The 230,686-nt window shown below is 36.5% G+C and carries 219 protein-coding genes, 12 pseudogenes and 1 other annotated feature (2 of these 232 cut by a window edge); of the genes and pseudogenes, 54 read left to right on the top strand and 177 right to left on the bottom strand.

Annotated features, from left to right (window positions below; genetic code table 11):
• The 6 genes from GMB29_RS09130 to allC form a co-directional block, all read right to left on the bottom strand.
• A protein-coding gene (locus GMB29_RS09130; RefSeq protein ID WP_136351538.1) for a YfcC family protein crosses the window boundary here: on the bottom strand, positions 1–463 show its beginning. It extends 986 nt beyond the left edge of the window; the window shows 463 of its 1,449 coding nt (coding positions 1–463); its start codon is at positions 461–463; its stop codon lies off the left edge, out of view.
• A 357-nt stretch (positions 464–820) separates the two neighbouring features.
• Complete coding sequence (locus GMB29_RS09125) at positions 821–1,690, bottom strand: fumarylacetoacetate hydrolase family protein (RefSeq protein ID WP_136351539.1); 870 nt, start codon at positions 1,688–1,690, stop codon at positions 821–823.
• 17 nt (positions 1,691–1,707) lie between these two features.
• A complete protein-coding gene (locus GMB29_RS09120; protein ID WP_136351541.1) occupies positions 1,708–2,883 on the bottom strand; it encodes an amidase in 1,176 nt (391 codons plus the stop codon).
• A 57-nt stretch (positions 2,884–2,940) separates the two neighbouring features.
• Positions 2,941–4,290, bottom strand: coding sequence for a uracil/xanthine transporter (locus GMB29_RS09115; RefSeq protein WP_136351543.1), 1,350 nt, complete (start codon positions 4,288–4,290; stop codon positions 2,941–2,943).
• Between the two features lie 138 nt (positions 4,291–4,428).
• The gene (locus GMB29_RS09110) at positions 4,429–5,670 is read right to left on the bottom strand and encodes a pyridoxal-phosphate-dependent aminotransferase family protein (protein ID WP_136351545.1); all 1,242 of its coding nucleotides are present in this window, start codon (positions 5,668–5,670) and stop codon (positions 4,429–4,431) included.
• A gap of 13 nt (positions 5,671–5,683) precedes the next feature.
• Positions 5,684–6,928: an allantoate deiminase gene (gene allC, locus GMB29_RS09105; protein WP_406600340.1), complete on the bottom strand. Its 1,245-nt coding sequence runs from the start codon at positions 6,926–6,928 to the stop codon at positions 5,684–5,686.
• A gap of 220 nt (positions 6,929–7,148) precedes the next feature.
• Between allC and GMB29_RS09100 the strand changes: the two genes are divergently transcribed.
• Together GMB29_RS09100 and GMB29_RS09095 are read left to right on the top strand one after the other, a co-directional pair.
• Positions 7,149–8,774, top strand: a complete 1,626-nt coding sequence (locus GMB29_RS09100; RefSeq protein WP_136351547.1) for a PucR family transcriptional regulator — start codon at positions 7,149–7,151, stop codon at positions 8,772–8,774.
• Between the two features lie 180 nt (positions 8,775–8,954).
• Complete coding sequence (locus tag GMB29_RS09095) at positions 8,955–10,190, top strand: ATP-grasp domain-containing protein (protein ID WP_136351549.1); 1,236 nt, start codon at positions 8,955–8,957, stop codon at positions 10,188–10,190.
• 291 nt (positions 10,191–10,481) lie between these two features.
• Here GMB29_RS09095 and GMB29_RS09090 read toward each other — a convergent pair whose 3' ends face one another.
• Together GMB29_RS09090 and GMB29_RS09085 are read right to left on the bottom strand one after the other, a co-directional pair.
• Positions 10,482–11,144, bottom strand: a complete 663-nt coding sequence (locus GMB29_RS09090; RefSeq protein WP_227551722.1) for an SDR family NAD(P)-dependent oxidoreductase — start codon at positions 11,142–11,144, stop codon at positions 10,482–10,484.
• Positions 11,145–11,853: 709 nt separating this feature from the next.
• Positions 11,854–12,318: a hypothetical protein gene (locus GMB29_RS09085; protein WP_168733770.1), complete on the bottom strand. Its 465-nt coding sequence runs from the start codon at positions 12,316–12,318 to the stop codon at positions 11,854–11,856.
• A 324-nt stretch (positions 12,319–12,642) separates the two neighbouring features.
• Here GMB29_RS09085 and GMB29_RS09080 point away from each other — a divergent pair, with 324 nt between their 5' ends.
• Together GMB29_RS09080 and GMB29_RS09075 are read left to right on the top strand one after the other, a co-directional pair.
• On the top strand, positions 12,643–13,551 hold the full coding sequence (locus GMB29_RS09080) for a 1,4-dihydroxy-2-naphthoate polyprenyltransferase (protein WP_136351551.1): 909 nt from the start codon (positions 12,643–12,645) through the stop codon (positions 13,549–13,551).
• A gap of 238 nt (positions 13,552–13,789) precedes the next feature.
• Positions 13,790–13,993, top strand: a complete 204-nt coding sequence (locus GMB29_RS09075; RefSeq protein WP_136351553.1) for an aspartyl-phosphate phosphatase Spo0E family protein — start codon at positions 13,790–13,792, stop codon at positions 13,991–13,993.
• A gap of 36 nt (positions 13,994–14,029) precedes the next feature.
• Here the strand turns inward: GMB29_RS09075 and GMB29_RS09070 are convergent, their stop codons facing one another.
• The 7 genes from GMB29_RS09070 to GMB29_RS09040 form a co-directional block, all read right to left on the bottom strand.
• Positions 14,030–14,296 (bottom strand): hypothetical protein, encoded by a 267-nt coding sequence (locus GMB29_RS09070; RefSeq protein ID WP_136351554.1) that lies wholly within the window; start codon positions 14,294–14,296, stop codon positions 14,030–14,032.
• Between the two features lie 914 nt (positions 14,297–15,210).
• Entirely contained in the window at positions 15,211–15,366 is a 156-nt protein-coding gene (locus GMB29_RS09065; RefSeq protein WP_155443861.1) for a hypothetical protein, read from the bottom strand.
• Positions 15,367–15,371: 5 nt separating this feature from the next.
• On the bottom strand, positions 15,372–15,551 hold the full coding sequence (locus GMB29_RS09060) for a hypothetical protein (protein ID WP_155443860.1): 180 nt from the start codon (positions 15,549–15,551) through the stop codon (positions 15,372–15,374).
• A gap of 177 nt (positions 15,552–15,728) precedes the next feature.
• Complete coding sequence (locus GMB29_RS09055) at positions 15,729–17,009, bottom strand: cation:dicarboxylate symporter family transporter (protein ID WP_136351555.1); 1,281 nt, start codon at positions 17,007–17,009, stop codon at positions 15,729–15,731.
• Positions 17,010–17,143: 134 nt separating this feature from the next.
• Positions 17,144–18,037 carry a response regulator gene (locus tag GMB29_RS09050; RefSeq protein ID WP_136351557.1) on the bottom strand — a complete coding sequence of 298 codons (894 nt, stop codon included), beginning with the start codon at positions 18,035–18,037 and terminating at the stop codon, positions 17,144–17,146.
• Positions 18,038–18,048: 11 nt separating this feature from the next.
• Positions 18,049–19,320: a sensor histidine kinase gene (locus GMB29_RS09045; protein ID WP_136351559.1), complete on the bottom strand. Its 1,272-nt coding sequence runs from the start codon at positions 19,318–19,320 to the stop codon at positions 18,049–18,051.
• A 220-nt stretch (positions 19,321–19,540) separates the two neighbouring features.
• Entirely contained in the window at positions 19,541–19,993 is a 453-nt protein-coding gene (locus GMB29_RS09040; protein WP_136351561.1) for a MarR family winged helix-turn-helix transcriptional regulator, read from the bottom strand.
• Positions 19,994–20,096: 103 nt separating this feature from the next.
• On the opposite strand from GMB29_RS09040, the gene GMB29_RS09035 reads away from it, so the two are divergent.
• From GMB29_RS09035 to GMB29_RS09025, 3 genes are all read left to right on the top strand, one after another.
• Complete coding sequence (locus GMB29_RS09035; RefSeq protein ID WP_136351563.1) at positions 20,097–20,543, top strand: GNAT family N-acetyltransferase; 447 nt, start codon at positions 20,097–20,099, stop codon at positions 20,541–20,543.
• Complete coding sequence (locus tag GMB29_RS09030) at positions 20,540–21,181, top strand: YczE/YyaS/YitT family protein (RefSeq protein ID WP_136351564.1); 642 nt, start codon at positions 20,540–20,542, stop codon at positions 21,179–21,181. The genes GMB29_RS09035 and GMB29_RS09030 overlap by 4 nt, the downstream gene beginning before the upstream one ends.
• Positions 21,182–21,298: 117 nt before the next feature.
• A complete protein-coding gene (locus GMB29_RS09025) occupies positions 21,299–21,679 on the top strand; it encodes a VOC family protein (protein ID WP_136351566.1) in 381 nt (126 codons plus the stop codon).
• An 83-nt stretch (positions 21,680–21,762) separates the two neighbouring features.
• On the opposite strand, the gene GMB29_RS09020 is transcribed toward GMB29_RS09025, so the two are convergent.
• Positions 21,763–22,032 (bottom strand): hypothetical protein, encoded by a 270-nt coding sequence (locus GMB29_RS09020; protein ID WP_136351568.1) that lies wholly within the window; start codon positions 22,030–22,032, stop codon positions 21,763–21,765.
• A 213-nt stretch (positions 22,033–22,245) separates the two neighbouring features.
• A complete protein-coding gene (locus GMB29_RS09015) occupies positions 22,246–23,031 on the bottom strand; it encodes a glucose 1-dehydrogenase (RefSeq protein WP_136351569.1) in 786 nt (261 codons plus the stop codon).
• A 318-nt stretch (positions 23,032–23,349) separates the two neighbouring features.
• On the opposite strand from GMB29_RS09015, the gene GMB29_RS09010 reads away from it, so the two are divergent.
• The gene (locus GMB29_RS09010; protein WP_136351571.1) at positions 23,350–23,577 is read left to right on the top strand and encodes a DUF2187 family protein; all 228 of its coding nucleotides are present in this window, start codon (positions 23,350–23,352) and stop codon (positions 23,575–23,577) included.
• Between the two features lie 464 nt (positions 23,578–24,041).
• A complete protein-coding gene (locus GMB29_RS09005) occupies positions 24,042–24,413 on the top strand; it encodes a hypothetical protein (protein ID WP_155443859.1) in 372 nt (123 codons plus the stop codon).
• Positions 24,414–24,570: 157 nt separating this feature from the next.
• Here the strand turns inward: GMB29_RS09005 and tyrS are convergent, their stop codons facing one another.
• Both tyrS and GMB29_RS08995 read right to left on the bottom strand, forming a co-directional pair.
• Entirely contained in the window at positions 24,571–25,818 is a 1,248-nt protein-coding gene (gene tyrS, locus GMB29_RS09000; RefSeq protein ID WP_136351575.1) for a tyrosine--tRNA ligase, read from the bottom strand.
• Between the two features lie 46 nt (positions 25,819–25,864).
• Positions 25,865–26,086: a binding site (T-box leader), on the bottom strand.
• Between the two features lie 19 nt (positions 26,087–26,105).
• Positions 26,106–26,633 carry a MarR family transcriptional regulator gene (locus GMB29_RS08995; protein ID WP_136351576.1) on the bottom strand — a complete coding sequence of 176 codons (528 nt, stop codon included), beginning with the start codon at positions 26,631–26,633 and terminating at the stop codon, positions 26,106–26,108.
• Between the two features lie 586 nt (positions 26,634–27,219).
• On the opposite strand from GMB29_RS08995, the gene GMB29_RS08990 reads away from it, so the two are divergent.
• The gene (locus GMB29_RS08990; RefSeq protein ID WP_196305239.1) at positions 27,220–27,477 is read left to right on the top strand and encodes a hypothetical protein; all 258 of its coding nucleotides are present in this window, start codon (positions 27,220–27,222) and stop codon (positions 27,475–27,477) included.
• An 80-nt stretch (positions 27,478–27,557) separates the two neighbouring features.
• Here GMB29_RS08990 and GMB29_RS08985 read toward each other — a convergent pair whose 3' ends face one another.
• Positions 27,558–28,463 (bottom strand): glutamate biosynthesis transcriptional regulator GltC, encoded by a 906-nt coding sequence (locus GMB29_RS08985; RefSeq protein WP_136351580.1) that lies wholly within the window; start codon positions 28,461–28,463, stop codon positions 27,558–27,560.
• 176 nt (positions 28,464–28,639) lie between these two features.
• Between GMB29_RS08985 and gdhA the strand changes: the two genes are divergently transcribed.
• Complete coding sequence (gene gdhA / locus GMB29_RS08980; RefSeq protein ID WP_136351582.1) at positions 28,640–30,022, top strand: NADP-specific glutamate dehydrogenase; 1,383 nt, start codon at positions 28,640–28,642, stop codon at positions 30,020–30,022.
• 272 nt (positions 30,023–30,294) lie between these two features.
• On the opposite strand, the gene rpiB is transcribed toward gdhA, so the two are convergent.
• The 8 genes from rpiB to GMB29_RS08940 all read right to left on the bottom strand — a co-directional run bounded on the left by rpiB (position 30,295) and on the right by GMB29_RS08940 (position 37,261).
• Positions 30,295–30,741 carry a ribose 5-phosphate isomerase B gene (gene rpiB, locus GMB29_RS08975; protein WP_136351584.1) on the bottom strand — a complete coding sequence of 149 codons (447 nt, stop codon included), beginning with the start codon at positions 30,739–30,741 and terminating at the stop codon, positions 30,295–30,297.
• A gap of 165 nt (positions 30,742–30,906) precedes the next feature.
• A complete protein-coding gene (gene tpx, locus GMB29_RS08970) occupies positions 30,907–31,404 on the bottom strand; it encodes a thiol peroxidase (protein WP_136351585.1) in 498 nt (165 codons plus the stop codon).
• 159 nt (positions 31,405–31,563) lie between these two features.
• Positions 31,564–31,716 (bottom strand): GapA-binding peptide SR1P, encoded by a 153-nt coding sequence (locus tag GMB29_RS08965; protein WP_136351587.1) that lies wholly within the window; start codon positions 31,714–31,716, stop codon positions 31,564–31,566.
• Between the two features lie 107 nt (positions 31,717–31,823).
• Positions 31,824–33,155, bottom strand: coding sequence for an MFS transporter (locus GMB29_RS08960; RefSeq protein WP_136351589.1), 1,332 nt, complete (start codon positions 33,153–33,155; stop codon positions 31,824–31,826).
• A gap of 478 nt (positions 33,156–33,633) precedes the next feature.
• Entirely contained in the window at positions 33,634–34,299 is a 666-nt protein-coding gene (locus tag GMB29_RS08955) for a FadR/GntR family transcriptional regulator (RefSeq protein ID WP_136351854.1), read from the bottom strand.
• 260 nt (positions 34,300–34,559) lie between these two features.
• Positions 34,560–35,318, bottom strand: coding sequence for an SDR family NAD(P)-dependent oxidoreductase (locus tag GMB29_RS08950; RefSeq protein ID WP_136351591.1), 759 nt, complete (start codon positions 35,316–35,318; stop codon positions 34,560–34,562).
• A 153-nt stretch (positions 35,319–35,471) separates the two neighbouring features.
• A complete protein-coding gene (locus GMB29_RS08945; RefSeq protein WP_136351593.1) occupies positions 35,472–36,419 on the bottom strand; it encodes a transketolase family protein in 948 nt (315 codons plus the stop codon).
• Positions 36,419–37,261, bottom strand: coding sequence for a transketolase (locus GMB29_RS08940; protein WP_406600321.1), 843 nt, complete (start codon positions 37,259–37,261; stop codon positions 36,419–36,421). Before GMB29_RS08940 ends, GMB29_RS08945 begins: the two co-directional genes overlap by 1 nt.
• A gap of 325 nt (positions 37,262–37,586) precedes the next feature.
• Between GMB29_RS08940 and GMB29_RS27645 the strand changes: the two genes are divergently transcribed.
• The 4 genes from GMB29_RS27645 (at position 37,587) to GMB29_RS08930 (ending at position 39,180) form a co-directional block, all read left to right on the top strand.
• The gene (locus GMB29_RS27645) at positions 37,587–37,709 is read left to right on the top strand and encodes a hypothetical protein (RefSeq protein WP_264766600.1); all 123 of its coding nucleotides are present in this window, start codon (positions 37,587–37,589) and stop codon (positions 37,707–37,709) included.
• Between the two features lie 423 nt (positions 37,710–38,132).
• Positions 38,133–38,258 (top strand): hypothetical protein, encoded by a 126-nt coding sequence (locus tag GMB29_RS27640; protein WP_264766599.1) that lies wholly within the window; start codon positions 38,133–38,135, stop codon positions 38,256–38,258.
• 120 nt (positions 38,259–38,378) lie between these two features.
• The gene (locus GMB29_RS08935) at positions 38,379–38,672 is read left to right on the top strand and encodes a hypothetical protein (protein WP_136351597.1); all 294 of its coding nucleotides are present in this window, start codon (positions 38,379–38,381) and stop codon (positions 38,670–38,672) included.
• A 307-nt stretch (positions 38,673–38,979) separates the two neighbouring features.
• Positions 38,980–39,180, top strand: coding sequence for a cold-shock protein (locus GMB29_RS08930; protein ID WP_026560151.1), 201 nt, complete (start codon positions 38,980–38,982; stop codon positions 39,178–39,180).
• 176 nt (positions 39,181–39,356) lie between these two features.
• Here the strand turns inward: GMB29_RS08930 and GMB29_RS08925 are convergent, their stop codons facing one another.
• From GMB29_RS08925 to GMB29_RS08885, 10 genes and pseudogenes are all read right to left on the bottom strand, one after another.
• On the bottom strand, positions 39,357–40,337 hold the full coding sequence (locus GMB29_RS08925) for an alpha/beta fold hydrolase (RefSeq protein WP_136351599.1): 981 nt from the start codon (positions 40,335–40,337) through the stop codon (positions 39,357–39,359).
• 184 nt (positions 40,338–40,521) lie between these two features.
• Positions 40,522–40,650, bottom strand: a pseudogene (locus GMB29_RS27300) (IS1595 family transposase); the annotation flags it as partial.
• Between the two features lie 362 nt (positions 40,651–41,012).
• Positions 41,013–42,557 carry a response regulator transcription factor gene (locus tag GMB29_RS08920; protein ID WP_136351601.1) on the bottom strand — a complete coding sequence of 515 codons (1,545 nt, stop codon included), beginning with the start codon at positions 42,555–42,557 and terminating at the stop codon, positions 41,013–41,015.
• A gap of 9 nt (positions 42,558–42,566) precedes the next feature.
• Positions 42,567–44,312: a sensor histidine kinase gene (locus tag GMB29_RS08915; RefSeq protein ID WP_136351602.1), complete on the bottom strand. Its 1,746-nt coding sequence runs from the start codon at positions 44,310–44,312 to the stop codon at positions 42,567–42,569.
• A 306-nt stretch (positions 44,313–44,618) separates the two neighbouring features.
• Positions 44,619–45,506: a carbohydrate ABC transporter permease gene (locus GMB29_RS08910; protein ID WP_136351604.1), complete on the bottom strand. Its 888-nt coding sequence runs from the start codon at positions 45,504–45,506 to the stop codon at positions 44,619–44,621.
• Between the two features lie 21 nt (positions 45,507–45,527).
• Positions 45,528–46,418 carry a carbohydrate ABC transporter permease gene (locus tag GMB29_RS08905; RefSeq protein WP_136351606.1) on the bottom strand — a complete coding sequence of 297 codons (891 nt, stop codon included), beginning with the start codon at positions 46,416–46,418 and terminating at the stop codon, positions 45,528–45,530.
• 116 nt (positions 46,419–46,534) lie between these two features.
• A complete protein-coding gene (locus GMB29_RS08900) occupies positions 46,535–47,875 on the bottom strand; it encodes an ABC transporter substrate-binding protein (protein WP_227551622.1) in 1,341 nt (446 codons plus the stop codon).
• 31 nt (positions 47,876–47,906) lie between these two features.
• Positions 47,907–48,851 (bottom strand): annotated as a pseudogene (locus GMB29_RS08895) (glycoside hydrolase family 172 protein).
• A 1,653-nt stretch (positions 48,852–50,504) separates the two neighbouring features.
• Positions 50,505–51,446, bottom strand: coding sequence for an aldo/keto reductase (locus GMB29_RS08890; RefSeq protein ID WP_136351608.1), 942 nt, complete (start codon positions 51,444–51,446; stop codon positions 50,505–50,507).
• Positions 51,447–51,465: 19 nt separating this feature from the next.
• Positions 51,466–52,461 carry a Gfo/Idh/MocA family protein gene (locus GMB29_RS08885; RefSeq protein ID WP_136351610.1) on the bottom strand — a complete coding sequence of 332 codons (996 nt, stop codon included), beginning with the start codon at positions 52,459–52,461 and terminating at the stop codon, positions 51,466–51,468.
• 125 nt (positions 52,462–52,586) lie between these two features.
• Between GMB29_RS08885 and GMB29_RS08880 the strand changes: the two genes are divergently transcribed.
• Positions 52,587–53,435 (top strand): AraC family transcriptional regulator, encoded by an 849-nt coding sequence (locus GMB29_RS08880; RefSeq protein WP_136351612.1) that lies wholly within the window; start codon positions 52,587–52,589, stop codon positions 53,433–53,435.
• 533 nt (positions 53,436–53,968) lie between these two features.
• Here GMB29_RS08880 and GMB29_RS08875 read toward each other — a convergent pair.
• A complete protein-coding gene (locus tag GMB29_RS08875) occupies positions 53,969–55,324 on the bottom strand; it encodes an MFS transporter (protein ID WP_319941493.1) in 1,356 nt (451 codons plus the stop codon).
• A 67-nt stretch (positions 55,325–55,391) separates the two neighbouring features.
• Positions 55,392–55,982, bottom strand: a complete 591-nt coding sequence (locus GMB29_RS08870) for a TetR/AcrR family transcriptional regulator (RefSeq protein ID WP_136351616.1) — start codon at positions 55,980–55,982, stop codon at positions 55,392–55,394.
• A 198-nt stretch (positions 55,983–56,180) separates the two neighbouring features.
• Here GMB29_RS08870 and GMB29_RS08865 point away from each other — a divergent pair, with 198 nt between their 5' ends.
• Complete coding sequence (locus GMB29_RS08865) at positions 56,181–57,095, top strand: LysR family transcriptional regulator (RefSeq protein WP_136351618.1); 915 nt, start codon at positions 56,181–56,183, stop codon at positions 57,093–57,095.
• Positions 57,096–57,304: 209 nt separating this feature from the next.
• On the top strand, positions 57,305–58,672 hold the full coding sequence (locus GMB29_RS08860) for an MFS transporter (protein ID WP_227551619.1): 1,368 nt from the start codon (positions 57,305–57,307) through the stop codon (positions 58,670–58,672).
• Between the two features lie 356 nt (positions 58,673–59,028).
• Here the strand turns inward: GMB29_RS08860 and GMB29_RS08855 are convergent, their stop codons facing one another.
• The 5 genes from GMB29_RS08855 to GMB29_RS08835 all read right to left on the bottom strand — a co-directional run bounded on the left by GMB29_RS08855 (position 59,029) and on the right by GMB29_RS08835 (position 65,059).
• Positions 59,029–59,493: a hypothetical protein gene (locus tag GMB29_RS08855; RefSeq protein ID WP_136351620.1), complete on the bottom strand. Its 465-nt coding sequence runs from the start codon at positions 59,491–59,493 to the stop codon at positions 59,029–59,031.
• 41 nt (positions 59,494–59,534) lie between these two features.
• Positions 59,535–60,584 carry a DUF3231 family protein gene (locus GMB29_RS08850; RefSeq protein WP_136351621.1) on the bottom strand — a complete coding sequence of 350 codons (1,050 nt, stop codon included), beginning with the start codon at positions 60,582–60,584 and terminating at the stop codon, positions 59,535–59,537.
• Positions 60,585–60,727: 143 nt separating this feature from the next.
• Entirely contained in the window at positions 60,728–61,786 is a 1,059-nt protein-coding gene (locus GMB29_RS08845) for an LLM class flavin-dependent oxidoreductase (RefSeq protein ID WP_136351623.1), read from the bottom strand.
• A gap of 293 nt (positions 61,787–62,079) precedes the next feature.
• A complete protein-coding gene (locus tag GMB29_RS08840; protein ID WP_168733754.1) occupies positions 62,080–63,870 on the bottom strand; it encodes a C40 family peptidase in 1,791 nt (596 codons plus the stop codon).
• A 166-nt stretch (positions 63,871–64,036) separates the two neighbouring features.
• Positions 64,037–65,059 (bottom strand): DUF3231 family protein, encoded by a 1,023-nt coding sequence (locus GMB29_RS08835; RefSeq protein ID WP_227551616.1) that lies wholly within the window; start codon positions 65,057–65,059, stop codon positions 64,037–64,039.
• Positions 65,060–65,409: 350 nt separating this feature from the next.
• Between GMB29_RS08835 and GMB29_RS08830 the strand changes: the two genes are divergently transcribed.
• Entirely contained in the window at positions 65,410–65,613 is a 204-nt protein-coding gene (locus GMB29_RS08830) for a hypothetical protein (RefSeq protein ID WP_136351629.1), read from the top strand.
• Positions 65,614–65,947: 334 nt separating this feature from the next.
• Here GMB29_RS08830 and GMB29_RS08825 read toward each other — a convergent pair whose 3' ends face one another.
• The gene (locus GMB29_RS08825; RefSeq protein WP_136351631.1) at positions 65,948–66,385 is read right to left on the bottom strand and encodes an SRPBCC family protein; all 438 of its coding nucleotides are present in this window, start codon (positions 66,383–66,385) and stop codon (positions 65,948–65,950) included.
• Between the two features lie 96 nt (positions 66,386–66,481).
• Between GMB29_RS08825 and GMB29_RS08820 the strand changes: the two genes are divergently transcribed.
• From GMB29_RS08820 to GMB29_RS08810, 3 genes are all read left to right on the top strand, one after another.
• Entirely contained in the window at positions 66,482–66,985 is a 504-nt protein-coding gene (locus tag GMB29_RS08820; protein WP_136351633.1) for a CBO0543 family protein, read from the top strand.
• A 323-nt stretch (positions 66,986–67,308) separates the two neighbouring features.
• The gene (locus GMB29_RS08815; RefSeq protein WP_136351635.1) at positions 67,309–69,033 is read left to right on the top strand and encodes a methyl-accepting chemotaxis protein; all 1,725 of its coding nucleotides are present in this window, start codon (positions 67,309–67,311) and stop codon (positions 69,031–69,033) included.
• Positions 69,034–69,469: 436 nt separating this feature from the next.
• Entirely contained in the window at positions 69,470–71,143 is a 1,674-nt protein-coding gene (locus GMB29_RS08810; protein ID WP_136351637.1) for a ribonuclease J, read from the top strand.
• Between the two features lie 216 nt (positions 71,144–71,359).
• On the opposite strand, the gene GMB29_RS08805 is transcribed toward GMB29_RS08810, so the two are convergent.
• From GMB29_RS08805 to GMB29_RS08770, 9 genes are all read right to left on the bottom strand, one after another.
• Positions 71,360–72,610 carry an MFS transporter gene (locus GMB29_RS08805; RefSeq protein ID WP_136351857.1) on the bottom strand — a complete coding sequence of 417 codons (1,251 nt, stop codon included), beginning with the start codon at positions 72,608–72,610 and terminating at the stop codon, positions 71,360–71,362.
• 256 nt (positions 72,611–72,866) lie between these two features.
• Entirely contained in the window at positions 72,867–74,462 is a 1,596-nt protein-coding gene (locus tag GMB29_RS08800; protein ID WP_136351638.1) for an amidohydrolase, read from the bottom strand.
• A 218-nt stretch (positions 74,463–74,680) separates the two neighbouring features.
• Positions 74,681–76,027 carry an MFS transporter gene (locus tag GMB29_RS08795; protein ID WP_136351640.1) on the bottom strand — a complete coding sequence of 449 codons (1,347 nt, stop codon included), beginning with the start codon at positions 76,025–76,027 and terminating at the stop codon, positions 74,681–74,683.
• Between the two features lie 16 nt (positions 76,028–76,043).
• Entirely contained in the window at positions 76,044–76,241 is a 198-nt protein-coding gene (locus GMB29_RS08790) for a YolD-like family protein (RefSeq protein ID WP_136351642.1), read from the bottom strand.
• A 329-nt stretch (positions 76,242–76,570) separates the two neighbouring features.
• Entirely contained in the window at positions 76,571–77,203 is a 633-nt protein-coding gene (locus GMB29_RS08785; RefSeq protein WP_136351644.1) for a TetR/AcrR family transcriptional regulator, read from the bottom strand.
• A gap of 36 nt (positions 77,204–77,239) precedes the next feature.
• Complete coding sequence (locus tag GMB29_RS08780; protein ID WP_136351646.1) at positions 77,240–77,977, bottom strand: GTP pyrophosphokinase; 738 nt, start codon at positions 77,975–77,977, stop codon at positions 77,240–77,242.
• Between the two features lie 10 nt (positions 77,978–77,987).
• Positions 77,988–78,122, bottom strand: a complete 135-nt coding sequence (locus GMB29_RS27635) for a hypothetical protein (protein ID WP_264766598.1) — start codon at positions 78,120–78,122, stop codon at positions 77,988–77,990.
• A 99-nt stretch (positions 78,123–78,221) separates the two neighbouring features.
• Positions 78,222–79,436 (bottom strand): CynX/NimT family MFS transporter, encoded by a 1,215-nt coding sequence (locus GMB29_RS08775; protein WP_227551613.1) that lies wholly within the window; start codon positions 79,434–79,436, stop codon positions 78,222–78,224.
• 171 nt (positions 79,437–79,607) lie between these two features.
• The gene (locus tag GMB29_RS08770) at positions 79,608–80,483 is read right to left on the bottom strand and encodes a LysR family transcriptional regulator (RefSeq protein WP_136351648.1); all 876 of its coding nucleotides are present in this window, start codon (positions 80,481–80,483) and stop codon (positions 79,608–79,610) included.
• Between the two features lie 126 nt (positions 80,484–80,609).
• Here GMB29_RS08770 and GMB29_RS08765 point away from each other — a divergent pair, with 126 nt between their 5' ends.
• Positions 80,610–81,302 carry a class I SAM-dependent methyltransferase gene (locus GMB29_RS08765; protein ID WP_136351650.1) on the top strand — a complete coding sequence of 231 codons (693 nt, stop codon included), beginning with the start codon at positions 80,610–80,612 and terminating at the stop codon, positions 81,300–81,302.
• 58 nt (positions 81,303–81,360) lie between these two features.
• Here the strand turns inward: GMB29_RS08765 and GMB29_RS08760 are convergent, their stop codons facing one another.
• The 10 genes and pseudogenes from GMB29_RS08760 to GMB29_RS08720 all read right to left on the bottom strand — a co-directional run bounded on the left by GMB29_RS08760 (position 81,361) and on the right by GMB29_RS08720 (position 90,792).
• A complete protein-coding gene (locus tag GMB29_RS08760) occupies positions 81,361–82,275 on the bottom strand; it encodes an AEC family transporter (protein WP_136351652.1) in 915 nt (304 codons plus the stop codon).
• Positions 82,276–82,376: 101 nt separating this feature from the next.
• On the bottom strand, positions 82,377–83,393 hold the full coding sequence (locus GMB29_RS08755; RefSeq protein ID WP_168733755.1) for a LacI family DNA-binding transcriptional regulator: 1,017 nt from the start codon (positions 83,391–83,393) through the stop codon (positions 82,377–82,379).
• Between the two features lie 246 nt (positions 83,394–83,639).
• The gene (locus GMB29_RS08750; RefSeq protein WP_136351655.1) at positions 83,640–84,197 is read right to left on the bottom strand and encodes a CBO0543 family protein; all 558 of its coding nucleotides are present in this window, start codon (positions 84,195–84,197) and stop codon (positions 83,640–83,642) included.
• A gap of 124 nt (positions 84,198–84,321) precedes the next feature.
• Positions 84,322–84,455 (bottom strand): annotated as a pseudogene (locus GMB29_RS27995) (group II intron reverse transcriptase/maturase); the annotation flags it as partial.
• Positions 84,456–84,675: 220 nt separating this feature from the next.
• Positions 84,676–85,440 (bottom strand): ABC transporter ATP-binding protein, encoded by a 765-nt coding sequence (locus tag GMB29_RS08745; RefSeq protein ID WP_136351658.1) that lies wholly within the window; start codon positions 85,438–85,440, stop codon positions 84,676–84,678.
• A gap of 10 nt (positions 85,441–85,450) precedes the next feature.
• Positions 85,451–86,215 (bottom strand): aliphatic sulfonate ABC transporter permease SsuC, encoded by a 765-nt coding sequence (ssuC, locus tag GMB29_RS08740; protein WP_136351660.1) that lies wholly within the window; start codon positions 86,213–86,215, stop codon positions 85,451–85,453.
• 5 nt (positions 86,216–86,220) lie between these two features.
• Complete coding sequence (ssuD, locus tag GMB29_RS08735) at positions 86,221–87,366, bottom strand: FMNH2-dependent alkanesulfonate monooxygenase (RefSeq protein ID WP_136351662.1); 1,146 nt, start codon at positions 87,364–87,366, stop codon at positions 86,221–86,223.
• A 15-nt stretch (positions 87,367–87,381) separates the two neighbouring features.
• Positions 87,382–88,359, bottom strand: a complete 978-nt coding sequence (locus tag GMB29_RS08730) for a sulfonate ABC transporter substrate-binding protein (protein WP_136351664.1) — start codon at positions 88,357–88,359, stop codon at positions 87,382–87,384.
• A gap of 146 nt (positions 88,360–88,505) precedes the next feature.
• Positions 88,506–89,396 carry a sulfite exporter TauE/SafE family protein gene (locus GMB29_RS08725; protein ID WP_136351666.1) on the bottom strand — a complete coding sequence of 297 codons (891 nt, stop codon included), beginning with the start codon at positions 89,394–89,396 and terminating at the stop codon, positions 88,506–88,508.
• 553 nt (positions 89,397–89,949) lie between these two features.
• Complete coding sequence (locus GMB29_RS08720) at positions 89,950–90,792, bottom strand: LysR family transcriptional regulator (protein WP_136351667.1); 843 nt, start codon at positions 90,790–90,792, stop codon at positions 89,950–89,952.
• 124 nt (positions 90,793–90,916) lie between these two features.
• Here GMB29_RS08720 and GMB29_RS08715 point away from each other — a divergent pair, with 124 nt between their 5' ends.
• The 6 genes and pseudogenes from GMB29_RS08715 to GMB29_RS08695 all read left to right on the top strand — a co-directional run.
• Positions 90,917–91,657 (top strand): SDR family NAD(P)-dependent oxidoreductase, encoded by a 741-nt coding sequence (locus GMB29_RS08715; RefSeq protein WP_136351668.1) that lies wholly within the window; start codon positions 90,917–90,919, stop codon positions 91,655–91,657.
• Positions 91,658–92,099: 442 nt separating this feature from the next.
• A complete protein-coding gene (locus tag GMB29_RS08710) occupies positions 92,100–92,366 on the top strand; it encodes a hypothetical protein (protein WP_136351669.1) in 267 nt (88 codons plus the stop codon).
• Between the two features lie 246 nt (positions 92,367–92,612).
• Positions 92,613–92,711, top strand: a pseudogene (locus GMB29_RS27820) (DUF4188 domain-containing protein); the annotation flags it as partial.
• A 237-nt stretch (positions 92,712–92,948) separates the two neighbouring features.
• Positions 92,949–93,122 carry an aspartyl-phosphate phosphatase Spo0E family protein gene (locus GMB29_RS08705; RefSeq protein ID WP_136351670.1) on the top strand — a complete coding sequence of 58 codons (174 nt, stop codon included), beginning with the start codon at positions 92,949–92,951 and terminating at the stop codon, positions 93,120–93,122.
• 264 nt (positions 93,123–93,386) lie between these two features.
• Positions 93,387–93,629, top strand: a pseudogene (locus GMB29_RS08700) (hypothetical protein); the annotation flags it as partial.
• Positions 93,610–94,239: pseudogene (locus GMB29_RS08695) on the top strand (IS110 family transposase); the annotation flags it as partial. The pseudogenes GMB29_RS08700 and GMB29_RS08695, both read left to right, overlap by 20 nt.
• 219 nt (positions 94,240–94,458) lie before the next feature.
• Here the strand turns inward: GMB29_RS08695 and GMB29_RS08690 are convergent.
• Positions 94,459–94,878 carry an Lrp/AsnC family transcriptional regulator gene (locus GMB29_RS08690; RefSeq protein ID WP_136351673.1) on the bottom strand — a complete coding sequence of 140 codons (420 nt, stop codon included), beginning with the start codon at positions 94,876–94,878 and terminating at the stop codon, positions 94,459–94,461.
• Positions 94,879–95,020: 142 nt separating this feature from the next.
• On the opposite strand from GMB29_RS08690, the gene GMB29_RS08685 reads away from it, so the two are divergent.
• The 4 genes and pseudogenes from GMB29_RS08685 to GMB29_RS27990 all read left to right on the top strand — a co-directional run.
• Entirely contained in the window at positions 95,021–95,200 is a 180-nt protein-coding gene (locus tag GMB29_RS08685) for a DUF1272 domain-containing protein (RefSeq protein ID WP_136351674.1), read from the top strand.
• 33 nt (positions 95,201–95,233) lie between these two features.
• Positions 95,234–95,785, top strand: coding sequence for a cysteine hydrolase family protein (locus GMB29_RS08680; RefSeq protein WP_136351675.1), 552 nt, complete (start codon positions 95,234–95,236; stop codon positions 95,783–95,785).
• Positions 95,786–96,132: 347 nt separating this feature from the next.
• On the top strand, positions 96,133–96,558 hold the full coding sequence (locus tag GMB29_RS08675; protein WP_136351676.1) for a cupredoxin domain-containing protein: 426 nt from the start codon (positions 96,133–96,135) through the stop codon (positions 96,556–96,558).
• 396 nt (positions 96,559–96,954) lie between these two features.
• Positions 96,955–97,093 (top strand): annotated as a pseudogene (locus GMB29_RS27990) (IS110 family transposase); the annotation flags it as partial.
• A 148-nt stretch (positions 97,094–97,241) separates the two neighbouring features.
• On the opposite strand, the gene GMB29_RS08670 reads toward GMB29_RS27990, so the two are convergent.
• Together GMB29_RS08670 and GMB29_RS08665 are read right to left on the bottom strand one after the other, a co-directional pair.
• Entirely contained in the window at positions 97,242–98,027 is a 786-nt protein-coding gene (locus GMB29_RS08670) for an SDR family oxidoreductase (protein ID WP_136351677.1), read from the bottom strand.
• 228 nt (positions 98,028–98,255) lie between these two features.
• A complete protein-coding gene (locus GMB29_RS08665) occupies positions 98,256–98,993 on the bottom strand; it encodes an SDR family NAD(P)-dependent oxidoreductase (RefSeq protein ID WP_136351678.1) in 738 nt (245 codons plus the stop codon).
• Between the two features lie 195 nt (positions 98,994–99,188).
• Between GMB29_RS08665 and GMB29_RS08660 the strand changes: the two genes are divergently transcribed.
• Positions 99,189–99,797 carry a TetR/AcrR family transcriptional regulator gene (locus GMB29_RS08660; RefSeq protein WP_136351679.1) on the top strand — a complete coding sequence of 203 codons (609 nt, stop codon included), beginning with the start codon at positions 99,189–99,191 and terminating at the stop codon, positions 99,795–99,797.
• A gap of 185 nt (positions 99,798–99,982) precedes the next feature.
• Here GMB29_RS08660 and pdxR read toward each other — a convergent pair whose 3' ends face one another.
• Complete coding sequence (gene pdxR, locus GMB29_RS08655; protein WP_136351680.1) at positions 99,983–101,431, bottom strand: MocR-like pyridoxine biosynthesis transcription factor PdxR; 1,449 nt, start codon at positions 101,429–101,431, stop codon at positions 99,983–99,985.
• Between the two features lie 63 nt (positions 101,432–101,494).
• Positions 101,495–101,686: a hypothetical protein gene (locus tag GMB29_RS08650; RefSeq protein ID WP_136351681.1), complete on the bottom strand. Its 192-nt coding sequence runs from the start codon at positions 101,684–101,686 to the stop codon at positions 101,495–101,497.
• A gap of 424 nt (positions 101,687–102,110) precedes the next feature.
• Here GMB29_RS08650 and GMB29_RS08645 point away from each other — a divergent pair, with 424 nt between their 5' ends.
• Positions 102,111–102,527, top strand: a complete 417-nt coding sequence (locus GMB29_RS08645) for a YfmQ family protein (RefSeq protein WP_136351682.1) — start codon at positions 102,111–102,113, stop codon at positions 102,525–102,527.
• Positions 102,528–102,685: 158 nt separating this feature from the next.
• Positions 102,686–103,102, top strand: a complete 417-nt coding sequence (locus GMB29_RS08640; protein WP_136351683.1) for a DUF1284 domain-containing protein — start codon at positions 102,686–102,688, stop codon at positions 103,100–103,102.
• Positions 103,103–103,377: 275 nt separating this feature from the next.
• On the opposite strand, the gene GMB29_RS08635 is transcribed toward GMB29_RS08640, so the two are convergent.
• From GMB29_RS08635 to GMB29_RS08625, 3 genes are all read right to left on the bottom strand, one after another.
• Complete coding sequence (locus GMB29_RS08635) at positions 103,378–104,283, bottom strand: NAD(P)/FAD-dependent oxidoreductase (RefSeq protein ID WP_136351684.1); 906 nt, start codon at positions 104,281–104,283, stop codon at positions 103,378–103,380.
• A gap of 89 nt (positions 104,284–104,372) precedes the next feature.
• Positions 104,373–104,774, bottom strand: coding sequence for an Rrf2 family transcriptional regulator (locus GMB29_RS08630; protein WP_136351685.1), 402 nt, complete (start codon positions 104,772–104,774; stop codon positions 104,373–104,375).
• A gap of 298 nt (positions 104,775–105,072) precedes the next feature.
• Positions 105,073–105,483, bottom strand: coding sequence for an Lrp/AsnC family transcriptional regulator (locus tag GMB29_RS08625; RefSeq protein WP_136351686.1), 411 nt, complete (start codon positions 105,481–105,483; stop codon positions 105,073–105,075).
• A 114-nt stretch (positions 105,484–105,597) separates the two neighbouring features.
• On the opposite strand from GMB29_RS08625, the gene GMB29_RS08620 reads away from it, so the two are divergent.
• The gene (locus GMB29_RS08620; protein ID WP_136351687.1) at positions 105,598–106,356 is read left to right on the top strand and encodes an MBL fold metallo-hydrolase; all 759 of its coding nucleotides are present in this window, start codon (positions 105,598–105,600) and stop codon (positions 106,354–106,356) included.
• A 131-nt stretch (positions 106,357–106,487) separates the two neighbouring features.
• Here the strand turns inward: GMB29_RS08620 and GMB29_RS08615 are convergent, their stop codons facing one another.
• Positions 106,488–106,799, bottom strand: coding sequence for a DUF3895 domain-containing protein (locus tag GMB29_RS08615; protein WP_136351688.1), 312 nt, complete (start codon positions 106,797–106,799; stop codon positions 106,488–106,490).
• 303 nt (positions 106,800–107,102) lie between these two features.
• Between GMB29_RS08615 and GMB29_RS08610 the strand changes: the two genes are divergently transcribed.
• Positions 107,103–107,294, top strand: coding sequence for a hypothetical protein (locus tag GMB29_RS08610; RefSeq protein WP_136351689.1), 192 nt, complete (start codon positions 107,103–107,105; stop codon positions 107,292–107,294).
• An 816-nt stretch (positions 107,295–108,110) separates the two neighbouring features.
• On the opposite strand, the gene GMB29_RS08605 is transcribed toward GMB29_RS08610, so the two are convergent.
• From GMB29_RS08605 to GMB29_RS08555, 11 genes are all read right to left on the bottom strand, one after another.
• Entirely contained in the window at positions 108,111–108,902 is a 792-nt protein-coding gene (locus tag GMB29_RS08605; RefSeq protein ID WP_136351690.1) for a DUF817 domain-containing protein, read from the bottom strand.
• Between the two features lie 137 nt (positions 108,903–109,039).
• The gene (locus GMB29_RS08600; RefSeq protein ID WP_136351859.1) at positions 109,040–109,261 is read right to left on the bottom strand and encodes a helix-turn-helix domain-containing protein; all 222 of its coding nucleotides are present in this window, start codon (positions 109,259–109,261) and stop codon (positions 109,040–109,042) included.
• 10 nt (positions 109,262–109,271) lie between these two features.
• A complete protein-coding gene (locus GMB29_RS08595; RefSeq protein WP_136351860.1) occupies positions 109,272–109,763 on the bottom strand; it encodes a DUF2975 domain-containing protein in 492 nt (163 codons plus the stop codon).
• A gap of 419 nt (positions 109,764–110,182) precedes the next feature.
• A complete protein-coding gene (locus tag GMB29_RS08590; protein ID WP_136351691.1) occupies positions 110,183–110,791 on the bottom strand; it encodes a hypothetical protein in 609 nt (202 codons plus the stop codon).
• Between the two features lie 238 nt (positions 110,792–111,029).
• The gene (locus GMB29_RS08585; RefSeq protein ID WP_136351692.1) at positions 111,030–112,019 is read right to left on the bottom strand and encodes an NAD(P)-dependent alcohol dehydrogenase; all 990 of its coding nucleotides are present in this window, start codon (positions 112,017–112,019) and stop codon (positions 111,030–111,032) included.
• A gap of 289 nt (positions 112,020–112,308) precedes the next feature.
• Entirely contained in the window at positions 112,309–112,593 is a 285-nt protein-coding gene (locus GMB29_RS08580; protein ID WP_136351693.1) for a mannosyltransferase YkcB-related protein, read from the bottom strand.
• Positions 112,587–112,859 (bottom strand): hypothetical protein, encoded by a 273-nt coding sequence (locus tag GMB29_RS08575; RefSeq protein WP_136351694.1) that lies wholly within the window; start codon positions 112,857–112,859, stop codon positions 112,587–112,589. The genes GMB29_RS08580 and GMB29_RS08575 overlap by 7 nt, the downstream gene beginning before the upstream one ends.
• Before the next feature lie 162 nt (positions 112,860–113,021).
• Positions 113,022–114,410 carry a SagB family peptide dehydrogenase gene (locus tag GMB29_RS08570; protein ID WP_406600320.1) on the bottom strand — a complete coding sequence of 463 codons (1,389 nt, stop codon included), beginning with the start codon at positions 114,408–114,410 and terminating at the stop codon, positions 113,022–113,024.
• 198 nt (positions 114,411–114,608) lie between these two features.
• The gene (locus tag GMB29_RS08565; protein ID WP_136351696.1) at positions 114,609–116,549 is read right to left on the bottom strand and encodes a TOMM precursor leader peptide-binding protein; all 1,941 of its coding nucleotides are present in this window, start codon (positions 116,547–116,549) and stop codon (positions 114,609–114,611) included.
• Positions 116,546–118,504: a putative thiazole-containing bacteriocin maturation protein gene (locus GMB29_RS08560; protein ID WP_136351697.1), complete on the bottom strand. Its 1,959-nt coding sequence runs from the start codon at positions 118,502–118,504 to the stop codon at positions 116,546–116,548. The genes GMB29_RS08565 and GMB29_RS08560 overlap by 4 nt, the downstream gene beginning before the upstream one ends.
• A gap of 149 nt (positions 118,505–118,653) precedes the next feature.
• Positions 118,654–118,947 carry a heterocycloanthracin/sonorensin family bacteriocin gene (locus tag GMB29_RS08555; protein WP_136351698.1) on the bottom strand — a complete coding sequence of 98 codons (294 nt, stop codon included), beginning with the start codon at positions 118,945–118,947 and terminating at the stop codon, positions 118,654–118,656.
• 332 nt (positions 118,948–119,279) lie between these two features.
• Between GMB29_RS08555 and GMB29_RS08550 the strand changes: the two genes are divergently transcribed.
• Positions 119,280–120,710, top strand: a complete 1,431-nt coding sequence (locus GMB29_RS08550; protein WP_136351699.1) for a Na+/H+ antiporter NhaC family protein — start codon at positions 119,280–119,282, stop codon at positions 120,708–120,710.
• 725 nt (positions 120,711–121,435) lie between these two features.
• Here the strand turns inward: GMB29_RS08550 and GMB29_RS08545 are convergent.
• Positions 121,436–121,876: a hypothetical protein gene (locus GMB29_RS08545; RefSeq protein WP_155443858.1), complete on the bottom strand. Its 441-nt coding sequence runs from the start codon at positions 121,874–121,876 to the stop codon at positions 121,436–121,438.
• Between the two features lie 432 nt (positions 121,877–122,308).
• Here GMB29_RS08545 and GMB29_RS08540 point away from each other — a divergent pair, with 432 nt between their 5' ends.
• The gene (locus GMB29_RS08540; protein ID WP_136351702.1) at positions 122,309–123,574 is read left to right on the top strand and encodes an erythromycin esterase family protein; all 1,266 of its coding nucleotides are present in this window, start codon (positions 122,309–122,311) and stop codon (positions 123,572–123,574) included.
• Between the two features lie 140 nt (positions 123,575–123,714).
• Here GMB29_RS08540 and GMB29_RS08535 read toward each other — a convergent pair whose 3' ends face one another.
• From GMB29_RS08535 to GMB29_RS08520, 4 genes are all read right to left on the bottom strand, one after another.
• Complete coding sequence (locus GMB29_RS08535) at positions 123,715–124,752, bottom strand: NADH:flavin oxidoreductase/NADH oxidase (protein WP_136351703.1); 1,038 nt, start codon at positions 124,750–124,752, stop codon at positions 123,715–123,717.
• A gap of 221 nt (positions 124,753–124,973) precedes the next feature.
• Positions 124,974–125,408, bottom strand: a complete 435-nt coding sequence (locus tag GMB29_RS08530; RefSeq protein WP_196305260.1) for a MarR family winged helix-turn-helix transcriptional regulator — start codon at positions 125,406–125,408, stop codon at positions 124,974–124,976.
• Between the two features lie 289 nt (positions 125,409–125,697).
• On the bottom strand, positions 125,698–127,224 hold the full coding sequence (locus GMB29_RS08525) for a solute symporter family protein (protein ID WP_136351704.1): 1,527 nt from the start codon (positions 127,222–127,224) through the stop codon (positions 125,698–125,700).
• Positions 127,221–127,565 carry a DUF485 domain-containing protein gene (locus tag GMB29_RS08520; protein ID WP_136351705.1) on the bottom strand — a complete coding sequence of 115 codons (345 nt, stop codon included), beginning with the start codon at positions 127,563–127,565 and terminating at the stop codon, positions 127,221–127,223. Before GMB29_RS08520 ends, GMB29_RS08525 begins: the two co-directional genes overlap by 4 nt.
• Before the next feature lie 977 nt (positions 127,566–128,542).
• Here GMB29_RS08520 and GMB29_RS08515 point away from each other — a divergent pair.
• The gene (locus GMB29_RS08515; RefSeq protein ID WP_136351707.1) at positions 128,543–129,481 is read left to right on the top strand and encodes a magnesium transporter CorA family protein; all 939 of its coding nucleotides are present in this window, start codon (positions 128,543–128,545) and stop codon (positions 129,479–129,481) included.
• Between the two features lie 57 nt (positions 129,482–129,538).
• On the opposite strand, the pseudogene GMB29_RS08510 reads toward GMB29_RS08515, so the two are convergent.
• Positions 129,539–130,394 (bottom strand): annotated as a pseudogene (locus GMB29_RS08510) (manganese catalase family protein).
• 207 nt (positions 130,395–130,601) lie between these two features.
• Between GMB29_RS08510 and GMB29_RS08505 the strand changes: the two are divergent.
• Together GMB29_RS08505 and GMB29_RS08500 are read left to right on the top strand one after the other, a co-directional pair.
• Positions 130,602–130,865 (top strand): DUF1292 domain-containing protein, encoded by a 264-nt coding sequence (locus GMB29_RS08505; RefSeq protein ID WP_227551608.1) that lies wholly within the window; start codon positions 130,602–130,604, stop codon positions 130,863–130,865.
• A gap of 23 nt (positions 130,866–130,888) precedes the next feature.
• Positions 130,889–131,266, top strand: coding sequence for a hypothetical protein (locus tag GMB29_RS08500; RefSeq protein ID WP_136351709.1), 378 nt, complete (start codon positions 130,889–130,891; stop codon positions 131,264–131,266).
• Positions 131,267–131,319: 53 nt separating this feature from the next.
• Here GMB29_RS08500 and GMB29_RS08495 read toward each other — a convergent pair whose 3' ends face one another.
• The 3 genes from GMB29_RS08495 to GMB29_RS08485 form a co-directional block, all read right to left on the bottom strand.
• Positions 131,320–132,216 carry a GGDEF domain-containing protein gene (locus tag GMB29_RS08495; RefSeq protein ID WP_196305238.1) on the bottom strand — a complete coding sequence of 299 codons (897 nt, stop codon included), beginning with the start codon at positions 132,214–132,216 and terminating at the stop codon, positions 131,320–131,322.
• A gap of 110 nt (positions 132,217–132,326) precedes the next feature.
• The gene (locus GMB29_RS08490) at positions 132,327–132,503 is read right to left on the bottom strand and encodes a hypothetical protein (RefSeq protein WP_155443857.1); all 177 of its coding nucleotides are present in this window, start codon (positions 132,501–132,503) and stop codon (positions 132,327–132,329) included.
• Between the two features lie 93 nt (positions 132,504–132,596).
• Entirely contained in the window at positions 132,597–132,833 is a 237-nt protein-coding gene (locus tag GMB29_RS08485) for a hypothetical protein (RefSeq protein WP_136351711.1), read from the bottom strand.
• A 186-nt stretch (positions 132,834–133,019) separates the two neighbouring features.
• On the opposite strand from GMB29_RS08485, the gene GMB29_RS08480 reads away from it, so the two are divergent.
• Positions 133,020–133,958, top strand: a complete 939-nt coding sequence (locus tag GMB29_RS08480; protein WP_136351712.1) for an HD-GYP domain-containing protein — start codon at positions 133,020–133,022, stop codon at positions 133,956–133,958.
• 21 nt (positions 133,959–133,979) lie between these two features.
• On the opposite strand, the gene corA is transcribed toward GMB29_RS08480, so the two are convergent.
• The 3 genes from corA to GMB29_RS08465 all read right to left on the bottom strand — a co-directional run bounded on the left by corA (position 133,980) and on the right by GMB29_RS08465 (position 136,243).
• Positions 133,980–134,930 carry a magnesium/cobalt transporter CorA gene (gene corA, locus GMB29_RS08475; RefSeq protein WP_227551606.1) on the bottom strand — a complete coding sequence of 317 codons (951 nt, stop codon included), beginning with the start codon at positions 134,928–134,930 and terminating at the stop codon, positions 133,980–133,982.
• Positions 134,931–135,068: 138 nt separating this feature from the next.
• On the bottom strand, positions 135,069–135,209 hold the full coding sequence (locus tag GMB29_RS08470; RefSeq protein ID WP_155443856.1) for a hypothetical protein: 141 nt from the start codon (positions 135,207–135,209) through the stop codon (positions 135,069–135,071).
• Positions 135,210–135,280: 71 nt separating this feature from the next.
• Entirely contained in the window at positions 135,281–136,243 is a 963-nt protein-coding gene (locus tag GMB29_RS08465) for a LacI family DNA-binding transcriptional regulator (RefSeq protein ID WP_136351714.1), read from the bottom strand.
• 86 nt (positions 136,244–136,329) lie between these two features.
• On the opposite strand from GMB29_RS08465, the gene GMB29_RS08460 reads away from it, so the two are divergent.
• Together GMB29_RS08460 and GMB29_RS08455 are read left to right on the top strand one after the other, a co-directional pair.
• A complete protein-coding gene (locus GMB29_RS08460) occupies positions 136,330–136,485 on the top strand; it encodes a hypothetical protein (RefSeq protein ID WP_155443855.1) in 156 nt (51 codons plus the stop codon).
• A gap of 547 nt (positions 136,486–137,032) precedes the next feature.
• Complete coding sequence (locus tag GMB29_RS08455) at positions 137,033–137,311, top strand: hypothetical protein (protein ID WP_136351715.1); 279 nt, start codon at positions 137,033–137,035, stop codon at positions 137,309–137,311.
• Here the strand turns inward: GMB29_RS08455 and GMB29_RS08450 are convergent.
• The 7 genes from GMB29_RS08450 to GMB29_RS08420 all read right to left on the bottom strand — a co-directional run bounded on the left by GMB29_RS08450 (position 137,305) and on the right by GMB29_RS08420 (position 143,687).
• Positions 137,305–137,973 carry a bifunctional 4-hydroxy-2-oxoglutarate aldolase/2-dehydro-3-deoxy-phosphogluconate aldolase gene (locus GMB29_RS08450; RefSeq protein ID WP_136351716.1) on the bottom strand — a complete coding sequence of 223 codons (669 nt, stop codon included), beginning with the start codon at positions 137,971–137,973 and terminating at the stop codon, positions 137,305–137,307. The genes GMB29_RS08455 and GMB29_RS08450 overlap by 7 nt on opposite strands.
• A 102-nt stretch (positions 137,974–138,075) precedes the next feature.
• A complete protein-coding gene (hxlB, locus tag GMB29_RS08445; protein ID WP_136351717.1) occupies positions 138,076–138,624 on the bottom strand; it encodes a 6-phospho-3-hexuloisomerase in 549 nt (182 codons plus the stop codon).
• Positions 138,608–139,258, bottom strand: a complete 651-nt coding sequence (hxlA, locus tag GMB29_RS08440; RefSeq protein ID WP_136351718.1) for a 3-hexulose-6-phosphate synthase — start codon at positions 139,256–139,258, stop codon at positions 138,608–138,610. The genes hxlB and hxlA overlap by 17 nt, the downstream gene beginning before the upstream one ends.
• Positions 139,259–139,461: 203 nt before the next feature.
• Entirely contained in the window at positions 139,462–140,472 is a 1,011-nt protein-coding gene (locus GMB29_RS08435) for a LacI family DNA-binding transcriptional regulator (protein WP_136351719.1), read from the bottom strand.
• A 203-nt stretch (positions 140,473–140,675) separates the two neighbouring features.
• Positions 140,676–141,956: an MFS transporter gene (locus GMB29_RS08430; RefSeq protein WP_136351720.1), complete on the bottom strand. Its 1,281-nt coding sequence runs from the start codon at positions 141,954–141,956 to the stop codon at positions 140,676–140,678.
• Position 141,957: 1 nt separating this feature from the next.
• Positions 141,958–142,917 (bottom strand): sugar kinase, encoded by a 960-nt coding sequence (locus GMB29_RS08425; protein ID WP_136351721.1) that lies wholly within the window; start codon positions 142,915–142,917, stop codon positions 141,958–141,960.
• On the bottom strand, positions 142,905–143,687 hold the full coding sequence (locus GMB29_RS08420) for a sugar phosphate isomerase/epimerase family protein (protein ID WP_136351722.1): 783 nt from the start codon (positions 143,685–143,687) through the stop codon (positions 142,905–142,907). The genes GMB29_RS08425 and GMB29_RS08420 overlap by 13 nt, the downstream gene beginning before the upstream one ends.
• 301 nt (positions 143,688–143,988) lie before the next feature.
• Here GMB29_RS08420 and GMB29_RS08415 point away from each other — a divergent pair, with 301 nt between their 5' ends.
• Positions 143,989–144,924 carry a 3'-5' exonuclease gene (locus GMB29_RS08415; RefSeq protein WP_136351723.1) on the top strand — a complete coding sequence of 312 codons (936 nt, stop codon included), beginning with the start codon at positions 143,989–143,991 and terminating at the stop codon, positions 144,922–144,924.
• 55 nt (positions 144,925–144,979) lie between these two features.
• Here the strand turns inward: GMB29_RS08415 and GMB29_RS08410 are convergent, their stop codons facing one another.
• From GMB29_RS08410 to GMB29_RS08375, 8 genes and pseudogenes are all read right to left on the bottom strand, one after another.
• Positions 144,980–146,176 (bottom strand): MFS transporter, encoded by a 1,197-nt coding sequence (locus GMB29_RS08410; RefSeq protein WP_136351724.1) that lies wholly within the window; start codon positions 146,174–146,176, stop codon positions 144,980–144,982.
• A gap of 179 nt (positions 146,177–146,355) precedes the next feature.
• A complete protein-coding gene (locus GMB29_RS08405; protein WP_136351725.1) occupies positions 146,356–146,964 on the bottom strand; it encodes an alpha/beta hydrolase in 609 nt (202 codons plus the stop codon).
• 3 nt (positions 146,965–146,967) lie between these two features.
• The gene (locus GMB29_RS08400; protein ID WP_136351726.1) at positions 146,968–147,324 is read right to left on the bottom strand and encodes a VOC family protein; all 357 of its coding nucleotides are present in this window, start codon (positions 147,322–147,324) and stop codon (positions 146,968–146,970) included.
• A gap of 86 nt (positions 147,325–147,410) precedes the next feature.
• Positions 147,411–147,659 (bottom strand): VOC family protein, encoded by a 249-nt coding sequence (locus GMB29_RS08395; RefSeq protein ID WP_155443854.1) that lies wholly within the window; start codon positions 147,657–147,659, stop codon positions 147,411–147,413.
• Positions 147,660–147,730: 71 nt separating this feature from the next.
• A pseudogene (locus GMB29_RS08390) lies at positions 147,731–148,349 on the bottom strand (nitroreductase family protein).
• Between the two features lie 269 nt (positions 148,350–148,618).
• The gene (gene spxA / locus GMB29_RS08385) at positions 148,619–149,014 is read right to left on the bottom strand and encodes a transcriptional regulator SpxA (RefSeq protein WP_136351728.1); all 396 of its coding nucleotides are present in this window, start codon (positions 149,012–149,014) and stop codon (positions 148,619–148,621) included.
• A gap of 121 nt (positions 149,015–149,135) precedes the next feature.
• Positions 149,136–149,735, bottom strand: coding sequence for a nitroreductase family protein (locus GMB29_RS08380; RefSeq protein WP_136351729.1), 600 nt, complete (start codon positions 149,733–149,735; stop codon positions 149,136–149,138).
• Between the two features lie 138 nt (positions 149,736–149,873).
• Complete coding sequence (locus tag GMB29_RS08375) at positions 149,874–150,296, bottom strand: DoxX family protein (RefSeq protein ID WP_136351730.1); 423 nt, start codon at positions 150,294–150,296, stop codon at positions 149,874–149,876.
• A 445-nt stretch (positions 150,297–150,741) separates the two neighbouring features.
• Here GMB29_RS08375 and GMB29_RS08370 point away from each other — a divergent pair, with 445 nt between their 5' ends.
• Positions 150,742–151,062, top strand: coding sequence for a winged helix-turn-helix transcriptional regulator (locus GMB29_RS08370; protein WP_136351731.1), 321 nt, complete (start codon positions 150,742–150,744; stop codon positions 151,060–151,062).
• A 54-nt stretch (positions 151,063–151,116) separates the two neighbouring features.
• Here the strand turns inward: GMB29_RS08370 and GMB29_RS27985 are convergent, their stop codons facing one another.
• The 17 genes from GMB29_RS27985 to GMB29_RS08285 all read right to left on the bottom strand — a co-directional run bounded on the left by GMB29_RS27985 (position 151,117) and on the right by GMB29_RS08285 (position 168,243).
• Positions 151,117–151,317 (bottom strand): hypothetical protein, encoded by a 201-nt coding sequence (locus tag GMB29_RS27985; protein ID WP_196305237.1) that lies wholly within the window; start codon positions 151,315–151,317, stop codon positions 151,117–151,119.
• Positions 151,318–151,647: 330 nt separating this feature from the next.
• The gene (locus GMB29_RS08360) at positions 151,648–151,938 is read right to left on the bottom strand and encodes a HesB/YadR/YfhF family protein (RefSeq protein WP_136351732.1); all 291 of its coding nucleotides are present in this window, start codon (positions 151,936–151,938) and stop codon (positions 151,648–151,650) included.
• Between the two features lie 65 nt (positions 151,939–152,003).
• Positions 152,004–152,570 carry an NADPH-dependent FMN reductase gene (locus GMB29_RS08355; RefSeq protein WP_136351733.1) on the bottom strand — a complete coding sequence of 189 codons (567 nt, stop codon included), beginning with the start codon at positions 152,568–152,570 and terminating at the stop codon, positions 152,004–152,006.
• A 12-nt stretch (positions 152,571–152,582) separates the two neighbouring features.
• Entirely contained in the window at positions 152,583–153,641 is a 1,059-nt protein-coding gene (locus tag GMB29_RS08350) for an LLM class flavin-dependent oxidoreductase (protein ID WP_136351734.1), read from the bottom strand.
• Between the two features lie 16 nt (positions 153,642–153,657).
• Entirely contained in the window at positions 153,658–154,599 is a 942-nt protein-coding gene (locus GMB29_RS08345; protein ID WP_136351735.1) for a ring-cleaving dioxygenase, read from the bottom strand.
• A 52-nt stretch (positions 154,600–154,651) separates the two neighbouring features.
• A complete protein-coding gene (locus GMB29_RS08340; RefSeq protein ID WP_136351736.1) occupies positions 154,652–155,095 on the bottom strand; it encodes a MarR family winged helix-turn-helix transcriptional regulator in 444 nt (147 codons plus the stop codon).
• Between the two features lie 632 nt (positions 155,096–155,727).
• Positions 155,728–156,360, bottom strand: a complete 633-nt coding sequence (locus GMB29_RS08335) for an FMN-dependent NADH-azoreductase (RefSeq protein ID WP_136351737.1) — start codon at positions 156,358–156,360, stop codon at positions 155,728–155,730.
• 378 nt (positions 156,361–156,738) lie between these two features.
• On the bottom strand, positions 156,739–158,076 hold the full coding sequence (locus GMB29_RS08330) for a glucose-6-phosphate isomerase (protein WP_136351738.1): 1,338 nt from the start codon (positions 158,074–158,076) through the stop codon (positions 156,739–156,741).
• Positions 158,077–158,204: 128 nt separating this feature from the next.
• A complete protein-coding gene (gene fsa, locus GMB29_RS08325; RefSeq protein ID WP_136351739.1) occupies positions 158,205–158,873 on the bottom strand; it encodes a fructose-6-phosphate aldolase in 669 nt (222 codons plus the stop codon).
• Positions 158,874–158,917: 44 nt separating this feature from the next.
• Positions 158,918–159,814: a phosphogluconate dehydrogenase (NAD(+)-dependent, decarboxylating) gene (gnd, locus tag GMB29_RS08320; RefSeq protein WP_136351740.1), complete on the bottom strand. Its 897-nt coding sequence runs from the start codon at positions 159,812–159,814 to the stop codon at positions 158,918–158,920.
• 23 nt (positions 159,815–159,837) lie between these two features.
• Complete coding sequence (gene tkt / locus GMB29_RS08315) at positions 159,838–161,832, bottom strand: transketolase (protein ID WP_136351741.1); 1,995 nt, start codon at positions 161,830–161,832, stop codon at positions 159,838–159,840.
• Between the two features lie 26 nt (positions 161,833–161,858).
• Positions 161,859–163,379 carry a glucose-6-phosphate dehydrogenase gene (gene zwf / locus GMB29_RS08310; protein ID WP_136351742.1) on the bottom strand — a complete coding sequence of 507 codons (1,521 nt, stop codon included), beginning with the start codon at positions 163,377–163,379 and terminating at the stop codon, positions 161,859–161,861.
• A gap of 287 nt (positions 163,380–163,666) precedes the next feature.
• Entirely contained in the window at positions 163,667–164,335 is a 669-nt protein-coding gene (gene rpiA / locus GMB29_RS08305) for a ribose-5-phosphate isomerase RpiA (protein ID WP_136351743.1), read from the bottom strand.
• Positions 164,336–164,633: 298 nt separating this feature from the next.
• Positions 164,634–165,581 (bottom strand): class II fructose-bisphosphatase, encoded by a 948-nt coding sequence (gene glpX / locus GMB29_RS08300; RefSeq protein WP_136351744.1) that lies wholly within the window; start codon positions 165,579–165,581, stop codon positions 164,634–164,636.
• Positions 165,582–165,765: 184 nt separating this feature from the next.
• Positions 165,766–165,900, bottom strand: a complete 135-nt coding sequence (locus GMB29_RS08295) for a BA3454 family stress response protein (RefSeq protein ID WP_136351745.1) — start codon at positions 165,898–165,900, stop codon at positions 165,766–165,768.
• A gap of 408 nt (positions 165,901–166,308) precedes the next feature.
• Entirely contained in the window at positions 166,309–167,742 is a 1,434-nt protein-coding gene (locus tag GMB29_RS08290; protein WP_136351746.1) for a 4-hydroxyphenylacetate 3-hydroxylase family protein, read from the bottom strand.
• A 12-nt stretch (positions 167,743–167,754) separates the two neighbouring features.
• A complete protein-coding gene (locus tag GMB29_RS08285; protein WP_136351747.1) occupies positions 167,755–168,243 on the bottom strand; it encodes a cysteine dioxygenase in 489 nt (162 codons plus the stop codon).
• A gap of 204 nt (positions 168,244–168,447) precedes the next feature.
• On the opposite strand from GMB29_RS08285, the gene GMB29_RS08280 reads away from it, so the two are divergent.
• A complete protein-coding gene (locus tag GMB29_RS08280; protein ID WP_136351748.1) occupies positions 168,448–168,885 on the top strand; it encodes an RrF2 family transcriptional regulator in 438 nt (145 codons plus the stop codon).
• Between the two features lie 261 nt (positions 168,886–169,146).
• Here the strand turns inward: GMB29_RS08280 and GMB29_RS08275 are convergent, their stop codons facing one another.
• From GMB29_RS08275 to GMB29_RS08195, 17 genes and pseudogenes are all read right to left on the bottom strand, one after another.
• The gene (locus GMB29_RS08275) at positions 169,147–169,908 is read right to left on the bottom strand and encodes a T7SS effector LXG polymorphic toxin (RefSeq protein ID WP_168733761.1); all 762 of its coding nucleotides are present in this window, start codon (positions 169,906–169,908) and stop codon (positions 169,147–169,149) included.
• Positions 169,909–170,229: 321 nt separating this feature from the next.
• The gene (locus GMB29_RS08270; protein ID WP_136351750.1) at positions 170,230–171,234 is read right to left on the bottom strand and encodes a DUF3231 family protein; all 1,005 of its coding nucleotides are present in this window, start codon (positions 171,232–171,234) and stop codon (positions 170,230–170,232) included.
• Between the two features lie 188 nt (positions 171,235–171,422).
• Positions 171,423–171,584 (bottom strand): GNAT family N-acetyltransferase, encoded by a 162-nt coding sequence (locus GMB29_RS27980; protein ID WP_168733762.1) that lies wholly within the window; start codon positions 171,582–171,584, stop codon positions 171,423–171,425.
• Positions 171,577–171,789 carry a GNAT family N-acetyltransferase gene (locus GMB29_RS27975; RefSeq protein ID WP_155443853.1) on the bottom strand — a complete coding sequence of 71 codons (213 nt, stop codon included), beginning with the start codon at positions 171,787–171,789 and terminating at the stop codon, positions 171,577–171,579. Before GMB29_RS27975 ends, GMB29_RS27980 begins: the two co-directional genes overlap by 8 nt.
• Before the next feature lie 195 nt (positions 171,790–171,984).
• Positions 171,985–173,304 carry an aminotransferase family protein gene (locus tag GMB29_RS08255; RefSeq protein WP_136351752.1) on the bottom strand — a complete coding sequence of 440 codons (1,320 nt, stop codon included), beginning with the start codon at positions 173,302–173,304 and terminating at the stop codon, positions 171,985–171,987.
• 307 nt (positions 173,305–173,611) lie between these two features.
• Positions 173,612–174,877: a peptidase gene (locus GMB29_RS08250; protein ID WP_136351863.1), complete on the bottom strand. Its 1,266-nt coding sequence runs from the start codon at positions 174,875–174,877 to the stop codon at positions 173,612–173,614.
• 45 nt (positions 174,878–174,922) lie between these two features.
• Positions 174,923–175,585, bottom strand: a complete 663-nt coding sequence (locus tag GMB29_RS08245; protein ID WP_136351753.1) for a 3-oxoacid CoA-transferase subunit B — start codon at positions 175,583–175,585, stop codon at positions 174,923–174,925.
• Positions 175,570–176,274 carry a CoA transferase subunit A gene (locus tag GMB29_RS08240; RefSeq protein ID WP_136351754.1) on the bottom strand — a complete coding sequence of 235 codons (705 nt, stop codon included), beginning with the start codon at positions 176,272–176,274 and terminating at the stop codon, positions 175,570–175,572. Before GMB29_RS08240 ends, GMB29_RS08245 begins: the two co-directional genes overlap by 16 nt.
• Before the next feature lie 16 nt (positions 176,275–176,290).
• Positions 176,291–177,628, bottom strand: coding sequence for an aspartate aminotransferase family protein (locus GMB29_RS08235; RefSeq protein WP_136351755.1), 1,338 nt, complete (start codon positions 177,626–177,628; stop codon positions 176,291–176,293).
• 381 nt (positions 177,629–178,009) lie between these two features.
• Complete coding sequence (locus tag GMB29_RS08230; RefSeq protein WP_136351756.1) at positions 178,010–178,279, bottom strand: YokU family protein; 270 nt, start codon at positions 178,277–178,279, stop codon at positions 178,010–178,012.
• Positions 178,280–178,307: 28 nt separating this feature from the next.
• A complete protein-coding gene (gene kamA / locus GMB29_RS08225; protein ID WP_136351757.1) occupies positions 178,308–179,705 on the bottom strand; it encodes a lysine 2,3-aminomutase in 1,398 nt (465 codons plus the stop codon).
• A gap of 417 nt (positions 179,706–180,122) precedes the next feature.
• A pseudogene (locus GMB29_RS08220) lies at positions 180,123–180,559 on the bottom strand (universal stress protein).
• 65 nt (positions 180,560–180,624) lie between these two features.
• Positions 180,625–182,040: a DHA2 family efflux MFS transporter permease subunit gene (locus GMB29_RS08215; RefSeq protein ID WP_168733773.1), complete on the bottom strand. Its 1,416-nt coding sequence runs from the start codon at positions 182,038–182,040 to the stop codon at positions 180,625–180,627.
• 21 nt (positions 182,041–182,061) lie between these two features.
• Positions 182,062–182,625, bottom strand: a complete 564-nt coding sequence (locus GMB29_RS08210; RefSeq protein ID WP_136351758.1) for a TetR/AcrR family transcriptional regulator — start codon at positions 182,623–182,625, stop codon at positions 182,062–182,064.
• Between the two features lie 489 nt (positions 182,626–183,114).
• Positions 183,115–184,002, bottom strand: a complete 888-nt coding sequence (gene ablB, locus GMB29_RS08205; protein ID WP_136351759.1) for a putative beta-lysine N-acetyltransferase — start codon at positions 184,000–184,002, stop codon at positions 183,115–183,117.
• 21 nt (positions 184,003–184,023) lie between these two features.
• Entirely contained in the window at positions 184,024–185,400 is a 1,377-nt protein-coding gene (locus GMB29_RS08200; protein WP_136351865.1) for a sigma-54 interaction domain-containing protein, read from the bottom strand.
• A gap of 303 nt (positions 185,401–185,703) precedes the next feature.
• Positions 185,704–187,902, bottom strand: a complete 2,199-nt coding sequence (locus GMB29_RS08195; protein WP_136351760.1) for a 5'-nucleotidase C-terminal domain-containing protein — start codon at positions 187,900–187,902, stop codon at positions 185,704–185,706.
• 400 nt (positions 187,903–188,302) lie between these two features.
• On the opposite strand from GMB29_RS08195, the pseudogene GMB29_RS27630 reads away from it, so the two are divergent.
• Together GMB29_RS27630 and GMB29_RS27815 are read left to right on the top strand one after the other, a co-directional pair.
• A pseudogene (locus GMB29_RS27630) lies at positions 188,303–188,617 on the top strand (GntT/GntP/DsdX family permease); the annotation flags it as partial.
• A gap of 5 nt (positions 188,618–188,622) precedes the next feature.
• A complete protein-coding gene (locus GMB29_RS27815) occupies positions 188,623–188,772 on the top strand; it encodes a GntT/GntP/DsdX family permease (protein WP_227551720.1) in 150 nt (49 codons plus the stop codon).
• Positions 188,773–188,883: 111 nt separating this feature from the next.
• Here GMB29_RS27815 and GMB29_RS26960 read toward each other — a convergent pair whose 3' ends face one another.
• The 4 genes from GMB29_RS26960 to GMB29_RS08175 all read right to left on the bottom strand — a co-directional run bounded on the left by GMB29_RS26960 (position 188,884) and on the right by GMB29_RS08175 (position 193,716).
• The gene (locus GMB29_RS26960) at positions 188,884–189,030 is read right to left on the bottom strand and encodes a hypothetical protein (RefSeq protein WP_168733764.1); all 147 of its coding nucleotides are present in this window, start codon (positions 189,028–189,030) and stop codon (positions 188,884–188,886) included.
• 861 nt (positions 189,031–189,891) lie between these two features.
• Positions 189,892–191,106 carry a Ger(x)C family spore germination protein gene (locus tag GMB29_RS08185; protein ID WP_136351761.1) on the bottom strand — a complete coding sequence of 405 codons (1,215 nt, stop codon included), beginning with the start codon at positions 191,104–191,106 and terminating at the stop codon, positions 189,892–189,894.
• The gene (locus tag GMB29_RS08180; protein WP_136351762.1) at positions 191,099–192,205 is read right to left on the bottom strand and encodes a GerAB/ArcD/ProY family transporter; all 1,107 of its coding nucleotides are present in this window, start codon (positions 192,203–192,205) and stop codon (positions 191,099–191,101) included. Before GMB29_RS08180 ends, GMB29_RS08185 begins: the two co-directional genes overlap by 8 nt.
• A complete protein-coding gene (locus GMB29_RS08175) occupies positions 192,202–193,716 on the bottom strand; it encodes a spore germination protein (RefSeq protein ID WP_136351866.1) in 1,515 nt (504 codons plus the stop codon). Before GMB29_RS08175 ends, GMB29_RS08180 begins: the two co-directional genes overlap by 4 nt.
• 347 nt (positions 193,717–194,063) lie before the next feature.
• On the opposite strand from GMB29_RS08175, the gene hprK reads away from it, so the two are divergent.
• Both hprK and GMB29_RS08165 read left to right on the top strand, forming a co-directional pair.
• Positions 194,064–194,981, top strand: a complete 918-nt coding sequence (gene hprK, locus GMB29_RS08170) for an HPr(Ser) kinase/phosphatase (RefSeq protein ID WP_136351763.1) — start codon at positions 194,064–194,066, stop codon at positions 194,979–194,981.
• Positions 194,982–195,473: 492 nt separating this feature from the next.
• Positions 195,474–196,664 carry an MFS transporter gene (locus GMB29_RS08165; RefSeq protein WP_136351764.1) on the top strand — a complete coding sequence of 397 codons (1,191 nt, stop codon included), beginning with the start codon at positions 195,474–195,476 and terminating at the stop codon, positions 196,662–196,664.
• A 252-nt stretch (positions 196,665–196,916) separates the two neighbouring features.
• Here GMB29_RS08165 and GMB29_RS08160 read toward each other — a convergent pair whose 3' ends face one another.
• The 23 genes and pseudogenes from GMB29_RS08160 to GMB29_RS08050 all read right to left on the bottom strand — a co-directional run bounded on the left by GMB29_RS08160 (position 196,917) and on the right by GMB29_RS08050 (position 221,898).
• Positions 196,917–197,900, bottom strand: coding sequence for a carbohydrate kinase family protein (locus tag GMB29_RS08160; protein WP_136351765.1), 984 nt, complete (start codon positions 197,898–197,900; stop codon positions 196,917–196,919).
• Positions 197,901–197,957: 57 nt separating this feature from the next.
• The gene (locus tag GMB29_RS08155; RefSeq protein WP_136351766.1) at positions 197,958–199,430 is read right to left on the bottom strand and encodes a glycoside hydrolase family 32 protein; all 1,473 of its coding nucleotides are present in this window, start codon (positions 199,428–199,430) and stop codon (positions 197,958–197,960) included.
• An 11-nt stretch (positions 199,431–199,441) separates the two neighbouring features.
• Positions 199,442–200,684 (bottom strand): annotated as a pseudogene (locus GMB29_RS08150) (oligosaccharide MFS transporter).
• A 139-nt stretch (positions 200,685–200,823) separates the two neighbouring features.
• Positions 200,824–201,807, bottom strand: coding sequence for a LacI family DNA-binding transcriptional regulator (locus GMB29_RS08145; protein WP_136351767.1), 984 nt, complete (start codon positions 201,805–201,807; stop codon positions 200,824–200,826).
• A 167-nt stretch (positions 201,808–201,974) separates the two neighbouring features.
• The gene (locus GMB29_RS08140) at positions 201,975–202,745 is read right to left on the bottom strand and encodes a helix-turn-helix domain-containing protein (RefSeq protein ID WP_136351768.1); all 771 of its coding nucleotides are present in this window, start codon (positions 202,743–202,745) and stop codon (positions 201,975–201,977) included.
• Between the two features lie 362 nt (positions 202,746–203,107).
• Positions 203,108–204,310 carry an MFS transporter gene (locus GMB29_RS08135; protein ID WP_227551603.1) on the bottom strand — a complete coding sequence of 401 codons (1,203 nt, stop codon included), beginning with the start codon at positions 204,308–204,310 and terminating at the stop codon, positions 203,108–203,110.
• Positions 204,311–204,508: 198 nt separating this feature from the next.
• Complete coding sequence (locus tag GMB29_RS08130; RefSeq protein ID WP_136351770.1) at positions 204,509–206,371, bottom strand: ATP-binding protein; 1,863 nt, start codon at positions 206,369–206,371, stop codon at positions 204,509–204,511.
• Positions 206,346–206,771 carry an ATP-binding protein gene (locus tag GMB29_RS08125; protein WP_136351771.1) on the bottom strand — a complete coding sequence of 142 codons (426 nt, stop codon included), beginning with the start codon at positions 206,769–206,771 and terminating at the stop codon, positions 206,346–206,348. Before GMB29_RS08125 ends, GMB29_RS08130 begins: the two co-directional genes overlap by 26 nt.
• 270 nt (positions 206,772–207,041) lie before the next feature.
• The gene (locus GMB29_RS08120) at positions 207,042–207,965 is read right to left on the bottom strand and encodes an FkbM family methyltransferase (RefSeq protein ID WP_136351772.1); all 924 of its coding nucleotides are present in this window, start codon (positions 207,963–207,965) and stop codon (positions 207,042–207,044) included.
• A 276-nt stretch (positions 207,966–208,241) separates the two neighbouring features.
• A complete protein-coding gene (locus tag GMB29_RS08115) occupies positions 208,242–209,234 on the bottom strand; it encodes an NAD(P)/FAD-dependent oxidoreductase (RefSeq protein ID WP_136351773.1) in 993 nt (330 codons plus the stop codon).
• 68 nt (positions 209,235–209,302) lie between these two features.
• Positions 209,303–209,542, bottom strand: a complete 240-nt coding sequence (locus GMB29_RS08110) for a ferredoxin (RefSeq protein ID WP_136351774.1) — start codon at positions 209,540–209,542, stop codon at positions 209,303–209,305.
• Between the two features lie 31 nt (positions 209,543–209,573).
• Positions 209,574–210,380 (bottom strand): alpha/beta fold hydrolase, encoded by an 807-nt coding sequence (locus GMB29_RS08105; RefSeq protein ID WP_136351775.1) that lies wholly within the window; start codon positions 210,378–210,380, stop codon positions 209,574–209,576.
• Between the two features lie 82 nt (positions 210,381–210,462).
• On the bottom strand, positions 210,463–211,389 hold the full coding sequence (locus GMB29_RS08100; RefSeq protein WP_227551601.1) for a VOC family protein: 927 nt from the start codon (positions 211,387–211,389) through the stop codon (positions 210,463–210,465).
• Positions 211,390–211,434: 45 nt separating this feature from the next.
• Positions 211,435–212,217 (bottom strand): SDR family NAD(P)-dependent oxidoreductase, encoded by a 783-nt coding sequence (locus GMB29_RS08095; RefSeq protein WP_136351776.1) that lies wholly within the window; start codon positions 212,215–212,217, stop codon positions 211,435–211,437.
• Between the two features lie 22 nt (positions 212,218–212,239).
• Entirely contained in the window at positions 212,240–212,749 is a 510-nt protein-coding gene (locus GMB29_RS08090) for an aromatic-ring-hydroxylating dioxygenase subunit beta (protein WP_136351777.1), read from the bottom strand.
• Between the two features lie 17 nt (positions 212,750–212,766).
• The gene (locus tag GMB29_RS08085) at positions 212,767–214,068 is read right to left on the bottom strand and encodes an aromatic ring-hydroxylating oxygenase subunit alpha (protein WP_136351778.1); all 1,302 of its coding nucleotides are present in this window, start codon (positions 214,066–214,068) and stop codon (positions 212,767–212,769) included.
• 40 nt (positions 214,069–214,108) lie between these two features.
• Positions 214,109–214,894 carry an aspartate dehydrogenase gene (nadX, locus tag GMB29_RS08080; protein WP_136351779.1) on the bottom strand — a complete coding sequence of 262 codons (786 nt, stop codon included), beginning with the start codon at positions 214,892–214,894 and terminating at the stop codon, positions 214,109–214,111.
• A gap of 15 nt (positions 214,895–214,909) precedes the next feature.
• Positions 214,910–216,355, bottom strand: coding sequence for an aldehyde dehydrogenase family protein (locus tag GMB29_RS08075; RefSeq protein ID WP_136351780.1), 1,446 nt, complete (start codon positions 216,353–216,355; stop codon positions 214,910–214,912).
• A gap of 16 nt (positions 216,356–216,371) precedes the next feature.
• Entirely contained in the window at positions 216,372–218,060 is a 1,689-nt protein-coding gene (locus GMB29_RS08070; RefSeq protein WP_136351781.1) for a thiamine pyrophosphate-binding protein, read from the bottom strand.
• 33 nt (positions 218,061–218,093) lie between these two features.
• Entirely contained in the window at positions 218,094–218,885 is a 792-nt protein-coding gene (locus GMB29_RS08065; protein WP_136351782.1) for an SDR family oxidoreductase, read from the bottom strand.
• Between the two features lie 85 nt (positions 218,886–218,970).
• Positions 218,971–219,903, bottom strand: coding sequence for a VOC family protein (locus GMB29_RS08060; protein WP_136351783.1), 933 nt, complete (start codon positions 219,901–219,903; stop codon positions 218,971–218,973).
• A gap of 334 nt (positions 219,904–220,237) precedes the next feature.
• Positions 220,238–220,771 carry a cupin domain-containing protein gene (locus GMB29_RS08055; RefSeq protein WP_136351784.1) on the bottom strand — a complete coding sequence of 178 codons (534 nt, stop codon included), beginning with the start codon at positions 220,769–220,771 and terminating at the stop codon, positions 220,238–220,240.
• 329 nt (positions 220,772–221,100) lie between these two features.
• The gene (locus GMB29_RS08050) at positions 221,101–221,898 is read right to left on the bottom strand and encodes an IclR family transcriptional regulator (RefSeq protein WP_136351785.1); all 798 of its coding nucleotides are present in this window, start codon (positions 221,896–221,898) and stop codon (positions 221,101–221,103) included.
• Positions 221,899–222,905: 1,007 nt separating this feature from the next.
• On the opposite strand from GMB29_RS08050, the gene GMB29_RS08045 reads away from it, so the two are divergent.
• On the top strand, positions 222,906–224,198 hold the full coding sequence (locus GMB29_RS08045; RefSeq protein WP_136351786.1) for an MFS transporter: 1,293 nt from the start codon (positions 222,906–222,908) through the stop codon (positions 224,196–224,198).
• Between the two features lie 351 nt (positions 224,199–224,549).
• Here GMB29_RS08045 and GMB29_RS08040 read toward each other — a convergent pair whose 3' ends face one another.
• From GMB29_RS08040 to GMB29_RS08025, 4 genes are all read right to left on the bottom strand, one after another.
• Entirely contained in the window at positions 224,550–226,736 is a 2,187-nt protein-coding gene (locus tag GMB29_RS08040; protein WP_136351787.1) for a glycoside hydrolase family 3 protein, read from the bottom strand.
• Positions 226,737–227,080: 344 nt separating this feature from the next.
• The gene (locus GMB29_RS08035) at positions 227,081–227,845 is read right to left on the bottom strand and encodes a response regulator transcription factor (protein WP_136351788.1); all 765 of its coding nucleotides are present in this window, start codon (positions 227,843–227,845) and stop codon (positions 227,081–227,083) included.
• 188 nt (positions 227,846–228,033) lie between these two features.
• Complete coding sequence (locus GMB29_RS08030) at positions 228,034–229,869, bottom strand: sensor histidine kinase (protein ID WP_136351789.1); 1,836 nt, start codon at positions 229,867–229,869, stop codon at positions 228,034–228,036.
• Positions 229,870–230,201: 332 nt separating this feature from the next.
• Positions 230,202–230,686, bottom strand: partial view of a TRAP transporter substrate-binding protein gene (locus GMB29_RS08025; protein ID WP_136351790.1) — the final stretch only. It continues 538 nt past the right edge of the window; only the last 485 of its 1,023 coding nucleotides appear in the window; its start codon lies beyond the right edge, outside the window; it ends in the stop codon at positions 230,202–230,204.

The following is a 230,686-nucleotide window of genomic DNA, read 5'->3' as shown; positions in this document are numbered from 1 at the left end:
AACTTAATTCCTGAGTACCAATTAAGCTGCAAACAGTAGCAAAAACAACCATTAACACTGGAATTAATACAATACTTTTTGTCGAAAATTTCCTCGTTAACCGATCTACACCTAATTCAATAAGACCTGTTTTTCGTATTACTGCAAAAATACCACCAATAATAAATGTAAAAAAAACAACCTCTCCAGCTGCTACCAACCCCCTCGGTATAGCTGTCATAAATTCCGTTAAACCAACAGGTGTCTGAGTAACACTTTGATATGAATTTGGATCAATGGTTGTTCTCCCTTCTGGCCCTGGGATTCTTTCATACACACCAGCTGGAATCAGATAAGTAGCAATTCCTGCAAGTACAATAAACAAAAACAAAATGACGTAAATATGCGGCATGGTTATTCCCTTTTTTAATCGAGATTCTACTTGAACACTATTAGATACCTTATTCACTTTTTCTAATCCCATATTTATTCCTCCTTCTTTTTTTTAACAAAGCATTCTCCCTTTGTTATAATAACTTACACAACCATGTGATTAAACTTAACATTTAAGTATAGTTTATAATACCGCACCTTATAATTCATTATTAAAAATGTGAATTTTTCGTTTATTATTTGTACGTTTTAACTAAATTTGAGGATAACTAGTTACATATACGGCATATTTAGTTACACACAAAAAAGCCAAGCACTATTTAGCAAAGTGCTTGGCTTTTCGCCTTCCCGCTCTCTAATTATGCATTTGAGTAAACAGCTAAGACTGGATTACGAAAGGTATTTAAAACCATCCTTGGCTTTTGGGCTTTCGCCTTACTCATTCAACTTAAGAATTAGCACCTAAGACAGGATTACGCAGAGCTTTAAAACCATTAATCCGACATTCTACTACATCACCATTTCGAATGACGACCGAACCGGGAGTGCCCGTCATTATGACATCACCAGGGTATAATGTCATAATCTGCGAAAAAAATGAGACGATATACCACGGTTGATACATCATATTCGCTACGACATTACGATGAGAAACTTCTCCATTTAGAACGGTTTCGACGTAAATCATTTTTACATCCTCGTATTCATCCGCTGTGATGAGATATGGGCCGAAGCTGAAAAATGTATCAAAACTTTTTGAACGTTGCATAAAACGTGGATTTTTCGCATGAATATCCTTTGCCGTCATGTCTAATGACGTCGTAAAGCCAGCGACAAATGATGGTGCCGCCATTTCCTCGACATTTTTACATGTTTTCCCTATGATAATAGCAAGCTCTGCTTCTGCTGTTACTTCATTTGATTGAGCAGGCAGCTTAATCGCTTCCTCTGGTCCTATTAAACTCGTATCTGGCTTCATAAAAATGACAGGTTCCTCTTCAGGAGGCTGCCCAGACAACTCAATTGCCTTTGCCATATAATTCATGCCAACACCCCAAATTTTACGAGGCTGCCGATAGAGCGGACCAAATTGTCCTTCTTCAGCAAGAAAACTTGGGAAGTGATGCAATTTATTTCGCCCCTCATTTTTATACCAGTTAACCATATCTGACAGTTGGTCATTTTGTAAAAGTCCAAAAAGGTCAGTTGACCAATTTTTATCTTCATATTCGTTTATCTGCTGGACGAGAATGACTCGATCATCCGAAACCACCGCAGCCATTTCTTTTCCTTCTTTTATTACCGTTGCTAACTTCATCTCTACTCTCCTTCCATTTATCGTCTAGTTTTGTTCAAAAAATCGTTCACCCAATGTAATAGCTTCCGATCATTGTTACGATTTGCGATGAATGATAATCCAATAGGTAGTCCATTCACTTCCACAGGTACCGTCACTTGAGGTAAACCAGCTAAACCGGCAATACAAGTCAATTGCATCACCTTTGCCCGATACTGCTCTGCTTTTTCCCCGTGCAGGTTTCGTAAGGGTGCAGGTCCTGGAGCCGTTGGTATGACTAACAGTCCTTCTTCCCCTAAAAGATTTGACATTGATCGAGAGATTTTTTCCCTTAATTGAAAATGAGCTGCACTTTCACTCTTTTTCAATGTACTCGTCCACTGAAATCTTTCTGCAATCCCCGGTCCGAATATCGGGTTTTCGTTTTGTATCCAATCCCCATGTTCATTCCAAATCTCAAGCCCTTGAATGGTACGGAATGTATTGGCCCACTCTGCTAATCCTTCTTCTGCAACTTGAAGCCATTCACATCGATTCGCTTTTCTCTCCAACTTTGGAAGAAAAGCGAATAACTCTTCCTTGTAGTCTTGGTCTACTAACGCCCATGCATCCTCACCTAAGTAAATATGACGAAAGCTGTCATTGGTACTTTGTCCATCAATAAGAAGATCGCCAATTTCCATTAATTGTTTCGGATCTCTTGTCATCCATCCAACTGTATCAAAGCTTTTAGCTAACGGAATCACACCTTCAATTGATACCACACCATGTGTTGGCCGAAATCCGTAAATCCCACAATATGATGAAGGAATACGAACCGAACCACCAGTATCTGTTCCTAAAGCAAAATCGACTAAACCAGCGGAAACCGCTACAGCCGAACCACTTGAAGACCCTCCTGGAATCCGTTCAGGGTCCTTCGGATTTACTGGTGTACCATAATGAAAATTCTCTCCGTTTAGGCTATACATGAGTTCATCTGTATGTACCGTTCCCTGTAGTTTTGCTCCTTGCTCAAGGAGAGCAGTGATGACCGGTGCATGTTGATCTGCCGGTCCATGTGTCCGGTACCAATCAGGGTTCCCTGCCGTATTTGTATAACCTTGAATGGCAAAGACATCTTTTACCGTAAAACTCAATTTGTTTAGTCGACCTGTCTCATTAGGTTCAAGTACTATATTCTTATCTACAAATGCATTCCATTTATCAATCATTGCCATTACCTCCCGTAAAAAGTGAGACTTCTATCAGTGAGATTCTTTATCTCCCCTTCAAGCACTTTCATCTCTTTCTTTCATGTATATATTTTTGTCTTCATTTCTTTGTTTTTTTGATGATAAACGATAAGGAACATTTTCTAAAATTAATGAAAATAAAATCCCCAGTAACAGTCCGTTGCTCAGTAATGGCCTTACGATCGATGGAATGGAATCGAAATAAGACGAGGGAAATGTCATAAAAATGATCCCAACGAATAACGGAACTGATAAGCGATAAATATTAGCTGTCGTTAAATCAACTTTGGCAAAGTATTGCAGTGAGGATTGTAATAGACGTAAATAGGCAACAAGTAAAACAGCACTCCCAACACTTAACGGCAGTTTCGCCATAAAATGACTAATCGCTGGGATGATTCCCATTACCATAAACATTCCACCACCAAGTATAAATGGAAGCCTCTCCAAAATTTTCGTTTGATTAAGAAAACCAATTGACGACACATACGGAGCATAAGGTACCATCCCAAATAATCCAGCGATGATGGTAAATAGCCCGCTTATGGTAAAAGAAAGTCGATATTGTTTTTTTGTCGTCATGCTTTTATAAATTTCCTCAGTCCCTTTAAGTGCACCAAATGTATTGGAGATGTTAATAAGTCCAGCGATGACCACCGTTAGAATAATCCCCAGGTCAAAGCTCGGTGTTCCTAGAGGGAACAGTCCCATGTCCATTTTTCCAGTTACATCGATGCCTTCCGTTTCAAACAACAGCACATACAGGAACCACCCTACGATAATCCCGATTAATAACGAATATTTACTGATTGCAGGTGAAGCTTTCATGCTTACCATTATGACAAAAACAGCAACAAAACTAGATAGAAAAAAAACTGGAATATCGATTTGTGACGTCCCTGTTTGTGCTCCAAACGGAATTCCAAGCATCCCTTGGAGAAAAATCGCATTTAATTTACAGCCTAATAAAAACATAAAGACAGCCATCACACCGTTGTTAAACAGTTTTGAAAGAAATTCTGAAAGCCCGCTTAATCCAATGATGATGGTCATCACACCAGACATGATGATTCCGACAGCAAGATTGCCTCCTAATTCTGTTAAGGTCATCCCTTGGGAAGGTGCTGCATAGCACAAACTTAAAATAACTGCCCACCACAACCCTGATTGCCCTTCCATCACCGAGCGTTTATGTCCTAATAAAGCTTGTAAAATACATGCTAAACCTGTAAATAGAAAGGAAAATTGAAGCAGCGAGATCATTTTTCCTTGAGGAAGGTGGAAGGCAGCCCCTACAGTAATCGGAATGACAACTGTATTTGTGAACAGAAAAAAGAGCCACTGTAACCCAGCAAACCAATGATCTAATTTAAAAAGCCTTGTCATACATTCACCTTCTATATATTTCCCGAATCTTGAGATGGGGTTTTAATGCCCCTAAGATGTGGGAATATTTGAAAAAAAGAGTGAAGATCAAACCCTCACTCTACCAATTCAATATAATCGTGTGTAACATCTTTCCATCTAGTTCATGACTAAATTTGTTGTTTCATATATGTTCAGTGCAGCTTGTAACGCTTGCCCTGTTTTTACTTGTGCTTTGTGACGAATTAATACAGCTTCAAGTGCCGCTAATACAAATAAGATATTTTCTTTGCGGCAGCTGTAGCCCATCGTCCCTATTCTCCAAATTTTCCCATGTAGCGGTCCGAACGAACTTGCAATCTCAATCCCGAACTGTTGAAGTAACATTGTTCTTACTGATTCTCCATCGACACCCTCTGGAATTTTTATACATGTTACCATCGGTAGTTTCCATGAGACATCATTAAATAATTCTAGCCCCATCGCCTTAATTCCTTCTACTAGGGCTTCTTCATGGAAACGATGTCTTTCAAATCTTTCTTTTAGTCCTTCTTGTAACACAATGCGGACTCCTTCTCGTAATGCATAAAGCATGGATGTTGCTTCAGTATGATGATTTAATCTTCTCGGTCCCCAATAATCTTGGAGCTGGCTTAAGTCAAAATAATTGCTGCGGATAGGCTCTCTCACATCTATTCGATCTGATTCGGTGGATATCCCTCTTTCTACTTTTTTCCTAGCATTAACAACTTTTTCGATCCGGTCATTATACGTAATCGGAGCCATACCAGAAGGGACTGATAAACATTTTTGTGTCCCGCCAATGACGGCATCTAATTTCCATTCATCGACCTTCACTTCTGTCCCGCCAATCGTTGCAACGGCATCAACGATACATAATACGTCCCGTTCACGGCATGCAGGTCCAATCCGATCTAATGGCTGCATACAACCTGTTGATGTTTCACCATGTACAATCGCAAGTACTTTCGGCTTAATTCTTTCCATTTCTGCGATGATCACGTCTTGGTCGAATACTTCACCCCACTCACATTCGATGTTATGAATCTCCGCTCCGTTTCGCTCTGCAATTTCTGTTAACAAATGACCGAATCTCCCATAAATCGGAATTAACACTTTATCTCCCGGCTTAATGACACTCGTTAGCACCGCTTCAATTCCTGCTCTAGATGTACCATCAATCGGAAATGCCCACTGATTTTTTGTTTGAAATACTTGACGAAGCATCTCCATCGTTTCATTCATCATATTCGTAAATGCCGGATCAAACTGTCCTAGTATTGGTGTGCTCATCGCACGTAACACTCTTGGATCGACTTCAACAGGACCTGGAGTCATAATTGTTCGTAATGGTGAATTCATTTCTTGAAATGCATTCATGCTGTTTGCCTCCTTAATAAGCTAATGTATATAAAATCTTGATTAATAGTTGAATGCCTTTTTCTAAATCTTCTGTTCTCGTAAACTCATTTGGAGAATGACTAATTCCTTTATGGCTTGGGACAAATAATAACGATGTCGGACAAAATGACCCGAAAATTTGTGAATCATGCCCTGCCCCACTCGTCATTTTCTTAAAAGGAATTTGCTCTTTTGTTAAGATTGATTCTGAAATTTCACTCAAGCTTTCAGACATTTTTACTGGTTTTTCATTCATCCAATTATGAATCGTTACTTGTGTTTGATGTTTGTTTGATATGGATACAAATTGTGCAAAAACGTCATGACAGAATTCATCAAGAACATGTTCTTCACTATGGCGAATATCAATACTAAACGTTGTCTTTCCAGGAATGACATTTGATAGATTTGGCTCCGTGAAGATTTGCCCAACCGTCGCAACTAATTCTGGAGACGTTTCTTTTGCTTTCTGTATAAGATGTTGAATAAGTTCAGCTGCCGTGTACATGGCGTCTTTCCGCCAAGCCATAGGTGTTGTGCCTGCATGATTGCTTTCACCGATCACTGTGACATTGTATCTTCTCTGTCCTACGATATGACTCACAATACCGATTGATTTTTGTTCTCGTTCTAACACTTCGCCTTGTTCGATGTGTAATTCAATAAAACAATCAAGATCATTCCGTTTAGGATCTCGATAGTTTCCTTTCCCGAACCCTGCTTCTTGCATCGCCTCTATAAAGGGTATACCTTGTGCATCAGTCAGTCCTTGAACATCTTCCAACGATTTAACACCTGTCATACTGCCTGAACCCCAGTATGTCATTGGAAAACGACTTCCCTCTTCCTCACATAAAGAGACAACTTCGATATTCTTTTTCGGTAGCCCGTAATGTTCCTTTAAAAATTGTAAAGCAATGATACCAGCTATCACGCCATACGCTCCATCATATTTACCTCCATCTATAACCGTATCAATATGTGAGCCTGTTAATATAGTAGTGGCATTTTCTTCAATAGCTGATAGTCTTCCAAATAAATTTCCAACATCATCATAATAGACTTGAAGACCGCACTCTTCCATCCGTTTTTCAAGAGCAAGTTGTGCCGATTGCCAATTTTTAGTATACAACGTGCGTGTGACTCCGTTTTTTTTGCTTCTACCGTATGAAGCTAACCACTCTACCATTTCTTCGATTTGTGCCAATAAGCCAAGTGATCTCTTTTCACTTAAAATCAACCTAATCCCCCCTCTATTTTTTTCTTATGATTATCCACCCGATCATGGTATATTTTTTTACATGATAAGTAATATAAACAATTGTAAAATAAAAAATAATGAAAATCATTCACATAAATGTAGAACATTTTCCTATTTTTTTGTTTAAACTATCTAAAAATCAGATTATTATAAAAGTAAACCGTTAGTTATCCTAACAAAGGGAGATGGAGAGAAAATGAAATTAAGTGATTTACTAGATCTTCCCGTATTTAAAGGAGCAACCTTAGCCGCAGGAAAACAGGGGATTGAACGTGAAGTCAATACAGTCAATATGATGGATGCACCAGATATTATTCATTTTTTAAAGAAAAATGATTTACTTATTACGACTGCGTTTCATTTTAAAGATGATTTTGATTCCTTATTAACACTAATCAAAGAAATGGAGAAACAAGGTTGTTCAGCCTTAGGAATTAAAACAAAGCGATTTTTAGCGGAAATACCGGAAGCGGCTATTACGCTTGCAAACGAACTACATTTTCCCCTAATTGAACTTCCTGTTCATATTTCGTTAGGGGATATTGTCAGTCAATCCTTGAGTTATATTCTTGATGTCCGTACAAATGAACTGCATCAGGCTATGCAAACACACCAGCATTTTACAAATTATGTGATAGGCGGACAAGGAATTGATAAGATTGTTGAAAGTTTATCCTCTCTTATCGAATTTCCTGTTGTCTTGTTAAATTACCATTTACGTCCCGTTCAAAAACAGATGAAGACCATCTCTCATTTAGAGAACCTAGAAAAAATGCTTATAAATGGGTATTCTTTTCATTTCCCAAAAGCAACAATGTCCAGCTTCTCCATGGTAAATGAGACGCAGGAGACGGTTACACTTTTCCCCGTGTACACACACAATGAACAGTCTAGCTATCTTGCTGTCTTAGGGTTTATTCCTCCATCCGACCGCTCTACCATTTTAACTGTTGAACAAGCGTCAAATGTCCTTGCCTTTGAACTGATGAAAGAAAATGCGTTAAAGCAACATTCAAGACGTATTCAAAATGAGTTTTTCACAAACTTTATTAATGGGAGATTTTCTACAAATGAAGAAGTCATTAGCCGTGGAAGAGAATTTGGCTTAGAAAACGAACAAAGGTATATATGTGCAGTTGGTGATATTATTGATGAAGAGAAAACAATTTCATTTATGCAAAGTCAGTCTGTAAATGAACTTATTTACGAAACGATTGAATCTGAAATCCAGTCCTTTCATCAAACCGTTCATTTATTTACAATTGACCAGTCCTATATTCTTCTAATGGAACTAGAAGGTGCTTGGAAACAGATAGAACATTCTTTTCTTTCGTTGTTAACAAAAATTCAAGCAAAGATTCATACCCACTTTCGTGCGATCCTTTCATTTGGGATTAGCAACTACTCCGAACAGCTTAAGCAAGTTCCTATTTCCTACAAGGAAGCAAAAGACGCCCTTTACTATGGAAATATGTTAGGGAAAAAACAATTTATTGAAATTTATCAACCAAAGGAAGTCCCTGAAATCTTACGTATGGTTCCTTACGACCAATTAAAAAAGTTTTATACAGATACGTTTCAAGCATTTGCTAACGAACCAAAAAAAGACCATCAAGACCTGCTCCATACATTATCAGTCTATCTAGAAACACATTGTCAAATCTCCGAAACAGCAAAACGGTTATATGTACACCGTAATACCGTTATTTATCGTTTAGAAAAGTGTGAAGAAATAATAGGTAGAAGTATTAAAGAACCAGATGAAACTCTTCGGTTACGTATTGCCTTTCGAATAAAAGCCTTACTTCAAGGAAATAACTAAATTTATAGAATAATAGAAAACGATGTGCAAACTCCTTTTCGCTAGTCGCTTGAAGAGTTTTATTATTACTATGAGATTAAGTTATTTTAAAGAATTCATTAAAATTGTTAGGAAAATTTTCTATTTCTAGTAAAATAAGAGATGAGATAATTTTCAAAATGTTTTAATAGGAAGGGGAACATGATGGAGATGAAAGAGAATACTAGGGGAAAAACAGCATTGATAGGTTGGAGCCTAAAGGCTATTGAAGCGATTGACAAGATGGATCGTCCGTATGTGGTTGTTGGTCCGCCTGAATTTCAGGATCATGCTGACGAAAATGGGATTCTGTTTATTCCATGGAAATTTGATCGTTCCATCAAAGAAGTGGATGAACTCTACGAAAAATTGAAGGAACATCATGCTAAAATTACTGTACCTATCTATGAAGAAACCGTTGAATGGGCTGGGGCTTTGAATGCAAAGCTTTTGAATAATCCGCGTCTTTTTAATAAATCAATGTTATTGAGAGACAAAGGCTTGATGAAGCGCAAAGCACAAATGGCCGGCATCAAGGTCGGAGTGTTTGAGGAAGCTCAGAATAAGCAAGATATTTATCGTTTCTTAAGAAGAGTAAATGAGGCTTTATTGAAGATGGATGGAGATATCAATGACCCTATTCATGTAAAACCATTTGATAAAGCAGGTACTGTCGGCCACCGTATGATCAGGAATCCACAGGAAATTGAAGAAATTGATGATTCCGAATTTCCGCTTCTGATGGAAAGCCATTTGGATGGTCAGGAATTCTCATGTGAGGCCTTTATACATAATGGTAAGGTTAAGTTTCTCAATATCACCGAATATGTCAAGCTTGGACACTCTAACTTTGTGCCAGCCTCCCCTTCCCTTGAAGAATGGAGACCGCAAATCAAGGCACTCATTGAAAAGCTTGTGGATGCTTTTGAAATTGAATATGGCATCATTCACCCAGAATTTTTCATTACACCTGATGGAACATTGAACTTCGGAGAGGTTGCTGCCCGGGTTCCAGGCGGTCATATTTTTGAGCATATTGAAAATGTATATGGCTTTAGCCCGTTTCAAGGCCAAATCCTTTGCAGTGATCCTGATACAACCGAAGAAGAGCTTGCCGCCTTTTTCCCTGAAGAAGTGGTGTCTGCAAAAGGGTATTCGGGCAATTTAATGGTCTACCCCAAAGTGAAAATCATTGAAAGCGTGGATATCCCTGAAGGGCTCAAAAATCATCCATATTATGTGCGGGATGATATGTTTATCCCTGCCACTTCAAAAATGAAAGTGGCTGAACGAGTAGGATACGGAAACCATTACGGAACCATTTTCTTCTTTGGTGAAGACAGCACGGTTATGAGGTCTCTTTTGGAAGATTATTTGCATCATGATTTTTATCGGTAAACGATGATTCGTCTTACATAGAAGAAAAGATCAGGTACACATCCATAAATCCTCTGTTTGACTAGACCGTGGTTAGGGAGTGTTACCTCGTCTCGCTATCTGACCGAATGATAAATAAAAGAAGAGGATAATCAATTTCTTAGGAAATAATTGATTATCCTTTTTTCTATGCCATATTACCGTTGTCAAGTTCCCCCTTCTATACAATTACACACGCCCTATGCTCTGTGCCCCATAACTTAATTACAATATAAAAAAACGAAGAAAAACTCTTCGTTTTTATGCTTATTATTAGCGAGAAGTATAACCTGCATCTGCATGAATTGTTGTGCCTGTCACATAAGAGGATGCATCAGAAGCCAACCAAAGACTCGCTTGCGCTATTTCTCGCGGCTGTCCGAAACGGTTTAGTAAACTTAGCTGCGGGGCATATTCTTCTTCTGTGAAGCCGAATTGCTCTAGGGCACCTCGAAGCATCGGTGTATCAATAGCACCTGGGGCAACCGAGTTGACACGAATGTTAAGTGGACCATTTTCCATTGCAGCCACTTTTGTCATACCAACAACACCATGCTTTGCTGCAACGTAAGCAATATTATTTGGCTGTGGACGGAATCCACTAACAGATGAAATGTTAATAATAGACCCACCTTGTCCTTGTTTTTGCAATTGCTGTAATTCATATTTCATACAAAGTGCAGTACCCGTTAAATCAACAGAGATTAGGCGATTCCAGTACGCTTCATCAAATTCAGCTGCTGGTTTATCATCTGGTGTTAAAGCAGCATTGTTTACTGCTACATCTAATTTACCAAATGTATCAACTGTGAATCTAACCATATTTTGAACTTCTTCAGATTTTGAAATATCTACTTTTACAAAAGCAGCTTCTCCACCGTTTTCATTAATAGCATCTGTCACTGCACGTCCTTTTTCTTCATTAAAATCGGCTATGACAACTTATGCTTTTGCTTCTGCGAATAACTTGGCTGTTTCCTCGCCCATACCCATTGCTGCACCAGTAACGATTGCTACTTTTCCTTCTAATACTGGGAAAGTCATCTGAAAACCTCCTGAAAAATTGCGATTTTTTACGATATACATCTTCGATCATCAGTGTTTGTTAAAGTGTTTATTACTATTCAATTTGAATAAAAATGGGTTGAGTTATGACTCCAAGTTATATTTTCAACAAAAATCAACGAAGTTTTTTAACAGTACCAATGATTTTAAGTTTCTACCCTTCTTTAACGATCATCAAACCGTCATCGCGCACAAGCATAATGATCTTTATCTCGATCATGTTTCGACCCCTATGCAGGATGATCGAATGCTCCAATATTAGGCTTTATCTAAAACTCATTTGATGTACTTGGTGGTTTTTTTGCGGGGGTTGCTTGTTCTTGTTTACTTTCATCACTTGCCGATTGCTTTGGGTCAAGATCTCAATTTGTTGTTCCATTTTATCCATATGCCCATAATCCAGCATCTTATCTCTTCCTTTTAAAAAGAGAAAAGTTCAAAAATAATAGTAAATAGAATATCCAAATTGAAATTTAATTTAGACGGGAGATTATCACATGTAAAGCATTTTAGATGTGTTTTACGGGGAAAACCAAGTAGAGAAGGATAAATAAAAGAGAGCTGAATTTCAGCTCAAAAATTAGTAAGCTGGCTCTCCAGTTTCACTTTCAGTTTCTAATCCCATTCCCCTTAGAAGCTGCTGGGTATACGCCAAACTTTGCTCTGTTTGCTGCTGCCATCTGATAACATTATCCATAAATCCTTTAAATTCTCTTGGAGCATTTTCCCTCATAACCCTTAACCATTTAGTTATTTCCTTGTCTTGCTTTAACCCATTATTAACACATGCAACAAGAGCTTTAATAATGGATTCATGAGATTCACCACTCTGCAATCGTTTTGCACAGCCTAATGCTGTAACCCTGTGATAGGAAGCTGGAACAAGATGAATATGCATTTCTGTATTTCCTTTTAGATTTTTAGTGGCAGGAATATGAAATAATTGCGTCGTCATTGAACAAACCATTTGTTCGCCGTTCATACTGTTGTTTAAATACTCCAATACAGAAGACCAGTCTTGCCGATAGTAATAATAACCGTACAATACATTCACCTACTTATAAAAATTCTATACCATTCTATGTATCATTTAGATTTTTGCCCTTAAAAGTTGTCACTTTACATCAGGAAAATATAGTTAAAAACTACGAATAACGATTTTGCAAAATACACCACAATTCAGCTGTTTATAAGCTTCAATCGCTTCTTCAAAGGATAGACTGTATCAATATTTATCTTCGGAGGATTCTATAAATCTAAAAAAATTTCAAAAGATACTTATGATCAAACTTTCATATCCGCATGAATTTGTTATAATGTATGAGGTAAAGATTTTGATACATTAAAAGTAGGGAAGTTGAATAAATTTATGGAAAATAAAGAATTAAGTCCTGTAAAATTAATGTGGAAAATGACGCGTCCACATACGTTAACAGCGACATTTGCTCCAGTCATTTTAGGATCAGTGATCGCTCTATATGAAACAAAGCTCGATTGGCTTTTATTTTTCGCCATGATGCTTGCATGTTTAGCTTTGCAAATCGCGACAAATCTATTTAATGAATACTATGATTGGAAACGCGGATTGGATACTGCTGAATCTGTAGGAATTGGCGGCGGAATTGTACGCCATGGTTTGAAGCCGCAAAATGTGTTAACGGTAGCGATTTTATTGTATGTTTTAGCTGCCATTATCGGTGTGTATATTTGTATGAATAGCAGTTGGTGGTTAATGGTCATTGGTTTATTCGGGATGGCTGTTGGTTATTTATATACGGGTGGACCATTACCAATAGCGTATACGCCCTTTGGAGAGTTATTCTCCGGTTTGTTAATGGGAACAGGCTTTGTATTAATTGCTTTATTTATTCAAACGAATACGTTAACTGTTCAAAGTGTGTTAATTTCTATTCCGCTTGGAATTCTAGTAGGGGCCATTAACATGTCCAATAACATCCGTGATATTGAGGAAGATACTAAAGGCGGACGAAAAACGTTGGCAATTCTTCTTGGCAGAGAAAAGGGAATTATTGCTTTAGCCATTGCATTTGCCGTTTCTTATTTATGGATTGTGGTTCTTGTAGTGATAGGTTATGTCAGTCCTTGGGCATTGGTCGTGTTTTTAACTGTGAAAAAACCAATCTCAGCGATTCAAGGATTCCAAAAAGGAGCTACCGAACCGCAATATATGCGAGTAGCGATGAAATCAACAGCTATGACGAATACGATTTTCGGATTCTTATTATCTGCAGGGTTATTAATTAGTTATTTCTTTTAAAAGAAAAAGCATTCCTTCTGTATCTAAAAAACAGAAGAAATGCTTTTTTATTTTGCTAACTTGAAATACCTCTAAAAAGGCAACAAAGGGGAATATAAAACTCTTTTTGTAAGTTTTTGGGAATCTTTGTCGTATCTATTCCAATTATGTTGAGTTTTTTGCATAATATTACTTGTGTTTGAATAAATTCATTCACTAAACATATAAAGAAAATAGGCAGCTAAAGGAGTTAGGATGAATGTGTACAGAAGTCGATGAATTAGAATGCAGAATTAATCAAATGAGAAAGATTTTGATCTGGGTTGCGGAAGAAACTGGCTTAAATAGTCACAGCACCCTATATTACAGTCAGAAGTTAGACGTGCTCATCACGAGGTATCAAAACGTAAAAATGAAAAATCCAAAAAAGTATATGCAAGATTCCTATATTGACACAAAATGAATGATAAGAATTTTTCCCCTCTTATTTTGGTAGCTGTTAAAATCCACAAGAAGGTGGTAAAACATCTTTTATTTCGTTACATTTATACGCAGATTGAATAAATTCGTCTAAATTTCTTCGATCTACAATCTGTTCAAAGTCGCATGGTGCTCCTAATGTAATCCCTCTTTGACTAGCGACTGAAATAATTAAACCTATTTCATAATACATATTTTTCGTTAAGATTCCTTTTTCAATGTTCCTCATGATTTCACAATAAAATTCAATTAAAAAATCAGTAGGTAACTTTTTATAAAAATTCATTAATTACATCTCTCCTTTTAAACAAGTAATAACCTTTTTTCCAAAATATTTCCATTCATATTCATTATAAATATGTGATGATAAAATATATGTCGAATAAGTAACTTTTATAATAATTTATCAAAAATTAATATTCTATTAATAAAAAGTAACATTTGAAATCCTATCTGTAATCTCATAATAATATTTTTGAAATAAATTTCTAACAGATAGATCTGCCCGGATTGGAGTAGCTTCAAACAGAAAGCAATGCACCTAAAATAATTCTTTTCATTTTCCCCACAAAAAAATAGTATTAGTTTCCACATAATTTAGTAATATAAACATTACTTTCTCTTGAAGGTTTCCTTTAATCCATTCTTTACAGGCACATTCGTTTCTATCAAGCAAAAACCTATGCACTTTGTTCAACTAATATTTTTGCTGTTGCATCCTACCATACCAGATTTAGCACCCGTAACGACAACATAAACTATTCAAACAATAAAGCGATCACTGTGGAAAATTTATTCCAGTCAAACATTTGATGATGCCTATTTCATCAAAAACACTCAATTACGACTATCAAAAAAATGGTATAATTTCCTCTTGTACTTAAGTACATCCATTTATTACAATTCACCTAAACCCTTTAACTTTTGTTCTACAAACAAGTGGTTTTGTTCTACAAAAAAAGCGGGCAGCATTAGCTGCCCGCTTTTTAAAGTTATAACATAGGAATTCGTTATAGTAGAAAGTCTGACAAAATTCAATATATCACTTTAGCTTCTAGACCTCTTTTAAATGCCGATGCTAACACATTTTGAATCTGTTTTTCCTGTTGCACCAATGATCAATCATTTTATCGTTTATCCTAATTCTATTATGACCTACTATTCGTTATGATACCTCAACCAGTAGGGTACATTCACTTGTTATTGGTTTAATATTTGCTTAATGCCTTCTTTAATCGATGTTTGCGGGCGACCTAAAAGCATCTCAAAGGAGCTGTCTTCTACATCTAAATAGCCTTCGCATGCCGCAGCGCGTGTTGAAGCGAGTCCTGCTGCTTTTAAAAATGGAATCCCCATTTTTTCTAATACCCTGTATACGTTGCATCGTCTACATGCTGCACAGTCTCTTCTTTTCCCGTTACAGCTGTTATCGTTTTTGCTAAGCCATCATAAGAAACTGGTTTACCTGATAGCTCATAAATTTTATTCTTACGCTCTTCCAAATTAGGAAAGTAGTATAGTATTGCACCATAAAATCTCAAGTTTTACAATCATCGCTAAAGGATAGGTAGGCTATTCAAAATATTATTCATTCGAAAAAAAATGGTGGTCTCATTGGCCCAGAATAAAGTTCGAGTCTGTACTATTCCTGAGCTTCCCCTCCCTTTAGCCCATAAAAAAACCAGCCTCCGAATGGAAAGCTGGTCTTGCTTATCTATTTACGCTAATTTTTTAACAGTTGTATAGAATTCCTCTTTTTTATTTATGTCGAATCGACCTTCCCATTTAGACATAACAACAGTAGCTAGAGCATTACCGACGACATTCACGACTGTCCGTGCCATATCGAGAAGTCTGTCAATTCCAGCAATAAATGCAAGTCCTTCAAGTGGAATACCTACCGTTCCTAAGGTAGCAAGTAATACAACAAATGAAACACCTGGTACACCAGCGATTCCCTTTGATGTAACCATTAAAACTAGTACTAACGTAATTTGTTGTGAAATGCTTAAATCAATGCCATACATTTGCGCGATAAAGATGGCTGCGATCGCTTGGTACAGTGTAGAGCCATCCAAATTAAAGGAATAACCTGTCGGAAGCACAAACGAAACAATATCCTTTGGACAGCCAAACTTCTCCATTTTCTGCATCACTTTTGGTAGTACGGTTTCTGAACTAGACGTCGAATACGCTAATAACAGTTCATCTTTCAAGATTTTGATAAGATGAAAAATATTGATGCCAACAAGCTTTGCAATACCGCCAAGCACGGCAATAATGAAAAACGCCATCGCTGCATACACGAGGATCATTAATTTTCCAAGCGGCAGTAAGGATTCGAGACCAAATTTTGAAACTGTAACTCCGATCAAAGCGAAGACACCAAATGGAGCGAACTTCATAATCAGGTTTGTCACCCAGAACATTGCATCTGCCACACCTTCAAAAAAGGACAGCACTGGTTTTCCTTTTTTACCAATCGCTGCAATCCCTAATCCAAATAACACGGAAAAGAAGATAATCGCAAGCATATCTCCCTCTACGATTGATTGGAACACATTACTCGGAACAATGTCTACAAGAATATCCAAAACTCCGTGGCTTTGGCTTTGTACCTCTTCTGATGATTGAACATATTGATCGATATCCGTTTTTGAAAGGTTTGACATGTCCACACCTTCACCAGGCTTAAAAACATTTGCTGCCAGTAAGCCGACGATAATCGCAACCGTTGTCACAATTTCAAAATAAAGCAGCGTTTTACCACCAAGCTTACCTAATTGTTTTATATCGCCGCTCCCGGCAACACCTACAATTAACGTAGAAATTATAATCGGTACGACGATCATTTTAATCATATTCATGAAAACGCTACCAATTGGTTGTAAATACGTTTCTACCGCAGGATTCCCGTAGAAAATTGCCCCTATCGCGATCCCAAGGATTAAGCCGACTAGAATTTGGTATGCCAAAGTAAACGTAAACTTTTTCTTCATTAATAAGTCACCCCTTTTTTATGTTCAAAAAGACTCCCATACTAGATAGGTTATTAACATTTTAAAGGTGACCTATTAAATCCTATAAAATCCGACATTTGTTTTTAGATTTTTTTCATAATTTAAAAATAATTCTAATAACTTTGATTGTATTTCTCTAGTGTTTCAAGGTATAGCACTTGAAGGAATTTTTTAACGTTAATTTTTACCTTTGTTGGCTCCGTGTTCCCTTTTTGAATAGTTGTCATATAATTTCGTATTTCTTGAAAATCAAAATAACGGGGTGCATAATATTCAAACTCAGAATTGGTGTAATCTATGATACCAAATGTAGCTAAATTAGTAACGGCTGTCAGAATCGTTCTGCGGATCCGCTGTTCAATTGCTTTACTTTCCTTTTTTATATCAACTGTACTAGAATCCCCCTTACTAGCTACTACCTCATATAAATCTTTTAAAGGCGGCAATTGTGGAGCTCTTTCACCCTGATTCATCAAGTATTCAATGATCCAAATGATATCATCACTTCCCACTTCTCCGATCATCCCCATATCATTAAGGATCGACAGAACAATTTCTTTTACATTTGGCTTTTTTTGCATCGTTTTGGTTAAACCGATATTTGCCAGAGATTCCTGGATGGTTAGTAAAGATTCCTTTAATCTTAATTGCTCTGATACTCTTTTTAAGACACTTTGGATTTCAACACGATTGATCGGCTTATGAATAAAAAATTCTACGCCTATTTTATAGGCTTCACCGACCATTTCCTTGTTTACAATTTGAGAAATCATTATAAATTGACCTTGAAAGCCTTCCACTCTCAATCGTTCAATCGTTTCAATCCCATCTAACTCAGGCATTAATAGGTCGATTAAGACAACGTCAGGCTGTATCGTAAGGATGGGAGAAAGGGCTTTCACCCCGCTTTCTGCCTCACCGACGACCATTCCGAGATGATCTCCCGTGATGATATTTCTCAGCATCGTTCGACTCGCTGTATCATCGTCTACAATAAAAAAACGCAATCACACTCAGCTCACTTTCGGATATTTTTAGTTGGGATGCTAATACGAAATACCGTCCCCTTTTCTCGTGTTTCAATGTGAATTTGTCCTTCAAGTCTATGAATAATTTCTTCTACATGTGATAGTCCAATCCCCGTAGCAGCAACACCTTGTTCATTGAATTTTGTTGTATATCCCGGTTCAAAAATAATTGATACATCCTCTTTTGGAATTCCTTTTCCTGTATCTTTAATAACGAAACAGGTGTGTGCCGATTCCTCGAATAGTTCAAAATGAATCTCACCTTTTTCGTTAATTGCTTCCACCGCATTGGCTGTAAGATTATTATATAAAGCAAGAAGCGGGATTTGTTGATCTGTTTGGAAATCAATGGTTGTATGAGAATGAAACATAATTTTTTTCTTTAACAGTTCACTATATTTTTCATTTGCCATGACAACAAGGTTAAGTACATCTGAAAGAAACAGATGATCATCCCGTTCTCGTAACGTGATTTTCGTAAGTCCTGATAAAATTCGTTGCGAATCTTTTTTAACTTCATGAATTTCTTGGGCGATGGATAATGCTTGAACACTTAATTGATGTAACTCCTTCTTTTTTAACTTTCGATATAAATCATGGCTTGCGGCGGTAATTTGTTCAATATGATTCATTGATTTTTGCAAGTAGAGGGATTCCGCATATAATTCAGAACCGACCTCAAGCATTTCTTGCATCCGTTTCTTATGTTCTGAAACTGTAATGGAACTATATAATCCTACAACAAAGTAGCTTCGGAAGATGGCCACTCCACTTATTAACGCAAATTCTCGAAGGTCTAAATTAGCTTGGTACAACAAACCATGTCGCATAAGCTGTTCGGAACCGTTTCCGATCAAATCGAAAAGGGAAGACCAGGCACCTAAAATAAAGGGATGTGTTTTGTACCTTTCGATTTTAATCAGATGTAAGCCAAGTGCAAAGATAAAATAAAATAAAAAGGCTGGTAAGTGAGTTAATAAGCTTGTTACCGCAACAGCTTCATAAAGAACGATATCCTCAACTAGTCGAAAACAAACGACGATGACGCCCGTAATAATCCCAGTTCGTATTAGAGAAACGGGGGGCCAAATCAAAATAAACAGAAAAAAAGTAATACTCCCTAATCCAAACCGGAACTCCATTCCCTCAAAGGGAACGACTTTAATTTCACTAGCAATCGCCGTCAATAAAGCGGTAACAATTAATGCAACGCCACTCGTTCTGTTAAGATGATGACTGAAAAGTTTGTTTTTAGAAAACATTGCTATCTCCTGTAAACGAAATGATTTTTATTCCAAATATAACAATCTACTAACGAATACATACAAGTAGAATTATAGCATTTCGACCAAACACAATTATGTGGAATAATTCCCCAAATAGTAAGTTGACTAATAGAAATTAAAGTGGCATCAATGGTTGTCGCTTTATTAGGGGATCTTGCTACTTATTGGTTGAGAAAGTATCCATTTGTTCATTTTATTAGTATTCTCTCTTGCCTCCTTTTTTCACGAAATCCCACTCGACCTCTATGTTTTTTCTGACCCTTTGAAGAAGCTGATAGATCTGGTCGATTTCTTCTTCGGAAAATCCACTTAATGCAACCTTATTGGAATAGTCTCCTTCTCTTTTTAAAAAAGGATAAACGTTCACACCCTTCTCTGTTGGAAATAGTTTTTTGATTTTTTTATTTTTATCATCATTTCTTTTTTCAATGAAGCCTTGAATCTCTAGTTTTTTTATGGCACGAGCAGCTGTTGTTCGGTCTACTTTGATCATCTCCGCCAGCTTTTCTTGAATCATTCCTGGATTTTCGCATATGCGCACAAGATATAAATATTGTCCTTTCATAAGGTCATATTCTTTAAATTCGATATTACTGATAGAATCTAACGCCCTGGCGATCATCCCGATTTCACGAAGTATTTCTTTCATCATAAAAAACCCCTTAACTTTTTGTTGCATTTACAACAATATTAATGTTATTAATATTATTATACTTGTTTAAATCAATAAATCCAGAAAGGACTGACGATACATGGAGGTAAAAAGAATAACGGAGGAGCATGACCTGAAAAAGGCATTGCAAATCAGAAACGAAGTATTTGTTGAGGAACAAGGCGTTCCTTTAGAAAATGAATTTGATGAATTTGACACACTTAATGGTACATGTGAGCACATATTAGTTTATTACAATGATCAACCCGTCGGTACGGGAAGAGTAAGAATTGTAGATAGTGTTGGCAAATTGGAAAGAATTTGTATTTTAGAAGCTTACCGTAAATTTGGTCTTGGCAAAACAATAATTAAAAAGTTAGAGGAAATTGCAGCAGAAAAAGGCGTATCTCGGGTCAAATTGCACGGTCAAACACAGGCAGAGGGTTTTTATAATAAGCTTGGTTATTTGACTTCCTCAGATGTATTTATAGAGGAAGACATTCCGCATGTTTTAATGGTTAAGGATTTTTGCGCTAAAAAGCTATGACAAGGAAGAATAAAACGACATTCACTTTTTATGTGCTAGGAAATTTGATTCTAACCTTTGGTATTTCTCTTACGATTGTTTCAAACCTTGGAACATCACCTTATGATGCCCTTTTGGTCGGGCTATCAAAAGTTGTAGGTCTTACTGTCGGAAGCTGGGAAATTATCATCGCTTTCATACTCATATTTTGTAATTCGCTCTTAAAAAGACAAAGACCAGAATTATTAGGACTAATAACCGCATTTATAACAGGGATTGGCATTGATTTGTGGCTATTTTTATTAGATGATTTTATCATACCTGAACTTTGGATCAGTAAGCTCATTTGTTTTGGGGCGGGTTTGATCGTTTTAGGGTTTGGAACGGCCATTTACTTACAAGCAAATTTTGCTCCCATGCCACTAGACCGGTTAATGTTAATCATACATGAATTAACGGGATTGAGTATTTTATTATCCCGAACATTCTTATATCTTCTATTTTTAATAATGGCATTGTTATCCAATGGACCAATCGGCATTGGAACTTTATTAACCGTTTGTTTAGGAGGTCCGATTCTAAATTACTTTATGAGATTTACTGAAAAGATATCAGATCTCATTGATTATAGTAAGCATAATCAAAACCATTCTGTGTAGAATGGTTTTGACAGACTTTTTTTGGATTTGGCTTAGATTTTAATTGAATAGATCGTTTCAATTTGTTTACAATGAAATTAGGCAAATGAATAATGAATAGAAATGGGGCGAAGCAAGTTGATTAATATCTTGGGTCAAGTCATGCTTTATGTAAATAATCAAGACGAGTCATTACAGTTTTGGACAGAAAAAGCTGGGTTTACCCTCCTTTCTAAGGAGGATACTGGCGAAGGAATGAAATGGTTTGTCGTTGCTCCAACGAATGATGCGCAAACAAGCATCGTTCTCCATAACAAGGAATTAGTTGCCAAGATGTCGCCTGGAGTTAATTTGGAAACTCCTTCTTTAATGTTTTTCTCAGAAAACATCGACAAGCTCTATAACGACTTTTTAGAAAAAAATATAACTGTTGGAGAAATTGTCAAAATGCCTGGGGGCAGAGTATTCAACTTTGCCGATAATGAAGAAAATTATTTTGCCGTGATGGAAAAAAAGTAACATAGGTACAATATGGCATGAGCCCGGTACAATACCTGGCTCATGCCTATGCTTATTTAACAATCACTCGACAAGTTCTTCATTCATTTCATTTTCCCCTGAAATTCGTTATGCTTTTTCATCTCATTAATTGTTTCTTCTATTTCACTTATGTAATGATCAAATAGATGATTATTCCCTGATGTGCCGAAATTCTTTTTATCGATCGAATTGAGCAAAGCAATAACCCCTTTAAACTTTAAATCATCCAAAAACGGGATGTCGCTTTCCCCGCTGATTTCACCTTTTACGCTAAGCTGCCCTTTGTCATTCTCCATGTTAAATGAGAATGTTTGTAAATGATCGATATTCAATGATTGTCACTCCTTATTGAAAAGCTCGAAAAGCATAATAAATCGAATATCCAAAATGTGATACTTTCATTAAGGAAGCTCTTTTTGAATTTCTTTCAAACCGACCACTTTATAATACAAACCCGGTCTTTTACGAATGTAAACCGAGTTAGACGAACAATCCCAGTGGTCATACAATTCGAATAAATTTAAGCCATTTTCACAGTCTTTCACTTAATATTTATAAGATTGTCCGCCATCAATTGGAATTACAACTGCGTTAATGAAGTTTGCTTGATCAGAGAGAAGGAATGCTACTAAATAAGCCACTTCTTCTGGTTTACCGAAGCGTTTCATTGGGTTTGGCTCAACAAATTGCTTCCCTACCTCTTGCCAATTGTCTGGATCGATTTGTTTTAATGAACCTTCGACCATTGGTGTCATGATTGCTCCTGGTGCAATGGCTTTGACGCTTATACCGTATTGACCATATTCAATTCCAGAATTTCTTGTTAAGCCGACAACCCCATGCTTACTTGCTGCGTACCCTGACTGATTACCTACACCGCGGATCCCGCCAACCGAAGCTGTATTAACGATCGACCCAGAGCCTTGTTTTTTCATTACTTCTAGCACATATTTCATCCCAAAAAACACACCATTTAGGTTAACACCTATTACTTTACGGAACTCGTCAATTCCATAATCTTCGGTTGGATTCTGCTTCCCTTCTATTCCTGCATTATTAAAGAATGCATCAATTCTACTGAATGTTTCCACTGTTTGATTAACATAATTTTTAACTGCTTCTTCATTTGAAACATCTGCAGTAACTAAAAGCACCTCTGCATTTGGTACAGCCTCTAAAATTAATTTCTTGGTTTCCTCTAAAGAATCACTATTTAGATCTACTAATGAAAGCTTTGCCCCTTCTTTAGCAATTTGTAAAGCAGATGCTTGACCTAGGCCAGAGCCTGCTCCTGTAATTAATACGACTTTACCATCATATCGACTGCTCATTATGTATGTTCCTCCGTTCTGATAATAGCTGCAGCCTTTTCCTGCCTGCCATTCTAAAAAAGCTCTTCTCCTACATCATTAGGTTAACTCGTTTGAAGAATCGATGATATTTTCCCCAAAACGTTTTTTAATATTTATCGCAGCAAATATATTTACTGTTCGCTTTTGATGAAATTATAAGAATAAACCAAATTAGTTATGGAAGCTTATAAAGATAAGCTCTAATTTCCAAGCGGCGCCCCCTTAATAAGGGCCAATTTTTTTCTAAAATAAAAACATTGAAATAATGACAATACTATAGAAAAAGGAGAAATAGACATGGCAGAAGACATTGTAACAAATGAAACAAGCGAAGAAAAAACGAAAGTTGTAAAAGCAGAGGTAGGCAATACGATTTTAATCAAAAGTGGAACAGAGAAAGGAACAAAAGCGAAAGTGGTTGTGGTTCGGGATAACTCTGTTATTGTTGATTACGGGAAAAACCCAAAAACAGGCGAACCTTACAAAACGATCGTTAATCATAAAAATTATAAATTGGTTAAGTAAGAATTTACATCAAAATAATTTAATACACTATATAACCAGGGGAAGAAGCTTATTCTTCCCCTAAATACTTCATGTATAATTTACGAGAAATGTATTTTGATAACGGTACTTGGTTACACTATGATCAACTCGCATTTAAAATGGTGACTCTACTCAAATCCCAATACAAAAAGCCACGCTACATACACGTGGCTAATATACTAACCTTTCGAAAATGTCCTAACAGTAACCGAAATTTATCTTCAAAAAATTGTTTCATAACTATAAGTCTTTATCTATAGTATCCCTATACCTACTCATCCATCTATCAATCTTTTATAAACTATCAAGGGGGACTTTATTTATGAAGGGGTTAACTTAAAAACTCTATTCTAATGTAAATTTAATTAATCTAACAATTCAGTATATTTTTGGTATAATTTTATTGTAAAATCTTGTATTTATCAAATATTGGGAGACGAAAAATGGGATTATTTTTTGAATTATTAGGCTCAATCGGTACTTTTTTACTTCCTTTTCTTAAAGAAGTTTCTGAGGAAGAAATAGAAAAAAACATTACATTATTAAAACGTTATCAATGGTTTATGACACAGTTGGAAAATGAAAAACATAAAAATCTTATCTATAATGATATTGATGTTCGTTATATAATTGGAAAACTCAACCCTAAGAAAATGGAAAAAAAATCTTACAACAACAAATATCAATTTAAAATTAATAAGATTCTTCAAAAAAAAAAACAATCTAGACTACTAATCGTTCTTAACAAAAATACTAGTCAAAAATCTACTAATTTGATCACTACATCTTTTAGAAAACAACCATTTAAAAAATAAGCGAGCTTGTTCACCCTTATCAAAATAACAAGCTCGCTTACACAATTTTTACATAATTAATAAAGATACATTCTTCTATTACTTAATACCTTAATAAAAGAACCCTCTCTTCCCTTCAAATAAGAGATTCATAAAATAGACAACTTTAACACATACCTTATTGTATATTTATTTTAACGAATTTTCGTTTACCAATTTGTACGATTAATCCATCGGTCATCAAAAGTTGTAAGTTCGTATCTTCGACCTTGTTTCCATTTATCCTAACTCCCCTATTCTCAATCATTCTACGGGCTTCACTTTTAGAGTTTAATAGTTTTAAATCAACAAGCAGGTCTATGATGGTTGTTTCCATCTTTCCATTCCAATCAATCACTGGAATCTCATCAGGTAATGACCTATGTTGAAAGACTGAGATAAAATGTTGTTCTGCGCTTTCCGCCGCTTCTAATCCATGGTACATTCTAACAATTGTCTTACCTAATAACATTTTTGCATCTCTTGGGTGCAATACACCTGTTTCGATCTGATCTTTAATGGTTTGAATTTGTTCAGGAGTAAAATCTGTTACTAATTCGAAGTACTTATTCATTAATTCATCTGGAATGGACATCGCTTTTCCGTACATTTCTTGTGGACTTTCATCAATACCAATGTAGTTTTTCTTTGATTTAGACATCTTCTCAACACCATCAAGCCCCTCTAATAATGGCATTAACAAGGCTACTTGCTTTTCCTTCCCAAACTTTTCTTGAAAATGTCTTCCCATCAAAATGTTGAAGTGTTGATCTGTTCCACCTAGTTCTATATCACATTCTAATACGACGGAATCATATCCTTGCATTAGAGGGTAAAAGAATTCATGCAGAGAAATTGGTTTTCCAAAAGCAATTCGTTCTTCAAAGTCATCTCTTTCTAATAGCCTTGCGACGGTGATTTTTCCTGCTAGTTGAATGACATCTTCAAAGTTTAATGTTGATAACCATTTTGAGTTATAATGCAGTTCGACTTTTTCCATATCGATAACCTTTGCAAATTGTTCGAAGTATGTTTTCGCATTATGCTTAACCTCTTCATCTGTTAATTGTTTTCGAGCAACAGATTTTCCTGTTGGATCGCCAATTTTTCCGGTAAAGTCACCTATAATGAGTTGGATGATGTGACCATTTTCTTGAAACTGCCTCATTTTGTTAAGGACCACAGTATGGCCAAGATGCACATCTGGTGCTGAAGGATCTAAGCCTAGTTTAATTTTTAGTGGTTTATTTTCTAAAATGGATTTTGCAATTTTATTTTCTAACTCTTCCGTTGGAATAATCTCTTTTACGCCTTGGCTGTAAATTTGCATTTGCCGCCTTACTTCTGTAAGTTGTTCCTCGTTTAATTGTTCAATGAAATGACTCATCTTTGTTCCTCCTAAAAAATAAAAATAAAAAAACCACATCCCTAATAAAAGGGACGTGGTTTAACTTTTGCACGCGGTACCACCCTTATTGAAGGAAATCATCCTTCCACTCAACGATTAACGGCTCGTCCGTTCTTTGCTGCTTTATGTTTCACAAAGAAAGCTCAAGGAATGTAATTCGTGTTATCTTTGTGCCGATTCTCACCAACCATCGACTCTCTGTTTACAGGGAGATAACGACTACTGGATTTCCCATCATTGCTTTTTCAATATGTAATTGTTGGTAATTAGAAATGATTTTCTCGAATGACTTTTCTTAGTAATTTAGTCATACTCTTTTGTTCATCTATTGACAATCCAGAAACAATCTCGATTTCGCCTACATGGAATCGCGGATATAGCTTCTCCATCACTTGCTTTCCCTTGTCGGTTAACGCAACGAAAGTCATCCTTCTGTCCCTAGTGTCACTTTTTCTATAACATAGCTCTTTTCGTTCAAGTGTTTTCGTTATATTACTTACTGTGGCTTTTGATACACCTGCTGACTCAGCTAATTTTTTCGTCTCGATGGATTCCCAAATCCACAAATCATATAGCATCGAAAATGCCGTCCATGATAACCCATATTCAGATAAGACTTCCCGTTCCATTTTGTTTCTTAACCCTTGTGCGACCCGATAGACATTTGTAACAACTGCAATCGCATCTAGATTTAGCGAGTGAATCGGGATTTTCGTTAACTGATTGATTGTCTCCATTTCTTCGGGAAGCAGTTCCCCATCCTCATTAAATAAATGAATATTAACCCACCTCATTAAGTTTTCATAATCGTTAGCTATGAAACGATATTATCAAAAAATATAAAAGAATGCAACATCGTTAGTAAGACAAATCCATCCAGATTCCTGAAAGACAAAAATAAACCTAGTTGTACTAGCTACACACTAATGTTGACTATCTCTTTTCGTTTCACATCTTAACTCGATGAGGACTGCCCCCTTTTCAGTTTGGGACAGTCTCCACTTCCTTAATTAATAAAAGCCCCAGTATAAAATTCTTTTTCTCTCCCAACTTCCGCTGATGTTCCTTCTGCGAAGATCATCTCGCCTGCAATTCTGCCTTCAGGGCCCAGGTCGATAATCCAATCTGATTCACGAATGAGGTCAGGATTATGCTCAACAACGATGACTGTGTTACCTGCGTCAACTAACCGATTTACTAATAATGGTAATTTTTCGACAACTGTTGGATGAAATCCAGTTGATTGCTCGTCTTATAAGTAAAGGAGATGGTTTCAGATCCAGTAGGTCGGTATTGGGGAAAGATGGACCTTCTAACACCTTCACGTACCCGGAAAATGGGTATCGCAGGTATCACCGCATACATGTCCGTTAAGTGATGATGATTCGCACCTTAAGAACAGCCGTTTATTCATTGGATATCATTAAGGAAATTATCCAAGAATTAGACCAAAATAATCTGGAGCAAGCACGGCAATTTGCTCAAAATTCCATCTCTTATTTGAATAAAATAAATCATGATCAGTTTCGTGGTGCACATTATTTATATCAATTATGCAGGAAGCTGAACTTATTAGAAGATAAATGGCAACATGCCTATCCCCTATTAGAAAACCCTCAGCAGGAAAAGGAATATTAAGATTTCGTGGCATGAGCCAAACGACAGGCTTTTGTTCCTATCGTACAGGCTTGTCCGCTCATTTTCCGTATACATTACAATCAATTTTTAAATTCATCCAATCTCGCGAAAAATTCCTGCAGAAAATTGTAAAATAATTTTTCAGTTGGAAGCAGGACTCGTTCCTTCGGGGTAATCACACCTACTGTTCGGGTTACATTTGGTTCAACCAATGGGATTTTCACGGTTGAGCGCGGCAGGCTATCAACTAATGTGACTTCAGGCATTAAGGTCACACCGAGTCCAGCTGACACAAGCCCTTTCAATGCATCAATATCATCACCCTCAAACGCTACAGTTGGCGAGAAGCCAAGATCCTGACAAGCATTTACAACCATATCGCGAAAGACGAATCCTTCAGGCAATAAACAAAATGGTTCATCAACCAATTCACGAAGTTTTATCGAGGATTTTTTGGCAAGACGATGGTGAATAGGCAAAAGTGCGACAATATTTTCTGTAAACAATACTTTCCGGTTAATTTTTTTCTCTTCAAGTGGCAATGGACCAATTAATGCCAGATTAAAGTCCCCTTTAATCACACCGTCAATTAATTCGCGGTACAATCCTTGTTTGAGATGAAACTTCGCTTCAGGGTAGCGTTCTCTAAACGCATAGATCGCCGTTGGTAATGTATATGCTGCAAGACTAATCGGAAAAGCAATTCGTATCGTACCTTTTTCCGGATCTAAATATTCCTCAACCTCACGTCTTGCATCATCCATCACATTCATTGCGTGTTTCATTCGTTCATAAAATATTTTTCCAATTGGTGTTAAATGAACTCTTCGTCCTTCTCTTATGAACAAGTCTACACCTAATTCGTTTTCTAAATTGACAATTTGTCTGCTGACAGAAGATTGTGCTACATGTAAGGAATCTGCGGCTTCTGTTACATGTTCCCGTTCAGCAACTTCCATAAAATATCGGATTTGTTTAAAGTCCATTTTTACTCCCCCACATTCATTCATGCAAAAAACGCATTAATATTATCGTTTCTTTATATTGATTCGATCGTTTTTTTAATTATAAAATATTTAATAAGAATTGTTGAGGTAAAGCTAATTTTTAATGATACATTTATAAAATTTTATCATAAACCATAAATAGGAGACTGATGCGTATGAAAACATTAGAAAATATTCAACAAACGTATACAGAAAGTGTACAACATTATATTGCACAAGTATTTGAAACGGTTAAAAAACGTAATCCTCATGAAATGGAGTTCCATCAGGCTGTTAAAGAAGTCTTTGATTCTTTGATCCCTGTCCTCGTAAAAAATCCCCATTATGTCAATCAAGCTATCCTCGAGAGAATCGTTGAACCTGAAAGAGTTATCTCTTTCCGTGTCCCATGGGTCGATGACGAAGGCAATGTGAAAGTAAACCGCGGCTATCGTGTGCAATTTAACAGTGCAATTGGACCATATAAAGGTGGCCTTAGATTTCATCCATCTGTTAACGCAAGTATTATTAAATTTTTAGGGTTTGAGCAAATTTTTAAAAACTCTTTAACTGGTCAACCAATCGGCGGCGGCAAGGGTGGTGCTGATTTTGACCCTAAAGGAAAATCAAATGGAGAAATCATGCGTTTTTGTCAAAGCTTCATGTCAGAACTTAGCCGCTATATCGGACCTGACACGGATGTTCCAGCAGGTGATATCGGTGTTGGCGCAAGAGAAATTGGCTTTTTGTTTGGACAGTATAAAAAAATGCGCGGCGGCTTTGAAGCAGGTGTATTAACTGGAAAAGGCATTGGTTACGGCGGCAGCTTAGCACGTAAAGAGGCAACTGGTTATGGTACTGTTTACTTTGTTGAAGAAATGTTAAAAGATAAGAATCTTAGCTTTAAAGGCAGCACAGTTGTTGTGTCAGGTTCAGGAAATGTTTCGATTTATGCGATCGAAAAAGCAATGCAACTAGGTGCAAAAGTAGTGGCATGCAGTGATTCAAATGGATATATTTATGATAAAAACGGTCTTAACCTAGAGACTATAAAACATATTAAAGAAGTAGAGAAGCTACGAATCAGTGAGTATGTAACAGAGCATCCTGACGCGATTTATACTGAAAATTGCAATGGCATTTGGTCAGTACCATGTGATATTGCGCTGCCATGTGCAACACAAAATGAAATTGATCACCATTCAGCACAATTATTAGTTTCAAATGGTGTAAAAGCGGTCGGAGAAGGTGCAAACATGCCATCTACTCTAGAAGCTATTGAAATTTTCTTGGAAAACAATGTGTTATTCGCCCCTGCTAAAGCAGCAAACGCTGGCGGTGTTTCTGTATCAGCATTAGAAATGGCTCAAAATAGCACAAGACTCTCTTGGACGTTTGAAGAAGTTGATAGCAAATTACATCAGATTATGAAAAACATTTATACCAACAGCAAAGAAGCTGCACAACAATACGGCGCTCCTGGTAACCTTGTTGTCGGTGCAAACATTGCTGGATTTGTAAAAGTCGCTGATGCGATGATTGAGCAAGGAATTATTTAATATGTTTCCTGTCCCCTCTGTAATGTGATTATTTACTATTGAGGATGATCGGTACCTGATGAGAAAAATTAGATACTATTAGAAGCTTGTTCATTAAAGCTGTTTGCTACTTACTGATCAATAAACATTCCTTCCCATTTAGAGGATCCCTCTCGGGGAAGGAGTGTATTAATGAGCCAATCAACGTAAATCAACGTTCGAAAATTATCCAAATAAAAAGGCTGCTTTATTCCAAAATCGATTCGGAAATAAAGTAGCCTAAATAATAGTTTTTAAATGTATGCTTCCTCATAATCCGTCACTTTTTTTACACGATTAGCATGTCTCCCTCCTTCAAAAGAGGTTGTTAGCCAAATTTTCGCAATTTCACGAGCTAATCCTGAACCAATCACACGCTCACCCATAGCCAATATATTGGAATCGTTATGCTCTCTTGTAGCCTTAGCGCTAAACGTATCATGTACAAGTGCACAGCGTACTCCCTTTACCTTATTTGCTGCTATGCTCATTCCAATACCTGTACCACAGATTAAAATCCCGCGGTCTACTTCACCTTTTGCTACTTTCTCAGCTACTGTTAGCGCATAATCTGGATAGTCAACAGATGTTTCACATTCACATCCCAAATCTATAAAATCTATCTTCATCTCCTTCATCAAGGAGATCATTTCCTTACGAATGGATATACCGCCATGATCAGAAGCAATTGCTACTTTCACTCAACTTCCTCCTATTCTCTTTTCATGATTTTTTTAAATTCTACATTTTTCACTCTGGATATCAACTAATCAGTTACATGACGAAATAAAAGGCTGCCAAGATTTCCCGGGCAGCATGAATATATCACGGTCATTTTATATCCTATTTTTTATTTAGTATTTATGTTATTTTGCAGCTTTAGCAGCTTCTATTGCTGCATGATAGTCAGGATGATTGGTTACTTCATTTACATACTCTACATATGTCACCCTGTCACTTGAATCAATGACAAATACGGCACGTGCTAATAAGCGTAATTCTTTTATATGAACCCCATAAGCTTCACCAAATGAAAGATCACGGTGGTCGGAAAGTGTTTTTACGTTTTCAAGTCCATTTGACCCGCACCATCTATTTTGGGCAAACGGTAAATCAACGCTAATGGTTAACACTTCTACTTGACTTATATTAGCTGCATCTTCATTAAATCGTCGTGTTTGAGTATCACAAACCTCTGTGTCTAGAGAAGGCACTACCGAAATTAAACGAACCTTTCCTTTTGAATCTGCAAGTGTTATAGAAGATAAATCATTTGCAAGCACTGTAAAATTAGGTGCTATGTCTCCAACTTTCACTTCATTTCCTTGTAATGAAACAGGTTTATTTTTAAATGTAATCGCCATACCATATTCCTCCTATTAAATGAAATACAATGTTAATTAATTCTATAATCTAGCAATCCAACATTTATAGAATGATCATAAAATTTTCACTTGGATTTATTTTGTCTATTTGAATTTGATTCTAGGGACCAGAGTTTTTTGCAGACGTTTATTACAGATTTAGTCAATGACACTTGCTTGCTTTTCTATAGCACAATTCGTACAGATTCCGAACCACGTTTTAACTCCTTCCGAGCTATCAATTGTGTCAATCACTTCTCCGCATTCTTGACATAAAATTGTATTTTGTTTTACATTTAATTCCACAGACATACCTTTTCCCCCATAGTTTTTGTTTTATTAAAACCCTTTCATAAACACACAACGGAATAAGCGCGTCATCCCTCTGATCATTTTACAAACATATATAGATGGACATTTTAACTTGTTTTTTCTAGTTTCTTTTCAACTTCCTTGCTTAAAGCCTTTCCTGACTGTTTTACCAAGAAGACTATAATACAAGAACTTAAGATCATACTGATTCCTAAGAAAATCATACTTATATTAAAGGATCCTGTTGTATCCTTAATATATCCCACAATGTATGGTCCAAAGAATCCTCCTAAATTACCTATACTGTTAATAAGGGCAATCGCACCTCCAGCAGCAGCTCCAGTTAAGAAAGAAGGTGGAATCGCCCAAAATGGAGAATATGCACCAAATGCGCCGCACAGTGCGATGGTTAGAAATACAAATGATAAGATGATACTTGTATCAGCAACATAGCTGCTAATCATCATTGCAATAGCACTTATTGTTAAACAAAAGGCTACATGCCAACGTCTCTCATTCTTTTTATCAGAATGGTTTCCAACTAGAATCATCACCACCATGGCACAAACATACATAAGTCCTAAAATCCATCCCATATTTTGCATACTGAGTGATGTTGTCTCAGACAAGCCTTGTGAAATCGTTGGTAAAAACATATTTATTCCGTAATAGCCAACCATCCAACAAAAATATCCTACAGATAAGATTAATACGTCACGATCCTTCAATGCCTGTGCAAATGTATAATGTTTTACTTGCTGTTTTTCAAGATTTTCTTTTGTCGTAATGTCAATCAGCCATTTTTTCTCATCTTTGTTTAACCATTTTACATCTTCAATTTTGTCATCGAGATAAAAATAACTTATCACACCTAAGATAAAGGCTGGTATCGCTTCCAAAATAAACAGCCATTGCCATCCAGCCATTCCTAACCAGTCAATACCTAATAAAAAAGTTGAAAGTGGCGCACCTAATGCATTTGCTCCCGGGATCGCCAACATAAATCCTGCAATCGCTTTCGCATGATGTTTCGTTTGATAAAAACCACTTAAGTAATAGACCATACATGGATAAAAACTAGCCTCGGCAATCCCCAATACAAATCGTGCCACATAAAACTGCAATGGAGTTTGTACAAAAGCCATTAAAACTGCAACAATAGCCCAAGTAACCATAATTCTGCTAATCCATTTTCTTGCTCCAACTTTTGTCATCATCGCACTTCCTGGTACTTCTAAAAGGAAATAACCAATGAAAAAGATTCCTGCTCCTAATCCAAAGACTGCATTTGAGAAACCTAAATCTTTGTTCATTTGCAAAGCTGCAAATCCAATATTCACCCTATCTAGTATGGCAATAATAAAACATAGAAATAGAAATGGAATTAATCTTAATGTAACTTTTTTAGTCGTTGTACGCTCTAATGTGTGTTGATCCAATACAATTCCTCCTTTAGTTGCCTGTTTATTCATTTCATGATTTCATATCACCTGAGTTTAGAGAGAATAGTAGTATCTTTTTCTCATTGCCAATGAAACTACTAAAATGACAAGTGATGTCTCCCCTCTTCAAACGCTTACATTTTTTTCACAGCAAAATCTAAATGATGTTATGTCAAATAATTCCTCAATAACTTCTCTATATGGAACCGTTTATTGCTATTGTGAACGATTACATTTATCCCTTCCATCCTTTCTATTTTTGTATTCTTGTTCACTTGTCTACTAAGTTACTTATATGTTCATTATACGTTTGCCAGTTTTATTTGTCAATATATTGATGAAATAGTCTAAACATTTTATAAAACTCATCATTCTTATGTAGGACACTTTAAACCTTGAAATACTAAAAACCCCCTTAATATTTAAAAGGGGGTTTTTAGTATTGTATAATTTTCAACTGCAGAAATTTCATTTATTAATCTTTCCAATACCGGTCATATAAGTTTTGCATATGATTCGTCATAATTTCGACTGCTTCTTTTTCGTTATGATCCTCAATCGCTTTAATAATTAATTGATGCTCTTTAAAATTAACATCTCTATAGTCTGGACGTGTGACGGTACGGTCGCGAATAAATTTCCACATTTCTTGTTGTTTCATTGCATTATTAATAGCGGCCATCATGTTGATAAACAAATCATTATGAGAAGCCTTTGCAATGCCATAATGTAATTTTTCATCTGTTTCTGGTACATATACACCAGCTTTAGTTTCTTTCTCCATCTCTTCGATTGTCCTACGAAGTTCCTCTATGTCTTCATTCGTGGCTCTTTGCGCAGCAAATTTTACGATAAGAGGCTCAATATTCATCCTTACCTCAACGATATCCTCAGGGGAAATAGAATTGAAAAATATGGCTGATTGAGACCTATCAGGTGTAACCTGAGTATTTTTCACATAAACACCTTCGCCTTGACGGGAATAGATAATTCCATTTAGTTCCAACGCACTAAGTGCCTGACGAATTGGGGCACGGCTTACACCAAACTGTTCACATAATTCTCTTTCAGCTGGAAGTTTATCACCTATTTTAAAAGAACCCGATTGGATTTCTGAAAGGATTTGGCTATAAATTTGCATATATAATTTCTTGCTGGATACCGGATTAAAACTAATAATAACCACTTCTCTCCATATTGTGTTCAAATTAACATTTTTAATTAAGAATAATTATATAGAAATTTATTTAAAAGGGCAATAAACTTAAATTTCGAATGAATCTAGGGATTTTTAATAAAATCTCTATTTGGATTCTGTTCCTTGATTTGATCTTCTTTTTTTCATCAAACTAATAGACAGGCATTCCTGTTGGAATGCCTGTAAAGTAAGGGACTATATCATTAATCCATATGTGATCCGCCGTTAATATCGATTTCTTCACCAGTAATATAAGATGCTTCTTCAGAAGCTAAGAAAGCAATTGTTGTTGCTATTTCTTCTGTTTCACCTGGTCTGCCCATTGGTATTCCAGCAATCACTTGTTCAGCATCTTCTTTAGGCAATGATTTCCATATTTCAGTATTAACAAGGCCTGGTGCAACACAGTTTACTGTAATTCCGTCTACTGCAACTTCACGTGCCAAATTCTTAGAGAATCCTAGGACAGCAGCTTTGGATGCTGAATAATGTGCTCCCCCGAATACCCCTCCTCCTCTTTTAGCAGATACAGAGGAAAGGCTTATAATTCTACCAAACTTTTGTTTTTTCATTTGTTCTAATACCGCTTGAGAGCATAGGAATAATCCAAACATATTGACATTAAAGACTTTTGTGATATCTTCAATTGTCATATCTTCAACTGTCACTTTTTGTGAAATTCCTGCATTATTGACAAGAATGTCAATCCGTCCATATTCTGCTAGAACTTTTTCAACCATAGCATCAACTGATTCTTTGTTCGTTACATTTAGTTCTACACCTAATGCTTTTCCACCAGCTTCTTGAATCGCTTGAACTGTATCTTGAATCCCATCTGCATTTAAATCAGCGATTACAACGGCTGCTCCTTGCTTTGCAAGTGTTAGGGCAATTGTACGGCCAATCCCTTTTTTTGATCCGCTTCCTGTAACGATAGCAACTCTATTAGTTAATTCAAACATGTTTTTAGTCTCTCCTCAAAATAAGATGATTTTTTAAACTATTTCTTTTTTACTTAGGCTCTGTTAAACATGGTTGTTGATTTTCGCTACAGGTGTTCGCTCCAATCAACAAAGTGATCGAAAATCAACATTAAGCTTTAACATAGCTTTTACTTAAAGTATTTCTTTTGCAGTAGCAATAATATTTTCAACGGTAATACCATTAAGTTCTAACAGTTTTTCATATGGTGCAGATTGTCCGAACTGATCTTGCACACCTATTCTTCTTACGATGCCCTTACCTTCTTCTGCAACAACTTCGCAAACTGCACTCCCTAGACCATTTAAAATCGTATGATCTTCCACTGTAATTATCTTTCCAATATTTATACATTCCACAACTGCATCTCGATCTAGAGGTTTAATTGTGTGCATGTCTAATAGCTTTACAGAAATACCTTCATTTTCTAATTGCTTCGCAGCTTGTAATGCAAGATGAACAGTATCACCATTCGCGATAATTGCTATATCATTACCATCTTTTAATTGTTTTGCTTTACCAATTGTGAATTCTTCATTTTCATCGTAAATGATTGGAATCGTATCTCTAGTAAAACGTAGATAAACAGGTCCATAGGTCTTTGCTGCCTGCTCGACAAGTTTTCTAGTAGAGTAATAGTCAGCTCCCATAATAACCGTCATATTAGGAAAACTTCTTAACACACCCATATCTTCGATCGCTTGGTGACTTCCTCCATCATTTGCAGGAGTTAACCCGCCATGAGAACATGCAATTTTTACATTTAAGTTGGGATAACACACTTCTTGTCTAATTTGCTCAGCCATTCTTAATGAGCCAAACACAGCGTAAGTGCTTACAAAAGGGATCTTACCAGTTGTAGCAAGTCCAGCAGCGAGACCGGCAGCATTTTGCTCAGCAATTCCTACATTAATATGCTGTTCAGGTAATTGCTTGATAAAATTGCTTGTTTTACATGATTTTGCAATATCTACATCAATAACATAAATATCTTTATTTTCTTTTCCTAGTTTTACGATTTCATCACCAAAGGCTTCTCTTGTCGCTTTTTTTGTTGTGAGCGTTTTTTCCATGATACTCATTATTTTAAACCTCCTGCGATTTCTTCCATTGCCTGATTAAATTCTTCGTCATTTGGAGCAATCCCGTGCCATTCGGCGATATCTTCCATGTAAGAAACGCCTTTCCCTTTTACGGTATCAAGTACGATACATTTTGGTTTTCCATTTTTCAATTCTCTAATTTCATCTAATGTTTCAACAATTGCTTCCATCGAATGTCCATCAATTCGTTTTGTTTCAAAGCCAAAAGCTTCAAATTTCTTCTCAAGATCTAAAACTGGCATAATCTCATCACAGAAACCATCTATTTGAAGTCTGTTATTATCTACAAAGACAACTAAATTATCGAGTTGGTACTTCACTGCAGTTTGAGCAGCTTCCCAAATTTGACCTTCCTGACACTCACCATCTCCAACTAAAGAGAACACTCGATAATCTTTTTTATCTCTTTTACCTGCGATTGCCATCCCTACTCCACAAGAAAGTCCTTGACCAAGTGAACCTGTTGAAATATCAATTCCCGGACACTTTTTCATATCTGGATGTCCTTGGAAAGGAGAACCGTACTCTCTTAATGTGTAGATCGTTTCATATGGGACATATCCAAGTAGAGCTAATGCTGAATATTGGATTGGGCAAACATGACCTTTCGATAGAACAAATCGATCACGATCTTCCCAAGTAGGATTGCTTGGATCAATGTTCATTTCCTTAAAATATAAAGCTGTCATGAGATCAGCTGCAGAAAGTGAACCTCCAGGATGACCTGATTGTGCTTTGTGAATCATAGTTATAGCTGTTTTCCTCATTTCAACAGCTCTTTCTTTTAATTCTTCAATACTTATATTTTTCATCTTCGCCACCTCATTAAATTATGACTTATTGTGTATAGACCTTAACTAAAGGGCTTACATTATTCCGAGTTGTTCACTTGTCTACTAAGTTACCTTATGATTTTAGTATACCCTCAATCTACTATTTGTCAACATGGATTTTATTTAAATTAATTACAAGTATTTAAGTTTTTTAGAAATAGAACACTAATTGAAAAACTTTTAAGCAGTTCAACAAATTTGCAGCTGAAAAGGCTGGACCCGCTTCCACTAATAGAAAATCGGATGGAGAAATCATATCGTTTTTGTCAAAGCTTTATAATAGAACTAAGCAAATAGATCGGGTCTGAAACAGATGTTCAAGCTGGCGACGGGTTTAGCAGTAGAGAAATCGGGGTTATTAGGTCAATTAAAAATGCTCGGCGGCATTGAAGTTGTTGTTTTGACTGATAAAGGAATTGGTTACAGTGGAATATGACTAAGAAAAGAAGCGACTGGATACGGTACGGTTTACATGTTGATGCAATGCTGCAAGACAACAATTTAAAATGTCAGATAGTACAGTTGTTGTGCCATTAGGATGCTTTCCTATATTGTGGACAGGTATCTCTTCTTATATGGTCATTACGCAGAACAAACCTCCCTCCTCCTTTATCCTACAATGAACTGCAATGTAAGGTTTTGTAGTTAGCACTTCGATTTCTTTCATATCTTCCTGCGCATAAATATTCCATTTCTTCACATCCTTAATATAATGTCATACCACAACTAGAAAAATGTTTGCTGTTGTTTTTCTTTTCTTCACACATTATAATGGCTTTTTAGAATAGTCATGATAAACATTCATCTATACTAGTTATGTGATCTTCACAATAAACTCTTAGTAAAGGCGGTGAGTTCGTTGAAAAATCGTGACAAAAAGTTAAAACGTAAGCGTGATCTTCTTAAAGACTACTTGAAAAATAAGTTAAAAAATTTATTACCAAAGCCTAATAAAAATCCTGCATCAAACCATAAACAAACTTAAGATCCCTTCGCTTTCTTCATACACATTTATCAAAGCCATAACTATTTCACATTTTCATCGTATTTTCTGTTCCACTTTCCCATTCATTCCATATGCTTTATTAATGAGGAGTGGAATTTTATGAAAAATGAACAATTTGATATTGAAACACTTAAACTTATTAGTAATAAACTTGATTATATATACTCCATTGCAAAGGCAAATTACAATGACAATCCTGAATTAATGGATACAATTGAACATTTAGCTAGAGTAGGAAACATGTTTGCCAATAGTAAAATTCAAGAGCTAAAGGGTCATGTCGAAACAGCCAATCCTCAAGGTTTTATCTTAGCTAAGCTCGCAAATTCATATTCTCGGATGAAAGAATATGAAAAACAAAAGGATAGCGAATTTCCACCTTGGGAGCTCTGATGCTCCTTTTCTATACAAGAATAAATCTCTGAACGAAACACGACAACAACCATATATGATCAATATCTGCCATTTTGTACTCAAAATGGCATTTTTCTATTGACACTAATTCTTCTTTTCGAAGAAATATTTTATTTATTTTTTAATACCATTTGATTTTCCAAATATTTTCTGTTACTATAAAGAAGAATTATTTTTGTTCGGTAAGTAAGGAAAGAATAAGTGGTTTAAACTTTTCGCCTTTGATATCTAATTGAGCAACTATAGTATTAAACTGTGGAATATATCCACTCAGGAGGTAATACACATGCAACAAGGTACAGTAAAATGGTTTAACGCAGAAAAAGGTTTCGGTTTCATCGAAGTTGAAGGTGGAGATGATGTATTCGTACATTTCTCAGCTATCCAAGGCGAAGGATTTAAATCATTAGATGAAGGCCAAAAAGTTACATTTGACACAGAACAAGGTCAACGTGGACTTCAAGCTACTAACGTAAACAAAGCGTAATGATAAAAAGGACTCTCCTAGAGAGTCCTTTTTTTATTTTCTAAAATCTGTTAAATAATATTGTTGATAATCCCCAATAAATAAAAGACCTTGGAGGTCCTTTTCTAGATTACTTCCATAATTACACACTTTTGCTGAAGTATTAATATAAAATAGGTGAAATTCCAATTATTTTATTATTCACCTGCTAATGTTTTTGTGAATTCATTTACGTGTTGGCTCATTTCTTTATAACGAGTCCAATGAAGATAATGATGTCCTTCTAAAGTGATTATTTTACTTGAAGAATTTTTACTTAACTGCGTTTGATAAAAAGTTACATTGGATTTACCATCTTCATTTACTTTATCTTCTTCCGTAGTAAAGAACAAGACAGGCATATCAGGTGGGAATGTCAAATCGACTGTTTTATCAATATTATTTTTTATTTCATTTGCTTCATCAACTACATTCTTGTTATAGCCTTTCCAAGCAGAAATGGCTTTGGTCATTTTTAAATTTACTACGGAATAGGTACCATTCTCAGCTAAAGGAAGGAAATCATCTGGAGTCATATATAATGCCAATCGAGCAATTCCAGTTTGTGCAACATAGCTCATATATGCGGGCATTGTTGGAGCCGATTCACCAAAATACTCTATAGCCTGTGGCAAAGTGAAATCAATCCCTATAACCGCTTTAACTTCATCTGGATATTTATTAGCATAATACATACTATAAACCCCAGAAATTGAGTGTGGCATTAATATGTACGGACCTTCTATGTTTGATTTATTTAGAGCAGTTCTAATTTCTTCCACTATATTTTCAACTGTTCGTTCCTTATTAGTTACATCACTCCAACCATATCCAAAACTCTCTACTACGACCACTTTATTATTCTTTGCCATCTTATTTATTAATGGATCGAAATCTAACACAGGTGCGGCTGTTCCTAAACCACTTAATAAAACAATGGTGTTATCTCCTTCACCTTTTGTATACACGTGCATATTCTTACCATCTACTTCAACTAAGTGCCCTAATGGTGAATATTTTTTTTCCTCATATGTTGCCATAATGTGATGGAAAACGAACCAAATAAGAACGAATGCTACAATAAACAAAAAAACGTTTCTTGTAATGATCCATAATCTAGATTTCTTTTTGATGTTCATTATTTCACTTCTCTCTATAAGAATACGTTTTTCTATTTACTTGTAAATTTTAACATAAAAGGCTATTTCCTCGTAAAAATATTCTTGCTTGTTATGAAAATGGGAAAAATTGTTATATTTGATAAGTTGATAATCTTAGATTATTATAAGTTACGTTTGTTGAGACCAGGCAACTATCAACAATCATTTTGCTCTCCGTCGTAATAAAACGAACAACATTGCTCGCATAACAATGGCTACAAGTATACCCATTTTTATGCTTTTGTTCGGACACCTCTTTAAAAATAGGTTCCCTTGCTGAATAATTTTCTAAAAACCAACATAAAAAACCCCGCTTATAAATAAGCGGGGGGAAAACAACATGCTAAAGGTATTAAATGGTTAATGACAGCATAACACATTCATTCTCGAATACCTAATGAAATAAAAAACATTTTTCCTGAGCACATGTGCTCTCCTTCATACAAATAAGATTAAGGGAACTTTTAAGTCTGGTTCATTTGCTTAAAATTAGTTGTCTCACATTAGATACGATCTATCTTAGATTATCGTCCAGAAAATAACACAGCGATCGCTCTTGCCCTAGCCCAGAAATAGTGGCATCCTCCTATTGTTCGAGAAATTCAAAATCATAAAATACAATACATGAATACAATCTTCTAGTTTCACTCTTCCTTATTTTACAAGATGCTTTGACCGATATTGACTAGGAGTGATTCCGACATTTTTTTTGAACACTTGATAAAAATACTTTTGGTTTTCATAGCCCACTTGTGCAGCAACGTCTGCCACTTTACAAGTAGAGGTCCTTAACAATTTTTTTGCGTTGTTCATTCTTGTTAATGTAATATATTCAAAAATCGTTTTCCCAACTGACTTTGAAAATAAGCTGCAAAGATAGGCTGGATTTTTATAAAAAAACTTGCCTAAATCTTCTAAAACGACTGTTTCTCTATAGTTAGTATTTAGGTAATTTTTCATATCCAGGATTAGTTTTTCATTGTAAGAAACTTTATGATCTTCTATATGATTTTTGATCTTAATAACTAAACTCCTTAACCAATGACTGATCTCATCCAAAGAGTTCTGAGCGTTTAATTGTTCATACACCTCATAGCGATCTCCCATCAAATGATCTAGTTCACATTCATTCTCCACATATTCAAGTAAATTGTTAGCCAACTTAAAGCATAAATAGGTTGATTTTTGGGGTGGAAGTCGATTCTGCTTTGAATAATCGATGATGTAATCAATCAAGTGATCTATTTCGAAAACATCATCTAAATGACTTGAGGTGAAGTATTGGTCGATTTTTGTGATAATAGGAGAACCAATTGTATTGTTCATATTTTCTAATTCACCATAATAAGTGATCCGTTGATCTGAATAAATGCCAATCTTGACAGATTCCTTTGCCTCTTTATATGCTTGATTCACTTTTAATAGATTGGAATATGTAAGACTAATTCCAGCTGATACATTCGATTGCATCTCAATAGGAACAAGATGAAATAGGTCATCAAGAAAGGATGATATGTTGTAAATTTGTGAGAAAGAAACCAATATTGTTAAAGATTGATTCATGTTATAAGGAAAACACTTTATTCCTCTCTCTGTTAATCTTTTTTTAATGTCTAAACTAAGAGTATTCATTTTCTCTTCCATATCATGTTCTGCCAATTTCATATTTCTTACTTCCAGCACAACACAGCTAAACTGTTTTAGATCTTTTATTTTTTCAGGTTGAACGTTTCGATTACCTAACATATATTCAAGGACCTGTTTCTCTTCCATTGCATCTTCATATTGCTTTATCGTCTTATCTATTCGCTTTTCTTCGTTTCGTTTTTTTATTTTACAAATCGCTTTTTCAACCGAAGCAATGATTTCATCCACTTCAATTGGTTTGACTAAATAGTCGAGAGCTTCAAGTTCAATAGCCCTTTTCGCATATTCAAATTCAGAATAACCACTAATCATAATAAAGACTGTTTCGAGCCCAAGGGTTTTCGTTTCTTTGATTAAATCCAAGCCATTTATTTCGGGAATTCTAATATCTTGTAAGACAATATCAGGTTTCGTATCAATCATTTTTTGAAGGGCTTCTTTTCCATTCGAGGCAGTTCCAACGATTTCTATATGATAATCCTTCCAATTAATTGCATATTTTAAGCCCTCAATGACAATCTTTTCATCATCAACGATTAAAAGTTTATACATATGGTACACCTACCCTATGTTTTTTCCTTCATCCTCTAGACCTACCTTAAGAAAGACTGTTGTACCCTTACCAATTTCACTATTAATTTCTAATCCAAAACCATCACCATAATGAAGCTTTAACCTTTCGTTTATATTCTTTAAGGCGTAACCCATCTTGTTTGTATGATAGTTTTGGGAATCAAAGCCCTTACCGTTATCACTGATTTCAAATAGTAAACAATGATCCTGTTTAGAACCTTTTATTATAATCCTGCCTTTGCCTAATTGTTCTAAACCATGGTAGACAGCATTTTCAATAATTGGCTGCAGCAGGAGCTTAATGATTCTTGTTTCAAATATGGCAGGATCAACTTCTAAGCTATAGCTAATTTTGTGATCGAATCGAATGTTTTGAATTTCCAGATAGCTTTCAACTTGATCCAATTCATTTTTAACGGTTGTTATATGGCTGCCTTCATTTAACGTTAATTTAAAAATTTTCGATAAGCTGATCGCAATCTTTGCTATCGGTTTTGCATGTAACTTTAAAGCCATCCAATAAATTGTGTTTAGCGTATTATATAAAAAATGAGGATTAATATGGCTTTGTAATGCCAAAAGTTCTGCTTCTTTTTCCTTTATCTTAGATTCATATAGTTTTAACTGTAAATCAATATTACGATTGTAAATCTCAACAAAACGATTTCCTATTTTTCCTATCTCATCTTCTTTGTTAAATTCAATACCTGAAATGACTTCTCTTTTTTCCATTTTTTCTGTAACCAAACGCAATAAGCCAAGCTGTTTTGTGATTTTTCTGGATAGTGTAAAAGCAAAAATGATGGAGAGAATTAACCCAAAAATCAATAAGGTAATGGTTATGGTGCGTATTTCATTTACTTCTCTTACAGCACTTGCATATGGAATGATACTAACAACTTTCCATCCCGTTTTCTCATTTATATGGTAGTTTACGATATTCTTTGTACCATCTATTTCTTTGATGACTGTCCCTTTATTTTCTGATCCATCTATCATATTCGTCACTTGCAAGGGGGAGACTTGAGTATCAATTCGTGAATATAAGATGTGATTTCCGTCCAGAACGAGGATATTCCCCTTTGTTTTTACGTCGTTAAACATACTTTCAAAGATTTGTGAATCAATGCTAATTAATAAAATGCCAATTGAATTCATTGTGTCGAGATTTCTTATCATTCTTCCAAAAATTAGAGGTTGTTTATCTGCCGTGACAAGTCTCATATTATGGCCATTAAACCATTTTCCCTTCCAAGAGCTATTCATTAACTGATGATAAAAGCTTGAATCTTTTATAAGCTGATATTCGTTACCTTTAGCAAGGCTTTCACCTCTATTAATCTTTAATAGTCCATGATTTTCATTTCCTATATAAATGGAATGAATAAAAGGCCTATTCACAACGTTTATATTATTTAACGTATTCCGAGATGCTGTTTCACTTCTAAAAAGACTTGGTCCAACTTTGTGATTAGACAAAAATCCGCGGATATCATTTGATAAAAAAATGCCATTGGAAATATCCTCAATATCCGTTATTAATGTATCAATATTCCAATCCGCAATCGTTAATAAGTTTGTGATCGTTGCAGATACTTTGTTTTCAACCGCTTTATTAAAAAGGATAAAAGTAAAAGGACCAATAACAAGCAATGGTATTAATGTTGAGAATAAAGCAAGTAGGATAATTTTTTGTTTAATAGGAGAATCTGTTGTGCTGAGTAATTTAAACATAGATCATCTCCATTTCCTAAAAATTTTTGACTATAAAATAAAGCGCTTTCATTATTTTTATTTTCTATTCATGCATAATTAGCAAGATTGGAGTTGTCCATTTTCTGAATCATTAGAAAATATTCGTTAAAATGATTATAACCTGTATCTCTTACTTTTGGTTGTCATTTTACATAAATTTTAATATATTTATATTTTCCTATTGTTCCTCTACAGGAAAAAGTGTTGTAAAGCTGAAGGGAGCAGTCTTCTTCCTCTAAGATTCATATTTGCTTCAAATAAGAAAGCCCCCGCTTCGAACTGTATTTACTCCTTAACTGCACCTAAAGTCATTCCACTCACAATATAACGCTGGACGAATAAGGAAAAAATCATAACCGGGAGACTAAATGAAACAGCCGCTGCTGTCATAGGTCCTAAATCAAGATTATAAGCCGTTAAAAATTCTGATATTCCGACTGTAGCTGTTTTAGCTTGCGTACTCGTCATCAAAAGTGAAAATAAGAAATCATTCCAAGCTAGCATAAATGTGAAAATTGCGGTTGTTGCCAGACCTGGAAGCGAGACAGGAAGAATCACTCTGATAAATGCCCCAAGCCAACTGCATCCATCGATACGGGCTGCTTCATCGAACTCTTTTGGAACAGAATCTAAAAATCCGATCATTAGCCAAATAGCAAATGGGACATTCACACTCGTATAAACCAAGATTAATGCCAATTGAGTATCAAGTAGACCCATATCCTTAATAATCATATACATTGGAATGGCAATGCTGATCATTGGAACCATTCGGATGACCAAAGTAAACAATAAAAAGTAATTTCCTGTAACAGATGTAAATCTAGAAATCCCATAAGCGGCCAATGCTCCTACTAAGACACTAATAATCGTACTTGCACCAGCTGTTACCAAGCTATTTATGAAATATTTTCCGACCGGTAAGTAATCAAACATATTACGGTAATTTTCAAAAGAAAATGTAGACGGCCACAATGTTGGTGGAGTACTAACCGCCTCTGCTGAAGGTTTTAAAGAAGTTAAAAGCAGATAAACATATGGCCCAAGAAACAACAAAGCGAGTAAACAGGTTAATACAATAACAAATATAAGCCATAGCTTTCGTTTTAATTTTGCAGCATTCACAGGTATCCGCTTCGATAATTCCGTTTTACGCAAAGGTAAATCATTCATCACTATTCACCTCACCTTTCATTAGGCATTCTTTTTCCTTGGTGACCATATTTTTGAAATAAAGAACGAGCTTAAAACTAACAAGATGATAATAAAGATGACGGCCATCGCACTTGATTGTCCTACTTGCCCATAACGAGTTAAAGTTTTATACATATATGTGCTTAAAAGCTCTGAGGAAAATCCAGGTCCTCCTTGTGTTAACACCCACACAATATCAAATGTTCTTGCAGCATCTATGATTCTAATTAACAATGCCACCGAAGCTACAGGAATTATAGAAGGAACGGTAATATACCTAAACTTGTGCCATTTATTTGCGCCATCAATATCGGCAGATTCATATAGGCTTTTTGAAATCCCCTGAATTCCAGCTAATAGTACTAACATAATGAAAGGCGTCGTTAGCCATATATCAGCAATGATCGTTGAAATAAGAGCAAACCTGGAATCAGACAACCAAAGGATTTGATGCGGGTCTGAAATAATCCCTATTTTATAAAGAACCCAGTTAATTATTCCAAACTGATCGTTAAGCATAAATTTCCATATTAACCCTGAAACTAATGGAGCTAACATTAAGGGACTAAGCAATACGGTTCTGATGATCTGACTCCCCTTAAATGCATTGCTTAATAGTAAGGCTAAAATGAGACCAATTATAAATTCGGCTCCAACTGCTACAATGATATAAACAACGGTGTTCCCTAAAGCCTTTAAAAATCGGTCTGAAGTAAGAGAGTCGATATAATTAGCTAATCCAACAAATTCCCTTGCAGCGGGATTCATTAAATCGATCTGAAAAAAACTATCCTTTAAGAGGAGAAGTATCGGATAAACCAAAAATACACCCATAAATAATGCAGCTGGCATAAAAAACATGGTAGAAAGTGCACCATTTTTTAATTTCATTTAAATGCCTCTTTTCTAGTAAACTAAGTCTCTCGTTCCTTACTACCTGAGATCTCTCTATTACATGAATCGATCTGTTCGTAGAGAGATCTCTTGTTCATTTTTTATCTTTTTACTTATTTTGGCGGGATAATTCCTTTAATGATTTCTGCTGCCCAGTCGAGTGCTTCTTGAGGTGTTTTTTCCCCTGAAAGAGCATATGCTACTGCTGGAATCAGTGCTTCACTTTCTATTTGCTGCCATTCCTTAATTTCTGGTCTATTTTGGGTTTGTTTCGCGCTTAATGTTGTCATAAGTGGTTCTAAATGCTCGTAACCCTCTTTTTTACTATATTCTTCGAAAACAGACTTTCTTGCGGCTACTCCCAATGCTTCCATAAATAACTCATTCTTTTCATAGATAAACTCTAAATATGTCTGTGCAATTTCCTGTTTCTTCGAAGAGTTCGGGATCACCTGATACCATGGTCCTGGAACAGCACCGATCCCTTCACCGCCGGCAATCATAGGTGCACTTCCAACCTTTCCGGCTACATCTGATTGCTTCGGATCATTTGATGGTACATAAAAGTGGCCCCATGCCGTCATCATGGCTAACTTCCCGCTCCAGAACAACTCAGACGTTTCGGCAGATGCTATTTCCAGTGCACCAGGCGGAACCGATTTATCTTTGCTTACCATATCTGTTAAAAATTGCAATGATTCAACATATGGTTTTGTATTAACAAGAACTTCTCCACTTTCATTGTCAATGACCAATGATTCTGTTCCAGCTTGTGTTGCATGGTCAAGCCAGCTAGCAACTGTATCCCCATTATTCGCCCCAAAAACGGTTGTGCCATACATATCGATTTCACCATCATTATCTGTATCACGTGTAAAGAATTTAGCAATATCTCTATATTGATCCCAAGTTGTAGGAGGACTTAACTCATAGCCATACTGCTTTTTAAAATCGGCCTTATTTTGATTATCTTCAAATAAATCTTTTCGATAAATCAAATTCTTTGCATTTGTCCAAACTGGCATTCCATACACTTTATCTTGATAGCTGCCACCTTCTACTAATCCTGGGAATAAATCATTTTCCACCTCATCTGTGATAAGCTGATCGAGAGGCAGCAATCCTGAGGCTAAAGCCGGAAACCATAATATATCAATTGTAGCTACATCAAATGCCCCCGCCTGTGAAGCGACTTCCGCTTTTAATTTATCGTAAACTCCTGTATAAGGAACTGACTCAATCTTTACTTCGTAGCCAGTTTTTTCTTTGAATTCTTCAGCTGTTTCTTTTGCAACTGTAAATGCAGGGCTTCCTCCCTCTACAAGTACAGTGAGAGATTTTTCATCAACCTTCTCTTTCTCTCCTGCAACCTCACTACCTGAACAACCATATAAAGACATCGATAGAATAAGTAATAATGATATCCCGCTAAGAATTCCTTTTTTCTTCCTCACGATACATGCCCCCTAAAGGTTTCATTTTGGCTTACTTATCCCACAGCCCATGTTCAGGCCATCTTCTTGGAAGTCGATCTTTTACGTTTGGAAGCTTTGGTAATGGCTTATGTGGTTCAAGCTGATACCAATAGGCAACACTCGAATAATCATTTCCTTGATCATTGGCATGACCATGTTCAATTGTTGCACGAATGGATGTTGAAAAACGAATCGGATCCTCTATATGAAATCGATATAAACTCCATAAGCCAAAATGCTCCTGAACATCACTTCCTAAAGAAATACCATGATATGGACCAGCATATTCTCCACTTGGAAAACCCCATGCTGCATTAAAGTAATCTTCTGTGCCTGTTCCATGCAGTGATGGCGGCCATTCTTCTCCATCAATGAAAAACATATCATCACCCTCACCCGGCCAAGTGAATTCCTGATTTGATGCATCAAAATTATCGATATTTAATACACAACCTTAATGACCTTTTCCTTCTGTATCCAATATGACATAATTGTCATCTCCGGTTGTATTTTTACCTGGCAGCTCCCATGGTGCGGGTTTATCCATTTCTTTTGGATGAACGACTTTTTGACAAGGATTTTCCCGATTCCATGTTGCATGGTACCTTCCAACATCATCAGGAATTTGGTCACTACTATCATAACTCTCGTAATCTACGTAATAAAATAAGTTTTCAATTCTGCTTTCACTTTCATTTATTAATTGAATTCTTGCACCATCTCCAAATGGCATCGAGAAATAACTGTTCATCGAAGCTGCAAAAGGTCCCTTTGGTCCTCTTCTTTCCCCCATCACCATGCTCAATGGTAATGATACATAATGCTTGCATGTTGCGTGCCCAATTCCAAAGAAATCACCTAAAGGTACTCTCACACTAGGATTTTCTTCACCGTCCCAATACATTTCTAAAACTAACTTACGTAAGTATTGTTCGGCATAGCATCTTGTCGTCATCCAAATATGTTTAATACAACCAGCACCCTTAATATCAGCCATGACTGCTGTTTCACCTGGTTCTACTTCTTTAAAATCTCTATTACCACCTGTACGGTCATAACTAGATTCTCACTTTGAGCTTGCATTCTTAATAAATGGCAGTCCTCCTAATGGACTATTCGGCTGCCATACATTCATCGTTTACATCCCCCCATCAATAATATAGTTCTCCCTAACTGAACACGCTTACATTTTAAAATAATCTCTACTGCTTCTTTCCTCATCACCTCACTGTTACTTTCTATAGTTTTATTGTAGATGATGATTAATTTTTAGAAAATTCCAATATATTTAGATGAGGTTAGATATATTTAGAACTTAAGTTGATGGTAGATTCCTTCTCCGACTCCTGTATTTTTATAACAACTCCAGCTTCCTCAAAAAGTCCCATTTATAATTTTGACATTCTACATACTCTTGGACAGAACATGGCAGAATGCCTTTTTGGTCCTTCCTTTATCATTCATATTATTTCACAAACGACTTATTTTCCTTTTACATAATAAACACTTATTGTTCAAAGAACTTAAAATCAATTCCTTTTCTCTTCCTTTTATCGGTCCCAGATTTCTAATTCCTGTAATTTAATTTGGTAACCATTGGTATTCTTATTGTAAGATTTAAGAGATTATTATACAGGTAGACCCAAAATATATTGATGTAATTTTGTATCTTGAAAAACTTTTCAATAGAGGATATCTTTCTGAAGTTCAAAGTGATCAAGAATATTGTATATATGTAATAGGAAACCGAGTACCTTTATCATTGTTTGGTTTATATTAAAGATTAAAAAGCCCGAGGTTCTTGAGTAGTAATGAATATTTTGTAATGTAGTAAATTTAATTATAGAGAAGTTGGTTAGCGAATATTTAGTTAAGCTGGGAACTGTATTGTTCCCATTTTTTTGTTTGTGAATTAAGTAAGAGTTTGAAAACTAAACATATATAGTACCATGCATTGGTGGTTGGCGGAAGAGACAGATGAGGGATTTGATTTTAAACATTTCGATTAAAATGAAAGAGTTACTTGGTTTTTTAGGACTTTATTTTTGTCCAAGTAACTATCTTTTATTAAAGCTTCTATTTCAAAAAAACACTTGTGCATTATTTTGTTCATAGTTTTATTCTGACATATGATGATGATTTGATTAATTGTGATCCAAATGATTATAATTATAATCTTTATTCACAGTATTGAAATTTTTTCTTAGTTAGATCCTACTATTACTATCGAGTACAAAGCAATTGTTATAAAGGAGATAAGGATAGATAAGTATTTAATAGCTCCTAAAAAAGCTCCAATTGTTTTAAATATTTGATTCTGCCAGTTGAATATATGTATTGAAATACTTCAATTGATAATGACAGAAAAAGCCCTAGAGAAGTAACTTTAATTAAGGAGTTTTTCTGTAAGAAAAACGAAAAATCAACCAAATGGGATGAAATAAAAAAATATTACCTCCAATGTTAATTAGTTTTACCCAGCTAAATTATAAAGGGAAAGACTTAATGTATACTTTCTTTACCAATGACCAGAACAAATCGCCATCCGTTATATCCTCGGATGGCGCCTCTATTAAAATTGCTTGCTTACATATGATTCCATGAATGTTTATCTCACACTACTTTCAACGTGTTCTAACCAACTTATCTCTTCTCGGGTTAAAACAATGTTGGAGCCTTCATAACAAGAAATCAACTCAACTTCATTTTGAGCACCGATAAGGGCACATGCCGGAAATGGTTGATTGAGCACATAGGCAAGAGCAATTTGAATGGTGCTGACACCCTTTTCTTTTGCCAATTGTTCAGCGCGACGCAGACGTTCCCAGTTGTCATCACTGTAGAAAACGCGTACAAGATCTTCATTGCTATGATCTTCCGGCGTGAAGCGACCTGTAAAGAAACCTCTTGCTTGGGATGACCACGATAAAATTGGGAGCTGATATTTTTCATGCCACTCACAATCAGCGGCATCAGCTGATACACAGCCTGCCCAAAATGGTTCTTTCGCTTTGGCTAAACTTAAATTTGGACTACTAAAAGTAAACCCGACTAACCCATTAGAAGCCGCATATTCATTCGCTTCCTGCAACCGTTGAACCGTCCAATTCGACCCGCCAATCGCCTTAATTCTTCCAGCGGCAATATGTTCATTTAAGGCATCGATAAGGACGCTAACCGGGACATTCGGGTCATCACGATGCAATGCATATAAATCGATATAATCTGTTCCGAGTCTTTCTAAGCTCTCAAAAAGATCCTTTGAAATTTCTTCAGGATTTACCCGAGGGCCATTCTTGTCGTGGTGAGCCCCTTTCGTCAATATGACAATATCTTCACGATTGTTTCGGTCTTTCATCCATTGGCCAATAGCCAGTTCACTCTCCCCGCCACAGTAAACATGGGCTGTGTCAATCGTATTCCCGCCTATTGCAAAATAACGGTCCAGCACATTGCAAACTTTTTCATAAATACTAGGCCTAAAATAATCAGAGCCTTGAATAAGAGTCGTTATTGGTTTTGATAAACCTGGAACTGTAATCGCATTCATTGTATTGACCTCCAATTAGTTAAATTTCAACACGACGGCGTTCTCTTGCTGAAAGTAAACATGCATCCAAAACTTTCATATTCAGGACGGCATCGGTCGCTGGAAAAGGAAGTGGATCTCCGTTCCGAATGCTTCTTCCTAATGCATCTGCTTGCAATGAGTATTGGTTTATGTGAGGGACTTTCACTTCTCTACGCCCATCTTTTGTATATACAAAAAAGTTATCTCGTTCATCCTGATTAACGACAAAAGCACTAGGAACTTCAATTCGTCCTTCTGTTCCCAAAACTTCAAGCGTATTTCTGAAATCTGCCCACATTCCGCAATCAAAGGTTAAAGCTACACCGCGATTAAACTCTAAAATGCCAGAGGCCATCATATCTACATGATCGTGCTCTTCAGAAAATAAAGCATGTACAGTTGCTGCTTGCGGCTCTTCGTTTAACAACATGCGTGCTGCACTAATCGGATAAACACCAACATCATATAACGAGCCACCGCCCCATTCTTGTTTATAACGAACATTGTTCATGTCCATTGAATTGTTAAAGGTAAATGTGCCATGAATTCCGCGAAGCTCTCCAATTTCACCCGATTTAATAATGTCACGAATTGAGTTATACCGTGGATGATATCGGTACATAAATGCTTCAGCAAATACAACGCCAGCTTTTTCGCCAGCCTCTACCATTTCTTGTGCTTCATCTGCATTGATCGCTAATGGCTTTTCGCATAATACATGTTTGCCGGCTTCTGCTGCACGGATAGCCCATTCTTTATGCAGATGGTTAGGCAGAGGAATGTAAACGGCTTCAATAGTAGGATCAGCAAGTAATTCTTCATAACTACCATAAGCTGTCGGTATATTCAATTGTTGAGCTGTTTGCATGGCCTTTTCCAATCCGCGACTAGCGATCGCAGTGACTTCGCCTGTTTCAGATTGCTGGATTCCTGGTATAACCGAGCGCTTCGCAATACCGGCGCACCCAATAATACCCCAACGAATTTTTTTCATTCCGTTCCTCTCCTTTACATAAACATAATAGTATATTGTCATTATATTAAACTCATAATAAAATAAAAATGAAATCTTTTTGCCCTCCATATGAAACAATATTGCTATGAAAAGAGTGATTGCGAATGCAAAGACAATATTTATTACCAACACTCCATGATCATGAATATATGGTTCTTCCCGAATCAATCGGATGGTATTGGGATGAGCCCAAACATCTGGTAGACCGGACAGTGGGAACGCTTAATAACTTTAGTATCCACTTCGTTGTTTCTGGATCTGGTTTTGTAGAAATTGACGGAAAACAATTTTCCTTAAAGCGCGGGGATGCTTTTTTGTATTTTCCTATACAGGAACAACGTTATTACAGCAGCCATGATGATCCGTGGAATATTCGATGGGTTCATTTTTATGGAAGTGTCCTCCATCCATTTTTATCGAAAAAAGGGTTTCATCGCCATTCGCTTTGGAATGTACAACATATCCAACCATTAGAAGAAGCACATGAACAGCTTCTCCTTGAAGCAGAGAAAAATAGTTTTCTGCATTTGTCCCGCTTGTCCACCCTTACCTATACTTTCTTAATGGAGTTTATTACAAATGTGATGCCACGGACTTCTGATCGAAAGCAAGAATTAGATGATCGAATTCAATCTTTGCTGCCCTTGATGCAAAGTAAAGCTTGTGAACCATTCGAATTGGATTTCTGGGCAGAACAAGCAGGTGTGAGCACTTATTATTTTTGCCGCCTTTTTAAACGGGCTACACAAATGACACCAATGGCATTTATTACATTATGCCGTCTTCAAATGAGCAAACAATGGCTACTGGACAATAAGGAAATGACGATTAAAGAAATTGCACTAAAAGCAGGCTATCCGAGTATAAGCTATTTTAATAAACGCTTTTTAGAACATGAAGGAATGACACCTACCGATTACCGGCAGCTGTATCCTTTTAAAACACAAAAGTAGGAAGGTCTTTGTTCCCCCTTTCATTCGAATCAGTTCAGTTAATCGGCATATAGCACTTCTCAGTCTCCAATCACCTTTTGAAACTCTGCCTCATTGCCGCAGAGCTGTACAGTTTCAAGAGGACAGCCTTTTGTGTTCAATAAAAAGATATAGTGAAAAACTTCTAGAAATCCAAAAGCTAAGTATAGGTAATATAACCAACCAATGCTTAAAAAACCCCCTCTTTCCAACGTTGCTCTTTCAGCATGTCAACACCCGTTTGGCCGATTACGCAAAAAGCGCCCTTCTGGAAGAATCATAAACACACGTTTTTTGCGTTAAGAATCGTTCCAAAGGGCGCGTTACGATTATTAAATATCCACCTGTTTCGTTTAATACAAACAATTTAGGCATATAAAAAAATGTTAAGCAAAGTCGCCTTTTTCACTTTTCAATTAATTGATGCTAAATTACCCAATTAGCTAGTGAACGTATTTTTGTGCCTCCAATTCCTTTCTTTTCAACAGGCATTTGCTAGTATCAATTATGAGGAATTAATCCTTAAGGATTTTATTCCTCTTTAACTTGTAAACAATCAAAATAACAACATGTAAGATAGCCAATACAAAGAAAATGTTACTGTATATAGTACCCATTGATGACTGTAGAAATGGATTCCACGAACTACTTGCTTCAATATCAACGGCCCTCCCGTATATCCCGATTGCAATAGAGCCTGAAATGAAATTTTGCATCATTAGCAGACCCATTCCAACACCTGCATTCTCCTTTGGCAATGTTATTGAGATCGATTTAGACATGACAATCATCATAAACGATTGGCCGACATTGCCAAAGATTAGAAATAGCGCGATGAACCAAGCATTCGAATCGATTAAAGTTGAAAGCAGGAAAAAACATACTATTAATAAACTTGATGCAAGAAAGAATAAATAGGATGTTCCCTTCGAATCCGTAAGCTTTCCACCTTGTCTATTCAATATGGCCGATGCAGCAGCAGCGGGTACCATCGCGAATCCAATCAAGCTAGTAGGGAGTTTTTGTACATCTGCTAGAAATAAAGGAGTTAGAAAAAATAGTGAATAACCAATTCCTGTTATTAAAAACGCTAACACTAAATTAGATGAATATTTTTTGTTCTTAAATAACTCGGGGTGAACAAAAGGATGCTTCGCAGAGTGAATTCGAATGATGAATAAAAGCGAAGCAACAATCCCCCCGATAAACCATCCTGCGTTGCTCGTTACACCTAATAAAACTTGGGTAACTGTTAAGGCTAATAATGCTCCGCCTAACCAATCAAGATCCGTGTCGGCTCCTTCCTCATCTCCTAAATATTTCAAATAAAACGGCAATGTCAAAAGAAGGAATAGAGGGATGCAGAAAAGCCAACGCCAATCCACAACACTGACAACTAATGCAGAAATAACAGGGCCAAGTGCACTACCTAAAGCTGTTCCTACAAACACCGTCCCCATCGCTGTACCTCTTCGTTCAATAGGAAAATATCGTATTGGAATAAGAGTCGCAGTTGCAGGAATCGTCGCCGCGCCAGCTGCTTGTAAACACCTCGCAACTAGCAAAAGCCAATAGGATGTAGAAAAGAAACCTAGTAATGACGCGAAACTAAAAAGAATTAAACCAAAGGTTAATAAATTTTTCAGTTTATACCGATCTGCTAATTTTCCATAAATCGCTGTTCCAATCCCATATATAAGGGTATAGGCCGAAGTAACCCAGCTTACTTGAGAATTTGTAAGCTGAAATTCTTCGCTTATGAGAGGAAGAACAAAGTTGAAGAGTAATATACTCATAGACGAAAAAGTGACCGTAAGCATCATAATAATTAATAACTTTTCACTCGCTTGCTTTTTTATCATGTTTTCCATCATTAATTCCTCCTTTGCCAATTAAAAGAAAGTCTGTACTGACTGACATTTGGAAGTAAAAAACATACTAGGGAGTTAATCCCCTAGTAAATAATGCAACACTTTCTTCAATTAATTTCGCGAACCTTTCATCAGTAAATGCAGGGTCTTCGTTCATTCTTCCATGTGCTAATCCAAAATTCATATAAAGATAGGTAATCGCAATTTGCTCTGCATCAAAGGGAACCATTTTTTTTCTATTTTTCATTTCTGCAAAATAGTTAGTTAAAAAATCTTTTAATGCCTGAGGGTGTCTGTGTGAATACTGGTGCAAACCAGGAACATTTTCCCCTACTTTCATAATGATTCGGAGCATTTTTCGGTTCCGATGCATAATTCTATGATAATTCTGGCTAATTAACAGTAAATCTTCCTTGAGGTTCCAGGTGAGTTTACTATCAAAAATGGCACGCATTTCCTCAGCATAATGATATCGGTCAATTGCTTGCTCTAATAAGTTTTGCTTACTTTGAAAATGTCTAAATAGCGTTTTTTCACTAAAGCCAGCTTCCTTTGCAATTTCCTCTGTTGTAACCCCGTTATATCCATTTTTAGAAAAAAGGTCTATCGCGGCAGTAATGATTTTTTCTGTTGTATCCTGTTTTCGATTTGAAACCATGACTACTAGTTCAATCCCTTCTAAGAATGTCAGTACTGACTAACATTAATGTATGCTATTTTCAAAAATATGTCAAACAACAGCTTGTTCTAATTCACAACATGTTACCCCATTAGAGGAAAGTCCCCACTCTCGTTTTCTATTTCTCATTTAATCTACTTCCTATATACTATTAATAAGAAAAAGGGGGATTAAGAAGTGACATTGCAACAACTTAAATATGTAATTGAAATTGTCCTTTGCGGCTCTATCAATGAGGCGGCACGCCGTCTTTATATGACACAGCCAAGCTTATCAAAAGCGGTGAAAGATCTTGAGAAAGAGCTTGGCATTGATATTTTTCTGAGGACATCAAAAGGCATCACTCTATCAAGGGATGGTGCAGAATTTCTTGGCTATGCACGCCAAGTTGTCGAACAAGCTGAGCTGCTTGAGCGGCGCTATTTTGATGCATCGCCTTCCCAGCAATTGTTTTCAGTCTCCACACAGCATTATGCGTTCGCTGTTAATGCATTTGTTGAGATGATTAAAAAACATGGCGCATCCGAGTATCAATTCACGTTACGTGAAACGAGAACCTATGAAATTATTGAAAATGTCAAAAATCTGCGCAGTGAGATCGGTATTTTGTATCTCAGTTCATTTAATGAAAAAGTCATGACTCAAATCATGAAGGAAGAAGGCTTGGACTTCCATCCGCTTTTTGAAGCGAAACCGCATATCTTTATTAGCGCCCAAAACCCGCTTGCCTCTAGATTATCGGTATCGTTAGAAGATTTAGATGCCTATCCCCGACTTTCCTTTGAACAGGGAGAATATAATTCTTTTTATTATGCAGAAGAAATGTTCAGTACGATTCCTCGTAAAAAAAGCATTCAAGTCAGTGACAGGGCCACATTGTTTAATTTATTGATTGGGCTTAATGGCTATACGATTTCAACAGGTGTTTTAAGTACAGATTTGAATGGTTCTAACATTGTTTCTGTGCCGCTTGATGTAGACGAGACCATTACGGTTGGCTGGATTGTTCATAAAAAAACAAGGCTGAGCAGAATGGCCAACATTTATTTGGAGGAATTAAAGCAAATTATCGATTATTATACTGCATCTTGATATAGCTTTTTTCTATAACTGATGATAATTATTAACTGTTACTCTATATCCAATCTCCGTGCTATGATTAATCACATTCAACATAGAGGGAGTGAAGATCATGAGAACAAAAACAATTTCAACATGGTATAGACATGCACAGGGGGGACACAACTTCTATAAAAAGTTGATGATCGCTCTACCCTCTTATCAAAAGGAGGTAGTGAAGAGTGCATAAGATTAATGCATCTGAAGTAATGGCTCGTAGTAAATTTAATCGTTTTCATTTATTTATTTTTCTATGGTGTGTTTATGCTCTTGCATTCGATGGTTTTGATATCGCAATGTATGGGGTAGGTTTGCCGTTAATGATGGAAGACTTCGGCTTAACAGTTGTTGAGGCTGGGGCAGTCGGAAGCTATACCCTTGTAGGCATGATGCTCGGTGCGTTTATCTTTGGTCCGTTAGCAGATGCTGTCGGCCGCAAAAAAGTATTGGCGATTTGCATGTTTTTATTCAGTGTGTTTACACTTTTGGCCGGTCTTGCACCGAGTATTCTGATTTTTACGATCATGCGCTTTATCGCATCTCTTGGTATGGGCGGGCTTATGCCAAACGTCATCGCTTTAATGACTGAATATTCGCCCAAAAAGAGCCGTGCTCTTATTGTCGCAACCATGTATTGCGGCTATTCTATAGGAAGCATACTCGCTTCTCTTATGGGCATGTACATATTGGAGGATTTTGGCTGGAGATTGTTGTATTGGCTCGGTATTATTCCACTTTTCACCTTGCCTATTTTTATGAAAAAATTCCCTGAATCTCTTTCTTATTACATTTTACGCAAACAGGGAGATAAACTGGCAAACATATTAAATCAAGTAGATCCGAATGGAAATTACAAAGAAACAGATGATTATGAATATGCACGTACGAAAGAAAGTGCGAAAGGTTTTCCAGTTAAAAAGTTGTTTGCTAATCAACGCACCATTAGCACGCTCGCTTTTTGGATCATGGTGTTCAGTTGTTTGCTGATGGTTTATGGTTTAAATACGTGGCTACCTAAAATTATGCAGGCTTCTGGCTATGGGCTATCTTCTAGTCTATCATTCAATCTTGTGTTAGGGGTCGGTCAAATTGGAGGATCATTGCTTGGAGGTTATTTCGTTGACCGAATCGGCCATCGAAAAGTCCTGTTATTGATGTATTTGCTTGGTGCGATAACCTTCGTTTCTCTTAGTATGACATCCAACATCGTGATGCTGTATGTATTAATTGCCATTGGCGGCGCATGCACTGTCGGAACGCAAAATCTAGTAAATCCGTATATCTCCGAGTTTTATCCGAAAGAGATTCGTTCGACTGGTGTCGGGGTAACTGTCGGGGTTGGGCGGATTGGTTCCATTCTTGCTCCAATTCTCGTCGGGCTGCTTTTAGTCATAAACTCAGAGCCGCAAAATGCATTTATGGCCTTTGCCATTCCAAGTATTCTTGGCGGTATCGCCCTATTATTTGTTCAAGAAAGATACGGCAGTTATGATAAACTAGTTGTTTCTCAACATGAAGATATCGTATTAAAAAAAGCAGCTGATTATTGAAAATGGTGCCTGTTCCTAGATGAAATCGCGGACAGGCACTAAGTACCCAAAAAAAGTTCAAAAAACCACTATCTTTTCAGCTTAAATGCCCGTCTTTCTGCATACTCCGAACAAGGCAGGCATACCTTGATGATTTTACCTCTATCATTGATATATTTTCGCAACCGACTTATTTTCCTGTTACAGATCTCACATTTATTCTTCCAAAAACCAAATAGCAAGTTCGCCCCCCTCCTTATGCTCCGTTTCAAGGCACCACAATAATAAAAGGCATAAGACAGGCTGTCCAATCGTTTAGGACAGCCCTTAATGTTTAGATTTATTTTCTATGCAAATCCTAATCTACCCCATCAAATTTATTTACCAAACTTTACGATGATTTTTTTTATCATTAGCCCAATCAAGACACCTGGTATGACAAATACCATTGGTAAAAAAATCGGTCCTAACAACACACCGAAGATTTCCAATTTCGTCGAGTACATTACTCCAACAGTTACAAAATAGGCGGAAAAGACAAATGGGAGAAATAAAAGATTCGAATTCTCACTTTCTTTATTAGCATCCTTAACGGCATCCCACATCGAGAAAAAATATAAACAAGGATAAAACATAATCCATTGGAAATTTAGTTGCTCTATTGATTTTTGAATGTCCCCTTGAAAACTCGACATGATTGCACTATTAAAGTTCGCAAAGACATTTACAGTAAATTCGAGAAAAATAAACAATATTCCTTTAACATATTTACGATTTAGAAGTTGTCCAAAACCCGGAAAGGCGATGGACCAGAATAATCTTTCGATCGCATCCTTATTCACATTTTCTAATCCTACTTTCTTTATTAATTAAAGTGATCAGATTAATTTCTATTTGAAGATTTCGCAAGTGCTTCTCGATCAGCTGCTGTAAATGGTTCTTCAAACCATCCGTTCTCAATCATCATGTTTAAGCCGTCATTGTTAAATTTTCCAATTAACGGTATTAATTTCACGAACTCTGCTGCTAAATCATGTCGTAACATTTGTGAAAGGGCAGCACCGAAATTTTGGACTGCTATACTTCCTGCTAATGAATTATGATACATCATGAGTTTATCTGAAAAAGGAGATGTCGTTGAATCTGTAATATGTTCATCCAACACCTTAGGTACAGGGAGGTCTTGATTGATTAAATGTTCAGCAAAGCTTTGGATTTGATTGCTGGATAGTTGAGCACCTTTTTGAAAATAGCTTCGAATTTTATCTGAAGATGCCACCTGACTGAACCCTAGCATAAGAGATTTTCCTAATATGTTTGAATTTATGTTATATTGCAAATGCTTTATTTCATTGGCTGTTAGTGGTCTATCCCTTCCTGTAATCATGGAAATGAAGGATTTTTTCTCGACAAAATCAATTTTTTTCGGATAGGGGATCATTGGAAAACTAATGTCCATACCTTTTGCAAGTAATAAATGAACGCCTTTTTCATAAATTTCGGCTGTATCATTTAAACAGTTTCGAAAATAATTCATACTATCTTGTCGTGTTGAACATGAATAAGCATTTCCATAAGTATACAACCCCGAACTCGACATCTGAACAATATAAAAAACCATGAACATATCACTAAAAAGGCGTGGTGCATCTTTTCGAATATCCTGTTCACCAAACCCAACAGGAACTGGAATATGTTCCTTCTTAAAAAGAGCTTGAATTTCTTGAACATGCCTACTTGAAATTGATAAAGAATAATCAACATACTTTCTAACTTCTTCATCTTCTACAACTTGAAGAAAGTGTTGAAACATACAACTAAACAAAGAGTCACCAAGATAATTGTTAAATAAGTCAGCTAATTCCGAAGAAGATAACTGCTTGTGTAGTTGACACTCAGCGTTTTGTTTTTCGATGAATGAGTTCTTATTCATGTTATCCTCCAAAGCTATTAATAAGACTATTATTTGTATCTTTCGTTAAAATATTAGAGGAATCCTAAAATTTTACAGAATCGAAACGATTGTTAGAACAATAAAAATAGCTTGGAATAAATTCCAAGCTATTTGGATAGTGGTTAATTCCCTTCCCCCTCAGCTTCCCATTTTGCTATTTCACTGCGAACCATCGGTGCCACTTCTTGCCCTAACAATTCGATGGATTTCATGACATCATTATGAGGCATTGTTCCAACCGGTACGTGAAGCATAAAGCGTGTGATACCGACGTTTTTTCGAAGGTGAATGATTTTTTCGGCAACTGTTTTTGAATCACCAACATACAATGCTCCTTCAAAGCTCCGGGCTGCATCAAAGCTTGCCCGAGTGTATGAACCCCAACCGCGCTCACGTCCTAAAACATTCATGGCCTGTTGGGTCGGCGGGAAAAACTTATCTGCTGCTACTTCGGTCTCTTCGGCCACAAAACCATGTGAATGTGATGCAACAGGCAATTTGGAGATGTCATGACCTGCATGTGCAGCGACCTTTTTGTATAACTGTACGAGCGGCTCAAATTGGAGCGGACTTCCGCCGATAATGGCTAGAACGAGAGGCAGTCCAAGAAGTCCTGCCCTGATAACAGAATCAGAATTACCACCGCTGCCAATCCATACCGGCAAAGGATTCTGAACAGGGCGCGGGTACACACCGAGGTTTTGAATCGCCGGGCGATGTCCGCCTTTCCATGTCACTTTCTCCGACTCCCGTATTTTCAACAACAACTCCAGCTTCTCCTCGAACAGCTCATCATAGTCTTTTAAATCATAGCCAAACAGTGGAAAAGATTCGATAAACGAACCGCGCCCCGCCATGATTTCTGCTCGTCCATTCGAGATTGCGTCAAGCGTAGCAAAGTCCTGAAACACTCGGACTGGGTCTGCTGAAGATAGGACTGTTACCGCACTTGTTAAACGGATCCGTTTCGTCTGTGATGCTGCTGCAGATAGGACGACTGCAGGAGAGGATGCCGCATAATCTTTACGATGATGTTCCCCGACACCGAAAACATCTAACCCTACCTGATCGGCCAGAATGATTTCCTCGACAACTTCTCGTATCCTTTGAGCATGACTTATGACCTTACCTGTTTCTACATCTGGTGTTGTTTCGACAAACGTGCTTATGCCAATTTCCATAAAAAATCCCTCCTACAAGCTTTGGTATGACCGAAAGCTATCGAACAATGTATAGTTGATAACATATTTTCTTAACATACTATAAACTTTTAATAAAATCATTTTATCTGATTGCCCTTTTCGTCTTGCAAAGGTCGCCACATTTTTAACATGAGCCCTTCCGAAGCTTCGGGGGGTTTTTTCATATTTTTAAAAACTTCACAAACTGATAAATAAAACATTCAGTCTCACGGGGCATGGTTCAGTGATAAAAAATGGGCATCAACATTGGATGCCCACAATCATTTAAAGTATTAGTATACCCGCTTCGCACCAACATAATATTTACTCCAATAGCTGTTATCCATCGAATAAAGTGCAATCCCTTTCGAATTTGTCGCTGAGATAAACTGATTATCACCCATGTAAAAGCCAACATGTGTAATCGTTCCAGTTGTATTGACGGCAAAGAATACAAGATCACCAGGCTGTAATTGACTTCGTTGAATGGTTATTCCTGTTTTATAAAGACCTGCTGAGGTGTTGCGGGACATGTTCACGTCATGTTGATTGAACATGTAATAAACAAATCCTGAACAATCAAAGCCAGATGGTGTTGCTCCTCCCCATACATACGGAACTCCAAGGTAATTTATTGTGTCGTTGATTAACGCCTTTTTGACAATGGCATGTTCGATGGCCGTTTTTGTTGTATCATCTACAGTTCCTGTCACTGGAAGCAGGTAATCAGCTTGGAAGCTTTTGACCGCCAGGGTAGTTACTGAGTCATATCTTCCAGTCATTGTCGGCACCGTATAATAGCCGAGTGTTTGGAGGTTTTTTTGGATCCCTATTACATCACTTGTTGGATTAGGTGCTGCTGTTGGTTCATTAGCGGGAGCAATTCGACCTGTTGGAATTGTTAAAACCTGTCCAACACGAATTACATCAGTTGTTAATTGATTCGCTTGTTTTACTTGATCTACAGTTGTATTGAATCTTTTAGCGATAACAGATAATGAATCACCAGATACGACTGTATAACTCGTGATCCTTGAATCTGTTGCAGGTGGCGGTGCTGGTGTGGCAACTGTTCCTTCACCTCCAGGAATAACAAGAATTTGCCCAATTTGCAAAACATCACTTGTTAAATGATTTGTGCTTCGTAAAGTATCGACTGCAAGATTGTGTCTTGCTGCAATTCCCCATAAGCTGTCTCCTGCCACAACTGTATATTGGTACGTTGTTGTGACAGTTGGCGCCTCAGTTTGGGCAGGTGTTATTGGTTCAGAAGGACCATTAGCACCTGCTGGTATTGTTAATGTTTGACCAATTTTCAATACATCTGTTTGTAATCCATTTAACGCTTTCAATACCTCAACTGTTGTGCCAAAACGTTTGGCAATGACAGATAAACTGTCTCCGGAAACAACAGTATACATAGATGTTTGTGTTTGTGGAGGAGGCTGTGTCACAGCGGGTGCCGGCTCGCTCGTTTGATTCCCCATTACGTGAGGAATAATCAGAATTTGACCAAGACGTGTTGCATCCGTTGTGAGATGATTTGCTTCCTTGATCGCATGTACAGGTACGCCATATTCTTTTGCCAAAACCGTTAAATAATCTCCTGTTTCCACTGTATGAAACGCCTTTGGAATGATTAATTGCTGATTCAATTTTAAGCTGTCAGATAATAAATTATTTGCTTTTTTGATAGCATCAACCGTTGTTCCAAACTTTACGGATAATTTCCAAAGTGTATCACCTGAGGAAACAATGTAATGAATATTGTTTGTATGATCCATTTGCGTTTCTGCTGATGTATTCTCCTCAGCATGTGCAGAATTTTTATCTAATGTAAGCGGGATGGAGCTAACGACCATTCCTCCAACAACAACCTTCACCATCGTAACCCTTAGATTCGCGTACCGTTCTTTAATAATCTGCTTCGCCATAAAAGTAATATTTTCACTAGATGCCGGCTCAGTGCCTAATTCATTTGCAAACTCTGTTAAATGATCGTTATCTATGTAGAGGATGATGGCAAACTCATCGTTTTGAGGGTTTAGCTTTTTCATTTCATATCGTTGAAAACTATTCTTCATATCTTTCATCCTCCTGTCATGAAATCTCAAGATTCATGTTTTAGTATTCTCAGGAAGAAAGGAATTCATGATGCGTTTGTGAATAGACGGACTGTATGTAACCAATCCTATCAATCAAAAACAAGAAAAACCTACTGTTTGAATACAGTAAGGCTTACAATGGAAGTTAATGTTTATTTTTCATTGCTAGCTCATCTCGATCAGGAGCTTTTGGAGGCTCCTCGAGCCATCCATGTCGTATCATAATGTTAGCCCCATCCTCTGAGAAAAGCTGTATTTCTGCTGTTAATCGATTATACATAATCCCTAAATCTCTTCTAGGGCTTATAGCGATACTCTGACCATAATATTGGACACCTAAGCCAATTAGGATCGTCGTAAAAAACATCATGAGCTTATCTGAAAATACATAATGTGTGCTGTCTGTTACATCGGAATCCCATGTCATCGGAGCTGGAAGTAAATCCTTTTTCAAATGTCCTCCAAATATTTCACAATGTTTTCGAGCAATATCTCTCCCTCTCTTTAAAAACTTTGCTACCTCTTTTTCCCTAGAGACCTGCCCAAAACCTATCATGGTTACTACACCTAGAGCATTCCTTTGTAAATTGGAATATAAAGCAGTCACTTCCAGAGCAGTGAGTGGTCGTTTCTCTCCAAAAAATCCTGATAGAAAACTTTGATCTTTAATGAAATCTACTTTCGCAGGTTTCGGTATGTAAGGAGACCTGATATATAGACCTTTTGACAGCAGCATATCCTTTGATACTTCATATAAATGGATTGTCTCTGTAAGACATTCCTTGAATAACTCAGTAATGTCTTTCCTTACAGAAATGGATAAACTCATACCATGACCATTAAGACCTATTTTAGACATATTGTGAATAAAATTTAAATAGTAACTATCAGTAAATAATCTAGATGCTGTCAAATCTACATCCTCATGTATGTTAAAACCATAAGGAATAGGATGGTTTTCCCCCTTAAATATATCTGCAATTTTTTGCACATGTGATTGAGATAACTGTAAAGCGTATTTAATTAAATGCTTTATTTCTTTATCCTCAACCTTTTCCAGAAAGTAAGATAAAACAGGAATACTTGCACTATCATTCATATATGTAGCCCAGAGCTGGGATATTTCAGCAGACGTAAGATTAATTTGCTTATCTATCTCCTTCTCCACTATTCGAACCTCCAAAAAAGATACAATTTTATGTGTATTCTTCCCACTTTTGAAGTGACCTATGTATGAAGAATAAAGGGTCATTAATCTTAATATGTAACAAAGTATTTTACTGTGCTCTTCGTTACTACCATTTTATAAATAGTGGATTGTTTTAGAGGAAAAATGAAATAGTAGAAATTTTTCATTCATAAAAACAAACGCTGTTTTATTTTGATTTATTTTTTATTCGTTTAATCACCATACTATGAGTAGCGGCTTAAAGCCAGGTTCATAAATTGTCAGTAGTTATTGATATAAAAGACAAATGAAAAAGGCCTGTCCCTTTAAAGGAATAGGAGGTTGATGAAATGATGAATTTTTTTATCACAAGCTTCGTTTTCGCGCTATTGTTTCTGCCCTCCCAAAGCCTATTATCAGCAAATGAAGGTAAGCAAAAAAGTAAGTTCTTCGGTGTTGGCGCTACAATTACAGAAGTAAATACTGATGAATACAAGGTTGAAACAAAAGGTGAAAAAGCAGGTGAAGGGATTGTTTATACGCCAAAAAAGTAATTCTCAACAAAAACGATTAACTATCTCATCACTCTTAGGGGGAAAGAAAAGGTTTTATTAAAAATCGAAGAAACCGATGCAAGAGGCCGTTTTATGAAAGAAAAAAACGTAGATACAGAACTCTCTGATAACTGGAAACATTAGAACTGCCCTTTGCTTTGGAAAGCGAGTCATCCCAAATTGATGTTTTCGTTCTTACTACAGACAAAAGACAAACAGAATTTCTTGTGAAGGGTATACAAATAGTAAGCCAATAAATACGAAAGACCTTGTTTGTTCACCGACAACAAGGTCTTTTTTTTCGTTATGAAAGTACCCAAAAGCCACTAAAAGTTCATTCCTTTACGATGCCAGCTCTTAACGTACTAATACCACATTCTAAATAACCCTTTAAACAGGTCAACATGTAAACCCAGCCTTCTTTATTGTCGACTAATTCATGTATGAGTCCTTCATCATTTTCATGAAAACCTTCTTCTTTCACCTCAATGATTGTGTGGACATGATCCATAGCAGTCAGTGTAATCGTAACTGTATGTTCATCATCACTTGGCCCCCATTTGAACACAATTTTCTTATGTAATTCCATTTCGATTACGTTTATATCCACCACAGCATCATATTCATCATATCTTAACGTAACAGTTTTCCCTTTTCCCCATCTCTCAGAGCTTGATGAGAACCAAAAATTCCCGATTTTTTCAGGGTCTACGAATGCTTCAAATACTTCATTTGCAGGTTTTTCAATTTTAAATTTTGTCAGGTTGTTCATTTGCTTCATCATCCTTTTTTGGAAAATTAATTTATTGCCCATTCATCATTTTTTTATGGATATTGGTTAAAATATGACAATAAAGGAGGCAATCAGTTGGGACATACATTTGAAAAGTTTGTATTAAAGGGACTATTAATATTTAGCATGGTTATTTTTTTGCCTCTTGTTCGCAAAAAACCAATTCATGACATGAAAGATTGGTTACTTGTCTTTTTTTTAAAGGGCTATTTCTCTTCATTTATTGATACATTTGTTGTGAAAAAAGGCTTTGTTAAGTACCCCTATAATTTATTTAAAATTTTCGATATAAGTGTAGTATTTAATTATCTTATTTTTCCGCTAAGCTGTATCTATTTTAATCAATTAACAAAGAAATCCAACCTTGTTGGTGTCATTTCTAAAGTCTTGCTTTTCAGTATTCCGATGACCATTATTGAAACTTGGTTTGAGAGGAACACTGATTTGATTAAATATAAGAAATCATGGAATTGGAAGTATTCGTTTCTATCAATTAATGCTACTTTTTTATTTGTTCGTCTTATTATCCAACTGGTTAGAAAGACGGCTGACGGTGATTCAAAAAATACAACTATATAATTGATCTTATAAAAGACTGTAGTCAATGATAACAGTCTTTTCATTGTTTTCCTGCTCTCATCATGATATCTATAAGAACACAATCCTATACCATTCCTTATAAGGTAATTGGTATATCCTCCCTGCTTTTTGTGAAAAAGTTTCCTCTACTTTTAAGATGACATGTAACCACTTTTTAAACATCTTTTTTCCCATTATTCAATAGCAATAATTTACCTATTTATTCAATTTTTTCTTTATTTTCCTATTTTATGATAGTATAAATTTTAATACATATACAATACATATCGCTTACTAGTTTAATTGTTGGAGGAAAAATCTTAATGAAAAGAAGTTTACGAATTAAAATGTTAGTTACTTTTTCGTTAATTGTTCTAACAAATTGTATCATTCTCGCCTATATAAGTCATACGGTGTCTGCTAATCTCGTAAAGGATACGGTTAGTCAGCTTGCAGGAACGATTGTTCAACAAGCAGTTGATGGCATTGATGTGGAGAAATACGAAGAAATTACATTAGATTCTGGGGAAACAGATTTATATTATCAATTAAGAGAACAATTAAATGAATTACGTGAGACAACAGGGTTGACCTATTTATACACAATGTCACGTGAACAAGTAAATGGGACATATCAGTATTATTATATGGTTGATGGAATGCCTGTAGGCAGTGAAGATGAATCGCTGCTGGGTGATGTTGAGGAGGAAATAGCTACATTTCCGGCGATTGTGAAGACGTTTGAAACAGAATCCATGCAGGTTGATATGACTTTTTCGCAAAACTGGGGCGGAACGGTGTCAGCCTATGTTCCAATAAAAAATTCAACAGGTGACGTGATTGGGATTATGGGAGCTGACCTTGATGCAACGAAGGTTTATCAACAGCTTGATGAAAATAAGCTAACATTAATGATGATAACGGTCCTAATTCTTGTCATTAGCAGTGTGATTATTTTCTTTTTTACCTATTATCTATTAAAACCTTTAAAAGATTTAACGAGGCAAGTGCAGCACGTTGGAGCAGGAAACTTAACAGCTAAAATGGAAATCAAGCGCTCAGATGAAATAGGGAATTTATCGGTTGCGATTGATAAAATGCGAGAAAATCTTAGAGACATGATCTCTAACATCTCCAATGTTGCTGGTTCTGTTTCACGACATAGCGAAGAATTAACACACTCTTCAAATGAAGTGAAACAAGGTAGTTTACAAGTTGCTGCTACCATGCAATTGCTCTCAAATGGGGCTGATACACAAGCAGACGCTTCTAGACTATTAGCTCAAGAGATGGATAACTTTTCAATAAAAATACAAGAAGCTAATCAAAATGGAGAAGAAATTTCGCTGAAATCAAACGTAGTGTTAGAGCTTGCTAACGAAGGCATCCAGTATATGTCAGGATCCGTGCATCAAATGGAACTTATTAATAGCATTGTTCATAACTCCGTACAAAAAGTTCAAGTATTAGACCAACAATTACAAGAAATCACAAAATTAGTCGATGTGATCAACTCCATCGCAGGTCAAACAAATCTGCTTGCACTTAATGCCGCAATTGAAGCTGCAAGAGCAGGTGAACATGGGAAAGGGTTTGCGATTGTTGCTGATGAAATAAGAAAGCTATCCGTCCAGGTTACGACTTCTGTCAAGGATATTACGGAAATTGTTGATAACATCCAACATGAATCACATGATATCGTTCACTCGTTAGAAGAAGGCTATGACCAAGTTCAAAATGGCAGCAGTCAAATTCAATTAACTGGAGAAGCCTTTAGTAAGATTCACTCTTCAGTGTCCAGTATGGTTGAAAGAATATCGGTTATTTCAAAAAACTTAGAAGTGATCTCAACAAACTCAATATGTATGAATGATTCCATTGAAAAGATTGCCGCAATCTCCGAAGAATCAGCTGCAGGTGTTGAAGAAACGACTTCTTCTGTCAAGCAAACCCACTCATCGATGGAAGAAATCTCAGGAAATGCCATCCAGCTCTCACAATTAGCAGAGAATTTGAATGATCAGGTGAAAAATTTTCAGTTAAAGTAAACATACCAATACATTCATTGACTCTTACCTCCTTCTGACATATGAACGAAGGAGGTTATTGTTTTTTCCGTCCTTCCCAAAGACAATATTGTGTTATCAATGTACTACCTAACTTTGCTGGGTATATTGATTTTTTAGTAGGTTAGGAAGAAACCAGACTAAACAGTTAATGAATTAGGTGATTCAGAAGTACAGTTACATCATGACTAAACGTTCTTGCTCACTGCATCTGGCATGATATACGTGTCGCCAATTTGAAGATAGTTTATTAATAAATCATTATCCAAGGTTTACCACACCACACCACACCTCATCACATTCCGTCCTTTTAAGTCACCTTTCTTTGAACCTGCCATAGCTGAATTTACAATACATTGATAAATCAAAACAAAAAAGGATAATACTATGAATAAATGGAAAATAGGAGGACATCATTTTGGGTACAAAGAACAATGGATTATCAATTTTCGCCTTAGGCGGGATTAATGAAATCGGTAAAAACATGTATGTGGTCCAATATGCAGATGAGATTATTATTATCGACTGCGGGGCGAAGTTTCCTGATGAAAGTTTATTAGGAATTGACTTGATCATTCCTGATCTTACCTATCTTGTTGAAAATAAAGAAAAGATTAAAGCGATGATTGTGACACATGGGCATGAGGATCACATTGGGGGCATTCCTTACTTTTTAAAAAAATTAAACGTACCTATATATGCAACTAAGTTTACCTTAGGTTTAATTGAATTAAAATTAACGGAACATAAGCTTCTTAGAGAAACCGAACTAAAATCAATTGATGATCAATCACGTATTCAGTTTGATGAAATGAGTTTATCGTTTTTCAAAACAAGCCATAGTATTCCGGATTGTTTGGGTATTGTTTTTCATACACCAGAAGGAAATGTCGTCCATACCGGTGACTTTAAATTTGATTTAACTCCTGTAAACAATCAATATTCGGATATACATAAAATGGCGGAGATCGGTCAGCAAGGTGTGCTCTTGCTATTATCAGAGAGTACGAATGCTGAACGTTCTGGGTCGACTCCGACTGAACGACGGGTTGGTGACCATATTGATGAGGCTTTTATGAAAGCAAAACGCAAAGTGATCATTTCTACCTTTGCTTCGAATGTCAATCGTGTTCAGCAGGTTGTTTCTGCAGCACTTAAGACAAATCGTAAGCTTGCGTTGCTTGGCCGCAGTATGGTAAATGTCATTGATGTAGCGATTAAACGTGGATATCTGCAAGTTCCTGAAGGTATGTTAATCGAACCACATCAAATCAATGCACTGCCCCCAGAACAGGTGGCAATTCTATGTACAGGAAGTCAAGGTGAGCCATTGGCCGCTCTTGCCCGCTTGTCGACATCCTCTTTTCGTGGTGTAGAAATTTTACCTGAGGACACGGTGATTTTAGCTGCCTCACCTATTCCAGGGAATGAACGCAATGTATCACGAATCATCGACAACTTATTTCAGCTTGGTGCACATGTCATCTACGGCTCAGGCAGTTCAACAGGCATGCATGTATCAGGGCACGGCTACCAAGAAGATTTAAAATTAATGCTCACATTAATGAAACCGACTTATTTTATCCCGATACATGGTGAATTTAGAATGCTGCATCACCACAGACAGCTAGCGGAGTCTGTTGGTGTACGAAAAAATCATACATTTATCATTAACAATGGGGATGTTGTTGATATTGAAAACAAAGAGGCACGGCAAACTCGTAAAATCCCATCTGGTAATACATATGTAGATGGAATTGGTGTTGGTGATGTTGGCGAGATTGTATTACGAGATCGCAAACAATTATCAGAGGATGGAATGATCGTGATTGTTTTAACAATTAGTAAATCAGAAAGAAAAATGATATCACGCCCTGATACGATTTCACGTGGCTTTGTGTATGCGCGAGACTCTGAGGACCTGCTTCGAAAGGTTAATCACCTTGTCGAAAAAAACGTTAACGACTTATTAGCTGAGGACATCCATCAATGGAATGTGCTTAAACAAAACATTAAAAAATCATTGGGACAATATTTATTTGAAAAAACGAAGCGGAAACCGATGATTTTACCGATCATTATTGAGGTGTAGGTTTATACCGAATGATTTATTGTCCGTGTGACAAGAGATATTGTCCGAAGCTCAGCATTTATTGTCTGATCAGGTGATTTTATTGTCCTGATTGCAATTTTATTGTCCAAAAGCTTAAAGATAATGACCAACCGACAAATCCAGACAAACTTTTTGCCTGATCAACTAAATACAAAACGAGCTTGAGTTACTCTCAAGCTCGTTTATCTTGCTTGCTTATTTATTTTCCAAAACCGGCTGTACCTCTGTATTTTCATCCTTTAAATTGAAAAGTGGAAATGTAAGCAATGTTCCAATAAGGAATAAGACACCTGAAAGTACATACACACCAGTCAATGTCAGCGGGGTCTTTACAATTCCAGATGCTGACATACCAATGACCATCATTCCCATAAATAACGGATTGAGGACACCATTAACACGTCCGATAAAAGCCTCATCCGTATTTTTTAGGATTAACGTATTAATCCCAATATGAATGCATGGGAAAAATAAACCGTTAAAAAGTTGAAGAAGAATGGTTAAAACGAAATTTGTTGACAAACCAACACCGATCGTCCCAATCATACTTGCGAAGATACCGAGTGCAAGAAGCTTTTGCGGGGAGATTTTCTTTGAAATCGCAAAGACAATTCCTCCGCCAAGCAGCATACCTACCCCATTTGCCATGAGTAACCACTGAAGATAATCCTTTGGCAAGCCCAATTTTTCAATCGTTACAAAGATCATCAATGGTGAAATAAGGCCAACCGCCAGACCACAAAAAGCAAAGATTGATCCCATTGATCTTAGAATTTTCTTTGACATGACATAGCGAAATCCATCTGCTAATTCTTTCTTGAAATTATTTTCCTCTTCTGTTTTCTCTTTCGCTGCATCTCGTGGAAGAGTGAATAAAACAACTGCTGAAAGTAAAAACATCGTTCCCATTACACCAATCGACGTATAGATGCCATACTTTTGATAAACAAATGCCCCTATAACTGGACCGATGACCATAAAGATCGCCATTAATGATTGGAACATCGCCATAACAGATTGTAATTGTTCACCTGGAACATGCTGCTTTAACAGCTTCATGGCTGAAGGCATAGAAAATTGAGATAAAATAGCTGATACAAATGTTGCAAAGAAAATCGTCTGCCATGAACCGTAAAGAAGTGTAAGTAACACAACAAAAATGGAAACAGCTGATAATAAATCACACCAAACCATCGTAAGCTTAGGCTTCCAGCGGTCTGCAAATGTTCCTCCAATAAATGAAAAGATAAAGATTGGCGCAAACTCCGCAACAGAAATCAACGAAACATACAATGGATCATTATTTGTGATTTCTGTCACGTATAATAGAATCGCAAAATTCCGCACCCAAATACCGAGCTGCAGCAAGAAGTTTGATGCCATGATCGCCACAACAAATCGATTTGCAAAAAGATTCCCAGTCGGTTTGACTGCTGTAGCGGACATGCCATCTTGATTATTTATTTCCAAGTTCATCTCCCTCTCTGAACTACATTTTCTTCATCCGTTTTTCTTTCATTACATCCCTGTTCGTAATAAAAGATTTTTTCACCATCAATCATCTTATCTTCCATAATGTAGGAAATCAAGTTTTATTTTTAAAATTTATGTTGTTTATGAATACTTGAAGAAAATACAAAAAACAGAGAGAAGCATTCTCTCTGTTTTGCCTTCATCCTTTCGGTTAGTAGGGGACTGTCCCCTAACACCGCACCTCTCCATCAATAATCGTCATTTCAACCTTATTGCTTAAAAGCTCGTCTGGATGTTCGATTGCAAATAGGTCTTTTGAAAAGACTGTCATATCAGCAAATTTGGCTTGTGTTAACGTACCTTTGACATGCTCTTCATTTGTTGCATAGGCGCCGCCTATTGTAAACAATTTAACAGCTTCCAATATTGATAATTTTTCTTTTTCGTTCCAGCCTTGGTGTGATTGTGATGGTAATCTTCTTGTCAGTGCTGCATGAAGACCTAGTAATGGATCTAATGGTTCTACAGGTGCATCTGAGCCGCCTGCACAAATGACTCCTCTTGAAAGCAGTGTTTTCCATGCATATAGATTCTTTTCTCTTTCTTCACCAAGTCTTTCTTTAATCCATGGATAATCACTCACAACAAATCGAGGCTGAATATCAGCGATACGGCTTGAATCAGCTAAACGTGCTATCAATTCCTCCCGGATAAGAGAAACATGAATAAAGCGGTCCCGATGTTGTCCTTTTGGCAGCTGATCTAATAAATCCAATACATCTTCTAACGCTTTATCACCGATTGTATGAACAGCAATTGGCATCCCGTACTCTTTCACCTCTTTGAACATGTCAAAAAGTGCAGCCTTGTCCTGCATTTCCTCACCAAATTGTTGTGGTGCATCATGATAAGGCTCCTTTAAGAGAGCTGTCCTTCTTCCAAATGCCCCGTCTGCAAAAAACTTAATCGCTCCAATTTGTAATTTCTCATTCCCAAATCCAGCAGCCATTCCTCTTTCTTTTAAATCGTTCAAGAAAGGATAATCGATTAATAGATTGCATCTTAAACCTTTATGGTCATGATTGATGATTTCATTATACAGTTTATATGTTTGATCTAAACCTCCAAAATATAACGGATCATTTGTATGCACGCTTGTTAAGCCTTTTGTTACAGCTAGCTGCATGGCTAGTTCAAGGCCATGTTTCAGTTCATCAAATGATTTATCTAGAATTTGATCCGTAAAAAGCTTTGCTGCCGTTTCAAGGATTAATCCGTTTGGCTTCTTCGTAACTGGATCAAGAACAATTTGTCCACCTGTCGGCACGGTCATTGACGGATCGTATTGACATACTTCGAGTGCCTTACTATTGACTAAAAAAGCATGGTGACAAATTCTTTTTAAAAAGATTGGACAATTCGGTGCAACATAGTCTAATTCTTCAATAGTCGGAATCGTACTGCCATCATTGAATAAATTTTCATCCCAACCAATGCCAATTAACCATTTTCCTTGTGGAATCGCTCCTGCCTTTTCACGTATTTTATGAAGCATGTCGTGTTTCGAAGTCACACCAACTAAATCAAGATCGAGCAAATTAAACGCAACACCGGAAAGATGCAGATGACTGTCAATCATGCCGGGTGTCGCCATTTTCCCTTGTAAATCAATAATCGTTGTATCATGCCTGCCCCATTGCAGGATCATATCTTCATGTGAACCGAGCTCTACAATTTTCCCATTTTCTACGACAATCGATTCAACTATAGGTTGATTCTTATTTAATGTATAAATTTTTCCATTTGTAAAAATCGTTTTTGACATAGTAATCTCCCTGTATGCTTTTTAATCATTTTACTATTTGTTATAAAAATTATGAAATCAAATTGAGCTTGAGGATCGTCTTTGAATTTTATCAGCGAAATTTTGATTATATCAGTGATTTCTGGAATATATCAGCGAAATTTCGGTTTTATCAGTGAATCCAAATCTATCATTTTGAAATTATAACGATAAAAAGGAAGCGTTATAAGCTTCCCTTTCTAAACAATTTTCCCAATCTGATCATTAGGCTTCGCAACTTGATATGTTTGGCTATACTTCTCCTGTACAAACCAAATCGCAATCACGGCTACTAGACAAGGTATGGCAAAGGCTAGGAAGTTTACTTGCAGAGAGAATTGTTGGCTTAATAAAATACCTACCAATGTTGGTCCCATAATTCCGCCGATTCTTCCGATACCTAGGGCCCAGCCGATCCCTGTTGATCTAATTTCTGATGGATAATATTGCGATACATAGGCATTTGTAATAATTTGTGTCCCTGTTGTTGTTCCACCGGCAATCATTAATAACACATATAATAGAAACATACTTGGTTTAAAGCTTAAGAGTAAGAGAGATACGAAAGCTAAAAGAAAGTATGAAATGAGTACTTTTCTTGATCCAAAACGATCTGCTAATTTTCCGCCTGTGATAGCACCGATTACTGCTCCAATATTTAAAGTTAAGAGGAAGGTGAGACTTGAGCCTAATGGATAGCCTGCTCCTTGCATGATTTTCGGCAGCCATGTGCTTAGTCCATACATTACGAGGAGACACATAAAAAACGAAATCCAGAACATGATCGTACTTAAGGCACGGTGTTCACTAAATAATTTTTTAACTGGGAAGCCTGTGCTTTTTTCTGCGTTTAGAATATATTTATCTGTTTTGCTATAGTTTGTATTAGGATCAATTTGACTTAGAACAGAAATCAATGTATCTTTTTGATTTCGTAACACATAAAAGTTAATTGATTCTGGAAGAACTTTATTTAAGAGCGGTAATAATAGTAATGGTACAGCCGCCAGCCATACGACCATTCTCCAGCCGAAATTCGGAATTAAATAGATCGCACCGACAGATGCAACTACACCCCCTAATGCATGTCCGCTAAACATGATGGCCACTAATGTACTTCTCAATTTTTTAGGAGCATACTCGGTAATTAAGGCAACGAGGTTTGGCATAACCCCTCCAAGTCCTAATCCAGCGATAAAACGCTGCACAGCAAATAATGCAAATCCATTTGCAAACCCTGAAGTAAAGGTAAAGACTGAGAAGATGATTGTGCATAAAAAAATCACATTTTTTCTGCCGATTTTATCGGCAACAGGTCCAAAAATTAACGCACCTAACATCATCCCAATTAACGCGTAGCTGCTAAGTGCTCCCGCTTCAATTGGACTAATTCCCCACTCGTCCATTAATGTCGGGATAATGGTTCCTAACATGAACATATCATAACCATCACAAATAATAATAAACATACAACAGATTAGTAACTGTAAGTGAAAACGGTTAAATTTTTGATTATCGATAATTTCTCCCACATTGATCGTTTTCAATGGTTTCCCCCCTTAATCACACGTATTCTGTAAACAGAATCTCCTTTATACCCGATAAATGAATAGAGTAGACGATTAGCTGTTCATCCTTTATCAAAAGAGTTTGATCATTTACGTTAAGATATAAAACATAAGCCTTACATGTTTTAATCATTCCCTCTTTGTAATAATCAATCGTGATCAACTCATTTGTTGATAATTCCTTTAAAATCATCCCACCCCCCCCTTAACTGATAACTTTCAAATATAGGTAATAAAACAATTGATAACGCTTACAAAACACAACCTAATATTTTATCTTGAATTACTTTTTAACAGCATCTACTTTCCCATGTCATTTGTGTTAAAGTAAAAGGAGTATTCATAAATAGTGAACTAAGTTTCCTATTTATATGATACTTACAATAGCTAATAAATGTCAATATATTATCGAAAGTCATGTGTTTTTTAAAATTTCAAAATAAAAAACCGGAAGAACTCCCTTCCGGTTAGCATTTCATATATTTACCTAAAAGGCACAGCGATAAGGTCTATACGATCCTTTTATTTAGTATTGGATGTACTCTCCCCATTATTTCGAAACAGTCCATTCTTCAACAAATTCATCTCAATCATATAGTCATTCATTGCTTCTTCAAGTGTGACTTCTTGGGCAAAAATCTTCACAAAGTTACGAAATGTGACAGACGATATAATTTGCATGAGATGGAACAATTCCTTATCATTCGCTACGTTTAAGGTGGACTTATTTATTAAGTTACTCATTCTCTGAAAATTTTCATTCATTTCAATTTCACTGAAACTGCTCGCAAATGTCCGTTCAATTTTAAATGTCATATTTAAAAACGTATTACGCAAAAAATGAATATTATCTTCTTCTTTTATGATCAATTCAAAAAATGAGGCCATCGTGTCAAATAAATCGCCATTATTGTTTTTCAAGAGTAAGAGAAAATTTTTCTTATATTCTTTCGTTAGTTCTTTTAATAAAAAGAAAAATGCGTCTTCTTTGTCTTCAAAGTATTGATAAAAACTGCCGCGAGGAATGCCGGCTTTTTTAATAATGTTCGTAATGGATGCCTCATATAAAGGTACTCTTGAATATTCTTGTTTTGCTGCAGCAATTAATTTTTGTTTTTTATCCTCTGGTAGATTAAAAAAAGTAATTTTCGGCATGTTTCCCCCCATTTGTACAGGGGACTCCCCTTCCGTTTATTTTATTAAATGAAGCAATAAGTCTTGAGGAATATGAAACCTTTCTTTTTCAAACAATTTGATTTGCAGTTCCTGTTCTTTGTCATTAAGCTCTTTAAACGTGTTCATTTCTTTATGAATACTTTCCATTTTCTTATCTAATTGTGCTGCTGAAAGTGCAGCGGCTTTTAAATCATTTTTTATGTTTTCAGGGATTTCGTTGTCATATTTATAATAAATTTTGTGTTCCAAGCTTGCCCAGAAATCCATCGCGATCGTTCGAATTTGAATTTCAACAGGGATATGGTCTTCTTTATCTGACATAAAAATTGGAATTTCTAAGATTAAGTGGAGGCTTTGATACCCATTTTGCTTCGGTTCTTTAATATAATCTTTACATTCAATGACTTTTATATCTTTTTGTTTTTGCAGCATCGCACTCAATTCATAAATATCTGAAATAAATGGGCATGTAATTCGAATACCTGCTATATCGCGAATATTTTTCTTGATCGCTGATAATGTGAAGTCATACCCTTTCCTCTGCATCTTTTTAAAGATACTTTCAGGTGATTTTAATCGGGATTTCACATGTTCAATCGGATTATAATCGTGAATATAGTGAAATTCTTGCTTTAAAATATCAATTTTGGTATTCATTTCATCTAAAGCAAACTTATAGGACATCATAAATCGAGTGATTTCGTTTTTTAATGTTTTAAATTGAGCTAAACTTCCTTTTGTTGAAACTTCCATGTTTATCTCCTTATCGGAAAATTCCCTTTATTCCTAAGGGAACATACTTGTATTTATTCTTTATTTTTGGTCTTTTACATATTGAAGCATTGATTTTTCTTAATTGTAATTCATCCACTAATTTTCTTACTGCATTCTCATCCATCACTCTTCCACCTCAATATGACATTGTGTCACTTCTAAAATAATCATATATGACACAGTGTCATATGTCAACAAAAGTTAGGGGACAGTCCCCCACTACTTATAGCGATGAGGGACTGTCCCCAATAAATCGATCCCTTCCAGCACTCATGCCAAATACAGTCATGACCGCTGAGATAATAATCAGTGTGATAAGCGGAACAGTCCATATGTGTGCAATGTCGTACAAATACCCAATAAACATCGGACCAACTGCTGCTAGTATATAGCCAATTGATTGTGCCATTCCTGACAGCTCTGCAGCTTGCTTTGCATTTTTCGTTCGCAATCCTAAATAGCTTAAAGCTAATGGAAAGTTCCCACCTAATGCGAAGCCGATTAACATAATACTTGCAATCAAATTCAGTTCAGAATTGCCTAGAAATAACCCGCTGTAACCAATGATTGAACATACACCTAACGCACATGCAATCCATAGCTGTGAGCGGTAATTACCTGCGATGACTGGAATGAAGAAACTTGCAGGTAAACCCATAATTTGTGTAAAGGAAAGCAGCCAGCCAGCTGTTTCCATACTCATCCCACGAGCGTGGAGAATCTCAGGTAACCACGAGATCGTGACATAAAATAAAAAGGACTGAAACCCCATGAAGATGGCGATCTGCCATGCAAGTCGTGAACGCCAGACATGGTGATGCTGTGATTGAACCTTCTTTATTTCCGTTGGATTGCCTTGTCGGTATTTTAGAAGATAGCCCCAAATGAAAATAGCTAACACAGCTGGCAAACCCCAGACAATTAACGATCCTTGCCAGCCTAGCTGGAAACGATCCGCAAGTGGTACACTAACACCTGATGCAAGAGATGCAATCAATCCCATTGAGGTTGAATAAACACTCGTCATCAACCCAAATTTCTTTGGGAATTTATCTTTAACGATTGCCGGCAATAAAACATTACCAATGGCTATGCCTACCCCTACTAAAAGAGTGCCCGTGAAAAGAAAAAAGGACAGCGAGATCGAACGAATGCCAATACCAATTAACAGCAAAAGCAAACCAAAAATCAAGACAAGCTCATTCGAAAAGCGATTGGCGAGTTTTGGCACAATCGGAGACATAACCGCAAATGTAATGAGCGGCAGACTCATCAGCAAGCCGGCACTCCAATGAGCTAATCCGATATCCTCTTGAATCATCCCAATTAACGGTCCTAAAGATGTAATTGCAGGTCTTAAATTAAACGCAACTAGAACAATCCCAGCTAAAAGTAAATATATGTACAATGATTTCGTATAAGGCTTTCGCAATTCCACGAAGAAATCCCCTCTCAGATGAACAAACTTCCTACACTGTATCATAAACATATTATTTCTTCAAAGAAAATGAAAAAGGCTATCCAAAGGTTCGTGCCTCTGAAAAAATTGAGAAATTACTAGCTAGTTTTAGTTAAAGAAGGTGGAATCTATATTAATCTTTTAAAGAAATTAAAACGTTGAAATTGAAGCTCCTAAAAATGTAATAAACTTCAATACTTCATCTGTTTCTACTTTTGTTAATACATAGGTAGAGGATGTTGGCGGGATAATTTTTTCTGGCTTTATTTCTACCAGTTTATTCCTATCTATTTCGTTTTTAACCATAGTAATAGGTAAATAGGAGACTCCAAGTCCTTCTTCTATGAAACGCTTTGTCACTTCTGCTTGAGTAACTTTCATTGTTTGCACAGTTGGATAATACCTCTTAACATTGTTTAAAAGATTATCCCAATAATCTGGGTGGTTATGAGTTATTAGCCTGTACTTATGTAGTATCGTTTGTTCATCAAGAAAAGCCGCCTCTTTGCCTTCATTAGGTCCAACTAATATAACAGATTCTTCATGAATCATCTTGTTCTTTATATTTGTATGGATAGGTAGAATTCTTGTTAGTCCTAAGTCTGCTCTCCCTGAACTGATTTCCTCGCCTATATCATAAGATTTCAGTACATTTATGATGACTTCTATATTTGGATTTTCATCAATAAAATTCCTTAGTATAGATGGGAGGAATGATGATGCGATTTGTGGTGCAGCAGCAATAACTAACTTTCGATTATATCCTTGTTTCCACGATTCAAAATCTTTCATTCCTTGCTCATACTTTGATATTAACTCCCTTGCATATAAAAGAAATGTATGACCTGCTGGTGTAAGAGCAACTTTATTGCCTATTCTGTCAAACAATTGAATATTAAGGCTTTCTTCCAGCCTTTTAATATGTTTAGTTACAGCAGGTTGTGTTAGAAACAGTTCTTCTGAGGTTTTCCTGAAATTCTCATACTTAGCAGTAATAACGAATGTCTTTATCCATTTCATTTCCATGTTGTATTTATCTCCTATAGCTTTTTAATAACGAATCGTTATTAAAAATCAATTTTTTCGTTAATTTTAATTATATGTAATATTCTGTATCATTCAATTAACAAACGATAAAGGGGGAATAACAACATGTCATTCAATCAATCAAGAGATTCCATTGTGCAACAGTTTAATGAAAACGCAAATCTATACGATTCTCAGAGAAGCAAATTAATTCCATGTTTTGATGATTTTTATTCGATCCCTATTTCCATCATGAACACTCATTCTCAAGCACCAACTGTACTTGATATCGGGTCAGGAACTGGTTTATTTTCATCTTTTATTCTACAGAAATACCCTGAAGCGAATCTTACTCTTATCGATATTTCAGAAAAGATGATTGATATCGCAAAGAAAAGATTCTCTCATCTTTCAAATATTAATTATATTATAGATGACTATACTTCTTATGAGTTTAATCATACGTTTGATATTATTGTATCATCATTATCCATCCACCATTTACCGGATAAGGAGAAGAAAAATTTATATCAACGAACTTACTCCATATTAAATAATGGTGGACTTTTTCTAAACGCTGACCAAGTATTAGGAAATACACCTTTTCTGGAGAAGCTTTACAAGAATGATTGGAAGCACAAGGTTGAAAATAGTGGTTTATCGCAAGAAGAAATTGATTCAGCATATGAACGAACAAAATTAGATAAGTTGTCCACGTTAGATGACCAATTAAACTGGCTAACAAAGAGTGGATACAAGGATGTTGACTGTGTATATAAATATTTTAACTTTGTTGTACTATATGGAAGGAAAACATAAATAATGGAACAAACCAACTATGAACTCTTTCTTAAAAGAGCACTTAGTTGGTTTGTTTTTAATTCAAAATAAAGTTTGCAAAAATATATAAAATAACAATACTCATTAGAATCGTTATATTTGATATAGTGGCAATTAAACGGATGCTGCTGGTGCTATATTTAAATTCAACTGCAAAGGGTAAGGGTGATGCTGCAACAGGTAGTAACAACCCGATCAAGATTGTATACCGAAACATCTGATCGTAAGGAAGGAAAAGGTATAAACCAAAACCAAAAAGCAGACCTAAACCGTAACGAAAAGTTAAAAATTTCAACATAGGTTTAATAAATTGTTTTTCGAATTTAAAATTTAAATAAAGTCCTAATAATAATAAGCATAATGGCATATTAGCTCCTGAGATTGTACTTGCAACATTAATGAGTGTATCAGGTAATTGAATGTGGCTAAAATTTAAAATAGTAGCAATAAGATAAGTCATTAACGGAATAGACTTTCCAAGTTTTTTTAGAATGTCGATTGGTTTAAAACTTAGACCTTCTTCTGAAAAATGACTTCCTATAATATAAGCAATTCCAAACACAACAAATGATGTTCCGACATCAAACATACTAAAATATGTTAATCCACCCATCCCCCATATTGCATAAACTAAAGGAAATGCAAATAAGCCAACATTAAATCCCGAAGAAAGCATCAGTAAAGAACCTTTAAGTTCTCTTTCCTCATTTTTAAAAACTAAGAAACCTAGACATGCTGTTATGATTCCATAAACGAGTACAATAACTGGTATTAAAATTAAAGAAGTTTCTATTTTTACAGAATCGAATGTGACAAGAACTAAAGCAGGCAGGGTAATTTTAAAAATAATTTTTGAAATCACTGCACCATCTTTTTCTCGTAAAATATTTACACGTTTTAATAGATACCCAAGGGCAATGATGATAATAATATAAAGAAATTCCTGATTCATTTAAAATGACTCTCCTCAAAGAAGTATATTAATGTAAGTTTCTGTAAGTAATGAAATATGATAAATACTCATCAATCGTTATTATTATTTGGATTTATCCTTCATTCTTCTTTCCTCTTGCAGGATTCACGAACAACTAAAGTTGGGCGCAATTCAATTTTTTTCATTTCACTTGATTTTCCTTGAATTCGTTCAAGTAATGTCCTTACCGCTTGTTCTCCTAAATCTTTGATTCTAGCATCAATGGTCGTGAGTGGTATCCTCGCAAACCTTGAAAAGTAAATATTATCAAATCCAATAACAGATAAATCTTCAGGAACTTTCCATCCATATTGTCTTGCAGCATCTAAAACACCAAGTGCAAGAACATCAGTACCGGCAAAAATAGCTGTCGGTGAATGACTCTTAAAAACAATTTTTTCAGCGGCTTCATAGCCTTCTTCGACACTTTGCCCACTTTCTAAAATATTACAGTACCCAAGGAGGCCGTGTTCCTTCAAAACATCCTTAAATCCTTTGACGCGCTGTTGGAACTGATAAATGTTTTTTGGACCTGTAATCATAGCAATCCGCTGATGTCCAAGACCAACAAGATACTCTGCTGCTAAACGACCTCCAATATATCCATCTATCACAACATAATCAACTTGACTATTAGGAATATGGCGATGAAGCAGAACAATGTGCTTAAATGTCTTGTTAAATTGTGATAATTCAATCCCCTCTTCTCTTACATTTGCTAAAATAATGCCATCTAAATGCTGAAATTTATTCATAAGGACATCTGGAAGTTCACGCTCGTTGCTAATATCATCATTCGTACTAAACAGAACGACACTATAATGATGTTTAGCAGCTTCCGTTTCGACTGACTTAATCAATTCCATATTGATCATGCTTTCATAATTTGAGACAACAAGACCAATTAGCTTCGTTGACTTATTGGCTAAGCCACGAGCTAAACTATTAGGTTGAAACTGAAGCGTCTCAATGGCATTCTCAATTTTCTTCTGTGTATTCGGAGAAACATATGGAATGTTATTCAGATACTTTGATACGGTAGCCTTTGATACACCAGCGAGGTTCGCAACATCTTGGATCGTTGGTCTTTTTTTCATCTTTATACACTCCATTAATCTAATCACTTATTTTCTAGGAAACCGGTTTACTATTTGATAAAAAAAATGAATAGCTTTTTATATTATAGCAAATTAAATTTATCCAAGTAATGAAAATAGAATGGTTCCTTGGCTACCATTTTCCCTGTCCTGAAATATCCTTTATCCTAATGCCATTCAACTATTATGCAAAATAAGAAAAGCGATACTTATTAAAGTATCGCAACACGTTAGCTGAACTAAATGTTATTCATTTCTTTTGGCATTAACCTCAATTGTTTTAAATTTATTTAGTATGATTTTCACAAATATCCCAATAAAAATATAACCCGGGATCGAGTATATGTGCTCCCATTTTAACATTACATAAATCCCTAACCATTGAAAAATACGTTCCCCGACAAATGCAGCGAATAATGCAAATATGATCGTTCCTACTATGTATGTTTTCCACTTAGGAAACCACTGATAAAGCATCATATAAATAAGAGGAAGGATAGAAAAATCAGCAATTGCCCACAAGTCTCTTTCTAAGGGTGTTAAAGTATACGGATAAGTCCAAAAACCTAGTGATGAACCAATTTGGTCAAATATAAAAGAAATAATAGATATTATTAATCCAACCATACTTATTTCTATTATCCGAGTTTTGTCGATCAATCTCCACCACAGAACAAAAGGGAAAATTAACAAAAAAACATTTATCCACCATTGATAAGTAAAAACCACTTCATTAGCCCAGTAATCTAGCCACAACTTCCGTAAATATTCATACGTCTTTTCTATTTCCTGAAACTTATCCATGTTTCCTACCTTTTTAATTTAAGTATGCTCTAACAAGAGAGAACTTATGTAAATTTGTATCTTTCGTCTCCATGGGCGGTCAACTGTGTCTTTCTATCTAATTACTATATGTTTCAATTTCACTTTTATAAAGTTTGGGATAGAGTTCATCCAAAAGAATATGGAAAGAAGTGGACTTAGTGGACCTCCCTGTGGTGTTCCTTCCTCAGAATCAAAGGTTACACCATTAATCATGATTCCTGCTTGGAGATAAGGTTTGCCGCCCTCTTCCTTTAGATTCCGCGTCACCGCGAACACCGTTGCATTGAGCTACTGTTTTATTTCTGCCTTCACCGTTCAGGGCTTACACCCTATAGATTGCACCCATGCTGGGCACACAATAAGACCTAACCTTAATGAAAAGGTTAGGTCTTCATTTATACCAAATACAAAAAAATATAAAAATCATATAGTTTAACTAGGAATTATAGGTAAAAAATCACACATTAGATATTTTAAAATCCTCTGATACATTCTTTTCTTTCCCTAAAATATGAGTCAATATCTTGGTTACTGCTTTATGAAAAACAGGATGATCCCTTTGCCGTGGATATGGAAGGTTAATCACTTGTTCCATAGATATTTCACCAGCTTCAATGACAATGACACGGTTTGCTAAGGCGATTGCTTCCTCCACATCATGTGTAACCAAGATTGCCGTAAATTGCTTTTCCATCCATAAATCTTGAATGAGCTGTTGCATTTCAATTCTCGTTAATGCGTCTAGTGCACCTAAAGGTTCATCTAACAAAAGGAGTTCAGGTTCATGGACAAGGGCCCTTGCAAGTGCGACTCTTTGTCTTTGACCACCTGATAAAACATTCGGCCACTCCTTCGCACGTCCTAATAATCCTACCTGCTCCAGTAGAGTAGTTATTTTTTCTTCATTTCCTTTTTTTAATCCTAAGCCAACATTTTGCTGGACTGTTTTCCAGGGAAGAAGCCTTCCATCCTGGAACATCATTTTAGCAGTTGAGCTCTTTTCATTTAACGGCTTTCCATCTATTACTATGTCTCCTCCGCTTGGTTGTTCTAGTCCAGCTATTAATCTAAGCAAAGTACTTTTTCCACATCCGCTCTTCCCTACAATGGCTATGAAATCTCCTTTATTTACTTTTAGTTCAATGTTTTTAAGTACCTCCTGCTGACCAAATGATTTTTGCACATTTGATAATTCTAGCTTTGCTCTTTTCCCTTTACTCATGATGATCCTCCTACTTCTGAAAATTCTGATCCCATGTTAAAAATCGTCTTTCTGCTAATTTCGCGATATAATCAGATAGTTTTCCTAAGATGGCATATAACATGATACTTAAGACAACAACATCTAATTGCATAAATTCCCTCGCATTCATTGCCATATACCCAATTCCAGAGTTTGCTGCAATGGTTTCGGCTACGATTAACGTAACCCAAGTGATGCCAAGTGCAAAGCGAACACCTACTAAAATGGAAGCTAGAGCACCTGGAAAAATAATATGCCAGAATAGACGGAATCCTCTTAAGCCATAAACCTTACCCATTTCAATTAATGAGGTGTCCACCGAACGAATGCCATGAAATGTGTTTAAGTAGATAGGAAAAAATGTACCAAGAGCAACTAAAAATAGCTTTGCTTCTTCTTCAATTCCAAACCATAAAATGACAATTGGAATTAAAGCGAGATGGGGAATATTACGAATCATTTGGATGGATGTATCGAATAGCGTTTCTGCTACTCTAGACAAACCATTCCATAAACCTAGTAAAAACCCAATACCTCCCCCAATAATAAATCCGAAAAAGGCTCTCTGTGTACTAACACTAATATGATGTAGTAATTGACCTGACTGCCCAAGCTCTATTGCTGCTTTTACAATATCAACGGGGTTTGGTAAAATTCTTGATGAGATAAATCCTACCGATGAGAGCACTTGCCAGGAAATTAGCAGGATGAATGGCACAATCCATGGTACAAGTTGATTCATACTTTTCTTCATTTCTATCACCTATTTGAATGTAGTTTTTTTGGAAGGAGATCGCTCGCAACAATTTCTCCAAAAGGACTGACAATACTCGAAGTACCTGCATTTTTTGACTTTTCCATTTCTAAATATGGGAACAACAGCTCTGCGACACGATAGGACTCTTCTAAGTGTGGATACCCTGATAGAATAAACGTTTCAATTCCTATTTTCTCGTATTCTTTCATTCTTTCGGAAACTGTTTTCGGATCTCCAACCAAGGCAGTACCTGCTCCACCTCTAACCAAACCAACTCCTGCCCATAGATTCGGGCTAATTTCTAAGTTATCTTTACTTCCTAAATGTAATTGAGACATTCTTTTTTGACCTTCTGAGTCAAATCGGGAAAATACTTTCTGAGCATTTGCGATTAAGTCATCATCTACATATTTGATTAAATCCTCAGCTGCTCTCCATGCTTCTTCTTCCGTTTCTCTAACGATGACGTGAAGTCTGATACCAAATCGTACGGTCCTCCCCTGTTGCTCTGCTAGCTTCTTCACTTGCTTTATTTTTTCTTCAACCTTTTCCGGCGGCTCACCCCATGTTAGATAGACATCCACATGCTTTGCCGCCACCTCTTGACCTATTTGTGATGAACCTCCAAAGTATAATGGCGGGTAAGGTGATTGCACAGGTGGATAAATTAATTTCCCACCGCTAACACTTAAGTAATCCCCATCAAAATCAGCTTCTCCTTTTGATAATAAGTCACGCCATATTGTCAAAAACTCATCTGTTAGCTCATATCTTTCTGTATGACCGAGGTTTAGCCCATCACCTGCAAGCTCTACAGGGTCGCCCCCTGTCACTACATTGATGAGCAATCTACCATTAGATAAACGATCAAATGTTGATGCCATTCTTGCAGCTTGTGAAGGAGAAGATAGTCCAGGGCGTACAGCAACAAGGAATTTCATTTGTGATGTAACAGAAATAAGTGATGAGGCGACAACCCACGCATCTTCGCACGATCTCCCAGTTGGCAGTAATGCACCTGAATAGCCTAATGAATCTACAGCCTGTGCAATCTGTTTCAGATAGGGTAAATTTACCTCTCTACCACCTGTTGTCACTCCTAAATATCTTGAATCACCATGTGTTGGAATAAACCAAAATACGTTCATACATAACATCCCTTCCTATTTTGAATGAATTGTTGCCTCTTCAACCTTAAGTTCTTTCGGTATTAACTTCAGTTCATAAAATTGATCGGCTATTTTTTGCTGATCATTTATCACTTCTTGTGTAACCTTTTCTAATCCAAATGTTCTTCTATTTAAAGTAAGTTCTAATGTTTCTACATCCATTCCAATTTGTGGAGATAAAAACGCTGCAGCTTCTTTCGGATTTTCTGATACCCACTTTTCTGTCCTTTTCACTTCATCATAAATCACATCTAACACATCTGGATTTCCTTCAGCAAACGTACGGGAAGAAAGAAAAAATTCTCTGTTGGCAGCTAAATCTGTCGCATCGGCAATGATTCTCGCGTTTGTTGATAGCTCAGCATCTGCTAAAAAAGGATCCCAAATAACCCACGCATCGATATCTCCTTTTTCAAATGCTGCACGAGCATCAGCGGGTGGAAGAAAAGCAGTTTCTATTTCTTCATACTTTATCCCTTCTTTTTCAAGTGCCTTTACAAGCAAGTAATGGACGTTAGATCCTTTGTTCAATCCAATCTTTTTCCCTTTTAAATCTTTAATGTTTTTTATTGGTGAATTCTCTTGAACAATAATGGCTTCCCCTTTTGGGTTTGATGGCTCATTGGCAAAATAAACGAGAGGTGCATCTGCAGCTTGAGCAAAGATCGGTGGTGCTTCACCAGTGTGACCAAAATCGACACTTCCTACATTTAAAGCTTCCAGTAGTTGAGGACCTGCTGGGAATTCAGTCCATTTAACTGAATACCCTACTTTCTCTAATGCTTCATCTAAGCTCTTATTCGCTTTTAAAATATTTAATGTCCCAAACTTTTGATATCCGATATGGATTGTTTTCTCATTATTTTCTTCCAAGACATTTTGCTCTGCACCAGAAGATGAAGAATTGCAGCCACTCATCACAAAGGCTAATATGGTGCTAAATGTAAGAAACAATAACAAACGTAATTTCATTCTAAGACCTCCTGTTCATCATTTAAAATTAGTTAGTTGCCATCGGATTTCCGATCAGCAGAAAGTATAAAAAAGAAAAAGAGGCTCTCGTTCTAAGTGATTTTTCACTTAAACCTGAGAGCCTCTAGTTTTCTAGTCAGCTTACGTTATGAATTTATATCTGCTTGTTTAACATTGGTAACGTTTCTTATTTTCGAAACCGTATAAAAAATAGCTACTATCCAGATGAGAGCGATGCTTATATAAACATAAGGATATACAAATTCTTGATCGATCCACGTAGTTACTATTGTTCGAGCATTAACAAGGATGATAAAACCACCAACCAAAACACCCATTAATTGTGCGTGAATTTTTTGAACTAACCATGCTGCTATAGGGGCAGCTATAATGCCTCCGACCATCAAAGCTCCTACCCAAAGCCAGTTTACCTCTTCCCATCCAAGTGAAATAAGAAAACCTAGAGTAGCTGAAATAGCAATGGCAAACTCACTTGTATCAACTGTCCCTACCACTTTGCGAGGGCTCATTCCTTTTTTAGATAATAGAACCGGTGTCGCAATTGGTCCCCAACCGCCACCACCTGTTGCATCAGCAAATCCTGCGATTAACCCTAAAGGAATGGATTGTTTACGACTTAGCTCAATTCCTTTCTTCTCCTCAGTTTGACGGAACTTAAATAAAAACCGAATAAGAACATATACACCTAAAAGGAGAAGAAATAAAGAGATATAAGGTTTTGCTAAATCTCCTGGCAAATGACTTAAAAATGTAGCACCTAAGAATGCACCAATTGAACCCGGAATAATTAATCTGTAAAACGTTTGTTTGTCAACATTTCCAAATTTAATATGTGAAGCTCCTGAGGCTGCTGTCGTAACAACTTCTGCCAAGTGAACAGAAGCTGAAGCAACGGCAGGAGCGATCCCAAAAGTTAATAAAAGTGTTGTGGAGGTAACTCCATATGCCATTCCTAAAGCCCCATCAATTAACTGTGCAAGCAAACCAATAAAAGCAAAAATAAGTAACTTTTTCATTTCATACACTCTCCCTTGGCAAAAATGAATATAAAAAAGGCATAACCCTCTTAGAAAAAAAGGTTATGCCTTCGGTGGTCCGATCAGCTTTTTTATTTCATTTTTTTAATTAATCTGATTATAATTCACATTATTCCTACCTGTCAACTAGTAATTGAGGAAAAATTTTAAGGAAGCATTGTTTGAAAGAACATCCAGCTACTACCTTACCTCAAGTCTTCTTGGGGTACGGCACGATTCATTCTTTTTTGGGCCACTCACAAAAAGCTAGGGCAAATTCATTTATTTTGTTGAATTTACCTTAACTTTTTTCTTTAGTGTTCACTTACAACAAAGTTGTTTAATTTTAATATTCCATACATCACACCGTTCGTAAATGGGACAGTATTCAAAAAAATAGTTATTTAATTTTCTTCACCCTTTTTACAAAAAATAAATAACAATAAAGTCGATTAAATCTGCTTAATCTTCAACAATCGCGTCCTTTAATGGAATAACAGACTAGAAAAACTTAAGGAATGGAAAATAATAAACATTTAGAATATTAACACAATTATTTTCTCTTTAAAAAATGAATAAATTTTTTTAGACCTTGTGGTTGCTGTTTTCTATGTTTGATTATAAAATCAATCTTGATTGTTTCAGATAGTTCTTTATATTGAATTGATTGTATTTCTGTTCGATTTTTTGCAACGTCTGCCGGTATTATACTGATACCAAGTCCATCTTGAACTGCTTGCAGAATTGATTCAAGTGAATCAAACTCAATGATAGCCGGATCATAGAAGTTATTCTCCTTGGAAAATTCTAACGTTTTGTTTCTATATATGCAATTTGGATCACTATTAACAATTAACGTTTGTTCATGCTTCTTTTCAAATTGACTATGTTGAGGTAAAACGAGTACGATTTTCTCAAAATAACTATAAACGGTTTCGAACTGTGGGTAATTATATGCACCATTTATAAAAACACCGTCAAGTTCTCCATAAGAAAGCATTTCCTGTAACTTTTTCTTATCATGCGTTTTTACTTTTACATCAATATTTTTATGTTCCCTTAAAAAAGAAGAAAATAGCTGAGGAATTCTAACTGCAGAAATCGTTTGGGATGCACCAAGTGTTAAAGGTTCCCTCCATTTTTTGGGGTTAATTAATAACTTGGCTTCATCCATTAGTTTTAAAATTTGATTTGTATAATCTAATAAAACTTTTCCTTCCTCGGTCAATGTTACTCCTCTATTATTACGCATAAATAATCTAACACCTAGTTCATCTTCTAAACTCTTAATTCGCTGACTGACATTAGGTTGTACATAGCCCAATTTTTCTGCAGCTCTAGATACTGATTGCAGTTCTGCAACATGTTTAAAAATCCACAAATCATGACTTTCCAAGAATAACATTCCTCTCACTGGTATCATTTAAAATAATACCTTCATCATTATTCAGTATTATACTCCTCATATTAATAAAAGCATAATAGAATATATAAATTAAACAAAGTAAGGATGATTTAGAATGGAATTAAAAGATAAAGTAGTTATAATAACTGGCGGTGGTACTGGTGTTGGTAGAGCAACAGCTTTGAAATTAGCAGCTGCTGGTGCAAAAGTTATTATTAATTATAGCCGATCGAGAAAAGAAGCTACCGAAGTCGTCAATGAAATTACACAGCAAGGAGGAGCAGCATTTGCTTATAGAGCGAATGTAGCGATAGAAAACGAAGTGATTAATATGGTATCCCAAACTGTTTCAACATTTGGGAAGGTCGATGGTTTAGTAAACAATGCGAGTATTACAGCTCAAATAGCTATGGATGACTTAGACGCCGTAACAGATGAATTGTGGGATTCCCTTCTCAATGTAAATGTAAAAGGGATGTTTCATTGCATAAAAGCTGTTGTCCCTTATATGAAGAAGCAACAATCGGGTGTAATTGTTAATATGGGAAGCGTTGCAGGAACGACCGGAATAGGCTCATCTATCCCATATGCAGCAACAAAATCAGCAATTCACACAATGACAAGGTCGTTAGCTATCGCATTAGCACCTTATATCAGAGTGAATTGTATATCTCCTGGTGCAGTTGATACAAGGTGGTGGTCTGGTAATGAAGAAAAGATGTATCAACTTGCAGGCAATTTACCACTTAAGAGAATTTCTACACCTAATGATATTGCAGAGGCTATTCTTTTTCAACTGACTCAAGAATCTGTTACAGGCCAAGTTTTTACAATCGATAATGGTCAAACACTCTAAACATTATGTTAAATACCCTCTTATTTAACTTACTGATAAGAGGGTATATTTATTATCTCCTTCAAACAATCGAAGCATGAAAAGATATGGCTGTTTTCGTAAGGATTGTTGCTAATAGCATATAAAAGGGATTTATTTACTATTTTATGGTGTCCTTAGATGTAAATTTCTTCTTCCACTACCATGAAAGTATAAAACAGTGAAAATCTAAAAATGACAATACCAAAGTAGACCCAGAAATTTAAATTTTTTAAAACTGAGCCGTAAATTAAACCTCACGTAGCCAATATCAGTATGACCACAAAAACCCTACTTTCATTCTCTATGGTGCAGCAACGATTTTTCAGCTGCATGGATGGCTAACGGGCAGGTAAGTTCAATAAATAGTTTATAGAAATTTTAATAATGGATGTAACGTCTTATTGGTTAAGGAGGGAATAGTATGAAAAAAATCGTTATAATCCTTCTCACAATGGTTTCAATACTTTTAAATGGTTGTAATATAGAATCAAAAATTACAGAGGAACAAGCAAAATCAATTGTTAAAGATTATCACAACAAACTGATTGGGGAAGTTGAAATAATATCAGTAACTACTAAATTTAATAAATATATTATTGAATGGGAAAACAAGGAGAATTGTGAGCAAGGAACAGATAGTGTTAATTCAAGTGGTAAAATAAAAAACATTGAGTCTTCTATATGCTAAGTGTTGTTCAACTACCATGAAAGTATAAAACAGTGAAAATCTAAAAATGACAATACTAAAGTAGACCCAACAAATTAAATTTTTTAAAACTGAGCCGTAAATTAAACCTCATGTCGCCAATATTAGTATGACCAAAAAAACCCTACTTTCATTCTCTGTGGTGCAGCAACGATTTTTCAGCTGCATGGATGGCTAACGGGCAGAAGAGTGGAAAAATAAGGTCTATGATTAAAGGGAGGAGCTTAAATGAGCAAGAAAATTTATAACGGTAGGTTTATTGCCAATTCTGAGGAGAGCTTCGTCTTATTTATAATTGGAATGCGTATAAACAAAATTTTTTCTTTCAAAGGACGGTGTCTTAACCGCTTGACCAACGGGCCAACTATAAATTGACAAAATAATAGCCCCATAAGGGCTTTACCTGGCAACGCCCTACTTTCACAAGGGGAAACCCCTAACACTACCATTGAAGAGCTTAACTTCTGTGTTCAAGAACAATTGTCGAAAGCATTTCAAAATTCATGAAAATCCTTAATAGTAATAATATAGCTTGATTTTACATTTGATTAGGGGATATGGCCGATGACTATACATGTAGTACATTCTGAATTAGCAAATAAAATTAGTCTAATTAGAAGACTAATGATTGTAACTGCCCAAACAAAAGGAATCAATAATCCTGAAACAATTAAATATAGTCAGGAATTGGACAAATTAATTTTTGAAACTCAACTATTATTAAAATCTTGTAGTTAACACCATCGCTATGCAGAGACTGTATTGTTGTTTAGGAGCTGACTCAATGCCTAATTAGGCTTTTGATTCAGCTCCTTTTAGTGTTTATATCAAATTCAACTTAAGATTTTCAAGCCTTATAGAAATTCCGAATCCAGCGATGAGATTTAAGCTGTTCAAGTTGCTCTTTCGGTAGTCCCTTTCCACACCCTACTTGACAGTTCATTTCGGCATGACGAATCGAACGCATCCGTAGACAGTGAAGCATTCCCTTATTTAGGAACGAATTGGGAGTTACCTGTTTTGCTGCCGGTGTCTGACGATAAAGGAAATACAAAGTACGTCTTTCTGTTTATGAGCTACTTTAACAAGGAAGAAAAATATCAAGTAGATACTTATTTTTACCTTGGCGAATTTGATAAGAAAAACCTTTGGTTTATTCCTGATTCACTGGAACCACAATTGTTGGATTATGGGAAGTTTAAATTTAGCGGACCAAGTGGTTTTGTTGATCCAGTTACGAACTGATGAATTAACTAAAGAGATGCATGGTCTAGGAGGAAAGAGATCATATGGTTGGTTTTGCGAAAAGGCTTTGAAGTTAAAAGAGGCAGCAGAACGGAACCCATTTAAGAAAACACTGTATCAAAGCCATTTGGTTACTCTAAAAATGTATATTCAAATGCTTCTTCAACAACGAGAGTTTCTCAACGTACTAGAGCAGGAGATTGATCAGTTAGCAATACAGTTTGAGGAGTATGAGATCCTTCGGTCCATCCCAGGGGTGGGTTCTAAAATTGCAGCTACTCTTATCTCAGAAATAGGTGAAGTCACACAATTTAGTCACCCGAAAAAGCTAGTAGCCTATGCAGGAATTGATCCCAGGATATATCAATCAGGTAAGTTTACAGCTACTATCAATCGCATCACCAAGAGAGGATCTACAAAGCTACGTCAAACACTCTATACAGCTGTTCAGTGTGGGTTAACGAATAATCGAAATGCGAAACTCCGAGAGTATTATGACAAAAAAAGAAGTGAGGGCAAGCCTCACAAAGTAGCCATAATAGCTTGCGCCAACAAGCTATTGCATTGGATTTATGCCATCTTAAAACATAAGCAGAAATACACAGCATAATCCGATACAAATAATTACATTACTTACAAAAACTTCAAATGAAATCATTGAAGTTTCTTTGTCATGCATGTTTTTATTATAACATCTTTAATCTAGTATTATTACTTAAAAAGTGTTGACTTATATTAGCTGGTATTGCGGAAGATCATCCTAAGGAGGTTATGCTGCACTGCTATTGCAGAATAGCCCCCTATTCTGGAAGATAAACACTTGTGCCGCTTAAATTATTTTGTTAGAAACGGGCGAGGAAAGGTTTATCATAGTGTATGGTTCTCCGTACTCCATGGTTGAATCAATGAATTCTTCTAATAACTCATTAGTTTCCGTTACTACCTTAACAAGATAACTAAATTCCCCCGTCAGTCGATGACATTCAATAACGAGGGAACTCTCCTTACAAAATTCTCTAAATGCCTTACAACGATGGGTTTTAATTAATACAAATGCTTTAACTGATTTATGTATCTTATTTGGGTTAATTTGAGCTTTATATCCCTCTATAACCCCTTGATCCTCTAGCTTTCTTACCCTCTCTGTGACAGCAGGGACAGACAAAGAAATTTTCTTCCCTAATTCCGTCATGGATATTCTGCCTTCTACTTGTAAAATATCTAATATTTGACGATTTAAATTATCCATAATCTTTCACCTTTATATTTTATTTGAAATTAAATTATTTCCTTTTTTATTTAAGAATAACAGCTCAAACTCCTTAATAAAAGTATGTGTTCTCCTTTATGTTTGAAATAAAATAAGTATAAGTCATTTGAGGAGGTTATACATGGGGTTAGAGATAAAAGATACATGTGACAACTGTATAGGAAATATTTATGGAGAGGCTTATATCTGCGTTCATGAATGTACCTTTTGTGAGGGTTGCACGTTAGATATGTTTAACATATGTCCTAATTGTAATGGTGACCTTGTTAAAGGCCGAAACCAACTTGTGTTTGTGCCATAAGCTAACTAAAATTTTGAAAAGGGGGAATGTTCAATGAACAAAGCACTGCTCATTTTAGATGTCCAGAAAGCATTTGATGATCCCAAATGGGGAATACGAAACAATTTGGATGCAGAGAAAAATATAAAGTCATTATTAACTAAATGGAGGGAACACCAGTACGAGGTGGTCTTTATTCAACATACATCCAAAAAACCTCATTCTGTTTTTCACCCAAAAAATGAGGGGTTCCTTATAAAAGAAATAATAAAACCTCATGAGAAGGAAACGGTTTTAACAAAAGAGGTGAATAGCGCCTTTATAGGCACATCACTTCAGCGTTATTTAAATAATTTAGGAATTAAGGAAGTAGTGATTACCGGTTTAACGACTCCCCATTGTGTGTCTACGACCACCAGGATGAGCGGAAACTTAGGATTTGAAACTTATCTTATATCAGATGCAACAGCTGCGTTCGGCTTAATAGATTCCAACGGGAAATTTATAGATGCCCAAACCGTTCATGATGTTTCTCTTGCTACTCTTCATAATGAATTTGCTACTGTCTTATCAACTAAGGATTTTATCGAAAGACTTATAAAATAGTGAGTATCGAGGGATACTTTTTGAAATCTGTGTTGGGTAGGAATGAAGTTTGAAAAAAATCCTATTTTTGGGAATTATTAATTTCATCACATTCAATATGTCCTCCTATTGGAACCAAAAGTCCAGCAAGGAATGTGTTTTTTGACTTTTTTTGAAGAAATAAAACTTCCTGTTGTAGCTTATCTTATTATCAAGACCTAATTCATCAAAAGTCATATAAAGTAGAGGCTGATACATATTAGTCATGTATAATATATATCAACCTTTACTTCTTTTTCCATAAGACGCCCTTTTCTTGAATAAGTTACTACATAATTAATCGAACTACGCAATAAACAATAAGACCTATGCTCACTACAACTTTAGTTTATAATAATAGCAAGGAGTTGATTTTTATTTCGAATGTTAAAAATATAAGTACATCAGTATCTGATGATATAATTATTACTAATTTGACGGGTTTTATCACCAACACTGACGTAAACCTATGGTATAAAGCGTTTGAGCAATCTTGCCAAGAGTTTATTAAAAAAGGCAAAAAATATAAATTGTTAGTAAATAGAAAAGGTTATACCCCAGAACATTTTACCGTACAAAAATTATGGAAAGAAAAATTTTTCTCAGCTGCAATACTAGACAATACTATTGCAGCTGCATTCTTAATGGAAGAGGGGGATATTCTGAATCACCTTATACAGTCAAATACTAAAGACAATGTAATATTCTCAAGTAACTATGATCAAATATTTGAATGGATTTCTAATTATAAATAAAAATAATCTTACTTCTGGAGTGAACTGAAAGGTAACTTTTTTTACACAGTTTATGTCAAATATGAACTTACGTAATCCTTGTTGCAGAAACGCGCCCAAATATGGAGGATCATTGCAAATGTTTTTCTTATTTGAAGAAAAGCTCCCGTTCGTAAAAAAAGTTTAACCAGTTTTTACTGGTTGAACTTTTTTTACTTGGTTTTATTATAGCGGTAGTCGAAGTAGAACGTAGCGCCCATGGGACATGATCCCGTCAGCAAAACTGTTCACTCCCTATTTGTATAAGCATGTTTTAGGCTGGTTGGGTCAAAGATCCCGTTTAACAAGCGAACCTATGATAGTACAAGCAGCTCTAGGGACAACCGACTAATCTTTAATTCTAAGGAGGAGATGATGATGAATCCAGTAATAGGTCTGGATATTTCTAAAGGAGAAAGTCAGGTACAAGCATTCTTGGACAAGGGTCAACCTTTTGCGTAAAAGTTTTAGTATCAAGCACACTGTGGAGGGATTTGAGGGTTTATTAAGATTGATCAGTAATGATTTTATCTTAAGATGTAGGGAGAGTTTGAAAAAATTTGGGGTTAAAAAAGCACGGGAACAGTTCCTGTGCTTCTCTATTTCGTAAATCGATAATGCCCCCCTTAGAGTTGGAGAAGTAGGAGAACTATCTCTACACCTTCTTAATATTTATAAGATTGTCCACCATCGATTGGAATAACGGTTGCGTTGATGAAGTTTGCTTGATTAGATAGTAAAAACGCCACCAAATAACCGACTTCTTCTGGTTTACCGAAACGTTTCATTGGGTTTGGCTCAACAAATTGTTTTCCTACTTCTTCCCAGTTATCTGGATCAATTTGTTTTAATGAACCTTCGACCATTGGTGTCATGATTGCTCCTGGTGCAATGGCTTTGATGCTGATTCCGTATTGACCATATTCAATTGCAGAGTTTCTTGTTAATCCGACCACACCGTGCTTACTAGCTGCGTAACCAGATTGGTTTCCTACCCCGCGAATACCTCCAACAGAAGCAGTGTTAACAATTGAACCAAAACCTTGTTCTCTCATGACTTTTAATACGTGCTTCATACCATAAAACACACCATTTAAGTTGATACTGACTACTTTTTGGAACTCATCAATGCCAAATTCCTCTGTTAGGTTTTGTTTTCCTTCGATCCCTGCGTTGTTGAAGAATCCATCGATTTTCCCAAATGTTTCAACTGTTTCCTTTACATAGTTTTCAACAGCTTTTTCATCTGCCACATTTGCAGTGATTAGCAACACTTCAGCATTTGGTGCAACTTCCAACACTTTACTTTTTGTTTCCTCTAATGAAGCAGCATTTAAATCAACGAGTGAAAGTTTAGCTCCCTCTTTTGCTATTTGTAAAGCTGAGGCTTGACCTAAACCAGATCCTGCACCTGTAATTACGACCACTTTCCCATCAAAACGATTATTCATTGTCAATTTCCTCCTTTATGTTGTTTCCAGTTTTTTCATGGAGATGATCCTAATCTCATCGTTAAAGATCAATAAGTACCCTAAGATATTCCCCTGAATTACTCTTAATTAAAATATCTCTCATTAAAGATATATACCCAGGTAGTACGATTATTAATCTCTTATAGCTAGATCAACAAGAACCATTCTCTGTTTCAAACTTGAAGCAATGAATCGATCACATCGTTATTACTGTGCCGTATACCCACCATCAACTATTAAGCTATTACCTGTCATAAATGAAGAATCATCCGAAGCCATGAATAATACTGCTTTTGCCATTTCTTCTGCTTTACCAAGACGTTTGATTGGTGTTGCTGCAGCTAAAGCTTTCTTGCTTTCTTCCGGAATAATTGGTGTATCAATAAAACCAGGGCATAATGCGTTAATACGAATATTTTGTTCTGCATATTCTAGTGCAAGTGAACGAGTTAAGTTAATCACGCCACCTTTTGCAGCGTTATATGCTGCTGAGCCAGGTGACCCCACCCAACCGTACATTGATGCCGTATTAACAATCGTACCGCCGCCTGTTTTTAGCATTTCACGAATGGATTCACGCGCTACTAAGAAGACACCATCTAAGTCAACATTTACCGTTTTGCGCCATTCTGAATACTCTAATTCATGTGAAGGTTGAACACGGCCGATACCAGCATTGTTGAAGACAACATCCACTTTGCCAAATGTTTCAACTGTTTGTTTAAAGATATTTGCTACTTCTTCTTCACTCGTAATATTTGCTTTTATAAAAAGAGCTTCAGCATTAAGCGCTTTCAACTCAACTTCAAATTCTTTCCCTTTTTCCTCATTTAAATCAACAAGAACCACTTTGGCTCCTTCTGATACGAATAAACGTGCTGTTGCTGCCCCAATACCAGATGCTCCACCTGTAATCACAGCTACTTTGTCTTGTAATTTTCCCATCTTAAATCCTCCTAAGTATGAAAATTTATGCACAACATTCTAGAACAAAGTACAAGTCAGATCTAATATCCGACTTATATTGTCTATAATTCAATTTTACTATTTGATTCACATTTCACAATCATTAAGATATCATTAAGTGTCTACTAGTTAGACACTTATGAGGAATTTGTCTATTTTGATGGAGGTTTTTTCATGAATAACGAACAGCATACAACATCAGGGCGACAAAATCGGACAGAGGAACATTTAAAGCAAGCATTGATTGAACTCATAAAAATGAAAGGTTACCATTCCGTTTCTGTAAAGAATATTGTCGATTATGCCGCTTATAATCGCAGCACCTTTTATATCCATTACACAGATAAAATTGAATTAGCTGAAGATTTACTCGTTTCCATGCTTCAAGGGTTAGAAGCTTCAGTAGGTAAACCATATGTACCTGGTCACAAGGTTTATACAGATAAGCTAAAAGCACCATCTTTTAATATCGTTTCTTATATTTATAAAAACCGGAATTTTTTTGAACTGATTAATTACATTGACACGTTACCAGGATTACATACACAATTCCCTCAATGTATCTTAAAAATCTATAAGGAACAATTTATTTTTGAAACAATCAACAATATTCCAGTCAATATGGATTATTTTAAACGGTATACAGCCTATGGCTTTTACGGACTTCTTCAGAATTGGATTCAAAATGGATTCAAAGAAACCAAAGAGGAATTTATCCAAGAAGTGATTGATCTAACGAAAACACATATCTACTCGCTTGAGTATATTGGAGATAACGAATAAGAACATTCCTGATGGTACTGTTTTTATACCAAAATGATCCAAATCTAAAATAATAAGCCTTCTAACATATAGACTTTCCCAATATGTTAAAAGGCTTATTTCCACAAACACTTCCCGTGTGCCCAATAAGGATGACGCTAGGTACAACTTAAAGTCGTCCCTCATTTTGTTTTACTTTTCAAAGGTTAAATGATTGTTCCTGCCGAAATCCGTTCTAATGCTTCAGAAAATCTTAAGATCCCCTTCTGAATGTCGCTTGGTTCTCCCCGTCCAAAAGTAAAACGTAAATAGCCCTTTTTAGACCCTAAAATACTTCCTGGCACAAATACGACTCCATTCTTCATCGATTCATTTAGTAATGAAAACTCTTTTATAGATGGATCTATTTTACACCAAAGATGAATACCTCCTGCTGGATTGATAAACTCTACTTTATCACCAATATGCTTATTTAAGCTTGAGGTTATGGCATAGTTCCTGAGTTCAAGTTGTGTACGAATCATATCAATATGAGAAGAAAAGTCATCCGTTTTTAAAAATTCATTAGCAATCCATTGCGGAAATACACTATGTCCAAAATCAACCTGCTGTTTTGCGTCAGCTAAGCGTTGGATCACTTGTGGAGGACCAATAACCCACCCAATTCGTAATCCTGAAGCAACGATTTTCGATAAGGAACTAATATAGAGGACATTTCCGTTCTCATCCATTGATTTCAGAGTTGGATTTACTTCACCATTATAGGAGGTTAAACTATAGGGATCATCTTCAATGATGGGAATACCTAGTTTAACCGAAAGCTCTACTATTCTTTTTCGACGTGATAGATGAAGAACAGTACCTGTAGGATTTTGATGATCTGGATTTAAAAAAACCATTCTTATCCGATGTTTTTTATGCAATGATAGAAGATCATCTGGATTCATTCCGTGTTCGTCAACTGGTAAGAGAAAGGTTCTCACTCCAGCTGATTGGAAGATCGGGAGTGAATAACAATAAGAAGGATCTTCAATGGCAACAGCATCACCTTGTTTGAGCAAACATTCCACAATAAGATGTAGGGCTTGTTGAGCACCTGACGTAATAAGAATAGAAGAAGGAGTTGTTTCTATGTTCTTGAACTGTTTCACATGTGATGAAATTGTTTCTCTTAACAACTCATTTCCTTGTGGATGATCATAACCAAGATTTTCTATAAAGGGATGGCTAGATAGGATACTCCTAAACTGATCATTCGGCAATAAACTTGGAGCCAATTCCCCACTTGCTAAATTGATCAAATCATTATTTTGAACTTCCGTTCGGATATGTTGGACCAAAGGTAGATTTGGAAGAAAAGATCCATCCTCCACATAACGTCCCCAATTCGGAATACGGTTATGGGAGATACCCCAGATGTCAGTACTGACACGTGTTCCGCTTCCCTTTTTCCGTTCTACGATTCCAAGAGACTGTAATTCTTCATAAGCTGCAACAATTGTACTGCGATTGACCTCTAGCTCTTTTGCTAATTTTCGTTCAGAAGGTAATAAGCTATCCGCTGGAAATCGTCCCGATGAAATTCCAAGTTCAATATATTCAGCTATTTGTTTATAAATAGGTTTTTTATCTTGTCGATCAGGCTTCCAATCCATTGATGTAACATCCTTCATATTCTTTATATTTTTTACTTATATAAATGAACTAAGTAAGTGAGATTACCTTACTGCGATATAGACCCCTACTGCAACAATGGAAATGATGAAGACAATAGCATAAATGAATGTAAGTCTCGTTACATTTCCTTTTGTTTTTTTATGATAGTTTACATCCTTATCATTTGCAGCAAATATGGTACCAACTAAAGCCAATAAGGCAAGTATAATAATAATGATAATGGCAATGGTCATATTTATTATCTCCTTTTAAAAGGTTTAAATAAAGTTAAGATATTTATAAATAAATCGTTATTAACGATAAAATAATAGCGTATTTGGGTTTGAATAAAACCATCCAATTCCGCAATAATTACACCATCCAATTTTCGCATTGACTACCTTGACCATTAATAACCTTTGCAAAATTGACGAATATTTTTTATTTACACTCTCATATGTCAAAAATACGTCACATTTCACCATCAATCTCAACATAGAAACCAGATTCTACTCGGTTTTCGATGATATATAGACTTCTTTTGGACAAGTGGATGGTAAAAACTTTGTAAAAGTGGATGATTATTTTACTGAAAAATCTCTTTATGATAAAGAAGGAATGATTGATCCTGAGTCTATACACAATTATGAAATATGAATGTAAATGGAGTGAAAAAATATGACCTGGACTTTTGTGGTTTTGTTGACATTAGCAGCCTTCATTAAAATTTTAATGACATGTCTGCCAACATCTGTTGTTGAATGGATGATCAGCAAATTTGAACTGCATCCAACACTTAATGACACGGCTGTCACAGTTACGATCGACGGAAAACGTTTAGAAGGTGAAGACAAAAATCAAATTATTCATCATTTTAATGAAGCACTGTTTTTAGAGAAATATAATTATTTTCACCCTAATACAACTGGAATTCCACCACTTGTTATTGATACGAAGATGGGCAAAAATAATATTCGTTTTTTTATTTATAGTCACAGAGATCATGTTGATGTCATTAAAAGGTACAAGAAGAAAGCGGTCGCGTATCGTTTACGATCCACTAGCCTTCAAAATCTTCACCAACTAGGATTATGAAGACACTGAAAAAGAATCTCGTTATTATTTCTTATATGATTTAAAAAGTTCCCAATTGTTCAGATATGATATGTTATGATAAATAGTATATGTTAACTAATTTTCCGTTTAAGTTAACAGGCAATATTATTCATACCTGTCGAACTGGGGAGCTGATTATGTATAGGCTGCGCGGCCATCATCTTTTTTGCCTTCTGGGCTATCGGGGAATGGGCTATTCCCAAGAATACGTAGAAAATATGACACGTTTGCATCAAACCTTGAGAAACAATCCAAAGACGTGGATTCAGCTTGTAAAGGGTCCTGACCAGTTATGTGAAAAGTACCCCAACTCAGGTGAATACCACTGCCAAAACAACAGTATCTATGAAAGAGATGCCACGATTTTAGAAAAAATGGACCTTAAAATCGGACAAATTCTGTATTGGGAGGATATTGAAACCCTTATCAGAAAACATGTCACCCCCTCTGATATTCAATTAGTCTGTGAAACTTGTTCATGGCGAACTTATGGGGTTTGTGAAGAAGGTATTCAAGAGATTCTTGAAGGTAAAGGCTTAAGGGAAGTTAAATAAGCCCTTACCTTCATAAGGATCCGAGTAGGCAACACAAAAAGGGTATTTAATAAATTGTCACAAACTTCCCCATCAAATCTATGATTTTGACGAATGATTAATGTTGCAAAAAATAGTCTTGGGATAGCATAAATACTTATTACACATATTTGCAATACGGATAGCTTTTGCTAAAAAGAAAATAAGAAAAAAACCTTCTCATATGTTGAATAGAAAAATCCCTGCACCTTTATAGAATGAAAGCGCCTGTTTGCTGAAAATCATGATGATCGTTATTAAAAACGTTCCATCGTTAAATCCGTATTTACAGAGACTGCAGCTTTATTACCCTCGGCAGCAGAAATGATTAATGAGGATGGGCCGGATTTTTCAGTTTCTCCCGCAATATATATATTTTTTTGTGTGGTTCTACCAAAACCATCTGTGACAACTGTTCCATTTTCTTGAATTTCACACCCAAGCTTCTCAGCAAATTGATTAGGGCGATAAAATGACGGAACAACAAACCCACCTGATCTTTTAACCGTTTCTCCTGTCACAAATTCAATTTTTTGAAGATATCCGTCATCACCTATTAAGGTTTTGATCGGCTCGGATATTATTTTAATCCTCCGTTTGTGTAGCTCTTGAACTCCATTTTTTGAAAGTTCAACTCCATTTGTTAACACAATTAAATCCTTCGACCAATTATAAACTAATTTAGCCATATGCAGTGCATGATCTTCATTTTCTGCCAGTACAATTAATGGCTTATCCCGCAGCTCCCAGCCATCACAATACGGACAGCTAAAAAGGCTATTACCATAATAATCTCGGACTTGCGGAATCGAAAATACCTCTCTAATACCAGTTGCTAAAATAACTTTTTCTGCAACAAATTCCTTACCATCCGTTGTTTTGGCGATAAAACGATCATTCCCAAGATCCTTGGTGATTTCAGTAATTGTAGAATAAAAATAAGATACAGATGGATAATTCTTCAATTCAAATAACCCGATTTCCTTAAATTCTTGTGGTTTAATACCATCTCGAGTAATAAAACCATGTGAGCTATGTGTAACTCTATTTCTATTTGTTCCATCATCAAATACAGCAATTTTTCGTCTAGCTCTTCCTAATGTTAAACTTGAGCTTAAGCCAGCTGGACCTGCACCAATAATCATACAATCAAAAATCGTCATTTCTCTCCACCCTTACCTTTTTACTATTTATTTAAATATTAGAGATATTGAAACTCTTTAATATCTCTAATAGGAGTAAATAACAAGGCTCAAGGAACCACTGTTATTTGTTTAGCTATATCTACTAGTTTTTGGTCTTTTAATTCATTCAACATCTTTTCTTCAGCAGTATTAATGACCTGTTGTATCAAGCACTCCGGGTTATGATTTAAACAATAGTCAAATACAGATGTAGGACCTTCAATGGCCTGAATAATATCCAAAAACGATATTTTCTCCCAATCTGGTCTTAACTTATACCCGCCATTCGCACCGGAAACAGATTCTACCATCCCTGCCTTAACTAGTTTCGTTAGGATTTTAGACAAATACGTAGTAGAAACCTCTTGACGTTCAGCAAGTTGATTAACACCAACATGTTTATCAGGAGTAGCTACAGCCAGATATAACATCGTATGTAGGGCATAATTCGTCGCTTTTGAATATTTCACCTTTTTCATTCACTCCAATTAGAGATATTATGTATCCACTATATCCGTTAGTTTTTTTTTAGTCAACCTAGTTTTTTTTCATGACCATCCATTTATTTTCGAACTAAACACCCCATTAAATATTGCGGCTTATTCAAATTCAATTTATATTTCAACCAAGTCCCCTCACTTTTGTTTACAAATACTTTTTTTATTTAGGCTGTTTTCGAAAACTTTGTAGCTATTTAGTATGTAATGCGGTGTGGTTGATTTCGTTTTAAAAGCAATAATCTCTTTGAAAAAAGCCTTTATTTTTGTACTATTTATTAATAACAATCGATAATTTATAATTTGCATACTCATTTAAGCCTTGCAAAAATTTATCTATTATTTCATTAGATGGAAATTTGCATTCGAGAAGGTAACAACCTTCTCCACTAATTTTATAGTTATGTATGATGTATTGTTCTTGTGTTTTTATGAACGACAGATATGGTTGATGATAGGTGTTTTGTATCATGATCGTAATAAAAACATGTAGAAAACAGCCTAATTTGACTTTATTCACTTTAATTGTATAACCCTCAATCACTCCATTATCCTCTAATTTCGCAACTCTAGCTGAAGCAGCTTGTCCAGTTAAATGGACTTTCTCACCCAATTCTTTCATCGTGATACGGCTGTTTTTTGATAGTTCATCTAAGATTCGCATATCTGTGTTATCTAACATTTATTCAAATCCTTTCATTATTCAAGTCAAACGGCAAAAAGACTTGATTTTATCTATGTATCTGCTAATTGCTCATATTATAAACTATATGTAAATCAAAAAGGAGTGATAACGATGAATATACAACAAATTCGAAATGCTACACTAGTTGTCCAATATGCAGGCAAAAAGTTTTTAATAGATCCATTTTTAGCAGAGAAGGGGACTTATCCACCTTTCCCAAATTCATTAAGACAAAATCAAAATAATCCTTTGGTTAGCTTACCAACATCCATTAATAATATTATTAACGTAGATGCTGTCATTGTCACTCATCTACATTTAGATCATTTTGATGAAGCTGCCATAGATGTGTTGCCAAAAGATATAAAATTGTTTGTACAAAATGAAGAAGATGCAAAAGAAGTTCGTAACACTGGTTTTCAAAATGTAGAAGTTTTACAAGAAGCTACCGTCTTTGGGGATATCCAATTAATGAAAACAAAAGGTGAGCACGGAAGAGGAGAAATTTTAAAACTTGCTGGTGAAGTATGTGGCGTTGTCTTCAAGCACTCAAATGAAAAAACCTTATATGTAGCTGGAGATACTGTTTGGTATGAAGCGATTCAGGAAGTCATTGAAACACATCAACCAGATATCATTGTTGTAAATGCTGGAGATAACCAATTCCTCGAAGGCGGTTCTCTCGTAATGGGAAAAGATGATGTCTATGAGGTGTATAAGGCTGCTTCTAATGCAAAAATTATTGCTAGTCATATGGAAGCTGTCAATCATTGGACATTATCTAGAAAAGAATTAAAAAGCTTTATTGCTGAAAAAGGAATCTCCTCACATGTTTTAGTGCCAGATGACGGAGAATCGTACTCATTTTAACAGTAAAAAACAGACAGAAAAATAAATTTTCTGTCTGTTTTTCATTCCTATTTCCTGGTTGTAAACATAAGGCTTCAATTGTCCTAACATGTACCGATCGTGTACCTATTATTTTTTTTACAATCTTTTAATCAAAACAATGATAGCTGTTCCTCGTTTGCCTTGTTTTCTTCTTCTTCATCACTAATAACCGGAGGAATCTTGCTTGATACTTCATAAATACAATGATCACGATCCCTTTGTACCTCAGAAAGAACTCCTCTACTTAAAAGTTTTTCAAGATACAAAACAACATCAATATAAATTTTAGGTCTGCCAGTAGAATAATTTTTATTTGATAATCCGTGATTTTGAATCAAATGGTCACATAAAGCAATGGCAGAGACCTTATTATTGTTTTCTAAGAATTGATCTATAAAAATATGCAAATTCCTTTTATCCATGTAATCACTACCTATCTCATTTCCTTCTATTCATTCTAATAAAAAAAGGTCTAAATTAATTATATATCTTCTTTGCGTATTTATCTTGAAAAAATCATTTTTTAAATGAACAGGTTATGAATAGAGCTTATATATCATTATAAGGATAGGGTCTCTACCTTGAATGTTGGAATACCAAAACCTATACCGATAGATCCAGCGACTTTTTACATCTTCTGTTCTTTCACCAAAATTTTTCATGAAAAATACAAAAATGGTTATGTTAGTATAGAAATCAATTATTTTACGGAGATGATCTTACGAATGGTAAATGAAAACTTTGATCAATTTATCAAAACAGAAGCGAAACATAAATCTGAGTACTTAGGCTCTGACCAAGAAAATGCACATGATAAAAATACGAATACCGACGGTCTCAATACAAGGTCTAATACAGATATGTCTGTTGGAGCGGTTGGCAGAGATGTTTATGATCACAGTAAGAATGAGAAATAATTGTTTTTTAAAAAAGGATCTTCCAAACTTTTTAGAAGATCCTTACTTTTTTATGGGTTCTTTTCAAAAATGAAGGTTTAAGGTTACGTACTGGTAAGTTCATTATCACTCAATCGTAGGAGATGTTTATCACCTTATCCTACTTGAAACAAAGCTAAATGATAACAGCAGTCTTTTATTTAACTGTGCTGCATCATCAATTTTCTTAGCATACCTCTCCCGACGCTATAAGGTCCGCATCCTCAATACCTATGACAGCATTTGCTAGTAAATGTTAGTTGTTTTTAAACTAACCTTACCATAAGTGTAATAAAAAGGTTTCTTCTTCTCTTTTTAGTTGAAGATTGCAATAAAACAATTTTTATTAAGATTCCACTGAATAATATTGTTTCTCAGATTAACAATAACCTTAGTGTTTCATTTAACACTATACTTCAATGTGGAGGGATATACTTTGAATATTCTCTTTAGCTTATTCACAACCCTATTTATTTTGGGTATTAGAGCAACTTTCTTAATTAGGAATACGACCTCTAGATTTAAATGTTTGTTAAGAAAGCCATCTTTTACTTAAGCATAGAGTATTTCATAATTGTCGTTTCGCATTGATGTTAGAAAAAGGCGAGCATAGTATTATGCTTGTCTTTTTTAGTGATTTCAGTTTTTCTAAAGAGGCTTTTTTCCTCTTCGTTTCGAACATTGCTTTTTCCAATTTATTTTATTCGGAATTTTGTTGCTAGGAGAACTTCAACAAAAAATAGTCGAATTCCTTTCTATGCTAAGGACCGGACTTTTTTAAAAGAGGCTTCTTAACAGCTATAAAAATTGACTAGTATCTATCCTAGTGGAATTTTCCCCCTTAACCTGTTTTAACGTCGCTACTATAAGAAAGCTAACAATCACTAATAAGAGCCAGGAACTCACCTTTCCTAAATGAACGAGACTCCATGCATCGGTTTGGTTTGGATATTCCCAAGCTCCAAAGAACGTTGCGATATTTTCGGCTATCCATATAAAAAATCCGATGAGCACAAAAGAAAGTGCGAGTGGCATACGGTAACGAGTTCCATCAACCTCGTACGTGACCCATGATCGCCAAAAGATGATAATGACAAGTCCAGATAACCAAAAGCGGACGTCAATCCAATAATGATGGGTGAAAAAATTCAAATAAATCGCAGCTGCAAGAGGGACAACTACCAAAAATGGTGGCCACTTAACCAGTTCAACCTTTAACCTCCTCCACGCCTGGCAAAGATAACTCGCTACACTTGCGTACATAAATCCGCTATACAAAGGTACTCCAAAAATTTTGAAATATCCTTCCTCTGGATAAGACCAGGAGCCCATATGTACCTTGAAAAGTTCAAGAGCAAGTCCAATAAGGTGGAACAATGTGATAACCTTTAGTTCATCCCGTGTTTCAAGCCCAGAACGCACCATCCACCACTGCATCAGAAGGCAGATGAAAAGCAGCCAGTCATACCGTGGCAGGAAGGGAAGTGGTATGATTTGTGTAAAAGCCAAAGAGGCAAAAATAACGACAGGAAACAAACATGATAGGACCTGCTCCAAACCAAAACGAACGAGTTGTTTTAGTGCTCTCATGATTTGTGCCTCCAAAGGTTTTTTCTGAATATATGCAAGTCCTGCTTCGTATAGTAGCTAAATAGATTTAGGGTTATGTACATAGGTTCACCGCAGAATAACACTCTTTTCCTTTCACTGTTAATTATTCCTCACTTTTATTCATGGGTGTCTTCATCACTTCGGTATTCTAAAATATCTCCGGGTTGACATGTTAAAGCCTTACAAATCGATTCTAAAGTTGATAATCGAATCGCCTTTGCCTTCCCATTTTTCAATATAGAAAGATTAGCCATTGTTATTCCAACCCTCTCCGAAAGTTCTGTAACGCTCATTTTCCTTTTAGCCAGCATCACATCAATATTAATTATAATTGCTATTGTTTTCACCTCAGACCGTTAATTCATTTTCTGATTTTATATTAATAGCTTCTTTTAAAAGCTTTTGAAGAACAGCCGCAAAGGTTGCAATTACGCTTGAAGCAAAAATGCTTATTAGTGCCAGCATAATTATACCTGTTATATCTTCACTTCTATAAAATATAACGATGGATATTATGATTTCTCCTACAATTAAGATACTGATTGTGATTGCACAGTACTTTATATACCTCAAAGCCCTAACAGATAATTCCGAGAAGGCCTTGTTCCTATCTATGTAGGTTAAAAGTTTAAATGCTTGATACAACGCACCAAAAAATGGAATAGACAATACATAAGCACATACTAAAAAGGGATATTGCAAGTAAGCTGTCTTTGGATTCGCTTCTGCATCTCTACTAGCTATTCCTGGCAACCAAAATATACACAAAGCAAGTACCGTAATTCCAATAAGAAATAGAACTACCTTTAAGAAAATTGTTGAACCTTGTTTACGTTTCAGAAAAAGCACCTCGCTTATTTATTGTCAATTTGACTTTAACACATAATTTATCGATTAACAATAAAAAATTATTGATTTTAATCACATTGTTATTGTTATAGATTTATCTTTTTAATTTTAGACAAGATAAAAAGCATTCCTCATTACAGGGAAATGCTCTATAACTTTAAACTATTCAATTTATAACTTGTTGCAACAACCCTTTTGAATTAAAGCACCCCATTCGTTTACGTACAAAATTTCAGACATTCAAAATAACTTACTGTCCTTTTATAAGTGTTAACTTATCGACAGCTATCTTCCATCATTCATTTTGCATGGCTAATCCATCCCGCAAAAAGTCCTGTCGAATAAAATCGGGTTATTTTCGTAAAGCCTGTTTGTTAAAAAGTATTAAAGAGGGGAATCCTCCCCTCTAATTAATTGTTTTCTATTATAGTTCCGTGTGGCAAATGATTTGTTAGCATTTCTATTGTTGAATATCGATTGTCATTTGTATAAAGGTTAAACCCTTGTCCATCGTACCATAATTTAATGACAGTAGTGGTATCTTTCATATTAAAGCACGGCAACATATATGACTTCTTGCCTCCAAATACCCCTTTTTTAATCGCCAATTTGTAACTGATATTATCCGAGAAGGAAAATGCATAAAATTGATTGGACGAAGCAATCCAAAAGGTTTCTTCTAAAGTAAGCTTTAGTGAATGTGCGTTATTGATGATAACGTTGAAAACTGGGAAGCTTTTGTTTTTTGTACTTTCAAATCTTAAATAGTATTGAACGCACTCTTTTTTGAATGCATATTCGATTTCTTCAGTTAAATCGTTGTAGGGTTCAAATGTAAGAAAAACTGGGAATACAGCTTGTTTGCAAATAAAATCATATAAAAATTTTCTTGTTTCATCATCGTAATCATCATATTCTGTGGGTCCAATATATAATTTAGAAACTTTTTGTACGTTATCGAATAAAATATATTCTTCGTTCGAATTAAATACTTCCTGAGTTATGTATATTTTAGTCAAAAATCCCCCCACCTTTAGTGAAAAAGTTCCAAAACTTGGTTCCTTAATTTTAGCATTTTATTTAGTAACAAGCTTTACAAAAATAACCTTTTTATAGTCCCCCTACATTATAAGAGAAATGATAATCACTTAAAGTAAAAAGGCATCACTGCTTTCACAGAGATGCTCTGTTTGTTGAATATCTTTTAAAGTAAAGCAACCCATTAGCCTAAATCCGATGCTATAATAGATCCTTCATTTATGAGGATTTACGGTTATGTTCCACAGTTATGATGACATTACCCTTCTTGTGTCCTTTTTCGACATATCTATGTGCGTCAACGATCTCTTCAAAAGCATAGACTCTGTCAATGATCACTTTTAACTTCCCCTCTTCAATTCGTTCTTTGAGGAAGTCTAGGGCTTCGGAATTTTCAGGTGAATTTCGACTCAAAATTAATTTCCTGCTGCTTGTCAATTTCGTCCATAGCATTCGAACATCTGGTAACGGTACAGTGACATTTATATAGGTTCCATCCTTCTTTAGCGATTTCATACAAGCTGAAAATGAACTCTTGTCTACTGCTTCAAAGATCACATCATACCTCTCACCTTGACTAGAAAAATCTTCAGCTGTGTAATCAATTACATTGTCTGCCCCAAGAGATTTTACCAAGTCTACATTCGTGGTACTGCATACCCCAGTAACGTTTGCTCCGAAATACTTAGCAAGCTGTACAGCATAGCTTCCAACACTTCCAGATGCACCGTAGATAAGAACCTCTTGGCCGCTCTGAATGTTCGCTTTTCTAAGAAAATACAATGCTGTACGTGCTCCAATTGGAATGGCTGCGGCTTCCTCATAAGTTAGATTGGAGGGTTTTAGAGTTACGGGCCCATCTTCAGGCAGACACTTATATTCAGCATAAGCACCAAAACCCACTAGGGAAGCAGCAAAAACCTTGTCACCTTCTTTAAACCGCTTGACCTTATTTCCTACTGACTCAACTTCACCAGCTAACTCCATCCCCAAAATCTCTTTTTTAGGTTGTCTGAAACCAAGTGTTATTCGGGCAGGCAGCCAAAAAGCGGGAGGAACTGTAAAACTCCGTGATCGAATATCTGCTACTGTTACGGTTGTGGCTTTTACTTTTACTAGTATTTCATTTTCTTTAGGAACAGGCTTTTCTACCTCTTTCAGTTGAAGAACATCTGGGGGACCGTACTTTGAGTACACAATTGCTTTCATTTAACCTCCTCCTATTCGTCATTTTATTTATATCTATAGTTACGAATAAATAGAACAGTGGTTTCAGTTTCACTCTTCGCCACTGTTCTAAACCGATCCTGCCCCGTTCATTTAAGTATAAGACTTCACATTCTAACAAAATGTCCCTATCATTTTTTAGTTTGGTCATCAATAAATTTATAGATACATAGTCATCTTTCATCCAATCTATTTTTACTGAGTAAAATAGATTGACCTCTGTGAATAAAAAAACTGGTCCATTATAAATGAACCAGTTCTTCAAATATGCTTATTGATTTCCTTGATAAACATACAATGTTTGCCCTCTTCCAATCGAAGCCTCATCACTTGTTTCTTCTGTTGTTTCTGAATTCCATTCACTGCTTGGAACTTTCTCACAGTTTTCGAGGATCCAAGTATTAACGGTTTCAGATTGACGTCCGCCATTACCCGAAAGAAGGAAGTATTTCACTTCACCCTTTTCAGTCATTTTTTCAAGTCTTTCTACCGTTAGAGCTGGATCAGTACCTGAGAAACCGCCCATTGCCATCACGGCATAATCGGTGTTTAACATATTGAATAGGCATCTTGTGCAGAAGGGACGGCAACAAAGTATTTCTCACCATTATTCTTTTCTTCTAAATAGGCTACAAGGTTTGCATCAACAGAACTTCCAGGCTTTCCTTGATTCATTGTTGGTTGACTGCCATCCAAACGATCATTCCCTTCAGATGGATTTCCGTCAGTGCCTGTCATATCTCCAGCTTGAAGATTCCCTGTTTCATTTAGACTGCGGTCCACTTTAATTTCGATTAAACAACCTATATGAACCTTAATCAATCAATGTGTCAGGTAGATGTCAAAGTGTGTTTTTTAATAAAAAAAACGAAAAAACTCACTTCTAACAAAGTGAGTTACGTCATTTTATCGTGACGTTGCAAGATTATGAGTTAAAGTTGCAAGAACCTTAAGGTTAGCAGCCTAAAACTGATACTTTTCTACTTAGCTTAACAAGCTTCCCTGCAACCACGGACGGTTTCGATAGGGACCGATCGGGATTTGGATAAGGCTGGTTTTCCCCAGCGAGTCCATTTGATAAATCTCATCACACAATTTCGCATCAAACCCGAGAAGTGGATGCCCGCCCATTCCAAGTGCTGATGATACTAGCAATAATCGCTGTACGAGCATTCCTGCTTCCATTTGTTGTATCCTGTATCCTCTATACCCCAGTTCTGATTTAAAGTAATCCTTATCACCTGCCACATGGAAGCAGAGCGGAACTTGGAGCAAGTTAACATTTCCTATCGTCATTCCATATTGCAAAGGGAGTCGATGATCGCCGGGTTGTATTTGTCTTAAGGCATGTTCAGCACTGTCATATTGATAAGCACCGTCCGGAATGCCTTCAACATGATAAAAACAGCCGTAAAGTGAAACACGAGACTTTTCATATTCTTCATCCAAGTCATTTCGATACATAAACGCTGATGTCACCTCTTGCAGCAGTACGGCAAGTTGAGATTGGGTTACCTTACCGAGAACAAAATCCATATCTGGTGAAAATCGCTCTCGGCAAGCCGACGCAAGATCATAGGATAACCGGTTTACATACGGGAGAGCGATTAATTGACTGTCATTATGCCTACTCTCTCTCCCCTTAATCGGCTGAAATGAACGAGTTGATTCTAGCATTGATGCTTCATTCATCTTATTTAGCATCGGAAACTTTTTGACGATCTGTGAGCGTACGAAGTGATGATTCTGAATCACATTTAACTCCCTGCTCAATTCGGCTGCTGAAATATGTTCATTTTCCCCACCGCCATTTGGATACCACCTCGTCGGTTCCACTGTTAGCGGGATAACAGCATACACACTTTCCTCTTCTTGTGATAGTCCAAGAAGATGGTTGATTGCCTTGTCAAGAAATTGAAAATACACCCCGGAAGCAAAACCAAACCGTTTCGCGACCTCGAGCAACTGTCCTATCAGCACACCAGCATCCAATCCTTGAAGGCGATAAGCAAAGTTATTGTATTTATAGTAGTTTTTCCAAAACATTGTCGACACAAATGCTGCACCAAAACTACTGGATAGCTCACAGCGATTACCAAGAGCACTGGCTATATATGAATCGAAATTTCCTTCACGCAGCAACACTAGGCGATGGTGTGCGACATCATAATGGTATACACCAAACGGCAAATCCTCTATCTTCAAATATACATACAATTCACTTGGATACAACGCCCCACCTGAAGGAACAAACCGCCGACTCGACTGCATGAGTTCCGGCACTTCTTCTGTGGAGGTAAAGGCTGTCTGGGAAAATTGAGTTAGACCAAATACATACCAGAGAAAATGACCGATTTTCCGAAGGTTAGGCATTGCCGGTCCTTCCCATTCTTCAAGCGACAGCGGAACTTCCAGAGATAATGGAAAAACAGGCAAGCCGCGGTAGAGCTTATAAGGGAGAGGTGCATCATCCCAATCCACTTCCCAGTCCGGCGGGCTTACCTTGTCAATGTCAAAATGTAAATTGTGCAAAAAGGTATCTAGACCCATCCTCCTACCTCCTCGTTACCATTATGGAAACGGATGTGGATGTCGATTGAGCTGTTCCATTGTCAACGGCTGCTTCGTATACCCAAGTTCCATTGGTACCCGCAGCACCCTCTCAAGCCCTGTTACTCTAGTAAGATGATGTCCGAATGTCATCGGCAGCATTCCCGGAATCAGCACTTTCACGCAATGCAGTCCATTTCGTTTTGTTTCTGATGTCGACTGATCTACGACAATGACATCGAGGTTCAATCTGCGAAACTCCTGAAGGATATCCTGCAGATCATCAGTCAGATCTTCATGCTTTGACTTCCATTTGAATTCTTCATCAAATGTACGCAGTGGACGATTGTTGTCCAGCAAAAACTGCAGACGTTCTTCCGCTTGCGGCAAACCGTACAGCATGCCATGATCATCCATCTTCGTCACAAGGGAAGAATCGTGCAGCATTCGCATAAATTCATCTTTATTCGTCTCTAATTTCTCATCAAGCGTCAGCATCATAGCAGCCAGCTCGTGAACCGAGCTTTTTACCGCCCGGACTGGATCGAGATGAGATCCTGCTGCACAGATGATATTCAATCCTTTTTCCTTCCTGTTCTTTGCAATCGCCCATACACTTGGAATCCTGTTTTCCATTGTTGCATTACAAAAATACAGATCATACCCGGCAACCGCCCGTACACGGTCGATCATCAACTCCAATTCCTTGTCATTAGCCGAATAAGGATCAAGTCGAGGCAGAGGCAGCTCTGCATACCAAGTCATCAAGAATGAATCACGTTCCACGACCTCTAAAATCCCATAAAAAATCGCTTCCTCCAAACTTCCGCCTAATGCGCACCCATTCGAAGTTTCATAGACAAATCCCTGTCCGCATCCCAAGCTATAATAGGAAAGAAGCTCTGGAACCAAAATGGGACGCTCTTGCAAAAACGAATAGCCCCATACCCAATTCATCTTTTTATCAGGATGAAACTGTTCAAATGGAAAATCAGCTCGAGCATACTGTTCCTTTGCATGCACTCCTACTGTGATTGGATTGAGGGCTTGATCTTTTAAGTTACGGTAACTATCTTTGACCACTGTCCTTTTTCCACGCGGTGTCATACCACAGGCCCTTTCCAATCCTTCCAGTATGGCAGTTAATTCACTTAATGCGTATGAATGAGTGCGGCCTGCTACACCCTCATCCCCTGCAAATAAAGGCAAATTCACACCAACATCAGCAAATGGAGGGATAAGATCAACCATTTTCCCATTAAAAATACCAGTTCGGTGATCAAGATAGTCTTTGGCTAGAACCTTCTTTAGCTCATCCAACGAACGACAGCGGAAACTGCCGGGGATTTTTGGACTCCGTTTCAGTTTAATTTGGGCCAAACCCTTTGAATCGTCAGGTATTTGACTGCAAACAGGGCATACTGAGTCAGGGAGAATTGTATGCCATGAACTCTTTAATGCTTTCAAATTAATGATACATACACGTCCTTCTGAGTGGACGTGTTCACCTTGTAAACTCCTTTGTACCTCCTCCGTTAGCACATGGCTGATCTGCAAAAGCCCTATCCTTGATGCCCAAGGGTCTGGCGACTTTCTTGAGGTTTCGGTTAGACTCTGTTGCAATTGCCACATCTCATTTCGGTCGCGGCCTGCCATGAGATGCCGTAAGTCCGCACATCGCGAGCACCCTTGTGTGTTTGGACGAACGAGCGGTCCAATTACTCCTTCTCCAAATGATACGAAACCGCGCAGCCAAGGAATGCCAGCTCTACGTAACACCTCTTCCGCTGTTTGATGAATGGAGGGATTCCAGGTATCGTGCAGGACAAGAACGATATCGGCCCCTTTAGGTACATCTGCCTCGAAATCAGTTTGTCGAACAACCTGGTATTGAGAGGCCAGTTCATCACGAACATAGTCCGCTAACAAACCTTCTCCGACAATCCCTACGATAGCACTCACCGCGATCCCTCCTCTCGTAACAATATCCCACACACACCTAATAGTTCTTTATTAAAAATTTGTTCCAATCCTAGTTCGAAAACCAATAACTGTTTTCGGTTCTGTTTCAAGACTTGTATTGCGGACTGTAAAATTTCTGGTTGTGAGATGTTTTCACACGAACGAATAACAAGATGTTGCGGTACCTTATCTGCCTGCAATACAGATGAATCCTCTAAAGGTTGTATCTGAAGGAATTGTTTATTTTCATTCATAAGCGCCTGCTGTAACGCTTTTTGCAAGGCCAATGTTATAGTAAGATCTACATGGCGATACCAGCGCCCATTCACACCAATACATACCACTGGGAAGCCAGAAACTTCCTTCCCTAAACTGATAATTGGGGCTCCATGTAACGTAGTAAGTGCTTGTAAATAATACTGGCAACGTTCATCTTCAACACCACTTAACTGAACTGGAGAGACCTTATATTTTTGTTCCACCTGTTCGTTGCTTAGTACCTCCGTTAAACATTTCAGCAATCCACGGCAAACACATTCTGCAAATGTTTCCCCTGCTCCGACACCAACAAATTGATGAGAATCTACTAAATTCAACTCCACCTTTTCCTGTGGAGGCAGATTTTTAACGATGTGATCGACCATTCGTGACACATAAGCTTCAATTCCAGCTAGACCCGCTTCTTTACGTGCCATCTCATGTGTCATATCTGAACAAACGATGCTCGGCAGCAGCTCTGCAGGACCCTCCGACAACGGATCAACGACCTGAACGCGACACTGGGCTAAAGGCAGCTGTTTTAAATCTTCCTCATCTAAAATATGAAAAATTCCTGATTCCTTTGATGTCAGCTGACTAAAATAAAGAAGCAATCTACCTTGCTCAACATTACTCGAACTTTTTTTAAGCCGCAAATTGAGATCCTGAACCAATTCAGCTGTAACACGCCCGGTCACTAGCGGATGAAGCATGAAAGAATGCCAATTCCCTTCTAATGTATCCTGATTTAGAAGAAAGATTTGATGATGTTGTTCTGATTCAGAAACTCTCGTAATCTTTTTAAACAACTCGAATACAATCACATTGACCAGCATCGCTCCCGCCGTAGATGAGAAATTGTCTATTTCCTCATCATGACGAAATACAGATTGGTGAATACTGCGCAACGCTGACTCCCAGCTCACTTCAGAGTCCGGCTGCACTAATGGTCCTGCAATCCCTACATGGTCAAGAAAGATAGCAGGTAGAAAAAGCTTCTTCTCATCCCTACAAATCTTCTGAATCGCAGTTAATTCCTCTACATTACCTTCCTGTGATACATATAAAATTGAATCGAACGGCTGTAAAAGTTCCCGCAAAGAACTTTCCCCCACAGGCTGCAGATTGACCTCCTCTACCGCTACCCCAGGGTCCGTTTTACGGGCATGTACGACTAATTCTTCTATCCGCTTCCGATTCGTCGGTACCGATTCCGTTATTCGCACATGAAATTTCGGCAATCCAGATTGAAGCAATGAAGAAACCAATGAGACAAGAACTGACCCAGAGCCGATTGCCAACACTTTAGCCTGACGATAGGCTTGAAAACGGTATGCACCTGAATCGCCAAAGCTCTCTAAAAATTCAATTTGAGAAGCATACTTAGTAAGAATCTGTTTCGGCAAATGATGCGGTTTTTCTTGACTTACATCATGTACATACCCGTTTCGATACAGCACTTCTGCAATTTCATACACCCTATCTCGATATGGACCCGGCAATCCATCTGTCAAATTCCCCAAGGTGTACTCCCCATTGAACATAGGTATTAGCTTTTCAACCCATTGATCGATCGTGCTGCCTTTCATATGAAATGAACTGACATTATTTCGAAAATACACACCGTTGTTTGGATCAGGGAGAAAAAAAGTGTCCCTTTTCACTTTCAAACGCATAGAAGGGTTCAATTTTGTCATTCCGATCCTCCTTATCCGTAAACTGTCCTCTAACTAAAAGCATAAGTTTTCACTATCATCCTATGTATCCTAATTTGTCTCTTATGTCTAATCTTATGGAGAAATGCCCCTGCAACTTTTGCAGAGGCTCATCTCCATTGTTAAAATGATCAACCACCGCAACGGCCGCCGCCACCACATCGACCGCCGCAATTACCACAATTATGAAAACAATTATGAAAACAATTATGAAAACAGTTATGGCAACGGAAGCAATTAAAGCAACGGAAACAATTGAAACAATTAAAGCAGTGAAAACAATTAAAACATCGGAAAAAACCGAAGCCTACCCCAAATTGTCTATCTTGATCAGCATAGTATTGATTTGGATCCCAAGGAATAGCCTCGTTTGCCTGGAAATCACCAACATTCAACGATTGTAGATCATTCTGGAAATTAGTCATTTTCAAAACCTCCATATTTTAAATTCACAAGGTACAGCAGCAAAATAAAAAGGGACAACAACTGATCAATCAAGGACAAAAGCTAAATTCTAATACTCTCACCCTAAAGATATGTACGCTGCTTGGGCAAAGTGACTGATTCAAATAACTATTATTTAAAAAATGTAGAAACCGGATTTTTCAATTTACCAACTACATAAAGTTACACTACTGAGCATAGCGATTTCATGTTATTACTTTGATCTAAATCATTAATGGAAAATTTAAAATCATTCATTGAATGAAGAAAGCTAAGAAGGGAAAAACTGAAACAGTTGAAGGAGGAATGGATTTTGGAACATACCTGGCTTTCTCTGTTACCATTTCTTATTGTTATTTCAATGTCGATATGGCTTAAAAATATTTTACCCGGTCTTGTTTTAGGACTCGTTGTGGGCTCATTGATTGTAACAGCAAATTTATTAACAGGGGCACAACAATCCGTATCATATATCGTCACAACATTATCAGATGAAACAAATATCAATATCATTGGGTTCCTTTATTTATTTGGCGGTCTTGTCGGGATGATGAATATATCAGGCGGGATTAAAGGCTTTTCTGAATGGGTCGGCACGAAGATTAAATCAGAACGGGGTCTGCTCGGTCTGATCTGGCTGACTCTCCCTTTTACATTTATGATGCCGATGTTTCGGATTATGATGGTCGGTCCGATCGTGAAATCACTGATCAAAAAAATGAATCTATCAAAGCAAAAAGTTGGGCTCACGCTCGATATTTCAACAGAGTCAGTCATTGTTCTTTTGCCTGTAGCTACAGCGTTTGTTGGCTTTATGGTCTCTTTAGTAGAAGGCGGGATTCAAGAGCTTGGGTTGGATTTGTCTCCATATGAAGTCTTTCTCCTAAGCATTTTGTTCAACTTTTTTGCGATTGTGATGCTGGTAATCGGCATTATTCAAACAGTCTGGAATCCTCGCAAAAAAACAACCACCGCTAACAAGAAAGTGGATCTTGTACAAATGGAAGAGCAAGAACATGAATTTCACCGGATTGGGATAAAACGTGAGTTATCTCTAGTAAAAGCCCAGCCATGGCATTTAATTATTCCTGTTATCTTACTTCTAAGTCTATCTTTATTTCTTTTATGGCAGGACGGTACAGCTAGAGGCGCACAGACGATCTTTGCAGCTTTTTCTCAAGCTGACGCGACATTTGTTATGCTCTTGGCCGTTTTCATCACGATTATATTTTCATTTGTTTTCTACATTATTCGCAAACAAAAACTAGATGAAATCTTATACCATTTTTATGATGGCGGAAATCAAATGATGGAGGCGATCAGCCTGCTTGTCCTAATATGGGCACTTACACTTTCTGCTGAAGAGCTGGGTTTTTCAGCCTTTATTAGCTCAACATTAGGAGCTTTCCTGCCAGCTTCCATGACCCCCGCAACCATTTTTCTTATCGGTTCAATCGTCGGTTACTTCATTGGATCATCTTGGGGAACATGGGGGTTGTTTATGCCTTTAGGAATGACATTAGCTGTTTCTACCGGAGCCTCAATTCCGTTAACCGTTGGTGCGGTATTTGCAAGCGGCGCATTTGGTGCATTAGCATCCCCATTGGGTGATACAACCATTACAACCGCATCCATATTAGATATGCCGCTTGTCGAGTATGCTCGCTATAAATTAAAAATCTCCATAATTGGCGGCGTCATCGCGATTATTTTCTATCTTATCTTTGGTTTCTTTGTTGTTTAAGTTCCCAAGCTGTGCTTGCATTTCACGTACAATGACCATTTTGTCTAAAATAACTGAAGCGTTATTACCTGGATAATCACCAAGCTCGTTCATCCGTTTCATACCATTTTCATCTTCTATTTCTTCGAGTCTGCGGATGGTTTCTTATAGCCAATATCTTCATCTTGGATAGGATCAATTACTTGGCCTACACCAATATAAAAGGCGACATCCGCTGAATATTGATTGGCATAGATTGACCCAATGACTGTGCCCCAAGAATGGGCTAAAATGCCGATTTTATCTTTGTGATATTTCTTTTTCAAATAGTAATGGCAAACTATAATGTTCAAAAAATGTTGAAGAAATAAAACATAATGTTCATTCCAGAAGATTTGGAAGCACGCAACATCAGTGTCAAGTTACTAGACGGTCTTTACTCAGAAATGGTTGATTACTCTATATATGATTATCCTTTGCAAGATAGATAGTGTGCCTATGTATTTTATTTATGGTGAAAATGGTTGGCAGATCCCTTGCCGTACATGGTATTGTTTATTTTCAAAAAATAACGGCTCCCGATAAAAAAATTAATCTTAATTGACTAGGCAACACATTCTCCAACTTTAGAAAAATAAAAAGAGTTCTTACAAGCGCTGATTAAGGTTGTTGAACGCACCATATAATAAAGCGTCCTATACTTAGCGAGCGTTGCTTCACGTTTTAAAAGGATTTGTTCACAAGCCTTAAAGACGTCCTTTTTTACAGAAAAACACCCTGCCTAAAATTGGTTCAGGGTGCTTTCCTTTTAACAAACTACTATTAATAACAGTCACAATAGTATTTTTTCTTTTTACACCAGCATTCGTAGTAATAGTAATAGCAGTCATCTTTGTGCTCTTTTTTCTTCTCGTGACAACAGTCACAATCTTTGTACTCTTTCTTCTTCTCGTGACACCAGCAGTCATCTTTGTGTTCTTTCTTTTTCTCGTGACACCAGCAGTCATCTTTGTGCTCTTTCTTCTTCTCGTGACAACAGCAGTTATATTTGTGCTCTTTCTTTTTCTCGTGACAACAGCAGTCATCTTTGTGCTCTTTCTTTTTCTCGTGACAACAGCAGTCATCTTTCTGCTCTTTCTTTTTCTCGTGACAACAGCAGTCATCTTTGTGCTTGTAAGACCAGTCATTATCGTGTTTTTTGTTCTTACAATAAAAACACCAACATTCATAATGATGGGAATAAGACATAGAATTTCCCCTCCTTTCTATTAAATCTGCTATCAATATATGAAAAGCAAATAAAAAGGAAAGTATACTTGTCTATAAAAATTCATATTTCTTTTTTTGTACGCTATAAAGGAGCCCTTTTATGTTGTCATCATCATTTGGTGTAACTATGAACTCTTCCATAAGGAACACGCTAAATCATAGAAGACCCAAGTGTTCCATACTTTACATTCTCTTTTAATTTCAATGCTTAGTATAATTTTTATCATTCATTCATTAAGTCTAATGTAAATTTTAGTCATGTTTTCCCCATAAATGCAGTCTTTTTAGGAAAAGCTAAATAAAGAAAAATCGTAGTATAGCCACTATCAAACAAATATTGAGGGATAAGGATGAACAACCAATTAGTTAACGCGATTAAACAGAATGCAAAACATTTAAAAGAACCTGATGATTTTCTAGTTGTTATTGAGGAAATTGATCAGCAAAAATATGTGTTATTAGGTGAATCTTCACACGGAACGTCTGAATTCTATACGATAAGGGCAGATCTTACGAAAAAACTGATTGTCGAAAAAGGGTTTCATTTTATAGCTGTTGAGGGTGATTGGCCTGCTTGTCAGCAAGTGAATCGTTATATAAAGGGCTTTGATCAAGCATCTGCAAATGCCAGGGATGTGTTAACATCATTTAACCGTTGGCCGACGTGGATGTGGGCAAATGAGGAAATGATTAGCCTTATTGAATGGTTAAAAGAATATAATCAAACACAGCCAAAGGATAAGCAGGTTGGTTTTTATGGGATCGATATTTATTCGTTATGGGAATCAATGGATGAAATTCTCAAGTATTTAGTCAAAACAAATTCCCCGCTCGCCCAATCAACGAGGAATGCCTTTTCTTGTTTTGAGCCTTTTAATCGCCATCCAGAAAAATACGCTGTAGCTGCCTCCTTCTACTCTGAAGGATGTCATGATGAGGTTTTCAAGCTTTTAACTGAGATTCGCCTACATAAGAAACATTTTTCAAACACGGAAGAAAGTCATTTAAACATTGAAGTAAATGCCATCGTAACAGCGAATGCTGAAAAGTATTACAGAACAATGGTCGTAGATGATAATGAATCCTGGAATATTCGTGACAGACACATGGTTGAAGTGATCAACAAAATTAGTGATTGGTATGGCAGTGATGCAAAAGGAATCATCTGGGAACATAACACACATGTTGGTGATGCCAGAGCAACTGATATGGTAAAAGAAGGCATAGAGAATGTTGGTCAATTGTTAAGAGAACAAATAGGAAAAGAAAAACTATTCATTATTGGATTTGGCACTCACAGGGGGACTGTGATCGCAGCTGACGAATGGGGCGTGAATTTGGAGAGAATGATTATACCTCCAGCAATAGCAGGAAGCTTTGAGGATGCAATGCATAAAGCAGGACCACATGACAAATTATTAGTTTTTAACGAACAAAACAAACATCATTTTCAACAAACAATCGGTCACAGAGCAATTGGAGTTGTTTATGACCCACAATATGAACAATACGGAAATTACGTACCTTCTGTCATGTCTAAGCGATATGATGCCTTTATCTATGTAAATTATACAAATGGACTTACACCGCTTGTAGTTGAAGAGGTCATTCTTTAGTGAAATCGTAAGAAAGATTGCCAACATTCTCATAGAAATGAATAAACCTTGGGATATTCCAAGGTTTATTCATTTTCTCAATCTGTGCTTGTGAAATTAAAGCTTTACCAAGTGATCGTTTAAAGTGGTTACCTGACCTATTATCTGTTGTTTCTTGGAAAGCCCAAACTATATTGTTTCGGCAGTTCAATTTCTTTGCGAAGGATTGTAGCTGCTTCCAATGTCCAATAAGGATTTCTTAACATTCCTCTTCCGACAGCCACAAGGTCGGCATCTTCATTTCCGATAACTGCGTTTGCTAATGATGGTTCATCCAATCTTCCAACTGCAATTACTGGAATGTCAAGAGCTTGCCTGATCGATCTTGCTAATGGTACTTGATAGGCAACATGTGTTCCTGGTCTTCCCTCCGCAGCGATAGGGCCTTCTCCCCCTGCGCTTATATGAAACATATCAACTCCTGCATCTTGATATTCTTTTGAAAATTCAATGCTCTCATGAATTCCATATCCGCCTTCAACATATTCTTGTGCAGATATTCTCATAATTAACGGCATATCCTCTGGCATTTCACTTTTAGCAGCCTGAATGACCTCTTTACCAAATTTAGATAAATCCTTCCCATACTCATCTGTTCTTTTATTCGTTAAAGGTGAATGAAATTGATGGATTAAATAGCCGTGAGCACCATGCAGCTCAATCACATCTACACCAGCTTGCACAGCTCTTTTGACAGCACTACGGAATTTAGTAACCATTTCTTTTACTTCATCTGTAGAAAGTGCTCTTGGAGTTTTCGAATTTTCATCAAAAGGAATCGCAGATGGTGCTACTGGAACATCGGCATCTTCTGCTTTACGTCCGGCATGAGCGATTTGTATCCCCACTTTTGCTCCGTATTGATGACAAGCTTCTACTATACGTGCTAATGCAGGAACTTGCTCATCTGACCATAAACCTAAATCATAATCTGAAATTCGCCCATCGGGTTCTACATCCGTCATTTCAATAATAATTAAACTAGCACCGCCAATTGCACGGCTTACATAATGTGTATAATGCCAATCAGTCGCAATGCCATCTTTTTTTGTTACCGAATATTGACACATAGGCGGCATAACCACACGATTTTTTAATGATAATCCTTTTAGCTGATAAGGGGAAAATAAATGATTCATTGTAACACTCCTTTTTATTATATTAGCACCATTTATCTTTACTATTACGTGAAAACAAGATTCTCTCCGTTATTTATGGGTACCCAAATTATAAATTAAATGCATGTGCATGCATACAATTTAGCATATAAAAAAAGAATCTGTCAAACAAACCAATTCTAAGAATAAAAAAGATGGAATATCCTTAACCCGCTAATCGTGAATTGGGGAAGGATATTCCATCATGGGTGAAATTTATGAATGAATTGTTCTAATTCCTGTTGAACTGTTCCTTTAGAAAAAGTCTTTTCAAGGGCTGCATTGAGTGTCACGGACGCCTTTTTTAGCTTTTCCTCTCCTTCAGCTGTTAAAGAAGTGTAAATAGCTCTTCGATCGTCTATGCAAATATGTCTTTTTAAAGCTCCGCAGTCCTTTTCTTCAAAACGGCTGACAAGTCTTGACATGGCACTTTGACTCAACCCAACCATATTCTGAAGCTGTTGCAATTTTAGTTTTTTTTCGGGTGCTTCAGATAAAAATAAAAGGACATAAAACTCTTTTAAGGATATTTGATGATTCTCTTGAAGAATGCTTTCTAATTCATTCGTGATCTTCGTTTGTATATTCGTAAATGATAACCAATTCGTGATCATTTGATTATTTTGCATTGATACCATCCCTGCCATCTATACAATATCCATATCTCAAATAGATATGATATTAGATTATTCACTTCTAATAATACCAAGTAAATATTTTTCTAGTCAAATTGGGGCAGAAATAGCTATTATTAATAGTTACTATCGACCGTCATTGCATTTACATTTAGATTGCCAAAACTGCTATTTGTTCGACTCTTTTACCGGAAAAAAACCCATTTTGTCAAATGAGACTATCGTTTTTGCCTATCAGTAAAAAGACATCCAAAAAATAAATTTTGGATGTCTATCTCATCAACTAAATCACTTATTTTACTCCTGTATTAGCTTTCACAGCAACCTCTGCATACTTTTTCTCATCTCTCTTGCTGGATACAACTGTTCCGATATAAGCAGCTAGGAAACCTGCTGGTATAGAGACGATAGCCGGATTTGTGAGTGGGAAAATTGGATTTCCGACAAGTATTGCTGCTCCAGGCTCAGGATTGAGGACACTTGGGCTAATAGCAACAAGCACTAAAGCTGTGATCAAGCCTGTTAACATTCCTGCCATTGCACCTGCTGTATTAAACTTTTTCCAGTAGATTGTAAAAATAATAACTGGTAAATTCGCACTTGCTGCGACGCAGAATGCTAGGGAAACAAGGAATGCTACATTCATTTTCTGGGCAAACAGGGCAAGGATGATTGAAAGGACAGCGACACCGATTGATGCATAACGGGCAGCTAGCATTTGTTGTTTTTCCGTCATCTTCCCCTTCTTAATAATTTGACCATAAATGTCATGGGCAAACGCTGATGCACCTGATAAAACAAGACCTGCTACGACGGCGAGTATTGTAGCAAATGCAACTGCTGAAACAAATGACATGAGAAAATCTCCACCTAATGCTTTTGCTAAAAGTGGTGCAGCCATATTTCCGGCAGCATTCGCACTGATAATTTCTTCTGAGCCGACAAACGCAGCTGCCCCGAAGCCAAGAAAAATCGTTAAAATATAGAAAATCCCTACTACCCATGTTGCTGTTACAACCGAGCTTCTTGCCGTTTTTGCATCTTTTACAGTAAAGAAACGCATTAATATATGTGGTAGTCCAGCTGTACCAAGGACAAGTGCAGCCATCATTGAGATCGTATCAATTGGATTTTTGTATTTTACCCCAGGATTTAAATAATCCTCTCCTAACGGTGTTAATGTTTTCATTTCATCAAACATTGTAAAAACATTAAAGTTAAACTTTAATAGAACTAAAAATGAAATGATCACGGTTCCAAGCATCAACAGAACGGCTTTTGTGATTTGCACCCAGCTTGTTGCTGTCATCCCGCCAAATATGACGTAAGTTGTCATCATGACACCTACTAGTAAAACGGCAACCCAATAATCAATTCCAAGTAAAAGCTGAATAAGTGCACCTGCACCGACTAGCTGGGCAATCATATAAAAGATCACAATCGTTAGCGTGCTTAATGCAGCAACACCACGTACCTTTTTTTGGTCAAATCTAGCATTTATCATATCTGCAATTGTATATTTTCCTAGATTTCTTAGCGGCTCTGCCACAATATAAAGCACGACAAGATAGGCAACTAAATAGCCGATAGAGTAGAAAAATCCATCGAAGCCACTAAGTGCAATTGCACCGGCTATCCCAAGAAAGGATGCGGCTGATAAATAATCACCAGCAATGGCAAGTCCATTTTGCCAGCCTGTTAACCCGCCACCTGCTGTATAAAACTCACTAGCTGTTTTTGTTCGTTTGGCCGCCCAATACGTAATGACAAGTGTCATACCAACAATTAGAACAAATAAAATTAATGCTGTCACACTCATAAGCCCTGTTCTCCCTCCTCCTCATGATTTTCAATGATTTGTTTAGCCATATGATCAAATGTTCCTGCTTTTTTCACATAAAGAATGCAAAGGACCCATGTCATAATAAATTGGGCAAACGCATAAACCCATGTCCAGGTAATTGAGCCTATCGCTGGTGTATTTAGTATTGTCGTATAGGAAGTTAGAACTGGTAACATAAAATAAAAAACTAAGAAGAATATCGTGAGTGGGATTAGAAATCTTTTCTTTGCTTTTAGTAACTGTTGAAACTCTTGACTTGCAGCAACCTTTTCAAAGTCAACAGACTTTTCCCCCTGTTGCCCTATCTCTTTTTCCATTTGCTTTCCTCCTTTTAATTATTTTTTCAGAATGATAATCAGGTTCTAAAAGATTATATTAGGATAAGCATTCTATTATTCACAATAATGTCAAAAGGCCGGGAGATACTCGGTACCTTTCTTTTTCCATAAGGAAAGGGCTAGCATATGCCAGCCCTTATCGCCCTTCTTTTTATGTTAGAAAAAGAATAGAAATAGAAAGAATGAAAACAAAAACAAGACTGAAAATAAAATTCTTCTTTTCTATTACTATATCTTTTTCTTCTTTAAATCTCCTGTTCATTAAGAATTTTATTCCCAGACCAAAACAAATAGAAAAAACAATGGTAAGAATCATTTTGACATAAACATTAACTATACATGCAGTTTCATCAGAACTTATTTTTACGATCATAGGTCTTATGAAGAAAAAATAACTAAAAATCACAAATAACGTGTTGATCAACGTGTAAAGGATAAAACTTGGTTATATCGGAAACTAATTGCATTCTCCAAAAGATTGAGAAAAAGATAAAAACCAAGTTTACAAGGCAGATCACACAGAGTATGATATGAAAGGTATTGAATTTATTAAAGTATAGGAGTTGAGTTTTTTGAGCAGTCGAAGTTGCAACGAACCGGAACCCGGATCGAAAAGCGAGGAAGTCATTAACGAACCAATCCTCCATAGGTTGAATACTGATAAACCTAGAATGCTCGGATTTTTACGAGCAATTATCCCTCACTTTGCTTCTTTGAATGACTCAAAGTTCCAGGCTGGTTTTACTGCCCGATAATACGGGATAAACATTCAACTCTTATTGTATGAAGGAATGAGGACGGAACCCGTTTAACTTGCCATCATATTTTAAAAAAGTGTTTGAACATATATTTTTTCGAAACTTAGTTTACATGCAAAATGATGCCGGTTAGTTCATTTCCGTTTTTTTATTAGGGGCCATTATTGACTTCCTCACCATAATGAGGAGGTTTTAACATTGTTAGAAATTTATTTAACTGATCAACATGGAGCACTACAACAACAAAGCGAAATTACGAATGGCTGTTGGGTGAATCTTGTCGCACCAACAGAACAAGAAATTAATGAATTAGCAAATAAAGTACAAATTCCTTTGGACTTCTTAAAAGACCCACTAGATGAAGAGGAACGGTCCCGGATTGAAAAAGATGATGACAATATCCTCATCATCGTTAATATTCCTTTAATGTCAATGGATGAAAAGGGCTTTCCAATTTATGATACGATTCCTTTAGGCATGATTGTCGCAAAAAATTGTTTCATTACAGTATGTCTTAAAGATAATCCTATTTTTCATTTGTTTAAACAAAATAAAGTAAAACAGTTTTATACAAACAAAAAAACGAGGTTTTCTCTGCAAATCCTTTATTTAATGGCAACCACCTATCTTAAGTACTTAAAACAAATTAGTAAAAAGACCGATTCAATCGAAAAAGAATTACATCAGTCGATGAAAAATAAAGAACTTTTTTCATTATTGAATCTGGAAAAAAGTTTAGTGTATTTTACAACTTCATTGAAGTCTAACAATATTGTCCTGCAGAAAATGCTGAAATTTAATTACTTAAAAATGTATGAAGATGATCAGGAGCTGTTAGAGGATGTCATAATCGAAAATCAGCAGGCAATTGAAATGGCTGAAACACATACATCGATTCTAAGCGGTATGATGGACGCCTTTGCATCTGTCATTTCTAATAATGTCAATATTGTCATGAAATTTTTAACATCGATTACGATTATTATGTCTTTGCCCACAATGGTTGCAAGTTTTTATGGAATGAACGTTTCCATTCCATTCCAGGATTACCCATACTCATTTTTTGTTGCTATTATTATTTCATTTATTTTATCAAGCATTACGGCTGTTATCTTTTGGAAGAAAAGGTTCTTTTAAGATTTTCAGCCTTCATAAACACAAGCCATTCACAGTGTGAATGGCTCTTTCCATCTATTAATTATTTAAATCACTTAACCCAGGGCTATGTTCATTTGGCATTTCAGGTAAGTCAGGTACTACAAATCCTGCCGGTGGATCGACTACACTTAACTGACCATTATCTCTGCTTGGGGATTCTCCCTGCAAAATTTCACCGATTCTAGTCTGATCAAGCCTAAAATTAAATTGGGCATTATGGAAGCCCATTTCTTCATACTTTCTACATTCAGGATATTTATTAATATCATAATTAGGAACTGGGAAGAGTTTTCCCCAATTAACGCCAAGTGTTTCCAATGCTTTTGCAAAAGCGTTTTGATGGGCATTATCACGTACAATTAAGAAAGCGAGTGTTTCTCGAAATGTTTTATTTGAACTCATTTCATAAATGCGTGTTTTTTGAAGAACACCTGTTGATTCAAGGACAATGTTATCGAGTAGGTCAGCCACTAAGTTTCCATGGCTGTAAACATAATTACCAGTCCACGGGTTACCGCCTGCATCCACTGGTAATGAAGATTGTGCTCCCATAATAAAATGATGTGGGTTGGCATGTTTAATTGCTTCATCTAAATGGTGCTTGATCGACCCCTGCTGCTCCTACCCCTTCTTCTCCTGCACCATTTAACAGCTGATTAATTGTTGTTTGAACAAGCTCCACATGGCTGATTTCCTCAATAAATATCCCGCGAATTAAATCACGGTACTGTTTTGCCTTGCCGCGAAAGTTTGCACTTTGAAACGAAAACTGCATCATTGTTCTCATTTCACCAAAGTGTCCACCTAGTGTTTCTTGCAGAACTTTAGCTGCTGCCGGATCTGGTTTGTCAGGTACAATTTGATTAATTAATTCTTCCTTATAATAAAATATCTTACTCAACTCATCTATGTATCATTATTTATGATGACTTGTCATTCCCCCTATTCTACTATTTGTTTATGATTTTGATTTTATGCTTTATCTCTATCATCACATTAAACATGACCAATTTTTTCTATTCTTTCCTATCATTTGAACTTTTAATAAATGCCATGAAAAAAGTCAATCAGGAGATAATAATCAATGGAGGTGGTAACGATGACTAACGAGCAGGAAAGGGATTATATCATCGTCCAAGATGAATCAGGTTTGTTAAAAAAGTTCGCTGTTGAGGCTTTATTAAATATGGAAGAGCAAACATATACCTTATTAAGAAGTGAGCATGATCAGCATAATGCGTTCGTGATGCAGGTTGAAAACGAAGAAGATGGGCAGTATCTAATTGGTATCGATGATCCCTTTATAAAAAGCATGGTTCTTGATGCATATGCCATTGCGGTTGATGCAAATCCAGCTGATTAAGATCGTGGAAAGTAGGAATTATGATGGAAAATAAGATCATTGATGTGATAGATGAACGTTTAAAAAAACAAATAGAAGATGAGATTAACGGAATGACCTTTACGAAAAACTTTCGGTCACCTAGTGCTGAGGAATGGTATGTATTTTTGCCAAGCTATAAAGACCAGGTAACAGGCGGTGCACCTGGAAAAACGATAATTCATTATAATCTTTTTGACACGAAGCATATTTTTATTAACACGACAATCATTTTTGATGATCCGTTACTACATAAAGGCGAGTTACACCGCCTTGTCTATGCGGTATCAGATGAAATTGTGAATCGCCTTGTCGGGTATGCGGACACTTTATTGTCTGTTCATGCTGGTGAAAACTCATACAATGCAGAATATAAACAGTGACATACAGTTACGGCCAATCTTAAAGGTTAAAAAGACCGTCATTTGACGGTCTTTTAATTTATCAAATTCGTTTTCGCAGCTTTCACTCGATTTCTGTCCAGTTGTTTTGCTTCATATAACGCTTGATCAGCAGCATGAAATAATTCTTCAAAGCTTTGAGCGATCTCAGGTATATTTCCAATACCCATCGAGAGCGTAATAGGGTTTCCTGTTGGGCTCTTCGTTGTTGCCGCTGCTTCTCTTATTCTTTCTGCGATCGAATGAGCAATTGAACCATTTGTTTCTGGCAGAACAATTAAAAATTCTTCTCCGCCTAACCGGTAACACAATTCCGTTTCCCTTAATTCCTTTTTTACTAATGATGAAATAAATTTTAATACTTCTTCACCCTTTTGATGGCCGTATTTATCGTTGACGTTTTTAAAATGGTCAATATCAAATAATATAATCGAGTACATGTCTAATCTTTTAATTGTACTTTCTAAAGTGCGGCGATTATAAAAACCTGTTAACGGGTCAAGGACCGCTTCATTTTCAACATCGTTTAGTTTTTTCTGATAAAAATCAACAGCTACAAATATCCCCCGCTTCAATTCTTTTAGCTCAAAATACCAATCAGGTATATGTGGTGTTGGGATTGTTTTCTGTTCTGTCACTTGTTGGGCATAAACAGCCAGTTTCCTAATCGGATTGACAATTTTCTTCAGCAATAAAAAGGAAATAAGAAAGATAAAGATCATGAATGGGATCGCTGTGAAACTTACTTTTTTCACCATCTGTATGATTGGTTCATTCACGCTTATTTTCGGTGTTTGAGAGATGATTCCCCAATTACTATCTCCTGCTGTCGCAGAGTAACCTGCTAACATTGTATTTCCTTTTGAATTTACAACTTCCTGATGTCCATTATTCCCTTTCAATACTTCCTGGACAACTTTGTTTTCGATCACATTCGTGTTAATCCGCTCCATATTCGGATGATAAATAATCGATCCTTTGGAGTCGACAACATATACATACGAATCATTTTCGCTCTTTGGATGCTGCCCAAGTATGGCATCTAAAATATTTTCTTCATGTAATTCAATTGTTTAGAAAGAAACCCGACATATTCTTCCTTATCAAAAACTGGTACTAAAATGAGTAAGATCAAATTTTTACGAATCCCTACATAAGGTTCTGATAAGAATGGTGCTTTTTCTGATAAAGTTACTTTTACTCCTGGAGATTCCAGCACGATTCCTTCTAAACAACAATACTTCCATTTTGATCAACAAATGTGATCGCATTAAAATATTGGTTTGATTGTAATATTTGGTTTAGCTTCGTATTAATTGTCTTTGAATCTTTCGATAGTTAGATGATGAAACATATTCTCGAAGAGATCATCTATCGCATGTGCTAATTTTTCTAGATAGTATTGATTTTCGACTAAATAGTTGTTCTCAAGATTATTTTTACTTACCACTATACTAGAAACAATACTTCCAACAAATGTACCAACCATCGCTAAAACCAATAGCATTAATATTAAAAATTGAATACTTAATCGAATGGGTTTCATCATATCTTTTCACCGCAAAAATGACATATAAATTGTCAGAATGATCTACAAATATACCATGTCTCTAGATGATAAACAATCATAACCAACTTTTTATTATCTTTCCCATTTAGCTCGTAAATCGTCGAATACAAAAATGATCGTTAAAAAATAATATTCGGGGAAAAATAACTTTTAAATGGAGGTATTATGTTTACAAAGTGGTTTAATCATCATGAATATTTTCGGTACGGCTTTTTCATCCTGTTAATTTTTAGTTTCATCTTAAATAGTGTTGTATTACAAAATCACAGCAATTTTTTTATCCTTTATATCATTTCTGTCATATTCTTAGGGATTGGTTTTTATAATAAACCTGCTTGGTATTTAATCTTATTTACCGTATTCGTTGTATCATGCCGATTTTTCCTTATACGAGATCAGGAAGATAACCTACTCGTTACATTTATGATTTACCTCATTAGCTACCTTTTAATAACCTTTATTTCTGCTGGATTTATGCTAAATGTTCAGAAAGTAAAAGATGATAATTTGGAATTAACGACAGCTCTGGCAAATGCGTTAGATTCCAGAGATACTTATACATTGCACCATTCTGAAAATGTCGCAAAATATGGGGTGAAAATAGCTGAAAAATTGAATTTATCTAAAGAAGAATGTTCGATCATTCGTATTGGCGGTCTTTTGCACGATATCGGTAAAATTGGAGTACCAGAACATATTTTGACTAAGCCTGGAAAATTAACGGAAGATGAATATAATGTGATAACAACACATCCGACGATTGGATATGAAATCATCAAGCATGTTACAAGCTTTCATCGGAATGGTGTATTAGACATCGTGTTATATCATCATGAAAGATATGATGGAAAAGGGTATCCAGCAGGTTTAAAAGGCGAGGAGATTCCTTTAGTTGCCCGAATCATTTCTGTAGCAGATACATTTGATGCAATGATTTCAAGGCGCGTCTATCGAGAAGAGCTTGATTTAGCCTTTACGCTTAACGAAATTAAGAAAAACAAAGGAACTCAATTTGATCCAGAAATTGTTGATGTCTTTTTAAGTTTATTTGAGGATGAAGCAGAAGGTAAACGTAATATCCATGTGTTCAACTTGAAACAATAACAGCACACATGGATATAACGATTAATCAAACCAGCCCTTATTCCTAAACCAAATGAACATCCAAATCCCAATGTTCAGCATAATAAAGAGAATCACAAAATAGCCATATTTCCATGTTAATTCAGGCATATGTTCAAAATTCATACCATACACACCGGCAATAAAGGTGAGCGGCATGAAGATGGTCGTAATCACGGTAAGGACTTTCATAATTCGGTTTGTTTGATGTGAGTTTAAGGAAAGATAACTATCACGGATATCATTCGTAATTTCACGATTCGCATCAATCATTTCCGTCAGTTTTAGTAAATGATCATAAATATCTGCAAAATACTCCTGCCTTTGTTTAATCCCTCTTAATCGATGAGAATTTAACATTCGATAAACCAAATCTCTCATCGGTGTAACAGTGTGCCTCAGTTTTAATAAGTGATGCCTCGTGTCAAATAACTCATCAAGTAATTGCTCCATTGACATTTTATTTGTATTGTTTTCAAGTTTATCTAATATTTCTTCTAAACGATAGACGAGCGGAAAATAGTTATCAACAAGCTTATCGATGATATGATAAAGTACAAGATTCTGATCCCACTTATTTACCTTTTTTGACGCTTTTAACCGCTGCCAAACATCATATACTTCTTTTGATTTTTGATGGTGAAATGACACGATATAGTTTTCTCCTAAAAAGAAATTAATTTCCTCTTTTTCATAGTTCATTTCTTCTAAGCTGTGTGTGACAAAGAAACTATACTCATCATAGTAATCCAATTTTGGCCTTTGCAGCTTATGTATACAATCTTCAATCGCTAGCGGATGAAAATGCAAAGTGCGGTCAAGCTCCAAAATTTCCTCTTCTGTCGGCTGATTAAAGTCAATCCAATACCATTTTATATCCTCCCCCATTAATTCATCTAAGGGGCAATCTATTTGTAACTCTAAGTTCTTTTTTACGGCTATACAATTAATCACAATTTTACTCCTAAAATCGTATTTGTTTGCAAAAAGCACATGAAGAAGTTTTAAGATCGTTTCTCTTTTTCTACCCATTTTTGCGTTTCTACTAAACCACCCTTATTTTTTAGGCAATTTTCACATACTTTTTGCTTTTCAATTATGTTTACACGAATAACTTGGGTTGATTTCCGTTGCAGGTACTCGCTTTCCGCGGGCGGTCTCAGGAGTCTGCATATCCACAACAATCAACAGCTGTTCGAATTTGTTACTTGCTACATTTACGAAAAAAGCCATTTTTTATCTCTTTTAAGTGAATAACGGATGACATAGAATTCACTACAAATTCTTTCTTTTCAAAAGTATCCTTATACTGTATCACGTTCAATTAATTCGACGAAAATCTCTTTTTGAGAAATGTCTGCCTTTTCAACTGCTTGGCGGAATAAGTTTTTTCCCATTTCCACTAAAGGAATTTCCAATGTTGTAATGTTCATCATTTTTGCAATCGGCTGATTATCAAAGCCCATTATGGCTAGTTCCTCAGGTATGCTTATGTTATTCACCTTACAGCAAGTAACGATCCCCGCTGCTACTTGGTCGCTCGTTACTAGCAGGGCTGAGGGTGGATCGCTCATCTTTTTTACTTGTTGGACGACTCGATCCCCGTCTTCAACATGTAAACATTCATCAAAAATATAAGCTGGCTCAAATGGCAGATCCCATTTTTCCATAAAATCATGATAAGCTAATTCTCTTTGTTTACTATTTGTTCCTGTTTGTCTGCCGATACAATAACCGATTTTTTTATGGCCTTTATCATATAAATAGGTTAACGCTTTCGTAAACGTTTTATAATGATCGATAAATGTGGCTGAAACATTTTCCCCTCGCACATCTTCACATAAAATGATTCGTCCATAAGATAAATACTCGTCAATCATATCCCATTCACAAATGCGTGAACAAATAATTAACGCATCAATTTGCTTATCCTTTAACATTGCTAATGCTTCTGCCTCTCTCAATTCCTCATAATTCGTTTGGAAGAGGACTAATTTGTAGTTGCTTTTTAAAGCTTCATTAGCAATCCCCTCGAGCAACAAGCCAAAATAAGGATGATTTGAAAAAGGAATCACAACACCAATCAGGTAAGTTTTGCCGATGCTCAAATGAACGGCATTTATATTTGGCTGATACTTACAAAGCTCAATTGCTTTTCTAACAGCCTCTTTCTTATCCGCACTTACATACGGGTGATTATTGAGAACTCTTGAAACAGTTGTAACAGATACACCAGCCATCTTAGCAATATCTTTAATATTTGCCATGATATCACCTCAACTAATTAAAAACTTTTTCTTGCTATGAAACGCGTTCCATATTTTAAGCTTAATCTATAAAGGAGGAATGCGAAATGATAAATGTATATGGAATCATTTGCTTGCTTTTTATGTGTGCTTCCATTCTTTTTTCTGCTTCAAAAGCTATTGTTATTTTTCCAAAAAAGCAAGCTTCAAATAAGCCAAAAGATGTATATGATTATTTATTCGATGTATATGAAGATTCGTGAATAAAACAGGATATGTTAAAAAAGCAGTTCAAACGAATGAACTGCTTTTCATTTTGTCTATTTAACTAGAGCATACCATAATGAGAGTTATCTTTAAATTTGGCTCTTTTCTAAGAGATTGTTGTTTTTTAAAAAAACTATTTAAGGTTGTTTGGAGCAGATTGCGAGATTCATGCAGGTGTTTACGCTGAGGAAGCTAACCGCCCGCCCCGCTAAAAAGCAAGCATCCTCTCGCTGCAATCAACCACACCGCACTACTTGGTATAAGCAACAAAGTTTGCGAAAACAGCCTTAAATTTTGCTTGATTCGCGGAATATTGGTAAACTTGTTTATATCTAATTATTATTAAAATTTTTACTTAATAATGAAATGCTCAACATCAGATATTATCGCTTCTACCAACTAAATAAGTTTAAATTAGAGCAATTAGTGGTTTACTATAGATAATAAATTCTATAAATTTCCCTACCTCTGCTTCCTCAAATAGGTGGAGTCACATCGCCCGATGATCGGAAAACAAAACTATTTTTAAAGGAGAAGAGAATGATGACAAATGAAGAATATGAACTTTTAGTAACCAAAGCTTTAGAGAACGCCCCAGAATGGCTTTTTGCTGACATAGAAAATATCATCAAAGATTCAAAAGATAACAATCGAATCAGCTTTGTTATTTCAGAGCTTTATAAAAGATACACATTTAATTTTACACACTTATTTGCCGCAATGGATCAAAACTCAGAATGGTCTGTTATTTCTCGTGAAAGATTGAATTTCATCGATAACAATATCGACTTGATTCAAGCTATGATGAAAAAATATCAATAATTTGCATGGGAGGGAACGGTTGTAACAGCTTTCCCCTCCTGTACCTTTTGGACAAACTGTTTTGCCAGCTCTGTGATTTCAGTAAATCTCTTGTCATGTATGAATTGTTTATTGACAAGATTTCCTCCTAAACCTACAGCAATTGCACCTGCAGATAAATAGTCGTTGATGTTATTGATATCGACACCGCCAGTAACCATCATTGGGATATGATTAATTGGTCCCCGAACATTTTTCACATAATTCACACCTAATGAATCGATTGGGAATACTTTTACGGCTGTAGCACCAGCTTGGTACGCGCGAACGATTTCAGTTGGAGTAAATGTCCCAGGCCATACATCCACACCATGTGCGATACCATAATCAATGACTGCTTCATCTAAATTTGGTGAGACTAAATATTCTGCACCAGCAGCAATCGCATCCTTAGCCATCTGTATATTCATGACCGTCCCTGCTCCAATACAAAGCTTGTCATCATATGATTCCTTAAGATCCGCGATCATGTTAAATGCCCGGTCTGTATTTAATGTGACCTCTAGAAGTTTTATCCCGCCATCTAACAAGGCTTGTGCTGTTTCATGGCTGTTTTCATATGAAATTCCCCTAATAATTGCAACGATTTTTTCCTTTTGAAGAAATTGCAAATTGTTAGACATCCTTGATTCTCCTTCTCTATTAAAAAATGGTTTTCTATCCACTGATATAGATAGCGCTTTCTTTTTTGTGAAGGAAGCTTACTTCATGTAAGCTTCTTCAGGCTATTCCAAATTACTGTGTCTGCTGAATGCCTCTTGATGTCCAAATTCCTTTAATCCTGAATAAAGTAAACAAATGCTGTCAAAAGCAATGTGGACAGATTGATCAAATAATGATCCAAGCGGCTGTACGGATTGTGTTTCACCGTCAACTCTGTATTTTGTCGCAGCGGGTATATGAAGAACATGTACTGCAACATTTGCAAGCGGTGAATCTATGTTTGTTGTTACCGCAATGACATGACAGTTCAGTTCTTTTGCTTTTTCTGCCGTCCACACAACACTCTTTGTTTTTCCAGACCCAGACACTGCGATTAACACATCACCTTCCGCAATAGCAGGGGTAATTGTCTCACCTACAGAATAAACGTTTGCACCTAAATGCATTAAGCGCATCGCAAATGATTTCCCCATAAAACCTGAGCGGCCCTCTCCGATAACAAAGATCCTTTTTGCCTTCATTAATACTGATGCGACGTTTTCAAGGCTTTGTTCTTCGATCTGCAGTAAGACTGCTTGTATTTCAGAAATGATTTTATCTGTTGTTTTCATATTGATTCTCCTCGTTCCATTGCAAAATAATCTTTTTAAATTGTTCGGCTGCAATACGTTGATCTACAGCTTTTGTAATGGCTGATCCGATAATGACGACAGATGGCATTCGATCCTTGAAATGTTCAATCGTATCAAGACTGATCCCTCCGGCAACCGCAAACTGTAATAAAGGATCATCAGCTTGTTTTGTTAGGATGTTTTTCTTTCCTGTCATCTCTTGCTCGTCTTTGCTAACATGATCACAGAAAATCGCTTCTTTGTATTGAAATAACTCTTTTTTCTGTTCTTCTGTTGTGTTTAATAAATCAATCATCACTTTTTTATTAAATGTATTTGCTGTTTCTATACACGCTTTAATTGTTGCTGCAGGTGATACCCCCATCACAGTTGCAATGTCAGCTCCTGCTTGAAAACACATGTCAAATTCGTAATAAGCGTTATCGATCGTTTTACAATCTGCGACGATGACTTTATTAGGAAAGGCATTTTTGATCTTCCGTACACTTTCCACACCGTATTCTTTTATGAGCGAAGTTCCAACTTCAATCCAATCAACGAAATCCTCAGCGTTTTTTGCAATTCTAATTGCTTCTTCTACAGAAAAACGGTCTAAAGCCAGTTGAATATTCATCTTTAAATCCTCTATTCTATTAAGTTTCCTTTTTTACTAAACCGATTTATGAATTTATTATAATGGAAATGAAAGCACTTTACAATATCCTTCTTTGTCACGTTGTCACATAATTATTAAACTTCTAACTCAATATCGTGGCTATAAACGTAAAAAAAGCAGTTTGATTTGGATATAATCAAACTGCTTTTTTTCATGTTAAATTAGTACTGAAAACGACTCTGTGTTGATTCCCTAATAAACAACTCACACTCAAACACTGTATCTTCCTTCTTTACATCTTCTTTGTTTATTTGTTTTAACAGAAGCTCAGCTGCTTTTTGCCCCATTTCATGTGAAGGCTGGCTAATGGTTGTAACCGATGGACTGACTAGATCTGCAAAGGGAATATTGTCAAAAACAATAAGACCTACTCTTTCCCCTATTTTAATATGATTTGCTTTTGCAAATTTTAACACTTCTAAAAAAACGAGGTCATTACCAGCTACAAGGGCAGTTGGCGGCTCTTTCACAGAAAATAGGTTTTTAAGCTGTGCTGCCATTGCTGGTATGTCACTGCTTATCATATATTCATCTAAAATTGGCAGATTGCTTTCTTGTAACGCATCCATATATCCAAGTCTACGCTCAAGACGTGTTGAAATCGTCAATAGCTCAGTTACAATCGCTATTTTTTGATGTCCATTTTCAATAAGATGATTCACTGCATTCTTCGTTGCTTCACGATTATTTACAATGACAGAAGGAACGGAAATATCCGTCACTTTCCTGTCCATAAAAACAACTGGATAACCTGATTTGACCATCGATTGGTAGAGCTCAACATTTTGACCGGTTGGAAAAATGATCAAGCCATCCACTTGCTTTGCTCGCAGCATTTCAATATACTTTCGTTCTTTTTCTTGATCATTATCGGCATTGCAGATAATGGCATTCATATCATGCTGGTTAAAAAAGTCCTCAAGTGAACGGGAAATTTCAGTTGAATGACGATGCATAATATTTGAGACAATAATCCCTACCATTGCTGTTCGCTTTTGTTTTAAGCTTCTTGCAATATGATTAGGCTGATAGCCAAGCTCATTAATAGCAGCATCAATTCGCTCTCTTGTTTCCTCACTCATATATTCATAGCGCTTATTTAAAAATTGTGATACTGTACTTTTTGATACTCCTGCTTTTTTGGCGACATCCGCCATTGTAATTGTTGCCATCAAACCGTCCTCTTTTGTATAATCATTTCTTTTATTTTAGCTGTTATTTTATCTTTTAGCCAGTTATTAAAATTGACTGGAACCTTCTTACGTTATGTCTGTGGCAACTGAGATGGCTGTCAAGAATCATCAAACACTATATGTATAATCGCTTTATCTGTTTCTATAAAAAACCCCTTAATCAGAGATTAAGGGGCTAAAACTTATGCAATCGCCTTCTTATCGTTTGTGCTACGTTGTTTTTTAGCAGCTTTTACTGCCCAAATTGTAAAGATGGCTGATAATAATAGGGATCCTGCCATGAAAATATATGATGCGCCAAATCCGCCTGTAGCGCCATTTAAATAGCCAACAACATAAGACCCTGCAAATGATCCTAATGCACCCATGCTGTTAATCAATGCCATCGCTCCTCCTGCAACATTACGTGGAAGAATTTCTGGAATGATCGCAAAGAATGGTCCATATGGTGCATACATTGCTCCGCCTGCAATAACTAATAAAGTAAATGATAGCCAAAAATTACTTGTTCCGATTAAATAGGATCCATAGAATGCTAGAGCACCTATTAATAAAAACGGCCAAACAAATGCATTTCGATTTTGCAATTTATCAGAGAAGAATGAAACTGTTAACATTAGAACGATCGATAAAATATAAGGTACAGAGGATAACCAGCCTGTTTTGACAATATCCATATTTGGTGCCGCATTAATAATCGAAGGAAGCCACATAACAAAACCGTATACACCAACACTCCATAGCGCATATTGTGCACAAAGTAAGATAACTGGTTTTGATTTAAATGCCTCTGCATAGTTTTTAACTGGTGCTAAGCCTTGCTGTTCTTTATCAAGCTCTTCTTGTAACAATGCTTTTTCACGATCTGAAAGCCACTTTGCATCTTTTGGATTATCATTTACGATTTTCCACCAAATAAATGCCCAAATTACTGCTGGCAGACCTTCGATGATAAACATCCATCTCCAACCATATGCTTCTAATAAATAACCTGAAAGAATCGACATCCATAAAACGGTTGCTGGATTACCAAGAATTAAAAATGTATTGGCACGTGAGCGCTCAGCTTTTGTAAACCAGTGACTCAGGAAGACAAGCATCGCCGGCATAACAGCGCTTTCAACAACACCAAGAGCAAATCTGATAACAAATAACCACCCGACATGGCTGACGAGTCCAGTAGCAGTCGCAAGTCCGCCCCATAAGATTAATGACCAAAACACAAGTTTTTTTGCACTTTTATTTTCTGCGTAATGTGCTCCAGGTATTTGGAAAAAGAAATAACCAAGGAAAAACAAGGATCCTAGTAAAGATGAGATTGCAGGTGTAATTTGTAAATCTTGAGCCATACCTGCTGCAGCACCAAAGCCATAGTTTGCACGATCTAAATAAGCAAGACTATATGTAATAAATACAACTGGAATTAAACGAAGCCATCTTTGTTTTGCCAACGTATTTTGCATGTTACTTCACTCCTTCTAATTGTTGTTTCATATATACTTCTAATTGCTTTCTAGTTGGATAGCCATCATGATCACCTGGTGATTGGACAGCTAATGCACCAATCGCATTCCCTCTCATGACTGCCTTTTCAACGGAATGACCTTCTACTAAGCCACTGAGGACACCTACGGCAAATCCATCTCCAGCACCGACTGTATCAATGACGTTTTCAACTGGAAATCCTTTAACAAATCCTTCTTCAGCTGCTGTTTTATAGAAAGCACCTTCTTCACCAAGCTTAATAATGACTAGTTTAACACCTTTATCTAAATAAAAGGAGGCAATATCCTGAGGATCGCTGAATCCTGTTAAAATTTCTCCTTCTGCTAAACCCGGTAGTAAAGTATCTGATTTATACGCGATTTCGTTTATTTTATTAATCATTTCTCGTTTTGACTTCCATAATGTTGGACGTAAATTTGGATCAAATGAAACCGTGCGATTATTCTTATTCATCAGCTCGAGAGCATATTGTGCGAATTCTCTCATTTGATCTGATAATGCTAGTGGAATTCCAGTTATATGCATGTGTCGGGCTTGTAAAAAATAGTCTTCTTTTAAATCAGAAACATCCATCTGACTTGCTGCAGATCCTTTTCGAAAATATTGTACCTCTGGATCACCTACAACTACTTTTGATTTCACTTGAAACCCTGTGGGATAGTTTCCATCCACTAAAACATGACCGATATGAACGTTTTCTTCTTTCAATCTTTGAATAATGTATTTTCCGAACGAATCATTGCCAACTTTGCTTGCCCAGCCTGAGCTGAACCCTAATCGGGCAAGACCAATGGCTACATTTGTTTCTGCACCTGCCAGGCTGCGTGTGTACTGATTCACTTCATGCAATGGGCCTTGTTCATTTGCCATAAACATTGCCATCGCTTCCCCGAAGGTAATAACATCTAGTTGTTCCATAGGATTCCCCCGCCTTCCATTCTCTCTTTTTCTTCGACCATTTCAATATAATGTGCGATTTTAGTAATAGGATCAATTGGAAACTCGATTGCTTTTTTTACATTGCGTGGAAATTCTTTTACAATTCTTCTCCACTCTGTGTCTTGCTCGCTTGGAAGCGGCAGTGTGACAAGCACCTGACCATGTTTTTCCACATGCTTGAGATGGAGATAACCGACATATGGTGCAAGCTGTTCAAGCGCATGTGGGACAAGCTGCTTCGTATAATACCAATTTCCGCTGTCAAATGTCATCATGACAGGCACTTCAAGCTGATGAGCGCTTTCAAAAAATCTCTTCAAAGAGTCTACATGTCCGCCATACATTGTTTGGTCGTTTTCAATAAACAACTGGATGTGACTGTGCTGGGACAGAAGTTCTTTTAACTCGGCAAGGTCTGATCGATCACGGTGATAATGTCCTAAAGACACTTTTACCCATGGAGCACCAAGTCTTTTCGCTTCATTAAACGTACGTAAAAGATCTTCTTTGTTCAACTCACTAGCACTATTCCATGCTTCCACTGGAGCTGAAAATACAGTAAATAATTGATATTTATCAATCTCTGTTTTTAGCTCTTCTAATGACTGATGATGATTTAAAAACAATTCTCGGCGAATTTCAATGCCGTACGCTCCGGCAAGGGCAATCATTTCCACAAACGCCTCTTGCCCTTTCTCTAACACTTCATTTCTATTAAAAGCATTTAAAGGAACAATAATATTTTTCATGAATAAAACCTCGCTGCGTTTTTATAAATCGGTTTAGTAAATCGGTTTATAAACACTATAAAACAAATGTAAGCGCTTTTCAAGACTTTTTTAAAAATTTGTATGAAACTTATAAAATGCTTATATATTACTATGTTTTACGCTTGTCCCTCTAGCTATTTCACTTGTATATGAAATAAATAGGGCTGTCTTAATTCTTAAAGAACTGAAATCATCGTAAGGATTCTAATTTTACATTAATTGGATCCTTCCCATTTTAAGCAATTCCACATATAATTACCTGTTGGGAAGGGGTGATTGGATGGCTGACATTAAACAAATGATCTTTTTTGATTTTGAAATGCTTTGTTCTGACAATGGTATGGCTTACGATATGATGGAAGCCATTCGATTAGGTGCAGTTAAGTATGATCTTGAAACAGAGAGCATCACCTATTTTGACCGATATATTCGCCCTGAAAATCAGGAACCCTTATCAGATTTTTGTAAAGCATTAACAGGAATTGATGATCAAGATTTAGTTGGTGCAAATGATTTTGCGACTGTTTTTGAAGAATTTCTAGCGTGGGTTGGCGGGATAAAAAAATCACAGTATTTCTCTTGGTCACCTAGTGATTTGACTAGACTTAAAATCGATGCAGAGAAACATGAGATCCCGCTTCGTACGATTACGAAGATTGAAAAACGTTATATAGATTTTCAAGCTGTTTTTAAGAAACGAGTTGCAAATAACAATGTTTCTGTTGAAGATGCACTTGCTTTATATGGACTGGAATTTAGCGGAGAAAAACATCATCCAATGTATGATGCTTATAATACGTTACGCATTTATTTGCAGTTTTTACATGAACCGGTTCAATCAGATCTTATTATGTTAAAGCAGTTTATTCTTGAAGATGAGTTAACTTCTTTTGAGAAGGAGCATCTAAATCAAATACTAGCCGCTCACATCAAATTTGATATCAATTTACTAGTAAATCAAATTCGCGATGTTTACCGTTTAAGAGATGTAAAAAAATTATTTAAACCAATCAATAGAATCGTAGTAAAATATGAAAATGTCATCATGAATCGTTCGGGAATATTTACAGACGAGAACGTAAGACATGCCGAGCTGCTATCGACATTTTATCATGAGCTGCTTCAATCATATGAGGAACATGTTTCATATCGTTCTAAAATCATGATCTTAAACGAATATTTACTGCGACCATTACATGTGATTACTTCAAAATAAACGTTCAGTTTAAATAAGGTGACTCACCACATACGATCATAATGAGTCACCTTTTTCAACTTGCTTGAGAATATTCTTTATTCATTGATTTCTTTTTTCCATGTAAAACATAATATAAAAAGATACAAACAAAGACGATCAATGCTAATGCTGTGTACATTCCTCGAAAACCAAAAACCGGGATAATAAATCCCAAAAGAAATGGACCGATCCCCATGCCTGCATCCATGAAAATAAAATAAGTTGAGATAGCAAGACCAATTCGATGAGGGAGTGCTTCATTTACAGCAATCGCTTGACAGCATGACTGCAATGTACCAAATCCAAGTGCAATAAGCGCACCAGCTAGAAGAATCGTAAAATGATGATGTGCTCCACTAAAAATAATAAATCCAATCCCTAACAGCAGGATGGCTGGATAGATGACAACATTATCCCCTCTTTTATCTAATAACCTCCCAGTAAAAGGTCTTGATATTAAAATGAAAACTGCATAGACAATATAAAAGTAGCTCGCTGCCTCTGTTAATTCGATTTCAGTTGCATATGCGGAAAGGAATGACAAAATACTTGAGTAACAAAAAGCAATGATTCCAATTATCGCCGAAATAGGCAACGCTCTTTTTTCAAAAAAGTCTGTTACTTGAAAGCCTTTCATCTCATCAAGCTGAGCTTTTGCTAATTTCGCTTCAGGTATATGGGCAAATAATGAAATAACTATACTAATCACAGAAAAAAGCAGACAGACAACAAAGATCATTGTAAAGCTCGCATGCTGGCTTATAAAAAGTCCTAAGAAGGGGCCGACTGCTGTTGCGAGCACGATACTCATCGAATAATAACTCGTTCCTTCGCCGCGACGTTCATTTGGTATTATATCCATAACAGCGACTGACATAGCTGTTGCTGAAAGTCCGAATGCGGCACCATGTAGAAAACGAACGAATAAAAGCATGCTCATATTATCTACTATAAAATATAGGATTGAGGCAATCATAAATAACAGCAAACCACCGTAATACATTTTATTGCGTCCGATGAATTCAATATATTTACCTGCAAAAACCCTAAAAACTAACGCACCAATAATGAAAATACTTGAAGCAAGACCTGCCATGCTAGTAGATGCGTTGAATTGTTCGATCGCATAAACGGTAAGCGATGTCATTAATAAATAAAAAGTTAACGCAATAAAAAAACTAGCGGCAGAAAGAATGATGAAGTCTTTTGTCCATAATTTTGATTGATTCATTATGATATTCCTCAATTTCTCCATTTTGTAAGCCTATATTTTTATTTACTAAAAAGGTATCCAATTATTTCTATACTACATATAAACATTACGCGCTATTTGTTAGAATTGTCAATTAATTGTATTTAAAAAAGATCAGCCCTCAAAATTGAGGAACTGACCCTCAGACAACAATGTCCTTATTTTATCGTTTCTTCATACCATTTTTTCGCCGCTTCAAGTTCACTAACTGTTAGCTGATGCCCCCAATTTTCCCAATGCAAATGAACGTTTGCATTCGCACTCTCTAATAGTGATTGAAGTTCAGTAGATTCCTCAGGTGAGCACATCGGATCATTTGACCCAGCGCCTATAAAGATCGATTTTCCTTCTAAGTTCGGTAATTCGACGCCTCTTCTTGGAACCATTGGATGATGTAAAATAGCACCTTTTAACGCATTTTCATAGTGAAATAATAAACTTCCTGCAATATTTGCTCCATTTGAATAGCCAATCGCTACGATATTATCCCGATCAAACTGATACTTCTCTGCCGCTTCATCTAAAAAATCATGTAATTCTTTTGTTCGGAAGATGAGATCTTCTTCATCAAAAACACCTTCTGCTAATCTGCGAAAGAAACGAGGCATGCCATTTTCAAGGACATTTCCTCGAACACTTAGTACAGATGCATCCGCATCAATTCTGCCTGCAATCGGCAGCATGTCTAATTCATTTCCCCCTGTACCGTGCAGGACAAGCAAAACCGGTTTTGTAGGATCATTTCCTTTTTGAAAAATATGTTTCATTTTTTATTCTCCCTCCATCGGACGTACAGTTACTTGTTGAAGCTGGTCTTCAAGCTCTTCTCGCTTTGATTCCAACCAATTCGGTAACATTAACGTCTTTCCTAATTCTGATTCTTTCTCATCAACTGTAAATCCTGGGTCATCTGTTGCTACTTCAAAAAGAATTCCACCTGGTTCATGGAAATAGAGTGCTTTAAAATAGTTCCTATCCAAAATCTCAGTTGGATAATACTCATTTTTCAAAAGATCGTCTCTTAACACTTTCCGCACTTGATTGTTTTCTACTCTCCAAGCAATATGGTGAACAGTTCCAGCTCCCGCTAACCCGGGCATAGATGTAGAAAGTTTGATATCAATCATATTACCAAGTTACCCTTTTAATTGAAAACTTATGAACTCATTTTGTTGTTCTAAACATTCAAATCCAAGAACATGTTCCTATACTTCTACTGTTTTGAATGGCTGAGCAGGAATAAGGATAGCTCCGCAAATCCCCTAATAGCTACATCAGATGTAATACCGCTAAACTTCCATGTATTTTGTTCCCCTTCATCTCTTTCCACCATCTCTAAATGAAGTCCGTGCGGAACATCAAATTGCAAATAATGCTCACCAAATCTCTCCATTTTCGCATATTTGATCTTAAACGTCTCTAATCTGTTTTCCCAAAATAACAGTGCACACTTTGGCACCACATAGGAAGTTACACCAACTTGACTATCACCAATTCTGCCTTGATAAGCATCAGGCCAAGGGAAGAAAGCAATTATATATAACTTACAAACTCACTTACTGGCTTTCGGTAACCTCTTGGTTTTCTTCTTTGTACCTTTTCCTTTCCAAGAGTAATCATTAAGACAGGTTCATATTGTTCTTCAATATTCAAGGTTCTCTTGATTTCATGCGGATCGAACCAATCATTGGACATGTATCCCATCCCTTATCTTTAGCAGCAATCATAAATAATATTGCAGATAATGACGCATTTCGAATGGCTTCATCCCGCTGAAAGACTTCTCCTCTGCTTTTATATAATGAAACGGTGTCTTCAACCATAAAATCATATTCCTGTTTATTGATCATTCCTAACATTTTTAGACCTTCGTAAATTCGACCGGCATTGTGAAAAGCATGTTTATCACCTAATACTAAAATAACGGCAGAAGCACTCGATACCTTATATTGTCCGCTTGCAGCTATTCTTACTTTTTCCTTGATGCCGGATCCATTACCACAACATATTTTGTATGCTGTAAGTTAAAAGCTGATGGTCCCAATTTAACAAGCTCAAATAGTTCATTTAATTCCTTTATAGAAATGGGTTGATCAGGCAGAAAATTGTTTGCTGAGCGACGTTCTTTTATTAGTGTTTCGAATGTGGACATTGTTCTTTCCCCTAGAGTGAAGTATTTATAACGGTACAAATTATTAGTAATCTCATTTAAAATCTCGATATCGAGATATATAGCTAAAAAAATACAATATCATTAATCCTTTTGTTCATTTCTATTAACTCATTATCTCTATTTGATATATTTTTAATTCGAGATAAAGTATATGATATTACCTCTCATATGTCAACATCTTCAAATTCACGACTTAGTGACACTTCTATTCTTTAATGAGATCGGGAATTAAGAACGGTGTTACTGAATTAATTAGTCATTCTTTGAAGGTACAATTGCTGATTTGTACGTACCCTCCGTGGAAGAAATCTGCGAATTTCATCCTCATTAAACCCAACTTGTAATCTTTTTTCATCTACAATAATTGGTCTTTTGAGTAATCCTGGTGAATTCTTTATTAGTTTATATAGTTCTTGAAGTCGAATCGTTTCAAGATCTACATTTAATTCTTGGACAGATTTCGATTTAGTTGAAATAATCTCTTCTGTCCCGGATTCTGTCATGCGAAGAATATTTTTTATTTCCTCTATCGTAAGTGGTTCAGATAAAATGTTTTTTTCAATAAAGGTAATATTGTGTTCTTCTAGCCAATCTTTTGCTTTACGACAAGACGTACAACTTTTTGATGTATATAAGTGTACCATTTTAATGATTACACCCCTTATATAAAGAATCTTAGTTCTCTAACCGATATAAATCTATAGTAAAGGGGCTATTCAGTCAGCCCCATAGGATATATCCAATTATTTCGTTACATCAATTGGCTTATTTGAAAAATTTAACACGATCCTCAAGCGGTAGGAATTCTTTTTCAACAACAGGTGCTGTTGGATTACCAAATGGCATTTGTGCAATCAATTTCCAGTTTCTTGGGATGTTCCACTCTTCTTTCACTTCATCATCAATTAGAGGATTATAGTGTTGTAACGATGCTCCTAACCCCTCTGCTTCTAATGCTGTCCATACAACTAATTGGTGCATTCCTGATGCTTGGTTGGACCAGATTGGGAAATTGTCAGCATATTGAGCGAATTGTTCTTGAAGTGATTTTATTACTACTTCATCTTCAAAGAATAAAACAGTTCCATAACCAGCTTTAAAGGAATCCATTTTTTGTTGAGTGCCTTCAAAATTACCATCTCCAACAACTTTTCTTAAGGTTTCAGTCGTAAGATCCCATAATTTATCATGAGAAGCACCTGATAATATAACAAGACGTGCAGTTTGAGAGTTAAAAGCAGATGGAGTATATTTCACAGCAAATTCTACAATTTCTTTGATCCTTTCATCAGAAACTTTTATATCTTTATTTATTCCATAATAAGAACGTCTTTCTTTAAGTGCAGCGTAAAAATCTTTAGTCATTACTTACTCCTCCTACTATTTTTCATTTTTATTTTGAATGCATAAAGCTTGTTTTTGCATCTGCCCAACCAGTTAATTTCATCTGAACTGTACCTCTACCTCGATTTCATTATTCCTAAACACATTTGTGTAAAGAATTTAAGCAGTCTTATTAGAATATCTATCTTTATTAAGGAATATTTGATAAGTAGATAATAACTTACTGCCATTAATCGCTAGATATATTGCTATAGCCAAGAAGGCTAAATCTAATTCGTAACCTGCCATTTGACCATTACCTAGTAAACCAATAGCTAATTTCACTTTAAAAATAGCACCAATCATGATAATTGCAATGAAAGTTGATACAAGTCTAGTTCCAATACCAATTATTAACGCAATACCGCCAACTAGCTCAACAAATGGAACAACATACCCCAAAAATCCTGGAATACCGATTGAATTAAACCAACCAACAGTATTTCCGATTCCGTCTTGAAACTTTACTAAACCGTGTATGAAAAACAAAAGTCCTAATGTCAAACGTAATATAAGTGCTCCAACTTCATTTTTATTTATCATGTTCTTTTATACCCTCCTGGTATTTTTTATTAAAGGATAAACCCCCTCTTGTAAAGTGAATTCAATCAAAATACATTTTCCTGCTATTTCGAACCACATCCTTTTATCTCTAATTTAAATATCTCGAACTAAGAATATGTTAATATTATCGGTTACTTTATGTCAACGGGTAATCATTAATGTTTCCATTACCGGAAATTTCTTTTCTGAGGATAAAGTCCTGATTAAAATCAATTTCATTTACAAATTATGTATTACTCCATTTAGAGTAACTTTTTAGCAGGTTATTTTTTATCACTTATTTAACTCCGTGATCCTGCTTGTATCTTGCTTTCTTCCCTTTATTTTCAAGGGTTTCTATGATATAATGTATTAAATACAAAAAATCACCAGGTAAACTCTTAAAATACAGTTAACATTTAAAATAGAAGGGGGGAAAAAGTTCATGAGTGAGACAATTCACCAAGATAAAGTTTGTGAAAAAATAGAACAATCTTACCATATACTAGGAAAAAAATGGATGGGTCTAATTATTCACGCATTAATGGAAGGTCCTAAAAGGTTTAGCGAAATTCAAACATTTATTCCAGATTTAAGCAAGAGAATGTTAAATGAACGGATGAAAGAACTTGAGGAATGTGGAATTGTTCTTAGAAACGTTATTACAGACCGTCCTGTTAGAACTGAGTACTCCTTAACCAAAAAGGGACATGAATTAGGAAGAGCATTAGAAGCAGTAGAAGTATGGGCTGAAAAATGGTTATAAAGTCTGACTTATATCAGTGAGGAGTAATTTTATCCCTACTGATGTAAGCGAGACTCAATTATATTTCCTTCTAAAAAAATCTAGCGTAGGTTCCAAATGATATACCGAAAAATATATTTGGCGAATACCTGAGACCAAACATCTTGCTTTTCCTCCACAACGATAAAGAATATTTACACCGATATCTGCTAGTGCCAATTTAATATTAATACCTACTTCAAATGTTCCATAACCTAAAAAAGTTACGTAGGGCATCTTAAACCCCTCTTAACTTATAGCCATTACTTCTGACTAACCTCTAAAACTTATTGTATAATTTTCTACTAGGAAATTTTATCTGAAATCCAATTTACATCAATAAATAAGAGTAAGATCGGTGATACTAGTAATAGAGCTACTTACAGTTTAATATCTATAGTCAAGATATGGTCACCTCATTCATTATAATACTGATTAAATCCAATATTCCCAATATCCATAAAAACAGCCTTTGCTCAAGTTGAGCAAAGGCTGTTTTTTGACAAGTTTCAACTATTGTTAATGGGTATTTCAAACCTATTTTACAATTGATATTTAATCATTACTCTACTTTCTATGAAAAATAAATTCTAACTCTTCTTTCTCTAAAACAACTTTCATATTAAATTCCTCCAAAAACCAGGAATCTTCATCATTAAAGTAAAAAGTAATTCCTTCGACCACATCTTTAATAGCAATATTTCCTTCTTTTCCTATTGATACACCTAAAGAATAATTCGGATGGACAGTAGGAATACCACCGTAGAGCTGAATGTAGTATCGAACATAATCGCCTTGCTCTAAATCCATTTCGTTTTTATACCATTCTGCTGCTTCTTTACTCACCTCAAAATTCATCTCTTTACCTCTTTCCTTTCTAATAAACTCACTATAAAACAATTGATGTTACAGTTATTTATCTATTAAAAATCGTATTCTGCTTCTTTAGCTTCACGAATACTCGTAAATGTTTCAGTTAGTACTACTGTATCTTCGACCAAACGCTCAATTCGGAATAACACATCATCATTTGTCATTTCTTTCCGATGAAAATCCTTTTCTTCGATAAATACATAGGTCTGAACGATTTGTGCTTTCATATAAGCCAAAATAGGTTTTAATTGTTGTTCTACCATTAAGTAATGCTTTGGTGTACCAGCTGTCACAAGCATACTTACAACTTTATCGCGAAATGCGTTTACTGGAAGTAAATCAAATATATTCTTTAATATAGCGGGAATAGATGCTTGGAAAACAGGTGTACCAATAATGATGGCATCAGCTGCCATGATTGTTTCTGTTACATACTTTGTGTCGCCCTCATATTCCCAATAATTACGTCCATCACTAAAGACTATTTCGTATTCTGCGAGGTCAAGCAATGTAATATCTGCATCTGGATATTTTTTACGAGCCATTTTGAGTGTATAATCAATCGCTGTTCTTGTTTTAGACCCTACGTTAGAGCCAGAAATTCCTACGATTTTCATGTTATCTTCTCCTTATTTTTTGACTGTATGTTTCTTAATTGCTGGCAAAATCTCTGTTGCGATCAGCTCAATATTTTTCGCAATTTTATCGAATGGTACGCCACCAAAATCAATTTCTGCCAAGAATCTCTGTTGACCATATAGTTCATATTGATAGAGCATTTTTTCAATAATTTGCTGTGGGCTACCAACCATTAACGCATCACGATAGTCAGTTGCTTGTGCGAACTGTTGCTTTGGATAGCCACCACCTTTTAATGCCTGCATACCTGAATTCACATGTGGATAGTATTCACGAAGTGCATCCTGTGAATTTTCTGCCGTGTAAAATAAACTTGTTGTTGCAATTGGAAGTCCTTCTGGGTCAAAACCATTTCGCTCAGCTGCCTCACGATAAGCATCTACAGCTACTTTAAAATTAATCGCTGGGCCACCAAGTGTCGTCAGCATCATTGGTACACCTGCATAACCTGCTTTAATGGCACTTGCTGGCGGGCCACCTACAGCACGCCAAATCGGCAGATGGCCATTTTTAGGTTGTGGAAGAATAGACGCATTTTCCAGTGGTGCACGGAATTGACCTTCCCATGTCACCTTTTCTTCGGCATTTATCTTCATAAGAAGTTCCATTTTTTCTTCAAATAATTCTTCATAATCACGAACATCATAACCAAGCAAGCTATACGCCCCAACACGTGATCCACGTCCAGCAACAATTTCAGCTCGACCTTTTGAGATTAAATCGAGTGTCGCAAAATCTTCGTATACACGAACGGGGTCTGACGTACTTAACACCGTTGCTGAGCTAGCAATTTTAATATTTTTTGTTGCTTGTGCAATAGCACCTAAAATGACCGTATGGGCTTGTGTTGTAAAATATGTTTGATGGCTTTCACCGACAGCAAATACATCAAGTCCCGCCTCATCTGCTAGCTTACTTGCCTCAATTAATTCATGAATACGTTGTTCGGCGCTAATACGACTTCCTGTTAATGGGTTTGGTAAATGTTCACCAATCGAATATAATCCAAATTCAATTCCTTTATTTGTATCAATACGATATTGTTCCATTTTCATTCTCTCCTTTTTAATCAAGTGGCTTTAAACTTGCTTCAATTTCTGAACGTTTTTCTTCTAAGAATGGTGGTAAATCTAAATTTTCTCCTAATGCTTCGATCGTTGAATCTGTTGTAAATCCAGGTCCATCTGTCGCAATTTCGAATAAAATACCATTCGAATCTCGGAAATATAAGCTTTGGAAGTAAAAACGGTCAACAACACCTGTTGACTGGAAGCCATGATCTTTCACCACTTTGTCCCAAAAAATGAGCTCTTCCTCATTTTTCACACGAATTGCCAAATGATGAATACTTCCTCGACCTGGCTTTTCACTCGGCCCCTCTTGCTGCTTCACAACAATTTCGCCAAATGCCTGCCCTGCAACAGACTGATAAATTGCCTCTTTTTCTGAACGAGCTACTTCTACATAGCCGAACATATCCTTTAACGTTTTAGCCGTTCTTTCCAAATAACGCACTGTTATTTCCACAGTCCCCATACCTAAAATTTGATGCTTTTGCTCCACGATAGAATCTTCCCAAGTCGACCAGTATTCTGGTATTTCTTCGTCGTTATTATTAAGTAAAATAAGGCGTAACCCTTCTGTATCTTCAAATGGAAGTGCTTTTCGGCCTGCGTATGTTGTAATTTCTCCGTGCTTAACATCTAATAGCTCAAAACGCTTTTTCCAATATTCAAGACTTTCAAATGATGGTACAAGTAAACCAATTTGCGTAATTGCATTTGTTCCACGAGTCGTTCTTCCAGCAATCGGCATTTCAAAAAAGGATAGCTCTGTACCTGCACTTCCTGTTAAATCTCCGTAAAATAAGTGATACATAGAAGGATTATCTTGGTTGACAGTCTTTTTTACCCTGCGTAAGCCTAATACCTTTTGATAAAATTGATTATTCATCTGAGCGTTTTTTGTAATCATCGAAATATGGTGGTGTCCAGGAATTTTATACATTGTGGTTCCTCCTTATTTTTAACTTGATTAGTCAAGTGATAGTGTAAAAAAATTATTCAGGCGGTAATTCTTTCTTTTGGCTATGTTTATGAACACGTGTCATCAATGAGTATAATGTTTTCGTTTCTTCCTCGTTTAATACATCTTCAAAGAATGACGATTGAAACGCTAGCTGAGCTGGCATCGCCTCTTCTAAAATCGCTTCTCCCTTCTCAGTAAGGCTAATTGTTTTCGTTTTCCAATCTTGCTTACGCACAATATAGCCTTCTTTCTCAAGTCGAGCAAGCATACGGGAAATCCCGCCTTGCGTGACCGTTACTTTTTCAGCTAACTCAATTTGAGTGAGTGGCTGATACACTTGAATTTGCATGAGCACATCAAATTGTGCAGTTGTTAAATCAAATCTCTTTAAAAAATCATTCGACAGCTGATTACTTTGGTTCGTAAAACGCATCAAACGTAACCAGATTAACGATCCCCTCGTATTATTCCGCATGTCGTTTCCCTCCCCTATCACTAATCTTAGTATCACTTTACCACTCAATTGATAAGAAATCAAGTTAAAAGTCTCGAATTCGAGATTTATTCATTTTGGCCCATACAAAAGATACCATATTAAGAATGGAGGCCGATTGCAAAACAAAAATATTATTTTTCCTTTTCCACCTAAATGTATTAGCTGTTACTTTAGAATAATGTTTGAACAAATTGACACTAATATCCTTGATAAACGAATAAAAAAACGTGTTTAAAAAAAAGATTGATCAAGAAACGCTCTTAATATATTCAATTGGATCATTCCTTTATAAAAAAGTTGGATCATTTCTTAGATCCTTCTTCAATTTTTGCACTTGCGGGGTCTCCTGGGCACGCTCTCCCGCAGGCGTCTCGCATATCCATTTCAATCAACATTTTGTTCGAATTTGTTACTTGCTAAAAACAACAATCTTTGCGAAAAGAGCCATATTTTAAAATTAAAAAGCCCCTAAATTAATTAAAAGTTTAGAGGCTAATTCAATTTCTTATAATTTTTATATTATTGTGCCGTATAACCACCATCAATTACAACAGCTTGTCCTGTCACACTCATTCATCACGTTTCTGAATGACACTTTTGTTTAAAATTTATTAAACTGTTACTGCTGCTACATTTTTTGCCACAGCTGCAACTTTTTCTAAACCTTCAGCAATAATGGTTTGTGCTTGATCTGGCATTGCATTATGACCTTCAATAATCACTTCATCAATGATTTCCATACCGAATACGCCGCCAACAACATTTTTAATATAAGTAGCAGCCATTTCCATAGGTGCCGCTTCTGGTGTTGAGTAGACGCCACCACGTGCACTTAGAATAATCGCTTTTTTGTCAGTCATTAATTGTACTGCTTGGCCATTTTCATCATATTTGAATGTAAAACCAGCTTGGTACACATAGTCGATGAATGTTTGTAATTTAGCTGGGATTGTTAAGTTCCATAATGGGAACGCAAATACAACTACGTCTGCTGCTGTTAATGCATCCATTGCTTTTTGTTTTGCAGTTAAAAGTCGTTGTTCAACATCTGTCATTTCTTCGCCTGATTCTACTTTACCGAAAGCGTTGAATAACTCTTGTCCAAAGTAAGGCATATCTTCTGCAAATACATCATAGGTTGTTACGTTTACACCTTCTATGTTCTCCATGAAAGTTTCATACATTTTACTTGATACAGCATCTGAAGCTGGGCGGTTATTTGCTTTTACTACTAATACGTTCATTATATTGTCATTCTCCATTGTTTATCTCGAATTAAGTTATCTTGAATTAATAATATATTAATCTAGTATAAAAGTCAACAAAACAAAACGTAATCACATTATTAGCTTTTCTATATCCATTGACTAAGCAACGTTTGGATCAACTTACAATTGATTTAGCTGAAATAAGAAAAGACAAAAATTGAACTGATCTGAGATTGTTTCAGACTCTGGATTATTAAATTTAATGCTTAAAGTTTAGTTCGAGATAAAATTCTAAAAAATAACTTGTTTGAGAATTGTAAACAAGTTAAATTTCAGGTTTGTAAAAGTTATAGAAACCCTTATTGGAGCTTAGATAAACTAAGCTCACAAATAAGGGTATATTTTTCAATAATATTATTTAGATAATCGTTTAAGTAAAGTCTCTTTTTCCTTTTCAAATCCTGGCTTGCCTAGTAATGCAAACATATTCGTTTTATATGCTTCAACACCTGGTTGATCAAACGGATTTACGCCTAATAAATGTCCACTGATTGCAGTAGCTTTTTCAAAGAAGTACACCATTTCACCGAATGTAAATTCCGTTAATTCATCCAATTCGATGACTAAATTTGGTACTCCTCCGTCAACATGAGCTAGTACTGTTCCTTGGAAAGCCTTTTTGTTTACTTCATCCATTGTTTTTCCTGCCAAAAAGTTCAACCCATCAATATTATCTGGATCTTCTTGAATGGTCAGTTCAATCTGTGGCTTTTTAACTTGGAGGACAGTTTCAATTAGATCACGGCGACCTTCTTGCACATATTGTCCCATTGAATGTAAATCTGTTGAAAAATCAACTGATGCAGGAAATAGTCCTTTTTGGTCTTTCCCTTCACTTTCTCCATTTAATTGTTTCCACCACTCAGAAACATAATGTAAGGAAGGTTCATAGTTTACTAACAGCTCGATTGTTTTCCCTTTACGGTATAAGGCATTACGTACTGCAGCATATTGGTAACTTTCATTTGTTGAAAGCTCTGGATTATTGTATTTTTCCGCAGCAGCCGCCGCACCTTCCATCATGCGGTCAATATTAAGTCCAGCTGTCGCAATCGGCAGAAGACCTACTGCTGTCAAAACAGAATATCTTCCCCCTACATCCTCTGGAATTACAAAAGATTCATAGCCTTCAGCATCTGCTAGTTGTTTTAGTGCGCCTTTTTCTTTATCTGTTGTAACAAAAATGCGGTTTTTCACTTCTTCTTTGCCGTATTTTTTCTCCATATAGTCACGGAAAATACGAAATGCAACAGCTGGTTCAGTTGTTGTACCTGATTTTGAAATCACGTTGATCGAGATATCTTTTCCTTCTAACATTTCAAGTAAATGTGTAATATAAGTAGAGCTAATATTTTGACCTGCAAAATATACTTGAGTACTGCCATTCATTTGGTTGTGAAACGTATGTGTAAGTGCTTCGATTGCAGCTCTTGCTCCTAAATATGAACCACCTATTCCAATTACAATAAGAGCATCAGAATGACTGCGAATTCTTTCAGCCGCTTTTTTAATTCTTGAAAATTCTTCTTTGTCATAATTGCTAGGCAAATCCACCCAACCTAGAAAATCGGAACCAGGGCCTTTTTTTTCATGAAGCATATGATGTGCAGCTTTGACAGATTCGTTTAGATAATCCACTTCATGTTGCCCGATAAATGGTAATGCATTTGAGTAATCAAATGTAATAGACATATAATCCTCTCCTAAATGTTTTTAAAGTTTAGTAAGTTTTCATTTTCAAGGGAGCGTTAGTCATCGTACAGCTTGTCCAAAAATAATTAACGCTCCTATTAAAGTTGAATTCTATTTGAATAAACTACTTAGTTTTTAGGTGCATTTTCCCAATCAGCAGCGAATTTTTCGATACCTTGATCTGTTAATGGGTGTTTCGTTAGTTGCTCAATGACACTGTAAGGAATCGTTGCAATGTGGGCACCTGCCATTGCTACACGTGTAACGTGATCTGGGTGACGAACAGAAGCAGCAATGATTTGTGATTCTAATTGATGAATACGGAATAATTCAGCTATTTTAGCTACTAATTGTACGCCATCTTCAGAAATATCATCTAAACGTCCTAAGAATGGAGAGACATATGTTGCACCTGCTCGAGCAGCTAATAACGCTTGGTTTACTGTAAAGATAAGAGTCACATTTGTTTTTACACCTTTTTTAGTAAGGTATCGAGTTGCCTCTAAACCTGCAACTGTCATCGGAACTTTGATTGTGATGTTTTTATCTCCACCATTAATTTTAATCAGCTCTTCTGCTTGTGCGATCATTTCTTCAGCGGTTACTGCGTCAGGTGTTACTTCTGCTGAAACTGATTCAACTTCTGGTACTGCTTGTAAAATTTCTTCAATACGATCTTCGAATTTCACACCTTCTTTAGCAACTAAAGATGGATTTGTTGTTACACCAGATAAAACGCCCATTTTATACGCTTTTTTAATATCCTCTAGATTTGCAGTATCGATAAAAAATTTCATTTTCATTTCCCTCCAATTTTATATTAATTTTTAAGTATTAGTTTTTATTCATTCTTTTCCACAGCATGTCCGCCAAACTCGTTGCGAAGTGCTGCGACAACTTTACCATTAAATGTATCAGTATCTAGTGATCTGTAACGCATTAATAATGACATTGCGATGACTGGTGTTGCAGTTTGTAAGTCTAACGCTGTTTCAAGCGTCCATTTTGCTTCACCTGATGAATGCATAATCCCTTTTATATCATCAAGTTTCGCATCTTTAGCGAAGGCATTTTCAGTAAGCTCCATTAGCCATGAACGAATAACTGAGCCGTTATTCCATACTCTTGCTACTTGTTCATAGTCATAATCAAATTCACTTTTTTCTAAAACCTCAAATCCTTCACCAATTGCAGCCATCATGCCATATTCAATACCATTGTGTACCATTTTCAAGAAGTGGCCGCTTCCTGGTTTTCCTGCATAGATATAACCTTTATCTACAGCTGTATCACGGAAAATAGGTTCAACAACCGCCCAAGCTTCAGGATCACCTCCTATCATGTAGTTTGCTCCATTACGAGCACCTTCCATTCCGCCAGATGTTCCAGCATCCATATAGCTAACACCAAATTCTTTCATTTGATTGTAGCGACGTATGGATTCTTTGTAGTGTGAATTACCAGCCTCGATAACGATATCTCCTTTATCCAACAATGGAGTGATTTCAGTTAGAACTGAATCAACAACAGGATGTGGTACCATAATCCACAAAATTCTTGGTTGCTCTAATGACTGAATAAGATCTTTAATATTCGTCGTACCTTCCGCACCATATTTTTTTATTTCTTCTACAGCATTAATATTTAAATCATATGCCACAACTTGATGTTTATGGTCAATTAAGTTTTTCCCCAGATTTAATCCCATTTTTCCTAATCCAATTAAGCCGACTTGCATCCTAATTCCTCCTCAAAGTAAGGTTATTTTTTCAATAAAGTTTTTGTTGTTTGAACAATGTTTTCTGTTGTAAATCCGAATAACTCCATGACAGCAGCTCCTGTTCCAGAAGCACCGAATGTCTCAATTGAAACTATTTTTCCATCCATTCCTACGTAGCGTTCCCAACCAAGCGAGATTCCCATTTCAATTGCCACTCGGTTTGTAATAGATGAAGGTAATACTTGCTCTTTATATTCATCAGATTGGCGACTGAAAAGTTCCCAACTTGGCATTGCAACAACTCGAACTGAGACATGATCTTTTTCAAGTTCTGCTTTCGCACTGACTGCTAAGGAAACCTCTGATCCAGTAGCAAGGAGTATGACATCCGGATTTTCATTCGTTTGAGTTAACACATAGGCACCTTTAGAAAGGTTTTCAATATTTGCTTGTGTTTCATCAAAAACAGGTAAGTTTTGACGACTTAGAACTAATGCAACCGGACCTTCTGTTTGGTTTAAAGCGTAGCCCCATGCACTTGCCGTTTCATTTGCATCAGATGGGCGAATAACCGTTAGTCCTGGAATTGCCCGAAGTGCAGCCAAATGTTCAATTGGTTCATGTGTTGGACCATCTTCCCCTACTGCAATTGAATCATGTGTAAATACATACGTAATAGGTAGTTTTTGTAATGCTGCTAAACGAATAGAAGGGCGTAAGTAATCATTGAATACAAAGAATGTACTTACAAATGGTTTCACTCCCCCATGAAGGGCCATCCCGTTACCTGCAGCTCCCATTGCGTGTTCACGAACACCAAAGTAAATATTACGACCTGCAAAAGAATCGAAAGCAAATTTTTCTTGGTCTTTGATATCTGTCATTGTTGAGTGAGAAAGGTCGGCACTTCCTCCAAAAATAGCAGGAACTTGCTTTACAAAGTGGTTGATTGCTTCTCCACTAGCTACACGAGTAGATACCGATTTTTCTTTATCGAACGTCAAGATATCTTTTACTTCTATTAATACTTCTCCATTAATCGCTTTTTCTAGTTCGATCGCTAGTTCTGGGTATGCTTTTTTATAAGAATGAAATAACTCTTTCCATTGATTTTCTTTACCAATGCCTTTTTGTTTTAATTCTTGGAAATGAGCTTTCACTTCTTCAGGTACGTAGAATTCCTCTTCAAATTCCCATTTGTAACTTTGTTTTGTCGCTTTTGCTTCTTCAAGACCTAGCGGATTCCCATGAGCCTTATTTGTTCCAGCAACTTTTGGGCTCCCATAACCAATAATCGTTCTTATCTCAATAATTGTTGGTTGCTCTGTGTTTTCTTTTGCCAATTCAATTGCTTTTGTGATCTCTGCCACATTATTCCCATCATCAACTCGTAAATAATGCCAATTAGCAGATTCTGCTCTTTTTTGAATATTTTCTGAGAAAGAGAGATTCAAAGTTCCATCTAATGAGATGTCATTTGAATCATACAATGCAATCAATTTCCCAAGCTTCATATGGCCAGCCATTGACATTGCTTCATAGGAGATACCTTCCATTAAATCCCCATCTCCTACTAAAGCATAGGTATAATGATCGATAACAGGGAAACCTTCTTTATTAAATTTTGCAGCTAAATGAGCTTCTGCCATTGCCATACCAACTGCATTTGCAATCCCTTGACCTAATGGACCTGTTGTAGCCTCAACACCATCAGTGTGACCAAATTCAGGATGACCAGGTGTTTTGCTATTTAATTTACGGAAGCCTTTCAAATCCTCAATGGAAACATCATATCCTGTTAGATGTAATAAGCTATATAACAAGCTAGAGCCATGACCTGCAGAAAGAACAAAGCGGTCACGGTCAAACCATTTTGCATTTTGCGGATTATGGTTTAATTGATTAGCCCATAACGCGTAAGCCATAGGTGCGGCACCCATCGGTAAACCAGGATGACCTGAATTTGCACGGTTAATGGCATCAATAGATAATGTTCGAATCGTATTTACAGCTAAAGTTTCAACTGTTTCACTCATGAGATTGTATTCCTCCTTAAGATCTTTTAATGTGTGATAAATTCTAACTCAGACTTATTTTCTTCATTTTCTTCCAGATCTACCTCATCAAGCCACCATTTAAATCCATCTGCTTTAAGTAAGCTTTCTGCTGCATCAGGACCATTTGAGCCTGCTTCGTAGAGATGAAGCGGCAGAAGATTTTCTTTAAAAGCATCAAGAATAGGTTGTACCCATTCCCATGACATTTCAACTTCCTTCCAATGAGCAAAAAAAGTAGAGTCACCGCGAAACGCGTCAAAAATCAATCTTTCATATGCTTCTGGAACACCTTTTTGCTCGGCTGAAAAGTTAATTTTTACCGGCTCGATTTTTCCATCATGCAATGGGTTTTTATGATTTAATTGTAAAGTTATATTTTCATTCGGATTAATTTCGATGATTAACAGATTAGGAATTATCTTTTCATTTTTGTTCTCATATAACTCTTTTAATGAATCTTTAAATTCAATGACGATTCGTGTCGATTTTATTTTCATTCTTTTTCCTGTTCGGATGTAGAAAGGAACCCCTTGCCAATTTTCATTGTCAATCATGACCTTTGCAGCAACAAATGTATCGTTTTTAGAAGTAGGATTAACTCCAGGTTCTTCTGTATATCCAGCTAATTGCATACCGTAAGCTTCACCTGAACGATATTGACCCCGAACAACATGCAGGCTTACATCTTCTTTCTTTAATCCACGAAGAGATTCGATTATTTTTCTCTTTTCATTTCGAATCTCATTTGCATTCATTTTTTTGGGTTGATTCATAGCCGTCATCATTAACATTTGTAACATATGATTTTGGAACATATCACGAATGGCCCCAGCTTGGTCATAATAACCTGCTCGTTCTTCTACTCCCACGACTTCACTAGCTGTTATTTGGATGTTAGCAATATGTTGATTGTTCCATAAAGGTTGTAAGATAGGATTCGCAAATTTTAAAGCTTCTAAATTTTGTACCATTGGTTTCCCTAAATAATGGTCAATACGATAAATTTCATCCTCTTCAAATGCTTCACTTAGTCTTGTATTTAACTCCCTGGCAGATTCTAAATCACGTCCAAATGGCTTTTCAATGATTAGCCGTTTCCAGCCTTTTGTAGAACCTAATCCACTTTCTTTAATGTTTAATGAAATCAGATCAAAAAACTCTGGTGCGACTGAAAGATAAAACATCCGATTTTCTGGTATATTTCGTTCATTTTCACGTTGTTTGACAAGACTTAATAGTTTTCTATAGTCTTCTGGATTTACTGCATTAAATTCACTATAACGAAAAGCATCGAGAAACTTATATAAGTTCGTTCGATCAAAATCAATTCGTCTAGAAAAAGTTCTTAACGATTGTTCAACTTGATTTTGAAACTCGCGATCAGACATTTCCCTTCTACCTAGTCCAATTATTGATATCGAATCCGGCATTTTTTGATCTAGAAATAAATTATATAAAGCAGGGAAAATCTTTCTCTTTGCTAAATCCCCAGTTGCTCCGAATAAGATGAATGTCATTGATTCCATTTTCTTTCCTCCTCTTTACTTTCAAGAATGTTTAAAGTTAGTAATAACCAATAGTTAAACAAAAAAGTATTTAAGTTACTTTTTAATATATCGGTTACTTTATATAACCATAATAATACTAGCATTTTCCATAGTCAAGTAAAATGTGAACATTTTATGAACGTTTTTTATCTTTAAAAAACCTCAAATAATCTTAGATTTTCAAAAATACCTTCAAAAGTTAATTCGAAACATTAATAAATCCATAAATAAAAACAGGTTACTATTAATTATCAAAAGGAAAAGAATTATCTCTCTATGAACAAGACATTCTTATTCCGATCCAATGTAATGACCGTATCGGACATCCCGACAAATAATCCATTTTCAACAACACCTGGGATAATATTTAGATGTTCCTCTAATTTTTTTGGATTTGAAATATCTAAGAAGATACAATCAAAAATATAGTTCCCGTTATCAGTCATAAAAGGAATACCTTCAGATTGACGAAGTAACGGTTCACCGCCAAGTTCACAAATATGCTTCTCCGTTAATTCTGTACCAAAAGGAACAACTTCAACTGGAAGCTTAAATGCACCTAATTTTTCTACCATTTTTGGTGGGGTAGCTACGACGATAAATGCTTTAGCTGCTTTTGCGATTATTTTTTCTCTCAAAAGAGCCCCACCTCCACCCTTAATAAGGTTTAAATTAGAATCTACCTCGTCAGCACCATCAATTGCGACATCAATTTGTTCAATCTCCTTAAAATCCCCGATTGGAATCCCTACTTTTTTTGCTAATTCTTCCGTTTGAATCGAAGTAGGGATTCCTATAATTGAAAGTCCTTCTTTCACTAGTTCTCCGAGTTTGATGATCGTATAATACACCGTTGAACCTGTACCTAGTCCAACTACCATGCCATCTTTTACAAAATCTACTGCTTTTTCACCGACTAATTTTTTATCAATCATGGTTTTCTCCCCTTTTTAAAAAGATCAAAAGATTAGAAAAACTTGGCTTATCGGCAAGCCTTAAGTTTCTTATCCTATCAACCTTAGGATATAAATTCTGGTGATAGGATAATTAAGAATAAATTTCCAAAATAGTATAGTTAATCTTTTACTTTCCCATTTCTTGAAAATTCATCAAAGCTGCCCATTTCTCCTAACACTCGTACTCTTTTGCGAGTATTAAACAAACTTAACATAGTTGTTTAGTAGACTTTTAAAAATGACTATTCCTCTGTAAAATGTGTTTAAATATTATTAATCAGCGATTTTGCACGCTATGCTGTCCTTCTATAAAGCGAACTGTCCCTGTCTTGGCACGCATGACGACTGAGTGAGTAGTCCCTATCTTCCCGTTATATTGTACTCCTCTTAAAAGCTCCCCATTTGTTACACCTGTTGCTACAAAATAGGCATCATCACCTTTCACAATGTCTTCCATTAATAAAACTCTATTAAAATCACTAATGCCCATTTTCTTCAGACGAATCTTTTCTTCATCTGTTTGTGGAAGCAGTTTTCCTTGAAATTCCCCTCCCAATGATTTCAGTGCCGCAGCAGCCAATACACCTTCTGGAGCTCCACCAGAGCCAAGCATCATATCAACACCTGTATTTTTAAATGCCGTATTGATAGCAGCTGCTACATCACCATCTTGCATGAGTTTAATTCTTGCACCAGAGTCACGAATCTCCTGAATCATTTGTTCATGTCTTTCTCGATCTAAAATGGCCACAACAAGATCTTCAATATTTTTATTTTTTGCTTTTGCAACAGCTGTTAAATTCTCAATAACAGGAGCGTTGATATTAATTTTACCGGCAGATTCTGGACCTACAGCAATCTTTTCCATATACATATCTGGGGCATGTAATAGATTACCTCGCTCTGCAACTGCTATGATTGCAAGAGCATTCCATGTCCCTGCAGCAACAATATTTGTTCCTTCTAATGGATCTACTGCAATATCAACTAAAGGGCCATCACCAGTTCCTAATTGTTCTCCAATATATAACATCGGAGCTTCATCCATTTCACCTTCCCCAATAACAACAGTGCCGTTCATCTGAATGGAATTAAACATTTCCCTCATGGCTTGTGTTGCTGCTTCGTCTGCTTCATCTTTCTTTCCTCTACCCATCCATCTTCCAGCAGCTAAAGCTGCGGCTTCAGTCACTCTAACAAGTTCCATTGATAAATTTCTATCCATTCTAACTACTCCCTTTCTTATAAAGCGAGACTTTCATCAGTGGGGGTTTTCTTCAGCCCCCACTGATGGATAGCGAGACTTATCCGATCTTTACGGGCAGTTATCCCCCAGCTATCTTCTTTGATTCTCTAGAATCTTAAGATTGGGTTTTACTGCCCGTTAAGAATGGGATATAAATTGATTATTATTCACCCCATTGTTTAAATACTTGTTGTTTAGCTAATCGTTCAATTTTTTCAGTTGACATTTCTTTATAGCCAATTACATTTGTTTGATAATGCTTTCCATTCAATTCAACTGTAACGATTATTTCGATCATTACTGATTTCTCCTTTCTGTAAAAATCTATTAATCTATTATCTGAAATACTACTCTCTAGTTTCTAATGAACTTTTATTAACAAGGTTACTTTATGTAACCATAATAATCCCTGGATATTTTTTAGTCAAGCAATATGTGACTAATTTGTGAAATTTAAAACGAGGTGATATCAGAGTATACCCAAAACAATTTAGGCATAAAAAAAATCGAAAGGCTTAAAGCCAATCGATACTTTTTATACTTAACCCAATCTATAACAGGACATTTAAATTAGTATTCATTTCATGAGTTTTAAATTAGATTCTAAGTTTCTTTTAGACTGGGTCTCGTTCGAACATGCCTCGAGGAAACCATGGAAATAAATCATAGACCATGAAGGTTGATTAAAATATCAATTCTAAATAATTTATATAATATACTTTTCTACCAACTTCTTTAAACTACTTTTATCATAATTATTATACTGATTTGCTATATTTCGAATTGGGTCTCCCGCGTAAAAACGCTCATATAATTCATGTCTAGACCCTAATGGACTTCCGATTAAGTCCCAGGCAAGTTTAAATAGTTTTGTTCTGTTTTCAGCATCAATAGTTGCACCTTTAAAATATTCCTTCAAAAGTGGTGACAGTGGACCTTCGAAATCAAAAACACTTGAAGGTAATTGAATAAACCCTCCTGCACCTATGAGCTGCAATATTTCTATTGCACGCGGATAATATTTAGCACCTAGGTTTCTTGCTGTTTCTATATAACTAAAATCTGGAAGAAAAGTTCCGTATTCATCTACCTTTCCTTGACACTCGGAAGCAATTAATAAACCTCTAATTGTTTTTACCTGCATAATCAGTTCACCGATTTTTTCCTGTACGTGAAGATAAGAATTGGCTCCTATAGCATCTGCAATCTCACAAGCGAGAGCCGCCACAAATTCCAATTTTGTCCCTAGTCGAATAATAGCCTGGTGATACGCTAAACTATTCGATGCGGGGTCAGATTTAATTTTCCATATTGCTTCCGGATTATCATAAAGCAATACTCGTTCCCATGGAACAAAAACATTATCAAAAATTAACAACGCATCCATTTCATCATACTGGGAACTAATTGGGTTGTCTGCTTTTCTTGAAGAATCTGTAGCAAAGGATTCACGGCAAACCATATGCAATCCGGGAGAATTTGCTGCGACCACAAGCATATGGGCCAAATGTTTCTGTTCTTCTTTTAACATTCCTAGCGGATAAATAATTAAGTCGTTGCTATACGGTGCTGCGGTTCCTATCATCTTAGCTCCATTTACAAATACGCCATCCTCAGTCTTTTTTGTAATTTGTAACAAGCCTAAATCTTTTAGTACAGGAATAGTTTGGATAGAGCGGTTAATTTGGGGATCCCTTTGCACAACACTTAAAAAAAGGTGGTTGTCTCTGGCTTCTTCATAGTAGGATCTTATTTTTTCTGAAAAGTGTTGATCAAATCCCTTATACTTTTCTCTAGAAGCATACCATCCAGTTAATCTGGATCTTGCGTAATCGGATAAACGACTCATAACACCGTCCGTTGATTGACTCCATACTTCAAAAGCCTTTCTTCTTTGCAATATATCCTCGTAAGAGCGAGGGATTAAAAATGCAGTATGAACATACTCATTTGTTTCGTTATTAATATATCCAATTAAATCTCTTTGATTTGGATCTTCAAACATGTTAAATAAGCTAGAGATGGTAGATAAAGTACCCGAAAAGTTTTGGTCTTTCGTCACATCAACTATCTTTCCTTCTAACCAGACATTTCTCCCGTCTTGTAAACTCTGTATATATTGTTTCTTAATACTTATCATGTTTTTCTCCTTTCAATCCTTCTCCATGTCTGTAAGATCAGTGTAGATTCGACCTCCATTTAATGGTGAGGAATACACATGAAAGGTAACAACTGGTGAAAGTGTTGGATTAAACATCATATGGATTGTATCACCGGTCACATGAAAGACATCCCCTTTTGAATAATTCTGTATCCCCTCATATAATGGGTACGATATATTTCCTTTGTGCTTATAAACTACATTTAACAGGTCCCCTTCAACTACAGCTATACACCCGATAGATGTACCGTGGTCATGGACCAATGTTTTTGCCATTGCGGGGAAATAAACAATAATTACTTCAACATCTTCATTTTTATATATGACATTTCTTCCGTATTCAAGGTTCTCAGGCTGCTTTAGAAAGTCGGAAATTTGCTCAATTTTTGGATCTAACTCCTTAACTGCAAAGGCCAAACTTTGATGATTATAGGTTGATAAATTACTAAACTTTTCTTTAACTTGACTTAGAAAAGCCATTTTTCACACCCCTTCCTTCGTTTTTTTATTCCAATGAATTAATTCAAAGTAGAGAAACATGATAAACTTAGTCGACTTTTAATAATAAAATATGAAAAGATTATAAAAACGTACTCTACTTTTATATAAATGGACGTATCACGTATAATTATTTTTTTAAAAAATAATATGGTAAAAAGTCTTTCTATAAGGAGGGCATCCGATTTGAAAATATCTAGTAGAGGAGAATATGCTCTAAGAGCTCTTATCGTATTAGGAAATAACGAAAACAAACTCATTCAGAGTAAAGAAATTGCTACTGAAACTTTAGTTCCTTCACAGTACCTTGAACAAATATTGCTTCAATTGAAAAATCATGGGTATGTAAAAAGCAAACGAGGAATAAATGGTGGATTTACATTGAAAGTACCATCAAATTTAATTGTCATTGGAAAAGTAATACGTGATCTCGAAGGACCGCTTGCACCAATGAGCTGTGTAAGCGTCCATTCTTACGAATACTGCCCCCTCGAGGACAAAGCATGTGTCTTAAAACCCTTGTGGGGTTTAATTCGTGATGTAGTGGCCGACCTATTGGATCATACGACTTTGAAGGATCTTTTGGAAGGGAATATCTATAAAATTAGTAAGTTTTCTAAATAAAGTTTTAAAAATGTTAGATCTATCTTCCTTAAGAAGTTGATAAGCTTTCTGCTTTATGTAGATGAAATATGGTGATGTTCAAATCTTCTCAATTATTAATATAGATATATATCATTAAGGAAAACCTATAGCAGCCAACAAAGCATAGCCACTGAATAAAAAAGAGCATCTGATATTACTCAGAAGATGCCCTTTTTTGACGTATAATTAAATGATATTTGTCTAGTTATTATTGGCACCCCTTCTAAAGCTTTCATTTTTTCATGACAGTTTTTCTTGTTCCTCTTGTTTGTTTTTAAGTTGTTCTCTGAATTTTGTTTGCTCCTCTTTATAGGACAAGTATTCCTTTGCCTGTATTTCGCTTTGCTTTTTTAGTTGGTAGACTTCACTAGTTTTGAAGGTTTTGGCATTGAAGTGAACCGGAGAGAGTTGATTTCCTTGGCGAGTCGCATCTTGGAGTTGTTGCAATAAAGTTTCGACAAAGTATTCGTCACTCTCAGTAATTCGATATTCAGTTGTGAGTTCACGATCTAAATTGCCTACAGCAGTGATCGTGTCTCTTCGTTTACTTTCTGCCCGATCCATATGCTCTAAAAATCGTTCATTTGAATACAGATCTAGTTCAATTAGATCATCAATTCGAGAAAAGATTTTTTGTACTTCACCTTGTTGACTAGTAACCAGTTCCTCTGCAAAATTACCCGCTAATGGCAGTTCATTTTCAAGAAACGGAATATCGATCACAGTCATTCCAGCTAAGTTACGATCTTCTGTTGTCCCTGCGATTCCGTTAAAAAAAGCGATTCGTTTCATAATAAGACGAAGCCATGCATCAATGACATCAATATGGGCTTGAAAAAACCCTTTTATGGCAGCTGCACCCTTCCCTTTAAGGTTGTCATCCAGGTTTACAATATCCAGACATTTCCTTTTTAACTGATCAAGATTCTCCTGAAGCTCTTGATACTGATTGACCCTAGCTTCCACGGAATCGATTAATGTCTTCGCTTCAAAAACTTTCACAGGTACCGACTTCTCCTTCTTCAACTATATTTATAACCATTATTCGATACAGTTTAAGGGTTTAATTATGTATTATTATAAAATGATTCATAGCTTTTTACATGAACACTTCTTCTTAAAAATGGAGATCGGCACAGTACTTTTTTCACTTTTTTCAACATCTCCCAAAAAAACATAAAAACGCTTGTTATTACTAAACTGCACCCTAAATGTTGGACACAAACTTACAATTGCAGGTCCAATCCTTGATAGCTGTTTAAACTAACTTTTTGGGTTCAGTTCATGATAAGTCCAAGCGTTTTCACAGTATAATGTGTCGATCTATTTACTTGCCAATGCATCCCGGTCAGTTGCAGAGGGCGGTTTTTCCAACCAGCCATTTTGAATCATGATTTTCGCTCCCTCTTCAATTTGACCACCTAGTCCTGTTATCAATACTGTATACATTAATGACAAGTCTTTTCTTGCACTAGCAGCTAAAGATATCCCGTAATCAGCCACTGCTGTTGCCATCACTGCATTAATATGAAAGAGCATTAACTTATCTGAAAATGGGGCAACAGTTGAATCTGTCACCGTATCATTCCAAGTCATAGGAACCTTTAAATGGCCTTCTTCTAATTTAGAACCCAAAGATTCTATTTGCTTTCCTGCTTTATCCCTTAATTTAAGTAGCAATTTCGTCACTTCATTTGTTTTGGACACTTGGCTGAATGCGATACATAATGCTTTCCCCATGGAAGCAGTTTCCATGTTCCCGTAGAGATGAGCGATTTCCATTCCTAAAAGCGGGCGTTGATGCCCGATGAGTCCACCTAAAAAATTATTATTATCAACAAATTCAATTTTTTCTGGAGCATTAATAAAGGGAGCTCTTATATACAAGCCTTTGTTTAATAATACACTTGTAACATCATTATCAAGAGCGATCGATTCAAACAATGTACTTTCATAAAATTTTCTTATATCCTCCCTAGCAGCAATTGATAGACCTAAACCATATGCGCTAATCCCTATCCTGCTCATTTGTTTTAGATAATGTACGTAAAAAGTATCATAGAACAAAGCAGGCGCATTCATGTTTAGATCCCTTTCAGTAAACCCTTGAGGAATCGTATAGCCCTCTTTTTTAAATAGTTGTTGGATGTCATTCACATGTTTTTTTGATAGGTTAAGCGACTTTTCGATAATAGGCTTAATATCGGTATCCTGTATATGTATTAAAAAATAACTTAAGACACAAATGGCCATGCTGTCACTCATATATGTGTTCCAAAGGTGTGCTACTTCTGCAGATGTAAGCCTAATACTTTGCTTATCTTCCAATCAAATCACCTCCTAAAATCTGTAAGTATGAAGTAGTCTTCCCTCACCTTCGAATGATTAATACATTTCATCTCGATTTTATAACTTACTTATACACGGAAACGCCAGTGCCAAATAATAACATAGCTTGTCATCAGAAATAAATAAAGACGAACATCTCTATGATGAAGATGTCGTCTACTTTCACATTACATTAAAAAATATGACATTGGGGTAAATCTAATCCCATTTATCGTCTGCTCCTTATCTGACTCAACAAAGCCAAGACGATGATAAATACCTAGTGCATATGGGGAGGAGTTCACTGTCAACTTGCTATTATTTTTCTCTTCTTTACACCTTTCAATCACTTTTTTGACATAAACGCCTTGCGATCCCTTGCCTATGATACTCTTTTTTCACAAACAACAAACAGATATGATTCATTCCTTTTATTGCTATTACACCTATTAACTCATCATTCGTCATACAGCCCCAAAAGTGCAGTTCCTCTTCTTCAACCTTTTCCATCATCGATTTGTATGAAATAAATTTTCCTATATGCTTCAATACCATGTGCTGAATAATACTAATTCCTGAAAAACGGTCCACACTAAATCAAGTGAATATCGAATGTGATGTTTCTCCAACTTTATAATATCGATAACATCCACCTGCCTTATTGCTTGTATATCTTTAAAAAAGTGTGAAAAGCAGTGCGATCCACTGCTTTTATAGATGTGATCATCATAAAATTTGATAGGAGAGGGATTATTTCTTACGTTCAACCACATCGATTGCATCATGTAAAAGAAGAACCACTTTCTCAATTTCTTCTTTTTTTATGATGAGAGGTGGTGCAAGGACAATTGTATCCTGTCCATCAAAGGTGACAGAACGACAAATGAGACCACGCTTTGCCGCTTCATTCACAATGGATGACGATATCGGTATTTGCACTTTTTTCAGGTTCTCATCACTTAGTTCAATCGCAGCCATCAGCCCAAGTCCTCTTACTTTGCTTACCATTTTTTTATTTTCCTGCAACCAATGAAGTCCTTCTACTAATCCCCCCCCTTTCAACTTTGCATTCTCAACAAGGTTTTCTTTTTCAATGAGTTCAATATTTTTCAATGCAACAGCACAGGCCATCGCATGGCCGCTATACGTGTACCCATGCAATAAAGGACCTGTCGAAAGCTTTTTGAAATCATCATGAAGCTCCTTTGATAACATGACTCCTCCTAATTGGGCATAGCCGCTTGTGACCCCTTTTGCAAAACACATCATATCAGGTGTGATCCCGTTATGCTCGATCCCAAACCATTTTCCTGTCCTGCCAAACCCTGTAATTACTTCGTCAGTTATAAATAAAATCCCATACATGTCACAAATGGCCTTCACTTCTTTAAAGTAGTTGGCTTGAGCAATATGGACGCCGCCAGCACCTTGGACAGGCTCTGTGATGAAGGCAGCAATGGTTTCTGGACCCTCAGCTTCAATGAGGTCGCGCAATGCAACAGGATCATGGTGGTCAACATGAAAAAAATCTGGTGCAAGTGAGCTCGTAAAATCACGAAACGGCTTCAAACCTGTCGCACTTGTCGCTCCCATAGAAACACCGTGATAGGATTTTGTTCTTGAAATGATTTTTTTCCGTTCGGGTTCACCCTTTAAAATCCAATAATGACGGGCAAGCTTATACGCTGTATCATTCGCTTCAGATCCGCCTGAAGTAAAAAAGGTAGCACACAGATCACCTGGTGCCAATTCTGCAAGCTTTGCTGAAAGTCGAATGGCAGGTTCATTACTGAATGTCGCAAAACTTGACGTATACGCAAGTTTTGTCATCTGTGCTTTTGCCACTTCACCTAATTCCTCTCTGCCATGGCCAACATTCACATTCCAGAGCGATGACATGCCATCAATGACAATGTTCCCTTTTACATCCTCAAGATAAATTCCTCTTCCTTCTTTGAAAATAAACGCAGGCCCTTCATCCTGCTGCTGTTGAATCGAGGATGTCGGATGAAGGAAATGCTTTTTATCAAGTTCCTCAAGAAGACGAATGTCTTCTGTATGATGTGGCATGTTATCCCTCTTTTCTTTTTTGGTTGGGCGTTAGGAGTAAAAAATTGTGGGTTTTGTTGGTATGTTCACTGATAAAATGAGAACTTCGCTGATATATTTTTTTTTCGCTGATATAACGTGAATTTCGCTGGTATATGACTTTTCTCGCTGATATAATGTGAATTTCGCTGATATATTTTATTTCTCGCTGATATAACGTGAATTTCGCTGATATATGACTTTTCCTGCTTATATAACGTGAATTTCACTGATATATGACTTTCCCGCTGCTTTATTACATCTCGTCAAAATACTTTTATTAACCCGCTTATTCTTCCTCAATCCCACACCAATTCACAATTGTTAAGGCAATGATTTCTGCTGCTTCGAATACTTTGTTTATTTCAATATATTCATTTGGAAAATGGGCTTTTTCAGTTATTCCTGGTCCAAATATGATCGTTGGGGTTGCACCGACATTTGTTAAAAGGCCACCGTCTGTTCCCCATGGGGAAGCTTCGACAACTGGTTCTTCACCGAGAACATTTCGATAGCTTGATGATAATGATGTAACAAACTCATGCTGTTTTTCAATCGCACCTGGAACCCATCTCGCGCCAAACCATTCAAGTATGACTGGCTGTTGTTTAAACCATGGATCAATATCTGCCAGTTTTTCGAGCCAGCTTTTCATTTCATTTTTGGCTTCTTCCATTGTTTCTTCCGGAGATACGCCCATTCGTCCTTCTAATTTGACGAGATCTGCAACAGAAGATGGCCAGTCACCACCTTCGATTTTTCCAATATTGATTGGGATAGGAATGGGGATTTTGCTGTAAAGGGGGTCAGTCATTCGTTCATTTCTGCGTGTTTCCAGCTTACGAATATGATCAACGACAAGCAGCGATTTTTCAATGGCACTAACACCCTCATACCTTGTGCCTCCATGTGCTGAGCGCCCTTTTATGTGAATTCTAAACCACATCGAGCCTTGCTGTTTCGGGAATATTTTCATATTGGTTGGTTCGGGGATAATCGCTGCATCTGCCTTATACCCTCGTAAAATGGCCGCAAGTGTCCCGGCACCGCCACTTTCTTCCTCGACAACACTTTGAAAAAAAACATCACCTTTTAAAGGGATGCCTAAGGCACGTAGCGCGGATAATGCTAATAATAAGGAGACATTTCCGCCTTTCATATCTGTTACACCGCGGCCGTACATTTTCCCATCTATTACTTTTCCACTGAATGGATCATGCTCCCATTGTGCGGGATCACCTTCTGGGACAACATCGATATGTCCATTTAAAATGAGGGAGCGCCCGCCGCCTGTTCCCTTTAAGATACCAACAACATTTGGGCTTCCTTTAAAAGTTGTTCGCGGTGATGCGAAGTATGGATGTTTTTCTAATTCGTTTCCATCTGGTTCCCAACGATCTACCTTTAATCCGATGTTTAAAAGTGTTTTGGCAATTAGCGCCTGTGCCTCTGCTTCATTTCCTTGTGTACTGCCTGCCTGCACTAACTTCTGTAGAAGCTGTATACCTTCTTCACGATTACGAGTGAGCCAATGGTTGATTTGAGCCCCTAGCATACTATTGTTGTCACCCAATCGATGTCCTCCTTTCAAACGTTTGACTTACTGAACTGTCGCTAAATCCTTTGAAATGCGCAGTGGTGCACCTGTTTTTTGAATAACATCAATGGCTGTATATGGTGCCATGACTTCTTTTAAGAGTAATCCTTCTTCTGTCACGGCTATGACAGCCATATCTGTAATGATCATACTTACACACGCTTTTGCGGTTAGTGGCAATGTACAAGTTTTTAAAATTTTCGGCTCTCCCTTTTTGTTACAATGATTCATGACTACAATGACTTTTTTCGCTTTTTTTGCTAACTCCATCGCACCGCCAATACCTGGAACTCTTTTACCCGGTACAATCCAATTGGCTAGGTCACCTGTTTCACTTACTTCTAAGCCGCCAAGAATCGTTATATCTAAAGCTCCTGAACGAATCATGCCAAAAGCAGTTGCACTGTCAAAATAAGAAGCACCAGGGACAATTGTGACAGGAAATCCTCCAGCATTACATAAAGTTGGATCTTCTTCCCCTTTCTCAGGAGATTTCCCAATCCCGAGGACACCATTTTCTGCATGAAACATAACATTGATAGTTGGAGAAAGATGATTCGGTACAAGCGAGGGAATCCCAATCCCTAAATTCACGATCATTCCGTCTTTAATTTCCTGTGCGGCGCGTTTGGCAATTTTGTTACGTACATCTACTCCCATGCCCATTTCCAATCAACCCCTTTACTTTGAATGACAAGATCGACATAAATCCCTGGAGTTACAATCATTTCGGGGTTCAGTTCACCGACTTCAACGATTTCTTCAACTTCTGCTATCGTCAATCGACCTGCCATTGCTACTAACGGATTGGTATTGCGGGCACTCGTTTCAAAAATTAAATTACCGAAATGATCTGCCTTTTTTGCATAAACAATTGAAATATCAGCAGTTAATGCAGTTTCAAGCAAAAAATCCATCCCATTTACGGTTACCTTTTGTTTGCCATCTTCGACCATACTATCAAGCCCAATATCTGTTAAAATACCACCGAGTCCAACCCCGCCGGCACGAATCCGTTCAGCAAGCGTCCCCTGCGGAGAAAATTCAACCTCCATTTTCCCTTCCATCATGAGTTGGCCTGCAAAAGGGTTTGAACCAATATGTGAAACAATGAGTTTTTTTGCCCTTCCTTGACTCACCAATCTGCCAATTCCTATTTCAGGAAATCCAGTGTCATTACCAATCAAGGTTAAATCTTTTACACCTTTATCAAGCATCCCTTTAATAAGTGTTGGCGGATTCCCAATTCCACCGAATCCTCCAAACATAACAGTACTTCCATCTTGTATATGTGCCAGTGCTTCTTCAATGCCGACTACTTTGTTCATTAATTTCTTTGGAGGTGATTGTGTCATATCATTTCCCCTGCCTCTAGCAATTTTCAAATTGAATCTCCAAAATGGTTTCTTCAAAAATATCAACTAGATCATCAATTTCCTGTTTCGTAATGGTGAAAGGAGGCGATATTATGACTGCATCCCCGCTAACCCCTTCATTACCTGCTGATGCAGGATAGATAAGCAACCCTTTATCTCTAGCCTTTTCAATGACTCTACTTGTCACATCTTCTGTAGGCTGAAATGGTCGTTTTGATTTTTTATCTGCCACAAACTCAACACCGATCATCAATCCCAGTCCCCGAACATCTCCAATCATTTTCATGTCCTTTGCCAAATCTTGAAGCTTCTCAATAAGGTACTCTCCTTTTTCTTTCACTTTATCGATTAAATGATGTTTTTCAATATAGTGAAGAACCGCTAAAGCGACTGAAGCAGATTGCGGATTGGCACTATAAGTGTGACCACTCATAATGGATCCACTGCCTTTTACGATTGGCTTCATTACTTTTTCACTAACAAGTGCAGCTGCAATGGCTGTATAGCCTGCGCTCATCCCTTTTCCGAGTGCCATAATATCCGGCTGCACTCCCCAGTGATTCATTCCGAACATTTTGCCTGTTCGGCCAATTCCTGTCATGACTTCATCAGCAATAAATAAAATCTGATGGCGATCACAAATACCCTTAATATGCTGATAATAGCCGGGTGGCGGAACAATGACTCCTCCAGCAGCACCAACGATTGGTTCAGCAATAAAGGCTGCAATATGTTCAGCACCAATTCTTTTAATAGCTGTTTCTAAATCGTTCGCACAAAATAATTGGCATTCAGGATATGTTTGCTGGAATGAACAGCGATAACAGTAGGGTGCGGTAACATTCGGATAATCTTCAAGCAATGGGACAAACCGTTCCCGCCGCTTAACATGCCCAGACATGGATAACGCTCCAAGCGTGATGCCGTGATAACTGATCCACCGCGAGAGAATTTTTTGTTTGCGATCTTTCCCCTGCTCCTGCCAATGCTGAATGGCGATTTTCATCGCAGTTTCCGTCGCCTCAGACCCGCTATTCACAAAAAACGACCAATAATCCTCATCCGCACCGATTAGCTCATTTAATTTCTGAGCCAGCTTTTCTGCCGGCTCTGACGTAAATTGTGAACGATAAACGAAGGATACTTTTTTTACTTGGTCATGCATGGCATTAATAATGTCAGGGACTGCATGACCAATACTTGCTGTGACTGCACCTGAGGAACCATCTATATATTTTTTCCCTGTCTCATCATATAGATAGATCCCTTCACCATGGGTGGCAGTTGGATAAAAATCATTCATCATCGGTTTAATCAATAACGAGCGCTTCACATGACTTCCCCTCCAACTTTTTCACACTAAAGGACAATGATCATAGAGGTTGTGCTGAAAAATTGAGCTATCGGGTTCGCGATTTTATCGACGGTATTCTAATATATCAGCGAATTTTACGTTTTATCAGCGACATTTAATTTATATCAGCGATTTCTGATTTATATCAGCGATCTCCTCGTTTTATCAGAGAATTCTGAATTATATCAGCGATTTCTGATTTATATCAGCGATTTCCTCGTTTTATCAGCGAATTCTGATTTATATTACGATTTTCTTGTTTTATCAGCGAAATTCTAAATATATCAGCGATCTCTACGTTTTATCAGCGGAATCCAAAACATATCCGCGTCCACCGATTTATCAGCATTCTTCCGGTTCCTATTTAAAATAATTCCTCTTTAACAATCTCGGCTGTGCCATAAGTTGATCAAATGATATCGCTTTTCCAATCTTTTTCGTATCGATTAATATAAGCTGGTCTTCTAGTGCTTCGATTGTTGCTTCTGTTTGATACTCCATTTTGCAGGTGGGACATTTCAGACCTGGTGTATCGGTTATTTCAATGGCACGTGTTCCATCTGGAAGTTCCCAATACACGGTGCAAGTGATTTCAATTGCATTTGGATCTTCACACCAATCACATTTCATTTAGTTGCTGCACCTCCTTGAAAGCATGTTAATCCTCTTTCTTTTCCTTCTTTAATTGTGCTTGATATTTTTTCTCCTTCAGCTCATCACGCTTTTCTCTTTTCTCTTTTAAGGATGAGTATGTCGGGCTCTGTTGGAAATTTTGTCTGCGATTATAACGCTCTAGTGAAGCTGGAACGAGATTGAATTTTTCATCATTCATTAAGCCGGTAATTCCAGTTTTTGATGGTTTAAGGTCATGTTTTGGATAGATGCCATGAAAATAATCATCTGCGCGACCCGCAACATAATTCTCTGGTTCTGGATATGTGGTAATCACACCTTCAAAATTACGCAGCACTGTCTTCGTTGGACTTTGAGAAATCACATAGTTTGGCTGTAACGTAATTTTCCCTCCGCCGCCAGGAGCATCAACGACAAATGTAGGAACCGCATAGCCGCTCGTATGACCGCGAAGTCCTTCAATAATTTCAAGACCTTTTGAAATGGGAGCGCGGAAGTGGCCAATTCCTTCAGAAAGGTCACATTGGTAAATGTAATACGGTCTGACGCGGATTTTGACTAAATCATGCATTAATTTTTTCATAATTGGAACACTGTCGTTAATTCCGGCTAGGATCACGGCCTGGTTTCCTACCGGAACACCTGCATCCACAAGCATTTCACAGGCACGTTTTGATTCTTCGGTAATTTCAATCGACGTATTAAAGTGAGTATTTAACCAAACTGGGTGATACTTTTTCAAAATATTGCAGAGGTTTTCAGTAATTCGCTGCGGAAAGACAACTGGAGCCCTTGTTCCGATTCTAATAATTTCAACATGCGGGATTTCACGTAGATTTTTTAATATATATTCAAGAATGGTGTCATTAATGAGTAATCCATCCCCGCCTGAGAGAAGAACATCACGAACCTCAGGTGTGTTACGGATATATTCAATTGCCCCATCTAATTGTTTTTTTGGAACACCCATGCCAATCTGTCCTGAAAACCGGCGCCGTGTGCAATAGCGGCAATACATGGAGCATTGATTTGTGACAAGAAATAATACACGGTCAGGATATCGATGTGTTAACCCTGCAACTGGTGAATCCTCGTCTTCTTCGAGCGGGTCTTCTAAATCATATTTTGTTTTATGGATTTCCTTCCCAATTGGCACTGATTGCATGCGAATTGGACATCTTACATCTGTTGGATTCATTAATGCTGCATAATATGGAGTAATATTTAGCGGGATTGTTTTTGTGGAGATTCTTACACCTTCTTCTTCTTCCGGTGTTAAATCAATGACTTTTTTCAAATCATCAAGTGTACGAATCGTATTTGTTAATTGCCAAATCCAGTCATTCCATTTTTCCTCAGGTACATCCTTCCAAAGTTCAATCTCTTTCCAATGACGTTCTGGTTTATATAAATCATGAATCATGATCATTTCCCCTTTCATTTCCTGTTTGTAAGTAGTTAAGCAAGAAGTATGCCAACTTAATTTAAAAATCCTGACACTTATGTAATAACAAGAAAAGAGGGTTTCTCTTCCCCGAAAAGACCGGGCAAATCGAAGGTCTGCCGAATATTTGGCAACCAATGTAACTTTCATTTGAAAAGCAGATGCCAGAAAGTTGGCATTTACCTCAAGAAAAACTGGCAGCTAATTAAGGAAGCCGTTCTATCGGAGAGTACCGGAAGGATATATAAAAAAGCAGAGCAATCCGGAGAAATGAATTAGCTCTGCTTTAAACGTTTTATGAACGGATAAATCCATTTTTATTATTAAAAAGATAGAATAAATTGAGTTCTTTCTATCCCAGGTTTAAAAAAGTATTTCCAATTAAGATTCATGCCATTACTCAGGTGTACGGATAACTAAAACATCACACTTAGCTGAACGGACGATTGCATCAGTTTTACAGAACCGACTATGAAACGTTCAAGTGTATTTAGCCCCGTAGCACCACATATAATTAAATCAGCTTCAACTGAGTTAGATACCTCTTTCGTAATGATACTTCTTGGAGAACCGTATTCCATTACTACCTTTACTTTATCAATACCTTCAGCCTCAGCTTGTGCCTTGTAACCATTTAAAAGATCCTCTGAGGTCTGCTGTGCATGGTCAACAATTGAACGATCAAAAGCTTCGAATGAACGAGTATCGATGACGTTTACTATGTTTAATAGTGAATCTTTGTTACGTTTTGCAATATCGATTGATTTGCGAAATGCATATTCGGCTTCTTTTGATCCGTCTACAGCTACTATAATACTTTTATAATGATTCATCTCCCATAAACTCCCCTTATAATGATTTGAAAAAGATGCTTAAGTCAAGAATCAGTTGTATTCCTTTAAGCTTCTTTCGGCTTTTTCATGAATAAAGACAATACAAAATTAATTACCGCTAATACTAGTGCGATTGTGAAGACAAATGATGATCCCGCTGCTGCCGCTTGTGGCAATTCATTCCCAGTGGTTGCTAAGTAATTTTCTTGTTTTGATTCTGAAAGCGATACCATTACCGCTATACCAACGGCACCGGCTACTTGTTGAATCGTTTGAGTGATCGCAATTCCATCTGGATAATACTGTTTAGGAAGAGAATTAAGCGTGTTTGTTTGAGTTGAAGCAAGTACCGCCCCTATACCTAACATCATGACAATATGAGTAATTACAACCATCCATAAAGCCGTTTCTGTCCCAAATTGTACATAGATCGCATAACTAATTACTACAAAAATCGTTCCCGGTGTAATAACCGCTTTCGGACCATATTTGTCAAATAAACGACCAATCGTTGGAGCTAATAAACAGTTAAGTAAGCTGCCTGGCAGTAAGATAAGACCTGTTGTAAAGGCAGCAATTACTAAAGCCATTTGCATATACATTGGTAAAATAACAAGCATGGACAACATATTGAAGAACGTGATAAAACTCATAACGACTCCAAGAATGAACATTGGATATTTAAATGCTCTTAAATTCAGCATAGGAGTCTCCATTTTCATTTGACGAACTGAAAAAAGAATGACTGCGATAAGTCCAACAATGATTGATCCAAGAACCGTTGCACTCGTCCAGCCGGCAGTACCAGATACACTAAATCCGTAAACAAGGCCACCGAATCCAATTGTTGAGAGAATAACAGATAAGGCATCAATTGAAACTTTACGTACTTCATTAACATTCGTTAAATAAATAATTCCGAACATCAGAGAAAATAGTAAGAAAGGTGTTGTTAACCAGAAAATATAATGCCATGACATTGTATCTAAAATAAGACCTGCTAATGTTGGACCTAATGCTGGACCAGCTAACATAACTAAGCCCATAATTCCCATAGCGCCGCCGCGTTTATGCGGTGGATAGATCGCAAAAATAACATTTTGCGTTAAAGGTAAGTTAATCGCTAATCCTGCTGCTTGAATAACACGTCCCGCGAGTAGTAATCCAAATGCAGGAGCTGATGCTGCTAAAATGGTGCCTCCAAGGATGAGTATGACCGAAGTCAGAAACATTTGACGCGTTGTGAATTTTTGCATCAAAATACCTGTTACTGGTATTAAAATACCTAAAGTTAAGAAATAACCTGTTGCTAACCATTGGACTGTTGTGGCATCAACATTGAATATTTGACTTAATTGTCCTAAGGCAATATTTAATGCCGTTTCACTAAAGAGTCCGACAAAGCCTGCTACTAATAGAGCAGCCATGATCGGCCCTGTTTTGACTTGTTGATTCATCGCCGCTTGTTGATCATTCGGCATTGCTTTCATTTGTTGATTCATTTATTCATTCTCCTTTAATAAATATGGTAATACATCCGATATCGTTTTTAGTGGAGCACTTGCATTTTGTGTTATGCAAAGCATCATTCCACCTTCGATAAAAGCCGTCATCATGAGCGCAATAGAATAACCCATTTCTTTCGAAAATCCATCCTCTACTAACTTGTTCGAATATATCTCTTGAATTTTCGTGTATAAGCTGGAACAAGCATTTCGGACTGATTCGCTTAGAGACGCCATTTCGCTAACCATGCTGCTAAATGTATATCCCGTAATCGTACCTTCTCGTTCAAAGTCATCAACTAATTTCTCAATCATCGCATGAATGGCTTCTTGAGTTGTTTGAAATTGATTAAAAATATCCTCGATATCCTTCGTAATCGCTTCTTCCATTAACTGAAGGCAAGCGATAAGTAATTCTTCTTTTCCATTTGGAAAATGATGATAGAACGAACCTTTTGTCACATAACATACTTTTAAGATTTCATTTAATCCTACACCCTTATATCCTTTTTGCTGGAAAAGTGTTGTCGCGATTTCGATTATCAGCGATTTTGTATCCATTTCCGTGGCAACCTCCTCAATACCGACCGGTCTGTTTATTACTTTAACAGAATTTTTTTCTATATTTCAAGCTTTATTTATATAAATTTAATATTAATTTTTTGTTAACTAAGCGGAGATTGACATTAAACCTATAAAAAAGAAGCAGCGTGTTTTGAAAAAAACGGCTCAAAAACATGCTTTTTCTCTTTCCATTTGAACATTGTTAATCAATTATTAGAATTCTCTCTGCCCCTTCGATTAGTTAAGTTTGCCTAACACCTTTTCTTATTAACATACAAAAAGCAGTGTGATTTCATATGAAATTACACTGCCTTTATTGTTTTTTATATTCACTTTTTATTAAGGACCCTCGGCTTATGAAGGATCTTTCTTGTGTATGAATTTTATGTGTTTCGTCCTGCATCGGTGGGATGAAGACCTTTTCATCTTCAATTTTAATCGATTTCATTCTATACCAATGGCTTGAAGACCTCTCCTTCTTCATTTTTAATCCGTTTTGTCATTCATAATAAATGCACTCTTTTCATATGATAAATCCTTTACCCACACATTCATGTCCTCTAATTTATCAAAAATATAACAGTTGTTTGTTAGCCTTCCTGTATATTGATAGCCCAGCTGATAAAATGCTGCGTTCATCCCGAAGGATAGGGACCGGGCAATCGAAAATGCACAATATATTCCATTCGTTTTCAATTCATTTTCTAGCTCAATAAGGAGTTTTTTGATTAAGCCATATTTGCGATGTTGGGGTAATGTTGCACAATCCGTTAATTCGGCGTGATGATAAAGGCTGTTTACATCTGCAGAAGCTGCACTAACAAGCTGATTGTTACACTCCACAACATAAAATAACATTCCTTGTTTGATCATTTTGCACACATATTCAGAGTCATTCATAGGTGTAGGGTATACAGTAAACACCTTTCCATAAAGCTGGGCTAGGTTTGTTGCGTCTTGTAATGTTGCTTTTCGTATATGGTACATTGCCGGAGGATCTGATTCTTCCCTTTTCCTCTCTTTGCTGAGGATTGTGTGAAGAAGTTCATCCTCTTTTATCCAGTACTTACTTGATCTTCTGTCAATATCCTTATAGGCTGTCATAATATAGCTGTCCGTACCATTATAAAAACCTTTTATGATCGCTTCTAAGGCAAAACCTTTTGTTAAAAGGACTTGCCAATGTTCTGGGCGAGTGAAGAAGATTACTTTTGTAAATGCATGCTGCTTCGTGATTTGTTCAAGTTCTGTTAAAATCATTGTCATATTTCCCCGGTAATGATCGACGCGAAGACGTTCATTAAAATAATCAAGATAGAGCTGTATGGTGTACTGTGATGTTTGGATGATTTTTGTTTCATAGGCTGGTTTCATATACAAATCTCCTTCCTCTTCCTATGACAACTCGGTTCCTATCACTTGAATATTGTACTTCTTCATTTTATATTGCAGCGTTTGTCTCGGAAGCTTTAATATAGTCGAAGCTTTAAGGATATTGCCATTTGTTTCAGCTAATGCTTGTTGAATGAAATGTCGTTCCGTTTCCTCAACTACTACTCGTAATGGTTTGATCGTTCGCTTATCTTCAATGTCTAGCTTTTCAAAAAAAGCAGGCAAATGTTCCATTTTGATTGTATCACCATCAACCATATTCATTGCATATTCAATCGTATGCTCTAATTCACGTACATTGCCTAACCAGTGATGCTTCTTAAGTTTTTTAATGACATCACTGTCAATTTGAATAACGAGTTTATTAAATTGATAGTTGTATTTTTTAATAAAATGATGAACTAATAGGGGAATATCTTCCTTACGTTCTCTAAGAGGGATGATTTCGATAAAAAACACATTAAGGCGATAAAATAAATCTGTTCGTAATAGCTTTTTTTCCATACAGGTGATTGGATGTTCGTTCATGGCAACAATGACTTTTACATTGACAACATAGGACTCTGTCCCACCTACTCTGCGTATGACTCCATCTTCGAGAACACGGAGCAGTTTTGTTTGGAAGTCTAACGGCATTGTATGAATTTCATCGAGAAACAATGTTCCCCCATGTGCAAGCTCAAATAAACCTGCCCGATCAACAGCCCCTGTAAAGCTTCCTTTTTTCGTTCCAAACAAGATACTTTCTAGTAAGGATTCAGGTAATGACGAACAATTTTGTGCGATAAATGGGCCATTTTTACGTGACGATGCATTGTGTATTGATTGGACAAGCAGCTCCTTCCCAGTCCCTGTCTCACCGTATATCATGACAGGTGAAGAACTTTGAGCCGCTCGTTTTCCAAGAATTTTTACATGTTCCATTTTAGGATGAGTTGTTATGATATCATCCCACTTGTATTTCGCTCCTGAGATGGCCGTTGGTTTTGTTCGTTGGTTATTCACTTTTTCTTGAAGCTCTAAAAGCTTTTGTGATAACTGCTTTACACTCGATAAATCCTTAGCAATCTCAACAGCTCCGACAATTCGATCACCCACCTTGATCGGAAGGGTTGTATTGACTGTATCGATCATGTGTCCTTTACTATTTTTATAGGTTTGTGCCTGTTGGTAGATCGGTTTTCCTGTTTCAATCACTTTTAATAGTGTGCTTGTTTCCTTATCTAAGGACGGAAATACCGTAAGCACATGTTTTCCTAGTACCTCATTGATCTCAACCCCATCATGTTTTGCCGCCACTCCATTGTAAAAGATCGTGATCCCCTCAGAATTGACTGCATGGATCGCCTCTTCAATACTTTCTAAAATTGCTTCAAGCATCTGTTTTGTTTCAAATGATTTTAGAATCAATTACTACACCTCCGTTTATAAACTAGAGGCTTGGGTGTTATCTAAGATTTTCCCTCTATTCTTATTACTATTAAGCTTTTAAATGTACTATTCTCTCTATCTTTTTTCACTTTAAAAATGGATGGATACTAGAAAGACTATACATGTCGATTCTTACCTACTTGATAGATACTGGTGACAAACTATATTAATACAAAAAAATAGCCTTCTCTAATAAGAGAAGACTATTTTGTCTAAAATAAAAAAGCTTACATTTATAACGTATAATTTTAACTAAAAATTATTTAATTGATCAATTACTTCATCTATAGCTTTTAAAATTTTCTTCTTGTCTTGATTCGTCACTTGTTTCTTTGGCAAATGATTGACCTTCTCCTTCAAGTGATCAAGAATTGAAATCGCGCTTTCAGTATATTTCTTCTGAGAATTTGAAAATTCTTTCGCTGCTTGCACGTTTTTTTCTGCTTTTTCTATATGGTTAAGAAGTGAGGTTTCTAGGCCGTGATTTAAGTCTTTAGCCTTAATCAAATTCGCCACATCACTAAGTCTTGTATGTTTAATCGTGAAGGTAATTGTTTTTATTTCAGAGTTATGTGCCTTATCAACAGCACGGAACAATACTGTATGTTCCCCTTCAGTTGTTACTGTAAATGACTCGTTATAGCTTGTCCAATCACCATCATTTAGTTTGTATTCGATTTTCCTTAAACCAATACCATCATCAGTTGCAGATAATGTTACTTGGACTTCTTTCGAATATTCACCATTCTCTTTATCTGGCTCAGATAAAGTATATGTTGATACTGGCGCTGTATAATCTTCAGAAATACGTCCTTCAGTAGAATACGTTATCGTACCTTCCATACTTTTCACAAAATCCACGGTTGCTTGTAAATCTTCTGGTCCCTGAACTGGATTTTCACCAAATTCACCAAGTCGATATTGGTCACTGCTATGTGGATACATGTAATTATTTACTGTTACTGTATATGTCTTATTCGGATCTATTTTTGAACCGTCAGGTAAATACATATCGATTACTTCACCAAAAGATCCTTTCGTACTATCCCAAGTATAGCTAAACCCTGAAATACTAACATCAGGCCCATACTTGCTAAATTGACTATTGATAATCGAACGTAACTCAGTTCCTGTTACTTCAAGTTTCACCAATGTGTTCCCAAACGGCTGGATATTGAATAGTTCATTCCATGTAATATCACCAGCGTTAAGATCATCGCGAATTCCTCCGCCATTCATTAATGCAAAGTCACTATCCATCGCAGCTGCCATACCATCTGCAATTAAGTTTCCAAGCGGATTGTCGCCAATGATACCTTTTTGGGCATATCCGCCAGCTAATTCCGAACCTGCAACACCGATTACTTCGTTTAACTTAGGACCAACTTCTTCTAAATACTTGTTTAATATGGTATTCACCTTTGGATCTGGAGTACTGCCTGTTTGAACGACATCAACAATCTCAGCAGATTTTTTCACGACATCTCCAGACTGACGATCAATTTCCAAGTCAACATCTGCAAATGCTTTCCCATATTCCCATGCTTGGACAATTAATTTATTGTCAACAACAGCGTTAACCTTTACATGATTATGTGCTGCAAAAATGACATCGACTGCATCATTTACTTTTGTTGCAATAGAAGCAATTTCACCTGAAGCAGATTGACCTGCCTGGTTACCTGGTACATGAGCTAAGATAACAATCGCTTCTACACCTTGCTGCTGAAGCTCAGGTACATATTTGTTTATCGCCTCAGCTTCATCCGTAAAACGAATATGTTCATTTCCTTTTGAAATAATCATGTTCGGTGTTTCGATTGTAGCTACCCCAATAAACCCAATTTTTGCACCATCAACTTCTTTAATTGTATAAGGATCAAGCACTAGATCACCTGAATCTTTATACTCAACGTTTGCTGCAACCATTGGAAAGTCTATTCCGTTATAGTTTGGTGTACCATTCACATGATTTCCACCATTAATTAAACGCAGCATTTCGTCAACACCTTCATCAAACTCGTGGTTCCCTACAGTTCCGACATCAAAACCAATTGATTCCATCATTTCAACTGTCGGCTCATCTTGTAATAAAGCTGAAACAGGTGAACTTCCTCCGACCATGTCACCAGCATGTACGATTAAAGTATTCGGATTCGTTGCTTCTCTCTCACGCAAGTAGGCAGCAAGATAATCCATGCGACCATAATTTACGCCACTAACAGTTCCTGTTACATCCACTTTACCGTGAAGATCATTCACTCCTAATAACTGGACACTTAGATTTGCAGTATTCGCTGAAGAACCTTCTATACTAGTAATCTCATTACTGCTAGTTTTAGCAATTTCCTCTGCACTTGTTTCAGATGAAAAATTTAATAGAATACTAGGTACAGCAAATGTAAAAACTAAAGATAACGATAATAACTTATTAGTTATTTTGTTCCCCATTGTTTCTCCTCCTAAATCGTTTTTTACAAAATTTAACTTACAGGAGTTATGTTGAGTAAATGTTACTCCTATGTAAATTAATAAAGAAAAACGTATATTAAACAATAAATGAGTCGAATTTACCACAAGTAAAATGTTTGTTTCTTGTCAGAATTCCCTTTTTCCTTCAAGAAAATCTATTAAACTCTCATTTCACTGATTATTCCCAATAATTTTACTTTTAATCTTTTAATTGACATTAAAAATTGAGTTTAATAGACTGTTTTATCACCTTATAATTTGTTCATTTAACTAATTTATTGTTTCTTATTATTTTATTGTTTTTTGTAAACTACTACATCATTTTGTAAGCGCCATAAATAATCTTAGAGAATTTTGTAAGCGCAATATTTGTAATTATATGATTAAGGAGGAAATACATATGGATTGGATTACCGATTCCCTGCCGATCATATCGGTTATTCTCGGGGTCGCATTGCTATTATTTTTAAACATGAAAGTAAAGCTTAACAGTGTTCTCGCTCTTTTAATCTCTGCTATACTTGTAGGGATTTTGAACGGTTTAACACTAACAGATGTCGTGGCTTCTATTAAAGGAGGTCTTGGCAGTACACTTGGAAGCTTAGCACTCATAATCGGACTTGGTGCCGTTTTAGGTAAATTGATGGTTAATTCTGGTGCAGCGCAACGTGTTGCCACAACCCTGCTAAAAGTAATACGATTACACATGTTAATGATGCATCTTTCTGGTTATTCAAAGAATACTTTAACTTATCTATTAAAGAAACATTTAAAACATGGGGCCTTTTCCTGTTTGTCAACTCGATTGTTGGACTTGCCGTTGTTTTAATTCTTAGCTTGTTTATGTAAGCGAAACTAGTACATGGCCTGTGGACATCCACAGGCCTTTCGTTTTATCTCTATAAAATACACTTTGCCAATGCCAAATTCTAACCACATCGACAGCTAGAGTTGGTCGATTTATGATTTAGCATCGCCCTTTTTGTCCACAAAATCGTTATTGGATCTTTCTACTATTTTATTTAATTCTCCTGTATCCCCTTTTGCATTAATGATTTCAATTAATTGATTTAACCCCTCGCTAGTTTGCTCACTATTTTCTTTCACAAGTTAACCTCCTTTATTACATTCCCACTTATCATTTTCTACTTGATCATGAAGTATGTTTCTGAATGGGGAATATTTGAAGAGTTGTGACAAGATGTTGGATTTTTCAGGTAAAAAACATAGAATTCTACAATTTATACTGCACGTTAAACCTTTTAAGGAGACTGATATAAATGACCGGGAATTGGAATATCGGGATCTACTGAAATCGTATTAATATAGGTATTCGTATATGCGTCTGAAGATCTTTTTTTCCTAATCTTTCTAAACTTTGGCCTACATCGACATTATGAAGACCTTTTCTTTCATAATCTTCCTAAATATTGACCTTCATCTCCACTATGAAGACCTTTTCTTTCCTAATCTTCCTAAGTTTTAGCCTTCATCGACATTATGAAGACCTCTTCTTTCCTAATCTTCCTAAATTTTGGCCTTCATCGACATTATGAAGACCTCTTCTTTCCTAATCTTCCTAAATTTTGGTCTTCATCGACATTATGAAGACCTTTTCTTTCCTAATCTTCCTAAATTTTGGCCTTCATCGACATTATGAAGACCTTTTCTTTCCTAATCTTCCTAAATTTTGGCTTTCATCTCCATTATGAAGACCTTTTCTTTCCTAATTTCCCTAAATTTTGGCCTTCATCGACATTTTTAGAAAAATTAACAAAGTTAGTACGTATACGATCAATTGCTATCGTTTTTATCATTATCCTTCCAAGGAGGATTTGCATATTTCAGTATGGATTGATGAGATCTATACAGAATCCATGGAATGAAGAAAGAGAGACATGCATTTAAGATGATTAATTTTGAAGGTAGTTTTCCTACTATCGTATCCCACATGGTTTAGCTCCTTTTTTATTTGTTAGATTCGATATTTACACCAATATTGCGAACTTTTACTTTTGCTTTTACTTCAATATTGCTTTTAGAGAAAATATGCTCACCCTGTTCCCAATCCTTTTTTATTTTATTCCATGTTTGATAATGGTCTTGGTGTAAATATGAACCAATACCAAGGATATCTGCTTGATAGTCTTCTTGCGTTTTTGTGATGACATCTTCTGCTAGTTTTTCAATATTTTTGGCCACTTCCTTTTCAATTTTTGAAATCATCTTCGGATTCAATAAATCTAATCCTTCAAATGTTTCCCCCACATTCCCTTCTGCCTCAATATTTACCGTGACCTTAACATGATCACTATTGGATAAATCAGCGTGGAATTTTCGTTTTGCTTCTTTTATTTCTACTGCCATACGCTGGCCATCAATTACGATTTCAATCACGCCTCCTTTTACATCTCCTCTTATGTAATTAAGGCCTTCTGTTTCTTCCTTTGTTAAATAACCGACCATTTTTTGATTTTCACTATTAAAAACAGCCGCTCCTTCTACTTTTACATTTTGGTCATCCAAAAAAATCGTCGGGATGGCGAAGCTTTTTTTTGATAATAAAAAAGCATGTACATCTCCGGTCGTCGTAATAGGCAGCATTTCTGCATTTTTAAATGTATTTTCTGAGATGGAATCAATATAGATAACAGGCAGTTTTTCAATTTTTGATTTTGTTTGAAATAATTCTAATGCCTCCCCCTTTGATATGAGGACTTTTGTTGCTCTTCTCATTTCATGGTCTCTTAAGAAAATATCTAATAACTTCGAAAAATAGCCTTTTCTGGCTAATTCTTCTGACATAATGATCACTTTTATATGTTCTAAATATGGTGCACGACTTGTTTGCTTGGCAATATCTCGCGTAATCGTAAACATTGTATTTCCAGTTGACGTAAGATTTAAAAAGGCATCACCACTGCCTTGTCCATCACTGCTTCCACTAGATTGCAGTGCACTCGTTACGACTAGTTGATAGGTTGCCTTAAATCTTCCTTCATTTTGATTTTGTAAGGAGGAATCTTCTTTTACCTGTTCAATATCTTCAAGACGTTGATTTTCAATTGCATCAAGTGCTACTCCTATTACATACCCGCGCTCTTCACTTTCAACTTGGTCCCAGCAGCCTGATAAAAGGAATCCTATACAAAAAATAGTGATCCATTTACTACATTTATACATCACCTTTTACCCCTCTAATTAGCGCAATCGTTAGTAATACCGATGGAATAACCATACTAAACACAATACCTGTATAGCTGATTACTTTTCCAAAGCTTGCAACCTCTAAAATATTTTGAGGTGACATGGCAATCAGGTAAATAATTGGAGATAAAATGAAAATAAAGTGCATTCTTTTTACTTTTTTCATGATTGCTCCAAGTGCCAAAAGGGTTATATCAAAAGCCATTGCAGCAGTACTAAATAAGGTCATAACCCAAATTGTAAAAAAAAGCGATTCGAATCTTTCAAAGAATCCACCCGGAACCTCAACTTGTTTAGCTAATTCCGCTGTTGGATATAAAGTGTTACTTGTAACATCAACACCAAACACACCAATGACAAAAATAAAAACGGTTAAATAAAGGACTAAAGGAATAGATATTCCCATAAGTGCTGATTTACTTGTATTTTTTGGTTTGTTTATAAATGCATTATAGAATAGTAAAAATTCAAACCCGAGAAATGAAAAGACGGTTTCTTTAGAAGCGGTGGCGATCTCTTTCCAATTTGAAATAAAAAAGGGTTTTAAGTTTTTCAGTTCAAAATATCCTAAATTCATAATCATTAAAACAAACACGATAAATAATACAATAGGTAAAAACATAAGATTTATTCGAAGGATGACAATACTTTCTCCAGAAATACCATAGATGACGACAAGAAGAAATACGAGACAAATAACTTCTACTGGTGTTTTGTCGAATAGGTAAAGTTGAGAAATACTTGCAACCCCCCGCATCTCATAACTCACAAACAGGATGGAATAGGTAGCAAATAAAAAGGTTAATATGCCTCCAATATATTTATTTAAAATGGCAGAAGATATTTCATAAAAATTTTTCTTCGGAAATCTCATCGTTAATTTAGCGACAACCCATGTAAAAAATAAGGCTATTATTCCTCCAATACAAATCGAAATCCAGCCATCAAAGGATTTCGTGTGTTCTACTATGGAACGAGGAAGGGTAAGAACACCAAAGCCAATGACCATATTTGCAACTAAAAATAATACTTCTTTTTGTCCAATTTCCTGATCATTATATTCAAAAGGCTTCAAGAACCCTTCCTCCTTGTATGAATCCGTGTTTCATCTTCTGTTTGTAAATATCGAGGTCGTTTCGTTAACATTAATAATGGTGCCCTAAAAAACAAATCCTTCCAATCATTACCGAAACTAGGAGCAAACGGAGTTGTATATGGAATACCAAAACTCTTAAGTCTGACCAAATGAATATTAATCATAATATAAGCTAATATGATGCCATAAAGCCCAAAAATACCAGCTGTTAACATAGTCACAAAACGTAGTATCCGAAATGCAATACCAGCACTATAAGTTGGTACAGCAAATGATGAAATCGCTGTTACTGAAACGACTATGACCATTACCGGACTTACCATTCCGGCTTGAACGGCTGATTCTCCTATGACCAACCCGCCAACAATCCCAATCGTCTGCCCAATCGGCTTAGGCAATCTCAGCCCCGCTTCACGCAGCAATTCTAAGGTCGCCTCCATCATAAACGCTTCTACTACAGCTGGAAACGGAACTCCCTCTCTTGATGCAGCAATAGAAAAAGCTAATTTTGATGGAATCATACCTTGGTGAAACGAGACAAGGGCAATATATAATGCAGGTAGAAATAACGAGATAAAAGCAGCAACAAATCGCAGTAATCTGATTAAAGAACCGATCAACCATCGTTCATAATAATCTTCCGGAGATTGTAATAAAGAAATTAATGTAACAGGTACAATTAATACAAATGGCGTGCCATCTAAAAGAATGGCAACCTTGCCCATTAAGATTGCTGCAGATGTTTTGTCAGGCCTCTCTGTGTGCATGACTTGCGGAAAAGGGGATAAAAAATTATCCTCGATCCATTGTTCGATATAGCCTGATTCAGGTGCATCGTCTATATCAATAGACTTAATTCTTTTTTTGACCTCGGCTAAAATTTGAGGATGAACAATCCCTTCTACATAAGCAATCATTAAATCTTTTTTCGAACGCCTGCCGATTTTATATGGTTCAAGACGGAAGTTGGGATCACGAATACTTCTTCGAAGGAGGACTGTATTCGTACGAATATTTTCTGTAAACCCTTCTCTTGGCCCTCTAACTAGAGCTTCAGACTGTGGTTCTTCAATTCCTCGACTTTCCCATCCTTTGCTACCGATAATGACAGCTTCATCTGTTCCGTCAAAAAATAATGCAGTGTCACCAGAAAGGATTGCACATAAAATGTCCTCAATGGTTTTGACAATGGTTATTTCATTTGCTGAGAGTACCTCATTTATTAATTCATTTAAACGTTTCTTCCCATCTTGAGGAAGTTCTTTTTTTGAAATTGCTACACCAAGTTGCAAATTTTTTATGACTTGCTCGTTTACAAGGTCTTTATCTACTAATCCATCGATAAAGACAATGACACATTGATAATGACTATCACCGATTTTACATGTACGGGTAATAAGATCACTAGGAGCACCCAGCATGACTTTAATATTCTTTAGGTTTTCCAAGCAATTCAGATCGATTTTGCTAGAACTTTCAGAGTGATTCATAACTTCTTTATTTTGTAATGGCTTATTTTTAAAGAAGGCAAAAGTCAAAGGGAAATCTCCTTTCTAAGAAAGATCTAGCTGCCATTTTTATCAATTATTACTATCATGTACATTTTCAAAAAAACTATGTCTATTCATAAATGAATTAACATCTTTGGTAATTTTATCTTGTCATTACATCAGAACCGTCTTTTATTCCATTTCAAACCATTTTGATAGATATCTACTCGCCATATCAGTTATGATAAAATACGGATAACATTATGATTCTTTTTTTGGAACATCTTTCACAAAAGGAATCTTTTCATTAAATCAGAAAGTCATTGAGGACGGAGAGTGTCATTGAATTGAAATCATTAACAGTTGAACATTTGGTTCAAAAGTTTTCATTGAAAGTGTTGACTGGAGAAAATAGACTACAACAAACCATTACACAGCCAAGATCTCATCGACCAGGTTTGGAATTCGTTGGTCATTTCGATTTTTTTCCAACTGAACAAGTTCAAATACTTGGAAGAAAAGAGATAACATATTTACATAAATTAAACATAGAAGAGCGTCAACTTCGAATTGGCAATATTGTCAAATATCACCCGCCTTGTTTTATTGTTACAGCCGGCCAGGAAGGACTAACATACTTGACCCAATATTGTACAGAAGAAGGAATTCCTTTGTTATGTACGAACGAACTAGAAACGACTTCTGAATTTATCACAAAACTTGATGCATATATGGTTAAAACACTAGCACCAGAAACAGCGATACACGGCGTTTGTGTAAACGTATATGGAATGGGCATTTTAATTCGGGGAAAATCAGGAGTTGGCAAAAGTGAAACCGCACACACTTTGATCGGCAGAGGGCACAGGCTTGTGGCTGATGATATCGTCGTGTTAAAAAAGCTTAGTCCGCGAACGATTCTCGGTACACATGACGAGAAAACGAAGGAATTTCTCTCCTTACGCAGTATTGGGCTGTTAAATGTGGTCCGTTTATATGGCAGAAAAGCTTTTCAGGATGAAACGAGGATTGCCCTTGATATTGAATTGACAAAATGGCAGAAGAATTCTCTCAATAATGAATTAGAGCATGAATCTATTTTCACAGAATACATGGGCGTTCAAATTCCTCATATTGAGATCCAGCTCCAGCCTGGTCGGGATGTGGCGGGGTTAATTGAAGCTGCTGCAAATAACTGGCTTCTGAAGCAGCAAGGGTACAGTGCTGCAGAAGAGTTTATGAAACGTCTTGAGTCTGAGTTTTAGTTAATATGTTTTACAAATGATACATAATCCAAACGGCGCTTTGTTTAAAAAGCGCCTGTTTAAAAATGGTTATTTAAGATTAACCGTGTTTGTAAGGAATGATGGAATTTCAATTTATTCATAGCTATTTTAAACGACAGATTTCAAGGGGTTTCTTATTTATTTTAAGCGTATGAGAAAAGAAATTAATTCCGTAAAATCTGGAATTGAGGAGTTCAATGCTTTAATAATCTGATTTGCACAGTTTTTCTCTCGGGTACCTCTATTAGACCTTCACTTTGTCAATTTGTGTAGCTTGATCTATCTAAAATTTTTTCACTCAATCATCATCATCATGATCGTCACTTTTTAGCCCCCTATTCCTCATATTGCAGCTTTTTTGTTAATAAGTATTTTAAAGTCATTATGCTTAATAAAAAAAATGTTAGTTGGAATGAAGTATTGATTGTAAAAAGAAATCATTTCTTTTATTAGTAGGAGGAGAAAATAAGTATGAATGCAGAGGAGAGTTTGGTACAGGTAAAAGTAGAAAAGGAAAAAACAAATGAGTTGCAGGTGATGTGGATTCTAGCAATATCAGGTTTTATTATTGTCTGTAATGTTTATACGATGGTACCAATTATAGACGTCCTAACTAGTGAGTTACATACCTCAAAAACAGTGGCTAGTTTGACTACCTCATCGTTTACTTTCTTCTATGCATTAGGATTTCTCTTTTTTGGTCCATTCTCAGAAATTTGGGGCAGACGTCATGTGATTGTATATGGATTATTATCAATAGCTGTTATTACATTTATCCTTTCCTTTGTTCATACAATTGAATGGATTATTTTCTTCAGATCTTTACAAGGAATTGCGGCTGCAACGTTTGCTCCTGTCGCCTTGGCTTATGTGTTCGAAATTTTCCAACCGCAAAAAAGAGCATTAACGATTGCATGGATAAGTACAGGTTTTCTTCTTTCTGGAATTTTAGGTCAAGTCATTAGTTCGTGGATTACACATTCTATAGGATGGAATTTTGTATTTGTGTTTTTTTCTGTAGTCTACTTCATCGTTTTTATATTAGCGTTCAAGGTCCTTCCTTCTAGCTCTAGTCATGTTTCTAATGTTCATTTAGTAACCTTCTACCGACAAATGTTCAGATTTACTAATCGTAATATTGTGAAAGGGTATATAATTGCCATTACGTTATTTTTATCCTTTGTTGCGATGTATGCTGCACTAGGCGGTTATTTAACTTTCAAATATGGACTTTCAGAAGAACAGATTCTTATAATCCGAATGATTGGGATCTTAGGAATGACTTTCACTTTGTTTTCAGGAAAATCCATTCGAACATATGGCTTAAAACAGACACTGATTGCTGGACTTATTTGTGCAGATCTTGGTCTCTTACTCTTATCAATTATGCCAAACCTTATTCTTCTTGTTGTCTCATCCGTCATTTTTGTAGCAGGATTTTCGCTCGTGATTCCAACGATGATTCAAGTAGTAGGTCATATCGGAGGTGCAAAGAGGGGCCCGTCCTTAACGATGTATACATTTCTTCTTTTTTTAGGCGCAAGTATTGGACCGTTTGTTCTTCAAGTTGGTGATTTTCGAACGATTTGCTTGATTTTATTTGGATTATTGGGAGTTTCCGTTATTTTGGCTTTGCTGCTCACTTTTAATAACGAACATTAACTAATTCGAAGCCATTCCATATTTTACTAGACCGAGAAAAGAATAATCATACTATTTTTTGTTTGCGGTAAAATGAAAGAAAGAGTAGACTATGCTCTACTCTTCCTCTATATTTTTCTACTTGTTTTGCAAAGTGTATAATTGATAAAGGACTTCTCATGAGCAAGATCGAGGCAGCGGTGTTATATTTATCGTTATCCATCGATCTCATTAATTGTTTCATTCTTTTAGTTCATTCTTTCAATCTATTATTCAGTCAATCACTTTCGTTTCAATAAAATTCAAAACATGTCCTCTTGAGGGTGCTGCTTGAATCGCCCCTTTTACAGAAGCAGTAAGCGCTCCGCTTGCATTTGCAAATGTCAGAATTTGCCTGTGATGTTCTTGAATTTTCTCTGAAAGATTTTCGGCTGATACACCTAATAACAACAATTCGGACAAAAATCCTCCGATGAAAGCATCCCCCGCCCCTGTCGTATCTGCGACAGTTACTTTAAATCCTTTCCCTTCATACTCTTCGCCATTTTTTAAAAAGATCGAGGCCCCCTCACTGCCCTTTGTATACACGACAGCTTTCACACTCCCAACAAAAAGCGAAGAGATTGCTGCTTTTTCTTCTTCAATACCTGTAATAAAAGTGAGCTCCTCATCAGATACTTTCACCAAATCAGCTAACGGCAAAAATTGCAAGATCGTTTCCCGGCAGCTTTCTGGATCAGGCCATAATGGAAGGCGGACATTTGGATCAAAGCTAATGATTCCGCCAATTTGACGGAAATCTTCAATCACTTTTTTATGTGTTTGCTTCATCGGACTTTCAATTAAATCCACAGAGCAGTAATGAAGGAAATCACCTGCTTTAAACCATTCTGACTTCACTTCCTGTGGTGTAAGCATTAAATCAGCCGCATTTTTCCGATAAAAATTAAAGCTTCTTTCGCCATGCTCATCAACGGATACGAAGGCTAATCCTGTTTCCCCTTCTTCTGACCGAATAATATAAGAGGAATCAACTCCATTTTCTTCGATAACGTCCAATAGAAAATCACCAAAGTGGTCATTTGCCATTTTTGTTAACATGACAGAGTGGCCGCCATATTTTGCAACAGCGATCGCTACATTCATTGGAGCACCTCCAGCAACACGCTCAAAACCTGTTACTTCTTTAAGGGATTTATTCTTTTGAACTGGAATAAAGTCAATTAATGTTTCTCCGATACAAAAAATCTTTTTCATTACGTCACTCACCTCAAAATAAGCGGGCACATAGTATGAATCACCCGCCACCATTTTTCACTTCCAAATATCTTTCAACGTCCAATACGTTAAATCCTTTATTTTCACATCATTATTTGTTGTGAAAAGCTCGAAACCAACTCTTTCTTCTTTCGGATACATACGGCTTGTCATCGTCACTTGACCATCATTAGCAAACACTTCAATTGAAGAACGATCAATGAAAATCCGTAACGTCAATAAACCATTTGCATCAAGGGCTGCATGTCTGATTCCATCTTCCTGCTTTCCACTTTTCGTGCAATCAAGCGTCAGCTTTTGTTGAGCGATGTCATATGTTAATCGTGTTTCTTCCCCATTCATTCCGCGAATTCTTACCCCTACCTGACCTGCCTTACTATTTGACAAGTCAAAGACCGACTTCACTTCCAGCAGCTCTTCATTTGTTTCTACCACATAATGATCTGAGAGCATTTGATCTTTGCACATTTGGTATTCTGCTTCACGGAGTAAGGTTAATTCCTCAACAGGATTCATGAGAATTTGATGATTAGCTCCTAATGTCACAACACGTGGTAATGTTAATGCCCCACACCAGCCATCAGCTTTTGTCGGCATATTCGCTTCCCACATATCCATCCAGCCGATCGCAATTCTGCGCCCTTTGCTGTCTAAAAAGGTTTGCACCGCATAAAAGTCATGGCCCCGATCCAATTCAGTGAAGGTACCATGGTCAAATTGATTTGTTTCATACTTGTAGTCACCTACTAAATAACCAGTTTGGAACAAATTATTAAAGTTTTCACCGTCTGCTTCGATCCCTTGAGGTGAAATCATTAACACATGTTTACCGTCCAATTCAAAGAAATCCGGGCATTCCCACATAAATCCTAATGTTCCGTCACTTTGGGCAAGAACCCCGACATATTCCCATTTTCTCAAATCAATTGACTTGTATAAGATGACTCTGCCGATTTGCTCTTTTGTCGCATTTCCTAAGATCATATACCAAGTGTCATGATGCTTCCATACCTTTGGATCACGGAAATGGTGGGCACTATCTGCTGGCGGTTCGGCAATAATAGGGTTTTCTCCGAACTTTTCAAAGGTCACCCCGTCTCGACTCAGGGCAATATTTTGATTTTGATAAAAGAGATCTTGCTTTTTGTCTATATAATGATGTCCTGTATAAATTAACGTTAACTCACCATCATTATCAACGGCACTCCCTGAAAAACAGCCATCGACGTCACAAGCATCTCCTGGTGTCAAAGCAATAGGAAGATGTTCCCAATGAACAAGATCCTTACTTTTCACATGTCCCCAATGCATTGGACCCCAATTTTCATCATATGGATGGTGCTGATAGAATACATGATATTCTCCCTTATACTCTACTAATCCATTCGGATCATTTATCCAGTTTGCTGGCGCCATGATGTGATACCCTAGACGAAACTGCGGATTTACTTTCTCCTTTGCTTTTTTGAGCGCTTTTTCTGCTTGTTGAATTCTACTAGTTACTACCATTTTTCTGCCTCCTAAATAGCCTTTTTTATGTGATCTGCTTGAAAATTCGGTTTATGATCATTTTTAGAGTTTAATAGGGTAAAGATTGATAGAATTGTAAAACACAATACCATGATTCCCATTAACATATATGAATAACGGAACCCGATGCTATCGTATAATACACCAGCAATCGGCGAGAGAATCGATGCACCTACCTGTGATGCAAACTGAAAACCAACAAGATACAATACGGATGATAGGCGTGTATCAAAATTTGCTGCTAAATATTTAAAAATGGCGATTAGCATGATTGGCAGTTCTAAAGCATGAATTAATTTCATCCCTGAAATCCCAATTGGCCCAATAACCATACCTGAACCGATAATTCTGAATGCCATCAAAAAGCCAGCTAAAATCAAACTGTTTTTTGCTCCTAATTTATTGACGATAAATGGAGCTAAAAACATCATCCCTGCTTCAAGAAACACTTGGAATGAATTTAAGTAACCGAATACTTGATTTCCAAATGCTTCTGTTGGAAATAATGAAGCATAATATAATGGGAATTGCTGATCGTAAACACTGTACACACATGTTACTCCGACAACATACATCATTAAAAACCAGAAATCTTTTAAAAGAAAAAGCTGGCCAACGTCTTTTAATGTGATGGATTCTGCTTGATCTAACTCTTGATTTGTCATTTCTACTTTCACTGATAGAATGATAGCAACTAAAATAAGTGCTGAAACAGATGCAACCCAGAAGTTGATGTTCGGGTTGATATTAAATAATTGTCCTGCAAAAAAAGTAGCTGCTGCCCAGCCTAATGAACCCCACATTCTTGATTTTCCCATATTCGAAATTGTATTTACGGCCGATTTTTTCAATGTATGACTCGATAGCACCAATACCCGCCAGAAAAGCAATCCCTAAATAAAGTCCTCCAACAATTGCGCCCAGCATGACATTGTATTGCAATAAAGGGCCATATACGTAAATATAAAACGGTCCGACAAAGACGAGCATGACACTAATAAAAAATAAAATATTTTTCTTTAATCCTATTTTGTCAGATATATAACCATATAGAGGCTGCATACACAAGGCAAAGATAGCGTTTACAGAAAAGATAATCCCAGTTGAAGCCCCGCTCAAATTCATTTCTTGACCTAACCAAATGGAAAATAGTGAATAACTAGATGACCACGTAAAAAAGAAAAAGAAAAAATAAGCACTTAATTTCCAATAAAGACTTTTTGAATCTGTCATGTTTATTGCTCCTTTTGAAATGAGTTAGAAACTGATAAGTAAAACGAAAGCACTTTCAACATCAGTTTATGTCAACCGGTTTCATATGTCAACCCGTTGACATAAACTTTTAAAAAAAACACTGCCTGCGGCAATGTTTTTACACGGTAGATCCTTCTAATAACTTTACTGGGAGTCTGGTTTGGAGCGGGATATCACTAAAATCTCCCTCGATTTCTTTTATTAATATCTCTACGGCTGTTTTGGCAATCGATGCAATCGGCTGCTGAATGGTTGTCAATTCCGGAAGTAAGATTTGACTTGTTTCTGTACCGTCATATCCGACGACCTTCACCTGTCCTGGAACTGATAAACCGCGCTTTTTTGCCTCTGTTATAAATGAAGCTGCAAATAAATCATTACTTGCAAATAAGCCATCAATATCCGGACATTCATTAAATATTTGACTAATGACTTGCTGCTGACTTTGCTTATCAAAAACTTCTGGTATTTCGAATGTAATCGGGGTTCTCCCATTCTTCATCATGACATCCTCATACGCTTTCCTTCTTAACATTGCTGGTGTTTCCAGTTCTTTTTGTCCATTAATATGAATAATCGACTGGCATCCTTTGGAAATTAACAGCTCTGCAGCCATTTTTCCTCCCTCATAATTATCAGAGCTAACAACAGGAATTGTTTCTGATAAATGGCGGTCAATCGCAACAACAGCAAGGTTCTGCTTATGATAATTGATAATACCGCGGTTATGTGTACCAACAATAATCCCATCAACTTGGTTTCGCATAAGCATTTCGAGATACTTTTCTTCTTTATCTATGCGATTTAAACTATTGCAAAGTAATACCTTATACCCTAGTGAAGCACATATGTTTTCAATATGAAAGGTTAGTTCTCCAAAAAAGGGATTACTCGTAGTAGGTAAAATAATTCCGATTAGATTGGATCGTTTATTAAATAACGAACGAGCAACATCGTTTGGAAAATAATTAAGTTCATTCATTGCTCTATGGACATTTTCTCTAGTTTCCTCACTTATATAGCCGCGATTGTTTAATACGCGTGAAACGGTTGTTGGTGAAACACCAGCACGTTTCGCCACATCACTAATTTTCGGTTTCATTCTATTTCCTCCATCTGCTCATAAAACATATGATAAATAATTTTAAGAGTTGGTTTTTATTATATTCCGGATTCACTCTCATTCATGCAGATATGTATAATCTCATTATAGCAAAAAGCACGACTAAAAGATGATGAATACTTGTTATCATTCCTTTCAGCACTAGCTTAAACTGCAGCTTCTCCCTCGGTACACCAATAATTAGACTTCATATCCTCAAAATACAGCTTTGTATACAATTGATCCAATACACCGTTATAATAGCCAAAAAGATTACGAAGCTTTTTCCTTTTTGTTGCTTGAAAGGTTATTTTTATCGCCAGGATTCCGAGGTTGAGCAGCTCTTTTTCATCATAGTATCGTTTGATATGTTTGATCTGGCTTAAATAGATACCATAAAGGCGATTAATGGTTTTTTTCTCTTTTGTAAAGCTATGACACATCGCTCGAAATGACTCATATGGAAACAAAATGGGTCCATCATACGTATTATTATTTTTTAGATTGTTTAAAGAAGATGAATTGTTTTTTGGTGTGACATGTTCCGTCATGGCTTGTGTGACATGTTCATTTTCAGCCTCTTCCACATAGGGCTGAATCACAATTGCATTTGAGGTTTGCTGCTGATCACTGTTTCGTTTCATAGGATATTGTTTAATGATTCCAAGTTGTTCAAGTTCATGGCAAACACGAATAATGGTCCGTCTATTTTTCCCAACCAGTTCACCAATTTTATTTTTCGCTAAATAAGAGACACCTAAATATTTGACACTGTATCTTCCTAGTAATTTTAAGACGGTGATCATTGTTTCTGTGAGGGTGCCGCTATGACGTGTGATGTGATGATAGATAGATTGATTTAATTCTTCAATCGTGGAAAATGTACTTAGTGCTTTATATGTATCTGTGCAAGCGATTTTTGTAATGGCTTTTTTCATAAGTGATAACCTCCCTAAAATCCTTCATAGGGTATATAGGAATTTAGCACTTATTGAGTAGCGTCATTTTTCTTTTTTTTGTGATTTTTTTCATAAGCAGTTTTCGCAAACTTTGTTGCTATTTACCAAGTTGTGCGATGTGGTTGATTGCAGCGAGAGGATGCTCGCTTTTCGCGGCGCGGGCGGTGTGCCTCCTCGGCTTAAACGCCTGCATGAGACTCACCAGTTCCCTACTCCCGCTAGAGTATCGCAATCTGCTCCAATCAAGCTTAAATAGCTTCGTTTTAAAGCTTTAAAAGAATAGCAAAAAAGGCTTCTCATATGTTCAATGAACACAGAGAAACCTTCAACTTAGTCTTCCACTAAACAGCGATTGTTTTTTTCTTCTCTTGACTTTTTTGCTTACGAAAATCATAAAGCGTCATGAAAATGACAATCACAAAACAGATGCTTGATAGTTGAAAAACAGTTCCTAAATCAACAAATGCTGAAACAACCCCTAAAAGAATGGCACTTAATCCAAGCCCAAAATCAATTGCTGAATAAAACATCCCATTAGCCGTTCCACGTTTTTCTGAAGCTGTCTTTGATAAGACCCATGCTTGCAATGCTGGCAGAAGCGATCCATATCCAGCACCAAATATGGCACCAGCCAGAATAAGCATTCCAACAGAATACGTATAGGATAGAACCCATAAGCCTGCGATTGTTAAGACTGAACATATCATGATCAGAGTCCAAGGACCTTTCCTATCAAACCACTTCCCTGAAATCGGGCGTACAGCAGTAGCCATGATGGCATTGCAAAAGTAATATAAAAAGATTTGATCAATTCCTCGTTCTTCGCCAAAAATCACGATAAAGGTGACAATCGCGCCGTAGCCAAACGTGGTTAATATCGTTACTAGTGCTGGATACCAGCTATCTCTTGTGAACAATGAGTTAATAAAAGAAAATTCCTTAAAATTTAACGTTTTAGCTTGAACAGATGTTGGTGTATGATATTTCCCACTTGCTAAAGTCACGATTCCAAGCAAACCAATGATCACTGATCCAGCAATCATTGCGTGAAATCCAAAGTTTTGATAGATTAAGATTCCTAGACTAGGAGCAATAATCATTCCAATTGTAGCAGATAATCCAAAATAACCGATTCCTTCACCAATACGTTTGGATGGAACTAGCTCAACAGCTACCGTTCCATTTACAGTTGTCGCACATCCCCATACAATCCCATGAACAAAGCGAATCACAAGGAATAAGATGATCATCGATGAAAAGGTATATGTAATCGTTAAAAGAAATAAAGCAATGGCTCCGACTACGACAAGCCATTTGCGGCTGCTTGATTCCAACAGAAATCCAATAAACGGCCGAGCAATGATTGCCGAGAATGCAAATAATGTTGTGACAAGTCCAACCTGAAAATCAGTTGCCCCTAATGCTTTTGCTTGTGGCGGCATGGTAGGTAATAACATCATAAAACTCATAAATAAAAAAAAGTTGCCAATAATAAATAAAAGAAAAGATTTCGTCCAAAGGACAGGTACATCTTTGTTTATCAATTTAACTCCTACTTTCAGAAATTGCTATCACCCATTATACTATAGAATGTAGTGTGAAGACTCGATTGTTTATAATTGGCAATCAAATGAATGAGAATGGATCTCTGCCTTTCCATTATTCATTTGTATAAATAAGAATAGAACAAGACCTTTATAAGATCTTGTTCTATTATTTTGCCGGTGAATTCATGATGTATATCATGACATAATCTCCTGTAATGCTTGCTGTAAATCAGATCGTGTTTTTAATTCATCACCAATTTCAATACCGAGTTCAATCATTGTATCTGCAATTTCCGCACTGATTCCAGTTAGAATAGTTGAACAGCCTAAAAGTTTAATTCCTTTAACAATTTTAAATAAGTGGTTTACGACTGCCGTATCGACATATGGAACAGCGGAAATATCAATAATTAATTGTTGGGCTTTTAATTCTTTTACTTTTACAAGTGTTTTTTCACGAATTTTCTTTGCACGATATGTATCGACATTTCCGACAATTGGCAGGATGCATACTTTTTCAGTAAGTGGAATAATTGGCACAGATAATTCATCCAATGTTTGACGATGGCTATTAAGCATTTCATCCTTGTAATTTACATAGTAAGCAGTATACGAATCAATAAACATATCAATAATGTCATTCACTCTTCGCTCCAGCTCAAAAAACTCTTCCATATCAAGTGTAGAGTTGGTTTCTGAATAAAATGCTTTGATCGCACTCCAAATAACTCCACGACTAGATTGAAAAATCTCCCATGCCATATGTATAGGAAAATCTGTTTTTGCTCGGTGGATTCCCATTTCTTTCGCTATTTCCATCACTTCATCTGTTTTTAAATGGAAGATATGATCTGCGACAATTTTAAAAAGTGGATTCCCTTCAGTTTCATAGGTTTCCAAATCACCGCTGCCATCTAAGAATTTGGCAATATAGCCTTTATTCTTTTTAATATATTGAAGCCATTCTTTCGTATAAACCTTTAGATTTTGATTCAAAAATTCGGATAAACTGCTTTCCATATCAATGACAGATGACATCGTGTTTCCTCCTTTATATTGAACATGTTTTTTTTGATTCTTTAAAAAGGAAAGATGAAAGGTCGTTCCTTGACCCTCCTTGCTATTTACATGGATTTTGGCATGATTATTTTGAACAGCATTAAAAACTTGAGCAAGCCCCATTCCTTTTCCATCTTGTTTTAATGTAAAAAACGGTGTTCCTAAAAGTCTGAGCTTGTCCTTTGGTATCCCAACCCCAGTATCTGAAATGGTAATATGTATGTTTTGAATATCCTCATATTCATTCACAACCAATGTCCCGCCATCAGGCATTGCTTCAATGGCATTTTTGATTAAATTAAAAAACGCCTTTTTTATTTGATCTTTTTTGCCAATAATGTTGGCATTTTTATTTTCAAAGTTTTTAACCACTTTTATATGATAAAGCTGGTTTTGAAATAATAGGATTGTGGATTCTAATTCCGTACATAAATTTAATGGGACGGCTTGTTCAACACCAAACTCCGGTTTTGACACACTCATTAAATCATTTAATGTGATGATGGCACGTTCTAATTCACTTTGTGCGATATTTATATATTCCGTGTTATACGTTTTATCCAATAATTGCAGAAAACCTTTTACAGCTGTTAAAGGATTGCGTACTTCATGTGCAATACCTGCGGCCATTTCTCCAATAGATGATAATAGACTATGATTCCAGTTATTTGGTTCTGACAGGTTTTGCAATTGATTAACGTGGAACATATATATATAAATCTTTTCAAGCTTTTGTTCATGAAACGTTTTATGAAATAAAAAAAAGTATTGCTGTGCATCAATCGTTAAAATAAATTGATTTGACCTACCCATAAAGCAATCATGAAGATTGGACTTTAATTCCTTATTTGTTATACATTGAAAAAGGTTCTTTGAATGCTCGTTTCTACGATCAAGTAACAATTCTTCTACTTCTTTGGTCACATGTTGTATATTTCCATCTGGGGCAAGTTCAATGACTCCATAATTCACTCTATGTTCGGCTATTGAATTTATCATTATGCCTAACCTGCCTTTCATCAAAACACTTGACAACTCTAACCTTAGTTCCGGCATTTTTTGTGCTTGAAATATGAAATTCATCCATCATCCGTTTTACGCCTGATAGTCCTAAACCAAGCCCTTTTTTGGATTTAATTTCATTATTCATCACCTTATCAATTTCTGAAATACCGGGGCCTTTATCAATTGCTGTTACTTCAATTCCATAACCACTTAGTGGAGTGATAAAAACCTCCCCAGTTCCTGCATAGTAAACAATATTCCGAGTTAACTCCATAATTGATACGACTAGCTTTGTTTGCTGGCTTTTCGTTAAACCATATTCCTCTGCAACTCTTTTCCCAACTGTGCTAGCCATATACACATCATTTTCATTTGTAATAACAATTCTGTACATGCTTCCCTTTGTTCCTTTACAATTTTTCCAATTCTAAAAATCTAATAATGAACAAATCTTTCATTCTCGGAAATAGTCTATGAAATGAATAAATCTAAAATAGAAAGCGCTTTCCAAAAATCTTTAATAAATGACAATTTCTTCCCTAGCTATCCTAAATATACAAAATTTTTCATTTATTTTCAATATTTTTATAATGATACCTTTCTTCGTAAATAAAAAGAGAGACTCTCCTTATATTTAGGAGTGTTTCTCTCTTCCAGGGCTAAATTAAATCAGGTTATCTATCACTCTATCATCTGTCGTTAAAATAAAATCGGTATGAATATAGGCAGAGCCAAACAAGTTTTGCAGATCCTCGTAGTTAAATTGACTTGCATTTATGATTGTATCATTTTCCAAATAAAGATAAATCGTAAAATACGTATGTAAAAATGCCAAAAATTCATCTACACTTGTGCCTAGTTTTTCAATATATTCACTATTAAATTCGATAAATCCAATCGTCATGTCACTATGATTAAATATATCGATCATCCCTTTTAAAACAAAAGCTTCATACCCTTCTACATCTACCTTAAAAAGAACAGTACCGTATGGATCATCCTTCTTAACTAAAGAATTAATCGTGATCGCTTTAACAGATTCCTTTTCGATCATTTTATGTGCGGGCATATATGAAGCTGAAGATGTCCCTGACCAATGCTTATCGATAAAAAAAGGTATTTCTTCATCATCTTTATCTGAGGCGATGGCATTAATAATTTCTATTTGTGATTTATTTGGATGGACGTCACGAGATTTGTAGATAAATTTTAACAGATGACGATTGGCTTCAATTCCATAAACCTTTGTATGTTCAGGATATGTGGTCGAAAAGATACATTCTCCATAATTAACCCCTACGTCAATTATTAAATCTGGTTTGATGTCACTTACTGCTTTTCCCCAAAAATTCGTCAGCCGCTTTTGTGTCATTCCATTGCTGATTAGCAGTGCTCTGCCACGGTTTTCCTCTGAATTTACAAATAAAACCATTGAAGAAGGCAGCACGATTTTGTTTGGTAATTTACTAATATTTAATGTCTTATATTTTAGTAAAATCCCTAAATCAATTAGAAATTTCCACGTTTTTGGGTATTGCTCCCACATTTTCATCAGTAATGGTTTTCGAACTGATGCTTTGGTTATCATGTTGTACCTCCTGCATATTTAACGTAAATCGAGACTTTTTTCATAAGTGGGCTTTTCTTTCTCCTTAACTGATAGGCAGCATAACATATTGGGGTTATCTATTTATTTGCTATTCTAATGAATTCTTACAATCATATAAAATTCCTTCTATTAAACATGTAGATTAACAAAATATTTACATACAATTAATAAATTTAATGAAAAACTTCATTGTATTGCACAAATTGGACATCAGCCTACTTGACATATATTATGGAAGGCATGATCACACCTTAATTAATTAAATAAAGAGGTACTATGCATTGGCTGTACTTTCGCCGAAGGATCAATATAAGCTTTGGCATTATTAACTGCAGTTGGACCTTCACCAAACCCCGATGCAATGAGTTTAACTTTGCCATCATATGTGCAGATATCACCTGCTGCATAAATGCCTGGTATATTTGTTTCTTGCTTAGAATTGACGATAATGCTATTTTTCACAATAGAAAGTCCCCATTCTTTTATCGGACCAAGAGATGATACGAAGCCATAATTAACAATTAGGTCATCTATGTCGATACCTTCTTTTTCTTGAGACTTCGTATGTTCCAAAATAATTTGATGAATGTTTTCGCTTCCTATTAATTCTGAAGGTATGTAAGGTGTTTTTACTTCAATCGTTGAATTCATTAATAGTTCTACACTATGCTCATGGGCCCGAAATTTATCTCTTCGATGAATGAGTGTAACTTTTTCAGCGATTGGTTCTAACATAAGAGCCCAATCAACGGCAGAATCTCCGCCACCAAGGATGGCTACTTTTCTGCCTTTAAATTTGTTCATATTGTCAACAAAATAGTGTAAATTCTTCCCTTCATACTGCACAGCATCTTCTAGTTCCAGTTTACGTGGTTGAAAAGCGCCATTTCCTGCGGTAATAATCATAGATTTTGAGAAATGTATAGCTAGATTTGTTGTAATTTTAAAGTATCCATCAGCTTGCTTTTCAATGTGTTCAACAGCTTCCTCAAGACAAATAGTTGGTTGAAAGACTTGCATTTGCTCTTTCAAGTTCTCGATTAATTGTTGGGCTCTTATCTTTGGAAATCCAGCTATATCATAAATGAATTTTTCAGGATAAAGCGCTGAAAGTTGCCCACCTAATTGGGGAAGACTTTCAATGATTTTTACCTTCGCATTTCTCATGCCGCCATAAAAAGCTGTAAAGAGACCTACTGGACCTCCGCCAATAATTGTAATGTCAAAAACGTTGTTTTCTTCTGCCATTTATCGTCACCTCTATCTATTCACTAACATTCTATTAATTTAGAATTATCTGTTTCATCTATTTAAATTTACAAGGATAACTTATCAAATGCATTTAAGGCAACTTTAATCGAACTAGTTGGACACCCTTCTGACGCATCTTCTAAATCGTCCTCTAATTCATCTGGAACGCAGGTTTTTCCTTCATTATTATCAAGTGTAACAAACGCAATTCCCTCGTCATCATATTCAAAAATATCTGGAGCTGCTGCACCACATGCTCCGCAAGCAATACAAGTTTCTTGATCTACTATCGTATATTTTGACATTTTTGTTCACGTTCTCCTCTCTTTACCTTACTTATATCGTGATGTTCGTATGAGTTTGTAAAAATTCGATGATGGTAGAATTAAATGCTTCAGGATTTTCCTGATAACATAAGTGTCCACCATTTGGGATGATAACTAGCTGTGAGTTTTTTAATTGATCGTAAATGGCTGCTGCTTCCTTTACAGGGGTTACAGAATCTAGCTCCCCGCACATAACAAGAACAGGAACATCTATAGAGGGTAATACATCCATTTGATTCAAATCATAGAGTGAATAAGCTACTGCACGATATCCCGCTGGTCTTACTTGTACCATAATTTCTTTTACTCTTTGAAACACTTCTTTTGACGCATATGGAGATAGTAAAGCTTTTATCCTTTTATCCGCTATTTCCTCAGGATCAAGATTTCCAATCGAAAATAATCGATCTTTTAATTTCTGCTCATTCACATTAGAGTCTAGAGCAGCAGCACCTCTTGTTGGATCAGCTAGTATTAGCTTTTTTATCTTATGTGGATAAAGGGTACAAAAATCGATTGCAATTGCTGCACCCATTGAATGCCCAAGAAGGTAAATCTTCTCTAAATTCAGCTGTTCCAGCATACCATTCAGTACACGTGCGAACTGTTTGAAATTTCTAAATTCTATATGTGGATTTGAACTTTTCCCATATCCTGGTGCATCCCAAGCAATGACCGTATAATGATTCTTTAACATCTGTATTTGCTCTCTCCAAGACTGTGAATTATTGCTCATACCATGCAGCAAGAATAAAGGTTCTCCATTACCTTCTATTTCATAATAGATACTTAAATCTGCTACTTGTACGTAGGGCATACTATCAGTCCCTTCTATTTGTTTTAGCACCATCACAAAATTAAACATTTTTATGTATCAAAGTGTTCCAGCAGTTCAATAATCACGTTATATGTTGATGTCGTGTCCATATATGCATACCGGCCTTTTCCGTTATAAAAGTTTCTGTCTGAATGACCGGATAACCCATTTCTTCCAACAGCTTGATTTTTGCCGCCATATCTTTCACAACGAATGATATATGGTGAACACCTTCTCCATATGTCTCAAGATGATCCTTCCACGTGCTTGGGGAATCACCCGGCTCAAACAATTCAATTTGTATGAACGGGGTTTTTAGAAACATATACCTTGCTTTTCCCTCAGTAGGAATACCTTTATAAATGACATTTGTTTTTTCAGGTCGACCAGAATTGATAACTGGTGGTTTATCAATACCAAGAAGTTTACAGTAAGCATCTGCAGCTTGATCTAGATCTTTAACAACAAATGCAAGTTGTTCCACTTTATTTGTTCCTAATAGCGGCTCTATGCTAGGATCTTCCGATTTTTCACATTCAGTTTGTCTTGGCTCTTCATTTTCAAGCAATTCAATTAACGTTTTATGATCATCCGCTGTATCTATATATGCATATCGGCCGTTACTCGAGGTAAATTCCCCTGTTTGTATGACTTGGTATCCGCTTTTATCCATCACATTCATTCTCTTTTGAATGGAGTCAACATCAAATGCAATATGATGAATTCCTTCACCTGTCGTATTTAAAAACTCACGCATTGTTCCTGGGTTCATATCCGGTTCAATGAGCTCAAATTGAACTGTTGGCGTATTTAGAAATGCTAGTTTAGATTGTGAATTTGTCGGTTCGCCTTTATACACAACTTTTGAAACAGTACGATCACCAGTCAAAAAAGGCTCGACCTTCTTAATCCCTAACAATCTTGTAAAAGCTTCATTTGCAGAATGTATATCTTTTACAACAAAGGCAAGCTGATTAATCTTGCTGTTACCTAGTAATGGTTCAGTCAAGCGTATCTAAACCCTTTCTAGCAATCTATTTCGTTACATTACACATCAGCCAAGTCCACGTACTGACAAACCGCCATCACTGGAAATGACCTCACCAGTAATCGCACGTGATTCATCGGATGCTAAAAGTACATATGCTGCAACATGATCTTCCGGCATCTGTGCAAGTTGAAGAGGATTTCGTTTTTTAATACTGCTTGCTTTCGTATCATTATCGACAATTTTCACATATGGATGCAGTGGCGGAATAACAGTTAGTGCTGTCAATGTGCCGCCTGGTGCAACTGCATTTACCCGAATATTTGGCGCAAGCTCGAATGCAAGCTGGCGCATCAATCCGATTTGAGCATGCTTGCTTGCTGTGTACCAAACGCCCCCGCCATCAGGATAGAAGCTTGCACCAGATACAGAAAATATGATATTTCCATTCGTTTTTAGCAATTCTTTAAGTGCTGCTTTCGCGCCAAAAAATGAGCCTTTCACGTTAATATTAAGAAGAAAATCATATGCGTCAGAAAGCGCCTCAGGTGTTACATCTGCAAATTTAGCGAATCCATCAAATACACCAGCATTCGCAATAAAAACATCTAGCTTTCCAAATTGCTCAACAGTGGCTTTGACAGCTTGTTCATTGTCTTCGTATTTGCTTACATCTCCCTGAACGGTTAAGATATTCCCCCCAAATTCTTCTTTCATTTTCTCTAATCTATCTATGGAACGCCCCATAATGCTTACTTTTGCTCCTTCTCGTATAAAACGTCTTGTGACAGCTTCGCCAATTCCTGAAGCACCGCCTGTTATTAACACTACTTTATTTTTTAAAAGCATATTCAAATCCCCCTTTTTGCAGTTAAACAAAGATAGCAAGATTTCTAGTATTGATGGTTGTTTGATCGACAATAAAAACTCTTTTCGATAATTTCCATTTGCCATCTTCAAACGTAAATTCATCATTTCTTTCACCAGAAATTAAATCATGATGAATATCCGTACTGCGGCTTCGATATATAAGCAAATAGCTCTTTACAACAGCTTTTTCTCCCTCAGCATACTCTCTAACCATCACATTGCTGACAAATCGACGAGTTCTAGAAGGAGGAATTTCCGCCCATGCATAATCTGTCTTTAAACGTTCTAATCGGAGCTTTAACAACTCAATATCATCATTAAATGTAAACATGTCAGTAGAATAGTCCGGGCGTTCTGTCCCTTCTTTATTAACACGAACAGGCATTTGATAGCGCAAGCTTGAGTGCATTAAAGCAAACCAATCATCAAATTCAATATTGTCAAGGTATTCCGCTTCTTTATTTAGCCACTGTTCAAATTCATACTTCACAAGTATTTGTTCCAAATTCATATTCCCCGCTCCCCCCATCACTTTGTCATTAATTCCAGCCAATATTTGTAGAAATTCCTCTGGCTTGCTTCCGTGAATTTATCATCAAAAACGACACCTGGTCCGATAAACTCTACTGGTTCACGATGAAGGCCCATCGTATAGTTATAGGTTAAGTTTTTGTGGAAAGGCATAGGGCCGGAAGCAGCTTCTGTTATATCTGTAAATACTTCCGTGTCATCCTGCTCAAAAATACCTGATGGACTAAATGTTAAGATAAACGAATCTCGTGAACGATCTTTCCATTCTTGAGGGGCATTTTTTTCAACAAGCATCCAAGCGATGACTTCCATCTTATTAAACCCTAGCGGGCGCCACATTCTTATTGACGTGTTAGAAATTAACTGGTCTTTTATTTTTGTATGGGAAATTAAAAATGATAAGTTCGGAAAAATGTTTCCAATCATATTTTTCAAGTTTGCTAGTACTTCATACTGCCCTTCAGACAAATTATTTTTATATTCATCTTTCAATTCTTCCGGGAAAGCAAAGTCAGGGTTAGGTGTTCCGAGGTTTAATCCATGTCCGTTTTCAGTATAAATTTGATATCCTCTCTTTGAATACGTTGCATTTGGCACCATGCCAAGTTTTGCGATGGAACCATGGGTGACCATTGTATGATAGGAATCACCAACAAAATTATCAGAACCCACTTTCCAGTTTGAATTCACAACAAACCGTTGCGGAGCACCAATGACTTCCATTTCCGCACGACCTACAACAATATCTAAATACCATTTGAAATCACCAAGAAACTCTTCAAGTGGCTCTGCCTCATCATTCCATGTTCCAAATAAGAGACCTTTATACGATTCAAGTTTCACCTTGTGAAGACTCATCTTTAAGCGATCAAGCGTACTGCCATAGATATTTTTTTCAAGGGGAACACCGATAAGCTCACCCGTATTTTTAAAGTTAAATCCGTGATATGGACAAGTAAATGAAGACTTATTCCCTTTGTCAGCACGGCATAGTTTCATCCCCCGATGAGTACACATGTTATGAAAAGCATGAATTTCCCCTTCTTTATCTCGTGTAATAATAATGGAATATCCTGAAAGTTCACGTGTCATAAAGTCCCCAGCGTTTGGCACTTCGGATTCATGCCCTACAAACACCCATGTTTTCAAAAAAACTTTTTCATGTTCTACATCGTAAACTGTTGGATTCCCAAGGAGGTAAGCAGGAATTATGCCTTTCTCTGGCTGAACCGTTTCCCGTATATAATGGATCAATTGCTCCCTTGTCATCTCGTCTAATGATTTCTCTGTTTTTAGCATCTTTATATTCCCCCTTCGCAAGCTTTAACTTTTCTTTTCTTTATCCCACATGAACCGTCTTATCTTTGTTTTGGAGTGTAGCCAGCACACTTAATGCTGCTAAATAACTTGTTTTTGGATTATTTGGCATCGGATCATTTTCGACTTCAAGCTTTAGTTTTCCAAAAGAACCTGTCGCTTCTATTAAATGGCTGTTTTTTACTACTTCTGGATCTGCAATCATTTTCACTGTCGTTTTTTCAGAACCAAGACCCGCTAATGATAATACAATCGCCACATTCATATTTCTCGGAAACAGCTTAATGGCTTCGGCAGCAGAGCCTTCAAAAATAACGGTTTCTTTATCAATTGAAGTTGCTGATGACAATGCTCGAGGAGGTTTTCTCGTTGTGATTGAAACAGCATCAAGTTCATTCAAGGCTTTTGCTGATTTAAGGACATCCAGACCACCAATTGCTCCAGATGGGAGGAATACATTCACATGATGCTGCTGACTAACTTCCCGAATTCTTTCTGCAAAAGCATCATCTGCCATCACACCAATACTGCTTAAAACTAAATCCTTCCCGCCTTCAAGTACTTTACATCCATATTCTTTAGCAGCTTCAATTGTCGCCGCTTCAATCACCATATCCAGATTAGAATCAAGAAATGAACCGAAATCCCGATAGAATTGTGTCCCGTATTTGTCAGCTAAATGAGCTGCGCTTTCTTCACGGCGGCCGTAAATGGAAACAATTCTGCCACCTTGAAGAAGTCCGTCTTTATTAATTGCTTTAAGCAGGAATTCACCAATATTCCCACACCCAATCAATCCCAATCTCATCTTCTTTCATCCTTCCTAATCAGCAAATCCATATGAATCTGCAAATAGTTCCAGACTGCAATGTCTTGTTTCCCGGGAAACACCACTTTCTTTTAGACCTGGAAAGTCGATAGCCAATTCACTAAATACAGTATGGTTATTATGAAAAACAGCTCCAGCCTCAAGTCTGTCTGCCATTTCAATCGCTAATTCTTCATTTTCTGTCCAAACGGATGCCCGCAATCCAAATTCACTATCATTCGCATAGTCTACAACTTCTTCTAAACTTGAAAATGGCAAAATTGGAATGACTGGACCGAATTGTTCCACACGGACTACTTCGCTTTGCTGATTCACCCCAGTTACAATAGAAGGAAGCATATAATATCCTTGATTCCATGTTTCCGGGTTAAGCTGAATGCCAGCTGTGATCACCTTTCCTCCTGCTTTAACTGTGCGCTCAAGCAATCCATTAACATAATCAAACTGTGCTTGATTATTTAGTGGCCCCATTGTGACATCCGGTTGAATACCATCCCCAACAACCACCCGTTCAAACTCTTTTGTTAATTTTTGTAACACTTCATCATAACGCGATTCATGGACATATACTCGTTTAATAGCTGAACAAACTTGGCCAGCTGCTCGTAATATCCCTATTTTCAAGCGTTTGATCGCTGCTTCATCCATGTTTGCATCCTCAAAAATAATCGCTGGATCATTACCTCCAAGTTCCATGTAAACCTTTTGGAGTTTTCCGGCAGACTTTTTCATAATATCTTTACCAGTTTCAGTACTGCCGACAAAAGCAACAGTGCGGATACGAGAGTCTGAGCAAAGGATATCACCGATTACTTTTCCTGAACCTGTCACAATATTTATCACACCTGGCGGAAAATGTTCAGCGACTACTTTTAAAAACGTCATAATGGTTAAAGGGCAATTTGTTGCAGGTTTTACGACAACGGTATTTCCTGCTAAAATAGCCGGTATGACTCTTTTAAATGTTAGAATCATCGGGGAATTCCAAGGTGTAATCACTGCCGTAATGCCTCTTGGTCTTCTTCTCACCTGGACTTTTTGATTTCCCTGAATAACTTCCGGCTTCCACCAATTAAGAAGCTCTGCAGCACTCCCCTTCATCACTTCAACACAACGTAATAAATCTTTTTTAGCTTCTACAAGTGTTTTCCCATTCTCTCGTACAAACAATGTGACATTTTCCTCAATGGTTTTTGCTAATTCTTCTGCTGCAGCATTCATTCGTGTCGCTCTGTCTTCTATATTAAATCGAGACCATGTTTTAAAAGCATTTTCTGCTGCGGTGATTGAATCATTTACGATATCTTCAGAACATATCGCTACTTGTCCGACTACCTCTGCCGTGTTTGCCGGATTAATTACATCGGTTGTTTCCTTTGTTTCTTGCCATTCACCATTCACAAGATATTTTCCTGAAACAACTGGAAATGTTGAAATCATTCTCCATCCTCCTCGCTTATAATTTTTTAGGTTTAAATGCTTCGGCAGCTCCTGGAGGTCCACCGAAAGGCTTTGCCATTGGCCCGACAGCTTCCATATCTACTACAATCATTGAAGGTTTACGACTTTCTTTTGCTTTTTTCAGTTCACTTACAAATTCATCTCCACAACCAATCCGGACAGCATCAAAATGCATAGACTCCGCAAGTTTTACAAAATTTGGACTTAATAAATCAACAGCTACTTGCCGTCCATATGCGGCATCCTGAATATTGCGTAAAACTCCATAACCTGAATCATCAAACAGGACGATAATAATAGGCAGATTTTCTTCAGCTGCTGTAACCATTTCCCCAACATTGAGCATAAATCCGCCGTCTCCTGCCATTAACACAACTGTTTTATCCAGACAGCCTATTTGGGCACCAATTGCTGTTGGAAGACCTTGACCAATACCTCCTCCTGATGCATGAATAGAAGTTCTTGGTTCATAAATTTCAAATAAACGGCTTCCCCACACATTTGCTTGAACCGTTACATCGCGTACTAATATTGTGTCATGCGGCAATATATCTCTCATGCCATCTAGAAACTGCTCATATGGCCCAAGTGTTTTCCGCAGTTGAGTGCGAAGTTGATATCTTAGCGAAATTATTTCTTCTATATAAGATGACTTTTGAATAACGTTTTTTTCTTTCAGCTTTTGAACGAGAGCCGTTAATATATTTTTTGCATCGCCAACTAAACCGATTGTTGCTTTATAGTTACGGTTGATTGCCTGCAGATCGGCATCAATTGCAATATGTTCTTCCGGTACAGGTACTTTCCAGTTCGACGTTTCATTCCCTCTGAAACGAACACCTACGCTAATTAAAAGATCAGCATTTTGCAAAAACTCTTTTGTCGCTTCGTAGGCTGCAAAATGCCCGATACATTGCTCGTGGTTTTCTGGAATTGATCCTTTTCCTGATTGACTTGTAATAACCGCTGCACCCAGAATTTCTGCTAAGTCTTGCAGCTCTTGCGAAGCATTAGCTGAAATAACGCCTCCGCCTGCCCATATGACAGGACGACGCGCTTCTGCAATTTTTACAACTAATTGTTCAGGAATTATTGCCGTAAACTGTTTTTCATTCTCTTTATCTTGTATACTCTCAAGCTTAAAATCCTCAATAATAGCAGATTGTAAATCGATTGGAATTTCTAATGAGATAGGTCCCGTTGGCGCTGTTAATGCTTCTTCAATTGCCATTCTTACAACACCTGCCGTTTGTTCAGGTTGTTTAAGGTGGATTGCATTTTTACATGCACCCTTCATCATTGAAAGCTGATCTTTGCATTCATGGATATATCCTCTGCCTGTACCATAATAAGGAGATGCGACTTCCCCTGTAAGGTGAAGCAGTGGAACGCCAGCCGCCCATGCTTCTACTAAAGAACCTGCAGCATTTCCTGCTCCAGTTCCAGTACTTGTAATCACTACACCTAACTTTCCAGTTGCACGGGCATAACCATCTGCCATATTGACAGCCCCGCTCTCCCCGCGTGAACAAATAAGTTTAATGCTTCCCTCTCGAAGAATGGCATCATAGATCGGCATATTATGTATGCTGACAACCCCAAAAGCTACCTTTACACCTGCTCGTACTAGTTCTTTTACAATCGAATCGGCGGTTGTATATTCGATTTGTTCCTGAATTTTCATTCGATCCCCTCCCTTGGTTTTTGTTCTTATCGATTAAAGTGCTTTTCCTATAGCTCCTGCGGTCTCAATTGTTGAACCAGCTACATAGCTTGCTTTGTCTGATGCGAGAAATAAAATCACACTAGCGACTTCTTCCGCTTTACCGACTCGACCAAGTGGGATATTTCGTTTTTTCGCTAGATCACTGTAATACTCTTCCGGATCCATATCTGGGGCATTTTTTAATCTTCTCCGCTCCCATTGATCCGTCCGAATTAACCCAAGACTTACTGAGTTTACTAAAATATTATCTCCAGCTAATTCTTGAGATAATGTTTTGCTTAAATTCAATAATCCTGCACGTGTAGCTGCTGTAGCGACCATATGACGCTCAGGTTCTTTCGCTAGTGTTGCGTTTATATTAATAATTCGGCCGCCGCCTTGTTTAACAAGATGTGGATGTGCAGCACGAACCGCATAAATGATAGCAAAATATTTTAATTGAATCTGTTCCTGCCATTGCTCGTCAGTAATATCAAAAAAGTAGCCCATCACACTTTGACCGGCTGCATTTACTAAAATATCCAACCCGCCAAACACATCTACAGCATCATTTATAAAGGCATCAACATCTGTTTTCGATGTCACATCACACGTTAAACCAAAAATATCGTCACTGTTACCAATCGAGCGTAATTTACTTACGGCTAGATCTAACCGTTCCTGACTTCTTCCGCAAATCGCTACTTTTGCACCTTCTTCTAAAAACATTTCTGCTGTTTTTAATCCAACTCCAGAGGTGCCCCCCATAATTACAGCTACTTTCCCTTTTAAGCCTAAGTCCATTTCTCCACACTCCTTAAAGCGGAACTATTAAAATGAAACAAGACGCGGAGTTTATGATTAAACTATAACGTCTTGTTCGTTGTTCTCATTTTGTACCGAAATAAACTTCAGCATTTTCTTCTATCCAACCGGGATCCGGATCTCCACCCATCGCTTTACGTGCTTCTGGTTTCGGTGGTCCTGCAATCCCCCATTGATCCATTAAATGAGGGACTCGTTTCCATACACGTGCTCTCCATTCATTTTCATCTTCGATCGTTTCAAGATAGCATGTATATTCCATAACAAACCCGCCAGGATCTTGAAAGTAACAAAAAATATTGTTTCCCGGCCCATGACGTCCAGGTCCCCAAAGTTCTTGAAGCCCTGCTTTCCTGACATTGCCAATTCCACGCATCAGTTCATCTACTGAATCAACTTCATAAGCAATATGGTTAACGGAAGCATGTTTATCTTGATTGAAAGCGATGGAATGATGTTTTCTGTTGCATCTTAAGAAAGACATTTGATGCTCGCTCCAGTCCGTCACTTTGAAGCCTAGTACATCTGTGTAAAACTCAACTATCATATCTAAATTATGTGTGTTCATCACAACATGATTCAGCTTAACAGGATCAACATTTTTCTTATTCCAAATGGACGTATGTACTTCCACCCAAGCTGAAAGCTCGATCACACGATTTTCAGGGTCGGCAAAACGCAGTCCATAGCCAGCGCCTGCTTCATCTAAATATCCAGGTTGTTGAACGATACGAACACCTTTTGATGCTAATATTTCTGCTGCACGATCAACTGCGTTTTTATCAACCATTCCAAATGCAATGTGGTGTAGCCCCCGTTTAGTTCCTTTATGAAGACTTAGGATATGATGTTCTGGTCCAGCACCGCGAAAATAAACGACATCCTCTGCTTCGTCATCTACCTTATCCAATCCCCAAACTTCCTCATAAAATTTGGCTTGTTCATCAAAGTTTGGTGTTATTAAGCTAATATGTCGTAAATGAGTAATGCCAAGCATATTATTCTACCTCCCTTAATAGATAAAAACTGAAGGGAACGCTTAAAACCCTTTTTTTCAAGAATGCTGCATTACTTTTATAATTTGTATTGATCTTTTACTAAGGCTGTTTTCGCAAACTTTGTGGCTATTTACAAGTAGTGCAGTGTGGTTGATTGCAGCGAGAGGATGCTCGCTTTTTAGCGAAGCGGGCGGTGAGCCCCTTGGTGTAAACGCTTGCAATAGTCTCACCTGTTCCGCTGTTCCCGCATGAGTCTCGCAATCTGCTCCAGTCAACCTTTTATAGTTTTCGTTTAAAAGCAACAATTTCTTAGAAAAGAGCCTTTACTAATTATTAACCTTTAATAATGGCTTCTCTTTCTTTTGCACGTTGTTTACGTAACTCTTCTAGTTCACTGCCTTCCGGATACGTTGGCAGGTTAGGCTTGATCGCACCAAGCATGACGAGCATACGCGCCTCTTCTTTTCCATCATTTCGAATGCCTCGGTATACTCCTGGAGGAGAACTTATGCAATCTCTCGCACTTAGTTTAATTTCATGCACTTCACTATTGCTATCCTCTTGAATTAAAGCAGTAACTTCCCCTTCAAGGATAAAGAAAACTTCTTCAACATCATCATGTAGATGCAACGGTCCGATACATCCTGGTGGAAGCACCATTGTACTTAATGTAAAGTGTTCTCCTTGAATAACATTTGTATCATTATTGGCAGTAGCACCGCGTCCAATATATCTCATTTGTGCGCGTCTATAAGCTGGATCAATTTCCTCTTGGAACTTTAAAACATTCCAATCAAGTGTACGATCTTTCAATCTTGCAACATATTTTTTTTCAAATTCTTCAATTGAGAAAGTTTCTTTTGTCATTTTATAAATCCTCCCTTTTTTTATCGTACACAAAACATTTAATGTTTCATATACAAAACATTGTTTCATTTATAGGTTAATCTTAAGATCGTTTTCGGCGATTGTCAAGAGAGTTTTTAGAAAATTTTAAAATATATCTATAATTTAGATAACAGATGTTTTGTATATAAAACCATTTGTCATTGCCTGCTGTGGGACTTTTTTGCTTGGTTAGCACCCTTCTTTGACCTTCATTACTCTACTGACCTTACCCTTATACAAAAAAACGTGTGGATTCGATTGAATCCACACGTTAAACATAAATAATGATTGATCATTGCGAGAATAGACTATTTTGAAGACATCTCTCCATGATAACCCATATAATTAGAGAGCAATTGAGATAATTCCAATAGCTTCGGCAATGCAATATCTCTTATAAAATTTTCCTGATATGCAGATTCTGTAGCGACTACATTCAGGGCAGCTAAAATATTTCCTGTGCGATCAAAAATCGGTGCTGCAACTGAATAAATGCCAGGAAGGAATTCACCGTATGTCAGAGCATATCCATTCTGGCGGATCGTTTCCAACTCTTTTAAAAATTCTCCTGGTGAAGTAAGTGTTTTATCTGTATATGGTGTTAAATCCGAAATTTGAAACAAACTCTTAAGTATATCTTCCGACTGATATGCAAGTAATAGTTTACCATTGGCTATCGCGTGGGCTGGAAGACGCATACCAATGTTGACATTTACAACTGATATCCCTCTAATGGGAGCACTTCCTACATAAACGACCTCCCGCCCATCTAAAATCGACAAATGGCATGATGCAGCAATTTCATCTCGAAGAGCTTCCATGTAAGGTTGAACTATTTCCGGAAATTTCAAGCTATTTAAATAGCTAAATCCCAATTCTAAAACTTTTGGTGTTAAGCTATAACGTTTTGTATTTTTGTCCTGAATAAGATACCCCAAATTTTCCAGTGTATATAATAATCGATATGGAACAGTCCTGCTAACATTTAGCTGTGCTGCTATTTCTGAAAGTGCCAAACTAGGCTGTTCTTCGTTAAATAGCTTTAATATTTCCAATCCTCTTACAAGAGAATTGGCACTATATTTCTCATTATCTGAACTTGCCATTTAAAAATTCCTCCCTTTCTTTTCTATCTATCTTTCATGTTTAAACTAGAATAGGTTATATAGATGAGAATATATCAATTGAATAATTTCATGTAAATGCAAACAAATGATCTCATTCTACTTCATTATTTAAACGATTTTCAAAAATTATCCAGATTTTAATTTAAACATATTTTTCTATATAAAACAATTTAAGAGATTATCTTCAAATATAAGTTATCACAATTTATAAACAATTTGAACTAAATAAAAAATCACTAAACTATAAATCTATCCAACGAATATATGGAATAAAAGCTTACAATCGAATTGACAAAAAATTTTTATAATTTTATTCTCATCGCAAAACTTTGTTTCATATACAAAACAACTTATCATTCTTATCTTGAAGGGGATGGAACTTTGATAATCGTATGTCAGAAACATGTAGTAGGAGTTCTTCAATTGTGTAGTGTTCCTCATGTATCTAAAGTAAAAGGATATAAATGCAAATGTCTAATTTGCCATGACGACGAAAAAATAAAATCTTTCACTGTTCTTTCATTTTCTTTAGAGGTGATAAAAAAGCGTTTTCATTCGCTACACACTAGTATTTTTATAATTTTAAAAATTTAAATTGACAAGCAATTCTAATTATTTTATTGTTAAAAACAACACCAAGAACAAAAACAACGTTTTGCATATAAAACACCAAAGGAATGTTCGTTTTAAATGGAATGTAGTTTTTATCAAAAGGATATTTTCTTAAACTTGTTGCTTTTACAAAGGTACAGAGTGGTTGATTTCTGTAACAGGCTTCTCGCTTTCCGCTCCAATTAAAATTTCATAATGTTTCGGACACTATTCCTATTTGTAAAACAACAATCTTTTAGAAAAGAGCCCGTCAAAAAGGGGGAGTTCACCTAATTTATGAACGGTACGAAACTTTCATAAAGATAGAACCATAGTTTTATACATTTTTTCTTTCTTTGTAAACATTTAAATTTTTTAAAGGAGAGAGGATAACTATGTTAAAGGGGCAAAAAAGGTGGTTATATATTGCAGTACCAATTTTTTTCTTTTGGTTCTTTGGGCAAATCGATAAGGTTGGCATTTCAGTCATTCAAACAGATCCGGAATTTTTAAATGCACTTGGTATGAATGGCGAAGATAAAAATGCCAAAATCGGTCTTCTTTCTTTTGTTTTTACAATTGCTTATGGAGTTTCAAATCTTTTTTGGGGATTTATTATCGACAAATTAGGTGCGCGAAAGACTGCTATTGCCGGATTATTCGTATGGACACTCACGATGATTTCATCAGGTCTTGCAGATTCATATGAAATCTTTTTAGTAAGCCGAATCATACTCGGTTTTGGTGAAGGAATGATGATTCCTGTCTCGGGTAAATTTATTTCTGCTTGGTTTAATAAACGTGAATTAGGCAGAGCCCAAGCATCATGGCTTACAGGAAATTATTTAGGTCCGGCTATAGGAGCTGTTGCTTTGGTGCTCGTTATTTCCTCAATACACTGGCAAGCAGCCTTCTTTATGCTTGCTGCATTTAACTTATTTATTAATATTCCAATGTTTATTTTTTTAACAAGGAATACACCAGAAGAGCATCCCCGTGTTAGTAAAGAAGAATTGTCCTTTATCCGCAGTACCTCCGATCATAATGATAAAGAAGAAAGTACGACTGAGAAGAAAAGCTTCGCTCAAGATTACCGTTTTTGGATGGTATGGGTAGGCATGATTATATGTTCTTTCCTTTTCTTTGGTATCAGTATTTGGCTCCCTACATATCTTATTGAAGCAAAAGGATTTGCACGTGAAGGAATGACTAGTATTACCTCTCTCTCTTGGTTATTTGCACTTGGATTTGTACTTGCATGCGGATTTTTGGCCGATAAAACGAGACGCCCAAGCTTGATGGCGGGCATTTTATTTGGAATGACAGCTGTGTTTTTGACAGTGGCTGCGTTTATCCCAAATCCAATATTGGCAGGAATTTCGATGGGTCTTGCAATGGGTTGCCAAGGGGGTGTTTTCCATCTAAGCAACATGCTCATGGTAAAATACTCCACACCTGAAACTGCTGGAAGAGCTGCAGGATTGCTCGGATTTACAAACATTATGGGCGGATTTTCAAGCTATATAATGGGCTGGCTTCGCGACCTGTCCGGAGGAGACTTCGGAACATCAATTGCCATGTTAATTGTTGCAGCTGCTTTAGGTTTTTTCGCTTATTTATTTACAATTAAGAAGGAAGCTGCTGATTTGCAATTCTCTCCCCTGCCAGTGCAAAAAGTGAACACATAAAAGATAGTTTATGTAAATGAACTGACCCGCCTAAATGAGACTTAGAAAAAACACCTATGCTACCTGTTCTCCAAACTCTATTGGAGACAGGTAGTTTAATTTTGCCTAAATATTTGGATAAGCATAGCTGTTACCATTTTCCTTAGTGTAGAAGTCATTATTTTTTCTCTCTTTTCTATTTATTAACCAATTTCATAACATATTGATAACACATTCATTTCGTACATTTATTAAAAGGGAATATACATTTACTTCTTGTATAAAAAAAGGTTCATCTACTGACGGATGAACCTTTTTAGTTTACTTTTCAATAAACAAAAATACTCTTTTGAACTTTTAATCGATATATCTTTATTCTTTTGAGGTTTTCCCCGCATGGTCAGGCTTGCCTTTTGCTTTCCCTTGTTTGTAAGAAAGACCAAATCCATACTTGTATGCTTCACCGGATTTATTCACATAAGCATAAGAAGAATCTTCTTCTGGTGCGAAACTAGGAACATCACCGACTTCGTTGTCTACTGCTGTCATACTAGCAGGAAGCGCGAATGGAAGTTCTCCAATTGGATTGAATTCTCCACGAATAACATCTACGATTGCCTCAGCCTTTGTACCAAAAGTACCGATTAATGCAGCAGCATTTGGTTCAATTTGATCAAGTACCCATGGGTTGGTCATGTTTACAGCAGTAATCGTCGGAACAGTTTTTTGAATATCGATAATTCTATCAACATTAGTGATTCCTGTTTCAGGCCCTACCGTAATTCGAGGATTATTATCCCAGTTAGATTGTACAGGTTTAACATAAACATAAGCATGTGTTGCGTCTTCTAGATTATCTGTTATTGTGATGGAAGGATCGTGCTTTTTAATCGTCTCTTTTAATCCCTTGGTACTCGCTCCATCTGTTCCCCCAGGGAACATCTCAACGTAAAGTTTTACTTTTTCAATTTTCACATCATTCAAAGGCAATAGATTTTTATCATTGCGTAAAAGAACGATTGACTTAAGATGTGCTTCATATGCTAGTTCTTGTGCTTCTGGATTAGCGACAACATCAAGTGCATGTTGAGGATCTACATAAGGATCTTCAAATAGACCTAAATTCATCATTTCAGTTAGCAATAACGATACAGATTCGTTAACTACCGATTCTTTAAGTAAACCTTGTTCAACAGCCTGGATAATGAGAGAAGGATCAGAAGATCCAGAAATAATATCTGTACCTGCATTTATTGCTTTCGCAACTTTTTCTACCGGTGTTAAAGCCTCAGCACCCCAAGCATTATTGCCAACTGCACCAGTATCGGAGTTTACATATCCTTTGAAACCAAGCTGGCCACGCAGGAAGCCATCTAATATTGCTTTGTTTAATGCAAAGCCCACTTCTTCAAATTGCTGGTCTTTGCTATACCATGGCAATCCTTGATCCGCACTATCATTACTTGGATACGCGTAATAAGGCATGATAGACGATACACCTGCTTTGATAGCTGCCTCAAATGGTGGAATGTGATACTTAAGCATACTTCCTTCTGTTGGATAAGGATTGAATTTTCCTTCCACAAAATGAGGATCCAAACCATTATCACGTGCTCCGCCACCAGGGAAATGCTTCACTGTAATAGCAACACTGTCTGACCCTAGTTTATCGCCTTGAAAACCTTTGATAACGTTAAAAATCATATCTGAAGCAACTTTAGAATCTTCGCCAAATGTATCTTCAATTCTTGCCCATAGTGGGTCAGTAGCTATATCAGCTGTATACCCATAGACTTTGCGAATTCCAGCGGCTCTCCATTCCTGTGCAGCGATTTCAGAGAATTCCTTTACTGCTTTCTTGTCACCCGCTGCTGCTAAACCTAATGGACCCGGCCAAAAAGAATGTTGTCCCTCACTTGCAGTAATGTTCGTGTAATCTGTAGAGGCATGATTACGTGGGTTCGATGTGACAACAACTGGGATACCTAATCTTGAAGCCTCACCTAATTCTTGCAGCTGATTCGTATATTTTGCGATTACATCTACAGTTGGAGTTTGACGAAAAATGACGTAGCGCATATTTTTTTGAACGATTAGCGGATCATTATCTAATACATATCGGCCATTTGTTGGATTCGCTAAAGGAGTGTGTGTGTTAATCAACAGCAATCCTGCTTTTTCAGCAAGTGTCATCTTTGATACAAGATCAGCTACCCTCTTATTAACAGGTTGTCTCCAGTCCTCATATGTATCTAAGCCCCTGTCGCTATCTAAATCTCTGAACTGCTTCCCATCAACAGTAAGGACTCCTTTCTTTGCTGCTTCAATTTCCGGTTGACCAGTTTTCTTGTTAGCAAGTACGCGATACGTATTTGTGTTTGCCCCTGAATTTTCAGGATTCGTATTCGTAGATGGATCTACATACCCTAAGCCTTCATTCCCATTTGCAGCACTTGCTTGCGGCACCATGATTGGAGCAAACAGCGATAAAGCAAGTGTAGCTGTCATCACTTGTTTTAGTTTTTTACCTTTTCTTAGTTTTTTCAACATTGAAGCCATTTTTTTCCTCCCCTTTGTAAATTAAACGCTTACATTAAACTCTAAATCTGAATCGAACAAAACCACCTCCCTTAATAAATAGAAATTTGCACCTGTCATACTTGTCTTAGGAATGATATAAACAATTTACAATTTCTAAATATTCAGTAAAGTCAATTCATAGTTTTCTTTAGTATTTATCTTCTGACAATAGAAATTTATAGGTAAGCGCTTCCAATTAACGTTATTATATATTCAAGAGGAAACTAACCAATAGTTGTATTTTTTAGGTTTTTTTGTGTTTTTTTAAGAATCAAAAAAAAGGAGTCAATAGTCTTACGACTAAACTCCTCCCTCACCCTCTATTAGTATTTGCTTTTTACTAGTGGATCTCCAGCCCGTGATTTCCGAAATTCCGATGGAGAGCACCCGGCTATCTTTTTAAAATTGTTACTAAAATAAGCTAAATCAGAATATCCGACACGATCGGCAATTTCAGATAATCTTAATGAAGTGGACAGCAATAACCTTTTGCTTTCCTCAATGCGAAGTTCTGTTATATGATCAACAAATTTTTTGTTTAGTTGCTGTTTGAATAATTGGCTTAAATAACTTGGATTCATGTGGACATTTTTCGCTACATCTTTGAGTGTGATCTGTGATAACGGCGTTTTTTCGATATATGCTAATACTCGTTCTATCGTTGATGAATCAAGTTCTTCTTTATATCGTGGAGGATCATTTTGCTCAATCACTTGTTTTCGTTTATCAAGCCACTTATCGAGGCAAATTTTTAAGTCATCATCTTCAACAGGCTTGAGCAAATAATCTATTACTCCGCTGCGCAGTGCCTTTTGGACAAATTGAAATTCATCATGAACACTAATAACAATAACATCAGGTTTTTCTTTTAATGCTTCAAGCTCTTTCACAAACATAAGCCCATCCATTATTGGCATCCTAATATCGGTTAATACTAAATCCACATCATGATGTTTGATCCAATCAAGGGCTTCCAATCCATTCTTACATTCATGGACAACTTGTAATGGAAGATTTAGTTTATTGATCGACCACTTAAGTGCTGTACGAACCCATCTTTCGTCATCTACTAATAAGATCTTTTCCATCATATTCCACTTCACTTTCTTTATCTAAGCTCTGCTAAACTTGTCTGTTGATTGCAGCGAGAGGCGTCGCTTTCAGCGGGCGGTCCGGGAGTCTCCTCGGTGCCATGCGCTGTGGGGTCTCCCTTTGACTCGCTATTCTAAGCAGGAGTCTCACGTATCTAGTTCCAATCAACATAGTGCAATAAAGATCAATTAGCATTAACAGAGCCTTTATCTAAAATAGGCAAATGTAAATTTACGGTTGTTCCGACTCCTTGTTTACTTTCAATCGAGACTCCGTAATCGGCCCCAAATAGATGCCTAATTCGTTGGTGGACATTGATCAGACCGATGTGCATTCCATTATTAGACGTTGTCATTAAGTCCATCTTCTTTGTGATTTCATGGACGGTGTCCTTTCGAATACCTACCCCATTATCTGTAACTTGTATGACAAAGGTAGATTCGGACATTCGGAATGCAGTAATAAAAATTTTAATTTTCCTTACATTGTTACCCATACTGTGAACAAAGCAGTTTTCAACGATGGGTTGCAGAGAAAATTTCACAACCAGAAGCCTTATTGCCCATGTCGGTATATCCCATGTATGTTCAAAACGGTCCTCAAAACGAACCTTTTGAATTTGTAAATAAATCTCGCAAAATTTCATTTCTTCAGCAAAGCATACAGTAGCAGAATCATTTTTCAGATTATAGCGAAGCAGCTTGCCAAGTGAAGATGACATCATGGCGATATTTTCTTTGTTTTCTTCTAAAGCCATCCCTCTTATCGTTTCGAGAGAATTATATAAAAAGTGCGGGTTCATTTGTGATTGCAGCATCTTTAATTCAATTTCTTTTTGACTAAGCGACATTTCTGTTTCCCTTAATTTTGAAAAATAGACCTCCTCAATCAAATGGGATAGTTTTCCCACCACATGATTAAAACTTTCTGATAACTGACCAATTTCATCTCTTGATTCCACGACGACTCTTCCATCAAGATTGCCGATTTCGACATCTTTCATAAAATGCTGAAGACGACGAATGGGACGAATTAACGTTTTCGCAAAACCATATCCAAGCAGGTAAGCTACGAGTAGAGAGATCACAATGGTCCACGAAATTGCTTGGCCAATTTGACGAATTCCTTCTGTTAAATCACGGTATGATACAGCTGTAAAATACGTCCAGCCAAGGTTTGGAGAATGTGTATAGGTAATGAAGTCTCTTTGTTCATTTTGTAAGATTTTCGTACCACTATCTCCAGCTTTCCATTTCGAAAGAAGTTTATGTTCAGCTTTTTGCCCTAACTTTGAATAATCGGGATGATAGACATAATGTCCTTTTGCATCCATGATAAAAAATTGTCCACTTTTACTAATTGTTACTTTTTTTGCAATTTCTTCGATTCTTCTGAAGTTTATATCAATGACAAGCATGCCCACCGGCTGTAATGTATGTGGATTATATAAGCGCCTGACGAGTGAAATGACTGGCTCTTCTTTATCTTTTAATTTTATCGTTCTACTCACGATCATCGACATTGATTGATTTGGAACAGATGAATACCAATATTCTTCCTGTATGTTGGAAGCTGGGTAATAGTTTTCAGTCCCGAGTGTATCAATTACAAGTCCAGTATCGGAAAGAATCGTGATATTTGAAATATCTGCTCTTGAATATTCCTGAGTCTTCAAAAAATCCCGAAGTGTCTCTTTCACATTTTCGTTCTGTTTATCTTCATCTATTTGAAGAAGATGGTTGACAATGGGAGAATTGATAATCTTCAAACTAGTAATCTCAAAATCTTGTAGATAATATTCAAAATGAGTCTCTACCTGCTCAATTACTTGATGGCTGGATTGCCTTACTTCTTCTTCCAACTCAAATGCTGAACGTTGGTATGATATAATCCCTACTGAAGAAACCGGAATAATGATCAATAAACTGGAGAAAACAAAAAGCTTTGTCATAAATGAGCGATTTTTTAATAATAAGTATTGTTCAATAAATTCGATAATTTTTCTTCTTTTTAAGTTCATTGTTCGCCCTTCCCTAACATTGATTTCTCCTTTTGCTCATCATCTTAACGGAAAAAACCTACCCGGTATATGTTCCTATTACCGAGCAGGTCTAGTTTTTATAAAGCGAGACTACCATCAGTGGGGGTTTTCTTCATCCCACTGATGGATATCAAGACTTATTTAGTCTTTACGGTCAGTTATTAAACTCCTATCTTCTTTATTTCTCCCCGAATCTAGAGGTGGGGTTTTACTGCTCGTTAAGTATGGGATAAATTAGAAAAGGTTACATTTTACCTTTGTTTCGAGTCTATCTACTGGTGTCATAAGCCGGTCAAGACGTTTCCCTTTTTTTATGGCCGTGCTTCATCGATTGCGTCCAAGACTTCTTTGTAATCTTTTCCGTATTTATCTAATACAGGTTGAACAGCTTCCTTCCATGGTGTATTATCTTCTACTTCTATGAATTTAACACCGGCATCTTTTAATTTTTTCTCTGATTCTTTTTCCAGCTTATCCCATGCTTCTTTTTGCGTTTCAACTGAATCAGTTGCGGCTTGTTGAATAATCTCTCTATCTTCTTCTGATAGTTTATCCCAAGTTGCCTTACTCATTAACAATACCTCAGGTATACGTTGGTGATGGTCCATGATGATTGTTTTTGCTTCTTCATAGTGGTTGGATGAATCTAAGCTTGGTAAATTATTTTCCGCTCCATCAATAATTCCTGTTTGCAAGGCACTGAACACTTCACCATATGGCATTGGTGTAGCGCTGGCTCCTAGAGAATCAATTAAATCAATATTAATTTTACTTTGCTGTACACGAATTTTTTGCC

Origin of the sequence: Metabacillus sediminilitoris (genome assembly GCF_009720625.1) — a bacterium.
Lineage (GTDB): Bacteria > Bacillota > Bacilli > Bacillales > Bacillaceae > Metabacillus > Metabacillus sediminilitoris.
Note: the sequence above shows the minus strand (reverse complement) of the source record. Positions and strands in the feature narration are given on the sequence as shown.

Excerpts from the sequence above, each read along its gene's own strand:
- GMB29_RS09125 (WP_136351539.1), bottom strand. The coding sequence starts at position 1,690 with ATGAAGTTAGCAACGGTAATAAAAGAAGGAAAAGAAATGGCTGCGGTG.
- GMB29_RS09120 (WP_136351541.1), bottom strand. The coding sequence starts at position 2,883 with ATGATTGATAAATGGAATGCATTTGTAGATAAGAATATAGTACTTGAA.
- GMB29_RS09115 (WP_136351543.1), bottom strand. The coding sequence starts at position 4,290 with ATGACAAGGCTTTTTAAATTAGATCATTGGTTTGCTGGGTTACAGTGG.
- GMB29_RS09110 (WP_136351545.1), bottom strand. The coding sequence starts at position 5,670 with ATGAATGCATTTCAAGAAATGAATTCACCATTACGAACAATTATGACT.
- GMB29_RS09100 (WP_136351547.1), top strand. The coding sequence starts at position 7,149 with ATGAAATTAAGTGATTTACTAGATCTTCCCGTATTTAAAGGAGCAACC.
- GMB29_RS09095 (WP_136351549.1), top strand. The coding sequence starts at position 8,955 with ATGATGGAGATGAAAGAGAATACTAGGGGAAAAACAGCATTGATAGGT.
- GMB29_RS09080 (WP_136351551.1), top strand. The coding sequence starts at position 12,643 with ATGGAAAATAAAGAATTAAGTCCTGTAAAATTAATGTGGAAAATGACG.
- GMB29_RS09075 (WP_136351553.1), top strand. The coding sequence starts at position 13,790 with ATGTGTACAGAAGTCGATGAATTAGAATGCAGAATTAATCAAATGAGA.
- GMB29_RS09070 (WP_136351554.1), bottom strand. The coding sequence starts at position 14,296 with ATGAATTTTTATAAAAAGTTACCTACTGATTTTTTAATTGAATTTTAT.
- GMB29_RS09065 (WP_155443861.1), bottom strand. The coding sequence starts at position 15,366 with ATGGGGATTCCATTTTTAAAAGCAGCAGGACTCGCTTCAACACGCGCT.
- GMB29_RS09055 (WP_136351555.1), bottom strand. The coding sequence starts at position 17,009 with ATGAAGAAAAAGTTTACGTTTACTTTGGCATACCAAATTCTAGTCGGC.
- GMB29_RS09045 (WP_136351559.1), bottom strand. The coding sequence starts at position 19,320 with ATGTTTTCTAAAAACAAACTTTTCAGTCATCATCTTAACAGAACGAGT.
- GMB29_RS09040 (WP_136351561.1), bottom strand. The coding sequence starts at position 19,993 with ATGAAAGAAATACTTCGTGAAATCGGGATGATCGCCAGGGCGTTAGAT.
- GMB29_RS09035 (WP_136351563.1), top strand. The coding sequence starts at position 20,097 with ATGGAGGTAAAAAGAATAACGGAGGAGCATGACCTGAAAAAGGCATTG.
- GMB29_RS09030 (WP_136351564.1), top strand. The coding sequence starts at position 20,540 with ATGACAAGGAAGAATAAAACGACATTCACTTTTTATGTGCTAGGAAAT.
- GMB29_RS09015 (WP_136351569.1), bottom strand. The coding sequence starts at position 23,031 with ATGAGCAGTCGATATGATGGTAAAGTCGTATTAATTACAGGAGCAGGC.
- GMB29_RS09010 (WP_136351571.1), top strand. The coding sequence starts at position 23,350 with ATGGCAGAAGACATTGTAACAAATGAAACAAGCGAAGAAAAAACGAAA.
- GMB29_RS09005 (WP_155443859.1), top strand. The coding sequence starts at position 24,042 with ATGGGATTATTTTTTGAATTATTAGGCTCAATCGGTACTTTTTTACTT.
- tyrS (WP_136351575.1), bottom strand. The coding sequence starts at position 25,818 with ATGAGTCATTTCATTGAACAATTAAACGAGGAACAACTTACAGAAGTA.
- GMB29_RS08995 (WP_136351576.1), bottom strand. The coding sequence starts at position 26,633 with ATGAGGTGGGTTAATATTCATTTATTTAATGAGGATGGGGAACTGCTT.
- GMB29_RS08990 (WP_196305239.1), top strand. The coding sequence starts at position 27,220 with ATGATTCGCACCTTAAGAACAGCCGTTTATTCATTGGATATCATTAAG.
- GMB29_RS08985 (WP_136351580.1), bottom strand. The coding sequence starts at position 28,463 with ATGGACTTTAAACAAATCCGATATTTTATGGAAGTTGCTGAACGGGAA.
- gdhA (WP_136351582.1), top strand. The coding sequence starts at position 28,640 with ATGAAAACATTAGAAAATATTCAACAAACGTATACAGAAAGTGTACAA.
- tpx (WP_136351585.1), bottom strand. The coding sequence starts at position 31,404 with ATGGCGATTACATTTAAAAATAAACCTGTTTCATTACAAGGAAATGAA.
- GMB29_RS08965 (WP_136351587.1), bottom strand. The coding sequence starts at position 31,716 with ATGTCTGTGGAATTAAATGTAAAACAAAATACAATTTTATGTCAAGAA.
- GMB29_RS08955 (WP_136351854.1), bottom strand. The coding sequence starts at position 34,299 with ATGCAAATTTATAGCCAAATCCTTTCAGAAATCCAATCGGGTTCTTTT.
- GMB29_RS08950 (WP_136351591.1), bottom strand. The coding sequence starts at position 35,318 with ATGTTTGAATTAACTAATAGAGTTGCTATCGTTACAGGAAGCGGATCA.
- GMB29_RS08945 (WP_136351593.1), bottom strand. The coding sequence starts at position 36,419 with ATGAGTATCATGGAAAAAACGCTCACAACAAAAAAAGCGACAAGAGAA.
- GMB29_RS27645 (WP_264766600.1), top strand. The coding sequence starts at position 37,587 with ATGTTCAAGCTGGCGACGGGTTTAGCAGTAGAGAAATCGGGGTTATTA.
- GMB29_RS08935 (WP_136351597.1), top strand. The coding sequence starts at position 38,379 with ATGAAAAATGAACAATTTGATATTGAAACACTTAAACTTATTAGTAAT.
- GMB29_RS08930 (WP_026560151.1), top strand. The coding sequence starts at position 38,980 with ATGCAACAAGGTACAGTAAAATGGTTTAACGCAGAAAAAGGTTTCGGT.
- GMB29_RS08925 (WP_136351599.1), bottom strand. The coding sequence starts at position 40,337 with ATGAACATCAAAAAGAAATCTAGATTATGGATCATTACAAGAAACGTT.
- GMB29_RS08920 (WP_136351601.1), bottom strand. The coding sequence starts at position 42,557 with ATGTATAAACTTTTAATCGTTGATGATGAAAAGATTGTCATTGAGGGC.
- GMB29_RS08915 (WP_136351602.1), bottom strand. The coding sequence starts at position 44,312 with ATGTTTAAATTACTCAGCACAACAGATTCTCCTATTAAACAAAAAATT.
- GMB29_RS08910 (WP_136351604.1), bottom strand. The coding sequence starts at position 45,506 with ATGAATGATTTACCTTTGCGTAAAACGGAATTATCGAAGCGGATACCT.
- GMB29_RS08905 (WP_136351606.1), bottom strand. The coding sequence starts at position 46,418 with ATGAAATTAAAAAATGGTGCACTTTCTACCATGTTTTTTATGCCAGCT.
- GMB29_RS08890 (WP_136351608.1), bottom strand. The coding sequence starts at position 51,446 with ATGAATGCGATTACAGTTCCAGGTTTATCAAAACCAATAACGACTCTT.
- GMB29_RS08885 (WP_136351610.1), bottom strand. The coding sequence starts at position 52,461 with ATGAAAAAAATTCGTTGGGGTATTATTGGGTGCGCCGGTATTGCGAAG.
- GMB29_RS08880 (WP_136351612.1), top strand. The coding sequence starts at position 52,587 with ATGCAAAGACAATATTTATTACCAACACTCCATGATCATGAATATATG.
- GMB29_RS08875 (WP_319941493.1), bottom strand. The coding sequence starts at position 55,324 with ATGGAAAACATGATAAAAAAGCAAGCGAGTGAAAAGTTATTAATTATT.
- GMB29_RS08870 (WP_136351616.1), bottom strand. The coding sequence starts at position 55,982 with ATGGTTTCAAATCGAAAACAGGATACAACAGAAAAAATCATTACTGCC.
- GMB29_RS08850 (WP_136351621.1), bottom strand. The coding sequence starts at position 60,584 with ATGAATAAGAACTCATTCATCGAAAAACAAAACGCTGAGTGTCAACTA.
- GMB29_RS08845 (WP_136351623.1), bottom strand. The coding sequence starts at position 61,786 with ATGGAAATTGGCATAAGCACGTTTGTCGAAACAACACCAGATGTAGAA.
- GMB29_RS08840 (WP_168733754.1), bottom strand. The coding sequence starts at position 63,870 with ATGAAGAATAGTTTTCAACGATATGAAATGAAAAAGCTAAACCCTCAA.
- GMB29_RS08830 (WP_136351629.1), top strand. The coding sequence starts at position 65,410 with ATGATGAATTTTTTTATCACAAGCTTCGTTTTCGCGCTATTGTTTCTG.
- GMB29_RS08825 (WP_136351631.1), bottom strand. The coding sequence starts at position 66,385 with ATGAACAACCTGACAAAATTTAAAATTGAAAAACCTGCAAATGAAGTA.
- GMB29_RS08815 (WP_136351635.1), top strand. The coding sequence starts at position 67,309 with ATGAAAAGAAGTTTACGAATTAAAATGTTAGTTACTTTTTCGTTAATT.
- GMB29_RS08805 (WP_136351857.1), bottom strand. The coding sequence starts at position 72,610 with ATGTCCGCTACAGCAGTCAAACCGACTGGGAATCTTTTTGCAAATCGA.
- GMB29_RS08800 (WP_136351638.1), bottom strand. The coding sequence starts at position 74,462 with ATGTCAAAAACGATTTTTACAAATGGAAAAATTTATACATTAAATAAG.
- GMB29_RS08790 (WP_136351642.1), bottom strand. The coding sequence starts at position 76,241 with ATGATTTTAAAGGAATTATCAACAAATGAGTTGATCACGATTGATTAT.
- GMB29_RS08785 (WP_136351644.1), bottom strand. The coding sequence starts at position 77,203 with ATGCCGAAAATTACTTTTTTTAATCTACCAGAGGATAAAAAACAAAAA.
- GMB29_RS08780 (WP_136351646.1), bottom strand. The coding sequence starts at position 77,977 with ATGGAAGTTTCAACAAAAGGAAGTTTAGCTCAATTTAAAACATTAAAA.
- GMB29_RS27635 (WP_264766598.1), bottom strand. The coding sequence starts at position 78,122 with ATGGATGAGAATGCAGTAAGAAAATTAGTGGATGAATTACAATTAAGA.
- GMB29_RS08770 (WP_136351648.1), bottom strand. The coding sequence starts at position 80,483 with ATGGAAATGAAATGGATAAAGACATTCGTTATTACTGCTAAGTATGAG.
- GMB29_RS08765 (WP_136351650.1), top strand. The coding sequence starts at position 80,610 with ATGTCATTCAATCAATCAAGAGATTCCATTGTGCAACAGTTTAATGAA.
- GMB29_RS08760 (WP_136351652.1), bottom strand. The coding sequence starts at position 82,275 with ATGAATCAGGAATTTCTTTATATTATTATCATCATTGCCCTTGGGTAT.
- GMB29_RS08755 (WP_168733755.1), bottom strand. The coding sequence starts at position 83,393 with ATGAAAAAAAGACCAACGATCCAAGATGTTGCGAACCTCGCTGGTGTA.
- GMB29_RS08750 (WP_136351655.1), bottom strand. The coding sequence starts at position 84,197 with ATGGATAAGTTTCAGGAAATAGAAAAGACGTATGAATATTTACGGAAG.
- GMB29_RS08745 (WP_136351658.1), bottom strand. The coding sequence starts at position 85,440 with ATGAGTAAAGGGAAAAGAGCAAAGCTAGAATTATCAAATGTGCAAAAA.
- ssuC (WP_136351660.1), bottom strand. The coding sequence starts at position 86,215 with ATGAAGAAAAGTATGAATCAACTTGTACCATGGATTGTGCCATTCATC.
- ssuD (WP_136351662.1), bottom strand. The coding sequence starts at position 87,366 with ATGAACGTATTTTGGTTTATTCCAACACATGGTGATTCAAGATATTTA.
- GMB29_RS08730 (WP_136351664.1), bottom strand. The coding sequence starts at position 88,359 with ATGAAATTACGTTTGTTATTGTTTCTTACATTTAGCACCATATTAGCC.
- GMB29_RS08725 (WP_136351666.1), bottom strand. The coding sequence starts at position 89,396 with ATGAAAAAGTTACTTATTTTTGCTTTTATTGGTTTGCTTGCACAGTTA.
- GMB29_RS08715 (WP_136351668.1), top strand. The coding sequence starts at position 90,917 with ATGGAATTAAAAGATAAAGTAGTTATAATAACTGGCGGTGGTACTGGT.
- GMB29_RS08710 (WP_136351669.1), top strand. The coding sequence starts at position 92,100 with ATGAAAAAAATCGTTATAATCCTTCTCACAATGGTTTCAATACTTTTA.
- GMB29_RS08705 (WP_136351670.1), top strand. The coding sequence starts at position 92,949 with ATGACTATACATGTAGTACATTCTGAATTAGCAAATAAAATTAGTCTA.
- GMB29_RS08690 (WP_136351673.1), bottom strand. The coding sequence starts at position 94,878 with ATGGATAATTTAAATCGTCAAATATTAGATATTTTACAAGTAGAAGGC.
- GMB29_RS08685 (WP_136351674.1), top strand. The coding sequence starts at position 95,021 with ATGGGGTTAGAGATAAAAGATACATGTGACAACTGTATAGGAAATATT.
- GMB29_RS08680 (WP_136351675.1), top strand. The coding sequence starts at position 95,234 with ATGAACAAAGCACTGCTCATTTTAGATGTCCAGAAAGCATTTGATGAT.
- GMB29_RS08675 (WP_136351676.1), top strand. The coding sequence starts at position 96,133 with ATGCTCACTACAACTTTAGTTTATAATAATAGCAAGGAGTTGATTTTT.
- GMB29_RS08670 (WP_136351677.1), bottom strand. The coding sequence starts at position 98,027 with ATGAATAATCGTTTTGATGGGAAAGTGGTCGTAATTACAGGTGCAGGA.
- GMB29_RS08665 (WP_136351678.1), bottom strand. The coding sequence starts at position 98,993 with ATGGGAAAATTACAAGACAAAGTAGCTGTGATTACAGGTGGAGCATCT.
- GMB29_RS08660 (WP_136351679.1), top strand. The coding sequence starts at position 99,189 with ATGAATAACGAACAGCATACAACATCAGGGCGACAAAATCGGACAGAG.
- pdxR (WP_136351680.1), bottom strand. The coding sequence starts at position 101,431 with ATGGATTGGAAGCCTGATCGACAAGATAAAAAACCTATTTATAAACAA.
- GMB29_RS08650 (WP_136351681.1), bottom strand. The coding sequence starts at position 101,686 with ATGACCATTGCCATTATCATTATTATTATACTTGCCTTATTGGCTTTA.
- GMB29_RS08645 (WP_136351682.1), top strand. The coding sequence starts at position 102,111 with ATGACCTGGACTTTTGTGGTTTTGTTGACATTAGCAGCCTTCATTAAA.
- GMB29_RS08640 (WP_136351683.1), top strand. The coding sequence starts at position 102,686 with ATGTATAGGCTGCGCGGCCATCATCTTTTTTGCCTTCTGGGCTATCGG.
- GMB29_RS08635 (WP_136351684.1), bottom strand. The coding sequence starts at position 104,283 with ATGACGATTTTTGATTGTATGATTATTGGTGCAGGTCCAGCTGGCTTA.
- GMB29_RS08625 (WP_136351686.1), bottom strand. The coding sequence starts at position 105,483 with ATGTTAGATAACACAGATATGCGAATCTTAGATGAACTATCAAAAAAC.
- GMB29_RS08620 (WP_136351687.1), top strand. The coding sequence starts at position 105,598 with ATGAATATACAACAAATTCGAAATGCTACACTAGTTGTCCAATATGCA.
- GMB29_RS08615 (WP_136351688.1), bottom strand. The coding sequence starts at position 106,799 with ATGGATAAAAGGAATTTGCATATTTTTATAGATCAATTCTTAGAAAAC.
- GMB29_RS08610 (WP_136351689.1), top strand. The coding sequence starts at position 107,103 with ATGGTAAATGAAAACTTTGATCAATTTATCAAAACAGAAGCGAAACAT.
- GMB29_RS08605 (WP_136351690.1), bottom strand. The coding sequence starts at position 108,902 with ATGAGAGCACTAAAACAACTCGTTCGTTTTGGTTTGGAGCAGGTCCTA.
- GMB29_RS08585 (WP_136351692.1), bottom strand. The coding sequence starts at position 112,019 with ATGAAAGCAATTGTGTACTCAAAGTACGGTCCCCCAGATGTTCTTCAA.
- GMB29_RS08580 (WP_136351693.1), bottom strand. The coding sequence starts at position 112,593 with ATGTTAAACACCGATTATGCCGTGATGGCAATGGGCGGTTTCTCAGGT.
- GMB29_RS08570 (WP_406600320.1), bottom strand. The coding sequence starts at position 114,410 with ATGCCTAACCTTCGGAAAATCGGTCATTTTCTCTGGTATGTATTTGGT.
- GMB29_RS08560 (WP_136351697.1), bottom strand. The coding sequence starts at position 118,504 with ATGACAAAATTGAACCCTTCTATGCGTTTGAAAGTGAAAAGGGACACT.
- GMB29_RS08555 (WP_136351698.1), bottom strand. The coding sequence starts at position 118,947 with ATGACTAATTTCCAGAATGATCTACAATCGTTGAATGTTGGTGATTTC.
- GMB29_RS08545 (WP_155443858.1), bottom strand. The coding sequence starts at position 121,876 with ATGACTGGTCTTACAAGCACAAAGATGACTGCTGTTGTCACGAGAAAA.
- GMB29_RS08540 (WP_136351702.1), top strand. The coding sequence starts at position 122,309 with ATGAACAACCAATTAGTTAACGCGATTAAACAGAATGCAAAACATTTA.
- GMB29_RS08535 (WP_136351703.1), bottom strand. The coding sequence starts at position 124,752 with ATGAATCATTTATTTTCCCCTTATCAGCTAAAAGGATTATCATTAAAA.
- GMB29_RS08530 (WP_196305260.1), bottom strand. The coding sequence starts at position 125,408 with ATGGTATCAATGCAAAATAATCAAATGATCACGAATTGGTTATCATTT.
- GMB29_RS08525 (WP_136351704.1), bottom strand. The coding sequence starts at position 127,224 with ATGAGTGTGACAGCATTAATTTTATTTGTTCTAATTGTTGGTATGACA.
- GMB29_RS08520 (WP_136351705.1), bottom strand. The coding sequence starts at position 127,565 with ATGGAAAAAGAGATAGGGCAACAGGGGGAAAAGTCTGTTGACTTTGAA.
- GMB29_RS08505 (WP_227551608.1), top strand. The coding sequence starts at position 130,602 with ATGACTAACGAGCAGGAAAGGGATTATATCATCGTCCAAGATGAATCA.
- GMB29_RS08500 (WP_136351709.1), top strand. The coding sequence starts at position 130,889 with ATGGAAAATAAGATCATTGATGTGATAGATGAACGTTTAAAAAAACAA.
- GMB29_RS08485 (WP_136351711.1), bottom strand. The coding sequence starts at position 132,833 with ATGATGAAACCCATTCGATTAAGTATTCAATTTTTAATATTAATGCTA.
- GMB29_RS08480 (WP_136351712.1), top strand. The coding sequence starts at position 133,020 with ATGTTTACAAAGTGGTTTAATCATCATGAATATTTTCGGTACGGCTTT.
- GMB29_RS08470 (WP_155443856.1), bottom strand. The coding sequence starts at position 135,209 with ATGGCTTTTTTCGTAAATGTAGCAAGTAACAAATTCGAACAGCTGTTG.
- GMB29_RS08465 (WP_136351714.1), bottom strand. The coding sequence starts at position 136,243 with ATGGCAAATATTAAAGATATTGCTAAGATGGCTGGTGTATCTGTTACA.
- GMB29_RS08460 (WP_155443855.1), top strand. The coding sequence starts at position 136,330 with ATGATAAATGTATATGGAATCATTTGCTTGCTTTTTATGTGTGCTTCC.
- GMB29_RS08455 (WP_136351715.1), top strand. The coding sequence starts at position 137,033 with ATGACAAATGAAGAATATGAACTTTTAGTAACCAAAGCTTTAGAGAAC.
- GMB29_RS08450 (WP_136351716.1), bottom strand. The coding sequence starts at position 137,973 with ATGTCTAACAATTTGCAATTTCTTCAAAAGGAAAAAATCGTTGCAATT.
- hxlB (WP_136351717.1), bottom strand. The coding sequence starts at position 138,624 with ATGAAAACAACAGATAAAATCATTTCTGAAATACAAGCAGTCTTACTG.
- hxlA (WP_136351718.1), bottom strand. The coding sequence starts at position 139,258 with ATGAATATTCAACTGGCTTTAGACCGTTTTTCTGTAGAAGAAGCAATT.
- GMB29_RS08435 (WP_136351719.1), bottom strand. The coding sequence starts at position 140,472 with ATGGCAACAATTACAATGGCGGATGTCGCCAAAAAAGCAGGAGTATCA.
- GMB29_RS08430 (WP_136351720.1), bottom strand. The coding sequence starts at position 141,956 with ATGCAAAATACGTTGGCAAAACAAAGATGGCTTCGTTTAATTCCAGTT.
- GMB29_RS08425 (WP_136351721.1), bottom strand. The coding sequence starts at position 142,917 with ATGGAACAACTAGATGTTATTACCTTCGGGGAAGCGATGGCAATGTTT.
- GMB29_RS08420 (WP_136351722.1), bottom strand. The coding sequence starts at position 143,687 with ATGAAAAATATTATTGTTCCTTTAAATGCTTTTAATAGAAATGAAGTG.
- GMB29_RS08415 (WP_136351723.1), top strand. The coding sequence starts at position 143,989 with ATGGCTGACATTAAACAAATGATCTTTTTTGATTTTGAAATGCTTTGT.
- GMB29_RS08410 (WP_136351724.1), bottom strand. The coding sequence starts at position 146,176 with ATGAATCAATCAAAATTATGGACAAAAGACTTCATCATTCTTTCTGCC.
- GMB29_RS08405 (WP_136351725.1), bottom strand. The coding sequence starts at position 146,964 with ATGAAACATATTTTTCAAAAAGGAAATGATCCTACAAAACCGGTTTTG.
- GMB29_RS08400 (WP_136351726.1), bottom strand. The coding sequence starts at position 147,324 with ATGATTGATATCAAACTTTCTACATCTATGCCCGGGTTAGCGGGAGCT.
- spxA (WP_136351728.1), bottom strand. The coding sequence starts at position 149,014 with ATGGTACACTTATATACATCAAAAAGTTGTACGTCTTGTCGTAAAGCA.
- GMB29_RS08380 (WP_136351729.1), bottom strand. The coding sequence starts at position 149,735 with ATGACTAAAGATTTTTACGCTGCACTTAAAGAAAGACGTTCTTATTAT.
- GMB29_RS08375 (WP_136351730.1), bottom strand. The coding sequence starts at position 150,296 with ATGATAAATAAAAATGAAGTTGGAGCACTTATATTACGTTTGACATTA.
- GMB29_RS08370 (WP_136351731.1), top strand. The coding sequence starts at position 150,742 with ATGAGTGAGACAATTCACCAAGATAAAGTTTGTGAAAAAATAGAACAA.
- GMB29_RS27985 (WP_196305237.1), bottom strand. The coding sequence starts at position 151,317 with ATGCCCTACGTAACTTTTTTAGGTTATGGAACATTTGAAGTAGGTATT.
- GMB29_RS08360 (WP_136351732.1), bottom strand. The coding sequence starts at position 151,938 with ATGAATTTTGAGGTGAGTAAAGAAGCAGCAGAATGGTATAAAAACGAA.
- GMB29_RS08355 (WP_136351733.1), bottom strand. The coding sequence starts at position 152,570 with ATGAAAATCGTAGGAATTTCTGGCTCTAACGTAGGGTCTAAAACAAGA.
- GMB29_RS08350 (WP_136351734.1), bottom strand. The coding sequence starts at position 153,641 with ATGGAACAATATCGTATTGATACAAATAAAGGAATTGAATTTGGATTA.
- GMB29_RS08345 (WP_136351735.1), bottom strand. The coding sequence starts at position 154,599 with ATGTATAAAATTCCTGGACACCACCATATTTCGATGATTACAAAAAAC.
- GMB29_RS08340 (WP_136351736.1), bottom strand. The coding sequence starts at position 155,095 with ATGCGGAATAATACGAGGGGATCGTTAATCTGGTTACGTTTGATGCGT.
- GMB29_RS08335 (WP_136351737.1), bottom strand. The coding sequence starts at position 156,360 with ATGAACGTATTAGTAGTAAAAGCAAATAACCGCCCAGCTTCAGATGCT.
- GMB29_RS08330 (WP_136351738.1), bottom strand. The coding sequence starts at position 158,076 with ATGTCTATTACATTTGATTACTCAAATGCATTACCATTTATCGGGCAA.
- fsa (WP_136351739.1), bottom strand. The coding sequence starts at position 158,873 with ATGAAATTTTTTATCGATACTGCAAATCTAGAGGATATTAAAAAAGCG.
- gnd (WP_136351740.1), bottom strand. The coding sequence starts at position 159,814 with ATGCAAGTCGGCTTAATTGGATTAGGAAAAATGGGATTAAATCTGGGG.
- tkt (WP_136351741.1), bottom strand. The coding sequence starts at position 161,832 with ATGAGTGAAACAGTTGAAACTTTAGCTGTAAATACGATTCGAACATTA.
- zwf (WP_136351742.1), bottom strand. The coding sequence starts at position 163,379 with ATGGAATCAATGACATTCATCTTATTCGGAGCAACTGGGGATTTAGCA.
- rpiA (WP_136351743.1), bottom strand. The coding sequence starts at position 164,335 with ATGATTGATAAAAAATTAGTCGGTGAAAAAGCAGTAGATTTTGTAAAA.
- glpX (WP_136351744.1), bottom strand. The coding sequence starts at position 165,581 with ATGGATAGAAATTTATCAATGGAACTTGTTAGAGTGACTGAAGCCGCA.
- GMB29_RS08295 (WP_136351745.1), bottom strand. The coding sequence starts at position 165,900 with ATGATCGAAATAATCGTTACAGTTGAATTGAATGGAAAGCATTATCAA.
- GMB29_RS08290 (WP_136351746.1), bottom strand. The coding sequence starts at position 167,742 with ATGATAAGTATTAAGAAACAATATATACAGAGTTTACAAGACGGGAGA.
- GMB29_RS08285 (WP_136351747.1), bottom strand. The coding sequence starts at position 168,243 with ATGGCTTTTCTAAGTCAAGTTAAAGAAAAGTTTAGTAATTTATCAACC.
- GMB29_RS27975 (WP_155443853.1), bottom strand. The coding sequence starts at position 171,789 with ATGGTATTGAAGCATATAGGAAAATTTATTTCATACAAATCGATGATG.
- GMB29_RS08255 (WP_136351752.1), bottom strand. The coding sequence starts at position 173,304 with ATGCCACATCATACAGAAGACATTCGTCTTCTTGAGGAACTTGATAAA.
- GMB29_RS08250 (WP_136351863.1), bottom strand. The coding sequence starts at position 174,877 with ATGCTAGGGGCTCAAATCAACCATTGGCTCACTCGTAATCGTGAAGAA.
- GMB29_RS08245 (WP_136351753.1), bottom strand. The coding sequence starts at position 175,585 with ATGGGCATGGGAGTAGATGTACGTAACAAAATTGCCAAACGCGCCGCA.
- GMB29_RS08240 (WP_136351754.1), bottom strand. The coding sequence starts at position 176,274 with ATGACACAATCACCTCCAAAGAAATTAATGAACAAAGTAGTCGGCATT.
- GMB29_RS08230 (WP_136351756.1), bottom strand. The coding sequence starts at position 178,279 with ATGAAATGTGATTGGTGTGAAGATCCAAATGCAATTGAAATCACTTGC.
- kamA (WP_136351757.1), bottom strand. The coding sequence starts at position 179,705 with ATGATTCATGATTTATATAAACCAGAACGTCATTGGAAAGAGATTGAA.
- GMB29_RS08215 (WP_168733773.1), bottom strand. The coding sequence starts at position 182,040 with ATGCCGAATGATCAACAAGCGGCGATGAATCAACAAGTCAAAACAGGG.
- GMB29_RS08210 (WP_136351758.1), bottom strand. The coding sequence starts at position 182,625 with ATGGATACAAAATCGCTGATAATCGAAATCGCGACAACACTTTTCCAG.
- ablB (WP_136351759.1), bottom strand. The coding sequence starts at position 184,002 with ATGAAACCAGCCTATGAAACAAAAATCATCCAAACATCACAGTACACC.
- GMB29_RS08200 (WP_136351865.1), bottom strand. The coding sequence starts at position 185,400 with ATGCTTGAAGCAATTTTAGAAAGTATTGAAGAGGCGATCCATGCAGTC.
- GMB29_RS08195 (WP_136351760.1), bottom strand. The coding sequence starts at position 187,902 with ATGGGGAACAAAATAACTAATAAGTTATTATCGTTATCTTTAGTTTTT.
- GMB29_RS08185 (WP_136351761.1), bottom strand. The coding sequence starts at position 191,106 with ATGTATAAATGTAGTAAATGGATCACTATTTTTTGTATAGGATTCCTT.
- GMB29_RS08175 (WP_136351866.1), bottom strand. The coding sequence starts at position 193,716 with ATGAATCACTCTGAAAGTTCTAGCAAAATCGATCTGAATTGCTTGGAA.
- GMB29_RS08165 (WP_136351764.1), top strand. The coding sequence starts at position 195,474 with ATGAATGCAGAGGAGAGTTTGGTACAGGTAAAAGTAGAAAAGGAAAAA.
- GMB29_RS08160 (WP_136351765.1), bottom strand. The coding sequence starts at position 197,900 with ATGAAAAAGATTTTTTGTATCGGAGAAACATTAATTGACTTTATTCCA.
- GMB29_RS08155 (WP_136351766.1), bottom strand. The coding sequence starts at position 199,430 with ATGGTAGTAACTAGTAGAATTCAACAAGCAGAAAAAGCGCTCAAAAAA.
- GMB29_RS08145 (WP_136351767.1), bottom strand. The coding sequence starts at position 201,807 with ATGAAACCGAAAATTAGTGATGTGGCGAAACGTGCTGGTGTTTCACCA.
- GMB29_RS08140 (WP_136351768.1), bottom strand. The coding sequence starts at position 202,745 with ATGAAAAAAGCCATTACAAAAATCGCTTGCACAGATACATATAAAGCA.
- GMB29_RS08130 (WP_136351770.1), bottom strand. The coding sequence starts at position 206,371 with ATGATAAATTCAATAGCCGAACATAGAGTGAATTATGGAGTCATTGAA.
- GMB29_RS08125 (WP_136351771.1), bottom strand. The coding sequence starts at position 206,771 with ATGTACAGAATTGTTATTACAAATGAAAATGATGTGTATATGGCTAGC.
- GMB29_RS08120 (WP_136351772.1), bottom strand. The coding sequence starts at position 207,965 with ATGATAACCAAAGCATCAGTTCGAAAACCATTACTGATGAAAATGTGG.
- GMB29_RS08115 (WP_136351773.1), bottom strand. The coding sequence starts at position 209,234 with ATGGCAGAAGAAAACAACGTTTTTGACATTACAATTATTGGCGGAGGT.
- GMB29_RS08110 (WP_136351774.1), bottom strand. The coding sequence starts at position 209,542 with ATGTCAAAATATACGATAGTAGATCAAGAAACTTGTATTGCTTGCGGA.
- GMB29_RS08105 (WP_136351775.1), bottom strand. The coding sequence starts at position 210,380 with ATGCCCTACGTACAAGTAGCAGATTTAAGTATCTATTATGAAATAGAA.
- GMB29_RS08095 (WP_136351776.1), bottom strand. The coding sequence starts at position 212,217 with ATGCTTTTAAAAAATAAAGTAGTGTTAATAACAGGCGGTGCTTCAGGA.
- GMB29_RS08090 (WP_136351777.1), bottom strand. The coding sequence starts at position 212,749 with ATGAATTTGGAACAAATACTTGTGAAGTATGAATTTGAACAGTGGCTA.
- GMB29_RS08085 (WP_136351778.1), bottom strand. The coding sequence starts at position 214,068 with ATGCTAAAAACAGAGAAATCATTAGACGAGATGACAAGGGAGCAATTG.
- nadX (WP_136351779.1), bottom strand. The coding sequence starts at position 214,894 with ATGAGATTGGGATTGATTGGGTGTGGGAATATTGGTGAATTCCTGCTT.
- GMB29_RS08075 (WP_136351780.1), bottom strand. The coding sequence starts at position 216,355 with ATGATTTCAACATTTCCAGTTGTTTCAGGAAAATATCTTGTGAATGGT.
- GMB29_RS08070 (WP_136351781.1), bottom strand. The coding sequence starts at position 218,060 with ATGAAAATTCAGGAACAAATCGAATATACAACCGCCGATTCGATTGTA.
- GMB29_RS08065 (WP_136351782.1), bottom strand. The coding sequence starts at position 218,885 with ATGGACTTAGGCTTAAAAGGGAAAGTAGCTGTAATTATGGGGGGCACC.
- GMB29_RS08060 (WP_136351783.1), bottom strand. The coding sequence starts at position 219,903 with ATGCTTGGCATTACTCATTTACGACATATTAGCTTAATAACACCAAAC.
- GMB29_RS08055 (WP_136351784.1), bottom strand. The coding sequence starts at position 220,771 with ATGACAAAAGAAACTTTCTCAATTGAAGAATTTGAAAAAAAATATGTT.
- GMB29_RS08050 (WP_136351785.1), bottom strand. The coding sequence starts at position 221,898 with ATGGCAAGTTCAGATAATGAGAAATATAGTGCCAATTCTCTTGTAAGA.
- GMB29_RS08045 (WP_136351786.1), top strand. The coding sequence starts at position 222,906 with ATGTTAAAGGGGCAAAAAAGGTGGTTATATATTGCAGTACCAATTTTT.
- GMB29_RS08040 (WP_136351787.1), bottom strand. The coding sequence starts at position 226,736 with ATGGCTTCAATGTTGAAAAAACTAAGAAAAGGTAAAAAACTAAAACAA.
- GMB29_RS08035 (WP_136351788.1), bottom strand. The coding sequence starts at position 227,845 with ATGGAAAAGATCTTATTAGTAGATGACGAAAGATGGGTTCGTACAGCA.
- GMB29_RS08030 (WP_136351789.1), bottom strand. The coding sequence starts at position 229,869 with ATGAACTTAAAAAGAAGAAAAATTATCGAATTTATTGAACAATACTTA.